Origin of the sequence: Sphingobium sp. TKS, assembly GCF_001563265.1 — a bacterium.
Lineage (GTDB): Bacteria > Pseudomonadota > Alphaproteobacteria > Sphingomonadales > Sphingomonadaceae > Sphingobium.
In genome coordinates, this window is record NZ_CP005083.1 from 1,299,742 (window position 1) to 1,522,507 (window position 222,766).

Below are 222,766 nucleotides of genomic sequence, written 5' to 3' on the forward strand. Positions count from 1 at the left end.
TGTTCCTCGCTATGGCGCTGTGGGGCTATACGACCGGGCGCGACCTGTCGAAATTCGGGTCGTTCCTGATCATGGGCCTGATCGGCATATTGGTCGCGAGCCTGATCAACATCTTCATCGGCTCGTCGGCCATGCAGATGGTGATCTCGATCATCGGCGTGGTGGTGTTCACCGGCCTTACCGCCTGGGACGTGCAGCGCATCAAATCGGAATATTTCGTCTATGCAGGCCATGAGGTGGCGCAGAAGATGCAGGTGATGGGCGCGCTGTCGCTCTATCTGAACTTCGTCAACCTGTTCCAGATGCTGCTCAGCCTGACCGGCGAGCGGGAATAATCGGATGCGGGATCAGGCGGCTGTGTCCGCCATGCTCTGCCCGGTCTGTCATGTGGGGCTCTCCATGACAGACCGGCAGGGGGTCGAGATCGATTATTGCCCCCAATGCCGGGGCGTCTGGCTCGACCGGGGTGAACTGGACAAGATCATAGAGCGGTCGGTGGGTGGAGTTCCGGTGCCACCGCCCAGCTATCGGCCGGATCGTGACGACGGGCGATATTATCAGAAGAAACGGAAGAAGAGCTTTCTGGAAGAGCTGTTCGACTGACAGAAAGCGGTCCCGATTGCGGGGCCGTTTTTTTGTCGGCCGGATTCTGGCTTAGGTAAATTCGCGGACTGGCGATAAGCAGGCAAATCATGGCCGATTGCGGCTGATTTCATGGGTTCCGAGTGAGTTATATGTCTGATTTGAGCGCTGCGAATGTTACGCCGGTGATATTGGCGGGTGGATCGGGGACGCGGCTGTGGCCCTTGTCGCGCAAATCCTATCCCAAGCAGTTCGTGCCGCTGTTGGGCGAGCAGACGCTGTTTCGCTCCGTCGTGGAGCGGCTGTCCGGTGCGGGCGAGGGTTTTGCCTTTGCCCGGCCGGTGGTGCTGACCAACGCGACCTTCCGCTTCATCGTGGCCGAGCAATTGGCGCAGGAAGGGGTGGACCCGCAAGCGATCATCATCGAGCCTTCGGTGCGCAACACCGCGCCTGCGATATTGGCGGCGGCGCTGCATCTGGTGGCGAGCGATCCCGATGCGGTGATGCTGGTCGCGCCGTCGGATCATGTGGTGCCGGACGCAGAGGCTTTCCGGGCGGCGGTGAGCCAGGGGCTGGCAGCGGCGCGGACCGGCGATCTGGTGACCTTCGGTATCCAGCCGACCCGGCCGGAGACAGGCTATGGCTATTTGAAGGTCGTGGCGAAGCCGGATGGATCGGGACGGCCGATCAAGCTGGCCCGCTTTGTCGAGAAGCCGGATGCGGCCCGCGCGCTGGAGATGGTGGCGAGCGGCGATCATCTTTGGAATGCGGGGATTTTCCTGTTTGCGGCAAAGGATCTGATCGCGGCATTCGAGCGTCACGCGCCCGATGTGCTGGCGGCGGTGCGGCCCGCTGTCGCGGCGGCGGAAGGCGATCTGGGCTTTTTGCGGCTGGCGGCGGAGGCGTGGGACGCGGCGCCGGATATCTCCATCGACTATGCGATCATGGAGCGGGCCGACAATCTTTCGGTCGTGCCCTATGATTCGGGCTGGTCGGACCTTGGCGGTTGGGACGCGGTGTGGAGTCATGCCGGGCCTGACGCCGCGGGCGTGACGGTGGGCGGCGGGGCGACCGCGATCGATTGTAATGATACGCTGCTGCGGTCGGACAGCGAGGGCATGGAACTGGTCGGCATCGGCCTTAGCAACATCATCGCCGTGGCGATGAGCGACGCGGTGCTGATCGCGGACAAATCGCGGGCGCAGGATGTGAAACTGGCGGTCGAGGCGCTGAAGGCGAAGGGCGCGGTGCAGGCGGAGAGCTTTCCCAAAGATCACCGGCCCTGGGGCTGGGTGGAAGGGTTGCTGACGGGCGAGCGCTTTCAGGTGAAGCGGATCACGGTGCAGCCGGGACAGTCATTGAGCCTGCAGAGCCATTTCCATCGGTCCGAGCATTGGATCGTCGTCGAAGGGACGGCCAAGGTCACGGTTGGCGAGGCGGTGACGCTGTTGACCGAGAACCAGTCGCTCTACGTGCCGGCCGGGGCGAAACATCGGGTGGAGAATCCGGGGAAGATTCCGGTGGTGTTTATCGAGGTGCAGACAGGGACGTATCTCGGGGAGGACGATATCGTCCGTTATGAAGACCGTTACGCGCGGGGTTGAAAAGTCTTCCGTCATCCCAGCGCAAGCTGGGATCTCATGAGGCTATACCGCGCCCTATCGCCTGAGATCCCAGCTTGCGCTGGGATGACGGGAGTAGATGCGGGGTTTAGTGCGCCGCGCCCCAACTCGGGCCGTGGCCGATTTCTACGCCTAGCGGGACGCTCAGCTTCACGATCGGCTCCGCAGCCCCTTCCATGATGCGGCGGATGACGGCGCTGGCATGCCCGACATCGCCTTTCGGCAGTTCGAACACCAGTTCGTCATGCACTTGCAGCAGCATCTTGACCTTGTGCAGTCCTTCCGCCGCCAGCGCCGGTCCCATGCGGGCCATGGCGCGCTTGATGATGTCGGCGCTGGTGCCCTGGATCGGGGCGTTGATCGCGGCGCGTTCGGCGCCCTGACGTTCATGCTGGACTGACGCTTTGATGCGCGGGAACCAGGTTTTCCGGCCGAAGAGGGTTTCGGTATAGCCCCTTGAGCGAGCCCTCTCGATCGTTTCGGTGATGTAGAGGCTGATGCCGGGGAAGCGCTCATAATAGCGGCTGATCATGTCCTGCGCTTCGTCGGCGCTGATCTCCAGCCGTCCCGCGAGACCCCAGCGGCTGATGCCGTAGAGGATCGCGAAGTTGATCGTCTTGGCCCGGCCGCGTGTGTCGCGGTTGACCTCTCCGAACAATTGCTGGGCTGTGGCGGCGTGAATGTCCTCACCGTTCGCGAAGGCTTCTTTCAGTGCTGGAACGTCCGCCATATGGGCGGCGAGGCGTAGTTCGATCTGGCTATAGTCCGCCGCCAGGATGACATTGCCCGGCTCCGCGACGAAGGCGTGGCGGATCTGGCGGCCGACTTCGGTGCGGATGGGGATGTTCTGGAGATTGGGGTCGGTCGAGGACAGGCGGCCTGTTTGCGCGCCCGACAGGCTGTAGCTGGTGTGGACGCGGCTGGTGTCCCTGTTGATCTGGGCCTGGAGCGCATCGGTATAGGTGGATTTGAGCTTGGCAAGCTGTCGCCAGTCGAGGATTTTTCCAGCGATTTCCGCGCCCTGGGCCTTCAACTGCTCAAGGATGGTGACATCGGTGGAATAGGCGCCGGACTTGCCCTTCTTGCCGCCCTTATATCCCATTTTCTCGAACAGGATCGCGCCAAGCTGCTGGGTCGAGCCGATGGCGAAGGGCTGGCCCGCCAAGCCATGGATTTCCGTTTCCAGCGCGGCGATGCCGGCGGTGAACTCAGCGGACAGGCGGGACAGGGCTTCGCGGTCGACCTTGATCCCTTCATGCTCCATCTTCGCGATCACGGAGACGAGCGGGCGGTCGACCAGTTCATAAACGCGGGTCGCGCCTTCATTGGCGACGCGGGTCTTGAACAGCTTCCACAGGCGTAGTGTGACGTCCGCGTCCTCGGCGGCATATTCGGTCGCCTTGTCGAGCGGGACTTCCGCGAAGCTGATCTGGCTCTTGCCGGTGCCGCACACATCCTTGAAGCTGATGCAGATATGGTTGAGGTGGACCTTGGCTGCCTCGTCCATGCCGTGGCCGGCGAGGCTCTGGCCCGCGTCGAGGTCGAAGCTCATGACGATGGTGTCGTCATAGGGCGTGATCTCGATCCCATGGCGGCGCAGGACCGTGATGTCATATTTCAGGTTCTGGCCGATTTTGAGGACGCTGTCGTCTTCGAGCAGCGGCTTCAACTTGGCAAGGACGAGGGCGAGGGGGAGCTGGTCGGGCTTTTCCGCGAACATGTCCCTTCCGCCATGGCCGACGGGGATGTAGCAGGCGGCGTTGGGGCCGACGGCGAGGCTGACGCCGACCAGCGCGCAGGAGACGCAGTCGAGCATGTCGGTTTCGGTGTCGACGGCGACCAGACCTTCGGCATGAGCGGCGGCGATCCAGCGGTCGAGCGCTTCCTCGGTAACGACCGTTTCGTAGAGGCTGCGGTCGATCGGCGGTTCTTCCTCATGAACCGGGGCGGCGGGGGGCGTCGCTTGTGTGACGGCGGCGGCCGCGGTCGCGACGGCCACGGCGGCGGCGGGCGCGCCTGCGCGGGCGAGCAGCGACTTGAAGCCATGATGTTCGAGGAAGGCCTGCAACGGCTCAAGCGGGATGCCCTTGAGCGTCAGGTCGTCCAGCGGTTCGGGCAGGTCCATCGCATCGTGCAGCGCGACGAGGCGGCGCGAGAGGCGCGCCATGTCGGCATGGGCGATGAGATTTTCCTGCATCTTCGACTTTTTCATCGAAGGCGCGGCTTCGAGCGCGGCTTCCAGATTGCCATATTCGCTGATGAGCTTGGCGGCGGTCTTGGGGCCGATGCCGGGGATGCCGGGCACGTTGTCGACGCTGTCGCCCATCAGCGCCAGCACGTCGCCCAATTGCTCGGGCTGGACGCCGAACTTGGTCATGACATAGTCGGCGCCGCGCCGCTCATTCTTCATCGTGTCGTACATGTCGACGCCGGGCTGGATGAGCTGCATCAAATCCTTGTCGGAGCTGACGATGGTGACATGCCAGCCCGCCGCGACGGCGGCTTTCGTATAGCTGGCGATGATGTCGTCGGCCTCGAAACCCGCTTCCTCGATGCAGGGGAGGGAGAAGGCGCGGGTGGCGTCGCGGATCATCGGGAATTGCGGGACGAGGTCTTCCGGCGCGGGCGGGCGGTTCGCCTTATACTGGTCGTACATGTCGTTGCGGAAGGTGTGGCTGCCCTTGTCCAGTATCACCGCGAGATGGGTTGGGCCTTCTGCTTTGCCCAACTCATCGGCCAGCTTCCAGAGCATGGTGGTGTAGCCATAGACCGCGCCGACGGGCTGGCCATGCTTGTTGGTGAGCGGCGGAAGCTGATGATAGGCGCGGAAGATGTAGCCGCTGCCGTCGACGAGGTAGAGATGATTCTGAGGCATGGGGGGAGGGGATAGCGGGTTATGCGGGGTGGCTCCAGTGGGGTTGTCGGTGTAGGAAGCGGGTTCCTGGCTCAGGGCGGGGGCGATGCGATGGAAAGGACGGAAATTCGCCATTTTTGGGCCGAAGTTCACAGTGTATGCGCGCGCGTGCCTGGGCGCGCGTAGGCGCGAGGCGGATTGTGTCGGACTTTTCAAAGAAGGGAACGGGATAGGTCGGTTGGAGCGGAATAGGACAGGATAAAATCGCTCTCTGGTGGAGAAATAGGATGTTTTTGGGAATGGGCTGTGGCGGTTGAGTCACGCATGACCGTTTGCCAGTCATCCAGGCTCAGGGCCGGATGGACTAAGGATAGACTGGAAGCGACCATTCATGGCCATTCGCTTCTTACGCTGCGCCGCCCGAAAGCGGCCTATCGGCTAGTAAATCGACGCCGGAGTTTCCCAGCGACTAAAACGGCCAGGACGGCAGGTAATCCGCCGACAAGACAGCCTATTGCAACCCAGAGTGCGAGCATGACAAGCATAACAGCGAACATGCCTAGATGCTCCCACGCCGACATTCTCCATGGCTGCATGAAGATCACGCCCAATACGTAGGAGAGCAAAAACGGTGAGCGGAAGCCGGGGCTGGGTTTTGACAGGATGCTTGCGCCAACAATCCACACGGCCGTAATGACCGCAGCGAGCGGAGTCAGCAGGAAGCCGGAGAAATCCATGGCCGTATTCTAGCGTCAGCTTTCTCTACTTTCCAGCATGTAAGCCGCCAGTCCGCTTTCCACCCTTTTCCGTCATGCCAGCGAAAGCAGGCATTTAGGGAGGCGATGCGCGACATGGCCTGAGACCCCAGCTTCTGCTGGGGTGACGGCGTAGGGGGCGGGTCTTAAAGGACTTCGCTCACGCGGTCCGGAGGGCGGGCGATGACGGCGCCTTTGTCCGTGATAACGATGGCGCGTTCCATCAGGATCGGGTGCGTCGCCATAGCGTCCAGCACGGCCTTGTCATCCGTCACGTTGAGGCCGATTTCCTTCACCACCGTCTCGCCCTTGCGGACCGCTTCCGAAGGGCGGACGCCCGCCTTATTCAGCACCGTTTCGATTTCGGCTCGGCTGGGCGGGGTCTTGAGATATTCGACGATCTCCACCTCAACCCCCGGTGTGGCTTCGAGGATCGCGAGCGCTTGCCGCGACTTCGAGCAACGGGGGTTGTGCCAGATGGTCGCTTTCGTCACGCCTGTTCGTCCTTCGCCAACCACTCTTCCAGCCACTTGATCGTATAGTCGCCGTTGAGGAAGTCCGGGTCGGTCAGCAGTTTCTGGTGGAGCGGGATCGTGGTCTTCATGCCCTCGATCACATATTCCTCCAGCGCGCGCTTCAGGCGCATGATGCAGCCTTCGCGGGTTCGGCCGTAGACGATCAGCTTGCCGATCATGCTGTCATAATAGGGCGGCACCTTATAGCCCTGATACAGGCCGCTATCGACGCGGACGTGCATGCCGCCCGGCACATGATAGCTGGTGACGGTGCCCGGCGACGGCGCGAAGGTGCGGGGGTCTTCGGCGTTGATGCGGCATTCGATGGCGTGGCCGGTGAAGACCAGATCCTGCTGCTCGACCGAGAGCGGCTTGCCTTCCGCGACGCGGATCTGTTCGCGGACCAGGTCGACGCCGGTGATCATCTCCGTCACGGGATGCTCGACCTGAAGGCGGGTGTTCATCTCGATGAAGTAGAATTCGCCGTCTTCCCACAGGAATTCGATCGTGCCCGCGCCGCGATAGCCCATGTCGGCCATCGCCTTGCGCACGACTTCGCCCATCTTGTCGCGCTCGGCAGTGGAGAGGACGGGGGAGGGGGCTTCCTCCAGCACCTTCTGGTGGCGGCGCTGGAGCGAGCAGTCGCGCTCGCCCAGGTGGATGGCGTTGCCGTTGCCGTCACCGAAGACCTGGAATTCGATATGCCGGGGGTTGCCCAGATATTTTTCCATATAGACGGTATCGTCGCCGAAGGCGGCCTTCGCCTCCGAACCTGCCTGCTTCATGGATGTTTCGAGCAAATCTTCGCTCGGCACGACCTTCATGCCGCGCCCGCCACCGCCCGAAGCGGCTTTGATGAGCACCGGATAGCCGATCTTGGCGGCGACCGCTTTCGCTTCCTCGACGCTTTCGAGCGCGCCGTCGGAGCCGGGGACCAGCGGCAGGCCGAGCGCGCCTGCGGTGCGCTTCGCCTCCACCTTGTCGCCCATGATGCGGATATGTTCGGGCTTGGGACCGACGAAGGCGATGTTGTGCGCCTCCACGATCTCCGCGAACTGGGCATTTTCCGACAGGAAGCCATAGCCGGGATGGATCGCGTCCGCGCCGGAGATTTCGGCGGCGGAGATGATCGCGGCGATGTTGAGATAGCTGTCCTTGGCCGCGGGCGGGCCGATGCAGATCGCTTCGTCGGCAAGGCGCACATGCATGGCGTCGGCGTCGGCGGTGGAATGCACCGCCACCGTCTTGATGCCCATTTCATGGCAGGCGCGGTGGATGCGAAGCGCGATTTCGCCCCGGTTCGCGATCAGCAGCTTTTCAATGGCCATAGGTTGCGCGGCCTTATTCGATGACGATCAGCGGCTGGTCATATTCGACCGGCTGGCCGTTATCGACCAGCACGGCCTTGACCGTGCCGGCGGTCGGTGCGGTGATCGCGTTCATGACCTTCATCGCTTCGACGATGACGACGGTGTCGCCCGCCTTCACGGTCGAGCCGACAGGCGCGAAGGGCGCGGCGCCCGGTTCGGCGGCGAGATAGGCGGTGCCGACGATGGGCGAGCGGACGGCATTGGTGGCCGTTTCGGCCGGGGCTGCTGCCGGAGCGGCGGCGGCTGGTGCGGCGGCGGCAAGCGGAGCGGGCGCATAGGCGACGGCAGCGCTGCTGACCGTCCGGGCGACGCGGATCTTGCGGTCGCCGTCTTCCACCTCGATTTCCGTCAGGTTGGTGTCATCGAGAAGGGCGGCGAGATCGCGCACCAGTTGTACATCCACCTGCATTGCGCCCTTTTCAGCCTTGTCGTTCATTTTCAGTCCCTGGACCGTGAATTTCGTTTCTGATGCCCGCGCCTATGCGCATTTGCGCCGGAGCGCAACTTATGTGCGTCGAGTTACAGTTCGAGGGCGGCTTCGAGCGCGAGCATGTAGGACATGGCGCCGAAGCCCGCGATGGTCCCTTTCGCCGCCATGCCGACATAGCTTTTGTGGCGGAAGGGCTCGCGCGCATGGGGGTTTGACAGATGGATTTCGATCACCGGCACGGTGATGCCCTTGATCGCGTCGTGCAGCGCGATCGACGTGTGGGTCAGGCCGCCGGGATTGAGGAGGACGGCATGGGCGCCCTCCGCATGCGCCTCCTGCAACCAGTCGATCAGATGGCCTTCATGGTTGGACTGGCGGAAGTCGATCTCGACATGGGCGCGGCCCGCGGCGTCCTCCATCCGTTCGGCAATGTCGTCCAGCGTGTCGTAACCGTAGATTTCCGGCTCGCGCGTGCCCAGCATGTTGAGGTTGGGACCGTTCAGGACATAGATTTTGCGCGTTTCGGCCATGACGGTCCCCCTTATGGTTGCGAGCGGGGCATGGACGCCCCTATATGCGCGCTGATCTTTAGCCCTTCGTGTCGCGCCAAGTCGAGACACCTTGTTTGACAGGACAGAGCATTGAGCGTCGACGGAACCATCTCCATCCATATCAATGGCGAGCATCGCCGCGTGCGCGCCGGATTGACGCTGGCGGAGCTGGCGAGCGAACTGGGCTTCGTGCCGGAAAAGGTCGCGGTGGAGCGCAATCTGGAGGTGGTGCCGCGCTCGACGCTGGCGCAGGTGCGCGTCGAGGATGGCGACGAGCTGGAGATCGTGCACTTCGTTGGGGGTGGCGACCATCCGGTCGCGGCGGTGGATGAGGATAGCTGGACCGTCGCGGGCCAGACCTTCCGGTCGCGGCTGATCGTCGGCACCGGCAAGTACAAGAATTTCGAGCAGAATGCGGCGGCGGTCGCGGCTTCGGGGGCGGAGATCGTCACCGTGGCGGTGCGGCGCGTCAATGTGTCGGACCCGAACGCGCCGATGCTGACCGACTTCATCGATCCGAAGAAGATTACTTATCTGCCCAATACGGCGGGTTGCTATACGGGCGAAGAGGCGATCCGCACGCTGCGTCTGGCGCGCGAGGCGGGCGGTTGGGATCTGGTGAAGCTGGAGGTGCTGGGCGAGGCGCGCACGCTCTATCCCGACATGGTGGAGACGCTGCGGGCGACCGAGATTCTGGCCAAGGAAGGCTTCAAGCCGATGGTCTATTGCGTCGACGATCCGATTGCGGCCAAGCGGCTGGAGGATGTGGGCGCGGTGGCGATCATGCCGCTGGGCGCGCCGATCGGGTCGGGTCTGGGCATCCAGAATCGCGTGACCATCCGGCTGATCGTCGAGGGCACCACGCTGCCGGTGCTGGTCGATGCGGGCGTGGGGACCGCTTCGGAAGCGGCGCAGGCAATGGAACTGGGTTGCACCGGCGTCCTCATGAACACGGCGATTGCCGAGGCGAAGAACCCTGTGCTGATGGCCGCCGCGATGAAGGCGGGGGTCGAGGCCGGGCGCATGGCCTATCGCGCCGGGCGCATGGGCAAGCGGATGTATGCCGATCCGTCGAGTCCGTTGGCTGGGTTGATCTGACCGGCATCCGTTCGAAACGAACGGATGCCGGTGAAGCGCGTTCCGTCTTGTCGAACTCGCTCCGGGCGTGACGGCGGAGGAAGTCGCCGCTAAGACAAGCGCGCATTATCTGGCTTAAGGAAGCGCGATGAGCCTCGACGGCACTTATGACGAGGGCAATGTCTTTGCCCTGATCCTGCAGGGGAAAATCCCTTCGACCAAGCTTTATGAGGATGAGCATAGCTATGCCTTCCTCGACATCCAGCCGCAGTCGAAGGGGCATAGCCTGGTCATTTCCAAATGGTCCAAGGCGCGCAACATCCTCGACGTCGAGGATGAGGCGCTGGCGCAGGTGATGGCGACGGTGAAGAAGGTCGCCAATGCCACCCGCAAGGCGCTGGACCCCGACGGCATCCATGTCGCGCAGTTCAACGGCGCGCCCGCCGGGCAGACCGTATTCCATCTGCACTTCCATATCGTGCCGCGCTGGGAGGGGCAGTCGCGCAACTTCGTCGCGCATGCGCAGGGCGATTTTGCCGATCCGGCGGCGTTGCAGAAGCTGGCCGAAGAGATTCGCGCCCAGTTCTGATGCGCCAAACCCCTGTAAAAGCGCTCTGACATGGCGCTCAAGCCCTTCAAGGCTCCCGGTGCGCGGTTGGCGCTGCGTTCCAAGCGGGAAAGCCGGCGCTTTGCCGGCGGTGAACGGCCGGCCGAGATCATCCTCGACATTTCGCGGCTGCTCTCGCGCAGTTTCCATGCCGCGCCGACCGGGATCGACCGGGTCGAATATATCTATGCCCGCGAATTGCTGGAGCGGATGCCGGATCGGCTGGCCTTTGCCGCCGTGCATCCGGCGGGCGGCTATTATGGGCGGTTGAAGGACGCGGCCGTGCGCCAGTTCCTGGCGTTCACGGCGGCGCGCTGGCGCAACAAGGGGCCGGTGGATGAAAAGGAGAGCAAGGCCGCCGTCATCCGCCATCTGATCGCGCTGCGGCCCCGCCCGGTGCCGGTGGCGGCGGGGCCGCGCATCTATTTGCAGGTGTCGCCGCATCATCTGGACGATGGGGAGCAAGTGGGCGCAATCCTGCGGGCGGAGGGCGCGAAATTCGTGACGCTGGTGCACGATGTGATCCCGCTCACCCATCCCGAATTCGCCCGGCCTCAGGGCGCGGAGGAGCATTTGAAGCGAGTGCGGACGATCGACCGCTATGCAGATGGCATCATCGGCAACAGTCAGGCGACGATCGACGCGCTGGCGCCGCATCTGACGCGGGGGCTGGACGGGCGGGTGATCCGGGTGGCGCATTTCGGGGCCGATGCGCCGGACATGGTGGTGGAGGGTAGCCATGCCGTGCCGGATCGGCCCTATTTCGTCTATATCTCGACCATCGAGCCGCGAAAGAACCATCTGCTGCTGCTGAACATCTGGCGGCGGCTGGTGGAAAGGCTGGGCGACCAGGCGCCGGTGCTGGTGCTGATCGGACGGCGCGGCTGGGAGAATGAGAATGTCGTGGATATGCTGGAGCGTGCCGAAATCCTGCGCGGCCATGTGATCGAGGCGGGGAGCGTGCCCGACAATGCAATGAACGCGCTGGTCGCAGGGGCGAGGGCGATGCTGATGCCCTCCTTCGAGGAAGGCTATGGCATGCCGGTGATCGAGACCCTGTCGGCGGGCGTGCCGGTGATTTGCAGCGACATCGTCGCGCATCGGGAGGTTGGCGGCGATGCGCCGGATTATCTCGATCCGCTGGATGGCCTGGGCTGGCTGAGGGCCATCGAGGCTTACGGCAAGCCGGATTCACCCGAGCGGGCGGCGCAACTGGCGCGGATCGCGGGCTGGCGGCCGCCGACATGGGAAGCCTATTTCGACACTGTAACCGATATGTTGCAGGAGATGACGGCTTCGGCCTTCGCTTGACGTCTTCCCGTCGGGCGAGCAAGAAGCTGATGTGATTGCGTTTTTTGGCGGCTGAAAGCATCGCTCCATGCGCGCAGGGACTGGACGGGGCAGGGGACGGCTTTTCACGTGAACGCGCCAGCTTTTCTGCGCTCTCCATCCTTTCCGGGAATCAAGTCCGCGACCGCCGCGATCAGCCATCCACGGCAGATCGGGGATGCGCCTGTCGCGGTGGCCGACGCCGTGCTGGAGGCCATGGCCGAGGCGCGGGTGGGCGGCGCTTTCTGGGGCCACAGGCCGGAAGGGATCAGGCTGGTGGCGCGGGCGGGAATAGCCGTGCCGCAAGAAGCGCTGGAAGGTCTTTCCCTGCAGGAAATCGGCCTGGTTGGCGGCGGTCGGCACGGGAATGGCGTTGCGGGGCGTGATCTGCCGTGGCCCGTCGACCTTTGGACGGTGATTGCCGGCGCGCGATCGGTGCATGCGGCGGCGGATGATGAACTGGCGATCATCGCCGGTTTGCTGGGCGTGCCGGTCTATGGGGCAGATCAGCGGCCGGTCGCGGCGGTGGTGTTGCGGGAGGCGGCCCGGTCGGCCGTGGCGGCGGCGCGCTATCGCGATTGTTTCAGCGGAGAGCCGGTCGATGCCCTGCATGCCGTGGCGCAGCTTGCCGATTGGCGGCGGCATCTGGACGGCAATCACGGCATTGCGGCGGCCAGCGGCATGGCCTTCTGGAAGCGGGAGGCGATCCGTCATTTCCTCTGGGATGGGGTTCGCTCGCCCCCTTTCCTGTCGGCGGAAAAGGGCGTGCGGCGGGCGATCAGGCAAGGCGGCGCGCTGGCGGTCTGGCCCTCCCGCGTGCCGTCCGCCGCGTTGGACGAAGCGCGACGGCAGGGCGTGACCGTCGCCAAGGTCGAGGACGGCTTTCTGCGCTCGAAGGGGCTGGGCGCGGCGCTGCATCCGCCGGGGTCGGTGGTGGTCGACCGGTCGGGCATCTATTATGATGCGCGCTTTCCCAGCGACATGGAAAAGCTGCTGGCGACCCAGGGCTTTACCCCGGCGCTGGAGCGGCGGGCGGCGCGCCTGCGGGCCATGATCCGGGCTTCGGGCGTCACCAAATATGGCAAGGATATGGGCCAGATGATCGATCTGCCCCGGGGCCGCCGGACGATATTGGCCGTGGGGCAGGTCGAGGATGATCTGTCGGTCGAATATGGCGGCGCGGGCGTGACGGGCAATCTGGACCTGTTGCAGCGGGTGCGCGCCGCCGAGCCGGATGCCTTCATCGTTTATCGCCCCCATCCCGATGTGCAGGCGGGGCTGCGCAAGGGCCATCTGAGCGACGCCACGGTGCTCGCCCTGGCCGACGCCATCGACACCGGATCGCCGCTGATGGCGCTGGTGCAGGCGGTGGACGAGGTGCATGTGCTCTCCTCCCTCACCGGGTTCGAGGCGCTGATGCGCGACCGGCCGGTCACGGTCCATGGCATGCCTTTTTATGCGGGCTGGGGGCTGACCCGCGATCTTGCCGCGCCCAATGGACGGCGCGGGCGTCGACTCACCCTGGATCAGCTTGTCGCGGGCGCCTTGATTCTCTATCCACGGTATCTGGACCCGGTCACTCGCCTGCCTTGCGGACCTGAAATCATGGTGGAGCGTTTGGCAAGCGGGGCGCCGTCGCCCATGTCATGGCTAATCCGACTGCGCACTTTACAGGGGAAGTTGCAGAGATTTATGACCTTGTCCGCCGAGTATTTTCATGGTTGACGCGTCCGCCAAAACCTTCCTGTTTCTTCAGGGACCGCATGGCCCCTATTTCGCGATGCTGGCCGATGCGCTGCGGGTGCGGGGGCACCGGGCGCTGCGGATCAACATCAATGGTGGCGACAAGGTCGACTGGCCGGGCGAGGGCGCGACCGACTATCGGGGAACCTTCCGCAACTGGCCGCTCTTCTTCGACGATCATATCGTCAACCATGGCGTGACCGACCTGATCCTCTATGGCGACTGCCGGCCCTATCATGCCTCCGCGCACAAGATGGCGCAGCTGCGCAACCTGCGCGTCCATGTGGTGGAGGAAGGCTATATCCGTCCCGATTTCCTGACGCTGCAGGAAGATGGGGTGAACGGCAATTCGACCCTGCCGCTCGATCCCGAATGGTTTCTGGAGCAGGCGAAGACCCTGCCGCCCGAGGAGAACGGGCTGGAGCCGCAAATCCCCTCCACCTTCCGCCAGCGCGCCTTCAACACCGGGCGCAACGGCGTGGCGTCGGCGCTGATGCGGCCGGCCTTTCCCTTCTATCGGACGCATCGGCCCAACAGCTTCCTCTGGGAAACGGTGGGCTGGTTCAAGAAGCTGAACCTGCGTCAGAACGAGCGCCGCAAGTCGCGGGAGGAATGGGCGAAGGTCAAGGACCGGCCCTATTTCACTTTGCCGCTGCAACTGGATTCCGATTATCAGATCCGTGTCCATTCGCCCTTCGGCACGATGCGGGCGGCGCTGCGTTTCGTGATCAAGAGCTTTGCCGCCCACGCTCCGGCCAATACCGCGCTGGTGGTGAAGCGCCATCCGCTCGATCCGGGGCTGGTGGCCTGGGGGCGGCTGACGCGGCGGCTGGCGGCGCAATATGGCATCAGCGACCGCGTCCTCTACCTGGCGGACTGGGACATTGCCGAAGTGGTCGGCCAATCGCTGGGCGTGGTGACGGTCAACAGCACGGTGGGGACGCTGGCGCTGAATGAGGGCAAGCCCGTCGTCGTGCTGGGCCATGCGGTCTACAAGGTGCCGGGCGTGGTGCACAAACGGTCGCTGGACGAATTCTGGTCCGCGCCGGGCGCGCCCGACATGGCGCTCTATTCGGCCTTCCGCCGGGTCCTGATCGATCGTTGTCTGATCCGGGGCGGATTGCTGAGCGAGGAAGGGCTGCGCCTGCTGGTCGAGAATGCGGTCGAGCGGTTGACCCGCAGACCGCCGGCGCAGGCGCCCGTCCGGCGAGGGCCGGTGGTCCATGATCTGAACAGCGCCCGCACTGCTGTTCGTTAGCATGGCGGGGACGCCGCCGACGCTTTCCGGGATAGTGGAGGATAATCTGGCGACCCTGGCGTCGGGCGCCAGCGCGCGGGTTTGCCGCGTCGGGGAGCGCTTTGTCGTCAAGATCTTCCACGCTGCCGTGTCGGAGGAGATGATCGACCGTGAATTCGCCGCTGCGACGCTGGCGGCGGATTGCGGCATCGCCGTCGCCCGGCCGGTCGAGTCCTTGCGGTTGAGGGCGGGGCGGGCGATCCTCTATCCGGAGATTGAGGGGCCGACGATGATGCGCCAACTGCGCGTGCGTCCGCTGCGCAGCGGCGCGATGCTGCGCGACATGGCGGCATTCCATCGGCGGATTCACGACTGCCCGGCGCCGGGGTTGCGCTCGCTGCGGGACGTGTTGCGGACGGACATCGTCTACGGACCTGCGGATGCGGCCTTGCAGCAGGCGGCGCTTCGCCTGCTGGATGGGCTGCCCGATGGCGACCGGCTGTTGCATGGCGATTTTCACGTCAAGAATATCCTGATGACGGACAGCGGGGCGGTCGCGATCGACTGGTCGAAGGCGGCGCAGGGGGCGGTCACGCCGGATATAGTGCGCACGGAAATGCTGATGCGCTTTGGCGAGGGGCCGCAGGATTGGCTGACCAACAGGGCGCGGGACTGGGCGGCGCGATGCTATGCGGATCATTATCGTCGCCTTGCGCCCGGTCATTTTGCCCAGGTGGCGGAGTGGCGGGCCGTGGTTGGGCTGGCCTGGCTGCGCGCGCGGGCGTCGGTGCGGCGGAAGGCTTTTCTGGCCTATCTCAATCGTGCGTTGGCGGAGGTGGGCTTGCCGCTCATAGCGGAATGATGTGATCGGCCAGCCGTTCGACTTCCGCACGGTCGTGGCTGACATAGAGCATCGGCATGGCAAGGTCGTGCTTCATCCGCTCGATGACGGTCAGGATTTCCTCGCGCCTGGCCGGGTCGAGCGAGGAAAGCGGTTCGTCCAGCAGCAGGAAACTGGGGCCGGACAGTAGTGCCCGCCCGATCGCGACGCGTTGCGCTTCGCCGCCTGAAAGCGTGGCGGGCCAGCGATCGAGCAAATGGCCGATGCCCAGGAAATCGAGTACCGCCTCGAAGGGCAAGGGCGCATCGCCATGCCGACCGTAGAGCAGGTTGGCGCGCACCCGCATATGCGGGAAGAGGCGTCCGTCCTGGAAGACATAGCCTGCCCGGCGTTGGGGCGCCGGAACATTGATGGCGGCGCTGCTGTCGAACAGCGTTTCACCTGCGACTGCTATCCGGCCGCGATCCGGCGTGATGATGCCCGCGACCATGTTGAGGATGCTGGTCTTGCCCGCGCCGGATGGACCAAAGAGCGCGACGAGGCCTGCGCCCGCATGGGCATGCAGGGCGATGTGGCGTTCACCGATGCGGTGGTCGATCTCGATATCAAAGGACATGGTTGGTCCTTCCGCCGCCAGCCCGGCGGGCGAGCGCTTCGGAGGCGACCAGCGCGGCCAGCGACAGCAGGATCGAGATGACGGCAAGGCGCGTCACCGCCGTTTCCGCGCCGGGCATTTGCAGGGCGGAATAGATGGCGATGGGCAAGGTGCGGGTTTCGCCGGGGACATCGGACACGAAGGTGATCGTCGCGCCGAATTCCCCGATGGAACGGGCAAAGCCGAGCACCAGTCCGGCCAGCACGCCCGGCAGCGCCAGGGGCAGGGAAATGGTGAAGAAGACGCGCCGCCGCTTGGCTCCCAGGGTCTGGGCGGCCTGCTCCAGCCGCCGGTCGATGCCCTCGATCGATAGCCGCATGGCGCGCACCATCAGCGGCATCGCCATGATCGCGGAGGCGAGCGCGGCGCCGGTCCAGCGGAACATGAAGCTGACGCCCAGCGCCTGTTCGAACAGCCTGCCCAGCGGCCCGTTGGCGCCGAACAGCAGCAGCAGCAGCCATCCGGTCACGACCGGCGGCACGACGAGCGGCAGGTGCACGAGGGCGTCGACGAGCAGCTTGCCGGGAAAGCGCGACCGGGCGAGCAGCCAGGCCAGCGCGAAAGAGACCGGCAGCATCAGCCCGACCGCGACCAGGCTGACCCGGAGCGATAGAGTAACAATGCCCCATTCTTCGGGAGAGAGGATCATGCCGCCCTCTTTCTAGCAGGATAGTGGAAAATACCAGCCTTCGTCATGGGCATTGCATCGTTCCGGCTCACAGGGCAAATCCGCAGCCTGTCCCTTCTGGAGCTTCCCGCATGAAATCCTTGATCGCCTTCGACCTCGATGGAACCCTTGCCGAGAGCAAGCAGCCGCTGGGCGAGGCGATGGGGGAAGCGTTGGCACGACTGCTGGAGGTCGCGCATGTCGCGGTGATCTCCGGCGGCGACTGGCCGCAGTTCGACAAGCAGGTGGCGAGCCGACTGCCGGAACGGGCCGATCGTTCGCGCCTGTGGCTGATGCCGACGACCGGGACGAAGCTCTATACCCATGGCGAGGGCGGTTGGCGCCCGGTCTATGCCGAATTGTTCGATGAGGCGCAGAAACAGGCGATCCTGGCGGCGTTCGACGCTTCGCTGGAAGCGACGGGCTTCGTGCCGGAACAGGTGTGGGGTGAGCGGATCGAGGATCGCGGCAGCCAGATCACCTTTTCCGCCCTTGGCCAGCAGGCGCCGATCCACGCCAAGGAGGTGTGGGATCCCGATTTCGCCAAGCGCAGGGTGATTCAGGCGGATTTGCGAGATCGCTTGCCGGGCCTGTCGATCAACATGGGCGGGGCGACCTCCATCGACATCACGCGGGAGGGGGTGGACAAGGCCTATGGTCTGAAGAAGCTGCGCGACGCGAGCGGGATCGCGCTGGACGCGATGATGTTCATTGGGGATGCGATCTTCCCCGGCGGCAATGATTATCCGGCGAAGCAACTGGGGCTGGATACGGTGCGGGTGCGCGATCCGCAGGAGACGCTGGCGGTGATCGACGCGATTGTGGCCTGTCAGAGGTGATTTTCCCTCCCGGTTACGGGGAGAGAAAATCAAGGCCGGCTGAAACCGTAGCGGGCGAAGATGCTCTGTCCGGACCGCGACAGCAGGAAGCGGCGAAAAGCTTCGGCCTGCGGGTTCCGGCTCGCGCTCAGCCGGGCGATGGGATAGCGGATCGGCGCATGGCTGCCTGCCGGGAAAGCGCCGACCACGACCACGTCCTTCGATGCGCGGGCGTCCGTCGCATAGACGATGCCCAGCCGCGCCTCGCCGCGTTCCACCAGGGTCAGGGCCGAGCGGACATTGTCGCCCAGCGCCAGACGGTTCGCGACGCTGGGCCAGACGCCCAGCGCGGTGAGCGCCGCCTTTCCATATTTGCCCGCGGGCACGCTGTCGGGATTGGCCATGGCGAGCCGGGAATCGCCCAGCGCTCTGGCGATCGGCATGCCGCGCGCGATGCGCAGCCGCAGCGGCGCCCGCGCCGGGGCGACCAGCACCAGCCGGTTGCCCGCCATGTCGGCCCGGGTGCCGCGCTGGAGCAAGCCCCCCCTTTCGACATCGTCCATCCAGTCTTCATCCGCGGACACGAACAGGTCGGCCGGGGCGCCGCTCCTGATCTGGCGGGCGAGGGCGGATGAGGCGGCGAAGGACAGGACAGGCCGGGCATGGCGCTGCGCCGCCCAGGCATCGGCGGCGGTGTTCATCGCCTCCTGCATGCTGGCGGCGGCCAGCACCAGCGGACCGCGCTGCTGCGCCATGGCCGGGGCAAGCAGTATATGAAAGAATATAGCGACGAACGTAGCGGCGCGGAGAATCACTTTCGGCATGGCTTTGCTTCTGCCAGCTTCGCGCCCTTTTGTCTTGGTCCGCCATCGGTTAAGCGGAGTTTATGACGTTTCGTCCGACCCCGCCGGTCCAGGCCTGATCGCATCGTGGCGGTCGTTCGTTCGCTTTGCGGCCAATGCGGCGTGGGATGCGGCATCCGGGCCGTGACCGGCGAGGGGCGCGAGGCTCGCATCGAAGGCGATCCCGTGCATCCGGCCAATAGCGGCCTGCTCTGCACCCGCAGCGAGGCGCTGAAGGACATGCTCGCTTTGGACGGCCGATTGCTGCGGCCGATGGTGGATGGCCGTGCGGTCGGATGGGATCGGGCCATCGATCAGGCCACGCGCCGGCTTGCTAGCGTCATCGCCCGTCATGGCCCCGACAGCGTGGCGATGCATGTGCCGGGCGGCCTGCTGACCGAGGATTATTATGTCGCCAACAAGCTGATGAAGGGCTTCATCGGCTCCGCCCATATCGATGCGCCTGCCAGCGCGGCGGGCGGCATGGCGGCGGCGCAACGTGCCGCCTTTGGCGAAGATGTGATGCCCGCCGCCTATGAGGATCTGGCGCAGGCGGACATGCTGCTGTTGGTGGGGGAAGCGACTGCGCGCCGTCATCCGGTGCTGCATGAGCGGATTGCCGAGGCGCGGGCGGAACAGGGTGCGCGCCTTGTCCTGATCGCGCGCACGGACGAGGGGCAGGAGGTCGAGGCCGATGAGCGCCTGACAGTCGCGCCGGGCAGCGAGGCGGCGCTGCTGAGCGGGTTGCTGCTGCATTGCTATGATCATGGCGTGCTGGACCGGGATTTTCTGAATCGGAACCTGCTCGTGCCGCCGGACTTTTGGGTGGGCCTGCGCCGGGGGCATGATCTCTGGTCGGTGGCGCGGGCCTGCGAGTTGGCGCCGGGGGAAGTGCGCGGATTTTATGAGCGGGTGGCGGCCATGCCCCGGCTGGTGACGCTGTTCAGCCCGCGTGGCGCGGGGGAGGCAGGGCGGCGCCTGTCGGCCGCCATTCTCAATTTCCATCTGGCAACCGGGCGGATCGGCAAGCCGGGCGCGGCACCCTTTGCGGTGACGGATGCCGCCAATGGCATGGGCGCGCGCGAAGTCGGATGCCGGGCCGGTGAACTGGCCGCGCACCGGGACTTTTCGATCGAGGCCTTGGCGCAGGTCGGCCGCTTCTGGGGCGCGGCCGCGCTGGCGGACAGGCCGGGATTGTCAGGCGCCGCGCTAGCCGACGCGATCGAGACGGGACGCATCAAGGCGTTGCTGATGCCGGGCGGCTTGCCGTCGGCTTCGCATCCGATCCGTGGCCTGCTGGAGCAGGTGCCGCTCATCATCCTGACCACGCCGTGGAACGAGCCGGAAGTGGAGACGCTGCGCATGATCGCGCTTCCTGCCCCGGTATGGATCGAAAAGGACGGGACGTTGACCGGCGCCGACCGGCTGATCAGCCGGCAGCGGTGGCTATTCCCGTTGCCTGGAGAGGCGAAGCCCGACTGGTGGATCATGACCCGGATCGCCCAGGCCATGGGCTGGCGCGATGCCTTTCATTATGAACGGCCCGCGGAAATCTATCGCGAGCATGTGCGGCTGACCGCCTATCGCAATGAGGGGGCGCGGCTGCTGAACCTCAAACGGCATGCGCCCATTTCCAACCCCGCTTATGATGAACTGACGCCGTGGCGTTGGGGAGAAGTGCCGTTTGATGAAGGGCGCTTTCCCACGCCGGATGGGAAAGCGCGGTTGGTCGCCTTCTGGGATCAGGATTCCTGACCGGCGATCGTGCGCAGATGCTCCAGCAGCGCGTCGCCATTGGCGGCCCAGGTGAAGCGCAGCGCAGTTTCGCGCACCGCTTCCCGTTCGGGCGGGTTGACCAATATGTCGCTGATGGCGGCGGCCAGGGCTTCGGGTTGGCGGGCGACGATCTGCCCCGCTTCGGGCCGGTCGAGCAGTTCGCGCGCGCCGCCGACGTCGCTGATCACGATCGGCGTGCCGCAGGCCAGCGCCTCCACCCAGGCATTGGCCAGGCCTTCGGACGAGGATGGCAGCGCCATGACGTCGGCGGCGGCATAGATGCGCGGCAGCCGGTCATGCGGCACGGACCCCAGGAAGCCGATGCGCCGGTCGACGCCCAGTTCCTCCGCCTGTTTCTCCAGTGCGCGGCGATATTGCCCCTGACCCGCGAACAGCAGCGTGACGCCCGGCAGTTGCGGTAGCGCCTGCACCAGCAATTCCTGCCCCTTGCGCGGAATGAGCGCGCCGACGCACAGCACCACCGGCCCTTCGAAGCCCAGGCTTTCCTTCGCCGCCGCCTGGTCGGTCAGTTCGAATCGGTCCAGGTCGACGCCGGTATAATGGACGCGGATCTTGTCTGCATCGATGCCCATGCGCGCCATCGACCGGCGCATCGCGTCGGACACGGAGAGCAGCCCGGCGGCGTCTTCGGCTGCGCGCTGCACCATTTTCCGCGTGCCCCGGCGCATGCCCCAATAATGGATGTCGGCGCCGCGAGCCTTTACCGAATAGGGAATGCCCAGCGCGCGGGAAAGCCGCTGCGCCACCGGGCCGTCGGGGAAGAAGAAGCTGGCGTCGATGACGTCGAAAGGCTGCTGCGCATGCAGGCGCCTGACCAGCGGCAGGATGGCGCGGGTCATGCTGTGGACGTTGAAGCGCCCGCCGAATTTGGGAATGATCGGAAAGACCGGGCGATGGACGGTCAGATCCTTCCACCGTTCCTTGGCGGGCAAGGCGCGCAGGGCGGCATATCGCTTCGCCTTCGACAGCGGCCAGGGCGGGATGCCCAGCGGCGCGACGACCGTGACCTGGACGCCGTCCCGGCTCGCCAGTTCCCGTGCCTGCCGTTCCACGAAGACGCCGAAATTGGGACGGCTCATGTCCGGGAACAGGGTCGACAGCATCAGGACGTTCAGCGTCATCGCATCTTCCTAACGGGTAGCTTCGCGTCAACCATGGTCAGGGCAGGGTTAAGGATGAAATCGCCTTTGTCTACAGTCGTCTCACCAGTTGGACGGCCACGGCGCCCCAAGGTGGGTCACTTATCACCTGCTGGCGCGTACCGCTGCCCAAAGGAAGGATGTGCAGCCGGTCGTCCTCGCGCCCGATCAGCCGTCCGAACAGAAAGCGTCCGGCATGGCGCGGCAGCAGCAGGTCGCGGTTGAGCACGCTGGAAAATTCGTCGGGCAGGATGCGGCGGCACCAGATTTCATCACCGCTGCGGTAATCCCCGATGCTGCCCGATACTTGAACGCCGACCATCGCATCGACGGGCGCTGGAGGGGGAAGGGAGAGCGGCCGGGTCGGCGCGCGGGCGCCCTCCGGCCCCAGCAGCGCGGCGACCGGCACGACATTCTGGCCGGGCAGGGCGACCAGTTCGGAAGAGGCGACGCCCAATGCCTTGGCGATGCGGTTCAGCCAGTTGACCGATACGGTTCGGGTGCCGGTTTCCAGCCGGCCGATGGTCTGGGCGGTGGTCGGGGGAACGCATAACGCGCCGACCTGCTCCAACGTCAGTCCCTTGGCTTTGCGTACCTCCCGGATGCGGGTGATCATATCTCGTCCTATTTTTTACCTATTTGGTTTTTATGCTTTCCTACAAACTGATGGGCGTGGCAAGTCCCCTTGCATCCAGTTCCAGTAGGGAGACGCGCCATGGCGATGCAATTTGTCGAACAGATCATAGAGGATCCCTTCGGTCGGGCGCAGAAGGTGGCGGTCAATCTGCACGAATCGCCGCTCGCCTGGCTGCATGCGCGGGGGCATTTGAGCGAGCGGCATTATCTCGCCGGGGACAGGCTGCGCGCGGATTGGGAAAAGGCGGGGCTGGGGCCGCGAATCACCATGCGCTGGGATGCGGCGCCGGGGCAGCGGCAGGGCAGAGGGGCGGGGACGGTCGAGCCGGGCCTTGCGCAACTGTCTGCGCGGGAACGGTTCGACGGCGCGATCCGCGCGGCGGGGCCGGGACTGGCCGATGTGCTGTGGCGCGTCGTTTGCGCGGGCGAAGGGCTGGTCGCGGCGGAAAAGGCGCTGGGCTGGCCGAGCCGCGCGGGCAAACTGGTGCTGACGCTGGCGCTGGATCGAGTGGCGGGGTGGTATCGGGTGGGGTAGGTGAGGCGGGTTTTGGCCGTTCCACACCTATAACTGCTGCTCTCAGGCCAGTTCCACCTTCAACTCCGATGCCTCCGCTCCGATCACCCTGACCCTTGTTCCGACCGGGGCGTCGGGACCACGGCAGGACCAGACGCTGTCCCCCACCTTCACCCGCCCATGCCCATTGTCGATCGGTTCGACGACGGTGACGATCTCTCCCACCAGTCGCGCCGTGCGGTCGTTGAGCAGCGGATCCTGCGAATCCACCGGATTGGCGGTGTACCAGCGCCGCCCGCCCCATACCGACACCAGGCAAAGGCCCGCGAAAAGCAGCAACTGGAGAGGCACGGAGATCGGGAAGGCGAGGGCCGCAAGGCCCGTCACGGCGGCGGCCAGCGCGACCCAGATCAGGAACACGCCGGGTATCAGAACCTCGGCCACGCCGAGCAGCGCGGCGAAGACCAGCCAGCCCCAATGATCGTCCAGCATGGCGAGCCAGTCGGTCATGCCTGCCCCTGCCCGAACGGGCCGCGGCGCGGCGGCGCGGCAGGGGGTGGAGGCGGCGTGATTTCCCCCAATGCCTCCTTCGCCAGCGCGCCGATGCCGCCCAAAGTGCCGATCAATTGGGTCGCCTCGACCGGGAAAAGGATCGTCTTGGCATTAGGCGAAGTGGCGAACTGGCTCACCGCCTCGACATATTTCTGGGCGATGAAATAGTTGATCGCCTGCGCATTGCCATTCGCGATGGCGTCGGACACCATCTGCGTCGCCTTGGCTTCTGCCTCCGCCTCGCGTTCGCGGGCTTCGGCATCGCGGAAGGCGGCTTCGCGGCGGCCTTCCGCCTCCAATATCTGGCTCTGCTTCTGGCCTTCGGCCTTCAGGATTTCCGAGGCGCGCAGGCCTTCCGATTCCAGAATGAGGGCGCGCTTCTCACGCTCGGCCTTCATCTGGCGGCCCATGGCGTTGACGATGTCGGCGGGCGGGCGGATGTCCTTGAGTTCGACGCGGGTGATCTTGATGCCCCAGGCATTGGTGGCATGATCGACCACCGACAGCAGGCGGGCGTTGATCTCGTCGCGCTTGGAGAGGGTTTCGTCGAGGTCCATCGACCCCATCACCGTGCGAAGGTTGGTGGTGGCGAGCTGCATGATCGCGACATAGAGTTCCGACACCTCATAGGCCGCCTTGGCCGCGTCCAGCACCTGGAAGAACACGACGCCGTCGACCGAGACCATCGCATTGTCCTTGGTGATGATCTCCTGCCCCGGAATGTCGACCACCTGTTCCATCATGTTGATCTTCCGCCCCACCGCATAGAAGAAGGCGGGATAGAAATTGAGGCCGGGGCGCGCGACTTCCGTGAAGCGGCCGAAGCGTTCGATGGTATATTGATAGCCTTGGCGCACGACCTTGACGCTCACCGCCAGATAAAACAGCACCAGGAATGTCACCGTCAGTGCGAATGTCGTCAGCATCGCTGCTTCCCCCCTGAAATCCGCTTGGACTATGACGTGAAATCATGAATGGGAAAAGGCAAAGTGATAGGAGTTTCATCATGTTGTTGCGCCACGCCCGATCGCTGCTGTTCCTGCCCGCGTCGAACCCCCGCGCCATCGCCAAGGCGCGGACCCTGCCCTGCGACATGGTGATCCTGGATCTGGAGGATGCGGTGCCCGACGATCGCAAGGAAGAGGCGCTGGCCAATGCGGTCGAAGCCGTGGCGGAGGGCTTTGGCGGGCGTCTCTGCGCGGTGCGCATCAATGTCGAGGGCGCGCCGTCGCATGGGCGGGAGATGGTGGCGCTCAAGGCGTCCGCCGCCGACTATGTCGTGCTGCCCAAGGTGGAAAATCCCCGCCAGGTGAAGGATGTGTTCAGCGTCTGCCAGAAGCCGGTGATCGCGATGATCGAAAGCGCCGCCGGCGTCGTTGCGGCGCAGGCGATCGCGGCGGCGGAGGGCTGCGAGGGGCTGTTCATGGGGAATAACGACCTGCGTCAGGATCTGGGAATTCCGCCGTCGGCGGGACGGGACGGTCTGGCGCTGTCGCTGCAATCGGTCATCCTGGCGGCGCGCGCGGCCCGGATCGCGGCGTTCGACGGGGTGTTCAACCGGCTGGACGATGAGACCGGATTCGAAAGCGAATGCGCGGCGGGGCATATTCTGGGCTTCGATGGCAAGACGCTGATTCATCCCAGCCAGGTGCCGGTCGCCAATCAGGTATTCGGTCCCGATCCCCAGGCGGTGGCGGATGCGCGGCGGCTGATAGAGGCGGCGACTGGCGGCGCCGAGCGTTTCGAGGGCCGCATGATCGAGAGCATGCATGTCGAGGAAGCCAAGGCGCTGATCGCTCGCGCCGAGGCGGTGGTGGCGTAGCCGCGCCGCCGGACGATGAAAATATCCGGATGGATAATAGCCTTTTGAGGCGTCGGGATAGGGGAAAGGACGCAATTCCGCGATGTTTCCGGATGCGTCATAAATGTCACTGTCAACAAATAATTAATGGCATTTTTATGGCAAAATGTTAATGTTCGATCTGCGGGGTCCAGCCGATTCTGCGAGGTCCATCATGTCTAGGTTGAGGATGGCGGCGGGTGCCGCCAGTTGTTTCGTTGCGCTCTTTTTGGGTGGTGCTGCGTCTGCGGGGGAGGCACAGTGCTGGCAGCCTTATGAAGTGGAAGCGGCACGAGTCAGGGATTTACAGATCATGTTGATGCTGGGATCGCTGAAGTGCCGGTCGACGAATAGTGAAATAACGGCGAAATACGATAAGTTTAATGAGAGAATGGGAAACGCCGATAAATATAATAGTGCGTTGAAGCTGCGCTTCATGCGAGAAAATGGCATAGCTGACGGGCAGCGTGCTTATGATGATTTTATAACCAGGCTGGCCAATAGTCATACCGATGGCGTCCAATCCGCGGGTTTCTGCCAAATGGCCGATACGCTGCTGACCTTGGCGACCAATGCCGGTGAGAATGAACTTCCGATGCTGGCTCGGAATTTCTCGGACAAACCGGCGGGGGTTGGCGATGTCTGTGAATTGAAGACCGCTGTGGCGGCGGCTCCGGCCGTGGTTGCTGCGGATGCAGTGAAAGCGGCGGCGCCGGTCAATGATCCGGTGACACCGACAGCGGTAGCGGCTGAGACGGCAGCGCCGCCGCCGGTCACGCCACAATCCGCTGCGGCGGCGCTGGAGGCGGCTGCGGTCGCGCTTCAGTCGGCTGCGGCGAGCCTCAAGACCCAGTCCGGTGCACCGGCCAGCGCGGCGACAAAGGATGCCGCGTCGGACGCCCAGCCGACGCTGGTGGCGGTGGCGAAACCAGTAAGCTGAGAGTTGGAGAGGTGCCGCGTTATTGGGGGAGCGCGGCATGGGGGTAATCAGACCCCGGAGCGCTTTTTAGTCCCCGCTGCGTTCCCTTGGACTCCAACTCCGGCTTGCCGGTCTGGATAAGGTAGCGAGTCTTGCGCTGCGCGGCATTGATCGGGCGTGGGTCGTACGTTCTGCGGTTGGTCGACATCAACGATGGCGGCCGGATTCATTCTCATCCGTGGCCAGGACAGTTTTTCCTGCCTGAAGCTCAGCGCTTTTCATATTTCCAGTTGCGGCCCTTGCCCTCCGCGATCCATTCCACCGCTTGGGTGATGCGCTTGTCGCGCGTCGCGTCGGTCCGGGCATCATTGATCCATTCGCAATAGTCCCGGGTCTTGCCGGGCGGGAACTTTGCCCAGATGGCGGCCGCAGCCGGATTGGCGTCGATGGCGGCGGCGAAGTCGGGATGCAGCGGGAGCGGCGCACGCGGCGCCTTCAGGCTGCTGCGCGGCTTGTCGCCCGCGTCGATCAACGCCATGGCCTTGGCCAGCAAAGCGGCGATGTCCGCGTCGGCGGGCAGGTCGCTCAGGCTTGCGATCCGGCCGAACTGGCCCATGGCTTCTTCGCTGGCGCTCTCCCGCTCCACCTTGTCATGCCAGAAGCCGAAGGCGACATGGCGCTGGAAGCCGGCCATGTTGCAGAGATTCCGATCCCGATAGGTGAAGAAGGGCATGCCCCATTTCACCGCCTCCACAATATCGGGGGAGGCGGCGTGGATCAGGGCGCGCAAATGGGTGAGGATAGGCCGGGCGAAATCGGCCTGCTTCGCGATATAGGCGTCGATGCGGGGATCGCCCGCCATCGCCTTCACCTTTGCCGGTGGCGGGCGGTCAGCAGATAGTTGATCGCCTTGTTGGACGAGAGGATGAAGCCCTTGGCGGGCGTGAAGCTGAGGCCGGTGCTGTCGGTGACTTCCAGGCCGGCGTCCTCCAGCAGCTTCGTCAGTTCGTCGGGGTTCAGGAATTTGTGCCAGTCATGGGTGCCCTTGGGGATGCCGCCGATGCTTTCGCCAATGGTGATCATGGCGATGCGGGAGAGCGGCGTGCGATTGGGGGTCGAGAGGATCAGCAGGCCGTCCGGCGCCAGCCTTTCCGCCAGCGCGGCGATGAAGGCCGCGGGGTCCGTGACATGTTCGATCACTTCCATCGATGTGACGAGATCGAAGCCGGTTTCCTCCAACTGCTCCACCGGGGTTGCACGATAGTCGATGGCAAGGCCTTGCCCCTCGGCATGGCTGCGCGCCACGGCGATATTCTCCTCCGCAGCATCGAGCGCCGTCAGCTTCGCGCCCATGCGCGCCAGCGGTTCGGAGAGCAGCCCCGCGCCGCAGCCGACGTCCAGTACTCGTCGGCCCGTAAGGGGGTGAAAGCTATGGCAATGCCCCGGCCAGTGCCTGTCGATGGCGTCGCGGATATAGCGCAGGCGCACGGGGTTGAGTTTGTGCAGCATGGCGCTGCTGCCCTTGGGATCCCACCAGTCGGCGGCCATGCTGCCGAAATGCGCGGCTTCGCGGGGATCGATGGTGCTGGAAACGGTGTTCGCCATGGCTCCCTGCTATCAGCGTCCGCACGTCCGCGCCACCTGTGCTTTGCCGGGGCGGGGGGTGGGAGGTTGCCATATTCGCCGCTGCTGCTAATAGGAGCGCCGTTTTTGTACCCATATTGGGCATTTTCTTTCTTTTCAGCAGGCGGGTTCGACAAGCAAATGGCGCGCATCGTGATGAAATTCGGCGGCACCTCCATGGCGGGGATGGAGCGAATTCGCAACGTGGCCGCGCGAGTCAAACATGTCGTCGAACAGGGTCATGAAGTCGCCGTCGTCGTCTCCGCCATGGCGGGCGACACGGACCGGCTGGTCGGATTCTGCAAGGAAGCCTCGCCGCTCTACGATCCGGCGGAATATGACGTGGTGGTCGCCAGCGGCGAGCAGGTGACGAGCGGCCTGCTCGCCATGACGCTGAAGGCGATGGGCGTGGATGCGCGGAGCTGGCTCGGCTGGCAACTGCCCATCCGCACCAACGAAGCGCATTCCAAGGCACGCATCGGAGAGATCGACACGAACGACCTGCTCGCTTCCATGCGATCGGGCACGGTCGCGGTGATTCCCGGCTTCCAGGGCATGATGGAGGATGGCCGCATCTCGACTCTGGGCCGTGGCGGGTCGGATACGTCTGCGGTCGCGGTGGCGGCGGCGCTGAAGGCGGATCGCTGCGACATCTATACGGACGTGGACGGCGTCTACACCACCGATCCCCGCATCGTGGCGCGGGCGCGCAAGCTGGACCTCGTCACCTATGAGGAAATGCTGGAGCTGGCCTCGGTCGGGGCCAAGGTGCTCCAGACCCGTTCGGTCGGCCTCGCCATGAAGGAAGGCGTGGTCGTGCAGGTGCTTTCCTCCTTCGATGATCCCACCCAGGATGACCTCCCCGGCACGCTGATCGTCAGCGAAGAGGAACTGGAAGCCAAGCTCAAGGAAGACAAGATGGAACGTCAGCTCATCACCGGCATCGCCCATGACAAGAATGAGGCGAAGATCACCCTGACCCGCGTGCCGGATCGTCCGGGCGCCGTGGCGCACATCTTCGGGCCGCTGGCCGATGCCGCGATCAACGTCGACATGATCATCCAGAATGTCGGCCGCGACAAGGGCGAGACCGATGTGACCTTCACCGTGCCCGGCGCGGACCTGGCGCGGGCGCTGGACGTGCTGGAGAGCCAGAAGGACGTGATCGGCTTCAACCGGGTGATCCCCGATACGAAGGTGGCGAAGGTGTCGGTCGTCGGCGTGGGCATGAAGAGCCATGCGGGCGTGGCTTCGGCGATGTTCCAGGCGCTGGCCGATCGCGGGATCAACATCCTCGCCATCTCGACCAGCGAGATCAAGGTGTCGGTGCTGATCGACGAGGATGAGACCGAACTGGCGGTGCGCGTGCTGCATACCGCTTATGGGCTGGACGCGCCGGTCGCTTGATTTATCGGCCCCTCCCCTTCGGGGGTGGGGCTGTGCCCCACAAAGCAGCGTGTGGGGAGAACCCCCACCCCAACCCTTCAAACGAGTCACGTGCCTCGTTTGAACCTGAAGGGGAGGGGCTATTTGATTCTAGAGGCTTGCACATGACGAACGCCAAACTCGCTTCCCTGATGGCCCGCGGCACCGAATTTCTGGGCTGCGACGTCGCGATCATGTGCGGGGCGATGAGCTGGGTTTCGGAGCGGCATCTGGTGGCGGCCATCTCCAATGCGGGTGGCTTTGGCGTGATCGCCTGCGGTGCGATGACGCCTGACCTGCTCGACAAGGAAATTGCGGCGACCAAGGCGCTGACGTCCAAGCCCTTCGGCGTGAACCTCATCACCATGCACCCGCAATTGTTCGAACTGATCGATGTCTGCGCGAAGCATGAGGTCGGACATGTTGTCCTGGCAGGCGGCCTGCCGCCCAAGGGCAGCATCGAAGCCATCAAGCAAAAGGGCGCCAAGCTGATCTGTTTCGCCCCCGCATTGGCGCTGGCGAAGAAGCTGGCACGGTCGGGCGTCGATGCGCTGGTGATCGAGGGAATGGAAGCAGGCGGCCATATCGGGCCCGTCTCGACCAGCGTGCTGGCGCAGGAAATCCTGCCCGAAATGGCGGCGCAGCTTCCGGTGTTCGTCGCGGGCGGAATCGGGCGCGGCGAGTTGATCGCCGGCTATCTGGAAATGGGCGCGGCAGGCGTGCAGCTTGGCACCCGCTTTGCCTGCGCGACCGAGAGCATCGCGCATCCCAATTTCAAGAAGGCGTTCTTTCGCGCTTCGGCACGCGATGCGATCGCCAGCGTGCAGATCGATCCGCGACTGCCGGTCATTCCCGTCCGCGCGCTCAAAAATGCCGGGACCGAGGCCTTTACCGCCAAGCAGCGCGAGGTTGCCAATCTGCTGGACAGTGGTGCGGTCGACATGGGCGAGGCGCAGCTTCAGATCGAACATTATTGGGCGGGCGCGCTGCGCCGCGCGGTGATCGATGGCGATGTCGAAGGTGGATCGCTGATGGCCGGGCAGTCGGTCGGCATGGTGTCCAAGGAAGAGTCGGTGACCGATATCATCGCCCAGTTGATGGACGAAGCGGCGGTGGCGCTGGAACGGCGCGGATAGGGCCAATCGACATTCAGATGATGACGTGCTGAAAATGGTGGTTTTTCGTGACCCGGAGCGCAGCGTACTAAAAGTACGTGAGCACCGGAAGCACGGAAAAGGGCCATTTGCAGGCCGTCAGGGCTGAATGTCGATTGGCCCTAGGGTTGTTCATGCCGACCCTGTTCTTGTGCAGGGAAGCGGCGGGATGAAATGAATCCCTTGCCGGATGGGCCGGGTTCCGTTCCGGTCGTCAGGAACGCATGGCTTTGCCATGAGTTTGTTCTGTCCGGATAATGACCAGAGGGATGTAAGGGTGCCGCTGCGTACCGTCGTTCGCCGTTTTCATGAGCTTGCATCTGTCACGGCGCTCGCGCTGATCGCAGGCTGTTCCACGCCCGAGAAGGCGCCGCCGCCCACGCCGCCGCCCCCGGTGGTGCCGACGATCAAGCCTCTGCCGCCCATGGGCGCGGTCGAGGAGATGAGCATTCCGGAAGTGGGCGGTGATGGCAAATATCTGACGCCCAATCGCGGAGTGACGGCCAATACCGCACTCTGGCATGTGCGCATGGCGCTGAACGTCGCGGCGCTCTCCTGCCATGGCGTCTACGAACCGGCGCGCATCCAGTATAATCAGATATTGCATGTGCATGAGGCAGCGCTGCGGGAGGCGAATGCGGCCGTCGACCGCAATTATCTGGTTGCTTACGGCACGGGCGGGCTCAAGGCGCGGGAGTTGCTGAATACCGTCGTTTATAATTTCTTCGCTCTGCCGCCGGTGACGAAAAGCTTCTGCCCTGTCGCGATCGAGGTGGGGGCGAAGGTGCTGGCGATGCCGTCGAACCAGTTGCTGGCCTATGCGCCAGAGGCGCTCACGGCGCTCGAAAAGCCGTTCCAGGATTTCTACGCGGCCTATGCCGATTATCTGCGGCGCCTGGCCGAGTGGCAGTCGCGCTTCGGCGGCACGGTGACGGTGGTGGTGTCGCCCACGCCGCTGCCGCCGCCGCCAACGCCGCCCAAGGAAGTGGCGTCCGGTTTCGTTCCCGCCTCCCCGGTGACGCCGCCTTCGGCCATGGCGCGGGGCGCGCCGGTACGGGTCGAGGTGCCGACCTTTCCGCTGACGCCGATGCGGGAAACCTTCATTCCCGTGCAATAGAGCATCGTGCGGAAAAGTGGGAACCGGTTTGCCGCTTAAAGCGATGCAACCACAAGGAATTAGAGCGCGCGCCCTGCGTCTGATTGAGCGCAGCGCGCTCTCATTATCTTTTGTTTTCCGCATTCTGCGAGCCATCGGCTGTTCCAGCCGATTTCAGAATGCTTTAGCCCGTCAGTCGCGCGCGTCGAAGCGGTGGCGGGATTCCTCTACCGTATCCAGATTGCGCTCCGCCCAGACCCAGACGCCGCAAAAGGCGGCGCTGAGACTGTTGCCCAATGGGGTCAGGGCATAGTCGACGCGAGGCGGCACCACCGGATGGACCGTGCGGGTGAGGAGGCCGTCGCGTTCCATCTGGCGCAGCGTCTGGGTCAGCATCTTCTGGCTGATGCCCTCCACCTGCTGCGCAATGCGGGTGAAGCGTAGCGTGCCCTTTTCCTCCAGCAGTTCGAGGACCAGCAGCGTCCATTTGTCAGCGATGCGGCCGATCAGATCGTTCACCAGCCGCTCGATTCGCGGGTCGAGCGGCGCTTCGGGATTGGTGTCGATGAAGCTTTCCGCTTCAGCGATCTGATCGGGAGCGAAGCGTTTTTCCAACGGATTTGCCATTTCTCACCTTCGAGTATGTATGACACTTCGCGGTGCCTTCTTTCCAAAAGAGAGTGTAGCCCTAAATTGCCGTTCACACCATGGCTTCACAGGAGATGACCCATGCAGAAGAGCGGCAACACCATCCTCATCACCGGCGGCGGTTCGGGTATCGGCGCGGCGCTGGCGCATGAATTCCATGCGGCGGGCAATCAGGTCATCATCGCGGGGCGGCGGCAGGCGGCGCTGGATGCCGTGGTCGCGGAGCATCCGGGCATGGCGGCCCTGACCGTCGATATGGAAAATCCCGAAGCGATCGCAACCTTTGCCGGGAAGGTGGTTTCGGATTTCCCGGCGCTCAATGTCGTGATCCATAATGCCGGGATGATGACAGTGGAGAATCGGATCGACCTTGCCGTTGCAGAGGCCACCATCGTGACCAATTTGCTGGGGCCGATCCGGCTGACCCATGCTTTGCTGCCGCATTTGCTGGCGCAGCCCGCCGCAACGCTGATGACGGTGACGTCGGGACTGGCCTTTGTCCCGCTGGCGGCGACGCCGACCTATAGCGCGACCAAGGCGGCGCTCCATAGCTGGTCGCTGTCGATGCGCGAACAGCTCAAGGGCACCAGTGTAGAGGTGATCGAACTGGCCCCGCCGGGCGTGCAGACCGACCTGATGCCGGGCCATGCGGAAAATCCGCAGATGATGCCTCTGGATGCGTATATCGCGGAGGTCATGGGCCTGCTGGGGCAGGAGCCTGCCTTGGAGGAAATCTGCGTCGAGCGGGTAAAGTTCCTGCGTGATGCGGAGCGGCGCGGCGAGTTTGCGCAGGTGTTCGGGATTTTGAACGCGGGGCATTGAGCGGAGAATGTCTACGCCGTCCTGATCCTGGGTGGGTTGGTCCTCAAGAAGCTGGCGTGACCGTCGAAGGCGCTTTGGTGGGCAAGGGGAAGAGGCGGACGAAGCGCCTTGCCAACGCCTTGTCTCCCTCCACCTGAAGCGCATCCGCGACATCCTCAAAAGTGAGATCGCCATAGATCACGGCGGCCAGCGCATTGCGGTCGCCGGACAGGATCGCGTCCGCACCGGCTGCTTCGCCGCGCTCGGCCGTGAAATCGTCGTTCTTCAGGATCAGGCGGAACTCCTCCTCCCCGAAGCGCAGGCCGATGGTGGCGTTCAAATCACCGATGCGGCCGCGGTCGATCATGGTGCGCAGCGACAGGATCACCGACACGTTGCTCATGGGCATGCCCGGTTGCATCGTGGGCGAGCGGGAGGCCCAGCGGCCCAGCACCTGGAACAATATTTCCGACTCGCGGCCCCATTGCGTCAGCTCATAGATCTGGCTGGCGGCGGGCGGGGGCAGGCGGCGGCGGATGAGGATGCTGGTGGCCTCCAGCTCCTCCAGCCTTTGCGTCAGCACATTGGCGCTGATTCCGGGCAGGCTGGCGCGCAGATCGGTGAAGCGCTTGGGGCCGAGCATCAATTCCCGCATGATGAGGAGAGCCCATCGGTCCCCGATCAGGTCCAGCGCATGGGCCGTCGCGCAGCCATCCTGATATGCCCGTTTTTTCAATCGCCTGCGCCTCTAGTTATTTTTTATAACTTATAAGTTGTATAAGATAATTTGCGAGTGCATGAAGTTCAAGCCAGTGAGTCGCATCGACGACCCTGCAACAGATAATCGCGAGGAGATGTGTGATGTCGAACGCCCCCGCTCCGAAGATGATTTTCGTGAATCTGCCGGTGACGGACCTGCCTGCCTCGATCGCCTTCTATGAGGCGGTGGGCGCGATCCGGAACAATGATTTTGCCGATGACAGCGCGCAGATGTTGAGCTTTTCGGAAAGCATCCATGTCATGCTGCTGACGCATGAGCGGTTCACGAGCTTCACGCCGCGCAAGATTCCCGATGCGCATGAAACCGCGCAGGTGCTGTTGGCGTTGAGCGAAGCGAGCCGGGCGGATGTCGATGCGACGGCGGACAAGGCGCTGGCGGCGGGCGGAACGGAGCCCAATCCGCGGCAGGACCATGGTTTCATGTATGGCCGCAACTTTGCCGATCTGGACGGCCATATCTGGGAAGTGGCATGGATGGATATGGAAGCGGCGCTGGCGGCCAACAAGGAAGCGGCCGCCTGAACTCTGCCTTTTCTGAGGAGAGATGCGATGAGCTATATGGACGGTTTCGTGATCCCGGTGCCCAAAGGGAACAAGGAGCGGTATAGGGAAGTGGCGGCCTATGCTGCGCCGATCTTCATCGAACATGGCGCGCTGCGGATCGTCGAGTGCTGGGCGAACGACATCAAGCCCGGCAAGGTCAACGACTTCCGTACCGCCGTCATTGCGGAGGAGGATGAGGAGGTCGTCTTTTCCTGGATCGAATGGCCCGACAAGGAGACGCGTGACGCGGGCGCGGAGAAAGTCATGAACGACCCGCGGATGCAGCCCAAGGAAGGGGAGGACATGCCCTTTTCCGGCGCGCGGTTGATCTATGGCGGGTTTGAGGTGCTGCTGGACGCTAAGGCTTGAGGAGGCTGGGATGACCGATCTGAACGGCAAATTCTTCTGGTATGAACTCATGACCAGCGATCCCCAGGCGGCGATCGCCTTTTATGGCGGCATCGTCGGCTGGACCGCGCAGGCCTTTGGCGGTGGTCATGACTATCAGGTGATTTCGGGCAGTGCAGGGCCGATGGGCGGGATCATGGCGATCCCGGCGGAAGCCAGGGACTGCGGCATGTCGCCCTGGTGGGGCGGCTATGTCGGCTCTGCCGATGTGGACGCCGATGCGAAGCGGCTGACCGAGGCTGGCGGAACCGTGAAGCGGGCGCCGGAGGATATTCCGGGTGTCGGGCGTTTCGCGGTGATGGCCGATCCGGGCGGAGCCGTGTTCATGCTGCTCAAGGGGTCCAGTCCCGACGGGATGGACGCGCCGTCCCCCATGGCGAACGGGCATGTCGGCTGGCATGAGCTGTATAGCGGCGATTTCGACGCCGATCTGGCCTTCTACACGGGCCAGTTCGGATGGGCGAAGGGCGAGGCCATGGATATGGGCGAGATGGGCAACTATCAGCTTGTCTCCCAGACCGGCGGTACCGACTTCCAGAGCATGACCGGCGGCATCATGCCGCGTCCCAAGGAAGTGCCCGTTCCGGCGTGGCTTTTCTATTTTGTCGTGCCGGATATCGACGCCGCGAAGGAGAAGGTGAAGGCTGGCGGCGGCACCGTGCTGAATGGGCCGATGGAGGTGCCGGGCGGCGCCTGGATCATCCAGGCAACCGATCCGCAGGGCGCGATGTTCGCGCTGGTGGGCATGCGCTCGGCCGAGGGATAGGGAGAGGAACCATGTCAAAAATTTCACCCTGCCTGTGGTATAACGGGCAGGCGGAGGAGGCTGCGCGCTTCTACGTCTCGATCTTCGGCGGGTCGGTGGATTTCATCAGCCGCTATCCCGATGACAATCCCAGCCCCAGCCCGTTCAAGGGCGGGGATGTGCTGCTGGTCGAATTCACCCTGTTCGGGGACAGCTATCAGGCGCTCAACGGCGGGCCGAAGTTCGGCTTTACCGAGGCGGTGTCGCTGTCCGTCGCCTGCAAGGATCAGGCGGAGATCGATCGTTATTTCGACGCCTTGACCGCCGATGGCGGTTCGCCGGGGCCATGCGGCTGGCTGAAGGACAAATATGGCCTGTCCTGGCAGTTGGTGACCCAGGAGGTCATGGACCTCTACAAGACCGGCGACAGGCCGGGCATCCAGCGGATGATGACGGAGATGATGACCATGCAGAAGCTGGATACCGCCCGGATGAAGGCGGCTTTCGAAGGGAAATTGCCATGAGCGTGGCGGAGTTCGAACTGTCGGTGACTTGCCATATCGCCGCCCCGCGCGGGATCGTATGGAAAGTGTGGACGGACCTGAAGGATGAATGGTTCTGCCCCAAGCCGTGGCGCGCCGAGGTGATAGAGGAGGATCTGCGGCCCGGCGGGCGAAGCGCGGTGCGCATGTTCGGTCCCGATGGCGAGGATACGGGGCCGATGGAAGGGATCATCCTGGAGGTGGTGCCGCAGGAGAAGGTCGTGACGACCGATGCCTATGCTTCGGGATGGATTCCGCAAACGCCCTTCATGACGGCGATCTGGAGCTTTGCCGATGAGGGGGAAGGGACGCGCTTTACCGCGACCGCGCGCCATTGGGATGCCGAGGCGCTGGAGAAGCACAAGGAAATGGGATTTCATCCGGGCTGGGACCAGATGGTGGCGCAGTTCAAGGCGTTGTGCGAGATATCTGCCGCCAGTGCCTGAAACGAAATGACTAAAAAAAGGGCGTCCGATATGCTGGACGCCCTTTCCTGTTTAGCGCAGCGGGCCGATCAGGCCTTGTAAACCTTCTCCACGGCGGCGCAGAACTTGGCCATGTCGTCCGCCGACCCGACGGTGACGCGTGAGACGGTGGGCCAGATCGGCCAGGCGCGGCCGATCTGCACCTTTTCCGGCGTGGCCAGGAGGGCGGTCTGAATCTCCTTGGCGGTCTTGGTCTTCCAGTTCACCATGAACATATTGGCCTGGCTGCCGGGGTGCACTTCGATCCCCTTCTTGGTGAGCCAGGCAATGGTTTCTTCACGGTTTGCGATCATCTCTGCGCGGCGGGCCTTGATGAGCCCGGCTTCGGGATAGACCGCATTGCCGCAGGCCATGGCCGTGATCGACAGGCCGCCCGCCGTGGGTCCGAACAGGCCGATGCGCTTCTGGATTTCCGGGTCCGCGAAGGTAAGCCCCAGGCGCACGCCCGCCATGCCGAACAGCTTCGAGAAGGTCCGCATGACGATCAGATCCTTGCGGCCCGCCACCAGCTTCGCCGCGCTCTGCGCTTCGGAGAAGTGGATATAGGCTTCGTCGACCAGCAGGATCGAATCTGTGGGTTTGTTGGCGAGCAGCCATTCGATGTCGGCCAGCGGCGTCACGGTGCCGGTCGGATTATTGGGCGAGCAGATATAGTAGAGGCCCGCATTGGGGTTGGCGGCCAGCATCGCCTTGACGTCATGGCCCTTGCCGATGGCCTGCGGCGCCTTGGCAATGGGCGCCTTCAGATAATCGGCTGTGCGCCATGCGGATTCGAAGGTCGGATCGGCGGTGACGAGACCCTTGGTGGGCGAGCAGAAAGCCGCGACCGTGCTGACCAGCGGACCGCCCGAACCCGGCCAGAGCATGACGTGCGATTCCGGAATGCCCTCCACCTTGGCGACGGTGGCGATCAGGTCGCCCTTGTAATTGTCCGGGTCGTACCAGTTGCCGACCGCAGCGGCCTTGGCGGCGGCCTGGACGCCCGGTTCGAAGGGGCCGGTCCAGCATTCGTTGGAGCCGATGCGGACCGCGCCCTTGATGCCGCGAGCGGCCTGCTGCTGCGCGAAGGCAGGCTGGATCAGCAGGTTGCCGGCTGCTGCCCCAGCCGCCATCAGGGCGGAAATCTTGCCGATCGTGCGGCGGGAATAGCCCCGTTCGATCAGGTCTTCGCGGGCGTGTTTTTCCAACATCATGGTCATGTCGTCTGTTCCCCTTGTTGTTCCACAACTGCGCATATTCCACGGGGAGAAACGAAAAGGGCGGCGCATTTCCACAATGCGCCGCCCCGGATTCTTGAAATTTTATGCGTTACCGAGCGTTCAGAAGTCGCCTGGACAGCGACGGCTCGCGGAATGCGGCAAAAAGCTAACCGATCAGGCCTTCCAGACCTTGTCGATGGCATCGCAGAAGGCCTTCATTTCTTCCGCGGAGCCGACCGACACGCGGGACACATTGGGCCAGATCGGCCAGTTGCGCCCGATCTGCACCTTTTCGGCCAGGATCGCGGCCTGCATGTCCTTGGCGGGCTTGCCCCAATCGACCATGAACATATTGGCCTGGCTGCCGGGAATGACCTTGATCCCCTTCTTCTTGAGATGGGTGATGGCCATTTCGCGGGCGGCGACCATTTCGGCGCGGCGTTGCTTGATCAGATCGGCCTGGGCCACCGACACCGTGCCGCAGGCGACGGCGGTCATCGGCAGCATCGCCGTCACCTGTCCCCCGTCATAGCGCATCATCTTTTCCATGATCGCGGGGCTGGAGAAGGTGAGGCCCAGCCGCATGCCCGCCATGCCGAACAATTTGGAGAAGGTGCGCAGGATGAGGACATCATCGCGGGTCGCGGCCATCTTCGCCGCGTTCGGGCCGTCAAACCAGTGGATATAGGCTTCATCGACGACCAGGATCGCGTCCTTGGGCTTGTTGTCGGCCAGCCACTGGATATCGGCCAGCGGCGTCATGGTGCCGGTCGGGTTGTTGGGCGAGCAGATATAATAGACGCCCGCCTTGGGATCGGCCGCCAGCATCGCCTTCACGTCATGGGCATAATCCTTGGTGAGCGGCACCTTCGTCACCTTCGCGCCCAGCCAGTCGCCCGTGCGCCAGATCGCTTCATAGGCGGGGTTGCCGGTGACGATGCCCCGCGTGGGCGAGGCATAGGCGACGGCGACGCGGCTCAGCGGGTCGCTGGAGCCGGGCCAGGCGGTGATGCGGTCCGCCGGGATGCCTTCGACGGCGGCGACTGCGGCGAACAGCTTGGCATGTTCGTCATTGGGTTCGTAGCGATTGCCCTCCTGCACCAGATTGAACGCGGCTTGCGCGGCGACCGGGAAAGGGCCGGTCCAGCATTCATTGGCGCCGATGCGGACGGCGCCCTCGACCGGCTTGGCGGCTTGCTGCGCCATGGCGCCGGTGACGCGCAGGGCGGCGGCGCCCGCACCCAGCAAGGCCGCGACCTTGCCCATCTGGCGGCGTGAATAGCCCCGGTCGATCAGATCCTGTTCGAACGCCTTATTGTCGATTTCTGCCATATGCTCGTCTCCCTGACTCGCTGACTTTTGGGATTTTACGGCTGTAAACGAAATCGCGGTCCATTTCCGCCATGCATAAGGCGGAAAATCCGCCGAAGCCGCACATATTCGCCTTGGAAAGCGGACGCGCGATCTGTTAGCGCTTGGCACATGCCCAGCACGCCCGCCGCCGCCGCCCGCCAGATCCTCATCCGCCTGCAGGAAGTCATGGCCGCGCGCACCAGTGCGCAGGCGAAGCTCAACAAGGTGGTCGAGATCATCGGGAAGTCGCTGTCGAGCGAGGTCTGCTCCATCTATCTGGTGCGCGAAGGGGTGCTGGAGCTGTTCGCGACGCGGGGATTGAAGCAGGAAGCCGTCCACGTCACCCGCATGGCGATGGGCGAAGGCCTGGTCGGCATGATCGCCACCAATGTCGAGACGCTCAACCTGGACGAAGCGGCATCGCATCCCGACTACAGCTATCGCCCGGAAACGGGGGAGGAACTGTTCCACAGCTTCGCGGGCGTGCCGATCGTGCGGCGGGAGCGGGCGATCGGCGTGCTTTGCGTCCAGCATGTCGAGCCGCGCCGTTATGAAGAGGTGGAGATCGAGGCGCTCCAGACCGTGGCGATGGTGTTGTCCGAACTGATCGCCAATGCCGAACTGGCCGATGACGGCCCGGCGGATTCGCGGGTGCAGGATACGGGCACGTCGATCCTGCATGGGCTGCAACTGGTGATGGGCATGGCGCGGGGTCATGCGGTGTTCCACCAGCCGCGCGTGCATATCGAACATACCGTCGCGGAGGATACGGAAGCCGAACGCCAGCGCGTCATTTCCGCTTTCACCAAGATGCGCGAACAGATCGACCGGATGACCGGCACGGCCGAGTTCGGCACGGAGGGTGAGCATCAGGAGGTGCTCGAAACCTACAAGATGTTCGCCTATGATGAAGGCTGGGCGCGGCGGATCAACGAGGCGATCGACAGCGGCCTGACCGCCGAGGCGGCGATCGAGCGCGTGCAGCAGCGCACCCGCATGCGCATGCGGCAGATCGACGACCCGCTGCTCCAGGACCGGATGCACGATCTGGAGGATATGGCGAACCGGCTGCTGCGCATCGTGTCGGGGCAGTTGGGGACGGCGGCGCAACTCGGTCTGCGGCAGGACGCCATCCTCATCGCGCGCAATCTGGGGCCGGCGGAACTGCTGGAATATGACCGGCGGCGGCTGAAGGGCGTGATCCTGGAGGAAGGGTCGCTGACCGCCCATGTCACCATCGTCGCGCGGGCCATGGGCGTGCCGGTGCTGGGGCGCGTGCGGGATGTTCGTCACCTGCTGAATGAAGGCGACCTGATCCTGATGGATGTGGCCGACAACAATCTGCTGATCCGTCCGACGCCCGACATGGAAGAGGCGTTCGAGAACAAGCTGCATGTGACGCAAAAGCGCCGGGCCGAATTCGTCGCGATGCGCGACCTTCCGTCCGTCACCACCGACGGGCAGCGGATCGAGCTGATGGTCAATGCGGGGCTGCGGGAGGATGCGCAGGCGCTGGACATTGTCGGCGCGGACGGCATCGGCCTGTTCCGTACCGAGTTCCAGTTCCTCGTGTCCGCGACCCTGCCGCAGCGGGAAAAGCAGCAGCGGCTCTATCGCGATGTGCTGGACGCGGCGGGGGACAGGCCCGTGATCTTCCGTACGGTCGACATCGGCGGCGACAAGGCGCTGCCCTATATGCAGCGCGACGATGACGAGGAGTTGGAGGACAATCCCGCCATGGGCTGGCGCGCCTTGCGGCTGGCGCTGGACCGGGACGGGCTGATGAAGGCGCAGGCCCGCGCCCTGCTGGAGGCCGCGGCGGGCAAGATATTGTACGTGATGTTCCCGATGGTGTCCGAACCCTGGGAATATGATCAGGCACGGGCGTTGGTCGAGCATCAGCGCGAATGGCTGGTGGCGCAGAAGAAGAAACTGCCGGTCGCGATCCGCTATGGCGCGATGCTGGAGGTGCCGGCTCTGGCCGAGGTGTTGGATTTGCTGCTGCCCAAGCTGGATTTCCTCTCCATCGGCACCAACGACCTGACGCAGTTCCTGTTCGCTGCCGACCGCGCGCATCCGCGCCTGGCGGAGCGCTATGACTGGCTCAGCATCGCCATATTGCGCTTCCTCGACCGCGTGGTGCGCGCCTGCGAGGCCTATGAGGTGCCGGTCGGCGTTTGCGGCGAAATGGGCGGGCGCACGCTGGAGGCGATGGCGCTGATCGGCCTGGGCGTACGGCGCCTGTCGATCACCCCCGCCTCGGTCGGGCCGGTCAAGGCGATGATCCGGACGCTCGACGCGGCGGAACTGTGCAAAGTCATGCGCGACCTGCTGGACAAGGGCGTTACGGATATTCGTTCGGCCCTGGTCGACTGGGCCAGCGAACATGCTATTGAATTGAATTAAGGTGCAGACCCAATGGGATTGCGGCGGCGTATCCGGCCCGATCGGTCCGACGCGGCGTTGACAATCCCTGTCCCGCAATGAGACAAGGCCGGCCTTCAAAAGTCACGGAGCAGCATGGCAGAAGAAGCTGAACAGGAACCCGGCGTCGCGGCGTCGGAACAGCAGCCCAACACTCCGGGGGCGCGTTTGCGTGCCGCGCGGGAGGCGCAGGGGCTGTCGATACAGGATGTCGCCACCCGTACGCGCATCGCCCAACGGCAGTTGGAGGCGATCGAGCGTGACGATTATGCCGCCCTGCCCGGCATTCCCTATGCGGTGGGCTTTGCCCGCGCCTATGCCCGCGCCATCGATGTGGACGAGGTGGCGATCGCCGCGGATGTGCGCAATGCCGTGCATAATTCCGAACTGGGCAGTAACCGTTATGAAGCGTTCGAACCGGCCGATCCGGCACGTGTGCCCTCGCGCGCTTTGGCCTGGACGGCGGCGGCCATCGTCGTGATCCTGGTGGCGGGCTTTGCCGTGTGGCGTACGCAGGTGATGACCCCGCCGACGGGGGAACAGATTGCCGCGCAGCAGGCGGCGCCAGCTCCCGTCACGGCGAAACCGGCGGCGGGCGCGCGTCCTGCCGCGCCGGTGGCGCAGACGGTCGTGTTCACTGCCAATGACGATGTATGGCTGCGCATCTATGATGAGGCGGGCGAGCGGCTGAAGGACGGGCTGATGAAGAAGGGGGAAAACTTCACTCTTCCCGCCAATGCCCGCAATCCGATGATCCTGACCGGGCGGCCGCAGGCGTTGACCGTGACGGTCGGGGGCAAGCAGATCGCGCCGCTGGGGCCGCCGGATCGCACAATTGCCGACGTGCCGGTCAATGCCGAGGCGCTGCTGGCCCGCGCGGCCCCTGCTGCGGCGGCGGGCGCAGGGCAGGTGGGGACCGCTCCAGCCCCGGCTGCCACCGCGCCGATTTCCACTGTCCCGGTTTCCAGTGGGCCGGTTACGCCTGCGCCTGCCGCCCCAGCTCCAGCACCCGCCGCAGCCGATTGATCCGTTCAGGGGCGATTCAGCGGAATTTGGCGCAAAGTCGCGCTTTACCGGGCGGATTATCGCCCTATGGTTAAGACCGAATTTCAAGTCGGGGATCATCATGCGTAACGCTTTTTTCGCGACGGCAGCACTGGCGCTGATCGCGCTCGCGCCGCCGGTCGCGGCCCAGAATGTCAGCGTCGATGTGCGGGTCGACCGGCTGGAAAAGGAAATGCGCGCGGTGCAGCGCAAGGTGTTTCCCGCCGGCGCGCCGCTGGAGGCGGAGATCACCCGCCCGGCCGCGCCTGCGGTGATGCCGGGGTCGCCATCCTTGACGCCGGTTGCTGACCTGACGGCGCGGGTCAATGCACTGGAATCGCAGCTTGCCTCCATCACCGGGCAAGTCGAGGAAAACAGCTTCAAATTGAAGCAGCTGGAAGAGGCCTTCAACCGCTACAAGGCGGAACAGGCCGCGCCCGCCGTGGTGCCGCCGCCCGCCATTGGTCCCTCGGCATCCGTCGCGCCGGCGCCCGCCCGGCCTGCCGCGCCCCGCCCCGCCGCCAATGGCGCGAGCGAGGAGCGCAAGGCCGCCGTCGCCGCGATCGAGCGGCCGTCGACGGGCAATGAGGCGGATGACGCCTATACCTATGGTTTCCGCCTGTGGGGCGCGAAATTCTATCCCGAGGCGCAGGCGCAGCTCAAGGCGACCGTCGACAAATATGGCAGTAGTCCGGTCGCCAGCAAGGCCGCGAACCTGCTGGGCCGCGCCTATCTGGACGATGGCAAGCCAGCGCTGGCCTCGGTCGCTTTCTATGAAAATTACCAGAAGCGGCCCAAGGGCGACCGTGCGGCCGACAGCTTGGCCTATCTGGGCGAAGCGCTGATCCAGCTCAAGAAGCCCGCCGATGCCTGCAAAGTCTATGCGGAGCTGGAGCAGGTCTATGGGGGGAGCTTGTCGAACGGCCTGCGCGGCATGATGGACCAGGGCCGGACCAGGGCCAAGTGCACCGCCTGAAGCCCGCATGGCTGAGGGCGATCTTGTAGCGGAACTGAGCCGTGCGGTCGGCGCGCTGGTGGAGGATTTCGGCGGCGCCCGCTTCGGCGTAGCGGTTTCCGGCGGGCCGGACAGCATGGCTTTGCTCGACCTGGCGGCGCGGGCCTTTCCGGGTCGGGTCGAGGCGGCGACCGTCGATCATGGCTTGCGCGACGCTTCTGCCGCCGAGGCCGCCATGGTGGCGGACTGGTGCGGCCAGGCCGGGATTGCGCATGCGACACTGCATCCGGACGGCGCGGTCCGGGGCAATGTGCAAAGCTGGGCGCGGGCGCAGCGCTATGCGTTGCTGGAACGGTGGCGGGTCGAGCGCGGGCTGGACTGGCTGCTGACGGCGCATCATGCCGACGACCAGTTGGAAACGCTGCTGATGCGGCTCAACCGTGGCGCTGGCGTCGGCGGATTGGCGGGCGTGCGGGCGCGGCAGGGGGCGGTGCTCCGGCCCTTGCTGGGGGTGCGCAAGGCGGACCTGCTTGCCTATGCGCTGGAGCGCACCCTGCCGCATGTCGATGATCCCTCGAACAGCGATCAGCGCTTCGATAGGGTTGCCTTGCGGTCGGCGCTGAGCGGGGTGGACTGGATCGACGTGGCCGCGGCGGGGCGCAGCGCGGCGGCGCTGGCGGAGGCGGAGGAAGCGCTGGAGTGGATGGTCGACGGCCTTGAGGCGCGCCATGTCCTGCCGGACGGGGATGGGCTGGCGCTGGACCGGACGGACTTGCCGCGTGAACTGCTGCGCCGGTTGCTCCTGCGGATGGTGGAGCGGTTGCAGCCGGACGCGGTGCCGCCGCGTGGGGAGGCGATCGACAGGTTGATCGCGGCGGCGCGCCGGGGCGAGAAGATGAGCATCGGCCGACTCATTTTGAAGGGCGGGGACCGCTGGACCCTGAAAGTCGCGCCGCAGCGCCGGTGGCAGTGACGGATCGTTACGGAAAGGTTCCACGGTCTGGCGCGGGACTCCCACAATCCGTCGATTTGAGGGCGCGCAATGACCTTTCCTTAACGCCTATGCTGGTTAATGAAGCTGAGTTGAGCGTGGGAATTTTCGATTCATGTTTGAATTTGCGGCAGTGACCTATGGCCTGCTGGCCAGTGTCATTCTTTCGGCGGCGCAGCGCAATCACAGGATGGAAAGACCCCATCCGCCGATGCTGCTTTATACGGGCTATATGCTTTGTGGTCTGTCGGCGGGGGTCGCGGTGATCCTGGCCTATATCGCCCTGTCGCAATTTGTCGGCGGCTGAACGGCGGCTGCGCATGCGGCTCTGCTTGCGATTTTGCTGCGGCACCCTATCTTGCCGGGTGAAAGAGAGTGCTGAATGAACGACGAGAAGGACCCGCAGGGTAACCCCTGGATCAAGAGCGCGATGATTTGGGCAGGGGTGATTGTCGCCCTGCTGCTCTTCGTCTCGATGTTCGACAGCCGCACGGCCTCCAGCGCCGGGACGGGCATCGCCTATTCGGAATTCCGCGCCAAGGTGCAGGAAGGGCAGGTCAAGGACGTTGCGGTCGCCACCGACCGGATCACCGGCACGCTGTCGAGTGGACAGAAGTTCAGCACCGTTCCGGTGAACGATCCGGGCCTCACGGGCCTGCTGGACGACTATAATGTCAAATATTCCGGCCAGGCGGAGGAGCAGCCGAGCTTCTGGATGATCCTGATCTACCAGTCGTTGCCGTTCCTGCTGATCCTGGGCATCGCTTTCTTCGTGCTGCGCCAGATGCAGAAGGGTGGCGGCGCGGGCGGCGCCATGGGCTTTGGCAAGTCGAAGGCCAAGCTGCTGACCGAAAAGCATGGGAAGGTGACCTTTGATGACGTCGCGGGCATCGATGAGGCCCGCGAGGAATTGCAGGAAATCGTCGAATTTCTGAAGGATCCGACCAAATTCGCGCGGCTGGGCGGCAAGATTCCCAAGGGCGCATTGCTGGTCGGCTCGCCTGGTACCGGCAAGACGCTGCTGGCCCGCGCCATTGCGGGTGAGGCGGGCGTGCCTTTCTTTACCATTTCGGGTTCGGACTTCGTCGAGATGTTCGTCGGTGTCGGCGCCTCTCGTGTCCGTGACATGTTCGAGCAGGCGAAGAAGAATGCGCCCTGCATCGTTTTCATCGACGAAATCGACGCCGTGGGCCGCCATCGCGGCGCGGGGTTGGGCAACGGCAATGACGAGCGCGAGCAGACGCTGAACCAGCTTCTGGTCGAGATGGACGGCTTTGAGGCGAATGAGGGCATCATCATCGTCGCGGCGACAAACCGCCCCGACGTGCTGGACCCCGCTTTGCTGCGTCCGGGCCGTTTCGACCGTCAGGTCGTGGTGCCGCGCCCGGATATCGAGGGTCGCGAGAAGATTCTGGCCGTCCACATGAAGAAGGTGCCGTTGGCGCCGGACGTCAATCCGCGCACCATTGCGCGGGGTACGCCCGGTTTCTCGGGTGCCGATCTGGCGAACCTCGTCAATGAGGCGGCGCTGATGGCTGCCCGTCGGGGCAAGCGTCTGGTCGCCATGGACGAGTTCGAGGCGGCCAAGGACAAGGTCATGATGGGCAGCGAGCGCCGCTCCATGGTCATGACCGACGACGAGAAGAAGATGACCGCCTATCATGAGGCGGGCCATGCCATCGTCGCGGTCCATGAACCGGCGTCCGATCCGATTCACAAGGCGACGATCATCCCGCGCGGTCGTGCCCTGGGCATGGTGATGCGTCTGCCGGAGCGGGACAGCTATAGCTATCATCGCGACAAGATGCACGCGAACATGGCCGTCGCCATGGGTGGCCGCGTGGCCGAGGAGATCATCTTCGGCTATGACAAGGTGTCGTCGGGCGCTTCGGGCGACATCCAGTACGCCACCAAGCTGGCGCGCGACATGGTCACGCAATGGGGCATGTCGGACAAGCTGGGGCCGCTGCAATATGAGGAGCAGCAGGGCGAGACCTTCCTGGGCTATTCGCAGAGCCAGCGCGTCCATATGTCGGACGAGACGGCGAAGCTGATCGACAAGGAAATTCGCGGGCTGGTCGAACAGGGCTATGCAAGGGCGCAGGAAGTGTTGACGGGCCATGAGGACCAGTTGCACCTGCTCGCCAACGCGATGCTGGAATATGAGACGCTGAGCGGCGAGGAGATCAAGACGCTGCTCGACAAGGGTGAGATCACCCGCGACGACGGCACGACGATCAAGCCTTCGGTGATCCCGGCGGCGGGGTCTTCCATCCCGAAGACCCGGCGTCGCAAGGGGCCTTTTGGCGACCCTTCGCCTGCAGGGGCTTAAGGTCGGATCAGCGAGATGCAGGAGGGCGCGGCCAGTTGGCGGCGCCCTTTTGTGTTGGATCGTACGATGATCGCGATTGTTCGGTTTTTGGCCAATTGCAGACCCTTCCTCTCCCAGTGGGACAGGGGGTAACGTCCGCATCCGCCCTTGGCAGATATTCCCGCCTTGGCGTTAAGCCGCCGCCCGATCCTCGTCCATGAATGCGGCGACATCATCAAGCGCCACATCCTTCGACAGGAAGGTCTTGCCGATTCCCCGCGCCAGCAGGAATGGCAGGGTGCCCGCCGCCATCTTCTTGTCGTGCAGCATATGCGCGACCAGCGCCGCGCCGTCCGCCGTGACATGCGCGCTGGCGAGATGATAAGGCAAACCCACGGCTTTCAGATGCGCCGTCACCCGTTCCGCATCTTCGGTCGTGCACAGCCCGAGCCGCGCCGAATAGCGGAAGGCCAGCGCCATCCCCGCAGCGACTCCCTCGCCATGAAGCAGGGTTTCGGAAAAGCCGGTATCCGCCTCCAGCGCATGGCCGAAAGTATGCCCCAGATTCAGCAACGCCCGGCGCCCGGAGGTTTCCCGCTCATCCTCGCCCACGATCTTCGCCTTGGCGGCGACGCTGCGCTCGATCGCATATTCGCGCGCCTCGGCATTACCGGCGAGCAGCTTATCTCCCTCCGTCTCGCACCAGGCGAAGAAGTCGGGGTCGTCGATCAGGCCATATTTCACGACCTCGGCGTAGCCCGCCCGCGTTTCGCGCACCGGCAGCGTATCCAGCGTCGACGGATCGATCAGAACCAGCGCAGGCTGGTAGAAGCTGCCGATCAGATTCTTGCCTGCCCGCGCATTGATCGCGGTCTTGCCGCCGACCGAACTGTCGACCTGCGCCAGCAGCGTCGTCGGCACCTGGATGAAATGGCAGCCGCGCTTCAGGATCGAGGCGGCAAAGCCCACCAGATCGCCGATCACGCCGCCGCCCAGCGCCACCACATGGTCGCCGCGCTCGATCTCCAGCGCCAGCAGCGCGTCGAGCAATTCCTCCAGATGACGCCAGCTCTTGGTCTGCTCGCCCGGCGGCAGGATGATCGGCTCTACCGCGACATGGGCGGCGCGCAGGCTGGCCTCCAGCCGGGGCAATTGCGCCTTGGCGACATGCGCGTCGGTGACGACCACCAGCCTGCCTTTCCGCGCATAGCCCGCCAGATGCGAGCCCGCCTGGTCCAGCGCGCCCTGTTCGATCACGATATCGTAACTGCGCGCATCGAGCGCGACGCGGACTATTGCCATTGGGAAAGCTGCTCCATGATGCTGTCGACCGCCACATCATGCGGCGCGGCGGCGCTTTTCACATGAATGGGGCAGAGCGCGTAAACCGGATTGCGGATGGCGGCGAGTTCGGTCAGCACCGCGCGCGGATCCTTGCCCTTCAGCAGCGGCCGTCCCTCGCGGCGCGACACCCGATCGACCAGCGTATCGATATCGGCATTGAGCCAGATCGCCAGCGCATGCTCCAGGATCAGCGTCCGCGTCTCTTCCTGCATGAAGGCGCCGCCGCCGGTCGCGATCACCTTGGGCGCGCCGTCCATCAGCCGGGCGATCACCCGCCGCTCGCCGTCGCGGAAATAAGCCTCGCCATAGCGTTCGAACATTTCGGTGATCGTCATGCCGGCGGCCTTTTCGATCTCCTCGTCCGCATCGACGAAGCCGACGCCAAGCCGCGCCGCCAGCCGCCGCCCGACGGTCGATTTGCCGACGCCCATCATGCCCACCAGGACGATGGGGCCGCGCTTCGCACGCGCCGCTGCGGATTTGCTGTTTCGCTGCATGGCGAGCGGGGCTATACATCCCCGCGCCGACAAGGCAAATCGCAACTTTCCTTAAGCTTTGGCCCGGCCAGAACAGGACTCATGAAGCGCAACCGTTCCTACAGCAGTTTTGAAGGTAGCTCGCGCCGTCGTCGCGGCCTTTCCCTGCCAATCATTCCGATCATCGCGGTCATCGTGCTGGTCGCGATTCTTGCCTTGCTCTGGTCACGCGGCGGCGAAAAGCCGCAAGCCCGCGTGGAAAAGGTCATTCCCGCCGAAAAGCTGGGCCAGTAAGCGGCATGCGGCATCGGCGGGTGAACGCGAAATGGGCGCTGGGGACGCTTGCGCTCGCGCTGGCGCTGCCGGTGGTGGCGCAGGAGACGCCCGAATCCCTGCTGCCGCCCGGCTTTGGCGACGCACCCGAAGCGCCACCGTCAGGGACTCAGCGTCCCGCGCCCGCCACGCCTGCGCCGTCGGCCAGCCCTTCGCCTGCCACGCCGATCCTGCCGCCCAGCTTCGCCGTCTCGGATGAGGCGGGGGATAACGCCGCCGAGGCAGGGTTATCCGAAGAAGAAATCGCCGCGCAAAAGGCGAAATATGACCTTCCCGAAAATGCGCATCGCTCGCTTGACCGGGTAGGCCCGCTGACGCCCGAGCGATTGGGTCTGGAACCCAAGGCTTTCGGCGCGCAGTCCGGCCAGTTCCTCGCGACGCTGATGAAGGAAACGCGCGCGCCGATCACTTCGCGCTGGGCCTCCATCCTGTTGCGGCGCGCGCTGCTGACCGCGACCGATACGCCCAAGGACATCAACGGCGCTGACTGGGTGGCCGAGCGCGCCTGGCTGTTGCTGCGCATGGGGGAGGCGGACAGCGCGCGCCTGTTGGTGCAGAGCGTCGATTCCGATCAGTTCACGCCGCGCCTCTATGCCATCGCCATGCAGACCTATCTGGCGACGGCCGATCCGGCGGGCCTGTGTCCGTTGTCGGCGGGGGCGCTGCGGTTCAGCAAGGAGCCGGGCTGGGACATGACCCGCGCCATCTGTCCGGCGCTGTCGGGGGATCAGGGATCGGCCAGCGGCGCGCTCAACCAGGCGCAGCGGCGCGGCGTGGTGCGCGGCATCGATTATCGCCTGGCGGAGAAGGTCGTCGGAACCGGCTTCAACGCCCGCCGATCGGTCAAGATCGAATGGGATGCGGTCGACCGGCTGACCGCCTGGCGCTTTGGCCTGGCGACGGCGCTCAATGTCGAAATTCCTGACGATCTCTATGGCACGGTCGGCTCGCATGTTCGCGCCTGGGAAGCGCGCGCGCCCGCGCTGTCGGCTGTCCGCCGTCTGCCCGGTGCGGAAGTGGCGGCGCGGCTGGGGGTTTTTTCCAACAAGGCGCTGGTCGGGTTCTACAGCCAGTTGCAGGCCGACGGTGACGTGCCCGCCAATGCGGCCGACCGGATCGATGCGCTGCGCACCGCTTATGCGGGGGCGGGCACCGAAGATCGGTTGCAAGCGATGCGGACGCTTTGGCAGGATGAGGCGCGGCCGGATTTCGTCGGCCTGATCGCGACGGCGCGGGCTGCCGCGGCGCTGCCCGTTTCGGAATTGGGTGCCCGCGATGCGGCCAATCTGGTCGCGGCGATGTTCACGGCGGGCTATGATCGCAGCGCTGTCCGCTGGGCACGGCTTGCGGCCCAGGCGGATGGCGACGGCGCGGGCGATCTCTGGGCCTTGCTCGCTGTCGGCGCGCCGAGTGCCGTGGTGGAGATCGGCTCGGGCCGCGTTTCGTCCTTCGCCAAGGCTGCCGATCCGCGCAAGACACAGATGCTGATCGCTGCGCTGGTGGGGCTTTCCCGGCTCAATGCGCAGGACGGCGCGTCGCTGGCGCAGGATAATGGCTTTAACCTGGGCATCACCAGCCGCTGGACGCGCGCCATCGACGCGGCTGCCGGGCGGGGCGAGAAGGCCAGTGTCGCGCTGCTGGCGGCGGTCGGCATGCAGACGGCCGACTGGAACCGGCTGCCGCCCTTCCACCTCTACCATATCGTCGCCGCGCTGCATCGCGTCGGGCTCGATCCCGAAGCGCGGATGATCGCGGCGGAGGCGATGACGCGGCTCTAATGGGCGAGGATGCCGCGCTTATCGACCGCTTTTTGGAGATGATGGCGGCCGAACGGGGCGCTTCCCGCAATACGCTGCTGGCCTATCGGGCCGATCTGCTGGGCGCGGGGGAGATCGTGGGTGGTCTCGCCCACGCTACCAAAGACGGCATAGCGGAATTGGCGACGGCATGGGCCGAACTGGCGGCGTCTTCGGTGGCGCGAAAATCTTCGGCCCTGCGCGCTTTTTACGCCTTTCTGGAGGAGGAGGGGCTGCGGGCCGACAATCCCTCGGCCGCGCTGCCGCGTCCTGTAACCCGCCGGCCCTTGCCCAAGATTCTCTCGGCGCAGGAGGTCGATTCGCTGTTCACGCTGATCTCCGGGAAGCTGGATGTCGAGCATCCCTCGCCGCTCGACCTGCGCCTGTCCGCATTGATCGAACTGCTTTACGGATCGGGCCTGCGCGCCACCGAACTGGTGTCGCTGCCGCGACGGGCGCTGGCATCCGATCGGCCCTTCCTGATCCTGAAGGGCAAGGGCGCGCGCGAGCGACTTGTGCCGATTTCGGATCGCGCCCGCGCCGCCGTGGCGGCCTGGTTGCACCATGTGCCCGCCGACAGCCCCTGGCTGTTCCCCTCCGGCAAAAGCCATGTCAGCCGGATTCGCCTCTATCAGATGGTGAAGGCGCTGGCCGCCGCCGCCGGAATCGCGCCAGAGCGGGTCAGCCCGCATGTGCTGCGCCACGCCTTCGCCACCCATTTGCTGGAAGGCGGTGCGGACTTGCGCGCGTTGCAGTCCATGCTGGGCCATGCCGACATCGGCACCACGCAAATCTATACCCATGTCGACAGCCGCCGCTTGGTCGAACTGGTTAACAGCCGCCATCCGCTGGCTTCCATAACGCATCGGCGCGTTGACGGCGACGTGTCTCCGCCCTAACGCCATGCGCCATGGTTAGTTTTCTCGAATTCGAAAAGCCCATTGCGGAGCTGGAAGCGCGGATCATCGAACTGCGCGCGACCGCCAATGCCGGCGACATCGACATCAGCGGCGAGATCGACAAGCTGGAGCAGCGCGCCTCCAGGATGCTGGTCGACACCTATGCGAAACTGTCGCCCTGGCAGAAGACGCAGGTGGCGCGCCATCCCGACCGCCCGCATTTCAAGGATTATGTCGCGGGCATGTTCGACAATTTCATGCCGCTGGCCGGGGATCGCGCCTTTTCGGACGATCAGGCGATCATTGGTGGGTTCGCCACGCTGGGCGAACGGCGCTTGGTCGTGATCGGCCATGAAAAGGGCGACGATACGGCCAGTCGCGTCCGCCATAATTTCGGCATGGCGAAGCCGGAGGGTTATCGCAAGGCGATCCGCCTGATGCAGCTCGCTGATCGCTTCGATCTGCCGGTGGTGACTTTGGTGGACACGTCGGGCGCTTTCCCCGGTGTGCAGGCCGAGGAGCGCGGCCAGGCCGAGGCCATTGCCCGCTCGACCGAACAATGTCTGGCGCTGGGCGTGCCGATGGTGGCGGCCGTGGTGGGCGAGGGCGGATCGGGCGGCGCGGTGGCGCTGGCGGCGGCCAATCGCGTGCTGATGTTCGAACATGCGGTCTATTCGGTGATTTCGCCCGAAGGGTGCGCCTCGATCCTCTGGCGTACGGCGGAAAAGGCCAGCGATGCCGCCACGGCGATGCAGGTGACGGCGCAACATCTGAAATCGCTGGGCGTCATCGACCGCATCGTAGCGGAGCCGATCGGCGGCGCTCATCGCGAGCCGGTGCAGGCGATCGCCAATCTGGGCGCGGCCATCGGCCAGGAACTGGATTCGCTCTCCGGCATGAGCGCCGATGCGCTGCGCACTGACCGCGCCGACAAATACCTGGCCATCGGGGTCTGATCGCTTAGCCTCTATTTTGGGGAACCTGCGCCTGCTATCCCTCGTTACGCCATGGTAACAGGGGAGGCAGGAGGTACCGTGAAGCAGTTATCGTCTCTGGCTTATGCGGGGTTAGGCGTCATTGCCTTGGCCGCCGCGCCGTCGGTGTTTAGCCAGCAGCGGGCGATTCGGACGGTTTCGTCGATCAGCCCGCAGGAAAAGGAAGCCGGCGCCAAGCAACATCCCCAATTGCTGAATGAATTTGGCGGCGCCTATGCCGGGCCGCAGGCGAAATATGTCGAGGGCGTGGGCCGTCGCATCGCGGTCCAGTCCGGCCTGTCTAACGCGCAGGGGGACTTTACTGTCACCCTGCTCAATTCGCCGGTGAACAACGCCTTCGCCATCCCCGGCGGCTATGTCTATGTCACGCGTCAACTCATGGCGCTGATGAATGACGAAGCCGAGCTTGCCGGGGTGCTTGGCCATGAAATCGGCCATGTCGCGGCCCAGCATGGCCAGCGGCGGCAGCAGACCGCGCAACGCAATGCCATTGGCGGCACACTGCTTCAGGTGTTGACGGGCGCGCTGCTAGGTGATTCGGCGCTGACCGGCTTGCTGCAAAAGGGGATCGGTCAGGGCAGCCAATTGCTGACGCTCAAATTCTCGCGCAGTCAGGAATATGAGGCGGACGATCTGGGCATCCGCTATCTCGCTTCGGGCGGCTATGATCCCAAGGCTCTGTCGACCATGCTGGCTTCGCTGGCGGCGCAGAGCAGCCTGGACGCCAAGGTTGCGGGAAGCGCCCACTCGATGCCCGAATGGGCGAGCACCCATCCCGATCCAGCCTCGCGCGTCGGTCGCGCCGCCCGCAATGCCGCTGCCAGCGGGTCGGCCAGCACCGTGCGCAACCGGGATGCGTTTCTGAATGCATTGGACGGCGTGCTGTACGGCGACGATCCGAAACAGGGGGTGATAGAGGGCAGCCGCTTCCGTCATCCCGATCTGCGGCTGAGCTTCATGGCGCCTTCGGGCTTCGGCATGGAAAATGGCGCGAGCGCCGTCACGGTCGCGGGATCGGGTGGGCAGGCGCAGTTCAGCGCTGCGCCCTATAGCGGCGACCTGTCCGCCTATATCGATTCGGTGTTCGCCAAGCTGGGCGGCGGCAATGGCGGCGTTCCACCCGGCGAGGTCCGCCGCACGACCGTCAACGGGCTCCCTGCGGCATGGCGGACGGTTCGGGCCAGCACCCAGTCGACGCAGGTCGATGCGACCGTCTTCGCTTATGATTTTGGTGGCGGGAAGGCCTATCACTTCCTGTTGCTGACGGCGGCGGGACAGGGAATCGGTCCCTTTTCGACCATGGTCCAGTCGGTGCAGCGCCTTTCGGCGCAGGATGCGGCGGCGATCAAGCCTCGCCAAGTCCATGTCGTCACCGTCAAGGCTGGCGACACCGTCCAGTCCCTGGCCAAGCGCATGGCTTATACGGATTACGCGCTGGACCGTTTCCTGACGATCAATGGCTTGACGGCCAATAGCGTGTTGCGACCGGGCCAGCGGGTAAAGATCGTCACCTGGTAAGAGCGGCGCGCAACAAAAAGGGCGACGGAATTGCTTCCGCCGCCCTTTTGCATCAATGCGTTCGAGCTTACTTCAGGTTGCCCGAGACATTGTTGAAGGTGTTGCCGAGCTTGCCGCCCAGGCTGGTCATGGCGCCGATGGCGGCAACAGCGATGAGAGCAGCGATCAGGCCATATTCAATGGCGGTCGCGCCCTTTTCGTTCTTCAGCATCTTGCGGATGAACTGCATTGGAAGTCTCCTTGCCTCAAGTTACACGTTTAACTACCCGGCCGCCCCCCGCTTGAAATGAAGGTCAGCTTCGACTGGTGTAGAGGGGGTGGGTTGATAAAGATTTAATGAGCCGAAAAGGGTGTCAGATATTGATGGTTAATGCGCCAGAACTTCGGTCGCGACATTGTTCCACATGCCGATGGTCTTGTTGGCGACGTTCGACATGGCGCCGATGATGGCTAGGCAGATGAGGGCGAGGATCAGTCCATATTCCACCGCCGTCGCGCCGCGCTGGCAGTAGATCAGCTTCCAAAAGCTGAAATTTTTAAACAATGCGCGCATGCCACACCCCATTTACACACAGCCCAGAATGCCCTTGTAAAAGTGGCAGAGTTAACAAACCCCTCAAGCCGGACCATTATGACGATAATTTCTCCTCTTTTGGTGGTCGCCGCCGCTTTGGTCGACGCGGATGGCCGCGTTCTTTTGCAGCAACGCCCGCCGGGAAAGCCGATGGCGCATCTCTGGGAGTTTCCCGGCGGCAAGGTGGAAGCGGGGGAAGCGCCCGAAACCGCACTGATCCGGGAGCTGGAGGAGGAATTGGGCATCCGCACCCATGCGAGCTGCCTCGCGCCCGCGACCTTTGCGAGCGAGCCGCTGGGCGACCGCCATCTGCTGCTGTTGCTCTATGTCTGCCGCAAATGGCAGGGCATGGCCGAAGCGCGGCATGCGACCGCGCTCCAGTGGGTCAGGCCCGCGCAAATGTATGCGCTGGACATGCCGCCAGCGGATTTGCCGCTGATCGGTTTGCTCGATTCGCTGATCTGAGGGGAAAGGGCGGGGCGGCGCGCCGGATGGGCCAGCCCCGCTCTTGCGAGGGCTTATTCCTCGGCGGCCTTGCTCTGTAGCTGGACGTAGTTCTGGATACCCATGCGATCGATCATCTCGAACTGGGTTTCCAGCGTGTCGACATGCTCTTCCTCACTTTCGAGGATGTACTGAAACAGATCGCGGCTCACATAGTCGCGGATCGATTCGCAGTAGGCGATCGCATCCTTCAGCACCGGCAACGCTTCATATTCCAGTTCGAGGTCGGCCTTTAGGATTTCTTCCACCGTCTCACCGATCTTCAGGCGGCCAAGCAACTGGAAATTGGGCAGGCCGTCGAGGAACAGGATGCGCTCCGCCAGCTTGTCGGCGTGCTTCATCTCGTCGATCGATTCCTCATATTCGAACTTGGCCAGCTTCTCGATGCCCCAATGGTTCAGCATGCGATAGTGGAGGAAATATTGGTTGATCGCGGTCAGCTCATTTTTGAGAACCTCGTTCAAATATTCGATGACCTTGGCGTCGCCCTTCATGGCGTTCTTCTCCGGCTGTAAGGAAGTGCCGGGATGATAGGCGTTTCGCTTCCGTTTGTTAATCGGGAAAGCCTTGGAAATCCGCCATTTCCCGATGCGCTATTGCGTCGAGTTCGCGGCTGTCAGATGCGTTTGATTCGCAGTGGCTTCAAATGGAGGCGCGTTCCGCCGCGATGATCGTGCGGGCGAAGGGCACGCACTGACCGCATTTGGGCCGCCGGCCAAGGCGGGCATAAGCGCTGCATGGGGTTGCGCAACCTTCGCGGGCCACTTCCTTGAGGTCCTTTTCTCGAATGGCATTGCAGACACAGACAACCATGCAAATCTCCTGGGATCGGAGATAGCGCAGATGATAATAGGTCGCAATAGGAATTCAGTCGCTGTTGCGAATCTTTTGCGTTTTGCCGTGCGCGAGGCTGCGCCACAGCCATTCTGCCGGTCCCAGCGCGAATCGGCGCTGCCAGAGCGGCGACCAGATCAGCATGAGCGCCCATGCGGCGATGACCAACGGCGGCAGCAATCGGTGCGGCACATGGCCGAACAGCCCGAACCCCCAGCCATAGAAGATCGCGCACATGATAAGGCTGCTGCCCAGATAATTGCTGAGCGCCAGGCGACCGACGGCGGCGATCCGCGCCGTGAAGGGTGCGTCGCGATGGCGCGTGAACAGCCACAGGATCAAGGCGGCCCATCCCACTGCCAGCGGGATGCGGAAGGGGAAAGACCAGGCCAGAACCGACCCCAGCGTCGCGAGCGGCGCGAACCGGCTCGAAATGATCCACGCCGCGAGCGCCGCCATGGGGATCAGTCCGATCAGGAAACAATGCCGCGCGGTCCGCCAATATTGCTCCGCCTGCCAGCGGGCGGTCAGGAAGCCGCCCTTCAGCATCGCCATGCCCAGCAGCATGAACCCCAGCGTATCGAATGTGACGAAGGGCAGCGTCGTCAGCCATTGGCCGCCGAACAGGGCGATATGATGCAGGACGATCCCGGCATAGCCGCCGCGATAGGTCATATATTCGCTTCGGATCGCGGGATGCGCGGGGTTGGAAAGCGAACCGATGAAATTGGCGAAACCCGCGCTGACGCTGGCTGCCGCGTCGGGTGCCCCGGCGGCATGGCCCCAAGCATATAGCGTGCCGATAAAGGCCACGCAGACCAGGAAATGCACCAGGAAGAAGAGAAAAGCCCATTTGACGAGCGCCAAAGGCTCCTTGCGCACGAACAACAGCGCGGCGAGGCCAACCAGCGCATAGATCATCAATATGTCGCCCCACCACAGCAGCAGATAATGGGCGAGGCCGAAGACGAACAGCCAGGCGGCGCGGATGATCTGCGCCCGTCGTCCGTCACGCCCAGCCATTTCCTCCTTGTCGATCAGCAGCAGCATCGACGCGCCGAACAGCATGGAGAATAATGCCCGCATCTTGCCGTCGATGGCCAGGAAACCGACCGTCCAGAAGGCGATGTCTCCCGTGGAGAGCGGCCCTGCCGCGGCCGGGCTGAAATAGGCTTGCTCCGGCAGGGCGAAGGCCGCGATGTTCATCCAGAGGATTCCCATGACCGCGCAACCGCGCAGCACGTCCATGGCGGGAATCCGGGAGGAAAAGGCAGTCATCGGTCAGGGCCGTCCTTGAAGAGGCTGGAAAAGAGAGTGTGGCTCTGTCAATGCGACTAGCCATGAATGGTCGGCGCAAGCAACGAATAAGCGACGCTTTCGGCGCGGCGGCGGGGCGTTATGACGATCATGCCGGGCCGCAGCGGTTGGCCGCCGCGCTGGTGGCTGATCTCGCGCAGCGGCAAAGGCCCGATGGCGTCGGGCGGATATTGGAGATCGGCTGCGGCACCGGTTTCCTGACGCGCGACATCCAGGCGCGCTGGCCGGGCGCGGAACTGGTGGTGACGGACCTGTCGCCTGACATGCTGGCGCGAGCGGCGACGGGAGGGCTGGTCGCGGGCACATTCCTGACGATGGACGGAGAAGCGCCGATTTTCGAAGGGGAATGGTTCGACCTGATTCTTTCCAGCCTGGCCTTTCAATGGTTCGATGATCTGGAGGGCGCCATTGCCCGGCTGGCAGGATTGTTACGGCCGGGTGGCAGCCTCATCTTTTCGACCATGGGGCAGGGCAGCTTCGCCCGCTGGCGCATGGCGCATCAGGCCAGCGCGGTGAGTGCCGGCATCCCTGATTATCCTTCGCTCGAAACCCTGCGGTCGATGCTGGCGCGTTTTGAGGACGCCTTTGCTTTTGACGAGGATTATGCCCTGGCCTGTGGCGGGGCGAAGGGGCTGATCGCCCATCTCAAGGGCATCGGGGCGGTGGTGCCGAGCGAAGGGCGCAAGCCGTTGGCACCCAGGGATTTGCGTCGGGTGATGGCGGCCTTTGATGAGGGCGGTGGCGATGATGTCTATCAGGTGCTGTTCGGTCGCGTAACGCGGGCTTGTTAGATGCGTGGGTTTTAATGGCTGCAAATGGTCAATTGTGGACGTTGAAAATATCGTCATCCCAGCGAAAGCTGGGATCTCAGGCGAGAGCGCACGGCCTAGCCTCACGAGATCCCAGCTTTCGCTGGGATGACGGAAAATGAAGGTCCGCCTTCCACCCTTATTCGCTGTAAACGATCCGAACCTTGTCCGCCGCTTCCGCTGCAATGGCCCGCGCCTTGCCAGCATCCTCGGCCCGGGCCAAAGCCACGCCCATGCGGCGATAGGGACGCGTCGTCGGCTTGCCGAAGATGCGCAGATCGATTTCCCCGCCGGGCGTGGAGAGCGCTTCAGCCAGTCCTTCGAACCGGAAGTCGCCCGACTCCCGGTCCGCCAATATGACCGCCGAAGCAGCGGCCCCAAGCAGCGTCACTTCCGGCACCGGCAGGCCCAGGATCGCGCGGGCGTGCAGGTCGAATTCACTCATATTCTGCGAGATCAGCGTCACCATGCCGGTATCATGTGGACGCGGCGACAGTTCGGAGAAGATGACGTCCTCTCCCTTCACGAAGAATTCCACGCCGAAAATGCCATAGCCGCCCAGATTGTCGACGACCTTGCGCGCCATATCCTGCGCGGCGGCAAGCGCGGCGTTCGACATGGGCGTGGGCTGCCAGCTTTCCTGATAGTCGCCGCGTTCCTGCCGGTGGCCGATGGGCGGGCAGAAGCTGACGCCTTCCCGGCTGCGCACGGTCAGCAGAGTGATCTCATAGTCGAAGGCGATGAACTCCTCGACGATCACCCGGCTGCGGTCGCCGCGCATATTGGCGACGGCGTAATTCCATGCCGCTTCCAACTCGTCGGCGGTGCGGACAGTGCTCTGCCCCTTGCCGGAGGAGGACATGACCGGCTTGATGACGCAGGGCAGGCCGGTATGTTCGGCGCCTGCCAGCACTTCCTCCAGCGTTTCGGCATAGCGATAGCGAGAGGTGCGCAGGCCGAGTTCCACCGCCGCGACTTCGCGGATGCGGTCGCGGTTCATCGTCATGATGGTGGCGCGGGCGGAGGGGACGATGGTGGTGACGCCGCGCGCCTCGAATTCGGCCAGCACCTCGGTACGGATCGCCTCGATTTCCGGGACGACGAAGTCGGGCTGATGCTTTTCGATCGCCTTTGCCAGCAGATCGGCGTCGAGCATCGAGAAAACCTCGAACCCGTCTGCCACCTGCATGGCGGGCGCGCCTGCATAGCTGTCGCAGGCGATGACCTGCGCGCCGAGCCTTTTGGCGGAGATCACGAACTCGCGGCCCAGTTCGCCTGAGCCGAGGAGGAGAATCTTCGCGGTAAAGGCCATCGGGACATTCCTCACAAAAAGACGGGCGACAAAATAACCACGTGCTCCTGCGCAGGCAGGAGCCCAGCTCAAACCTCTCAACTGGGCTCCTGCCTGCGCAGGAGCACGTCGCGCTTCGTTTAAAGCTCCGCGTCCATCAGCGCCGGGAAGAAACCTTCATGTGCGCCGCGCAGGTCGGTCAGTGCCACGCCCGCGACCTTGTCGCCGCCGGTGGTGCCGATCTTCACGGCGCCAGGAATCCCGACACCCTGTGGCGCGGCGACGATGTAGCGGCCCTGATCCTCGCCAAAGGCGCTCGCAGTGGTCAGCGCCATGCTGAGGTCCGCGCCGATGCCGCCAGCCAATGCCATTTCGGTCACGGCCACCAGCAGGCCGCCATCGGAAATGTCATGCACCGCATTGACCTTGCCTTCCGCGACCAGCGCACGAGTGGTTTCGGCGTTAGCGCGCTCGGCGGCCAGATCGACCTTGGGCGCGTCCCCCGCTTCCCGGCCCGCAATCTCGCGCAGCCAGATCGTCTGGCCCAGATGCGTGCCTTCGCCACCGATCAGCCAGATCGCGTCGCCTTCATTCTTGAAGGCCACGGTCGCCATCACGTCGACATTCTGGAGCAGGCCGATGCCGCCGATCGCTGGGGTCGGCAGGATAGCCGAACCGCCGCCGGTCGCCTTGGACTCGTTGTAAAGCGACACGTTGCCCGACACGATCGGGAAGTCGAGCGCGCGGCAGGCGTCGCCCATGCCTTCGAGGCAGCCGGTCAACTGCGCCATGATCTCCGGCCGCTGCGGATTGGCGAAGTTCAAACAGTTGGTGACGGCAAGCGGCGTCGCGCCGACCGCGCTGATGTTGCGATAGCATTCCGCGATCGCCTGCTTGCCGCCCTCATAGGGGTCGGCATAGCAATAGCGCGGGGTGCAGTCGGTGCTGATCGCAATGCCCTTTTGCGAGCCATGGACGCGGACCACCGCCGCGTCGCCGCCGGGACGTTGCACTGTGTCGGCGCCGACCATATGGTCATATTGCTCCCAGATCCAGCGACGCGACGCGATGTCGGGCGAACCCATCAGCTTGACGAGGTCCGCGCCAATATCCCCGCTTTCCGCGATCTCGCCCAAGGGCTTGACGCCCGACCAGAGCTTATATTCGTCCTTCGGCATCGCCGGACGGTCATAGAGCGGCGCATCGTCGGCCAGCGGCGCGAGCGGAATGTCGCAGACCGTCTCGCCCTTGTGGACCAGCACCATGCGGCCGGTGTCGGTCACATGGCCGATCACCGCGAAATCCAACTCCCACTTGCGGAAGATCGCTTCGGCAAAAGCTTCCTTGCCCGGCTGGAGCACCATGAGCATGCGCTCCTGGCTTTCCGACAGCATCATTTCATAGGCCGTCATGCCGGTTTCGCGCTGCGGCACCATGTCCATGTCGAGCTGGATGCCGACGCCGCCCTTGGACGCCATTTCCACCGAGGAGGAGGTGAGGCCAGCCGCGCCCATATCCTGGATCGCGACGATCGCGTCCGATGCCATCAACTCGAGGCAGGCTTCGATCAGCAGCTTTTCGGTGAAGGGGTCGCCCACCTGCACGGTCGGGCGCTTCTCTTCCGAATCCTCGCCAAAGTCCGCCGACGCCATGGTCGCGCCATGAATGCCGTCGCGGCCGGTCTTGGAGCCGACATAGACGATCGGATTGCCGACGCCCGAGGCCGCGCTGTAGAAAATCTTGTCCGTATCCGCGACGCCCACGGTCATCGCGTTGACCAGGATATTGCCGTCATAGGCGGGGTGGAAATTCACCTCGCCGCCCACGGTCGGGACGCCCACGCAATTGCCGTAGCCGCCAATGCCGTGCACCACGCCGCTGATGAGATGCTTCATCTTCGGATGATCGGGGCGGCCGAAGCGCAGCGCGTTCATGTTCGCCACCGGCCGCGCGCCCATGGTGAACACGTCGCGCAATATGCCGCCCACGCCCGTCGCCGCGCCCTGATAGGGTTCGATGTAAGACGGGTGGTTGTGGCTCTCCATCTTGAAGATCGCGGCCTGCCCGTCACCGATGTCGACGACGCCCGCATTTTCGCCCGGACCGCAAATGACCTGCGGCCCTTCGGTCGGCAGCTTCTTCAGATGGATGCGCGAGGATTTGTAGGAGCAATGCTCCGACCACATCACCGAGAAGATGCCGAGTTCGGTGAGATTCGGCTCCCGGCCGAGCGCGTGCAGGACGCGATCATATTCTTCGGGAGAAAGCCCATGTTCGGCGACGACCTGGGGCGTGATCTGGGGTGCGGTGCTGGACATGTGCGCGCCTTTAGCGGGGGAGCGCCCGATAGACAATGCTGACGCTCGCGCACGGGCGAAAACATGATAGCTTTCGCAGGTCGGACGACAAAAGGGGAGTTGCCCATGGAATGGATGCTGTTGCCGCTGCGCCGCTACGCCAAATTCTCCGGCCGTGCGCGGCCCAAGGAATATTGGATGTTCGTCCTGTTCCTGCTGCTCTGCTATGTCGGGGTCGCGATCGTCGAGGGGCTTCTTGGCCTGAGGACGACCGATCATTGGTTCCAGCGCGGTCCCTGGTGGGCCAGTGCAGGCTACAGCACGCGGGGCGGGCCGCTCACCGGCCTGTTCACGCTGGTGATGCTGATTCCCAATATCGCCGTGTCCGTCCGCCGGTTGCACGATACGGATCGCAGCGGCTGGTGGCTGCTGATCGTCTTTTTCCCGATCATCGGCAGCATCGTCCTGCTCATCTTCTTCATCATGAGCGGCACGCGTGGGACCAATCGTTTCGGCCCCGATCCGGTCGAGGTGGGGGAGCCGGAATTGCGTTGAGGCTCGATGCACGTCGTTCAAGAAACAAGGGATAAGAAAAAGGCCGGCCTCCACGGGGGAGGGCCGGCCCGGATGTGCAGGATAGTAAGAAATCAGGCCTTGCAGCTAACCGCGCTCTTGCCCGGCAGGGTGGCGGTGATCTGCTTGCCCGAACCCTCGACCTTGTAGCCCGCGCCTTCGAAGGGCTTGCCGGCTTCGGCGGCGGTCAGCTTGGTCGGCGCGCCGTCCTTTTCGGTGCGCAGATTGGCCGTCTTGTCGTCGCTCATGAAGTCGACGAAGATCAGGCTGTTGTCCTTACACCGATACTGGCGGCTTTCCTTCACCATCGGCGGCAGCTCGACGGGAGCGGCATTGGCGAGCTTTTCGGCCATGGGGTCGGCGGGGCCGCCCACGACTTCGGGTTCGTCATTCTTGTTGCAGGCCGACAGCAGCGCCAGCGCCGCCACGGAGATCAGGGGGAGATAATATTTCATAGCGGTCCTTCTATGTGCATTAGCTACGCCAAGCGTCAACGCAAAACTGCCATAAGTCCGCCAGCCACTGGCGTGACGTCATGACGTTTTCATGACGGGAAGACCGGAATCGGCGGCGATGGCCCATGTGGGCTTGACCGGGCGGGCGGGGGCCGCCAATGCAGGGAAATGGCGCAAGACAGCAATATACAGCAGGGCGATCCATCGCAAATGTCGTTCGAGGATGCGTTGCGCGCACTCGAATCGATCGTCCGGCGGCTGGAGAGCGGGGACGTGCCGCTCGACGAATCGATTTCGCTTTATTCGCAGGGCGAGTTATTGCGGAAGCGCTGCATGGAACGGCTCCAGGCGGCCGAGGCGCGCATCGCCAAGCTGACTCTCGACGCCGACGGCGCCGTGACGGGCGCGCAGCCCTTCGGCACGGACTGAGCGTGCAGAATGCGGGAGAGGCGGCCATGAGCGGAGCCGGCGCCGCCCCATCCCTGGTAGCCAGCCGCGCGGCCGCCATTGCGGTGGAAGTCGACCGTCTGTTCGATGTGTTGCTGACGGTCCCCGACGATCCGCGCCGCCGCCTCTATGAAGCGATGCGCCATGCCGCCATGGGCGGTGGCAAGCGGCTGCGCCCGCTGCTGGTGCAGGCGGCCAGCGACCTGTTCAACATCTCACGCGATTCGGCCCTGAGGGTCGGCGTCGCGGTCGAATGCATCCATGTCTATTCGCTGGTGCATGACGATCTGCCCGCGATGGACGATGATGACATGCGCCGGGGCAAGCCGACCGTCCACAAGGCGTTTGACGAGGCGACGGCGATCCTGGCGGGCGACTGCCTGCATGACCTGGCCTTCGAAGTGCTGGCGGATGAGGAAACCCATCCCGACCCCTTCGTCCGGGTCGAGCTGGTGAGGGCGCTGGCCATTGCGAGCGGCACCAGCGGCATGGCAGGCGGGCAGATGATGGACCTGGAGGCGGAGAAGGCGAGCTTCGACCTGCCCACCGTCAGCCGGCTCCAGCAATTGAAGACCGGCGCGCTGATCGGCTTCTGCGTGGACGCGGCGGCGATCATGGCGCGTATCCCGCCCGAGGCGCGTACGCGCCTGCACGGCTATGCGCGGGATATCGGCCTGGCCTTCCAGATTGCCGACGACCTGCTCGATGTGGAGGGCGACGCCGATCTCGCCGGCAAGGCGCTGGGCAAGGATGCGGCGGCGGGCAAGGAAACCTTCGTCTCGCTGCTGGGCGTGGACCGGGCGCGGGAGCAGGCCCGCCTGCTCGTGGAACAGGCCAAGGCGCATCTGCATGGGCACGGCCCGGAGGCCGACCTGCTGCGCGCCATTGCGGATTATATCGTGGAAAGGGATCGCTAGGGGCATGAGCAAGCAGAGGGTGGGGGTCTATCCCGGCACATTCGATCCGATCACTCTGGGTCATATGGACATCATCCGGCGCGGCGCGAAGCTGGTCGACAAGCTGGTGATCGGCGTCACGACCAACATCTCCAAATCGCCCATGTTCTCCGACGAGGAGCGGCTGGACATGGTCCGCCGCGAATGCGCCGGGATCGACACGGAAATCGTCGTCACCGGCTTCAACTCGTTGTTGATGGACTTTGCCGAATCGCAGGGGGCCAGCGTCATCATCAGGGGTCTGCGCGCCGTCGCGGACTTCGAATATGAATATCAGATGGCGGGGATGAACCAGCAGATCAACGGCCGGGTCGAGACGGTTTTCCTGATGGCGGACGTTTCGCTCCAGCCGATCGCCTCGCGTCTGGTCAAGGAAATCGCGCTTTACGGCGGGCCGATCCACAAATTCGTCAGCCCCGCCGTGCGCGATGATGTGGTCGAGCGGGTGGCGGCTTTGGGCCTCAAGGGGCAGTAACGGCTTCGATAAAGGCTCCACTCAGCCTTCGTTCAGTTGCCAATCGCCAAGAGGACGCTATCAGAGGCAGCTTGGCATCTGGCTAGAAATATGAGGAAAGCTTCATTCATGCGGTTCACGTCGGCGCTCAAGACCGTGGCGATCGGTTTCGCTCTCTATGCATCGAGCGGCGCGGCCCTGGCCCAGGGTGGCGGCGGACGCAATGCCGAGGAAGTGAAGAAGGAAGAGGCCGCCGTCCGTGCGGAGCAGGCCGCCAAGCGGCTTGGCCTCGATCCGGCCTCCAAGCTGCCGCCCGCGACGGTGCCGGTGGACCCGCAGAATGTCTGGGATCTCGATCTGTCGAGCGGCGGCCGCGTACGCATCCAGCTCCGCCCCGACATCGCGCCCACTCATGTCGAGCGGATCAAGGAACTGACGCGTCAGGGCTTCTACAACGGCCTCAAATTCCATCGCGTCATCCCCGGCTTCATGGCGCAGGGCGGCGATCCCAAGGGTGACGGCACGGGCGGTTCGACGCTTCCCGACCTGAAGGCGGAATTCAACCCGATGCCGCACCTGCGCGGCACTGTCTCCATGGCCCGTGCCCAGAGCGATGACAGCGCGAACAGCCAGTTTTTCATCGTTTCCCTGCCGCGCATGCAGCTCGACAAGAAATATACGGTCTTCGGCCGCGTGATCGAGGGCATGCAATATGTCGACGCGATCCATCAGGGCGAGCCGCCCGCCGATCCGACCCTCATCCTCCAGGCGTCGATCGAAAGCGACGGCAAGCCGCCGGTGACCGCGCTGCCGACGCCGCCCGCGCCGGCGCCCTCGATCATCGCGCCGCCTGCGAAGGCGCCCGCGAAGAAGCCGGTTGCGTCGAAGAAGAAGTAAGGCGCCCCGTTTGCGGGGGCAAAAGCCATGCGCGTAGACCTGTTCGATTTCGACCTGCCGCCCGAAAGCATCGCGCTCCGGCCCGCTTCTCCTCGCGATTCGGCGCGGCTGTTGCTGGTGTCCGGCGATGCGCCTTTCGAGGACCGGATCGTGCGCGACCTGCCGGGTCTGCTGCGCGCGGGCGATGTGCTGGTGTTCAACGATACCAAGGTCATCCCGGCCCAATTGGAGGGTGTGCGGGGCGAGGCGAGGATTGGCGCGACGCTTCACAAGCGCCTTGGCCTGCGCCAATGGCAGGCCTTTCTGCGCAATGCCAAGCGGGTGCGCGACGGCGACCGGATCGATTTCGGCGCGGGCGTCACGGCCATATCCGGACCGCGTGACGAGGATGGCGGCGTCATGCTGAGCTTCGAGGGCGAGGAGCCGGTGGAAGTGCTGCTGGAACGGGCGGGGCGGATGCCTCTGCCGCCCTATATCGCCAGCAAGCGCCCGACCGACGAACGGGACCGCAGCGACTATCAGACCATGTTCGCGCGGGAAGACGGTGCGGTGGCCGCGCCCACGGCGGCGCTGCATTTCACGCCGGAGCTGATGGCGGCGCTGGAAGCGGCGGGCGTGGGGACGGAAACGCTGACACTGCATGTCGGTGCGGGAACCTTCCTGCCGGTCAAGGCGGACGACACTGACGACCACCGCATGCATGCCGAATGGGGGCGGATCGACCAGGCGACGGCGGATCGGTTGAATGCGGTGCGGCGGGCGGGTGGACGACTGATCGCGGTCGGCACCACCAGCCTGCGCCTGCTGGAAAGTGCGGCGGGAGCGGATGGCATCATCCGTCCCTTTGCCGACGAGACGCGGATTTTTATCACGCCGGGCTATCGCTTCCGGGCGGTCGATGGGCTGATGACCAATTTCCATCTGCCCAAATCGACGCTGTTCATGCTGGTCAGCGCGCTGATGGGGCGGGAGCGGATGCGGGCGGCCTATGACCACGCGATTGCGCGGGGGTATCGCTTCTACAGCTACGGGGATTCCTCGCTCCTACTACCTTGAGGGGCTATATTGGGGGAGAGCGGATCTCACGTTATTATCAACGTCTGCTTCGGGCCATTTTCCCGTCTTACGCCTTTAACGCTGTCTCCAACGCCTTCAGCACCGGCGTTCCCTGAAGCGCCGCCGCCCGCGGGCCATAGAGAAACCCCACCCGCCGCCGCTCGCTGAAATCCTTGAGAGCCACCCGCGCCATTCCCGGCCAGCGATAGCTGTCGGGCATGACCGTGATGCCCAGTCCCGAGGCGACCATCTGCATCACCCGCTCGTCATTGGTCGAGCGGAAGGCGAAATGGGGGCGGACGCCGCGATCGACGAAATAGCGGCTGGTGGCCGAAAGCGCTTCGCAATGGCGGCGGACGATCATGGTTTCCGCCGCCAGTTCCTCTGCCGCAACCATCTCTCGCCCCGCCAGCCGGTGGTTGTCGGACATGGCGATGCCATAGCCTTCCTCTATGATCGCCTGCGGGACGAAGCGGTCCACGCCCGGCCGGATCAGAGTGAGTGCCACGTCGATCCGCTCCGCATCCAATCGCCCCAGCAATTCGCGCTCACTGCCTGGGATGAACTCGATCCGGCCCCGTTCGGCGGGCGCGCAGCTTGCGATCGCGCGGGCCACCGCATCTCCCGATATGCTCAGCAGCACGCCGATGCGCAGCACGGGCGCCTGCTCCGCTTGCTCTCCTGTCAGTTCGGCCAGGTTGAACTCACGCTCGATCCGCCGGGCATGGGTCAGCAACCGCGCCCCGGCCTCGGTCAGTTCGACCCGCTGGTTGCTGCGCAGGAAAAGCGGCGCGCCCACGGCCTGTTCCAGCTTGGCGATGCCGACCGACAGCGTGGGTTGCGATACCAGGCAATGCGCGGCGGCGCGGGAGAAATTGCCTTGGTCGACCACAGCCAGGAAATAGCGCAGCAAATAACGTTCTATCATAGATATAAACTATACACTCTGCCGCGCCGTTTCAATTTTTCTTGAAGCTCGTTGAACGATAGGATGCGCGCCAAGGAGAGCCTGCCATGACCGATTTCGATTTCGCTCCGGGCGAAAATGCGGAGATGATCCGCGAAACGACGGCGCGCTTCGCCGCTGACCGCATCGCTCCGCTGGCGGCGGAGATCGACGCCAAGGATTGGTTCCCGCGCGATCTGTGGCCGGAAATGGGCGCTTTGGGTCTGCATGGCATCACCGTGGATGAAGCTGACGGCGGCCTTGGCCTCGGCTATCTCGAACATGTGGTTGCGCAGGAAGAGGTGGCGCGGGCGTCCGCCTCCATAGGTCTCAGCTATGGCGCGCATTCCAATCTTTGCGTCAATCAGATTCGCCGTTGGGCCACGCCGGAGCAGAAGGCGCGCTATCTGCCCAAGCTGATTTCCGGCGAGCATGTCGGATCGCTCGCCATGTCGGAAGCGGGGGCGGGGTCCGACGTCGTCTCGATGAAGCTGCGCGCCGAAAAGCGCGGCGACCGCTATGTCCTCAACGGCACGAAATTCTGGATCACCAACGCCACCTATGCCGACACGCTGGTCGTCTATGCCAAGACCGGCGAGGGCAGCCGGGGCATCACCGCTTTCCTGATCGAGAAGGATTTTGCCGGCTTCTCCATCGGCCAGAAGATCGACAAGGTCGGCATGCGCGGTTCCCCCACCGCCGAGCTGGTCTTCGACGATTGCGAGGTGCCGGAAGAAAATGTGATGGGGCCGCTCAATGGCGGCGTCGGCGTGCTGATGTCGGGCCTCGACTATGAGCGGGCGGTGCTGTCGGGCATCCAGCTTGGCATCATGCAGGCCTGTCTCGACGTGGTGCTGCCCTATGTGCGGGAGCGCAAGCAGTTCGGCCAGCCGATCGGCGCCTTTCAGCTCATGCAGGCCAAGGTCGCGGACATGTATGTCGCGCTCAATTCGGCGCGGGCCTATGTCTATGCGGTGGCGCGGGCCTGCGACATGGGCAAGACCACCCGTTTCGACGCCGCGGGCGCGATCCTGCTGGCGAGCGAAAATGCGATGAAGGTTTCGCTGGAGGCGGTGCAGGCGCTGGGCGGGGCGGGCTATACCAAGGACTGGCCGGTCGAGCGCTATATGCGCGACGCCAAGCTGCTCGACATCGGCGCGGGGACCAATGAAATCCGCCGCATGTTGATCGGCCGCGAACTGATCGGGGTTTAAGTGCGTCCCACGAACAGGAAGCCGACGGCGGCCATGATGCAGAGGAAGGCGGCCAGGTGGCGCCAGTGCAGTGGCTCGCCCAGCACCGTCACCATGAAGCCGCCGAAGATCAGCAGCGCGATGGCTTCCTGCGCGATCTTGAGCTGGCCCGCGCTCCAGCCGCTGGCAAAGCCGATGCGGTTGGCGGGCACGGCGAAGCAATATTCGACGAAGGCGATGCCCCAGCTGATCAGGATGACCGTGAAAAGGGGTTTATTCATGCCCCCCTTCAGGTGCCAATACCAGGCGGTGGTCATGAACAGGTTGGAAATGGTGAGGAGCAGGATGGTCGGCATGGATGGCCTGGGATATGTAACCGCAAGGCAGGGGAACGCAAGGGCATGAGTGCGCCGGTTCTCGACACAAAGCTGTCGGCGGAGAGCGAGGCTTTCCGCGCCAACGCCGCGCATAACCGGGTCTTAAGGGATGAACTGCACGCCAAGGTCGCGCAGGCGGCGCTTGGCGGCAGCGAGGCGGCGCGGGCCAAGCATGTGGCGCGGGGCAAGCTGCTCCCCCGCGACCGGGTGGAGCGGCTGCTCGATCCGGGCAGTCCGTTTCTGGAGGTGGGACAGCTTACCGCCAACGACATGTATCATGGCGAAGTGCCCGGCGCTGGCATGATCGCGGGCATCGGGCGAGTGTCGGGGCGGCAGGTGATGATCGTCTGCAACGATGCGACGGTGAAGGGCGGCACCTATTATCCGCTGACCGTGAAGAAGCATCTGCGCGCACAGGAAATCGCGCTGGAGAACCGGCTCCCTTGCGTCTATCTGGTCGACAGCGGCGGCGCGAACCTGCCCAATCAGGCGGAGGTCTTTCCCGACCGCGAGCATTTCGGCCGCATCTTCTACAATCAGGCGCAGATGTCGGCGCGGGGCATCCCGCAGATCGCCTGCGTCATGGGCAGCTGCACGGCGGGCGGCGCCTATGTGCCCGCCATGTCGGACGAGACGGTGATCGTGCGCAATCAGGGCACGATCTTCCTTGCTGGCCCGCCGCTGGTGCAGGCGGCGACGGGCGAAGTCATCTCCGCCGAGGATCTGGGCGGCGCGGAGGTCCACGGCCGCCGCTCCGGCGTGGTCGATCATGTCGCGGAGAATGACGAGCATGCGCTGACCATCGTGCGGGACATCGTCTCGACCCTGCAACCCGCGCCGGGGATCGATCTCAACCTGCGAGCGCCGGTCGCCCCCAAATATGATCCGGATGAGCTTTACGGCATTATTCCGCAGGATGTCCGCGCGCCCTATGACGTTCGCGAGGTGATTGCGCGGATCGTCGACGGCAGCGAATTTCACGAGTTCAAGGCGCTTTACGGCACCACGCTCGTTTGCGGCTTCGCCCATATCTGGGGGATGCCGGTGGCGATCCTCGCCAATAATGGCGTGCTGTTCAGCGAGAGCGCGCAGAAGGGCGCGCATTTCATCGAACTGGCCTGTCAGCGGCGCATTCCGCTGTTGTTCCTCCAGAATATCTCCGGCTTCATGGTCGGCGGCAAATATGAATTGGAAGGCATCGCCAAGCATGGCGCGAAGCTGGTGACGGCGGTGGCGACGGCCAGCGTGCCCAAGATTACCGTGTTGATCGGCGGCAGCTTCGGCGCGGGCAATTACGGCATGTGCGGTCGCGCTTATGGGCCGCGCTTCCTCTTCACCTGGCCCAACAGCCGTATTTCCGTGATGGGTGGCGAGCAGGCGGCGAGCGTGCTGGCGACCGTTCACCGCGACGCGGCCAAATGGACGTCCGAGGAGGCCGAAGCCTTCAAGGCGCCGATCCGCCGGAAATATGAGGATGAGGGCAATCCCTATCATGCCACCGCGCGGCTGTGGGACGATGGGGTGATCGACCCGGCCCAGACTCGCGATGTGCTGGGCCTCGCCTTTGCCGCGACGCTCAACGCTCCCGTCGAGGAGGCGCCCCGCTTCGGGGTGTTCCGGATGTGAGGGGAGGGACCATGACGGACAGTGGGGAGGGGCTGGTGCTTAAATCGCTGCTTATAGCCAATCGCGGCGAGATTGCCTGCCGCATCATCCGCACCGCCCGCCGTCTCGGTATCCGCACTGTGGCGGTCTATTCCGACGCCGATGCGAAAGCGCTCCATGTCCGGGAAGCCGATGAAGCGGTGCATATCGGTCCATCCCCGGCGCGGGAATCCTATCTGATCGGTGACCGCATCATCGCCGCCGCCAAGGCTACGGGCGCGCAAGCCATCCATCCCGGTTATGGCTTCCTGTCCGAAAATGCGGCCTTCGCGCAGGCGGTGATCGACGCCGGTCTCATCTGGGTCGGTCCCAATCCCGCCAGCATCACCGCCATGGGCCTGAAGGACGCCGCCAAGAAGCTGATGGCCGACGCAGGCGTGCCGGTCACGCCCGGCTATCTGGGCGAGGATCAGGGCGCCGAACGCCTGAAGGCCGAAGCCGACGCCATCGGCTATCCCGTGCTGATCAAGGCGGTCGCGGGCGGCGGCGGCAAGGGGATGCGGCGCGTCGACGCGCCGGAGGCCTTTGCCGACGCGCTGCTCTCCTGCCAGCGGGAGGCAGCCTCGTCCTTCGGCAATGATCAGGTGCTGATCGAGAAATATATCCTCTCGCCGCGCCATATCGAGGTGCAGGTGTTCGGGGACAGCCATGGACAGGTCGTCCATCTGTTCGAGCGCGACTGCTCGCTCCAGCGCCGCCACCAGAAGGTGATCGAGGAAGCCCCCGCCCCAGGCATGGACGCAGCGACCCGCGAAGCCATTTGCGGCGCGGCGGTGCGCGCGGCGCAGGCGGTGGATTATGTCGGCGCAGGGACGATCGAGTTCATTGCCGACGCCAGCGAGGGTCTGCGCGCCGACCGCATCTGGTTCATGGAGATGAACACCCGCCTCCAGGTCGAGCATCCGGTGACGGAGGAGATTACCGGGCAGGATCTGGTCGAATGGCAGCTCCGCGTCGCGAGCGGCGAGCCGCTGCCGAAAAAGCAGGAAGAATTGTCGATCAACGGCTGGGCGATGGAAGCGCGCCTCTATGCCGAAGACCCGGCCAAGGGTTTCCTGCCGAGTCCGGGCCGGATCGACCGGCTGCTGTTCGACCATCGCGCCCGCGTCGAAACAGGCGTGGAGGAGGGGGACACCGTCAGTTCCTTCTACGACCCGATGATCGCCAAGGTCATCTGCCATGGCGAGGATCGGGAAGCGGCGCGGCGCGACTTGCTCCGTTGGCTCGATAGCAGCTTTGTCGGCCCGCTCCATACCAACAAGCCATTTCTGCACGCCTGTCTCGCCATGCCGGATTTCGCCCAAGGGCGCCTCGACACCGGCCTGATCGAACGGCAGGGGGAGGCGCTGACGGCCATCGACGGTCCGTCCGACCGCGTCCTTGCGGCCGCCGGACAGCGTTTTCGCAGGGACTGGCTTGACCATGGCGATTGGGAAGGGCGACCGTTCCGCGAAGGACTGTTCGGCTTTCGCCTCAATGGGCTGCCGAAGACCAAGGTCGATCTGTTCATGGACGGCCGCCATGTCATCGCGGATGCGAAATCCGGCGACCTGCGCACCGGGCTCTGTTCCGACATGGAACGGGACGGCACAATCATCGTCACGGAACATGGACAAAGCTGGATCTTCGGCCAGACCCCGCCGGTCAAGGCAGGCGGGGCAGCCGCGTCCGACGGCGCGATCCTTTCCCCCATGCCGGGACGGATCATCGCGGTTTCCGTTGCCAAGGGAGACAATGTCGCCAAGGGCCAGAAGCTGGTCACGCTGGAGGCGATGAAGATGGAGCATAGTCTGGTCGCGCCCTTCGACGGGGTGGTGGCGGAACTGGACGCGGCCGAAGGCGGCCAGGTCAGCGAAGGCACGCTGCTGGCGCTGGTCGAGCGGGGAGAGGATTGATGGCGGGCCGCTATTATGACGACTGGCGGATCGGTGACCGGATTGCCCATGAAATCCGCCGCACGGTGACCGAAACCGACAATCTTCTCTTTTCGACCATGACCCATAATCCCCAGCCGCTGCATCTGGATGCCGAAGCGGCCAAGGCGTCCGAATTCGGTCAGATTCTGGTCAACGGCACCTTCACCTTCGCGCTGATGGTGGGGTTGTCGGTGGGGGATACGACTTTGGGCACGCTGGTCGCCAACCTCGGCTATGACAAGCTGGTCATGCCAAAGCCGGTCTTCATCGGTGACACGATGCGGGCGGAGAGTGAGGTGACCGACCTCAAGGAAAGCCGTTCGCGACCCGAAGCGGGGATCGTGACATTCACGCATCGACTCACTAACCAGCGGGACGAAATCGTCTGCCAATGCCTGCGCATGGCACTGTTGAAGAAGAGGCCCGCATGAAGCTCCGTTCGCTGCTTTTCGTTCCAGCCGACCGCCCCGAGCGCTTTGCCAAGGCTGCGGCCAGCGGCGCCGATGCGATCATCCTCGACCTTGAAGATTCGGTTGCGCCGGAACGCAAGGCCTTCGGACGGGAGGCGATTGCGGAATGGCTGGCGTCGCCCCGCGATGGCGTGGCCTTCGTCCGGGTGAATCCGTTGGATGGCGATCACACCCGCGCCGATCTTGCCTCTGTGCTGCCCGCGGCGCCCGACGGGATCATGCTGCCCAAGGCGGAAGGGGCGGCTGGCATCCAGGCGTTGATCGCTTTGGCCGATGGCGCGAATGTCCCGCCGATCCTGCCGATCGCCACGGAGACGCCCGCCGCCATTTTCGAGCTGGGGACTTTCCGCCAAGTGAGCGAAAAGCTTGCGGGCCTGACCTGGGGGGCGGAGGATCTGCCCGCATCGGTCGGTGCTTCGACTGCTCGCGAGGAGGATGGCCGTTACACCGCGCCCTTCGAAATGGCGCGCAGCCTGACGCTGTTCGCCGCCCATGCCGCCGGCGTCCCGGCGATCGACACGGTCTTCCCCCGGATCGAGGCGATGGATGATCTCAAGGCCTATATCGGGCGGGCGCGGCGCGACGGCTTTACCGGCATGATGGCGATTCATCCGGTGCAGGTGGCCGCCATCAACGAAGGCTTCACCCCTAGCGAGGCTGAAATCGCGCGGGCCAGGGCCGTGGTCGAGGCGTTTCAGGCCAATCCCGGCGCCGGGGTGCTGAAACTGGACGGCAAGATGATCGACCGGCCCCATCTCATCCAGGCGCAGCGCGTACTGGCAGCGGCGGAATAAAAAAAGGCCCGGCCTGGGGCCGGACCTTTCGTTGTTTTTGCCGTTATCGGCTGTTTCCGCCGATTTCGCGAAACTCCGGAGCGCGCCGCCTGATCCATGCAGGTCGCGCGCTCCTGGAGATCGTCAGAGCTATCTCGACCCTGCGGGATTACCGATAGCGGCCCTTTTCATAGGTCGAAATGCTGCTGTCGCTATCATAGCGATTATCCTCCTCCTCGCGCGACCCGAACAGAGCCTGCTGATCGCGCTCGGCGCGCCAGGCCGTCTGGGCCTGGTCGGCGGTTTTCTCCAGCGTGACCTTCTGCGCATCGACCGATCGAATCCAGGATGAGGGGATCGAATGATGCACGCCGCCCGATTCCTGATCGCTCTTGGTCAGGATGATGCGGTCACCGCGCAACTTGTCCACCGTGCCGACATGCTCGCCATCGCTGCCGACGACTTCCATATGTTCGCGGACCTGCTGGACAGCCTGGCGTTGCTCGCCGCGCCGGGCGCGCCAATTGCCGAATTCATTGTTGAAACGGTCGCGATTCTCGTTCCGATATTCGGCATAATCGCGGTCCAGTTCGTTGATCCGCTGCTGGCGCCAGGCATAATAATTGGCGTCATGATGTTCGCCATAGTCGTGGTTCACGCCGAAACCGCGCACGCGATAGCCATGATCCTCGCTGCCATAGCCGCTGCGTTCGCCGGTATAGGGCGCATAGCCCCGATTGGGCAGGTAACGGCCGGAATTGGAGGCCGAGGCATAGCCGATTCGGCTGCTCTGATCGCGCGGGTCGCCATAGGGACGGTTGTAATAATCGTCATATTCACGGCGGCGCTCCGCCTCTTCGTCTCCGAACCAGCTGCGGATTTCATCGCCGGCGCGGTCGAAAAAGCCGCGTTCGTCAGGATCATAATCGTCGGGCAGGCGCCTTGACCCCGGACCGCCGAACTGGCCGCGCGTGCCATAGCGATAGCCGCGATCGTCCCGCCAGTCGCGTTGCGCGCGGTAACGGTCGGCATCGCGATCCCGGTCCGTCCAGTTGCGATCGCCGTCACCATAGCGACCTCCGCCTTGGTAACCCATTGTCCGTCTCCTTATCTGCTTTTTCACGGCGTCCAATAACGATCGCCGTCACGGCACCAATGAGCATGCAGCCGCATCGTTCCGGGCGTTACGCAGGAGTAATGTCCCGCCTTTGCCCCGGTAGATCGAGAGCGCCGCGTGACCGAGAAGATCGGTCGGAGGCATTGTCTTTTTTGCGCAAAAAGACCGTTGCATGGGCGCAATCGCTCGCTTATAGGCAGCGCTCCTTTTAGGGGCCGTAGCTCAGCTGGGAGAGCGCGTCGTTCGCAATGACGAGGTCAGGGGTTCGATCCCCCTCGGCTCCACCAATTTTCCCAAAACCTGCGGATTTCTGCCAATCGGCGGAAATCTGCGGCTTTTCTTGCCTCTTTGCTACACCAATGTGTAACACAGGGCCATGGAAGACATGCCAAAACCGCCATATGTCGTTGAACGGGCGGGCAGCCGAAATCTCTATTATCGCAGGCGCTTTCCCGATGACGTAGCCGCGCATCTGGGCCGGTCGGATTACAACAAGTCGCTGGGGGTGTCCGCGTGGAAAGACGCCGGAGAGCCTGCGCGCCAGCATGAGCGCAAATATCATCTCGCGGTTCAGGCCGCTGAACGTGAAATCCATGAGGGACATGAGCGGATCAGCCATTCTGCGGCGAGAGAGCAGGGGCTAATCGTCCCGTCGCGCATTTCCGCCCCGGCTCGGCCGACCGATCCCTCTCTGCCCTTGCTGACCAATTTGGATGCCCGGCGACTGGCGCGAGATTACCTGTTGGCGGCACGGTCGGAATTGGACGCCTTGCCTCCCGATGAGGCGATGGATGCCCAGCGCCGAGATGAATATATGATGGAGATCGAAGACCGCATCGCAATGTTTCGTTCTGCCGAAGACATCGGAACAATGCGGGTGGTGCAATCAATCGAAGCTGACCTGCTGAGCAAGGCTGGGATGCGTGCTGAGTTCCTATCGCCGGAAGCGCAGTTGCTGCGGCAACTGGTTCGCCGCGCCGCTTTGCAGATTGCCCAGATGGAGCGTCGCCACTTAGACGGGGACTATTCCAAGGGGTTTGATGATGCCGCGTTTCTGGAGCCTGTTGCAGCCTCCCCAGTCTATTCGCCATCACTGCCCGCGCGGAGCGGACCTACTTTCGGCGAAGTGCAGCAGGCATATCTGGACGCCCTCTTCCGCAAGGGGCAATCTGAGAAGACCAAAGATCGCTATCGCGCGGAAATGAAGCATATATTGGCGTTCTTTGGTTCGGATACCCGATTGGCGACGTTGACCAAGGCTGCCTGCGAGGGCTTCGCCGAAGTGATCGACAAACTGCCCCCCAATTTTGAGGATTTGATCCGAGGCGGAGCCGATCTTCGTTCAATCGCTGCCAGCCGATCCCCGAACAGCCCGGTGCTGTCGTATGCAACGCAAGAGAAATATTTGAGCCAGCTATCACGCTTCTGCGGCTGGGCAAGCGGCCATGACCATATCGCCAAAAACTATGCAGACGGGTTGATGCCTAATGGCAAGAAGCCCGACGGCTCTGTCGCGAAGATGCCATTCGAGGATGATGAGCTGCAACGCATCTTTCAGCGGCCCATATATAGCGGCTGCCGTAATGATCGCCACGGGTTCAGCGAACCGGGAGACGCCATTATCCGCCGTGCCCGCTATTGGGCACCCGTAATCGGCCTCTTTTCCGGCCTTCGCTGCGGCGAAATCTTGCAGCTAACGCCGTCGCACTTCCGCGTCTCCGAGACTGGCACACCTTTCATCGTTTTGACGAAGGACATGAAGCTGAAAAACAGGAACGCCGAGCGAGAAATTCCCGTTCATCCTGCGCTGGTGGAGATCGGTTTGCTGGACTGGGTAGAACGGCGGCGCAGTCGGGCGGAGGAAACCTTGTTCCCAGAGGTGCCGATTAACAAATATGGCGATGCAAGTTCCTGCTTCGCCAAATGGTATCGAAGTGACCTCCAGCATTTCGGATTGGGGGATAGACGACCACTGCTGTCGTTTCATTCATTTCGCCATACCTTCAAGCGCGCGTTGGACCGGGCCGATGTGCCGGAAGAGAAAAAGGATGAGTTGTGCGGTTGGACGCGGGGTAAGAAAATCGGGCGGCGCTATGGCAGCGGCCTCGACGCCGATGTCTTAGTAGACGCTGTCACGAACGTTTCTTACGACCTCGATCTCTCGCACTTGAAGCTTCACAGGCTGCTTCACGATTGATGACCTCCGCAAACACGAAAAACGCTTGCACCCGTTGCAAGCGTTTTTCGTCTCGCTCCGCCACACGGAGCTTCGATATCCCCCTATCAATTTGCCCGGTAGCGGTTTTGGAGCGCTTATAGATTTACCCTAAGAGGAAGGAAATCTGTTGCCTAGTGATCCGCGCAGCGCCAGTAAAAGCGAGTGCAGGGGACGGACAGGGAGAAGTCGCTTGCCCAAGGCTGGCGAGCGAGGGGCTATTCAGTAGATGCACGATCCGACGATACATCCGAAGTCGATTACACGGCAATTTAGATCGGCCGATTTCATAAAAGACCCAACCTTACTGACGCCGGATACCCTCAAGCAGGTAGTGAATGACGCGGTGAGGCTTGGCTGTTCTGGGTTCGACGGAGTTGCGATCAAATCATCCGATCTTCGCGGTAAGTCGATATATCAGATTGATGGGCTGGCTCCCCAATTAGTCCTCCGGCACATTACGAGTAATATCCGGCGGATTACCGGCGTTAAACAAGATGACAGACAGTTTATAGTGAACTGCATAAAAAAATTAGGGTCGGAAGGGACTAGCTTCCGAGTTTATAAATTCGATGTGAAGTCATTTTATGAGACTGTCCCCATCGACGATGTTTTGAAAATGCTTGAGAGAGACCTCGCATTTTCAGGACAGTCGGTGAGGGCGTTATCGTCTCTATTCGCTGATCTGGGGAAGTTAGGGGTTGCTGGTTTACCGCGCGGCATGGCGATTAGCGCAACTTTGTCAGAGTATCTGATGCGAAAATTTGACCGCATCGCCTCAAGCACGACCGGGGTCTGGTATTATTCGCGGTTTGTGGATGACATCATTATCATCACTGATGGTCGAGAGGATGAGCAGCCATTTAAAGTGCATATCGAAGCTGCGCTTCCAAAGGGGCTGAGGTTCAACGAAAAGTCACGTTGTTATGCCTTCGGGCAATTTAACGGCGCGAAGATGCCTTCGGATGAGCATAGCTTCGATTTTCTTGGTTATCACTTCGCTGTGAGCTGCGCGTTTCGTGGCAGCGATAATAAAATCCGGCGAGAAGTGAAGTTGGATTTGGCTCCGTCGAAAGTGAATAAAATAAAAACTCGGATAGCCAAGTCTCTAATACAGTATAAAGCTGATAATAATTTTGCCGATTTGCGAGACAGGGTTCGGCTTTTGACGAGTAATTTTAGCTTCGAAGATCGGGTAACTGGAGCTAAAAGAAATTCAGGTGTGTATTTTAATTACCCACTCATAACGGAACCCTCGTCAGGTGGTCTTAGGGCATTAGATAAATTCCTCCGAAACTCCATAATTTCATCAACTCCGAAAAATAAACTGTTCCCAGCCCTTGGGCCGGTTCAGGAAAAAGAGGTGATCCGATTGAGCTTCGTTCATGGTCACATAAAGAAGAGGTTTTTCTCTTTTGACCCAAAAAGATTAGCTCATCTGACTGGATGTTGGTTTTATGCGTAAATCAGTCATAGCAAAAGGCAACATTCACCCTAACGATCATGCTCGCGCTCTCGTGACTGACACGTTGCCCGGCGACGTGCCCATAGTAGTCTCGAACGATGGCTTTTATAAGAATATCAAGGCTATCCCTCATGCCAACGGTCATTATCAAGAATTTATTGACCGACTGCTCAAAAGGGCGCGGCCTTATACAATTCCGTATCGCTATAACATACTAAGACCAAACGGATCACCGAGGAAGTTGAGCCTGATGCATCCTTCCGGTCAAATAGAAGTGGCCAATTTCTATCGCGAATACGGAAATTTGATCGCCTATTTTTGTCGCAAGTCGGATGCTTCTATTCGTTCACCTCGAAAGGTGGGCAGCCTATTTTTTGTCAGAGGTCGCGGATCAGAAAAAAATAAGCTGAAAGGCGCAGGAATAGATACAACAAATCTAGAAAATACAGTCTCAAATCCGGCATCTTATTTTGCATATTCAGGGTATGATCGAATATACAAATTTTTCAATTCAACCGATTATATGCGGTTGGAAAAGAAATATGCCGTCATGTATTTCGCTGACATCTCTAAATGCTTCAACAGCATATACACCCATACATTATTCTGGGCCACGGCGGACGTTGCAACCGCCAAGGACAACACTTCTGTCGCAGGATTTAGTAACGCGTTCGATAAACTGATGCAGTCCGTAAATTATAATGAAACCAACGGGATTTGCGTGGGTGCGGAAGTTAGTCGTATTTTTGCTGAGCTAATTTTGAGCGAAGTAGACAAAAGAGCCATTGAGAACCTTAGAAAGGATAGCTTGAACTTTAAGATAAATTATGAATTTCGTCGATATGTTGATGACTTCATTATTTTCGCTGATGATGACGTTGTTGCTCAAAAGGTTATGTCATCTATCAAGATCGCTCTTAGTGAATTTAATCTGCTTTTAAACGACGAGAAGACTGTTAAGGTATCTCGGCCATTTATCACCGTTAAATCGCGAATTATTAGAGACGCGAACATCGCTTTATCGAATTTTTTTGAGAGGCTGTGTCAGAACGGTCTCGTAATGGTGGACGATCGGGTTTCGATATGATTCCGAGGGGTTGCGACACCAACCTTGGAAGCCATCATGTGGAACCCGACCGCCCGCGTGCATCATAGCCGCGCACAGCTTCGCTATGGAAGCGATCTTACCGACGCGGAATGGCATTTGATCGAGCCATATTTGCCTGCGCCGTGCCAGCGCGGACGACGGCGATGCTGGCCGATGCGCGAGATCGTCGAAGCCATTTTCTATCTGCTGCGGACAGGATGTCCCTGGCGGCTTTTGCCCGACAGCTTTCCACCATGGCGCACGGTCTACCGGTGGTTCTGCACCTTGCGTGACGATGGGGTATTCGAAAGCCTCAATCATCATCTCGTGCAGATCGATCGCATCCGGACAGGGCGAGAACCAGCACCATCGGCCGCAGTCATCGACAGCCAGAGCGTGAAGACCTCCGAAGCAGGCGGACCTCGCGGTTACGACGCAGGCAAGAAGACCATGGGACGCAAGCGCCATGCAATGGTCGATACCGATGGTCGCGCCCTTATGATGCTGGTCCATCCTGCCGATGTGCAGGACCGCGACGGCGCGGTGCCCTTGCTCCAGCAGTCTCGCCAGCGGCATCCCTTCGTCGAGCGCACCTATGCCGACAGCGCCTACAACAGCGATCGCGTCCGGGACGCCACCTCCATTACGATCGAAATCGTCCGCAAATTCGCCGATCAGACCGGCTTTGTCGTCCATCCCAGACGATGGGTCGTCGAACGCACCTTCGCATGGATGAACCGCAATCGTCGCCTCGCCAAAGACTTCGAGCGGACTATCAAATCCGCAACCGCGCTTCTCTATGCCGCCGCTGCCATCGTCCTCATCCGACGCATCGCTCGTTACGCATGAGATTCAAGACAGGCTCTTAAAGGACGCCTATGCAGACTAGCTTCTCCCCGGCACAGTTGGCCGATCCGGCAACGGCGTCCTCAGAAGCCGTAATTCGCAGATGCGTGCGCTGTGGTTTTTGCACAGCGACTTGCCCGACCTATGTCTTGCTGGGGAACGAACTCGATTCACCCCGCGGCCGCATCTATCTGATGAAGGACATGCTGGAAAATCAACGGCAGCCGACGCCCGAGGTGGTGAAGCATGTTGATCGGTGCCTTTCGTGCCTGTCATGTATGACGACCTGTCCATCCAGCGTGAATTATATGCACCTGGTCGATCATGCCCGGGCCTATATTGAGGCCCGATACCGGCGGCCCTTGCTCGAGCGTCTGATCCGGGGGGTGCTGGCGTCGGTGCTCCCCTATCCCCGGCGATTTCGCTTCGCTCTTGCGCTGGCTCGCGCTGCTCGTTTTGCGGCGCCGCTCCTGGGACAGGCAGAAACGCTGCGACCGTTGGCGGCGATGCTGACGATGGCGCCCGCTAAGAAGGCGCCAAAACCGCAGGACAAGCCATCGGTGGTTCCGGACGCCAAGGGTCGGGTGATCCTTCTCCAGGGGTGCGCCGAACCGGTGCTGAAGCCCGAAATCCGCGCCGCCGCCGTTCGGCTGCTCAATCGCTGCGGTTATGAGGTGGTGTTCGCGCGAGGCGAGGGTTGTTGCGGAGCATTAGTGCACCACATGGGGCGGGAACAGGCCAGCATGGCGGCGGCACGGCGCAATATAGATGCCTGGACCCATGAACTGGAGGGGAAGGGACTGTGCGCCATCGTGGTCACCACATCTGGCTGTGGCACCACCGTCAAGGATTATGGCTTCATGCTGCGAAACGATCCAGCCTATTCGGACAAGGCTGAGCGCATATCAGCCATCGCCAAGGATATCACCGAGTTGCTGGCGGAGACGGATTTGCCGGCCGCCACGCCGCGCGGCCTAACCGTCGCTTATCATTCTGCTTGCTCGCTTCAGCATGGGCAGCGTCTGAATGAGGCACCAAAGACCTTGCTCATCAAGGCAGGCTACAAAGTCGTTACCCCGGCTGAGGCGCATCTGTGCTGCGGATCTGCCGGAGTGTACAATATTCTTCAGCCGACGATTGCAGATCAACTTGGGGATAGGAAGGTTTCGCACATCGAGCGGCTGGCCCCAGATATTATCGCATCCGGCAATATCGGCTGCTCCATGCAGATCGGCAACCGAACGACGCTGTCTGTGGTACATACCGTTGAATTGCTGGATTGGGCCACTGGCGGACCTGAACCACCGTCGCTTTATCAGGGATTCAAGGGAGCATGATTATTACTTTCTGATAGCTCTTCTCGACTTCGTCCGACACCAGAGCGACAGCAGCGTCACTTTTTCAGATCGACCTCCTTCCATTGCATCGTCAACAGCGCGACATTGCAGAACAGCAGACGATTGATGTGCATATTGCCCCTTCCCGAAAAATCCTTGGGAGGGGGCTTAGGAACGGAGGATCGTTCGTGACCAACGCGTATTGCGCGGCGATCTATGGCTTCTGCCAAACTGTTGAGCGGCGCTTCACGATCGTCACGCCGCTCAAATAATGGCCAGCTTAATTGGACTTAGGGGCAGGGGTCGGGCAGGTCGCGATGAATCGCTTCGATCGCGGCCAGGGCATCCTCTTCCAGTTGGATGTAGATGCTGCCGATGTCGATCTTGAGCTGATCCAGCGATGTCGCGCCGATGATCGTGGAGGTGACGAAGGGCCGGCTGTTGACGAAGGCCAGCGCCAGTTGCGCCGGATCCAGCCCATAAGCCTGCGCGACGGCGACATAACGGGCCGAGGCCGTCGCCTGGCCGGGCAGGTCGTAGCGCACGAACTGGCGGCTGACGTCGCGGCGCGATCCCTTGGGAATCCGCCCGCCCAGATATTTGCCGGTGAGATTGCCGCCCGCCAGAGGGGAATAAGCAAGCAGCGACACCTGTTCGCGCAGCGCAAATTCCGACAAGCCATATTCGAAGGTGCGGTTGAGCAGATTATAGGCGTTCTGGATCGATGCGACGCGCGGCAGCGCCTTTTCCCGCGACAGGCGCAGATATTCCGACACGCCCCACGGCGTTTCATTGGAGACGCCGAAATGGCGGATCTTCCCCGCCCGCACCAGATCGGCCAGCGCGCCCAGCGTTTCCTCGATCGGAACCGTTTCGGCCGTGTCGGCCAGCCGGGTCAGCCCGCGCACCCCGAAGGCGGGCACGGGCCGGTCGGGCCAATGCACCTGATACAGATCGATATAGTCGGTGCGCAGCCGGCGCAGGCTGTCCTCCACCGCCTGCTCGATATTGCGGCGGTCGAGCCGGTTGTTGCCGCCGCGAAACTCCCGCACCGGATCGCGCGTGGGACCGGCGACCTTCGTGGCGAGCACGATGTCATCGCGGCGTCCACGGCCAGCGATCCAGTTGCCGATATAGGTTTCGGTCAGGAACTGCGTTTCGCGGGCCACTGGCGTCACCGGATAGGCTTCGGCGGTGTCGATGAAATTGACGCCCTCGCCAAAGGCATGGTCGAGCTGCGCATGGGCCTGCGCCTCGCTATTTTGCGAGCCCCAGGTCATGGTGCCCAGGCAGATCAGGCTGACCCTGATCCCGGTGCGCCCCAATATGCGATATTCCATAGTCGACCCCTAACCAGATTTCGGCCCCTCCATAACGGCTGACGAAAGCGGGTCACTCAAGATAATTTGATAGAGCGTTGAGCGCGGCTGCTTTGAAGTCCGCCGACGGCGTCGGCCGGCTCAGTTGTCGCAATATTCCCAGCGGCCCGCATTGCAGGCGGCCACTGCGCGGCGCCAGGCCGCCATCTCGCGCGCATAATCGGCGCGGGCTTCGGCATAGGCGTCGCGGTCGCTTTGCCGCACGCGATAGCTTTGCCTGTTCCTGGCGTCGCGCTCGCGCACATAGGCGAGCTGCTGCTGGTTCATTCGCTTGATGATCGCGCTGTCGCGTGCCCGCGCCGCGGCGCTGCGCATCGTGGGATCATGCGGATCGTCAGCCAGCGCCGCACCCGGCAATAGCGACGCACCCATCATCACCGCGCAAATGAACGAACCAAGCTTCATGACCATGCGTCCCCTTTTTTCTTGCACCAGCTATTTGCGCGGCGGCCGGAACAAGGCAACCGATTTGCGACGAGCGGCGGTCCGGGCGCCCGCCTGCAAGCGAAAGTCATGGCGCGAGTGGATGGACCGCTTCCAGGTTCAGCCAATTCGCTATGTTGGCCAGTTCGGACTGCAAGGCGTCGCGGCTATGATCGGGGGCATCGGGTTCGAGGTGGACCGATTGCACGATCAGCCTGGATGCATGGCGATCCGCCTTGAGGTCCACCCGCGCAACCAATTGGTCGCCCAGCAGGAAGGGCAGCACATAATATCCATGCAGCCGCTTCTCTGCCGGAACGTAGATTTCTATCCGGTAGCGGAAGCCGAAGAGCCGCTCGGCCCGGTCGCGCTCCCAGATCAGCGGGTCGAACGGCGCGAGCAGTGCCTGCGCCTCGATCCGCCGTGGTCGGCGGGCGTCGCGGTGCAACCAGGCATGTCTCCAGCCGGGCACCTCCACCGGGATCAGCACGCCCTCCTCGGCAAGCGCATGGATGGCGGGGCGGGCCTCCTCGGGCGATTGGCGGAAATAGTCGCGCAGCTCGCGCTCGGTCGCGATGCCGTGCGCCGCCGCCGCGCGCTCGATCAGGGCGCGGTGCGCCTCGGCCTCCGTCGGGGTCGGCAGGGCGAGGATATTGTCCGGAATGACCCGCTCGGTCAGGTCATAGACCCGCTCGAAACTGCGGCGGCGGGTGGCTGTCGTGATGTGTCCCGCCCAGAAAAGCCATTCGAGCGCCCGCTTGGTGTCGCTCCATTCCCACCAGCCCGACTGCCCCTTATGCGCTTCGAAGTCCGATGTCGCCAAAGGGCCGTCCACTCTGATCCGGTCGAGCAGCGCCATCGCCTCCGCCCGCCGCTCGGTCGCGTAGAGGCGCATCCGGCCCCACCCAGCTTCGCCGCGATCGGCCTGCGCCATGCGCCAGCGCAGGAAGGGGTGCATGGCGAAGGGCAGCAGAGATGCTTCATGCGCCCAATATTCGAACAGCTTCCGCCGCCGGCCCGCACCCCAGGCCAGAGTGTCGAGATCGGCACGGTCATAGGCGCCCAATCGCGAAAATGCCGGCAGATAGTGCGCCCGGGCCAGAATATTGACGCTGTCGATCTGATGCAGGTGCAGCCTGTCCAGGATTCGCTGGAGATGGATGGGCCGCGGAGTTTCGCTTCGCTTGGCGCCGAAGCCTTGGGCTGAAAGGGCGATGCGCCTCGCCAGCGGCAGCCCTATACGCTCGATCTTCGTCACTGGCACAGGCTAGAGGGCGCTGCCGACGGTGACAATCCCAAACCCGCTGTGGCCGCTCATGGGAACAGGCCGCGCAAATGATTGGCCGCACCGACACGGCTCAAGGCCTCGATCATGGCGGCGGTGCGCAGGTCGACCTTTTCCGCCTGGGCGCGGCGCTGCGTGCGGGCCAGGGCGTCGGTCAATATGTCGCGCATGCGCAGGTTGATCTCCTCCAGCGGCCAGGTCAGGTTCTGAAGCCCCTGCACCCATTCGAAATAGGATACGATGACGCCGCCGGCATTGGCCAATATGTCGGGCAGCACGATGATGCCGCGCGCTTGCAGCATGTCGTCGGCCTCCAGCGTCGTGGGACCATTGGCGCCCTCCGCCACGATCCGGCAGTTGATCCGCGAGGAATTTTCGGCGGTGATCTGGTTCTGCAAGGCGCAAGGCGCCAATATGTCGCAATGCAGTTCCAGCAGGTCGCGGCTGGGAATGATCTCGCCATAGGGGCAGCCGAAAAGCTGCCGGTGCTGGCGGACATGGTTTTTCAGCAGATCGATCGGCAGCCCCTTGGGGTTGTGCAGCGCCACGCTGACGTCGCTGATGCCGATGATCTTCGCTCCGGCTTCGGCCAGGAAGGTGGCGGCATGCATCCCGACATTGCCGAACCCCTGCACCACCGCGGTCGCGCCGTTGAGGTCAAGACCGATCTGGCGGCATGTTTCGCTCACCAGATAGGCGAGACCGCGCCCTGTCGCTTCGTGACGGCCCAGCGATCCGCCCAGCACCACCGGCTTGCCCGTCACGACCGACGGGACGGAATAGCCGACATGCTCGCTATAAGTGTCCATGATCCAGGCCATGACCTGCGCGTCGGTGCCCATGTCGGGCGCCGGAATGTCCTTGTCGGGGCCGATCATGCCGATGAATTCCGACGTGTAGCGGCGGGTGAGCCGTTCCAGCTCATCCTTGCTGAGCGCGGCGGGATCGACCCTGACCCCGCCCTTGGCCCCGCCGAAGGGTAGTTTCGCAAGGGCGCATTTCCAGGTCATCCACATGGAGAGGGCAGCGACTTCGCCCAGGCTGACGTCGGGATGATAGCGCAGGCCGCCCTTGGTCGGCCCCATGTTCAACACATGCTGTACCCGATAGGCGAAGACGGTTTCGACCTGATCGATGCCGTCGCGCTTGAAGGGCAGGGCGGCGATCTGCGTCCGTTCGGGAAACAGCAGGCGTTGCCGGATATTGGGGTCCAGCCCGGCGATATGGGCGGCCTTCAGAAATTGTTGCTGGGCGAGGTGGAGCATGGCCGACGACCATTCCGCCCCGCGCGCATGGGTCCGTTCCATCGCATAGTGGATCGATCGGATCAGCGTCGCGCTGTTGATGCCGTCCTTGAGCAGATAATCCTCCGCCCCGCCTTCCACGGCCTTGCTGGCCAGCCCCACATCGTCCATCGCGCTCTGGACGATGACGGGGATGCGCAGGTCATGCGCCCGGACGCGATAGAAGGTGTCGAGCGCCGTGCTGTCCGGCAGCATCAGGTCGAGCAGCACCACATCGATCCCGCCGACCTCCAGCCGTTCCAGCGCCTGTCCCAGCGTGCCGGCCAGCACGGTTTCGAACACCGGATTGTCGGATCGGCCGAGCAGCTTCTCGATCAGCCGCGAATAGACCGGATTATCCTCGACCAGCAGGACGGTGATGCGTTTGTGCGTCATGGCGTTTCACCTCAACTCTTGAGACCTCATGAATCTTGCGTGTTCCTGGCTTGATCCGAATTGCGTCCGCCGAGCCGCGCGGCCAGTTCTGCGAGCAGCCCTTCGATTTCGAAGCGCAACAGGTTCCAGCCGTCCTCCACGTCCCGGAAATTGCTGTCCGCGCCCATTTCTTCCAGGCGGAAAGCCGCGGCCCCCGCCTCGGATGCCGCGAAGATGTGCGCCGATCCTTTCAGGCTGTGCGCGGTGCGCTGAAGCTCCTGCGCGTTCCGTCCGTCGATCGCGGCGCGAACCTGCCGCATCATCTCCGGGCATTCGTCGATGAAGACGCCTGCCAGTTCGATCAGCAACTCCTCGTCGCCGTCGGCATTCTTAAGCGCCTTGGTCCAATCAAGAAGCGTGCTCATGGCCCGGACCCTTCCTCGCTATGGGGCTTCGCCGCGCTGGCGAACCGCCCCTCCACAACCTCGTAGAAATCCTCCGCCCGCAGCGGCTTGGAGATATAGTCGTCCATCCCCGCATTCAGGCAGCGTTCGCGGTCGCCGCGCATCGCATGCGCCGTCATGGCCACGATAGGGACATGATCCCCGGTGCCGCGTTCCCGTTCGCGAATGGCGGCCGTGGCCTGGAACCCGTCCATCACCGGCATCTGCACGTCCATCAGCACCACGTCGAAACGATCCTGCGCCAGCGCCTCGACCGCCTGCGCACCGTCCCCGACGATTTTCACCCAGTGCCCACGCTTTTCCAGCAGGCGGAGCGCGAGGCGCTGGTTGACGGCATTGTCCTCCGCGACCAGCACATGCAGCGACGGGCGGTCGTGAGGCGCCGGCTCGGGCAGAACCGTTTCCTCGCTCACCGTCACCTTCAGCACGGCGAATATGGCCTCCAGCAGTTCGGACTGGCGTATGGGCTTCAGCAGGAAGGCGGCAATGCCGGTCGCCCAGGTGCGGCGGGCCATCTCGTCCTTCTGCGCGGAAGAGAGCATGATCACCGCCGGACGGTCGGCCTCGCTGCCTCGCGCAATTTCCTTTGCGACGGCAAAACCGTCCATGCCCGGCATCATCATGTCGAGCAGCACCAGCCGCAAGGGACGGCCTATCCCGGCCGCGTTGCGCAGCGCGGTCAGCGCCTTCGGACCGCTCTCGACCACCAGCGGCTTCATGCCCCAGCCGCGGATCATCTCGTCCAATATGCGGCGGTTGGTCGCATTGTCGTCGACGATCAGCACCGGCAGGCCGTGCAGCGAGGGCGGTTCGGCTGGCTGGCTGGCCGGTTCGCCCTGCGCCAGCGCGAAGGGGATGGTGAAGTGAAAGACGCTGCCCCGGCCGATGGTGCTATCCAGTTCCAGCCGTCCGCCCATCAACTGCACCAGTTGCGAGGCGATGGTGAGGCCAAGGCCCGTGCCGCCGAAGCGGCGGGTGAAGGAGGTGTCGGCCTGGGAAAAGGCTTCGAAGATCAGTTTCTGCTTGTCCGCCGCTATGCCGGGGCCGGTGTCGCTGACCGCGAAGTGCAGCCGGGCCTGCTGCCCCTCCATCCATTCGACCGCCACATCCATCACCACCTCCCCCCGTTCGGTGAAGCGCAGCGCGTTGCCGACGAGGTTGATCACCACCTGCCGCAGCCGGTGCGGGTCGCCTTCCAGCGCATCGGGCACGCCGAGCGCGACATGGCAGGCGAGTTCGATCCCCTTTTCGGTGGCGCGTCCGGCAAAGGCCTGCAAGGTGTCGGCCAGCTCGTCGCGCAGGCTGAAGGCCACATGCTCCAGTTCCAGCCGCCCCGCCTCGATCTTCGAAAAGTCGAGAATGTCGTTGATGAGATGGAGCAGCGCGTCCGCCGATTGCGTGATCATGGTGAGATATTCGCGCTGCGATGCGGACAGCCTGGTATCGCTCAGCAGTTCCGACGCGCCGATGACGCCGTTCATGGGGGTGCGGATCTCATGACTCATATTGGCGAGGAACTGGCTCTTGGCGCGGGTCGCGTCCTCCGCCCTGTTCTTGGCCGCGCGCAATTCGGTTTCGGATTCCTCCAGCTGGATCGTCCGTTCTTCCAGCCGCATGTTGACGCCGCGCAGCTCCGCCGTGCGCTGGGCCACCACCTGTTCGGTGCGCGCCCGCTGGTTGGCCAGCGAAATGAGATAGATGAAGAGGATCAGGGTGACGGCCAGACCGCCGGCCAGCGCGATGGTGGGCGTGGTTGCCGCCCGCTTGTCGCCATAGGCGCCGGTCGCCGCGGTATAGATGGTGAAGACGCTGTTGCCGATGACCAGGGAGCTGGAATGGAACAGGTCCGAATCCATGGCCGGACCGGCGCCGGGCCGCCGCTTCGTCTTGCTTCCGGGCGCCATGATCGACAGCAGCACCCGCTGCGCCGCCGGGGCGGAGGAATCGAGCAGATAGAGGTCCACGCCCTTCCTGGGCATCAGATCGATCGCGCCCTGGATCACGTCACCGATGCGCAGCACGGCAACCACAAAGCCGGTGAGATGCGCGCGCCGCTGATCGACGGCGATCTGCTCCCCGCCGTCATAGACCGGCGCGAAGACGGCGATGCGGGGCGTATCGTCGCCCATTTGCGGCATGCGGATATGGGCGGCGGCGGCGATTTCGCCGCTGTCGCGGGCGGCCAGCATCGCCGCGTGCGCGAACGGGTCAGATCCCCAGTCGAAGCCCAGCATCTCCGGTGCGCCGCCCAGTGCGGATTCCGCGTAGAATATCGGGAAATAGGCGTCGCGCCGCTCCGCTCCGACGGTTGCCCCATGGGCATTGAGCTGGGTGAACCGGAAAGTCCCGCCATTCGCGCTTGCGCCCTTATCCTCCCACGCCTTGCGCTCGCCGCTGGGGACATAGGGCACCCATTGGACGGAATCGAGGCTGGACAGCCCGGTCAGATAGACGCTGGCAAAGGCCTTGAACTCGTCCGGGCCGACATCCTCCGATGCCTGATAATAGCCCAGCAGAGCCCTGATCACGCTGGTTTCCGAGAAGAATTGCCGCTTGATGCCTTCAGCGCGCTGCTCGGCCTCCAGGGTGAATTCGGTTTCCGTGGACCGGCCCTGTTCAATGACAAGCCATTGCCATACGCCCACCGTCAGCAGCAGGCTGACGATCCCGACCATCAGGGCGAACCAATATTTCACGCCACCTTTCAACCAGTTCCCGGAACCGGTTGCCGTTGGCGCGGCGGAGGGAAGGGGGGCAGGTTCGTTCATGACTGACCGCCCCTTGCAGGAACGGGCTGCCATTCGCGGACCTGACGCTGCGCCTCCGCAATTTGCGCGGGCGTCATGCTGCGCGACAGACGGTCGATATTCTGGCTTGCCTTGGTGCGGAGCGATGGCGCGCGGGCGTTGGCCTGGCCCAGCGCGAACCATTTATACGCCGCTACCGGATCTCGGGGCACTCCCTGGCCGCCGCCGTAGATAATGCCGAGCTGCACTTGCGCGTCGGCATTGCCCTGGGATGCGGCGCGTTCGAACCAATAGACGGCCTTTAGCTGATTCCTGGTGACGCCCCGGCCGATCATGTAAAGGACCGCCAGCGTGAATTGCGCGCCGATATGCCCTTGTTCGGCCGCTCTGGTGTACCATCGCGCGGCCTCCACCAGATCCTGCTCGACGCCGAATTCGCGCAGATAGATTTCGCCCAGATTGAACTGGGCGTCCGCCACCCCCAGCGCCGCGGCGCGGCGAAACCATTTCATCGCTTCCTTATAATCCTGCCCCGCGCCCTGACCGCGAAGATACATGCGGCCAAGGCTGTTCTGCGCGCGCGGATCGCCATTATCCGCCAGCGACTGAAACAGGCGCATGGCATTGGCATAGTCGCCGCGCCTGTAGGCGGCGGCGGCGTCCTCGAAGGGCCCCGCCAGGCATGGAAGGGAGAAAAGGAGCAGGCCAACCAGCGACGCTCGCCAGACACAAAAAGGGGCCAAGGCGACAAACGCGCTTCCCCCCTTTCTTCGGGGTTCCGTTTTTCCGCTCCGGCCCCACATGACGGCACCTTTCCGGCATATCGTGCCGGATCGAGTCCAGAATGGACGAGCAGGGACCATATTAACGCAGATAGGGCGGGAAGGCTCGATCTTTCAGAGGGCTGGTGCGGCTATGCGTCCAAAGGCGCATTTCCAAACAGATGGGGTGATTGGGGCTCACCACCGAGTCGGTGGGGTGGCTGCTCCTCGCAGATGGTAAGACGTGGTCCGTATCGAGCGGCCACAACCATGAGGAGGAGCAACCATGCGCCATTATGCCGGACTGGATGTATCGTTGGAAGAGACGGCGATCTGCATTGTCGATGACACGGGCAAAGTGATCCGTGAGCTTCGTGCCGCCAGTGACCCCGATGCACTGGTCGAGACGTTGACCGCTACCGGTCTGAGCTTCGAGCGCGTTGGTCTGGAGGCATGCTCGCTGTCATCGTGGCTGCATCAGGGTCTGACGCGCGCGGGCCTCCCGGCACTGTGCATCGAAACGCGAGCGGCCAAAGCGGCAATGGGTGCGATGCCCAACAAGACCGACCGTAACGACGCCCGTGGTCTGGCTCAGATCATCCGCACTGGTTGGTATCGCGTGGTCCACGTGAAGAGCATGCCGTGCCGATCGGCCCGCGCGCTGCTCGGTGCACGCCGGACGATGTTGAATAAGCAGCGCGACATCGAGAACGCGGTGAGGGCCGTACTCCGCGAGGTCGGACTCAAGCTGGGAACACCGCCGCGCAAGCTCTTCGCCGGCCTGGTCCGCGAACTCGCGTCAGTCGACCCTGCCATCTCCGACATCATCGAGCCGCTGCTTGCGGTGCTCGATGTGATGGTGCGCCAGATCGAGCATTTGACGAAGCGCGTGCTGGAAGCGGTCAGGGTTGAGCCGATATGCCGACGGCTGATGACGGTGCCAGGTGTGGGGCCGCTGACCGCGCTCACCTTCCGGGCGACGGTCGATCTGCCCGAGCGCTTCCGACGATCCCGCGACGTCGGCGCTCATCTCGGGCTCACGCCCCGTCGCTACCAGTCTGGCGAAACGGATGTCCAAGGCCGCATCAGCCGATGTGGCGACGAACTCGCCCGTACCGCGTTGTACGAGGCGGCGCATACTCTGCTGACGCGCTGCCAGAAATGGTCGACGCTAAAGGCGTGGGGTATGCGCCTTGCCCAGCGGCGCGGCATGGCTAAAGCCCGCGTCGCCGTGGCTCGCAAGCTTGCCGTCATCTTGCACCGTATGTGGAGCGATGAGGCCGAGTTCCGCTGGGGTAAGTCACCGACGTTCACAGCAGCATGAGGAGACACAAACCAGTTCCCGCCTGAAGAGACGGGTAGCGGTCGTTCCCATGGGGACGATGGGCGGAATGACCTCGTTGAGAGTCCGGATTCTCGGCTTTGCCGAAGGTCGCGAAACAGCTTGAGGCATCCCGCTCTCCTGACCCCATTATGCGGCAGCCCAGCGCTGACCGCGGAGAGAAGCGAGTGATCCATGGGAACGGTCACGAATACGAGGAAACAGCTTGACCCAAAACGCCCCAATCAGAGAAAACTCTTAGGGCAGAAGCTTGTCGAGCGTGATCGGCAGGTCGCGCACGCGCTTGCCGGTCGCATTGAAGACGGCATTGGCGACAGCCGCGGCAACGCCCGCCACACCGATTTCTCCAATGCCGCGGGCGCCCATCGGCGCGCGTGGATCGGGGATGTCGGTCCACAGCACGTCGATCTCCGGCACGTCGAGATGAACCGGGACATGATAGTCGGCAAGCGAACCGCTCATGATCCGCCCGGTGCGTTCGTCGAGCAGCGTTTCCTCGGTCAATGCAAGGCCCAGGCCCATGATGATGCCGCCGCGAAACTGGCTGGCGGCCGTCTGCGGGTTGAGGATACGGCCGCAATCGAAGGCGCCGACGATCCGCGACACCCGTACCTCGCCCGTCACCTGGCTGACCTTGACCTCGCAGAAAATCGCGGAGGTGCTGTGCATCGCGAATTTCAGCATTTCCAGCGGTGGTCCGCTCTGGCCGGTGGCGCTCACGCTTTTGCGTCCGGCGCGTTTCAGGATCGAGGCGTAGCTTTCGTGACGCGAGGGGTCTCCGATTTTCCGGAGGCCGCCATTGGCCGTTTCGACCTCGCCCGCACGGAGACCGGCAAGCGGGGTATCGTTGCCGGCCAACCGGATCAGTTCCGGGATGAGTTTCGCGCTCGCGGCGGTAATGGCCGCGCCGAGCGATGCCGTCTGGGAAGAACCGCCCGCCATGCTGCCGAAAGGCAGGCTGGAATCGCCGATCTCCACGGTGACGTTTTCCAGCGGCAGGCCCAGCCGGTCGGCGGCATGCTGGCGCTGCACGGTCGTCGTGCCCATTCCCATTTCATGGGCGGCGCTGGCGACCGTGGCATGGCCGCTCTCGTCGATCGTGATCCGTGCCGCCATGCCGGGCATGCGCGCATAGGGAAAGGTGCCGCTGGCGCAGCCCATGCCGATCAGCCATTCGCCGTCGCGTTTCATCCCCGGTTCGGCCGATCGCCGGTCCCATCCGAAGCGTTCGGCGCCCATGGCATAGGCCTGCATCAGGTCGCTCTGGGAATGAGGGGCGCCGGATAGGGGCGCGCAATGCGCGACATTGCGGCGGCGCAGTTCGATGGGATCGAGGCCGATGGCATGGGCCAGTTCGTCCATCGCACTTTCCAGCGCGAAGGTGCCCACGGCTTCTCCCGGCGCGCGCATGAAGCTGTTGGCGAGCAGGTCCAGGTCGATATGGCGCTGCTCGATCTTGAAGGTTTCGGCGGCGTAGAGCGTGCGGCCGGTCATGCTGAACTGCTCGTCGCAGACGCTGTGCAGGGGTTTTACGGAATAGCCGGTATGGATGAGCGCCTTCAGCCGGCCCTCACCATCGGCGCCCAGTGCGAAGCGTTGTTCCGTCGCTGAGCGTCCGCCGATGAGGCGGTGTATGGACTTGCGCGACAGCACGATCCTGACCGGACGCCCGGCGAGCCGCGCCGCCGCTATCGCCAATATCTGGTGATCCCATAATCCCTTGCTGCCAAAGCCGCCGCCCACGAAGGGAGACAACACCCGCACCTGATCTTCCTTGAGGCCGAAAATCTTGGCCAGGGACCCGGCCGTCGCATGGATCATCTGCGTCGCGTCATGGACCAGAAGCCGGTCGCCGTTCCACTGGACCGTGGCTGCATTCGGCTCGATCGGATTGTGATTCTGCCAGGGCGTGCGATAGACCGCATCGACCTGATGGGCTGCCCCGGCCAGCGCCGCTTCGGCGTCCCCGATGGTGACGGGATTTTTCTCGATCAGGATGGAAGGCGGGGTCCGCGCCCCGGCCTTGCCGTCCTCGAATCGCGTGCGGGCGGAGGCGCGCTGATAGGTGATCGCGATCAGGCTGGCCGCGTGATCCGCCTCTTCCTGCGTGTCGGCCAGCACGACCGCGACGACTTGCCCGTTCCAGCGGATAGTGGCGTCCTGCATGACGGGCAGGATATTGTTGCCAGCCGCTTTCAGGTTGGAAATGCCGATTGCCGGCGGCACCGCCATTTTCGGCGCATTATGGTGCGTCATCACGAGCCGGACGCCGGGCGCGGCCTCGGCGGCCGCCACGTCCAGCCGCTCGATCGTGCCCCTGGCGATCGTGGAATGAACGAAGGCTGCGAACAGCAAGCCGTCCAGCGGAATCTCCGCGGCAAAGCGCGCCGCGCCCCGCACCTTTTCGGGACCGTCCAGGCGCGGCTGTTGCGTCCCCAGCGTCACGCGCTTCTCGATCAGCGGATCGGGCCTGCCGCCTGGCAGCCAGCCGGCGGGAACCTGGCCCAGCACCGCGCGGACGCCGCCGACGATGGCATTTTGCAGCTTGCTCATGCCCGCTTCTCCGCCAATTCGCCAAGGACGGCGGTCAATGTGCGGCGGAGAAGGTCGGGCTTGAAGCCATTGCCCGCCAATGTCCGGGCCTCGACGAGTTCGGCGTCGGCCGCCTCGCGAAATACCGCTTCGGATGGAGCGCGCCCGCGCAAGACCGCTTCGGCCCTGAGGGCGCGCCATGGCTTGGGCGCCACGCCGCCAAATGCCACACGAATACTATCGATGAAGCCATCCTTCACGTCGAGAATGGCGGCAACCGATATCAACGCAAAAGCGTAACTCGAACGGTCCCGCACTTTGCGATAGGTCGAATGGATCGCGGCCGGCAAGGGCGGCAGGCGGATGGCGGTGATGAGGTCGCCCGGTTCCATCACGGTTTCCAGATCGGGGCGATCGCCGGGCAAGCGGTGAAAATCCACGATGGGGATCGTTCTTTCACCGCTGGTGCCCATGACCTGCACATCCGCGCCAATCGCCGCCAGCGCCACGCACATGTCCGACGGATGGGTCGCCACGCATTGGCCGGAGCCGCCCAGGATCGCGTGATAACGGGTGAAGCCCTCTATCGCATCGCATCCGCTGCCGGGCTGGCGCTTGTTGCAGCGGGCGCCCTCCGGATCGTAGAAATAGGCGCAGCGCGTGCGTTGCAGGATATTGCCGCCGACCGTCGCCATGTTGCGGATCTGGCTCGATGCGCCCGACAGCAACGCGCGCGATAGAAGGGGGTAGCGCGTCCGTACCGCCGGATGCGCGGCCAGCGTGCCGTTGCGTACCGACGCCCCGATCAGCATCCCGCCATCCTGCGCCTCTTCAATGGCGGCTGGCAAGCCGGTCAGATCGACCAGGGCGCTCGGTTTCTCCACATTCTGCCGCATCAGGTCGACCAGATTGGTGCCGCCGCCAAGAAAACGCCCGGCGCCGTTCGCGCCCTGGCGCATCGCGTCCACGACATCCTCGGCGCGCCCATAGGAAAAGGGGTTCATGCATCCGCTCCCGCCATATAGTCTTCGATCGCCTCGACGATCCCGTTATGCGCGCCGCAACGGCAGAGATTGCCGCTCATGCGCTCCCGGATTTCTTCGCGCGTCAGGAGGGGGGCCGCCGAAAGATCTGCCGTCACATGACTGGGATCTCCGCGTCCGGCTTCCTCAAGCATGGCCAGGGCCGAACAAATCTGGCCCGGCGTGCAATAGCCGCACTGCAATCCATCATGCCGGATGAAGGCTTCCTGCAAGGGATGGAGCCCGCCATCCTCCTGCCCCAGCCCCTCGATCGTGCGGACCTCCCGGCCATCGACCTGCACCGCCAGGGTCAGACAGGATAATATGCGCTGACCGTCGACCAGCACCGTGCAAGCGCCGCAAGCGCCCTGGTTGCACCCCAGCTTCGTTCCGGTGAGGCCAAGGCGGTCGCGCAGCAAGTCGAGCAGGGAAACCCGCGGGTCCGCGGGCACGGCATAATCGGAACCGTTGATTATTATCGCCATCGCGCATCTCCGATCGTTTTCGGCGCCCACGCAGAGATATTACGAATTTCGTAGTATTCAAGGTTCGCTCGACGCAATTTTTCCCGTCAGGCGGATCAATTGCTCCCGTTCCTCCCTGTCCAATGCCCGGAGCATCCAGCGAGAAGTTTCCCGATAGGCCGCGATATGATCGTCGACCACATTCCCGCCCTTCTCGGTCGCGCTGAGGGCGACTGAGCGGCGATCGTCAGCGGGACGGCGGCGTTCGATCAACGCCTTGCGGACCAATCGGGTGGTAGCCGACGACATGGTCGTGATCGCCACGTTGAGATAACGCGCGACATCGCTCAGGCCGCAGCCGGGATGGTCCCGGACATAGATCAGCGTCTGCGCATCGAGCGGATTGAGCGCATTCTCTGCCGCTGCCGCCGCCTCCGCGACCTTGAAGCGCCGCGTGAATGTGCCGAACGCCTGCGTTAACTGGTCGACTTGGGACTGGGTAGGTTCGGTCATGGGCATGCGATCACAATTGAGAGAACTGCGCCTATCATAGCGCCGACCATATCTCCATGTCATAGAACCGAAAGGGCGGGATCTTTTCGGCGGACATGGCGTTCCCGAGCTTCTGGCATCGCCGATTTTACAAGGAAGGTGAAGCGCAGCTTTAGCCTGAATAAGGGGAATATTCGTCCGGCGGGCGAGGCATGCTGACACTGAACAGCGCATGTCATGGCATCTCGACAGCTAAACGGAACACAGTTGCAGACTGGTTCGTTTTAGAGGTCCGAAAACAAATAGAGGAGAGTATCTGCGTGAGATCAGCCTTTCCATGCGCGCTTTCGCTGCTGCATCGGCCTTGTTCCTGGCGACCGCTCCCGCGCTTGCCGGAGATGAGGAGCGCGCTCTTGCCGCGATCGCGCAAGCTCAAGGGAAAATCGATGCCGCCGCCAAGCTGAAGGCCGGCGACTTCGATCCGGCCGTGCTGGCCAAAGCGCAGGCATCGTTGCGGCTTGCGCAGGAACAGCTCAAGAGCGGCAAGGAGCAGGCCGCCATCCGCGCCGCCGTCGACGCGCAGCAATTCGCGGACACGGCGATCGGTGAAAGCCAGGCGCGCACCGATGCCGACGCGCATATGCACGCGGCAACGGCCACGGCCGCGCAGCAGGATGCCGCCGCCGCGAATGCGCGGGCCGACGCCGCCGAACGCGCAGCGGCTTCCGCTGCGGCCGATGCGCGGGCCGCTCGCGCCGCCGCTATCCCGGCGCCCGCAACCACCACGGTGACGACCGAAACCGTCAAGACCGCGCCCGTCACCGTGCGCAAGGCCGCTCCGGTCAAGCGCAAGGTCGTGCGCAAGTCGACGAGCCCGGTCCGCGCTTCCGTTGTCGAAAAGACCACGACGACCGTCACGCAGCGATGATCGCAGGACAGGACGGTCTCGGCATCGATGCCGTCCTGTCTTCCTGCGTGTAAGACTGCAGGCGCGGGACCGGAACTATTATATCGTGAAGCGATTGCGCTGATACGATCATTCAGAGGCGAGACGACCATGTTGTGGACGATCCTTATCATCATCCTTGTTCTTTGGGCACTTGGCGCATTTATCGTGCCGGTGGGCGGAGGACTTATCCACCTGCTGCTGGTGCTGGCGCTGATCGTCCTTGTCTATCAGCTTGTCACTGGCCGCCGTGTCCCATGACCAATTTGGATCAATATTCGTGACCAGCATCGTTGAAATTGATCCGGATCGGTAAGTTTCAGGGACGTCTGGGAAGGTGACGATCGTGAGGTGGACGGACCCTATATCAGCCTGACGGATAGGTAGAGCTTTGTGACCGCTGTCAGCTACGGCCGCGGATCGAGAATTCCGACATCATCTGAATGAGCGCTTCGATCCCTTCATCGCCCTTTTCCAGGGCGTCATTCAGGGACCGTTCCACTATATCCGCGACGAAATGGGAGGGGCCGGCATAAGCGAGCGACCAGGTGACGAAGTGACGATGGGGCGTTTTTCCCGATGCGATCGTCCTGACGTCGCTGTGTCGCGAGTCTCGCAGGATGCTCGCCTTGAGTTCTTCGATCGCGGCTGGCGCACCTTCCAGATATTGCGCGAAGCGGCGGCCAGAGAACAGGAGGGTGCCCGTCACATTCAGCGAACGATTGCGCGGGACCGAGACATGGACGATTTCCCGAATGCGTTCTTCGGCGTCGATCGTGTCCAACTTGCTGGAGCTGATATAGGACCATCGTGCAAGCATGTGCTGATGATGCCATTTGCCTGAGAAAAGTAAAGGCGAGGCGCATGGTGGGACTGGATTGCGCCTCGCCTGTTTCATGGGCCTGCCTCGGAGAGTACGGCGCCCAACAGTCTAAAGGGATGAAGGTTAATGCCGGCCTTCCAGGGATTACCGTAGAACTACCTGGCGCATGAACACGCGTGGGTAAGGCGCTGCTTTTATCGGATTCTCGAATCTGCGGGAACCTATATGGCCAAAGAAATAGAACAATCGTCCAATAAGGAGAGCGCGATGATGGAGAAACGCCGTCATCCGCGACAAACCGTATTCAAGACGGCGCTGCTCTATCCCGTTGTGGAGGAAGCCAACCTTTCCGTCGAGAATGTGTCGCACGCCGGATTGAGCGGACGATGCGCCTTGTCGCTGGGCTTGCATCAGCAGGTTCATGTGAGTTTCGACGAGACCAGCTTTCGTACGGCCGAGGTTCGTTGGATCAATGGTTCCAGATGCGGTCTTCTGCTTGAGGAGACATTGCCCTGGGTTCCCGGCGAGGAGCCTGATGCGAACATCGCATCACAGAAATATGAACCTCGCAGTCAGCGTTTGACGGTGAATTTTTCGGCAACCTTGGTAACGTCGACGCCCGTATTGATCGGGACGATCCGCAATCTGTCGGTTGAAGGGATGATGGTCGAAGTGGGGGGCGTGAGCGAGGGAACGCGATTGCTTGTGAAGACCCGGGGCCTGGATGTACGCATGGGGCGGGTGCAATGGTCGAGCGGCGGGATGATCGGGATATTCTTCGAACCTCGCCGCATGGCGACGAACTGACGCTGATAAAAAGAAAGGATCGGAGCCGAAACCATAGAGAGCTTCGCGCGTTGGCGGGAAGATGATGGTTTAGGCAATTGGCTATGAACCCTGGATGTCCAGTCTATATCGTGGACCACGACAGCAAGACGCGCCAATATCTGGTGCGCGTTTTGCGGCCGGAGGGGTTTGAGCCCATGCCCTTTTCCTGCGGCGCCGACTTTATCGAAGCGCTTGATTTCCTGGCCCCCGGCATTGCCCTTGTGGAATTGCACCTTGCGGATATGGATGGCGGGGCCGTTCAGGAGGAGCTTCTGTCCCGGCGGCTGGACATGCCCCTGATCGTGATGACGGAGTCACCCGACATTCCGACGGCGGTGGACGCCATCAAGCGGGGAGCGGCGGATTTTCTGGAAAAGCCCTTTGCCGACAGCCTGCTTTTCAAGATGCTTGCCGAGGTCCGGCCGATGTTGGAGCGGCGCGCCGAAATCCAGCGACGGAGGGAAAGTGCCGCGGCTCATCTGGAGAGCCTGACGAAAAGGGAATTGGACATCGTGCGGGCGCTTGGTTCCAGCAGCAGCAATAGGGACGTGGCCGATGCGCTCCAAATCAGCGTCAGAACGGTCGAAATGCATCGCGCCAGCATCATGAAAAAATTCGGCGTAAAGAGGTTCTCGGAAATAATCCTCGATCTTTCTGATTCAACTTTACCGTGATCGTAAGATAATGTGAATTTTCGGTCTACCATCATTCAATATAAATTGGATTGGTAATGACAAAATATGATGTTCCTGGCCCATCATTTGGGTTCGGAATTGTCAGAAAAAAGTGGACGGACCTCAGAGATTCATCTGACAATGAAACATCGCCTATATTCAGGCCATGGTTAACATCGAAAAAACCAGATAAAGATATTGCATTAGAGCCTGTCTTGAATCTCATGCGTAACGAGCGATGCGTCGGATGAGGACGATGGCAGCGGCGGCATAGAGAAGCGCGGTTGCGGATTTGATAGTCCGCTCGAAGTCTTTGGCGAGGCGACGATTGCGGTTCATCCATGCGAAGGTGCGTTCGACGACCCATCGTCTGGGATGGACGACAAAGCCGGTCTGATCGGCGAATTTGCGGACGATTTCGATCGTAATGGAGGTGGCGTCCCGGACGCGATCGCTGTTGTAGGCGCTGTCGGCATAGGTGCGCTCGACGAAGGGATGCCGCTGGCGAGACTGCTGGAGCAAGGGCACCGCGCCGTCGCGGTCCTGCACATCGGCAGGATGGACCAGCATCATAAGGGCGCGACCATCGGTATCGACCATTGCATGGCGCTTGCGTCCCATGGTCTTCTTGCCTGCGTCGTAACCGCGAGGTCCGCCTGCTTCGGAGGTCTTCACGCTCTGGCTGTCGATGACTGCGGCCGATGGTGCTGGTTCTCGCCCTGTCCGGATGCGATCGATCTGCACGAGATGATGATTGAGGCTTTCGAATACCCCATCGTCACGCAAGGTGCAGAACCACCGGTAGACCGTGCGCCATGGTGGAAAGCTGTCGGGCAAAAGCCGCCAGGGACATCCTGTCCGCAGCAGATAGAAAATGGCTTCGACGATCTCGCGCATCGGCCAGCATCGCCGTCGTCCGCGCTGGCACGGCGCAGGCAAATATGGCTCGATCAAATGCCATTCCGCGTCGGTAAGATCGCTTCCATAGCGAAGCTGTGCGCGGCTATGATGCACGCGGGCGGTCGGGTTCCACATGATGGCTTCCAAGGTTGGTGTCGCAACCCCTCGGAATCATATCGAAACCCGATCGTCCACCATTACGAGACCGTTCTGACACAGCCTCTTATATGACGATGATTATGGTGAATATTTCAAATCGAAGGAGGAATGCGAAAAAATAATAGACCGATATAAGAAGATACAGCAGGCCATAGCTGCTTCTGAGAATAAGGGTAGGGTAGATCGCTTATGCTGAACGCATGCTCCCCGCGCCATCGATAATGGGTCGGTGCGCCGTGCCTTGTTAAATCTTCACCGTTTTTTCGCCAGCCCCAAACCCCCGCGACAGGAATCTCTTGTCTTTCGTCGGGAGAGCGTGCGAGTGCCTGCACCCATGCCAAGGCGAAAGGATATATGGCGATGCGGCCTCGTCAAGCAGCCGGTCGCGGCGGTCATCGCGGCGGGCGGCATCGGCGGGCCGGTGAGCTGGATCGGGGAGGAGCCGGATTTCCAGTTCCTGGCGGACCCTTTCGGCTGGCAGGGCGAGGATGGGCGGCTGCATATTTTTGCCGAACATTATGATTATCGCACCCGCCATGGGACGATCGAGCGGTTGCTGTTCGATGAGGCGATGCGGCTGCTCGACCGCCGCCCCTGCCTGGTCGAGCCGTGGCATCTTTCCTATCCGCAGGTCTTTGCCGGGGAAGGGGCGATATGGATGCTGCCGGAGGCGCATCGGTCGGGCGCGCTGACGCTCTATCGCGATCATGGCGGGCTTGTCGACTGGCGGGCGGAATGCCGGATCGCGCTGGATTGCGTGCCGGTCGATGCCAGCATCCTGCGGCATGAGGGACGCTGGTGGCTCTTCTATTCGCCCGCCACGGACAAGCGGACGAAGATCGCGCATCTGCATGTCGCTTGGGCCGACCGGCTGTGCGGGCCATGGACGGCGCATCATGGCAATCCGGTGCGGATCGACCGGCGTTCGGCCCGGCCCGGCGGCACGCCGATGGTGATCGATGGGCGGATCATGCTGCCGGTGCAGGATTGCGCGGACACCTATGGCGGGGCGATCCGGCCGCTGTGGATCGATCGGCTGGATGAGGCGACCTTTATGGCTGAGGCAGGGGATGCCCTGGCGTTGCCGGATTCAGCGGGGGTCTATCGGGACGGGATGCACACGCTGACCGCCTGTGGCGACATGACCTTGTTCGATGTGAAGCGGGTCGATCGGTCGCTGCGCGGGCTGATGCTGGATGTCAGGCGCGGGCTTGGCGGATATGGTTAAGGATTGCCGCGCCGGTGGTAGCGAAGCGATCCTGCGAGAAGCGGTCAAGCATGTCCCGGCGGGCCGCCTCGCCCATGATGTGCAGCCGAGCGGGATCGGTCAGCATCGTTCCTAGAGCCTGAGCCAGCCCATCCGGATCGCCGGGGGGCACGGTGAGGCCGGTGACGCCCTGCCGGATCGAGAAGGGCAGTTCACCCACCGCCGAAGCGACGACCGGCAGGCCCGCCGTCAGCGCCTCATGCGCGGCGATGCAGAAGCCTTCGGAGCGCGAGGGTTGGACATAGAGGTGCAGGCCCGACAGGAACGCGCGGGGATCGTCGATATAGCCGGTGAATAGCACCTCCACGCCCGCCTCCCGCGCAAGGCTTTCGAGCCGCTCCCGCTCCGCGCCGTCGCCCGCGATGGAAAGGGTGAAGCTTGCGCCCTTCAACCGGGCGAGCGCGGCGATCAGCACGTCATAGCCCTTGACCGGATGGAGGCGGCCTAGCGTGCCGATGCGGACCGGCTCGCCGGGCTGCCAGGCGCGCGCCTGCGGCATGGCGGGATCGGCGGCGAAGATCGGCCAGCAGAGCAGCCGGTCCTGCGGCACACCCAGCCGCTCCGCCGTCAACGCCGTGACGGATTGCGAATCCCCGATCCAGAACAAGGCGCGGGATGCGAGCAGGCGCATCAGCCGCCGGTTCCAGGGCTTCAGAAACGCCGCGTGCTGCCAGCTCACCACCGGCAGGCCCAGCATCGGGCCAAGGATCAGGCCCAATATCGTCGCCCGGCTGAGCGAGGTCCAGATATGGGTGGCGCGCCAGTCCAGCAACTGCCGCCGCAGCCATAAGGCGGCGGCCAGATGATCGGTCAGCCCGCCCTCGCGCACGACCGGGTCAAGCCCGGCCTCCACCATGGCGGACAGACCCCGCCGGTCACGGGGGGTTAGGGCGAAGACGCGCACTTCCGCGCCCGCATCGCGCAGGACGCGGGTGATGGCCGGCACCGGCTGCGCCGCGCCGCCGCCCTCGACCGAGTTGATGACATAGGCGATCCTCAATGGGCGAGGCTCCTGCGCCAGACCAGGCCAGCCAGCAACGCGCTGGCCAGCAGCGCCTGTCCCACGGCCTGCACCCCCGCGCCCATCAGGCCCATATGGTGGAGCAGCGGCGGCAGCAGCGGCAGGAAGATCAGGCTGGCGAAGAGATTGGCGCTCATCGACAGCGCGGGGAAGCCCATGGCGGAGAGGGCGGAACTGCACGGCGGCCCGATCACCGCGATCATCCGCGCCGCGATCAGCACGACCATGACGCTGCCTGCCGCCTTGAACGCGGGGCCGGCCAGCAGCGTGACGATGGGTGTGGGAAAGATCGCGGCGATGACCACCACGGGCGCGGCTGCGGCGAGCGCGATGCCGATCACCCGGCGCAATGTCCGGCGCAGCGGCGCGCCGCCTTGTCCGGCGGCGACCATGCGGGCGAGTTCGGCATAGGCGGTGTTACCCAATATCTGCGCGGGCTGGGCGATGATGACGGTGGCGCGTTGGGCGACCGCGAACAGGCCCGCCATGGCTGGTCCCAGCACCCAGCCGACGATCAGCGGTGCGATCCGGCCCGCCAGTTCGCTCAAGGTGACATCGGCGTTGCTCGCCACCAGGAAGCGCCAGATGCCCGGATTGTCCTGCACTGCGCTGCCGCGTTCGGGGTGGCGCAGGATCGTGCCGAGCCTGTTGAGGGCGCAGATGAGGCCCATGCCCCAGAGCACGGCGAATTCCGCCAGCGCGGCGGCGAGCCATGCGCAGAGAAAACCCTTCAACCCCCAGCCCAGCAGCCAGGCCAATGTCGCGCCGATCAGGCGCACCAGCGGCTGCACCATATTGTGCAGGCCGATCAGGTCGAAACGGCCAATCAATTGCAGATAACCCGCCGGAGCCGATCGCACCGATCCCAGTACCGCGAAGCTGTATGGAATGGCGAAAGCGACGGTTTCCGGCGGCCAGCCCAGATGTGGCCCGACCAGTGGCGCCAGCGCCATGGCCGCGACGATCGCTGCCGCTCCGCCCAGCAGTTCGACCGTCGTGCCGAAGCGCAGCAGCCGGGCCAGCCGATGCGGCGCATCCTCGGCACTCGCCTCCGCGCCATAGCGGACGATCGCCTGCCAGGCGGGAAATTCAACGATGCCGACCACCGCCGTCACATAGCCATGGACCAGCACCAATATGCCATAATCGCGCGGCCCCAATGCCCGTGCCGCGATGATGAGGTAGACAAGGCTGATCAGCCCGGCGCCGGCCTTTCCGCCCAGCACCAGTCCCAGCCCCTTGAAGATTCGCCCTGTGATTCCGGCCCGTTCCGTCATGCGATAGTGGAAGACCAGTCTTTCCGGCGCAAGGCAATGCCCAAGCTGTTGCGGGCAGCCAGGCGGCGCCCAAGGAAACGGTAGAAATACCAGTTCATCGCGGCGCGTGGGGCATAGCGGTAGAGCAGCCGCTCGCCCCGCGTCCAACTGACGGCCTTGCGCGAGGCGCGCCGGTCGGAGGGAAAGCAGACATGGCCGGGATGATAGACGGTCCGGCCATGCGCCATCACGCGATGGACGATCTCATGATCCTCCAGCACATAGGGCCAGCGTGTCGCATCGAACCCGCCCGCTGCGCGCAGGGCGCTGGCGCGGAAGGCCTGGGCATAGCCGCCCGCATGGCATTTGGCGGCGAAGCGGCGGCTCTTGCGCAGGATGAAGGCGATGCGTTGCTGCGAGTCCGCCGTGTCCTGGGGGGCGTAGAGATCGATGGCCATGACGGCGGCGGCCCTTGGGTCGCTGTCGAACAGGGCGATGACGCGCTTCACATAATCTGGGGGATAGTGGGTGTCGGCATCGCAGATGGCGACCAGCGGCGTGTCGACCCAGCTTAGCCCCATGGCCATGGCGTGGATCTTGCCCGGCGTCGGGCAGGGGAGGATGGTGGCGCGCTGGCCCAATGGCGCGGCGTGGATGGCGGCCTCCGCCGTCCCGCTGTCGGTCGATCCATTGTCGATCAGCAGCAGGCGGAAGCGCTGGTCGCTTTGCGCGGCCAGACTGTCGATGGTGGTGCCGATCCACCCTTCTTCATTGAAGAAGGGCAGGATGATGGTGAGCAGCGGCATCAGGCGGCTCGGACCGATGACAGGGGGATCACCTTGTCGCGCCGACGATGGGCGAGTTCAGCGATCACCGCCGCGGCGCGCTCCGACGAGGGGCGGCCGTCCAGGTCGAAGCTCTCCGCGAACAATCTTTCCTGGATCGGGCGGTAATGGCTTTCGTGCAGCGCCTTCGCTCGATCCAGCGCCGGGCCGAGTTCGTGCGGGCTGGAAATCACTTCTCCCGCCTGCCAGTGCGCGAAATTGGGATCGCCCTGCCAGTCGATGCCGTGGCTGTTGAGGAAGATGCAGGGCCGGGGCCGCAGGAGGAATTCATAGACCTGGCTGCTGGCGTCCCCCAGATAGAGGTCGGCCAGCAAGGTATAGCTCATGTCGGTTGAGGCGCGGCTGCCAAGGTCGATATGGATATTGTCGCCGTGCAGATAGCGCTTGTCGATCATGCCCGCCCGGTTGACCGTCAGCTTGTCGATGGTGACGATGAAGGGCCGCTCGAACAGCATGACATGGGGGGCGAAGATCAGTTCCTGCTCGTCATGCCGCAGAAAATGGTCCAGCACCTGTCGGCCATGGCTGTACCATGAGGACAGATGCGGCGAGCAATGCGGGTTGTAGAGGGTGATCGGCCGTTCGCGGAAGAAGCTTTGGCTGCGTCCGGCCTGACGGACCATGTCGAACTTGGGATAGCCGACGATGCTGATCGCTTGAGGATCGACCCCCGCTTCGGCAATCAGGCGGCGGCGGATCTTCTCGCCGGAACAGAGGACATGGTCGAAACCGGCGCTGGCCTTGTCGAAGCCGATGGCCCGGTCCCCGGCGCCGTGGCGGGTGTGCACCATGAAGAGATTGTCGAGGCCATAGCGCGTCTTGAGCAGCAGCGAGGTCTTTTCCGCGACGATCAGCATGTCGAGGCTGCGGAAAAAATCCAGATTGTCGCGATAGAAGAGCAGCTTGGCCGCAGGGAGCAGCTTGCCCAGCAGCCCCGCAATGCGTTCCGAACGGGGCGTCAGGGACAGCCGGACATGCTGGATCGACGAACCCAGCATCGGTCCGGCCAGCCGCTGCACCTCCGCCGCCAGCCGGTCGTTGGTGGTGGCGACGATGATCTCGCCGGGAAAGCCGCCGCTCGCCAGAGCCATGGCGATCGGCAAGCTATGGGCGACCTGATGAATCTGGTCGTGGTTGAACAGAAATCCAATGCGCATGGGACGACGACGCCACGCCCCGGCCACCACCGCAGTTGCAATTTGTCGTGCGCGAAATTTTTTTGTCAGGCGGCTGCGTCGCGGCACCGCAACGTTGCGACGGAGGCGAGCATCATCACGCCGGCAGCGAAAGCCATGGTCCAGATCGGCTCGGTCGGGAAGAAATGCCGCATGATCGTGCCCATGACGGTCGCGACCAGCAGTTGCGGGATCACCACGAAGGCGTTGAACAGGCCCATATAGATGCCGAGCTTCGCCTGCGGCACGCTGGAGGCGAGCATCGCATAGGGCATGGCGAGGGTGGAGGCCCAGGCGATGCCGATGGCGACTTCCGACAGCAGCAAGGCTTGCGCATCACGCAGGAACAGGAAGGAGAGGAAGCCCAGCGCGCCGAGCATCAGAGCGATCGCATGGGTCTGCGCCTGGCCGATGCGGCGGGCGAGCGGTTGGAGCAGGAAGGGCGCGGCGAAGGCGGCGACGCCATTATAGGTGGCGAAGAGGATGCCGACCCAGTTTCCGCCTTCATTATAGGCTGCGCTCGCCGGATCTGCGGAGCCGAAGACATATTGGGCGACGACCGGCGTGGTGTATATCCACATGATGAACAGCGCCGACCAGGTGAAGAACTGGACGAGCGCGAGGCGCTTCATCATGTCGGGCATGGCCGCGAAATTGCCGACGACATGGGTGAGCAGATTATCGCTGCGGCCTTGCCTTTGCAGCCAGCGCGCCGCCATCCGCGCCGCGCCATAGGTGGCGAGCAGGCCGCCGAGCAGATAGAGTTCCTTCTCCAGCGCCCAGAGACGGACGAACGCGATGACCGCCAGTCCGGCGAAGATCCAGAGCGGGCCGCCTGCGGGAATGGGCGGCGCAGTGACCGCTCCTGATTCTTCTTCTATTGGCTCGAAGCGGGCCATCTGTTCGGGCGAATATTCGCGGGTTGTTAGAACGGTCCACAGCACGGCGAGAAACAGTGCCGCGCCGCCGATATAAAAGCTGATCCTGACCGTATCGGGAATGCCCGAACCGACCGCGACATTGGCGACGCCCAGCCGGTCCAGCAGCCATGGCGTGGACGAGCCGATGACCGCCCCCGCACCGATGAAGGCGGTCTGGAGCGCATAGCCTGCCATATGCTGCTCCTTCGCCAGCATGTCCCCGACAAAGGCGCGGAACGGCTCCATCGAAACGTTGAGCGAGGCGTCCAGCACCCAAAGCATCATCGCGGCGGCCAGCAGGCTCGGCGCATTGGGCATGCCGAACAGCGCCAGCGCCGCGAACAGCGCACCCGCGAAGAAATAAGGCCGCCGCCGCCCGAAGCGGCACCATGTCCTGTCGCTATAATGGCCGATGATCGGCTGGACGAGCAGCCCGGTCAGCGGCGCCGCGATCCACAGCAGCGCCAGATCGTCCAGACTCTCGCCCAGCGACTGGAAGATGCGGCTCATATTGGCGTTTTGCAGGGCAAAGCCGATCTGGATGCCGAAAAAGCCGAAGCTGATGTTCCACAGGCCCCAGAAGCCTTGGCGGGGGCGGCTAAGGGGAGGCGGGCTGTTATTAGTTTGATCCATACATCCTCAGCCTGTTTACGCAGCTAGCTTTCCTTGAAGAACTCCGTGCTCCTGCGAAGGCAGGAGCCCAGCTCTGCCGTCTGAACTGGGTTCTCACGAGCCACTCGTCTCGTTCGAATGCCTACGCAGGAACACGGCGCGTCCAGAATTTACCGTTTGCCCTTCCCACCGCTCGCCACGAAGCGGATCGCCTGACCGCCCCCCGGCGCCAGATCGATGCTCAGCACGTCGCCCTTCTTCACAGCCTTCTTCTCGATCACGATGGCATGGCGCGCCTCGGTGCGATAGTCCGCCCCCGGCCCGTCCCGATAAATCTCCGCCACATAAGACCGCCCGGCATCCAGAAAGTCGAGCTTCACCTGACTTGACCGCGCTTCCTCATCCCCGATCGCGCCCAGATACCAGTCATTGCTGCCCTTGGCCTTGCGCGCGATGGTGACATAATCGCCCACCTCGCCATTCAGCACGCGGGTATCGGACCAGTCGGTCGGCACATCCTTGATGAACTGGAAGGGGCCGGGATATTTGGCGTAGTTCTCCGGCGTATCGGCCGCCATTACGAAGGGCGAATAGAGCACCACATAGAGTGCCAATTGCTTCGCAACCGTCGACTGGATCGCGCTCCCCTCGGAACCGGAGAGGCTGAGTACGCCCGGCGTGAAGTCCATCGGCCCGCCCAGCAACTGGGTGAAGACGAGGTTCGCTTCATGCTCGGGTGGGTTCTTGCCGCCGATCCAGGCATTATATTCCATGCCGCGCCCGCCTTCACGCGTCACCCAATTGGGGTAGGTGCGGCGCAGGCCCGTATCCTTCACTGGCTCATGGCTGTCGATGCTGACCTTGTACTTGGCGGCAGTCTGCACGACGCGGAGATAGTGGTTCACCATCCACTGACCCTCATGCCATTCGCGATGCTGGGAGCCGTCGGGATCGATCCGCTCGATCTGCCCGGCATCGGTGACATAGCCGGTCTTCACCACCTGTTCGCCATGCTTGGCTGCCCACGCAAACGCGCTGTCCAATTGGCCGTCATAATGGCTGGCGGAGCCGCCCGTCTCATGATGGCCGATCAAGGTAACACTCTTCGACTTAGCATAAGCGGCCAGCCCATCGGCGTCGAAATCCTCGGTTGGCTGGGAGAAGTTCATATCCTTGCCATTGCCGAACCAGTTGCCGTCCCAGCCGATATTCCATCCCTCGACCAGCACGGCGGGGATGCCGCTGGCAGCTGCGAAGTCGATGTAACGGCGGACATTGGCCGTGGCCGCGCCATGTTTCGGCCCCCGCGCCCAGCTCCAGTCGCCTTTGATCATGTTCCACCACACGCCGACGAACTTGCCCGGCTTGATCCAGCCCGACACGTCGCCCAGCTTATTGGGTTCGTTGAGGTTCAGGATCATGTGGTTCATGTAAAGCCCCGCCGCATCGTCCGCGATGGCGATGGTGCGCCATGGCGTCGAGAAACCGGCGTCGCGTGACACCTTGGGAGCGCCGGAGCCGGGCGTCAGCGTAGCGCGGAAAGTGTTGCCCTGCGCACGGGCGAGGTTCATCCCGGCATAGTCGACCAGAGCCGCCTCATGCAGTGCGACATGGGTGCCGCTGGCGAGCTTCACCGTCATCACCGTCTGCGCGGTGCCGACCGCGTCGAGCGGCGTCCTGTTATAGAGATATTCCTCCCGGTTCCACTCGAAGGCGGGCTTCCACCAGGCGGTGCCGCCCTCCGCGAAGGCAAACTGTGTCAGTTCCTCCGCGATATTGGCGTGATGCAGATGGAGCTGATCCGGCAGCGTGTAGCGGAAGGCCACGCCATCGTCGAACAGGCGGAAGGTCACATCCATCTCGCGCTGAAGATCGCTCTTCTCGCGGAAGGAGAGGCGGATTTCATTGTGATGGTCGCGGATACTGGACCATTCGCCCCAGGGTTGGGTCCATGTCGTGTCGTTCTTGCCCGTCTTGCTGTCGGCCAGCGTCAGGTTGCGCTCGATCTTCGGCGCGTCGGTGAACAGGAAACCGAGGCGGCTGTCCGCGATCAGCGCCTTCCCATCGCGCTGCACGGCGTAGCTGGGGCGGCCTTCATTATCGAGGCTGACGGTCAGCGTGATGCGGCCATCGGGGGAGGCGGCCTTGGCTACCACATCAGCACGGGCGATGGCCGGGGCGAGCGAGAGCGCAAAAAGGGGCAGCGCGAGCGCGGTCAGTTTGTTCATGAGAATTCCTTTTAGGCGTGCGCGACAAGACCGGAGGCTGGGGGGAAATGCCATGCTTCGATCCCGCCGGTGGACAGCAGCACCTGCCAATGTCCCTGCGGCGTCCATGTCACGGGCTTGTCGCCAAGGTTGAAGACGCAAAGCATCCGTTTGCCCTCATGAGCACGCTCGAACGCCAGCAGTTCATCAGACGCGTCGAGGAAATCGATGGTCCCGATACGCAAGGCCAGCGATCCGTTGCGCAGGGCAAGAACCCGCCGCGTCCAGTGCAGCAGGGAATCCGGCTGCGCTTCCTGCACATCGACGGCCAGCGCCCGATGGGCTTCCCCGACCGGAAGCCAGGGCTTGGCGTCGGAAAAGCCCAGATATTTCGCATCCGCCTGCCAAGGCATCGGCGTGCGCGCACCGTCGCGGGAGAGAGTCAGCGGCCAGTTGGCGATGGCTTCAGGATCCTGCAAATCCTCGAAAGCGATGTCGACCTGCGGCAGCCCCAATTCCTCGCCATAATAAAGGAAGATATTGCCGCGCAGGCAGGCGAGCAGCAGCATCTTCATCCGGCAATAGGCGTCCGGCTCCACCCCCTTGGCCCAGCGCGACACGGCACGCGGCGCGTCATGATTTTCGAACGCCCAGCTCGGCCAGCCGCTGTGGGTTTCAGCCGGCCATTTGACGAGCGCCGTCCTGAGGAATTCGGCGGTCAGCTCCGGCGCATAGAGGAAGTCGAAACCATAGGCCGTATTCAGCCTGCCATCGCCCTGCGTGAAGGTCTTCATCTCTATATCGCTGTCATCGCCGCCGACTTCGGCCACGGTGAAACGGTCCGCATATTCGTCGAAGACTTGACGAACCTTTTCCAGAAACAGCGGAATATTGGGATGGCTCTGGCTGTACTTCTTGATCTGGAAGTCGAAGGGACGCGTGCGTATCTTGCCATTATCGGGGGCGGGTGGATTGTCGCGCAGTTTCGGATCGTGCATCGAATGGTTGATCGCGTCGATGCGGAAGCCATCCACGCCCCGGTCCAGCCAGAAACGGATGATGTTGAACACGCTGTCCTGCACTTCGGGATGATGCAGGTGCAATTGCGGCTGCTGCGCCAGGAACTGGTGCATATAATATTGGCCGCGCCGCGCATCCCAGGTCCAGGCCGGGCCGCCGAACACCGACTGCCAGTTGTTGGGTGGCGATCCGTCCGGCTTGGGATCGGCCCAGACATACCAGTCAGCCTTGGGATTGTCGCGGCTGGAGCGGCTCTCGATGAACCAGTCATGCTCTTCGGATGTATGCGCCCAGACCTGATCGACGATGATGCGCAGGCCGAGTTCATGCGCCCGCGCCACCAGCGCGTCGAAATCCGCCAGCGTGCCGAAGATCGGATCGACATCGCAATAATCCGACACGTCATAGCCGAAATCGCGCATCGGGCTCTTGAAGAAGGGGGACAGCCAGATCGCGTCCACGCCCAGCGACGCCACATAGGGCAGATGGGCGGTGATGCCCTTGAGGTCGCCAATGCCGTCGCCATTGGAATCGGCAAAGCTGCGCGGATAGATCTGGTAGATGGCGGCGCCGCGCCACCAGGGGAGGTTTTGGTCGGTCATTGGGGAGAGGCACTCCGGGCAACGCAGATGCTGTAGCTGAGAGGGGGAAGGGAGACGGCGATGCTGCCGGGGGCGGAGGCGCTGGCGGCGCATTCGGTTCCGGCCAAAGTAGCGAAACGGTCGGAACGGACATCGACCTCGACCTGCGCCTTGATCGGCGCGGTCGATGTGTTGAAGGCGATCAGCGTTTCCGCGCCGCTCTCGGGATCGAAGCGGGACAGCGCGAAAAGGCCCGGCTGGTCGCCCCGCGCCCGGATGACCTCCTTACCGCGCCGCAAGGCCGGGTGGGCGGTACGCAGGCGGGCGAGCACGGCGATCTCCCGATAGAGCGGATGGCCAATGTCGAAGCGCGGCGTCGCCATGGTGGCATCGGTGCCGATCAGGCGATTGTCATTATAGTTCGCGACTTGGCTGCCGAACATATCCTCCCGAGCGTCCTGATCGCCGCCGTCGCCCACAAAACCCTGCTCGTCGCCATAATAGATGGTCGGCACGCCGCGCATCGTCAGCAGCATGGCGTTGGCCAGCATCACCCGGCGCAGCACTTCATCCTCGCTCGCCTGCGGAAAGGCGCGCCGCACGAAAGTCGAAAAACGCCCCGCATCATGGTTGCTGACGAAGGTCGGCAAGGTCCGCGCCGTTGCCTCGCCATCGCGATAAAGCGCATCGCCCGCCAGCATCCGCTCCCATGTCGCGGTCGCGCCGCTGCCCGCGACCGTCTCCAGCGCCGCCTGCCGGAAAGCGAAGTCCAGCACTGCCGGAAAGCCGCCTTCCTTGGTATGCCAGGCGAGCGGCCCCGCATCGACCGTCTCGACATAGACCTCCCCGAAAATATGGAAATTGGGGATGCCTTTCGCCCTGGCGCGGGCCTGCATGGCGGGAACGAACATCTGCCAGAAATGCGGATCGACATGCTTGGCCGTGTCCACCCGGAAGCCGTCTATGCCGAAGCGGTCGATCCAGCCGCCGAAAATCTCGATCATGCCCGCAATCACGCGGGGGTTCTCGGTCATCAGATCGTCCAGCCCGGCAAAGTCCCCCATGGTCGCGCTCTCGCCCGAATAGGTCGTTTCCCCGCGATTATGATAATGAAGCGGATCGTTGAGCCAAGCCGGAACTTTCATCCGCTCCTCGCCCCTGGGGATAGTGGGCGTATAGGCGTAGGATGGATCGGTCAGCTTCGCGAAATTCGCTTCGCCATGGTCCTGATCGCCCGCGAAACCGGCATTGATCGCTTTCCCCCCGACACCACCCTGCCGCTGATAGGGATAATCGGCGCGCGAACGATAGGGGCAGGGCTTGCCCGCGCACTCCCGATACTGGATCACATCAGCCGTGTGGTTGGCAATGATGTCCATATAGACCTTCATCCCCCGGCGATGCGCGGCTTCTACCAGAGCGGCGAAATCGGCGTCGGTGCCGAAATGCGGGTCGACATGGGTGAAGTCGGTGATCCAATAGCCATGATAGCCCGCGCTTTCCTGACCCTTCGGCCCCTGCACCGGCTTGTTGCGGAAGATCGGTCCGACCCAGATGGCGGTGGCGCCTAGCCCCTGAATATAGTCGAGGCGGCGGATCAGCCCTTTCAGGTCGCCGCCATGATAAAAGCCCTTGGAGGTGGGATCATAGCCGGTGACCAGCCGGTCCCCCTTCATGCCTCCCTTGTCGTTGGACTTGTCGCCATTGTCGAAGCGGTCGGGCAGGAGGAAATAGATGACCTCATCCTCCGGCAGCCGCGCCTGGAAATCGGATGGCTCGGCGGCGAGCAATGAGGCAGGGGCAGCCAAAGCGGCCAGCGCGGCAAACAGCGATGCTTTCCTTCCGCGCATGGAACGTGCCTCCCCTACCGCTTCTGGCTTGATTGCAGCGGCTTTCATAGGGGTCTTAGTCGGTTCGCACCCACCGGGCCAAGCAGCCGACATACGTATTCAGAGCGGCTGTCTTTCCAATGACGAAGGGCAGGCGTAAGATAAGGCGATGGCCGTCAACGAAAAACCAACGTCCTTCGACATCGCCACGCTCGCAGGGGTTTCCCAGCCGACCGTGTCCAGGGCTTTGCGCGGCGACCGCACCGTCAGCGAAGGCACCCGCAAGCGGATAGAGGCCATCGCCCGGCAGCTCAACTATACCGTGGACAAGAACGCGTCCTCGCTGCGCCGGGGCAAGAGCAACACGCTGGCGCTGCTGTTTTTCGAGGATCTGTTGCCCGACGAAAGCTATATCAACCCCTTCTTCCTCTCGATGCTGGGACCGATCCTGCAAACCTGCGCCAAGCGTGGCTATGACCTGCTGACCTCCTTCCAGCAACTTTCGACCGACTGGCATGTCGATTATGAGGACAGCCGCAAGGCCGACGGGATCATCCTGCTCGGCTATGGCGATTATGAAACCTACCGCGCCCGGCTGGAGCAACTGGTGGCGCAGGGCACGCATTTCGTGCGCTGGGGATCGGTCGACCCCAATGCGCTGGGCATGACCATCGGCTGCGACAACCGGCAGGGCGGGCGCGACGCGGGGCGCCACCTGATCGAACGGGGACGCCGGAACATCGCCTTTCTGGGCGATGCGTCGAGCCGCTATCCCGAATTTCGCGACCGCTATGCTGGCCTCACGGAGGTGATGCGAGAGGCGGCCTTGCCGGTCGACCTTGGCCTGCATGTCGATGCGCTCTCGACCGAGCAGTCGGGGTATGAGGCCGCCAGGCGCCTGATCGCACGTGGCCTTTCCTTCGACGCGATCTTCGCGGGTTCGGACCTGATCGCCATCGGCGCGATGCGGGCGCTGGACGAAGCGGGCATGAGCGTGCCGCAGGATGTCGCGCTGATCGGCTTCGACGACATCCCCGCCGCCAGCCTCACAAGACCGCCGCTGACGACCATCGCACAGGACTATCTGCACGCGGGCGAGGTGCTTGTGGATGCGCTTATCGGGCAGATCGACCGCAAGCCGCTGGAGCCTACGTTGCTCGTGCCAAGGCTGGTCACGCGCATGACGGCATAGTTTGCGTAGTTAACGTGCTCCTGCGAAGGCAGGAGCCCAGTCCCGCCGTTTGAACTGGGCTCCTGCCTTCGCAGGAGCACATCATTTTTGCAGGTACAAAAAGGGAGGACCGCCACCCCTGAAAGGGGCGGCGGTCCGGGGGAGAACTGCCTGCGTGCAGTCAGGCAGATCGGGGACTTTAGAACTTGTACGTTAGGCCCAGATAATAGTCCCGGCCATAGCGCTGATAGTCGATCACCTGCCGGGGGTCGTCATTCTGATAGGTGACAAAGGGCTGATCGGTCAGGTTCTTGCCCTGCAACAGGATCGATAGTCCCTGAAGCGGCCCCGACTGGAACTCATAGCCGATCTGCGCATCGAGAATCCCTTCCGCCTTGGCTGTGCGGAAGGTCGGCGCCGCAGACAGCCCCGCCACTTCGCCCAGGAAGGAGGAACGATAGCGATAGCTCACCCGCGCCTGAAAACCGTTCTTCTCGAAATAGGCGGTGCCGCTGGCGACCCATTTCGACAGGCCGGGCAAGGTAACGCTTTCGGTCGGATTGCTGCCATATTCGACCTCGCTATGCGTATAGGAACCGCTGGCGAAGATGCCGAAGCCGTCGAGCGCCGGGCTGAACAGCTTGAAGGGCAGCGACGCGGTCGCCTCGACGCCCATGATCGTGCCCTTGCCGGTGTTGGCGGGCGCCTTGAGCAAGCCGATAGTGCTGCCCTGCTGCTGCACGATGGCCTGAGCCGCAGGCGGCAGCGTCGAAAGCGCGCCCGAGAAGTCATAGGCGATATTGTTGTTCGGATCGACGAAGTCGGTCAGGTTCTTGAAGTAACCCGACACCGACACATAGCCGCCGCCCCGGAAATATTTCTCCAGCGACAGATCGATATTGGTCGACTGATAGGGCCGCAGCATGATGTTGCCGCCGTTCGAGCTGAACGGGCTATATTGAGGGTCCGATCCCAGGCCGACCTTCGACAGGTCGACGCTGAATTCCTGATTGACGCGTTCCTGGTCCAGACGCGGACGCACCATGGTCTGCGCCGCGCCCAGCTTGACGAAGAAGCTCGGCTCCAGCTCGACGGAAATCTGCGCGCTCGGCAGGACGTTGGTGTAGCTGTCCTTGCCCGACACCGGCAGTACGGTCACGACGCCGTTGGCGAAGTTGGAAATCGTGCCGGTTGATGCCTGCCGCGAATGGATCACCTGCACGCCGATCGCGCCCTTCAGCGGCTTGCCGCCCAGTTCCCCGTCCATGCTGAGCTTCGCATAGCCGGTGAACACGTCTTCCTTCACCACATTGTCGCGGACCAGCGAGCCGGGGCGGTTGTCATACACCGCATCCAGCACATTGTCGTACAGATAGAGCGGGTTCAGCGTCAGCATCGCAGGCACGCCGAGATAGTCGAGCGAGACGTTCGATCCCAGCAGCGCTTCGCTCGGCACGGCCACCGATCCCGGCGTCCCGCCGGAGACGGTGCAGTTCGTGCCGCCCGGCGGGCAAAGGAAATAGGACGTATAGGCGCTGGTCTTCTTGCGGCGGCTATAGTTGCCGCCGACTTCCCACTTGGAAAAGATGCTGCCTGAAATGTCCCCGACCAGGTTCGCGCGGAACGACTTCATGTCGTCGATGAATTTGGGCCGGTTGAGGAAGCCCGCCTGTACCACCGCCGTCGTGCCGTTGTAGCCCCAGCCATTGGGATCGGTCAGGCTGATGATGTTGGTATCGGTATAGTCCAGCGTCGGCATAATCCGGAACAGACCGTTCGACTGTCGCTCGACCCGGACAGTATCCGGCACACCCGAACGCAGATAGCCGGTGCCCGAATAAGTCTCCAGCAGGAAGTCGGTACGCTTGGCCCGCGACCAGCTTGCATCGACATTGAGCTTCAGCGTGTTGTTGAGGCGGATATCATTGTTCCAGCCCAGCGAGATCGTATCCGCCTTGCGCTTGTTATAGTCGTTGCGCTGCACACCATAGACATTGCTGAAGGTGGCGCCAGTAACGAAACCGTTTTCGACCGTCTCGTCGCTGACGCCGACATTGCTGCCCCAGACCAGCGGGAACTCGATGCCGCGCAGCCGCTGCTCCTCCTCGAAATGGGAAGCCAGCACGTCGAAGGTCGAATGGAAATTGTCGCTCGGTTGCCATTCCAGCGTGCCGACCGCGCCATAGCGCTTCAACAGGTTCGACTGCACATAGGGCTTGGCGCCGCCGATGATGAGGTTGCCGCTGGCATCGGTCGGATAGCCCCAGGCATTGAACCGTTCATCCTGCGAAGGCGTCTGCGAGGCGGAAAAGCCCAGCGACAGGCCCAACGTGTCGTCCGCAAACTGGTCGATATAGGTGGCTGAGGCGCGATAGCCGTAGCGCTTGCCGTCGGGATTGAGCTTGTCCATCCCGTTCATCTGACCGCGCAGCGACAGGGCGACGACCCGGTCCTTCTTGTCCAGCGGGCGCAGCATGCGCAGGTCGACCGTACCCGAAATGCCCGCCGCGATCAGCGCCGCGTCGGCGCTCTTGTAGACATTGACGTTCTGGAAGAATTCGGACGGATATTGGTCATATTCGACGCCGCGATTGTCGCCCACCGTCACCTGCTCGCGCCCGTTGAGCAGCGTGGTCGAGAAGTCGGGGCCAAGCCCGCGGATCGAGAGCCTCTGGTCGCGACCCTCCAGCCTCTGGGCCGTCACGCCGGGCAGGCGCGCCAGCGAGTCCGCTATCGATACGTCCGGCAGCTTGCCGACGTCTTCGGCGGAGATCGAATCCACGATCAGCACCGAATCCCGCTTCATCTTCGCGGCGGAGGCCAGCGAGGCGCGGATGCCGGTGACGACGATCGCATCCCCCTGCGGCTCGGCCGGCGCGGCGGTTTCAGCCGTGGTCTGCGCGGAGGCAACCGCCGCGACCGACAGCGAAGCGCCAGCCAGAAGGGTGGCCCGCAGGATGGAATGATGGAATTTGTGCATATGTGGACCCTCCCCAAGACGTATTGCTTGTGTTTCTCGCCGCATCGATAGCCGCCCGGCCCATGGTCTGCACAGAATCCCACATACGTATTCAGTGGAACAAATTATCCTATTGAAAATATTTGGTAATCATGAAATCCGCATCGGTAGTCGACGGTCGACGTCCCTGTTTTCGACATGATTTTCGGGGAATTCCGTAGGGTCAAGGCCGCCCTCTTGAAACTGTCGGCGTGGCTGGCATTTTCGTCGTCGGCCGAAAGGATTTTCATGTCATATGGGCCACGACACGGAACCGGCGGGGGAAGGCCTTATGCACCCAATGCAGTTGTTCGAATTGGTGATCGTCATGCTGCTGGCGATCATCGTCCTGCATTATGCCGCGAACAAGCTGGGCCTGCCGCCTGCGGTCGCCCTGCTGGCGGGGGGCGCGCTGTTCGCCTTCCTGCCCGGCCTGCCGGTGATCTCGCTCGACCCGCAACTGGTGCTGGTGATCTTCCTGCCGCCGCTGCTGATGGACGGCGCCCGGTTCATCGCGCTACGGCACCTTCAAAGGCATATGTTCGGCATTGTCGCGCTGGCCGTGGGCGCGGTGATCTTCACCACGGCGGTCGTCGCGGCGGTGGCGCACTGGCTGGTGCCCGGCCTTCCCTGGGCAGCCTGCGCGGCGCTCGGCGCCATCGTCTCGCCGCCCGACGCCGTGTCGGCCCGCGCGGTGTTGCAGCGGGTCCATCTGCCGCGCCGTCTGTCGATCCTGCTGGAAGGGGAGAGCCTGTTCAACGACGCCAGCGGCCTTGTCCTCTTCCGCTTCGCCATAACGGCGGGCGTGACCGGCGCGTTCAGTATGGTCGATGCGCTGCAAAGCTTCGTCATGCTGGCGGCGGGCGGCGCATTGATCGGTGCCGTCATCGGCGCGCTCTGGGTGCTGACGGTCAAGCGGCTGGACGACAAATATCTGATGATCGCCTCATCGCTGCTGGCGCCTTGGGCATCCTATCTCCTGGCCGAATCCGTCCATGTTTCCGGCGTGATTGCGACGGTCACGACCGGCCTCATCTGCGGCTGGTATCAGCATGTCGTCTTCCCCGCGATGGTGCGGATGAACGGCACGGCCTTTTGGGCGGTGATGATCTTCCTGATGGAGGCGTTCGTGTTCCTCCTCATCGGATCGTCGCTGCGCGGCGTGATCGAGCGTGTGGGCGGCTTGGGCGTGGTGCTGGACGAAATGACGCTGCCCATCCTCGCGATCCTCGCCACGCTCATCGTTGCGCGGTTCGTCTGGGTATTCGGTTCGGATGCCGTGATCGCTGGGCTGAGGGCGATGGGCATATGCGGCTACAAACCGCTCGGTCCGCGTTCGGCCACGGTGCTGGGCTGGGCCGGGATGCGCGGCGTGGTGACGCTGGCGGTGGCGCTCAGCGTGCCGGAGGGTTTTCCCGGCCGCGACTTCATCCTGACCACGGCCTTCGCCGTCATCATCGGCACTGTCCTGCTGCAAGGCACGACATTGGGCGCGGTGATCCGCATGGTGAAGCTGCCCGAATCGGAAAGCGATCGCCCGCGCATGACCATGAGCGAGGCCGAAGCCGCTATGGCCCAGGCGCAGGTCCGCATCGTCGAAGTCCACGCCTATGATGCGGAAGGTACGCTGCTCCACCCGCGTCTGCTCGAACGCTATCAGCGTCACGCCGAACTCTCGGTCAGCTATGCGGGGCAGGAGGAGGAGTTTTCGGACAGGCTCCACGCCCATTTCGACCTGGTGCTGAAAGCCATCGCCGCCGGGCGGGCGGAGTTGCTGCGCCTTCACCGCACGGGAGAGATTGACGAACATACGCTTCAGGAACTGGAACGCGATCTCGATCTGGAGGAATTGAGCGCCCTGTCAGCCAAGGCCTGATGCTCGAACTTTCTGCGTTGGTTTAGGTCGTCCTCTGGGTCGGCGCGATATTTATGTCAGGCGCTGTTTTTGCCTCCACTTCGCTCTATGCTTCGCGCGCTCATGACGAACCGACCCACTCCCCGTAAACGTCACTCCGTCCCCGCCGCTTCACGGCTGATCCAGGCGGCCGAAGCGCTGTTCGCGGAGCGCGGCATCGACGCCGTCTCGATGCGCGAAATCGCCGCTGCCGCCCAATGCGGCGACACCAATGCCGTGACCTATTATTTCGGATCGAAGGACGGGCTGCTCGCCGCCATCTTCGCCGCCCGGGCCGAACAGATGGACGGCACGCGCGGCGAGATGCTGGACAGGCTGGAGGGACAGGGCAGGATCGACGATCCGCTGGCGCTGCTCGGCATATTGTTCCTGCCGCAGTTGCGCCTGATCGATGATCGCGGGCGTCATCCCTATGCCGCCTTCATGCTGCACTATGCGACGCAATATTGGTCGCTCACTCCGGCGTTGTTTGCCCAGACCCGCGACAGGGCGCCGAACCTGCTGCGTCTGATGGGGCATCTGACGGCGCTGGCCGGGCATGTGCATCCCGACATTGCCCGCAACCGCATCCTGTTGTGCAACATGATGCTGCAATGCGTGCTGGTCCGCTGGGACCATGGCGCGCTGGAGGATCGATCGGTGCCGCTGGCGCAACATGTGCGTGACGTGATGATGACGGCGCGCGCCAATCTGCTTGCTCCCTCGGGGGAAGGAGAGGGCGTACCCGCTTCGGTGGAAGATTGGTTCGCCGGATCAAGCTAGAAAAGGCATCTCCCAAGCTCAGCCCGAACGGAGGAGAGGGGAGATTAAGCACATTATCTCACCCTCACTTCAACCCTTTCCAACGCCCCATTGAACCGGCTTCCCGCACTGTCATAAGCTGCAGGATCGACCGGGCTCACCAGGTCCATCCCCACATCGAAATCTTCGGTATGCGACACCACCTGCGCAAAGGTGCGCTCGACCCGTCCCTGCGCCACCGCCTTGCCATCGACCGTCAGCGTCACATCGGCTCCACTGGTCGGCACATTCTTGTCCATCGTAAAGTCCAGCCCGACCACATGCGCGCCAGCCGCCACCGCAGAGGGGGCCACGATCCGCGTCATATGCGCCGGCGTCAGATTATAGGTAAACGCGATCCGCCCCCGATCGAAGAACAGGCTATACCCGCCAAAACGCCCGCCCTGCGCCACAAGGACGCCTTTGCCCCGCTCCGCCGGTAGGTTGATCTTGGCCGTCACCGCAAAGGACCGCCCCACCAAGGCGGGCGCTGCGCTCTCCGGAACATGACCGACCGGCGCGCTATAGCTAAACAGCGTCCGCCCCTCATTGGGATCGGGCCGTCCCTTCTGTCCACCCTCGCTGCCATGGATCGGCAGCATGTTGGACAGCGCAGCCTCCGCCCAGAACTGCTCCTTCAAGGCCTCCAGCTTTTGAGGATTCTCCGCCGCAACATCATGTGCCTCGCTGAAATCGCTGCGGACATCGTAAAGCTGCCAGGTCCGCTCATCCAGCGGCACGGGCTTGGGCGGGGTCCGCTCCCAGGGCGTCACCATCGGCGCGGTCGCGGCGACCCAACCATCCTTGTAGATGCTCAAATTCTGCGCCATCGCGGACACCTGCATCGTACGATGGGAGGGCGCGTCCTTGGCCCGAAAGCTATAGCCCATGCTGATCCCGGTGATCGGCTGCTGCGGCACGCCGTCCAATATCTCCGGCGCCTTCACGCCCGCCGCTTCCAGCACGGTCGGCATGATGTCGCTGACATGATGGAACTGGCTGCGCAGGCCACCCGCATCCTTGATATGCCCCGGCCAGGCCATCACCATGCCGTTGCGCGTGCCGCCGAAATGCGATCCATAGCGCTTGGCCCAGGGGAAGGGCGCGTTCATCGCCCAGCCCCAGCCGCCCGGCATCAGATTATAAGCGGTCTTCGTGCCGATCTCGTCAATATGGGCGAGCGCATAGGCCGGGTCTTCCTTGACTCCGCTCAGTGCCGATTGCTCGAACAGCTTGCCGTCGAAACTGCCCTCCGCGCTCGCGCCATTGTCGCCCTGAATGTAGAAGATGAGCGTATTGTCCAACTCGCCATTGTCGCGCAGTTTCTGGATCACCCGTCCGATTTGCGCATCCGCATAGGCAAGCGAAGCCGCATAAGCCTCCATATAACGGGCATAAAGCCGCTTCTGATCGGGCGTCAGGCTATCCCAGCGCGGCAGCGTGCCCGGATGCGGCGCGTCGTCGGTGCCCGGCGGAATGACGCCCAGCCTCTTTTGCCGCGCCACAGTTTCGGCGCGCAGCACATCCCAGCCGGCATCGAACTTGCCCCGGAATTTCGCCAGCCAATCGGCGGGCGGCTGGTTGGGCGCATGGGCGGTGCCGGTGGCATAATAGAGCAGGAAGGGCTTGTCGGGCGCGGCGGCGTGCTGGCTGTCGATCCAATCCATGGCATGATCGGCCAAGTCCCGCTCCAGATGATAATCGGGTTCGGCGGGCGGGGAGACGGGACTCGTATTTTCGACCAGATTGGGCTCCGCCATGCTGCTGTCGGCGCCAAGGAAACCGTAGAAATATTCAAAGCCCAGCCCCGTCGGCCAGCGATCGAACGGCCCCGCGCGGCTCATTTCCCATTCGGGGGTGATGTGCCCCTTGCCGATCATCGCGGTATTATAGCCATTTTCCTTCAATATCTGCGCCACCGTCCCGGCGCTCTTGGGAATGACGCTGTTATAACCGTCATAGCCCGTAGCCCAATTGGCGACATAGCCCATGCCAACCGCCTGCGGATTGCGTCCCGTCAGCAGAGAGGCCCGCGTGGGCGAGCAGATGGCGGTGGTATTGAACTGGTTGTAGCGCAGCCCGGCCTTCGCCAGCGCGTCGAAGGTCGGCGTCGGTACTGGCCCGCCGAAGGTGCTGCTGGACCCGAAGCCCACATCGTCGGTCATGATCAGCAGGATATTGGGCGCGCCCTTGGCCGCGCGCACCGGCTGCGGCCAGACGGGCGGGGAGGATTCGGCGGGCGTCCGGCCATAGATCTTCTGCGCAGGCGTATCCTGCGCGGCGGCGGGCAGCGGGGTGAGCGCCAGCAGGGGCAGCGCGGAGATCGCCGTCCGGAAAAGTGCGGCCGATGAGCGGGCGTACGGCATGGCCACTCCTTGTCGCGGCTGGGCGCAAAAATATTTCACAGCAGTGCATATTTTATATTAACGCAGGTGATTGAAGTCAAGCGTCATGCGCAGAGATTGCCCTTGTCGCAAGCCGCCCGCGACACCATATTCCGGGGTGCAATATGTTGCGCAGCGAGGCGAGCCATGGAAAAGCGGCTACTCCAGATCGAGAAAGCCTGGGAGCAGGCGCTCGGAGATATTTTTCAGCCCTATGTCGACCTGAAACGCGAACCCACGGCCAAGGCCATGGACGCCTTTCGCGCCGTCTTGGGGTCGTCCAGCGACAATGACATCCGTCGACATATCGCCAGGACGGCGGCCCGGCAGGGATCGACATTTCTCAGCCGCTATCTGGTCGAGGAAGACTGGCGGCGGTCTTGAGCTGATTGGGGGAAAGCCAATTCTATCCCCAACCGTCACCCTGAACTTGTTTCAGTATGACGAGGAGAAATATACTGCGGTTCCTTGCTCTTATCATCGGGCCGCGATCGCCTTGGGCTGAGGCAAAGGCGGCGCGCCCGATCCCAAAGTGGCAAGATATTTGATCACCGCCGCCCGATCTTCCGGCTTGCGCAGCCCGGCGAAGCTCATCTTCGTCCCCGGCACGTCCCGCCCCGGCGAGGCTAGGAAGGCGAACAGATTCTCGTAACTCCAATTGCCCTTATGCGCCTGCATGGCGGGCGAATAGGCAAAGCCCCCATGGCTTGCCACTGGCCGCCCGACCACGCCCCACAGGTTCGGCCCGATGCGATTGGGGCCGCCCTGGGTGAAGTCATGACAACTCATGCATAGTTGCACCTTCTGCTTCCCCGCGCCCGCATCCGCACCGGCGAGCAAGGCGCCCAGATCGGGCGGCGGAGCCACCGTCGCACCGCCGCTGCCCTCCACAGGCGCCGGCGTCTTGCCCCGCATGTCCCGGTGATAGGCGATCACCCGGCTGCCTTCGCCAGCTTCCGTAAAGCTGGCGGGCCAGTCGCGCTGGATCGAGGCCATGTCGACGCGCGGGGGCATGTCGTCCGTCGGTTTGTAGGCCAGTGCCCCCGGCCTGCTTTGGGTGTAGAGCTTGTCGCTGAACCATCCCAGCCCCAGCAGCGTCACCGCCGCCCCCGCGACGCACAGCCCCACCGCCATCCCGCGCATCCGGCCCATGGCTCAACCCCCTCCGCCCATGAAGATCGCGCGCGTCCAGAAGGCGTAGTTCGCCTCGATCGTCATGATCCGCACCAGCACCAGCAGCACCAGCGGCGGCACCAATATCGCATAGATCAGCGACAGCCGCTCCCATGCCATGTGCATGAAGATCGACACGATCAGCCCGGCCTTCAGCAACATGAAGATAATGATCAGCGTCCAGCGGACGATCCCCTGCACATGCAGATAATCGACCAGATAGGACATGGCGCTCAGCAGGAACAGCAGACCCCACACTTTGAGGTACAGGCTGATCGGATGCTGCTGGCCTTCATGGGCGGCTGACGACGGATTGTCCTGCATGGATTTGCCTCACCACAGATAGAAAAAGGCGAAGATGAACACCCAGACGAGATCGACGAAATGCCAGTAAAGCCCGGCGATCTCGACCGCCGAATAATCGCCCGACTTTTCATAATGGCCCCGCGCCACCTTGGACGCGATGATCAGCAGCAATATGACGCCGCAGGTCACGTGCAGGCCATGAAAGCCGGTGATCATGAAGAAACTGGCGCCAAATTGCGGCGCGCCCATTGGGTTGCCCCAGGGGCGGACGCCTTCCTCGAAGATCAGCTTGGTCCATTCGAAGGCCTGCATCCCCACGAAGGTCGCGCCGAACAAAGCGGTCAGGACCATAAGAGCCGCCGTTTTCCGCCGGTCGCGGCGATAGCCGAAATTGACCGCCATCGCCATGGTGCCGCTGGAACTGATCAGCACGAAGGTCATGATCGCGATCAGGATCAGCGGGATGTCCTGCCCGCCGATATTGAGCGCGAACACTTCTGCTGTATTGGGCCAGGGCAGCACGGCGGACGAACGCATCGTCATATAGCTGGTCAGGAAGCAGGAGAAGATGAAGGTGTCGCTGAGCAAGAAGATCCACATCATCGCCTTGCCCCAATGGGTATGGCGGAAGACTTCCTGATCGGCGGACCAGTCGGCCGCGATCTCCCGCAGGGCAGGGGCGATGACTTCTCTGTCCGATAGTGTTTGGGCCGATAGTGTTTGGGCCGATATGCCTTGAACCATGGCGATACATCCTCAAGTCGACAGCAGCAAAGCGACCAGAACCAACCAGATGATCAGCAGAAAATGCCAATAGAAGGCGCATAGGGCGATATTGCGCATATTCGCCGCCGCCAGTGCGCGCCCGGCGGCAATCAGCCCGCCCACTATGTGGAGGCCATGTAGCGCCGTCAGCAGGTAGAAAAAGGCATTGGCCGGATTGGCGGACAGATAATAGCCCGCCGCCTGATAATGTTTCCACAGCAGCAACTGCCCGGCGAGGAACAGGAATCCCAGCGCGGCCCCCATCATCGCGGCGCGGAGCATCCTTTCCCGTCGCGCCATCTCCCACGCGATGCTGCTCGCCACCAGCACCAGAGTATTGATCCAGAGCAATGGCGGATCGGGCATCGGCTTCCAGTCGCTGCCATGCCCCATCCCGCCATGCAGGCCCATGCGCATCAGATAGGTCGCCACCAGCAGCGAAAACATCACCATGGCCACGGCGAAATAGGCCAGCATCCCGACCGTTCCCGCAGAGGGGCGATCCCGCTCGACCGGTTGACCCGTCTCCCAGCTTTTCTCGGCAAGGCGCGCAAGAATGCTCATGCGCGTGGTTCCGTCTGGGGAATGAAGTCGCGTTCCGCTCCCGGTACGCTGTAATCATAGGCCCAGCGATAGACGACCGGCAGATTCGGTCCCCAATTGCCATGGGCAGGCGGCGTGTCGGGGGTCAGCCATTCCAGACTGGCCGCACCCCATGGATTGGGATCGGCCTTCGGTCCCCGGAACAGGCTCCAGATCATATTGAAGAAGAACAGCCCCTGCGCGGCGAACACCACCAGCGCCGCTATGCTGATCCATTCATTGGCCAGGTGCACGGACGGCGGGATGAAGGCGGTCTCGCCCAACGCATAATAACGGCGCGGCACGCCCAAAATGCCGAGATAATGCATCGGCAGGAAAATCGCATAGACGCCCAGGAAAGTGATCCAGAAATGGAGTTTCCCCAAAGTGTCATTCCACATCCGTCCGAAAATCTTGGGATACCAGTGATAGATGGCGCCGAAGATCACCAGCACCGGCGACACCCCCATCACCATATGGAAATGCGCGACGACGAAGAAAGTGTCGGACAACGGCACGTCGACACTGACATTGCCCAGGAACAGTCCCGACAACCCGCCATGGATGAAGGTGAAGATGAAGGCGATGGCGAACAGCATCGGCACGCGCAGATGGATGTCGCCGCGCCACAGGGTCAGCAGCCAGTTATAGACCTTGATCGCGGTCGGAATGGCGATGATCAGCGTCGACGTGGCGAAGAAGAACCCGAAATAGGGGTTCATGCCGCTCACATACATATGATGCGCCCAGACGAGGAAACTCAATGCCCCGATGATGACGATAGCCCAGACCATCATGCGGTATCCGAAGATGTTGCGCCGCGCATGGACGCTGATCAGGTCCGACACGATGCCGAAGGCGGGCAGGGCGACGATATAGACTTCGGGATGGCCGAAGAACCAGAAGAGATGCTGGAAAAGGAGCGGACTTCCGCCTTGCGTGTCGGTGATCGTCCCCATGGACTGCATGGTGGGCATGAAGAAGCTGGTGCCGGCGAAATGGTCGAACAGCATCATGATGGCTGCGACGAACAACGCCGGGAAGGCGAGCAGGCCCATGACGGACGCGGTGAAAATCCCCCATACCGACAGCGGCATCCGCATCAGCGTCATGCCCTTGGTCCGCGCCTGCAACACCGTGGTCACATAATTAAGCCCGCCCATGGTGAAGGCCGCGACGAAGATGGCGAGGCTCACCAACATGGTCGCGATGCCCCATTGATGCCCCGGCGTCCCCTCGCTGATCGCCTGCGGCGGATAGAGCGTCCAGCCCGCGCCCGTAGGCCCGCCCGGTACGAAGAACCCCGCCACCAGCACGATCACCGACAGCAGATAGAACCAGTAGCTCAGCATGTTGACGAAGGGGAACACCATGTCCCGCGCCCCGACCATCAGCGGGATCAGATAATTGCCAAAGCCCCCCAGCAACAGCGCGGTCAGCAGATAGACGACCATGATCATGCCGTGCATTGACACGAATTGCAGATAATTGTCGGGCTGGATCGCTGGAAAAGCGCCGGGAAAGCCCAGTTGCAACCGCATCAGCGCCGACAGCAACAGCGCCACCAGCCCGATGGAGATGGCGGTCACGCTATATTGGATGGCGATGACCTTGTGATCCTGGCTCCAGACATATTTGGTGACCCAGCTATGCGGATGATGCAGCGGGCGCAGGTCGTCAGCCAAAGTGGTAGCCATCAGCGAATGCTCCAGGAGGCGGGCACGATACAGGCGTTAGCCTTGATGATCAGGATCGACATGGCCGCAGGCGGCGCGTCGGCCAGAATTTGCGCGAAACTCGTCTGCTGGGCCTGCCACGCCGCAAAGGCCTTGGGCGACTCCACGACCACCTTGCCGCGCATCGCATGATGCCCCGTGCCGCACAGCTCAGCGCAGAGAATGTCGAACGTGCCGGTCTTGGTCGGGGTCAGCCAGAAATAGGTGACGATGCCTGGCACCAGGTCCATCTTGGCGCGGAATTCCGGCACATAGAAATCGTGCAACACATCCTTAGACCGCAGCACGATCTTCACCGGCTTGCCGACGGGCAGATGTAGGTCGCCGCTTTCCACCAATATATCGTCACGCCCATAGGGATCGAGCGGGTCGAGTCCCAAGCCATTGTCGGGCGTGATATATTTGACCCCCGCAGCGCCCAGCACTCCATCCGGCCCCGGATAGCGGAATGACCATTGCCATTGCTGTCCGACCGCTTCGATGACGGTGGCTTCCTTGGGCACGGACACATATTTGCCCCAAGCGGCCAGCCCCGGCGCCAGCATTCCGGCAATGCCGATGGCGGTCCAGATCGTCAGCCGCTTTTCGAGCGAACTGTTCTCCGGCTCATAATGCGCCCGATGCCCCGCGCGATGGCGATATTTCACGATCGCCCAGGCCAGGAACAGGTTCAACCCGACAAAAGCCGCAGCGCAAATCCACAGCGTCACGTCGAGCGCGGAATCGATCGATCCCCAATTGGATGCGATGGGGGTGCGCCACCAGGGACTGAACAGGTGAAAGGCAACCGACCCGACCACAAGCATGGCGATGGCTACCGCAACCGGCACAAGCCCTCTCCCCACATAGGACGCTCGCCGCCGTTCCGGCATTTTCGAGTCGTCTCGGTAATGACCGCAGGCACAACCTATAGAAAAAATGTCGATGGGGGAAGCGGTTGAGAGAAGGGAGGACGTGGCAGGCCGCTTTGCGGATATGGGGCGGGCGCAATTGGCAGGGGCGGACCTTGATAATCCCGATAATATCGTCATCCCAGAGAAAGCTGGGTTCTCGTGAGGTCAAGCTGTGCGCTATCGCCTGATATCCCAGCTTTCGCCGGGATGACGGAAATGAGATCAACTCACCATCCATTTCTCTTCGCGAGATCGAACCTTCACATGCAGTAAGCTGGAATCCCTCGTTGCAATATCACTTTTGGCTATTTTTCATTTTACTTGAAAAATTCCCAAATATATTCAAATATCTTCTTCGATATCGAAGTGTCATAATAAATAATGCTGATATATCTAAAGTTATATACTTTAAAGTATAGCTAATTTATGTTAGATAATAATATTTCATTAACCCACAATATTTAAAATCCCGCCTGTGATCCGGGCTGTTGCCCCGCGCGCAGGAAGGGAATGGAAATGTTCGGCAGATCGATCGGGCGTTTGCTGCGGGACAGGACGGGCAATGTCCTGATGATGGCGGCTGCCTCCATGCCCATATTGGTCGGCGCGGCGGGCCTGGCGACTGACACGGTGCAATGGACCCTGTGGAAGCGGCAGGTTCAGCGTCAGGCGGATAGCGCCGCGCTTGCCGGAGCCTATGCGGTGGCGCAGGGCTTCAGCGCTTCGGACAGCGCGACCTCCGACATCAGCCGTTTGTCGCTGATTACCCTGTCGCAAACGCCGACGATCGAAAACGCGCCCACCGCTGGTGCTTTCGCCGGAGATGCCCGAGCGGTGCGGGTGGTGCTGCAAACCTCGGCGGAGCTGCCCTTTTCGAAGATATTGAGGGTAAGGACACCGGTCATCTATGGCGAAGCGACTGCGGCCGTCGTGGGCAGCGGCAACTATTGCGTCGTTTCGCTAGAAAAGACGAGTGCGGTCGGCATCACGCTCCAAGGCAACGCCACGGTCAATCTGGGCTGCGGCATGGCCACCAATTCGCGCGCGTCGAACGCCGTCACGGCAGGCGGCAGCAGCACGGTGACGGCCACCCCGGTCGCGGCGGTGGGTGGGCTGTCGTCCAGTTCCAACTATGTCTCGCCGACCACGTTGCTGCCCTACAGCATACCGGTGCAGGATCCCTATGCGTCGCTGCCCACGCCCACTGCGTCGGATTTGTCAGGCTGCAATGGCAATGCCAATGTTCAGCCCAACAACAGCAAGTCCATCACGCCAGGTTGCTTCAAGAATTTCGACGTCAAGGGCACGCTCAACATGGCGCCCGGCACCTATTTCATCGACAGCACGACCTTCGACATCGGGTCGCAGGCGGTGGTCAATGGCACCGGCGTCACCATCATCCTGACCAGCGGCAACGCGGCCAACAACCCCAGCCAGATTTCGACTGTCAACATCAATGGCGGCGCAACGCTCAATCTGACGGCGCCGACGGACACGACCAACCCCTATCATGGCGTCCTCTTCTACCAAGACCGGCGCGCGCTGGATTCGGGAACCAACACGATCAACGGCAATGCGAGTTCCGTCCTGCAAGGCGCCTTCTATTTTCCCGGCCAGGCGATGTCGTTCAGCGGCACGTCGGGCATGACCACCACCTGTGTGAAGATGGTCAGCAAGCGTGTCACCTTCATCGGCAACAGCAATATCGTCAACCAATGCACCAACACGGGAGTCGATCCAATCACCGCGACAATGGTGAGGCTGGTGGGATGATGAAGCCGCTTTTCACCGATCCAACCGCCAACAGTACGGTCGAACTGGCGATCATCATGCCCGTTCTCGTCCTGCTGACCTTCATGGCGGGGGATGTCGCCATGGCGTTCAAGGCGAAGATCACGCTCCAGCGTGCGGCCGAGCGTGCGGCGCAGATGGCGACTGCGGGCGGATACAGCACCACATCCTCCAACAATTATAGCAATTTAAAGGCGGATGCCGCTTCAGCCGCCGGTGTTTCGACGAATAACGTCACCGTCACACCCACGCTGATTTGCGACAGCACGGCGCAAACCACGCCGGATTACTGCACCGCGACTCAGCAGATGAAGCGCTATGTAGCGATCACCATTTCAGGGACCTATACGCCGATGTTCGCCAAACTCGCACCCAGCAGCAATTGGTCGGCCCAGGGAATCGCGCTCACCGGTTCGGCATCGGTGCGCCTGCAATGATCCGGCTGGCGCGAGACGAGCGCGGGGCGGCGGCGATCGAATTCGTCCTTGCCGTGCCTCCTTTCATCATGCTGTTGATGGGCGCGCTCCAGCTCGGCATTATCGCCTGCGCGCGCACCGGCTTGCAACATGCGGTGGATGAGGGCGCGCGCTTTGCCAGCATCTTTCCCACGCCTTCCGACACCGACATCATCGCCAAGGTGAAGAGCCGCGAATTCGGGCTGGATCCGGCCTATACCAACGATCCGACCATTGTAACCGGGACTCAATATGGCGTTCCCTATAAGGAAATCACCATGACCTATTCCCGGCCGCTGAATTTCATCGTATACCAGACGCCGTCACTGTCGATCAGCTATACCCGCCGATCCTATTAACGGCTCAACTGGCCTCACTTACCGGACGGGCTGTCGCAGCGCCCTTCTGCTGGGCAAGGCGACTCTGCAGGGGGAGCCGTCCCGCACCCCCAGTACAGATTGTCCGCCAAATCGATGAAACTGCCGCGCTTCTTTTCCTCGTCCGCCTGCGACATGGCCATCGATCTGGGCACCGTCAACACGGTCATCTATGTGCGTGATCGCGGCATCGTACTCAACGAACCCTCGGTCATCGCGATCGAGACGCGGGACGGCATCCGCAAGGTCAAGGTCGTCGGCAACCAGGCCAAGCTGATGATGGGCAAGACGCCCAATGGCATCCAGGCGATCCGCCCTCTACGCGACGGCGTGATCGCGGACATCGATGTGGCCGAACAGATGATCAAGCATTTCATCGACAAGGCGCTGAACGGCGCCAATCGCTTCGGCCGCCGCCATGAGGTGGTGATCTGCGTGCCCACGGGCTCCACCATGGTGGAACGCCGCGCATTGCGCGATGCCGCGTCGAACGCCGGCGCCTACAGGGTCCAGCTTATCGAGGAACCCATGGCCGCGGCGATCGGCGCGGGCCTGCCCGTCACCGAACCGCGCGGCGCGATGGTGGTCGACATCGGCGGCGGCACGACGGAGGTGGCGGTCCTCTCCCTGCGCGGCATCGCCTACAGCAATTCGGCGCGCGTCGGCGGCGACCGGCTGGACGAAGCCATCGCCTCCCACATCCGCCGCACCCACAACCTCATGATCGGTGAGGCCACGTCGGAGCGCGTGAAGTGCGAGCTGGGCGCGGCGACCCCCCCTCAGGACGAAGGCCGCCGCATGATCGTGAAGGGCCGGGATCTGGTCAATGGCCGCCCGGCGGAAATGACGATCAGCGAGGCGGAGATCGTCGACGCTCTCTCCGAGCCGGTCGGCCAGATCAAGATGGCGGTGATGACCGCGCTGGAACAGACCGCTCCGGAACTGTCGGCCGATATCATCGAGGAAGGGATTACCCTGACTGGTGGCGGCGCGCTGCTCCAGCGCCTTGATGAAGCGCTGTCCGAGGCGACGGGCCTGCCGGTCACGGTCGCGGACAATCCGCTGATCTGCGTGGCGATGGGCGCGGGCAGGGCACTGGAAGACCGCGCTTACGACGGCGTTTTGACGGTTTCCTGATCGGGAGCGGGTAACTCTTCCCATTCGTCATGCTGAAACAAGTTCAGCATGACGGTTTTGGTTGGGCTTTATCCCTCTCGCCCATAGGCAACCACGGTCTCCACCTCCGCCTTGTCGCCCAGCACCACGCCGACACGTTGGTGCAGCCCGGTCGGCTTCACGTCCATGATCCGCGCATAGCCGTTGCTGGCTGCGCCTCCGGCCTGCTCGACCAGGAAGGACATGGGGTTCGCCTCGTACATCAGCCGCAGCCGCGCCTTGTCGGCATGGCGATGATCCGCCGGATAGAGGAAAATCCCGCCGCGTTTCAGGATGCGATGCACGTCCGCCACCATCGAAGCGGTCCAGCGCATGTTGTAATCCTTGCCCAGCGGCCCCTCGGTCCCCTGAATCCGCTCCTCGACATAGCGGGCGATGCCCGGCGACCATTGCCGCCGCCGCGCCATGTTGATGGCGAATTCGGCATTGCCCTGCGGCATCTGCATTGGCCCGTCGGTCATCCGCCACGACCCGATTTCCCGGTCCAGCGTGAATTCATAGACCCCCGTGCCGATGGTCAGCACCAGCAGCGTCTGCGGCCCGTAGATCGCATAACCCGCCGCGACCTGTTGCGTGCCGGGCTGGAGGAAATCCTGCTCCGTCACTTCGCGGCCCGAACATTCCTCCGGCGCCTTCAGCACGGAGAAGATCGTACCGACGCTTAGGTCGACATCGATATTGCTCGACCCGTCGATCGGATCGAACAGCAGCAGATATTCGCCCTTGGGATAGCGATTGGGGATGCGATGGATCGTCTCCATCTCCTCCGAGGCCATGGCGGCCAGATGCCCGCCCCATTCATTGGCATCCAGCAACAGCTCGTTGGCGATCACGTCCAGCTTCTTCTGAACTTCGCCCTGCACATTCTCGCTGTCCAGGCTGCCCAGCACCTCGCCGAGCGCGCCCTTGGACACGCTATGGCAAATCGTCTTGCACGCGCGCGCGACGGTTTCGATCAGCAGGCGCAACTCGGATGGCAGGGCATTGGCCTGTCGCTGCTGCTCGATCAGGAAGCGGGTGAGGGTGATGGACATAGGCGGCTTACTCGCTCAAGAAATATGGCGAGCGGATGCGCGCCATGCATGGAATCGAGCTATGCCGTAGCGGTCGGACGGGCATTGGAAAAGCGCCAATTCATGAAGCGGACGTCATGAAATCGGCTTTGGGAGATGACCCGTTCACCCATCGGGACTGGCCGCGAAGCGCGGCCAGTCGCCGCGTCTGATTATAGCGCCCTGGCGGCGGTGATGATGATCTCCACCTTGTAATCAGGGCTGGCGAGCTTCGCTTCGCCGGTTGCGCGGGCAGGCGCCTCGGCGTCCGCTATCCAGCCATCCCAGACCGCGTTCATTTCGGCAAAATCATTCATGTCGGCAAGCCAGATCTGCGCCATCAGCATATGGTTCTTGCTGCTGCCGGTGCGCTCCAGCAGGGCGTCGATCTCGGCCAGCACAGCCTTGGTTTGGGCGGTCACGCTCTCCCCCGGCGCGCCGATCTGCCCGGCCAGATAGATGGTGTCGCCATGGATGACGGCCTCGCTCATGCGCGGGCCACGGTCGATGCGGGTGATGGTCATGCGGAACGCTCCTTTAGGTTATGAATAGCGGCTGATGGCGAGATCGGCGGTTTCGATGGCGGGCTTCCGCCCACCGATGATGTCCGCGATCACATGCCCCGACCCGCACGCCATGGTCCACCCCAATGTGCCATGGCCGCTATTGAGGAAGAGGTTCGGGATTTTCGTCGGCCCGATCACCGGGGTACTGTCCGGCGTCATTGGCCGCAGCCCGGACCAGAAGCTTGCGCGACCCAGATCGCCCGCACCCGGAAACAACGAACCCACCGAATATTCCAGCGTATCCCGCCGCGCCTTGGGCAGTCCCTTTGAATAGCCGGAAAGCTCCGCCATCCCGCCGACCCGGATGCGGTCGCCCAGCCGCGTGATCGCCACCTTGTAGCTTTCGTCGAGCAGCGTCGACACCGGCGCCCGCCCTTCCTCTACGATCGGCACGGTGATGGAATAGCCCTTCACCGGATAGACCGGCAGCCTGATCCCCAGCGGCGCCAGCAGCAGCGGCGAATAGCTGCCCATCGCCACCAGCCAGGCGTCGGCATAGACATGCCCCTTGTCGGTCTCGACATGGTTGACCTTGCCATCCTTCGTGGCGATCCGCCCGATGGTGCGTCCGTTGAGGAAGGTCACGCCCTTGGCTTTCGCCATGTCGGCAAGGGCGTTGGCGAACTTGAAGCAATCCCCCGTCTCGTCATTGGGCAAGCGCAAGCCCCCGGCCAGAGGCACGCCGCTGCCCGCCAGTCCCGGTTCCGCCGCGATGCAGCCTGCCGCGTCCAGCACTTCGAAGGGAACGCCGTCCGCCTTTAGCACCGCAATGTCCTTGGCGATGCCGTCGAGCTGTTTCTGCTCACGGAAGAGCTGCAACGTGCCCTGCGATCGCTCGTCATAGGCAATGCCCGTTTCCCGCCGCAGATCGATCAGCCGGTCGCGGCTAAACTCTGCCAGCCGCACCATCCGGCTCTTGTTGATGGCGTAGGAGCGCTCATTGCAGTTCCCCAGCATCGCCACCATCCAGCGCAGCATCGCCATGTCCATCTGCGGCCGCAAAATCAGCGGCGCATGTTTCATGAACAGCCAGCGCAGGGCCTTCATCGGTATGCCCGGCGCCGCCCAGGGCGAGGCATAGCCCGGCGAAATCTCCCCCGCATTGGCGAAGCTGGTTTCCAGCGCGGGGCCGTCCTGCCGGTCGATGACCGTCACTTCATGCCCCGCCTGCGCAAGATACCAGGCGGAGGCGACGCCGATCACGCCGCTGCCGAGAATGGCGACCTTCATGCTGTCATGCTCCGTCTGTGCTGGATCGCCGCCGTCCTTTGAATGTCGCGGCGATAGCGATGTCCGAGTTGGGTCAGGATTTCATAGGAAATGGTGCCGGCGTCGGCGGCGACCTGGTCCACTGTCTGATGGGGGCCGAGCAATTCCACTGGGGCGCCGGGATAGAGAAACATGTCCGGCACATCGGTCACGTCCAGCGTGATGCTGTCCATCGATACCCGCCCCACGATCGGCGCGCGATGGCCCGCGATGAAGGCGGAACCGCTGTTGCTGAGATGGCGCGGCCAGCCGTCGGCATAGCCGACCGCTATGGTCGCGATCTGCGTGGGCCGCTCGCAGCGGTGGGTCAGGCCATAGCCGACGCCCGCGCCCGTGGGGATGCTCCGTAACTGGATGATCCGCGCCTCCAGCGCGACCACCGGCCGCATGAGGTGGAGTCCTTCTTGCGGTGCCCCGCCATAAAGGGCGATCCCGGCACGGACGATGTCGAAATGCCTGCCTTTCAGGAAACTGCCGCCGCTATTGGCCAGCGAACGCGGCACGCCGGGGAAATGCTGGCTCAACGCCTCGAAATTCGCGCGTTGCGTGGCGTTGAAGGCGGCATCGGAATTATCCGCGCAAGCCAGATGACTCATCAGCAGCCGGAGGTCTATGCCCTCCAGCCGCTCAGGCTCTGCGGCGAGGATGGCGACCTCTTCGGGGGGCAGGCCGAGCCGCGACATGCCGCTGTCGACTTGCAACGCTGCGGGCAGGCTCTGCCCCCGTTCCTGCGCGAACATGGCCCAGCGCCCAAGTTGATCGAGCGAGTTCAGGACCGGAATCGCTCCGATGGCCGCGCAATCCCGCTCGGCGCCGGGTTGCAGGCCGTTGAGGATGAATAGCGAGATTTCCTCCCCAAGCGTGGGTTTGAGCGCCACCGCTTCGCTGAGATGCGCGACGAAGAAATGGCGGCATCCCGCATCCATCAATGTTTCGGCAACGATGTCCGCGCCCAGGCCATAGCCATCCGCCTTGACCACGCCAGCAACGGTTGCAGGCGCGACTTGCCGCTGAATGATCCGGTAATTTTCGGCCAACGCGTCCAGATCGATGCGAAGCACGGCCCCGGCAGTATCAACAGGCTGCATGACGCCCCCTTTCGGGAAGAGAGTATCGCGCCGCTTGATGAAAATGCTCTCAAATAACCGCAGGATCATCTAAGAAAGACGAATTATTGGACGATCCTTCATAGGAAAGGCAACAAATGGCAGAATCGCTCGACGCTGTGGACCGCTCGATCATCCGGCTGCTGCGGCTTAACGCCCGCCGCCCCAATTCGGAGATCGCGGCGGAAATCGGCCTGTCGCCTTCGGCCTGTCACCGGCGCATCCGGCTGCTGGAGGATGCGGGCGTCATCCGGGGTTATACGATCGTGACCGCGCCCATGGAAAAGGAAGGGCGAGCGGTCGACGTCCTGGTGCAGGTGACGCTCGACCGGCAGACGGAGGATTATCTTGCCCGTTTCGAACATGCCGTGCGTCAATGCCCGGAAATTCGGGAATGTTTCCTGATGACCGGAGGGGTCGATTATTGGCTGCGTGTCGAGACTGAAAGCGTGGCCGCCTATGAAGCGATCCACAGCGAAATCCTCTCCCGCATGCCCGGCGTCACCCGCATCAACAGCAGCATCGCCATGCGCGACGCGCTGCGTCCGCGCAAAGCGGGGCGGCGCTAAATCCGCTTCGCGATCGCGCCCGCCGCCCAGCCCATGCTGACAGCCAGCATCATCGCGACCAGCCCGTAGACGAATGGCCATTGCTCGGCCGCGACGGCCATGAAGCGCTCGAAACCGGACTTGCGGATGGTGATGTCGCGCACGGCCGCCGCCACCACGCGGCCGTCCTGCACCAGAAAAGTCTCGGCCGTATAATCGCCCACGATCACCCGCGCCGATAAGGGCAGACGCGCCCGGTAGAGCACGCCGTCGGTGATCTCCACCGTCCCCTGCTGCTCGACATAGAGGCCGGCCCGCTCGCGCAGATCGATCAGCCCCTTCTGGAATCGGTCCAATTCCGCACTGTCGTTGAGCGAGGATGGAGAAAGCTGGAGCTTGTCCACGCCCATTTCGTAGATCGCCGCCGTCCGTTCATCGACCACCTTGCCGATCGGCCGGGAGGAAGCGATGGCATAGAAGCTGGGAGCCGATCGGAAGCGCGCGCTGTCGGCGTTGACCCAGATGCCCGCGACCTTTTGTTTCTCGCGCATGGTGATCGACTGGTCCGGGCCTTTCAGCACGACCATGATGTCGGCGGGCTTTTTCGGCCGCCGCCCGTCGGGATAGACGATGGCCCCGAACAGCAGCAGGTCGGCGCCGGTGAAGCTGTACTGGATCTCGACGTCGCGCTGCGACACGTCCGGCACCAGCATCGGTTCGTCCGCAGCGCAAAGCAGCAGCAGGGCAGGGGGCAGGGCCAGAAGCGCGTACTGCTTCACCGGACCTCGACCGTGTAGATTTCGTCCGGCCGGAATCCCAGACCCAGCGCCATGCGCGCCGCCACCAGCAGCACGATGGCGGCTAGCAATATGCGCAGATATTCCGGACGGATCGTCATCGAAATGCGTGTTCCCACCTGCGCGCCTGTCACGCTGCCGATCAGCAGCAGCAGCGCCAGCACCAGATCGACCGCATGGGTCGTCATGGCGTGCATCATCGTCGTGGCCATGGTCACGAACAATATCTGGAACAGCGACGTGCCGACCACCGACTGGGTCGTCATGCCCAGTAGATACAGCATCGCCGGGACCAGGATAAAGCCGCCGCCCACGCCCAGCAACATGGTGAGGATGCCCGTCGCCATGCCCAGCAGCAACGGCGCCAGCGGCGAGATATAGAGGCCCGACCGGTAAAAGCGCCACCGCATCGGCATGGCGGCGACCAGCGGGTGATGCCGCCGTTTGCGCGCCTGGACCTTCCTGCCGGTCTTGAGCGCGATCAGCGCCTGGATGGATTCCTTCGCCATCAGCGACCCGATGCCGCCCAGCATCAGCACGTAGAGAATGCCGATCACCGTATCGATCTGACCGATGGCCTGAAGCAGCCGGAAGATTAGGACGCCAAGGCCAGCCCCCACCACACCGCCCGCGATCAGTACGCCGCCCATGCGGAAATCGACCGTGCCGCGCGACATATGCGTGAACACGCCCGACACGCTAGCCCCCGTCACCTGGCTCGCGGCGGAGGCTGCCGCGACGGTCGGCGGAATGCCGTAGAAGATCAGCAAAGGCGTGGTCAGGAACCCGCCGCCGACCCCGAACATGCCTGACAGCAGGCCCACCACGCCGCCCAGGGCAATGATGACCAGCGCATTCACCGACAGGTTGGCGATGGGCAGATAGAGATCCATGCGGTTCTTGGGTTAAGCCCAATATGCGGAGAGATAAAGGCGCTCGCGCTTAAAAATCCGCCCCGAGCGTCACGGCAAGGCCCGAAGCCGGTGCGGCCCGGCCAGCGATCCGCTCCCGCCATTCGATGCCGAGCCTGGCCGCCACGGGTTTGAGCGGCAGGCGGATCTGGAGCTCCGGTCCGATGTCCAGCCGTTCGACCTGCGGCTGCGCGCCGCCGGAGAGGCTGGCGCCAAGCCTCAAGGGTGAATGGCTGATCGGTGAGAGCAACGATATCTTGCCGTCGACGAAAAAGTCGTTCGATCGGAAACCGACCATGCCGCCCTGGGCATAGGCTTCGACCTCCAGCGAGGGAGCGACCCGCACTGGCCCGAAACCGCTCACCGCCATCACGGCATTGGCGTCGCGCCCGCCCTTGCCCAGCGCAATCCGCCGCTCAGCCGCGAAGCTGATCGGGATGGTGCGCGCCGGCTGCCAGGCCAGGCCCAGCGCGCCTTCGGGAGAGGCTGGATCGTTCAGAGCGGCACTGACCCGCGCATAAGCGGTCGCTCGGCTGGATGCGTGGGGGGAGAGGTCGAAATCGACGCGGACACCCGCTTGCGATCCGCCAAGCCGGCCTCCCGTAACGGCATCGGCCCGCGTGGCGCTGCCCTCGCGCCACAACAGCCAGGCGCTGCCGTGCCAGCGATCGACGCCTGCGGGATGAGAGGACGCCAGGGGCAAAGCGGGGGCGGGATTGATCGTCGGAGCGGCTTCCATGGCCTTGCTCGCCGCCCGCGTGGCGGGCGTTGCTTCCTCGGCAACGGGGATGAAGGCAGATATCATCCTCATCGTCCCGCCCGACCGGGGAGACGCCTGAAAAGTCATGAGTGGGGCGATGGGCGAAGGCTTCGGCCTTGATGTCGTGACGCTCCGCCAAGCCACCCGATCATCTTTTTCCGCCGAATCGGCCCCGTTTTTCGAATAGGCAGTGGAATGGAAAGCCCCGCCGCCGCTGCCCTCCATCGCGTCACTGAAGAGATAGGCTGCGGGACTGGCCAGGCGGATCGCGACCCAGCCAAGCATGACAAGGGTGAAGAAGCGGACTGGCCGCCCGCGCGCGGCATCGTTCATGCCGGGGACTCCAGATCGGGGAAGCGGTGCTGCGTCTTGTCCCACGTCAGCGGCTTGCCGATCAGCGATTGGAGATATTGGAAGATCGCGCGCCGGGCAGCCATCATCGCGATGATGTTGGCGATGAGGGTGCGCGGTATCGCTCCCAGCCCGAAGGTCCAGCCATAGCTCATCCCTGAGAAGATGGCGCGCATCATCATGCGCCAGATCATGAAGCCGAAATTGACCCACAGCAGCGCTTCGATCACGCGCGAGGGTCTGGGCGCATGGAAGGTGCTGAAGAGGCTTGCCGCCAGCAGCACGCCCCACAGCAGCAGCGCCAGATAGGCCGTGAACAGGACGAAGGCGGAAAGGGCGGCGCCGCGATCCCGCATGCGCATCCACCATTCGGCGGGTCCGCCCTGCCAGCCCATGCGGTCCCATCCGGCGAGCGAAATGCCGACCATCCAACGCGCCTTCTGCTTGACGGCATCCTTCAGATTGTCGGGAAAATATTCCTTGGTCGCGACAAGCTGCCCGTCGCTGTCGCGCATGCGGACGAACACGCCGCGTCCGCCCATATTGCTGATGCGCAGGCCGACCTCATAATCTTCGGTCAGCGATCCCGGATCAAACGGACCGCCATTGGCTGGATTCACCAGCCGCTCCAAAGTTTGCCGCTCGAATGCGCAGGCCACGCCTGCCGATGGCATGGAAGCGCCCATCGCTTCCCGCACCGTCAGAAACTTCCCATGACTTTCCGCGAATTCATCGCAATAATGATTGGCAATGGCTTTCGCCCACCAGCCGCCATAACCGGGCAGAGGCAGAACAGGCAGTTGGACGAGCTGAAACCTGTCCGTCATCACGTCGAACAGGCGGATTTCGTCGCGATGGACCACATCTTCCGCATCATGCAACGCGACCGCCTTGAAACGGACGCCTGTGCGCACTTCCTCCTGCAACATGGTGCGCCAGGCCACGTTCAGGCAATCCGCCTTGGTGGTCGGCCCGTTCCGTTCGTTGACGCACAGGATGAGCCGCTCTTCCCCGGCAGCCAGAGGCGCGATGGCATCCAATGTCGCCTGATCATTGGGATAGACGCCGACGAAGATGCGATAGTCGCAAGCCCCCCAATTGGCGAGCGCATTGCGCAGCATCGGCCCGATCACATCGGCTTCCCGCCAGGCGGGGATGAAAATGGCGATACGCCCCGGTTGCGAGGACGCGGGCAAGGTGGCGGTCGTCATGCGTTGATGGCGGGAATAGACGATCAGCCTGCGCCATAAGCGCCGGCTCAGGAAAACCAAGTCTATGATGAAATCATCGATGCCGCTTATCGTCAGTGCCACCACCGCGAAAAGCAGAATTTCATGATGAACCCCCGCCAGAAAGGCGAAGACACTTCCCCCCACGGATTGTGCTCCCACTATCCCCGGGGGGCGGCTATGGCAGCAAATAATTGATTCTCCAATAGATATTCGTTTCGTTATCGTAATATTTATAAATTTGATCTGTCCGCAACATTTCTTAAAGGATGGCGCCGGGGAGTATGTCGCCATGTTGAACCGTCCGCCCTCGGCGTTGCGTGATTTCTTGACCGGTGAAGCCGGCGGCGGTGTCCTGCTGATGCTGGCCGCAGCGATGGCTATGCTCTTCGCCAATCTGCCGGGAGCGGCTGGGAATTTCTATCATGTCCTGGTCCATGCCGAAATCGGTCCGGAATTGAAGTCCAGCCTTGGCCGCATGACCGTCCATTCATGGGTCAATGACGGATTGATGGCGATTTTCTTTCTGCTGGTCGGCCTGGAGATCAAGCGGGAGATGATCGACGGAGGCCTTTCGACCTGGGAACGCAGGCGATTGCCGTTCATAGCCGCGGCAGCCGGGATGGTTGTCCCGGCCTGTCTCTATCTCGTCTTCGTGGGTGGGCAGTCCCGGTTTTCCAGTGGCTGGGCCATTCCGGCGGCGACGGACATCGCTTTCGCCATGGGGGTTTTGGCGCTGCTCGGGCGGCGGGTGCCGGCCTCGCTCAAATTGATGCTGACGGCGATCGCGATCGTCGATGATATGGGCGCGGTCGCGATCATTGCATTGGTGTATACGCAGAGCATCGATCTTCCGGCTTTGGCGGGCGCCGCGGCAGCGCTTTTTCTGATGTTCGGGCTCAACCGTCTTGGGGTTCAGAAGCTCACGCCCTATCTGCTGGCTTTTGCGGCCCTATGGTATTTCACCTTGCTGTCGGGCGTGCATGCAACGGTGTCCGGCGTGCTGACGGCGATGTTCATTCCGATCAAGCCGACCCCCGGTGCGCCCGATGCCGCCGACAGCCCCCTGCATCGGCTCGAACATGCCGTGCATCCCTGGAGCGCCTATCTGATCGTGCCGCTTTTCGGCTTCGTGAATGCGGGCGTGTCGCTTGACGGGGCGGCGTTCGCTGCATTGCTCACGCCCTTGCCGCTGGGCGTGGCCGCCGGTCTGTTCCTGGGGAAGCAGATCGGCATTTTCGGTGGGATCTGGGCCGCTGATCGCTGGCGGCTTGCGGAACGGCCTGCCGGCGCGAGCTGGGTGCAGGTTTACGGCATGGCGCTTCTTTGCGGTATCGGCTTTACCATGAGCCTCTTCATCGGCACCTTGGCATTCTCCGGCTCTCCCGCGCTTGTCGAGCAGGCGAAGATCGGCATTCTCGCCGGTTCGCTGCTGTCCGCCGTCGCGGGTTATCTTATTTTGCGAAGCGCAAAGCACTTTTGAAAGACGGGATTATCCGCTAGACTGCTCCGCTCATGCGTTGGATGGAATCGCATGGCCATCGGCCCGATGCTATCTTGCGCGTGCCGTAGAGCGACTCGCACTCGATGCGAACCCCAACCAATCTCTTTAAGCGATCAGGTAGGAGGGTGAAATATGAATGGGAAGATGGATGTCAACTATCTGCTGCACAGACAGCAAGTTGCACTGATCCGCGCGCAAATGAGCCGGTCGGCCAAAGGCCGGGAAGCCTATGAAGGCCTCGCGCGCGGCTATACCGATCAGATAGATGCCTACAGGCGCGAAAATGAAAGGCTGGTCGATCTGGCGCATTAGCGCGTTGGCGATCACCGCCGCTCGATCAGGCGTTGGATCGATAGGCGGTGCCTTTCGTCGTCGCTGCATTCCTTTTCCAGTACCGTCTTGATCCGCTCCAATTCCGCTTCCGTCAGATGCTCGATACCGATGAACTCGTTCCGCGCCGTCGATAGGGCGCGGATCAGTTCGTCCATCTTCGCCTGAATGGCGGAGCCGTCGCGATTTTGCGCATTCTGGATCAGGAAAACCATCAGAAATGTGACGATTGTCGTGCCGGTGTTGATGATGAGCTGCCAGGTGTCGGAATAATGGAAGATCGGCCCGGTCACGATCCATCCCAGGATCACCAACATCGCCAGGATGAAGGCGGCGGGCTGGCCCGACCAGCTAGCGATTTTATGCGCAAAAGCTGTAAAAATCCTGTCCATCTCTATTTTCTCCGCAGGCGCGGCCCTATTTAGCCTCTGTTCAGCCCATGCTTGCCATGAAGGACCGATGACGACCATCCCTCTCCGTTCGCTGGCCTGCGGGCTCGGCGCTTCGCTCCTTCTTGCCTCCTGCGCGACGGTGTCGCCCGAATCGCGCCTGCGCGTCGGGCTGATAGATGCGGGAGTATCGCCCTCCATGGCCGGTTGCATGGCTGAACGGATGGTGGACCGCCTGAGCTTGACGCAGCTTCGCAGGCTCCAGTCGCTGGCCTCGCTTCGCAAGTCTCACATGGGCGACATGACGGTCGACCGCTTCCTCTACAAAGTCCGCGCGCTGGAGGACCCGGAGATTTTCGCCGTGACCAGCAAGGCGGCGCTCATCTGCGCCATCGACCGCTGATTTTGCAATAAATCGGCGCATCGCTTCGCAAAGGTTTTGCAATTTTGCAAAGTCGTTTTGCGAAATCTGCTGGCGTTGCCCGTTTGCCTGTGCTTAGCCGCTGGACATCAAGTTTCAGCGGAAAGGACGGGCGAGCCCCATGAACATCCACGAATATCAGGCGAAGGAATTGCTGGCGAAATATGGCGCGCCGATCGCCGCCGGCTACGCCGCCTTCTCCGTCGAAGAAGCCGTCGACGCCGCCAAGAAGCTGCCTGGGCCGCTCTATGTCGTGAAGTCGCAGATCCACGCCGGTGGCCGCGGCAAGGGCAAGTTCAAGGAATTGGCTCCCGAAGCCAAGGGCGGCGTCCGCCTGGCCTTCAACCTGGACGAAGTGAAGGCCCACGCCACCGACATGCTCGGCAACACGCTGGTCACCATCCAGACCGGCGAAGCGGGCAAGCAGGTCAACCGCCTCTATGTCACTGACGGCGCCGACATTGCGAAGGAATTCTACCTCGCTCTGCTGGTCGACCGCGCCAGCAGCCGGATCGCGTTCGTCGTGTCGACCGAAGGCGGCATGGACATTGAGGAAGTCGCTCATTCGACTCCCGAAAAGATTCACAGCTTCTCGGTCGATCCCGCGACCGGTTTTCAGCCGCACCATGGCCGTTCGGTCGCCGCTGCGCTGGGCCTGACCGGCGATCAGGCGAAGCAGGCCGCCAAGGTCGCCTCGTCGCTTTACGCCGCTTTCCTCGACACTGATGCCGAGCAGATCGAAGTCAATCCGCTGGCGCTGACCGAGCAGGGCAATCTGCTGGTGCTCGACGCCAAGGTCGGCTTCGACGGCAACGCCATGTTCCGCCACAAGGACATCGCCACACTGCGCGACCTGACGGAAGAAGATGCGGCGGAAGTCGAAGCTTCGGAATATGACCTCGCCTACATCAAGCTCGACGGCAATATCGGCTGCATGGTGAACGGCGCCGGTCTCGCCATGGCGACGATGGACATCATCAAGCTGAATGGCGAATTCCCCGCCAACTTCCTGGACGTCGGTGGCGGCGCTTCCAAGGAGAAGGTGACCGCGGCCTTCAAGATCATCCTGAAGGATCCGGCGGTGAAGGGCATTCTCGTCAATATCTTCGGTGGCATCATGAAGTGCGACATCATTGCCGATGGCATCGTCGCCGCCGCCAAGGAAGTGAATCTGTCGGTTCCGCTGGTCGTCCGCCTGGAAGGCACGAACGTCCAGCAGGGCAAGGACATTCTCGCGGCTTCGGGCCTGGCCATCGTCCCGGCGGACGATCTGGGCGACGCAGCCAAGAAGATCGTGGCGGAAGTGAGGAAGGCAGCCTGACGCAGCTTTTCGCCTGAACAAGACACCAAAGGGTGCGGGTGGTCCGGAAACGGGCTGCCCGCGCCCGCGTTCGCATTTGCGGGCTTGGCGTGAATGAAGGAAGGATGTTGGAAATGAAGATCCTTGTGCCCGTGAAACGGGTGATAGATTATAATGTGAAGCCGCGTGTGAAGGCCGATGGGACGGGCGTTGATCTGGCGAACGTCAAGATGTCGATGAACCCGTTCGATGAAATCGCGGTCGAGGAAGCCATTCGCCTGAAGGAAAAGGGCGTTGCGACCGAGATCATCGCGGTGTCGATCGGCGTTGCCAAGGCGCAGGAAACGCTGCGCACGGCGCTGGCGATGGGCGCGGACCGGGCGATCCTGATCCAGACCGATGATGAAGTCGAACCGCTGGGCGTGGCCAAGCTGCTCGCCAAGGTGCAGGAAGAGGAAGGCGCTGGCCTGATCATCCTGGGCAAGCAGGCGATCGATGACGACAGCAACCAGACCGGCCAGATGCTGGCGGCGCTGCTCGGTCTGCCGCAGGGCACTTTCGCCAGCAAGATCGAGGTCGAGGGTGACAAGGTCAGTGTGACTCGCGAAGTCGATGGCGGCCTGGAGACGGTGAAGCTCAACGTCCCGGCGATCGTCACCACCGACCTGCGTTTGAACGAGCCGCGCTATGCCTCGCTGCCCAACATCATGAAGGCGAAGTCCAAGCCGCTCGCGAACAAAACGCCCGCCGACTATGGCGTGGATATCTCGCCGCGTCTGGAGACGCTCAAGGTTGCCGAACCGCCCAAGCGTTCGGCTGGCGTGAAGGTGGCCGATGTCGATGAACTGGTCGCGAAGCTCAAGGCTCTGGGAGTTGCCGCATGAAAACGCTTGTGTGGGTTGAACATGAGGGCGGCGCCGTCAAGGACGCGACCCTTTCCGCCGTCACCGCCGCTGGCAAGCTGGGTGAAGTGCATCTGCTGGTCGCTGGCGCCGGCGTCGGCGGCGTGGCCGAGGAAGCCGCGAAGATCGCGGGAGTGGGCAAGGTCCATGTTGCGGATGACGCCGCTTTCGGCCATGCGCTGCCCGAGAATGTCGCGCCGCTGATCGTCGAGCTGATGGGCCACCATGACGCCTTCGTCGCGCCCGCCACCAGCAACGGCAAGAATATCGCGCCCCGCGTTGCCGCCCTGCTCGACGTGATGCAGATCAGCGACATTCTTTCGGTCGAGAGCGAAGACAGCTTCACCCGTCCGATCTATGCCGGCAACGCGATCGCGACCGTCAAGTCGAAGGACGCCAAGAAGGTCATCACCGTGCGCGGTACGGCCTTCGAGAAGGCGGCCCGTGAAGGCGGTTCGGGTGCGGTGGAAGCCGTGTCCTCGACCGGGGACAAGGGGATTTCCTCCTTCGTCGGCGCGGAGATCGCCAAGTTGGAGCGTCCGGAACTGACCTCGGCCAAGATCATCGTGTCGGGCGGCCGTGCGCTCAAGGATGGCGAGACGTTCGAGGCGACGATCTTCCCGCTGGCGGACAAGCTGGGCGCGGCGGTCGGTGCGAGCCGCGCCGCTGTCGACGCAGGCTATGTGCCGAACGACTATCAGGTCGGGCAGACCGGCAAGATCGTGGCTCCCGAGGTGTACATCGCCGTTGGTATCTCGGGCGCGATCCAGCATCTGGCGGGGATGAAGGACTCGAAGACCATCATCGCCATCAACAAGGATGAGGATGCCCCGATCTTCCAGGTGGCCGACATCGGCCTGGTGGGGGATCTCTTCAAGATCGTCCCCGAACTGGTCGAAAAGCTCTGAAAATCATTGCCCCATAATAGGGTTTGAAGAGGGCGCGGGCTTTGAGTCCGCGCCCTTTTTGGTGCCCGCCTTATTCGCAGCGGACGTCGCTCTTGTCGATAGCTCGCCCCGCCAGCGCGCCGCCAGCGCCGCCCAGGATCGTGCCCAGCGTCTTGGAACCGCCCGGAGCGATGATGTTGCCCAATACGCCGCCCGCTATGGCGCCGACGATGGTGCCGGTGGTGCCGTCGTCGCGCTTACAATAATAGCGGCCGTCATTGTCGCGATAGATATAGTCATTGTCACCGATCGGGCGGCCGCTGGTGCGCTGGCCATAGGTGGGACGGTCGTAGCCATAACGGTTGCCGTCGCCATCGGAAACGCAGGCCGTCAAGGGCAGTGCAAGCAGCGCGGCTGCCAATAGGGGGGTGCGCATGGTTTTTCTCTCCTCATTTTATCCCTGCTTTGGGATTAACCCGCCTGAGAACCAGAAGTTGCGCAAAATAGTCCGCCCGCCGCGGCCACCCGAAAGGGGGAAGGGCAACCGGGCGGGCAGGGAAGCCAGCGGCGAGGGGGTGTTTGGCCGCTGGGAAATCATTTTGGCTGGCGTCAGGACACCAATGGCGCGCTGCGCGCGCTATGGGTCGCAGGGGACGCGAGGTTCGTGTTGGCGTCCAGGGAGGTTTCGCCTTCGCGGCGCTTGTCGAGGTCGGTCCTGGCCTGGTTGTAGCGGGCCACGAGGTCGTCCTTGAACTCGGTCAGCTTGCCTTCGTCATAGAGTTTCTTGCCGACATAGCCGGCGATCGCGCCGAAGATCAGGGTGCGGATCATGGGATAGTCTCCTTGTTCCGGGTGGATTTGCAAGGATAACATAGCCCGTAAGGATCGGTTCCGGAGCCGTGCGGCAGAGCGAGCGGGGCGGTCGATGCAAGGAGCAGGGCGCGCAGGCGGCGTTGGTCGGATGGGATAAGGCGAGGAGCGGCGCGTTCAGATCGCGGCTGCGGCAGCCTCGCGGCGGGCGCGGCTGCGGTCGACGAATTCCTGCCGCTGCGCCATGATGATGAAGGCGGCTTCCGAACGGAGGCAGCGTTGACGAACATTGTCCAGAGTGGTGGCGTCGGCTTCGCTCCGGGCCTGACTGGCGAGGGCGCGGAAATCGGGATTGGCCATGAGACGCTCCTTGGAAAAGGGGCGGGCGCCATGCGAAACGGCGCCCGTCCTGTCAGCAGCGCATTATTCTGCGTGCTGGATATTCACCGCCGCCATCTTGCCGCGCTTGTCCTGCTCCAGATCATAGGAGACGCGGTCCTTTTCGCGCAGCGTGGCGAGGCCAGCGCGCTCGACGGCGGAGATGTGGACGAAGGCGTCCGGGCTGCCGTCATCGGGGGCGATGAAGCCATAGCCCTTGTCGGCGTTGAAGAATTTGACGGTTCCGACGATGCTCATTTGGGTAGTTTCCTTCTTTCACGCGGCGCGTCCAACGTGGACGGGCCGGTTGCTAGAGGGGCAGGGAAAGAAGGAGTTTGGTGCCGCAAAGCGCCGAAGACCGTCGATTTGCGACTGTAGCATCGGCGTATGTAAGCGCTTTGGGGCGAAATAGCAAATTTGGCCCAAAGCAAAGCCGCGCCGGGCAGCCATCATCCCGCGTCTTCCAGCGCGGCAAAGCCGAAAAAGACGTCGCGGGCGCGGGTGGCGGCATCCTCATAGGGGCGGCGCTGCTGCGCATCCCACGCGGCCAGCGTTTCTTCCTCCTGGGGGCTCAGGTCGCGTTCATAGGCGTCGATGTCGTAGATGTCGTCGCTTTCATTGCCGTCGAAACCGGGCGGCGCGGGATAATCGGTGCGCCAGCTTTCCCGATATTCGTCCCACCATATGCCGCGCAGCCGGGCGGCGGCCTCCTCCGGCGGGAGGGTCGCCCGTTCGACGGGCGATGCTGCCGAAATTGGGCGAAGTTCACACCGTTCATCGAGGGGGTCGGCTTTGCCGCGTTCGCTGAGGGCCATCCGCGCCGCGACGAACAGCGCGGCGGACGCGCCTGGGGAGAGAGCGGTGGCGGCCTGTTCGATGGCGGGCGTATCGGGCATGGCGGAGTCGAGCGGCTCGGCCTCGTCTGTTTCGCGGGGCTGCGGTTCCGCGCCGGAGGGCGCCGCCGCCTCATCCGGGCAGATCAGGTCGAGATAGGCGGCGAAATCCTGCGCCACCACGCGGGCGAGCGCGGCGTCGCTGCCGTCGGGCGGATTGTCCGCCATGCGATCCAGCCGCGCAAGCATCGACATGGCGAGCCGGTTGTCGTGGCGGTGGCGGGTGATTTCGTTGGCTTCTGCGTCCTTGCGGATCACTTCCTCGTTGCCGGTGAGGGCGCGGGCGAGCAGATCATCGGCAAGGCGCGCGCGAGCGATGAGGATGGCCGCGTCCCAGCCGAGGCGAAAGGCCGCGCCGTCGCGGCGGATGCGCAGGGCATAGGCCGAGCGCGGGCTGATCTGCGCGGCGTCGCAGGCCGTGCGGATGATGCCGGTGGCGGCGAGGGTTTCGAGGAAGTGGCGCTGGCGAGCGGGGCTCCAGCCGTCGGCGCGGATTTGCTGCGCAGGCGCGGGGAGAGGAGGGAATTGGCAGGTCATGGCAAGGCTCCTTTTTATGGGAGGGTTTGCCGGGAGGGTAATATGGGGGAGGGGTTGTAGGACAGAACAAAATGGGAACGCAGGACGGGGCGGCTTACCAGTTGCCTCCGGCGTCCTTGATGGCTTTGAGCAGCGCTTTTTTGCTGGCCGTGCGGCGGGTGCCGCTGTTGCGGGGCAAGTCGGCGTCGGTGATGCCGAGTTCGGCGCGGCGGCGTGCGAGATTGGCCGCAAAGCTCTTGAAGGCAATGCGGCGGCCGGGCCAGTTTTCGGGCTTGTCAGTTGCGGACATCGTGTGCTCCGAAATCACCGCCGGTTTCATGGCGGACGCGGCGTTCAAGATAGTCCCTGTTGGCGTTCGGGTGAAGGCGAAGATCAGGTCAGGTAACTTTCGTTTGGTTCCTCTTTAAACCCTATGAGCCGGTACGAGGACTTTTGACTCCGACCATATGAGTTTGCGGGTAAGTCAGCTGAACATACGCCTTGTTACTGTGTCGTAGGGCTACTCGAGCTGCTCCTAAATCAGCGAAAAACAAACCTTCCCGTAAAGGGTCCTGATTCTCCTTAATCTCTGCGTCATATTTCAAAACGTGATCATATGAATTAACTATATCTCGTTCTATATTTCCAATATTTGTGTAATTATTTACTGTAAGTTCTTTTACAAATATAGATATCTTTTCGGAATCTACGGTTTTTCTATCTGGAAAAATGCGTCGTAACATCGAAAAAACCGTATCGAAATTTATCGGTTGGTCTTCGGACTCTGTAGGAGACGCCGTGTCAGACTGCTCTTTTGAAATCTGTCTTGAAGAATACAGTTGTTCATATTGGACATCGGCAACATAAAAAAGACCGCTCAACGCATTAAGCCCCTTCTTTAGATGATCTGGAATATCCCACTCAGCTTTATAGTCCAAATAATGTGAGATCGCTGCCCAAGCGTGCATACAAAGCGTCCTCACCTGAATTTCAAATCGCATTCCCCGGATTGCGTCATAACGTGGACCAGAGTAAGCCTTCTTCATTTCGCAAATAAAATGGATAGACATATATCCGAAGCTGTCTGTGCTTGAGTCGACCTTGTCATCAAAGCTTATAACATCAAATTCCGACGATATGATTTCGCAAACGTTGGGTAGGTCTGATTTGAAAAGACATACGATTCGTAAACCGACCGCATCTAAGATTTCGTCGATGCTCTCATGTCCGCCGGAAGATATTTTGTTTCTTAATGAATCGTATGTTTTGATCCGATGCTCTACGGCATGAATTTTGATACCGGACTTGCCCAATGCGTGAGATATGATGAAGTTCGCTTCGTCTTTTAAAGCGGAAAACGCGGGGAGATATCGATTGTAAGCTTCCAGAATGTGATTTTCAGAAATATGCTTGTTCTTGCTGGCCTTTCTCTGCGTTCCCACTCGATGTACCCCTAAAGTCAAGTGCTCGATTCCGATGATTCCTTAACTGTTGGATCACTCCGCCGCCACCGCCTCTAATCCCAACAATGGCGCGAGATAGCGCCCGGTAAAGCTTCGGGCGTTCTTCGCGACCTTTTCCGGGGTGCCTTCGGCCACGACTTCGCCGCCCTTGACGCCGCCTTCCGGGCCCATGTCGATGATCCAGTCGGCGGTCTTGATGACATCCAGATTATGCTCGATCACGATCACGCTGTTGCCCTGTTCGACCAGTGCGTGGAGGACTTCGAGCAGTTTGCGGACGTCCTCGAAGTGGAGGCCGGTGGTGGGTTCGTCCAAGATATAGAGCGTGTTGCCGGTGGCGCGGCGGGAGAGTTCCTTGGCGAGTTTGACGCGTTGGGCTTCGCCGCCGGACAGGGTGGTGGCCTGTTGGCCGACCTTGACATAGCCGAGGCCCACTTCGGCCAGCATCGCCATCTTGTCGCGGATGGGGGGGACGGCCTTGAAGAATTCCACCGCGTCCTCGACCGTCATGTCGAGTACGTCGGCGATGCTGTGGCCCTTGAACTTCACCTCCAGCGTCTCGCGATTGTAGCGGGCGCCGTGGCAGACGTCGCAGGTGACGTACACATCGGGGAGGAAGTGCATCTCGATCTTGATGAGGCCGTCGCCGGTGCAGGCTTCGCAGCGGCCGCCCTTGACGTTGAAGGAGAAACGGCCGGGCTTGTAGCCGCGGGCTTGGCTCTCCGGGAGGCCCGCGAACCAGTCGCGGATGTTGGTGAAGGCGCCGGTATAGGTCGCCGGGTTGGAGCGCGGGGTGCGGCCGATGGGCGACTGGTCGATGTCGATCACCTTGTCGCAATGTTCGAGGCCGGTGATCTTGTCATGCGGCCCCGCGACGATGCGGGCGCCGTTGAGGGCGCGGGCCGAGGCGGCGTAGAGGGTGTCGATGGTGAAGCTGGACTTGCCCGAGCCCGATACGCCGGTGATGCAGGTGAAGGTGCCGAGCGGGATGCTGGCGGTGACGCCTTGCAGATTGTTGGCGCGGGCGTTGTGGACGGTGAGTTTCTTGCCGGTGCCCTTGCGGCGCCTGGTCGGGACTTCGATGCGGCGGGTGCCGTTGAGATAATCGGCGGTCAGACTGTCGCGGTGGGCGAGCAGTTCGTGGAGGCTGCCCTGGGCCACGATTTCGCCGCCGTGGACGCCTGCGCCCGGCCCCATGTCGACGATATAGTCGGCGGTGCGGATCGCATCCTCGTCATGCTCTACGACGATGACGGTGTTGCCGAGGTCGCGCAGGCGCTTGAGGGTGATGAGCAGGCGGTCATTGTCGCGCTGGTGCAGGCCTATGGAGGGTTCGTCGAGGACGTAGAGGACGCCCGACAGGCCGCTGCCGATCTGGGAGGCGAGGCGGATGCGCTGGGACTCGCCGCCGGACAGGGTGCCGCTGGTGCGGTCGAGGTTGAGGTAATCCAGGCCGACATTGTTGAGGAAGCCGAGGCGCTCCACGATTTCCTTGAGGATGGCCTTGGCGATCTGGTTCTGCTGATCGTTGAGGTGGGTGGGGAGGGTCTGGAAGAAGCGCAGGGCGTCGACCACGGAGCGGCGGGTGGACAGGGAGATGTCTTCCCCGGCGATCTTGACGGCGCGGGCTTCGGGTTTGAGGCGGGCGCCGTCGCATGTCTCGCAGGGCATGGCGGTCTGATATTTGCTCAGTTCCTCGCGCATCCAGGCGGATTCGGTCTGGAGCAGGCGGCGGTTCAAGTTGCCGATTACGCCTTCGAAGGGTTTCTTGACCTCATAGCTTTTCTTGCCGTCGACGAAGCGCAGGGTGACGGGTTTGCCTGCGGTGCCGTGGAGGATGATGATTTTCACCTCTGCGGGGAGATCTTGCCATGGGGTTTCGAGGGAGAAGCCGAATTCTTTGGCGAGGCTGCCCAGGACTTGCATATAATAGGGGCTGGGCGGGTTGGACTTGGCCCAGGGGACGATGGCGCCTTTTTTCAAGGACAGGGCTTCGTTGGGGACGACCAGTTCGGGGTCGAATAACTGCCGTTCGCCAAGACCGTCGCAGGCGGGGCAGGCGCCTTGCGGGGCGTTGAAGGAGAAGAGGCGGGGCTCGATCTCCGATATGGTGAAGCCGCTCACCGGGCAGGCGAATTTCTCGCTGAAGACGATGCGGTTGGCGGGGATTTCGGCGTTTTTCATTTTGCCGGCGGTTGCGCTTTGCCCACCCCCGGCCCCTCCCGCCTGCGGGAGGGGAGAGGTGAGGTCGGCTACGGTGCCGTCGGCCAGGTCGACATAGGCCAGGCCATCCGCCAGTTTCAGGGCTTGTTCGAAGCTGTCCGCGAGGCGGGTGGACATGTCGTCAGTGACGGCGAGGCGGTCGACCACGACTTCGATGTCATGCTTATATTTCTTGTCGAGGGCGGGGGCGTCCTCGATCGCGTAGAGTTCGCCGTCGATGCGGACGCGGGTGAAGCCTGCCTTTTGCCACTCCGCCAGTTCCTTGCGATATTCGCCTTTGCGGCCGCGCACCACGGGGGCGAGGAGGTAGAAGCGGGTGCCCTCGGGGAGCTGCATCACACGGTCGACCATCTGGCTGACCGTCTGGGCGCTGATGGGGAGGCCCGTCGCGGGCGAATAGGGGATGCCGACGCGCGCCCAGAGGAGGCGCATATAGTCGTAGATTTCCGTGACCGTCGCCACCGTCGAGCGGGGGTTGCGGCTGGTGGTCTTCTGCTCGATGGAGATGGCGGGGGAGAGCCCCTCAATATGCTCGACATCGGGCTTCTGCATCATCTCCAGAAACTGGCGGGCATAGGCGGAGAGGGACTCCACATAGCGGCGCTGACCCTCGGCATAGATGGTGTCGAAGGCGAGCGAGGATTTGCCCGAGCCGGAGAGGCCCGTGATCACGATCAGGCTGTCGCGGGGGAGGTCGACGTCGACGCCCTTGAGGTTGTGCTCGCGCGCGCCGCGCACGGAAATAGTGGTGAGACTCATGGGCGTGTTGTTCCAGATTTGTTCTTTGAGGGCAAGGCCCGGTCGGGCGCAAGATAGGGTCTGCGCGGTGAAAGGAAAAGGCGGCGGCTTTTCTCCGGCGGGTGGCTGGGTTAGGGCTGGGGGATGAGCGGGATTTCGGTTCGGATGCGGTGTGGGGCGCTGGTCGCTGCGGTGGCGCTGGCGGCCTGTGGCGGGGGCGTCAAATACCGGCCGGTGAGCGACCTGCCGGTGCGCGTGGGGAAGCCTTATAATGTGCGGGGCGTGACCTATGTGCCTGCCGCCGATCCGAGTTACGACTATCTGGGCTATGCGAGCTGGTACGGGCATGAGTCCGGCAGCCAGACGGCCAATGGCGAACGCTTCGTCCCCAAGGCGGTGACGGCGGCGCATGCGACCTTGCCCCTGCCGAGCTATGTCGAGGTGACGTCGCTGGAGACGGGGCGGACCATATTGGTGCGGGTGAACGATCGCGGACCCTTTGCCGGGCGGGGGCGGATCATCGACCTGTCGCGGGGCGCGGCGGAGCAACTCGGGATCAGGGCCACCGGGCACGCGCCGGTCCGGGTGCGGGTGGTGGAGCCGCCGGAGAAGGACCGCAGGAAGCTGCGCGAGGGGAAGGAGGCGCCCGAGCGGCCGACGGTCGACGACCGGGCATTGGCCAATTTGCGGGCGCAGCTTGACGCGCAGGGACGCTGATGTCGTTCGTGGAAGTCTGTCGTCGGTTCATCCCCGGTGGATGCTGCCGGGCGGGACGGGTCGACGGATCATCGAATGGGAAAAACGGTCGTTCGGCACTGGCGCTATGATGATGATCGACACAGCGATGACCCGGTACGGATCGGCCGGTGCGAGGTCGTCTCGCTGGTAACAGTTTGAAAGAGATCCCGGAGAGCCCGACAGCTTCCTGGATGCACCCCCGGCCTTTCCCTTGCGCCGGGGGTGTTTTTTTGTGCGCGCCGCTTGCTGAACATTTGTAATTTTACGTTACGGAAAGCTTGTTTTTTTGGTGTAAAATTGTCGTTCGTCCAAGCCAGACTGCATTTGGTCGACAAGGGCGTCGTTGGCAGACCGGGCTAGGTGCCGGTCGAAAGCGAAAAGCGGTGCATTGGCAATCATCCTAAACAGGCTGGGCGAAGACAGAGACGATGAACTGTTCGAGGCCTTTCTCTTCTCTTCGCTTGAGGCCCGCCCCGAATTTCGCGCGAGCGGGCCGGTAAAAGCATAGCGTTGAGGAGACATTGCCATGACCGCCATCAAGTTCGCCGCCGCCCTTGCCACCATAGCCGCCCTGGGCGTCGCCGGCACCGCGTCCGCCATCGAATTCGAGTCCAACGGGAAGAGCGTCGAGGTCAGCTATCATGATCTGGACCTGTCGAAGAAGAGCGACCAGCGCATCCTGAACGTCCGGATCAAGCGCGCCGCCGCAAAGGTCTGCCCGACCAGCGACGCCACCGCCGCGATCGCGAAGTGCCAGCAGGTCGCCGCCGCGCATGTCCGCAATTCGGTGGAACTGGCGGTCGCCAAGGCGCAGAGCGGCGAGCGTTTTGCCGATATGGGCAAGGAAAAGCCGGTCGGCGCCGGGAACTGAATTTCCTGGATTGGTTTTGGAAAAAAGGCCCGGTTTCCCGGGCCTTTTTTCTTGGGAAAAGAAATGCGAAGTCACCGCCCCGCCATGGCCCGGGCGTTGGCGAGATAGGTGCGGCCGATGCGAATTTCCGTATCGTCGGCCAGACAGGCGGACCAGACGCCGCTGCCGTCGTGGCGCAGCCGGGCGATATGGTCGCGGCGCACGATATGCGACCGGTGCAGGCGGACGAATTGCTGCGGGTCGAGCCGGTTTTCCAGCGAACTGATCGTCTGGTGCAGGAGATAGCTGTTCTGGCCCACATGCAGCCGCATATAGTCGCGCTCCGCCTCGATCCGGTCGATCTGGACGGCGCCGATGCGGACCAGTTCGGAGCGGTGCGGAACCCAGAATTCCTCGGCCCATTCCGGCTCGTCCTCCGCGCTGGTCGCGGGGGAGGGTGCGGCGCGGTTGCCCAGCGCTTGCTCGACCCGGTCGATCGCGCGGGACAGGCGTTCATGGGCGACCGGCTTTAACAGATAGTCCACGGCGGCGAGGTCGAAGGCTTCCACCGCAAAGCCCTCGAACGCGGTGACGAAGATCACCGCCGGGCAGATGCCCATGCGGGAGGTGGCTCGCGCCACGCCGATGCCGTCGAGCAGCGGCATGGCGATGTCGAGCATCACCAGATCCGGCTCCAGCCCCTCGATCAGGCGCAGCGCGGCCTCGCCGTCGCTGGCGGTGCCGACCAGGGCGATGCGCGGCTCGCGGGCGCACAGCATCTGGAGGCGTTCGACCGCCAAAGGTTCATCGTCGACGATCAGCGTCCTGATGGTCATTCAGATACTCCGGCGGATGATGGGGAGGGTGAGGTCTACGACAAAGCCGCCGCCGGGGCGCGGGCCATAGTCGATCCGGCCCTGTGCGCCGAAGCGGGCGGTCAGGCGGTCGCGCACATTGGCGAGGCCGATGCCGCTGCCCGCATCGGCTTCGCTCGGCGGCTTGTCGCCATTGTCGGTGACGCTGAGGTGGAGCATGCCGTCCTCTTCTCGCGCGGCGATGGTGATGGTGACGGGGCTGGACGTGCGCGACACGCCATATTTGATCGCATTTTCGACCAGAGGCTGGAGGATCAGGCCGGGCACGCAGGCGGTGAGAAGCCCGTCCGGAACCTGGATACTGGTGGAGAGGCGATCCGGAAAACGCACCGCCTCGATATCCAGATAGAGTTTCTGGAGATGCACTTCCTCCTCCAAGGACACATCCTCCAGCGGGTCGCCGGTCAGGCTGGTGCGGTAGAAATTGGAGAGGGAGAGGATCATCTGTTCCGCCTCGTCGCGCCGGTCCTTCATGACGAGGGAGGAGAGCGAGTTCAGCGTGTTGAACAGGAAATGCGGGTTCACCTGATAGCGCAGGGAGCGCAGTTCGGCCTGTTGCGCGGCCTGTTCCAGCCGGACGGCGCGGCGTTCGGTGCGGTGGGCTTCGCTGGCGTAGGAAAGGGCGAGATACAGACCGGCCCAGGCGGCGAGGAAGAAATAGCGGCTGATCGCGTCTTCCACGATCTGCATCAGGGCGAAACCCTGTTCGCTGGCATATTTCTGATAGTCGGGATCGGGGAAGAGGGATGCCGGATCGTAGATGTTGAAGACGTAGAAATTGGCCGCCGCGGTAGCCAGCGCGAAGGGCGCGGCCAGGGTGAAGGCGGCGATGATGCGCGTCGTCAGCGGCTGGCGGTCGAAGCGGCGCAGGCAGAGATAGAGAACCCAGGTGACGACGATGCCGATCACCGTCACCACGGCGCGGCGGGCGGCCATGGCCCCCTGCGCCTCGAACCCCATGACCGAAGCGCGCAGCGTCACCAGCACCGCGTAGAAGAACCAGAAACCCAGTATCGAATAAAGTGCGGCCGTCGGCGGCACGCCCGGCTCGCCGTCTTCATTTTTTATGATCATGAGGAAAAGTCTAGGCCAAGGCGCGCATGCTGTCGCCCCTTGGCGGCGAAGCTGGTCGAAGGGTTCCATGCGTTGGTCGATCAAGGAGAGTGGGGTCGATCAAGGAGAGCGGGGGCGATGAGCGGAACCGCTTGTCGATGCCGCCCGTTGATCCGGAGAGGCGCCGCTTGCGCCGATAAGGAGAGAGTGATGAGCGACAAGACGGATATTCGTCCCAACAGCCGCGAGGAAGCGGGCGACACGCGCCCGACCGATGCGCAGGACCATGCCGTGACCCAGGAAGAAAAGCTGGACGAGGGTTTGAAGGACAGCATGGATGCGTCCGATCCGCCCTCCGCCACCGCGCCGGGCGATCATGGCGATCCGGTGCCGTCTTCGGGCTTTCCTGAGGGCAAGGATAGGAAGGACGAGCGATAGACGGCCAGTCATGGACGGCCAGTCATAGACGGGTTGCGAAATCGTGATATGATCGGTTGGGAAGGCGGCGGCGACGCTGCTTTTCGCAGGTGAGAGGAGCTACTTCATATGCCGACTTCCGCCACTCCCGCGATCGAACGCATTGCCCGCGTGCTGGCCGGGCGCCAGCTCAGCCTGAATGGCGGGGGCAGCGATCCGCATGCGGCGAGCGCAGTCGATGCCAGTTGGCACAATCATGTCGACGATGCCTATGCGATCCTGCACACGCTGCGCGAACCCGATGCGCAAATGGCGCAAGCGGGCGACGTGGCGGTGTGGCGCAGCATGATCGGCGCGGTGCTGGAGCGCAGGGCCGGCTGATCCGGGCCGATCAGGCAAGCAGCGCATTGGCCTGGGGGGGCCGCCATGTCATAATGGCGGCATGAGTGGGCCGGCGCTGAAGATCAAGATACAGATTTATTGTGGCGGGGAGATCGCCATGGGTCCGGGCAAGGCCGACCTGCTGGACGCCATCGCCAGCGAGGGGTCGATCTCCGCTGCCGGGCGCAAGTTGCGGATGAGCTATCGGCGGTGCTGGATGCTGGTGGACGTGATGAACCGGTGCTGGGCCATGCCGCTGGTCGCGACATCGAGCGAGGGGGCGCGGCTGACCGATTATGGCGCCGGGATATTGGCGCGCTATCGGGCGATGCAGGCGGCAGCGATGGGCGTGGCGGATGCGGCGCACTGGCCCGATCTGGCGGCGGAAGTGCGGCTGGAGCCGCTGCCGGTGCAGGGGTGAGCGGGGAATAATGTCTTTGATGGAGTGATGCTGCCTGTGCCTGCGCGGGACCATGCGGCGCCGTTCGCTATATACGAATATATATAGCGAATCATTTGCGATCCCTATAGGAGCCTCCCCCATCATAGAGGGGGCATCATGAAATTCGGTTCGCAGGGGGTTTTGGCGGCTGTTCTGGCTTCGGTGGCGTTTTCGGCGGTCGCGTCGGCGCAGACGCCCGAGGCCGAGGGGGTGGCGGATGTCGTCATCGTCACTGCGAGGCTGCGGGAGGAAGACCCGCAGCAGGTTCCCGCTTCGCTGAGCGTCGTTGGCGGCGAGGATTTGACGCGGACCTATACGGTCAACACCAACCAGTTGAGCCAGTTGGTGCCCGCGCTCAACTATAGCTCGGCCAATCCGCGCAATACCGCCTTCACGATCCGCGGCCTGGGGTCGAGCGTGGTGGCGGTGAGTCAGGCCAATGACGGGCTGGAGCCCGGCGTGGGCTTGTATGTCGACGGGGTCTATCATGCGCGGCCTGCCACGGCGGCGTTCGACTTTGCCGATGTCGAGCGGATCGAGGTGCTGCGCGGGCCGCAAGGCACTTTGTTCGGGAAGAACAGCGTGGCCGGCGCGATCAGCATCGTCACGAAGAAGCCGGGCTTCGATTTCGGGGCGGAGGCGGAGCTTTCCTATGGCAGCCGCGATTTCGTGCAGGCCAAGGCGGCGGTGACGGGGCCGGTTGCGGGCGAGAGCCTTGCTTTCCGGCTGTCGGGGTCGGTAACGCGGCAGGATGGCTATATCTGGAACGTGGCGCGGGGCGAGCGTCAGAATAATATCCGCAATGACGCCATTCGCGGGCAGTTGCTGTTCCAGCCTTCGCCGGACTTTTCGCTGCGGTTGATCGGGGATTGGGCGAATTTTCGGAATGATTGCTGCGCGCAGGTTTTCGTGCGGGTGGCGCCGACCTTGAAGCCTGCCGCGCAGCGCTATGCTTCGCTGGCGGCCAATGCGCCGGGTGGGCCTTATGTGCCGCCGAGTTTCAATCCCTATGACCGGGTGACGAGTAATGACGCGCCTTTGGGCGTGGATACCGATGAGGGCGGAGTGTCCGCGACCGCCGACTGGAAGCTGGGTGGGACGACGCTGACCTCGATCAGCGCATGGCGCTTCTGGAACTGGGATGCGGCGAACGATCGCGACTATACCGGGCTGCACATCCAGACGACGCAGCATATTCCCTCGCGGCAGGACCAGTTCAGCCAGGAGTTGCGGATTGGGTCCAATGTGCCGGGGCCGCTCGAATATGTGGCGGGGCTCTATTATTTCCACCAGAAGATCACGGGGCGGCCGATCAGCATTTATGGGCCGCAGGCGACTTATTGGCTGCTGCCAGCGAGTGCGACGCGGACGTCGGCGCTGCTCGATGGTTATCAGACCGACGGGCGGACCGATTTCCGCAGCGAAAGCTACGGCATTTTCGGGGAAGTGACCTGGCGGCCGGTGGAGCGGTTCGCGGTGACGGGTGGGTTGCGCTATACCTATGAGGAGAAGGACGGCGTCTATGACGTGCGGACCTTTGGCGGGGTGGCGCCGACGGCGGCATTGCAGGCGGACCAGCAATCCATCCTGCGGGCGCAATCCTATACCGCGCATGATGGCGATGGCAGCGCGTCGGGACGGGTGAATGTCGCCTATGATCTGATGGAGGGGATCATGGGCTATGTCAGCTTCGCCAAGGGGCAGAAGTCGGGCGGGATCAACATGTCGGGTCTGCCGGTCAATGCCTCCAACCAGGCAGTGCTGACCACCGCCGTCGTCCGGCCGGAGACGAACACCACCTGGGAGGCGGGGTTCAAGACGCGGCTGTTCGATGATGCGCTGACCTTCAATATCGACGCCTATCATATCGACGTGACGGATTTTCAGGCGAATGTGGTCGACAGTTCGGCCACGGTGGCGTTGCGCAGCTATCTGGCCAACATTCCCAAGGTGAGGGTGAAGGGCATCGAGTTCGACGCGGCGGCGGGAATCGGATCACGGCTGGTGCTGCGGGCTTCGGGCGCTTATTCGGACGGGAAATATGCGAGCTATCCCAAGGGGCCTTGTCCCATCGAGCGGACCGGCACGGGTACGGCGCAGTGCGACCTGTCGGGGCAGGGGCTGCCGGGGCTGCCGAAATGGGTCGGATCGGCGGGTGGCGAATATCATGTGCCGCTGGCGATCGGAGCGCGGGAGGGCGAGTTGTTCCTGCGCGGAGATGCGGTGACCCGGACCCGGCTTTTGGGGGATGCCACCGGATCGGCCTATACCGTCATCAAGGGCTATACGCTGGTCAACGGCAGCATCGGTTATCGGTCGCCGCGATGGGAAGTGGCGGTGTTCGCGCGCAACCTGTTCGACAAGGATTATATGCAGAATCTGACGGTGCAGGCCGGGAATAGCGGGTTGATCGTCGGGACACCCAGCGAGCCGCGCACGGTGGGCGTGACGCTGCGGACGAAATGGGGCGGGTGACCGCTTCGTTACTCGATTGGGCGCATTCACAAAAATTACATGTTGCGCTGCACAAAGAAAAATGATTCCCTGTGCTTGTCGGCAGAACCGGCGCTTAAGCTTGCAGTAACCATATGGGGCGCATGTTCTGCTTACGACTTGAAGTCGGAGGGCAAGAGCATGGGCACCAGTGCAAGACCAGCGGATGGGGCGATCACCCTGGCGGAATTGCGTGAATTCGCCAGTTTCCCGGCCGCTACGCAGCGTTATATCCGAAGATCGCTGGATATCGGCCTCCACCGGCGCGATGCCATGAAGCTGTGGTCGCGGGACATGGTGGAGGAGGCGAGCATCCGGGCGCAGGCGCGGATCTATGGGCGGCTTGAGGAGATCAAGGCCCGCGTGCCCGATGACAGCGGCCTGGACCAGATGGAGCCGTTCATGGCGCCGCTGGTGACGATTTCGGCCTTCGATCTGGGGCAGGACCGGCTGGGCAGTTTTTCGGCCTATCGCTTCCTGTATGAGCGGCTGCTCGGGGCGGGTGCGCGGCCGTGGTTGCCGGGGGCTTTCTGCGCGGCGGCCAGCCTGCCGCATCTCCATCCGGAAAAGCGCCGGGCGTTGCTCCAGTCGATCAGCGAGGCGGCGGCCACCGCAGTGGGTTGGTCGAATCGGGAGCCGACCTTCTACCCCGAATGGGTCGAGAAGGTGGATCTGAGCAAGGCGAACTGAGCCTTTTCAAGGGGCGCGCCCGTCCGGGGGGAGGGGCGCTGTGAAGGCAGCCATGACGGCGCGGCGGGCAGGGCTCGGCGCGCCGTTGCCTTTTTCCCCTGCTTGCAAATGCTCGCGCCCCTTGACGGGGAAGGTGGGCAAGCTTCGTAAAGATGGGGCTTCTTTGACGCTGCGGATCAGCGCCGGGCTTCGAAGATCGAACTGCGGCGAGCTTGCTTCGGAGTGACGGGCGCCTCCAACTCCCTGGTCAGCATCGCCAACATCCAGGCGCGATGACGGGCGAGAAATTCGGTGAACCCGTCCGGCCTGGCGGGATCGAAGGTCGGCACCTGCCAGTCCGACGCGGCTTCCCGATAGGGCAGGAGGGACTGGCCGGTTCCATCCTCCGGCAAGTCCACATGGCTGCCGAAATAGCTGTTCCGCTTGAAGCGGATGGCTTCGGCGGGGGAGAAGCCGGCCTTGATCAGATAGTCGGGGCCGCTGCGTCCTTTCTCGCTGCCATAACGCGCCGTGCCCGCCACCTTGAAGACATTGCCTGCAAAACGGACATTGCGGGCCCAGCCCTGCCATTCGGTCGCGACGATCATCTGGACGTCCATCGCCTTGCCCACATGGATGACGTTCTTTTCGATCCGCACGTCGGACACATTGCCGGAGAGCTGGAATATGCGGGTGCCGTCATTGCGGCTGACATTGTAGCGGGCCACCGTGCCGCGATTGCCCAGATTGTCCTTGTCGTTGCGCCGTGGCGAGCAGATCAGCAGGAACCCGCCCGCATTGTCGTGGCTGTAATTGTAGAGGAAGGTCGTCCGCCGCGAATTATAGTCGGAATCGAAACCCTGGCCGTCATAGCGGGTGCGGGTATGGGCCGCCTCGTTGAGCTGGATCAGGCTGTTGTCGGTGCTCCATTGCCATATGCCCGCATTATAGCCCGGTGCGCGGCTGCCGGCATAGCGGACGATATTATGCTCGATGAGCGCGCCGTCGGTGCCCCGGGGCACGATGCCGTCGCCGCCGATATCCTCCAGATAATTGTCGCGGATGACGACATTCTTGCTGGGGAACCAGTCCAGGAACGACACCCGGTCGCTGATCCCGGCAATGCCCGAACGATCGACGCGCCAGACGATGTTGCGCTCGACCGTCAGATCCTGGAAGCGGGTGGCCACTGTCTTGCCGGTGGCGCTGAACACTATCCCGCCATTGTCCTTGCGGTCGTTGGTGCCCCGGACATCGTGGACATAATTGTCGCTGATGCGGATGCCCCGCGTCACGCCCCGGTTTTCGGCCCGCACCAGCACGCCGGTTCGCGGCGCTGGCGAGGGGGCGTCGTTGGTGACCTCCAGCCCGCTGACCGCGACATATTCCGCGTTGATCACGCCTATCGCATATTCGGAGACGCCGCCTGCATCGATACGCGGCCTGGAGCCGGAGCCTGTCGCCGTGATCGTGATGGGCGATCCGGCCTTGCCCGATCGGGTGATCGTCAGCGGTTCCTTCCACGTCGATCCCGCCGTCAGCAGGATTTGATCGCCGGGTTGAAACGGCCAGCTATTGACGCGGGCAAGGGATCGCCAGGGCTGATCGGCGGACGTTCCGCCGGAACGATCATCGCCAAGACGGGAATCGACATAATAGGTTTCGGCATGGGCCGTCGCGACGAGGCCGGATGACAGAAGCAACGCCGGAAGGGTGAACGCCCGATAGGATTTGCGCACGTTACGATCTTTCGGAGCAATATGGCTTTCGGAGCGATATGATCTTGTCGCCAGCCTGATATGAAATGGCTGAACGGTCAATGAAGACAGCGTGGGGCGCTCCGCGGAGTGGCGCATCAGCGACGGCAGGATGACATGTCCTTGAATCGTCATCGAACGTCCCCTAGATAGGTTGGGTCACTCCTTCCCCTTGGAGTGACTCCTCCCTGAACCTTGGCCCCGCCTAGAGCTTGCTCCGGCGGGGTTTCTTTGTTTTGGGAGATCAGGAGGGCTGTTCCGCGACTTGTCCGTCGCCTGTCGTCAGATGCGCCTGTAGCGGAAATACCAGACTTCGTGACCCAGGCGGCGGGCTTTGGCTTCGTAGCGGGTTTCGGGCCAGCCGCCGGGGCGAACCTGGAAATCCCTGGGTTCGCTGGCCAGCCATTCGAAATCGGGATGGCCGTTCATCACCATCAGCGCCCAGCGCAGATAGATGGGGTGATCCGTGCCGAAGCGGAATTCGCCGCCGGGTTTCAGCTTTTTCGCGATCATCGCCACGGGGCCGGGGTTCATCATCCGCCGCTTGGCGTGGCGCGCCTTGGGCCAGGGATCGGGATGGAGGAGGTAGACGAAGCTGAGCGCGCCGTCGGGGATGCGGCTGAGGACCGACAGCGCGTCGCCCATGTGGAGGCGGACATTGCCCAGCGCCTTGTCGCGGACATGGCCGAGCGCGGTGACGACGCCGTTCAGAAAGGGTTCGCAGCCGATGAAGCCATGGTCGGGCAGCAGGTCGGCGCGATAGGCGAGATGTTCGCCGCCGCCGAAGCCGATCTCGAAATGCAGCGGGCGGTCATAGCCGAACAGGTTCGCGGCGGTGATTTCGCCCTCTTCAGGGACGGAGAGGGCGGGGAGTAGCGTGTCGACCAGTTCCTGTTGAGCTGCGCGCAGCTTGTGCCCGGACTGGCGGCCATAGAGGCGGTTGAGCGTGGTGGGGTCGCCGGATTTATACCCGGATTCATGCCCCGTTTCATGCCCCGTTTCATGCGTCGTCATGGGCGCGCCGATAGCGGGCGGCGGCGATGGGGGCAAGCGGGGATATGGGGCGCCTCCTGCCCCCGGTGTTGAGGAGATTGGCCGGGGGCAGGAGGCTGGGAGCCGCAGCGCCGGGGCTAGCGGCGCTGGGCTGGTACTTGCGAAACGGATGCGGGGTTGAGGCGAGGCGCCTTCAGCTTATTTGCATTTGGTGAAGCGGCCCTTGGCATCCTTGCACGGGCCCTTTTTGGCGACCGGCTTGGGCGGGCATTTGACGAATTTGCCCTTGGCGTCCTTGCAAGGCGCGGCGAGCGCGGGAGCGGCGCTGCCAGCCAGGAGGGCGAGGCCAAGGAGGGCGGAGGTCAGCTTCCGGGACACCGAAGTCATCGCAATTCCCTTTCAAAAGAGGGAGTTGCCGGGCCCGACAGGGGTGCGGACCCGACGACCTGCTTATGGGCGTTTTTCCCGTTCGGGCCTAATGAACTTTTCTTCATATTGCCGTCATGCGGGGCCGGTCAGCGGCAGGGCTTTCCTTCATAGGCGCGGCGATGGAAGGCGTAGTTTCGGCCGTTCCAGCGCAGGACGGGGAAGCAGAAACCGGGGCCGCCGACCGAAAGATCGGGCCAGCCGCCCGCGCCCTTGCTGGCCAGAAATTCGGGGATGCCGGTTTCATGCGCCATCAGTTTCCAACTGCCGTCGGCCTGCTGGCTGAGCAGCCAGAAGGCCTGGCCGGTATTGCCGTAGCAATAGCCGCTGGATTCGGAGACGACGGCTTCCGGGCGGCCGTCGCCGTTCAGGTCGGGGCGTTCGTCTATCGTGGCGGGCGAAGGCGGCTGGCCGGATTCATCGCAGCCGCTGGTCCAGCCGCGACCGTTGTTCTTGAGGCCTGCGGCGCGAAAGATCGCCGCATCGGCGGCCGTCCTGGCGGGAGCGGCCAGGGTTGGGGATGGGACGGAAGCGGCGAGCGCCGCTGACATGGCCAGAGTGGCGATGGTCGTGCGGTGCTTCCGTCCCATGATTTCCCCCATTCTATGTCAGGCGATGGCGGCCTTCAGCTTTTCCACCAGGTCCGTGCGTTCCCAGGGGAAGAAGTCGCCTTCAGCCTTCCGCCCGAAATGGCCATAGGCGGCCGAGGGCTGGTAGATCGGCTTGTTGAGGCCGAGATGGGTGCGGATGCCGCGCGGGGTGAGGCCGCCCAGTTCCTTGATGCTCTTGATCGCGTCCTCGATCTTGTCGTCGTCCACCGTGCCGGTGCCGTGGGTGTCGACATAGAGCGAAAGCGGCTCCGACACGCCGATGGCGTAGGCGAGCTGGATCGTGCAACGCTTGGCGAGGCCAGCGGCGACGATGTTCTTCGCGAGATAGCGGGTGATGTAGGCCGCCGAGCGGTCCACCTTGGTCGGGTCCTTGCCGCTGAACGCGCCGCCGCCATGGGGCGAGGCGCCGCCATAGGTGTCGACGATGATCTTGCGGCCGGTAAGGCCCGCGTCGCCGTCCGGCCCGCCGATTTCGAAGCTGCCGGTCGGGTTGATGTGATAGACAGTTTCGTCAGAGAGCAGCTCGCCGGGGAGCACTTCCGCGATAACGCCCTTCACATAATTTTTGAGTTCGGCTTCCTTCGCGCCCTCGTCATAGCCCGGCGCGTGCTGGGTCGAGACGACGATGGCGGTGGCGGCGGCGGGCTTGCCGTTTTCGAAGCGCAGGGTCACCTGGCTCTTGGCGTCCGGCTCCAGGAAGGGGGCGCGGCCGGAGTGGCGGTCGGCGGCCATCTTGGCCAGGATCTTGTGGCTGTAGTCCAGCGTGGCGGGCATGAGGTCGGGCGTTTCGTCGCAGGCGAAGCCGAACATGATGCCCTGGTCGCCGGCGCCTTCATCCTTGTTGCCCGCGGCGTCGACGCCCTGCGCGATGTGCGCGGACTGGCCGTGGAGATTGTTTTCGAAGCGGAAGGTTTCCCAGTGGAAGCCGTCCTGTTCGTAGCCGATGCGCTTGACAGTCTCACGGACGGTGCGCTCGATCTCTTCCTGTGCGCCGGGCGCCCAGGCGTCGTTTTCATAGACGCCCTTGCAGCGGATTTCGCCCGCCAGCACCACGAGTTGAGTCGTGGTCAGCGTTTCGCAGGCGATGCGGGCTTCGGGATCCTTCGACAGGAACAGGTCGACGATGGCGTCGGAAATCTGGTCTGCGACCTTGTCGGGATGGCCTTCGGAAACCGATTCCGAGGTGAAGAGATAGTTGTTGCGCATGGGACTCCCGTTAGCACGCTGTGCGGACAAGCGACATAAAGAAAAGTTTATGTGGCTATTAGCGGGTCGTTCTGCGGGTGGCAATGGCCAGTGCGACGAGCGCGATCATGAAGCCGAACGGCGCCCAATTACCGAGGCGCGAGAACAGCGTCGGCGAAAGGGCGGTGGGGAGCGCGGTGTCGAGGAAACCGGCGCGGTGGTGGCCGATGCTGCTCAATATATGACCGCGGGCATCGACCACGGCGGAGATTCCGGTGGGGGTGGAGCGGATGATGGGGATGCCCTCCTCAATTGCGCGGAGGCGGGCCTGGGCGAGATGCTGGACCGGGCCCCAACTGCCGAACCAGGCGTCGTTGGAGGGGTTGAAGAGGAAGTTTGGCCGGTTGGCTTTATCTACCACCTGGCCGGAGAAGATGATCTCGTAGCAGATCTGGACGCCCATTTTGAGTTGGGGTCGGCCCAGGGTGGCGTGCAGGGTCAGGCTTTGCGGGCCGGGGCCGGGCCAGAAATCGACATCGCCGGGGACGAGGCGGGAAAGGCCGAGCGGCTGGAGAATCTGGCGCATCGGCAGATATTCGCCATAGGGGACCAGGTGCGACTTGTCGTAGCGGCCGAGCAGGCGGGCCTCCGGGTCGACGATGAACAGGCTGTTGTTCGCGCCCGCCAGGGCGTTTTCCGTGACGCCTTCTTTCTCGATCTGTTTGAAATAGACCTTGGTGGCGCCGGTCATGAGGAGGTCGCCGGGGCCGAGCAGTCCAGCCAGGCGGGCGCGCCATTCCGGTTCCAGGTCGAGATAGGCAGGGATGGCGGCTTCGGGCCAGAAGATCAGGCGCGGGGCGGGGCGGGGGGTGCCTGAAAGGGTCGCCAGGGTGCGGAAATGCGCCTGTTCGAGTTCGGGGGAATATTTTTCGTCCTGGCCGATATTGGGCTGGACCACGCGGATGCGCGGCGCGCCTGTCGGGGTGGATGGCGCGGGGGAGAGATGGCCCCACAGGGCCATGGCAATGAGGGGGACGGTTATGGCGGCGGCGGGCTTGATCTGGCGGCGGAGGATCAGAAGGAGCGCGCCGGATGCGAGGATGGCGAGGGCGCCCAGGCCGTAGGTGCCGATGAGGGTGGAGGCGATGGCCATGCCGGTGGGGAGGAGGGTGACGCCCAGCGGGTTCCACGCAAAGCCGGTGAAGGCGGTGGCGCGGAGATATTCCGAGGCTAGCCAGGTGGCGGCGAAGATGAGGGTGAAAGGAAGTGTAGCATGCTCCTGCGGAGGCAGGAGTCCAGTTCTGACGGCGGGACTGGGTTCCTGCCTTCGCAGGAACACGTGGTTTCTTAACCACCAGGCGGCGAGAGTGGCCAGGCCGGGATAGGCTGCCAGGTAGAGTGACAGGAGGATGACCGCGCCGTAGCCGAACCAGTGGGGCATCGCGTCCTGGAAGGTGAAGGCGTGGGCGATCCAGTTGAGGCCGAGGGTGAAATGACCGACGCCGAACAGCCAGCCGCGCAGGAAAGCGCTGCGGCGGTCGGGCGCGCGCTCGATCAGGACGATGAGGAGCGCGAAGCAGGCCAGGGTGACGGGCCAGAGTTTGAGCGGTTCGAAGCCGGTCGCCGCCACGAATCCGGCGAGCAGGGCGGTGAGCTTCGGGAAGCGGGCCGGAATGTCCTTCATGCCGGTGCGGCTCAGCGCAGGCTTGCCATGGTGGCGTGGCTGCACCTGTCGCTCTTGTCGCCGCCGCCCGACAGTGCCGAGGCCGCGATGAAGCCGCCTATCACCAGGACCAGGAAACCGGCCGACAGCAGGCCGAGATATTTTTCGATGAACGCCTTGATAGGACGGCCGAATTTCCAGAACAGAAAGCCCACCAGCATGAACTGGAAGGCGCGGCTGAGGATGCTGGCCCAGAGGAAGGTGAAGAGAGACAGGCCGATGAAGCCCGCGGTGATGGTGATGAGTTTGAAGGGGATGGGCGTCGCGCCCTTGATCAATATGATCTCCGCTCCATAGTCGCGCAGATAGCAGGCGGCGACCGGGAATTTGGCGGCGAGGCCGAGGGCGTGCAAAATCTGCTGGCCGACGGCTTCATAGACGAAATGGCCGATGGCATAGCCCAGCAGGCCACCCATCACCGAAGCGATGGTGCAGATCAGGCCGAAGCGGATCGCGCGTTCCGGGCGGGCCAGGCACATCAGGCCCAGCAGCGGATGCGGCGGGATCGGGAAGAAACTCGATTCCAGAAAACTGATGATAAAGAGCCAGCGTTCGGCGTGGGCGTGGGCGGCTTTCGCCAGCGTCCATTGGTAAAGCTTGGTCAGCATCGGGTTGAGGCCGTAGCCGAACTGCTTTCAGGCCGCCAGTGCTTTTGCCAGGACGATCATCTGTTGAGGCGGGTCGAGCGGGACGGGGTAGGGGCGGTGCTCTCCGGTAGGATGATAGCCACGGCGTTGATAATATTGGATAAGTTTGTCGTGGGTGGAGATGACGGTCATTTCCATCTGCCGGGCGCCGAAGGCGGTTGCGGCGAGCTGTTCGGCTGCGGCGATGAGGCGGTGGCCAAGGCCGCCCGACTGGAGGCCGGGATCGACGCACAGCAGGCCGAGATAGGCCCGGCCATCGCCCCGGTCGGAGATCTGGACGCAGCCGATGGGCGCGCCGTCCGTTCCCAGCGCGACCAGCAGCCGTTCGGCGGGGCTGGCGAGAATCGCTTCGAGCGCGGCAATGCTGGTGCGGGGGCTGGCGGGCGGGGCGGATGCGATCGCCCAGCTTTGGCGGGCGGTGTCGCCGCGATAGGCGCGCTCGATGATGGGGTGAAGCCGGGGGAGGTCCGATGAGGAGGCGGGGCGGATATCCATGGCCGGGCTGTAACGCGGCTGTGATGGAAGCGACAGAGGCTTGATCGGCACGGTGCCGCCGCGCTAAGCTTCCGGCATAGGAGACAAATATGCTTGGCATGGGAGAGGGCGGTTGCCCCTTTGAGTTCAATACCGACCCTGTGACGTTCAAGGTCGGGGATTCGGTCAGCTACCGGGTGACGGGCAGTCTGGAGGGCATGCCCTTTGCCGGTGTGCTGCTGGAGGTGCATGAGGATCATGTCGTGCTGACCTCCGATCCCGACGACAAGGCCAGCCGGATGCGGGCGACCCGGGAAAGCCGTCCGGTCGTCCGCGAAGAGGATGTCTGTTGACGCGACGGCGTTGACGGGATGGCGGCGTCTGGGCATGACCCCTTATGAGTCCTGCCCGGCGCATTTGAGTGAATTTGACCTTTTCATCCCCTTCGAAATGGCGCGAGCGTGGCGGCGGATTGCTGTTCGCTCTGCTTTTCAACGGCCTGCTGCTGCTGGCGCTGCTGACGCTGGCGCCCGAGCCGGTGATTCGGTTGCCGGATTTCCGCAACCCCGTGACCTTCGAGATGGCGCCAGCGCCCAAGACGGAAAAGGCGCAGAGCAAGGCTGAAAAGAGCGAGAAGAAGCGGCAGGAGAAATCGGCGCAGCGGCAGGTGCAGCCGGTGGCCAAGCCCGACCGGCCGGTAGTGAAGCCGACCGAGCAGCAGCCTTCGCCGCTGCCCTTTCTGGTGATGGACACCCAGCAGATGGCGTCGGCCGATATCGGGAAGATCGCGAAGAAGGGCGCGGCTGACGGCGCTTCGGGGCCGGGCAATAGCGCGGCGGTGGCCGGGCCGGGGGAGGGGCCGGGCGGAGTGCAATTGTTCGAGGCGGAATGGTATCGGCGGCCGAGCCCTGCGGAGCTGGCCGGCTATCTGCCCCCCAGTGCGCCGGGCAATGGCTGGGGTCTGGTGGCCTGCAAGACGGTCGATCATTATCATGTCGAAAATTGCCAGACGCTGGGCGAATCGCCCATGGGGTCCGGCTTTGCCAAGGCGGTGCGGCTGGCGGCCTGGCAATTTCTGGTGCTGCCGCCGCGGGTCAACGGCAAGGTGATGGTGGGAAGCTGGGTGCGGATCAGGATCGATTATACGCGGACCGTTGCCGGAGCGGATGAATCGGGGCGGTGAATTTCGCCCCATGGGGTGAATCAGGTTGCATGTCGAAGATGGACGGTGATGATGGGCTTCTTTTTTCAGGAGCCTTTGTCATGATCCTCTATGGAGCGCGGCCTTCGCCATTCGTGCGCAAGGTCATCGTCTTTGCCGCCGAGAAGGGCATTGATCTGGAGGTGAAGCCGGGCGGTTTCGGGCAGGGCGGCGAGGCGTTCGCCCAGACATCGCCCTTCGGCAAGATACCGGGCTTTCAGGACGGGGATTTCCTGATCAGCGACAGTACGGCGATCATAACCTATCTGGATACACTGCATCCCGAGCCCAATCTGATCCCGGTCGAAGCGAAGGCGCGGGCGCGGGCCATTTGGTATGAGGAGTTTGGCGACACGATCGTGCAGGCGACGGGAGTTCAGATCTTCTTTAACCGGATGGTCGCGCCGTTCATGGGCATGGCGCAGGATCTTGCCGCCGCCGAGAAAGCCGAGGCGGATAGCCTGCCTAAGCTTTACGACTATCTGGAGAACATTCTGCCGGACAGCGGATTCCTGGTCGAGGATCGCTTTACGCTGGCGGACATCGCGGTGGCCTGCCCGATCATCAATGTCTGCTATTGCAGTTCCGTGCTGGCGGAGGGGCGCTGGCCGCGCCTTCGCGGCTGGTTGCAGCAGATGCGGGAGCGGCCGAGCTTCGCCGCGGCGCTGGCGGTGGAAGCCAAGGCGATCGAACGGATGGCTGCGGCATGATTTAACCTATATGGAACATTTTTCTTGACATCGTCACGCTGTTCTGGCAGTTATGCGGACACTGGAAAAATGTGAGTCGCCAACGAGGCGCGGTAAGGGGCTGGTCCTGTTGGGCCGGCCCTTTTCTTTTGGGCGCGGGGGATGGGCATGGTGGATGAGGTGAAGGAGAAGGGCGGGAGGCAGCGCTTTGGCGGGCGGGCGAAGGCGCCGGACCGGGTGCTGGTTCTGGAGAATAATCAGCAGGGCGCCCAGGGCACGGGGCCGCAATTGAGGGCGATGCGCAAGGATGGCTTTACGCCGGAATTGCGACAGAAGTTCCTGGAAACGCTGGCCTTGACCTGCAACGTCAGTGAGGCGGCGCGGGTCGTGGGGCGGAATTTGGCGACCGTCTATTATCTGAAGCGGCGCGATCCGGGCTTTGCGCGGGCCTGGAAGCAGGCGCTGAGTATCGGGCATGAGGAGTTGAAGGCGCTGATGCTGCGGCAGGCGCTGTTCGGCACGGAGGATGAGGAGATCGTGCTGGACGGCGAGGGCGCGGTCAAAAGCCGGAAGATCAAGCGGGGGCATCCGCATATGATCCAGGCGATCCTGTTCAGGGCGCATGAAAAAGAGGTGGCGGAGACGCAGCGGTTGGAGAGTGTCGAGCGGCCCGATGGCGAGGATGCGGTGGCGCGGTTGCGGGCGGCGCTGGAGTTGGTGCGGGAGAGGAGTGGGGATTAGGTTGGTGTTGGGGGGAAGGCGGACGGTATGCTTTTGCGTCGCTTTCCTTGAAGTACACCATGCTCCTGCCTTCGCAGGAGCACGTGCCTCTCAATGGCTGGAATTGGCCATTTGAAATCATCCGCTCAGGGGGCGTAGCGGAGGTGGATCAACGGGTAGGGGCGGCCTTGGCCGTCTTGCTCGGAGCGGCCGGTGCGGGCGAAGCTCAGGGCTTCGTAGAAAGCTATGGCCCGGTCATTCTGTTCGTTGACGTCGGTGGTGAGCGTGGGGTGGAGCGACAGGGCGTGGCCGACCAGGCGGCGGCCTATTCCCTGGCCGTGCCAGGCGGGGTCGATGAACAGCGCCTCCATATGCGCGCCGTCGATCAGCATGAAGCCGATGGCCAGGTCGTCCGTATCGGTGGCGAGCCAGGCGGGGGCCAAGGGGAGGAAAGCGGCAACCTCGGCCTCTATGGCGGAGCGGTCGTCCGGCGTCAGGAAATCATGGGTCGCGTCGACGGCCTTGCGCCAGATGTCGAGCAGGCGGGCGCCGTCGGCGGCGCGGGCGGGGCGGATCGAGCTCATGGCGGGCATATAGGGGCGCTGGGCGGGTCGGCCAAATTTCGGGCTGGGAAAATCGATGAATGGAGGCGGCGCATGGGGCAACTGTCGGATTTCGAGCGGTTGGCGCTGATGCCGGAGGCGGCGCGGGAGCGGGTGCTGGCCGGGCTGAGCGGCGCGGCGGCGGATGCGCTGGCGTATGACTGGTGCTGGCTGGCGCGGCCGGAGCAATTGGCGCCGGAGGGGGACTGGCGCATCTGGCTGATGATGGCGGGACGCGGCTTTGGCAAGACGCGCGCCGGGGCCGAGTGGGTGCGATCGGTCGCGGAGAGCGATCCTGCGGCGCGGATCGCGCTGGTGGGGGCGACGCTGGGCGAGGCGCGGGCGGTGATGGTGGAGGGCGCCTCGGGCGTTCTGGCCGTTGCGCCCTGGTGGAACCGGCCGGCTTTTTCACCGGCCTTGCGCAAGCTGGTGTGGCCCAATGGCGCGGTGGCGACCCTGTTCGGTGCGGCGGAGGCGGAGGGTCTGCGCGGGCCGCAGTTCAGCCATGGCTGGGCGGATGAAATCGCCAAATGGGCGGGTGGAGAGGCGGCCTGGGACAATCTGATGATGGGGATGCGATTGGGCGTTGCGCCGCGTGTGCTGGCGACGACGACGCCCCGGCCTGTGGCGCTGGTGCGGGGGTTGGTGGCGCGGGATGGCGGCGACGTCGTGGTGACGCGGGGGCGGACGGCGGACAATGTCGCGCATCTGGCCGACGGCTTCATCGCGGCGATGGAGCGGAGCTATGGCGGTACGCGGCTGGGGCGGCAGGAACTGGAGGGCGAACTGATCGAAGAGGTCGAGGGCGCGCTATGGAGCCGCGATCTGCTGGAGCGGTGCCGGGTGGCGCATGTGCGGGGCGCGCTGGTGCGGGTGGTGGTGGCGGTCGATCCGCCTGCCTCCGCGCATGGGGATGCCTGCGGGATCGTGGTTGCAGGGATCGGGGATGATGGCCGGGCCTATGTGATTGCCGATGCGACCGTGGAGGGCGCGACGCCCGAGGGCTGGGCGCGGGCAGTCGCGGCGGCTGCGCTGGTGCATGGCGCGGACCGGGTGGTGGCCGAGGCCAATAATGGCGGCGCGATGGTCGAAAGCGTGCTGCGCGCTGCGGAAGCCGGGCTGCCGGTGCGGCTGGTGCATGCGAGCCGGGGCAAGGTGGCGCGGGCGGAGCCGGTGGCGGCTTTGTATGAGGCCGGACGGGTCGTGCATCGCGGCGGCTTTGCGCAGTTGGAGGACCAGATGTGCGGGATGATGCTGGGGGGCGGCTATGTCGGGCCGGGGCGGTCGCCGGATCGGGCGGATGCGCTGGTCTGGGCGCTGACGGAGTTGATGCTCGGGCGGCGCGGGGATGCGCGGGTGCGGGCCGTGTAAACGCTATATTCGAACGCTTGCGTAACGAGGAAACAAAGCGGGGGCGCCATGCGTTGTCGCGGCGATGAAATGGCAGGAGAATTTTCGATGAGGATCGCGAAACTGGCGGCTGGTCTGGCGGCGCTGACCCTGATGGTCGAGCCTGCGATCGCGGTGACGTTGTCGAGCAAGGACAGGGCGCGGGTGGCGCGGGCGGCGCCGCGTGATCGCGACGATGTGCGCTACTGCCTGCTCAAGCGGAAGAAGGATGCGCGCAAGGGCACGGTGATCGGTGCGGCGGGCGGTGCTGGCGCGGGCGTGATCGCCGGAGGGAGCGTCGGGGAGACGTTGCTGGCTGGGGCCGCGGGCGCGGTTGCGGGCAATCTGATCGGGAAGGGGCAGGCGGGCGGCGATGCCTGCGATCGGGTTTTGAAGCGTAATCCTTAAAGGGGCGAGGAACCCCCTTTCCAAGTTTCGGCAGGTGGCTGAAGGCTGCCAAGTTTCACCATCCTCCTCCCTTGCGGGGGGAGGATTTTTTGTGGGTGGGTCTATGAAATTTTTCGGGACGAAGGCGGCGCGGGCAAGTGCGCGGCCGGTGTTGGCGCGGGCCTGGGGTTCGGGCGGGGTGGCGCTGGGGGAATGGCCGGCAAGCTATGAGGCGCAGTTGCGCGCTGGGGTCATCGGCAATCCGGTGGCGCAGCGGGCGATGCGGCTGATCGCGGAAGGGGCGGGCGGCACCGCTTTGGCTGTCGAGGGCGTTGCGGCGGATGTGGAGGCGCGGGTTCGGGCTTTGCTGATGCGCTGTTCCGGGGGGCAATCGCTGGTGGAGACGCTGGCGAGCCATTTGCTGCTGCATGGCAATGCCTATGTCCAGTTGATCGTCGGCGCGGACGGGTTGCCGGTGGAGCTTTATGCGCTGCGGCCTGAGCGGGTCAGCGTGGAGGCGGATGCGCGGGGGTGGCCGGCGGCCTATCTTTATCGCGTCGGGGAAAGCGTGACGCGGCTGTCCCCGGAAGATGGCGCGGGGCGGACCGGCATCATTCACCTGAAGGCGCTGCATCCGCTGGACGACCATTATGGGCTGGGCTGTGTCGGGGCGGCGGCCGGGGCGGTGGCGATCCACAATGCGGCGACGGTGTGGAACAAGGCGCTGCTGGACAATGCGGCGCGGCCTTCGGGGGCGATGGTCTATGATCCGGGGGACGGGTCGGTGATGGCGCCGGAGCAGTTCGAGCGGGTGAAGCGGGAGATGGAGGTCGCTTTTTCGGGCGCGGCCAATGCCGGCCGGCCGATGCTGCTGGAGGGCGGGCTGGACTGGAAGGCGATGAGCCTGACGCCGGCCGAGATGGATTTCGTTGGGCTGAAGGCGGCGGCGGCGCGGGAAATTTCGCTCGCCTTCGGGGTGCCGCCGATGCTGATGGGGCTGCCGGGGGATAATGCTTACGCCAATTATCGGGAGGCCAATCGGGCGCTGTGGCGGCAGACGATCCTGCCATTGGTGGCGAAGATCTGCGGTGGGCTGGCGCAGGGGCTGGACGGCTGGTGGCCGGGACTGTGCCTGAGGGCGAATCTGGATGCGGTGCCCGCGCTGTCGGAGGAGCGTTCCGCTTTGTGGGACCGGGTGACGGCGGCGGATTTCCTGAGCGCTGAAGAGAAGCGGGCGATGCTGGGCATCGGGTGAGGCGGCAGTCGCGGAGGTGGGCGATGAAATATGACGGGGAGATGCTGGCGCGGCTGGTGGCGCAGGCCGAGGCGCAGCCGGTGGGCATGGATATGCTGATGATCCGGGCGCTGATCGAGGAGGCGAGCGAGCTGGGCGCGGGGCGGGCGCTGGAGCGGTTGGGGCTGGCCGATGGCGGGGCGCCGGACGATGTGCGGGAATTGCGCGAACTGCTGGGAGCCTGGCGGGACGCGAAGAAGGCGGCGCGGGGTGCTGTTTTTGCGTGGGTCGTGCGCGTGGTGATGGCGCTGCTGCTGCTGGGGATGGCGGTGAAGCTGGGCTTGCTGGGGCTGGTGCATGAATGATGTGCGGTTTGCCGGATATGCGGCGGTGTTCGATCGGGTGGATCGCGGCGGGGATGTGGTGCGGGCGGGGGCATTTGCCGGGGTTGTGGCGGGGGTGCCCTTGCTGTGGCAGCATCGGCCGGGAGAGGTAATCGGGACGGTCGAGAAGGTCGAGGAGGATGCACGGGGCTTGCGCGTGATCGGGCGGGTTTCGGGGCGGACGGCTGCCGGGCGGGAGGCTGGCCGCGCGCTTCGGGAGAAAGCGGTGGACGGCTTGTCCTTTGGCTATCGGGTGCGGGAGGCGCGCGGTTGCGCGCCGCGTGAATTGTTGGAGCTGGAGGTGGTGGAGGTGAGCGTGGTGACGCATCCGATGCAGGATCTGGCTCGGGTGATTGCGGTGGAGGGGGCGTCGCCCTCATCCAACTTCGCCTAGCCAGCAGAGCTGGCAAGGATTCGTATCCTTCTCCCGCGGGGAGAAGGAATGGTTCGGGCGGTCCGGTTTGGGCCGCCCTTTTTCGTGGGAGTGGCTATGACGGATCAGTTGGAAGCGAGCTTTGATGCGGTGGTGCAGGGTGAGCGTATCGCTGGCCTTGAGAATGAGGTGGCGGCGCTGAAGGGGGCTTTGCTTGTCCAGCAGAGGCCGGCGCTGGATGGGGTGAAGGGTGGGGCGGTCGATCCGCGTCGTGCCGCCTTTGTCGATCGCTATGTGCGGCAGGGGCTTGAGGCGGGTGTCGAACTCAAGAGCTTTTCCGGGGCTTCCGGTGCCGCGGGCGGCTATGCGGTGCCGCGGGAGATCGACCAGATCATCGATGCGACGCTGAAGGGCATTTCGCCCATTCGTTCGATCGCCAATGTCGTGCGGACGGGGACGGCGGGCTATCGCAAGCTGGTGACGTCGGGCGGCATCGTGTCCGGCTGGGCCAGCGAGACGGGGGCGCGGACGGAGACGGCGACGCCCAGCTTCAATGAGATCGTGCCGCCTTCGGGTGAGCTTTATGCCAATCCGGCGGCGTCTCAGGCGATGCTGGACGATGCGCAGTTCGATGTCGAGGGCTGGCTGGCGGGCGAGATCGCCCGCGAGTTCGCGGCGGCGGAGGGCGCGGCCTTCGTCAATGGCAATGGGACGAACAAGCCCAAGGGGTTCCTGACCTATACGACCACCAATGAGGCGGACAGCGTGCGGGCCTTCGGGTCGCTGCAATATGTGGCTTCGGGGGCTTCCGGCGCTTTTACGGCCTCGGGTCAGGACAAGCTGATCGATCTGGTGCAGAGCCTGCGGGCGCCCTATCGTCAGGGAGCCTGTTTCGTGATGAATTCGGCTACGCTGGCGGTCATTCGCAAGATGAAGACCAGCGATGGGGCGTTTATCTGGCAGCCTTCATTGGCGGCGGGGCAGCCCGCGACCTTGCTGGGCTATCCGGTGATCGAGGCGGAGGATATGCCGGATATCGCGGCGGCTTCGCTGTCGATTGCCTTTGGCAATTTCCAGACGGGCTATGTGATTTCGGAGCGGAGCGAGACGAGCATCCTGCGCGATCCGTTCAGCAACAAGCCCTTTGTCCACTTCTATGCGGTGAAGCGGATTGGCGGGGCCGTGGCGAATTCGGAGGCGATCAAGCTGATGAAGTTCGCGGCTTCCTAAAGGGGCGCCCTCATCCAACTTCGCCTAAGCGGCTTTGCCGCTAAGGCTGCGTATCCTTCTCCCGCAGGGAGAAGGACTTGTGGGGGCGTCCTGTGGGCGTCCCCCTTTTTCTTGGGGAGGGGCCATGCTGGCGGATCTCAAGGCCTGGTTGCGGATCGGGTCGGATGATGAGGATGGGGTGCTGGAGCGGCTTTTGGGAAGCGCTTCGGGGCTTTGCGAGCAGTTTATCGGGCAGTGGCTGGTGGTGCGGGAGGCTTCCGAAACTATCATGGCCGATGGGAGCTGGCAGCGGCTGATGGCGCGGCCGGTGGTGGCGATTTTGGGCGTCGAGGTGGCGGACGTGGCTTTGGCGCCGGAGGCTTATGCGGTCGATATCGATGCTGCGGGGGATGGCTGGGTGCGGGCGCGGCTGGTGGATGGGCCGGGTGCGGTGACGGTGCGGCTTCGGGCCGGGATGGCTGAGGATGCAGAGGGGCTGCCTGAGGCGATCCGGCAGGGGATCGTGCGGCTGGCGGCCGAGCATTTCGCGGCGCGGGATGGAGAGGTGGCGACGCCGCCTGCCGTGGTGAGCGCGTTGTGGCGGCCCTGGCGGCGGATGCGGCTGGCATGATCGAGCGGCTTCGGACGCTGGTGATGGAGCGGGTCGAGGCGCGGCGGCGGGGGATCGTCGCGGCGGCGGGCGCGCTTGGCGTTGAAGCGCGGGTTGAGGGCGAGGTGGTGCGATTGTCCGGGCCTGGCCTCAAGCGACGGTGGATGGGCGATCTGGCGCTGAGGGAAGCGGGAAGGGGGCGGCGATGAGCGCGGAAGTGGCGGTGCGCGGGGTAGTCGTTGCGGCTTTGCGCGGCGATGCGGATTTGATGGCGGGGTTGAACGGGGTGTTCGATGGAACGCCGGGACGGGCCAGCGCGCCTTATGGCGTGGTGGGCGATTGTGTTGCGCTGGATTGGGGCGCGAAGGATGTCGAGGGGCGGGAGCTGACCTTGACCGTCAGCCTGTTCGATGTGGGAGAGGCGCCTTCGCGGCTGGCGGGGCTGTTGGGGCGCGTGGATGCAGTCTTGCGGGCGGTTGGGTCAGCGGAGGGCTGGCGGGTTGTCAGTGCGCGGCTGGTCCGGTCGCGCCTGTCGCGGACGGGCGCGCGGGATGGGTGGCAGGCGCTGGTCGACTATCGGTTGCGCGTGGTGTGCGGCTGACGATCAGGACTTCGAATAGTCCTCGAACTCGCCGATGATCTTGTCCCTATATTCGCTGATCTGGTCGTCCGCGTCGGACTGGGCATCCTTTTCCGACATGCCGGTCGACTTGTCGTCCGCGACGATGGCGGCGCGGAAGGCGGTTTCCTGTGTGCCGCACTGCGCCTTCAGAGAGGCCTGGAAATCACTGAGCGACATCTTCTTGTCGAGCGCGGGCTGAATCTGTTTTTCCAGGCACGCCGAATAGGTCTTGCGGCCGTTGCCGACGGCGTCGCCGCTCTGTGGGGCGGCGGCCAGCAACAGCATCAGGGGGGCGGTCACGAACATTTTGGGCCTCTCTCCATATCCCGAATCTTGCACGGTTTATCTTAGAGGAGAATGCTCCATGGGCGTGGAAAAAGGAAGCGCGTTTCTATTGAAAATAGGGGATGGCGGGGCTCCGGTGGCCTATGCGACGGTCGCCGGAATGCGCACGACGCAGCTATCCGTCAATGGCGAGGCGGTGAACGTTACCAACAAGGATTCGGGCGGCTGGCGCGAGTTGCTGTCGGGCGCGGGCGTGCGGTCGGTGAGCGTGTCGGCGGCGGGGATCTTTACCGGATCGGCGGCGGAGGTGCGGCTGCGCAACCATGCGCTGGCGGGAACCATCGAGGATTATGAGCTGAGCTTCGAAAGCGGCGAGAAGATGCGCGGGCGCTTTCTGGTGACGCGGCTGGATTATGCCGGGGATTATAATGGGGAGCGCAATTATGCGCTGAGCCTGGAGAGCAGCGGCGCGGTGGTGTCGCTATGAGCGGGGCCAATGGCGCACGGGGCGAGGCCGCGCTGGAGCTGGGAGGGGAGCGGCTGGTGCTGCGGCCCAGTTTCGCGGCTTTGGTGGCGGCTGAGGAGGAGTTGGGGCCGCTGTTTTCGCTCGTGGAACGCGCGGCGGACGGGAAGCTGTCGCTGGCCGAGATGGCGGGGCTGTTTTGGCATTGTCTGGCGGAGCCGCCGGCCGGGTTGACGCGGGAAGCCCTGGGCGAGGCGATCGTGGCGGCGGGGCTGGCGACGCTGACGCCGGTTTTGCGGGGCATATTGGGCCAGATACTGGGGGGACGATGAGCTTTTTCAAGGCGGCGGCGCGGTTGGCCGGGGTCGCGGGGTGGTTGCTCGGGTGGCGGCCGGATGAGTTCTGGCGCTCGACGCCGGTGGAGCTGGAGAGCGTGTTGCGGGCGGCTCGGGGGGAAGAGGAGCCGGAGGTCGGGATGGATCGCGGGGAGTTGGAGAGGTTGAAGGCGGTGATGCCGGATGGCGGGGTGCCTGGGGCACGCCCCCACCCCCAACCCCTCCCCTGAAGGGGAGGGGATTTTTTCTTTCTTTTTCGGATTCGAGGGCGGGATGGACGAGGAAATCGACAATCTGGTCGTGCGGGTGCGGGCGGATACGCAGGGTTTTGCCCGGGATGTCGAGGCTATGCGGGGGGAATTGGAAGGGCCGCTGGCCGGCGGTGCGGAGCGGGCTGGGCGGCGGATCGAGCAGGGGTTGTTGCGGGCGGTTCGGACCGGGCAGTTCGGGTTTGAGGAACTCAAGAGCATCGCGCTGCGGGTGTTGGATGACATTGCGGCCAGCGCCTTGCGGGCTGGGATGAACAGCATCGGGGGCGATGGCGGGCTGATCGGGTTGGCCGCCTCCGCGCTGGGTTTGCCGGGGCGGGCTACCGGCGGGCCGGTGGCGCCGGGGCGGGCCTATGTCGTGGGAGAGCGGGGGCCGGAGGTCTTTGTGCCGACGGCGAGCGGGCAGGTCGTTCCGCATGGCGGTGGAGGTGCGCGGGACGTGCGGGTGAACATCGCGGTGCAGGGGCAGGGGGCGGATAACGCCCGATTATTGGCGCGCAGTGCGCGGCAGGTGGCTCGGGCGGTCAGGGGAGCGATTGGCGGATGAGCGGACTTGGGTACTGGCTTGCTGACGTGCGGCGGGGGCAAGAGGCGCGGTTCATGAAGCGCTTTGCGCCGACGCATTGGACCGTCAATTTCCCCCGGCCGATGATGGCGAGTGTGGTGACGACCGCGCCGGATGCCCCCTCTGGACCTGGATTGCGCGTGGATGCGGTTTTCTATGGGTCGGGGGATCTGGCGGGGCTGATCTGGGAGGCGGAGGACAAATGGAGTCATCCCCTGCTGGCTTATGAGACGGATCGGGATTTTCGGGACTGCATGCTGCGTTTTCGCTGGCGGAGCGGGGGGCTGCGGCGGCTGGATGAGACGCATGGGCCTACGCTGACCATCGAGGGGCGGGATGCGGAGGGGACGCCGCGGGCCTGGTATGTGCGCTTGTGGAACTATGCGAGCGGTGGGGCGGAAGATGCTGTCATTACGCTGGATTTTTCCAGCGTCAGAAGTGGCTTCCTGTTGAGTGAGGGGGAGGATGTCTGGGCGGGCGATGTGGACCGGATGTTCATCTCGCTCGCCGCGCCGGGTTATGATGCGGGCACTACGGCTTTCGCCGCCGGGGTTGAGGGGTGGTGTGAGCTTTCGGGCATAAGATGCGATGGCGCGGGGTCGGTGCTGCGGGTTGGCGACGTGGTGCTGCCGGAGCATGGGCTGTCGATGGCGACGGGCTATGACGACTGCTTCAACCAGACGCCGGAGCGGATTGTCGCTTCGATCCATGCTCTGGGGTATCGCGGGGACATTAATCATTATGTCGGGATGAGCCATTATTTCCGGCTCGAACCGTTGGGGGGCGGATTTTATATCAGTCTGGCGGGCGGCGTGTTGAATGCGCCTTGCGCGGCCTGGCATGCGGATTTTGCGCGGCAGGCCAAGGCGCTGGGGCTGGGGGTGATCTGGTCGCTTTCCTATGAATTGTTCGATGCGCATTGCTGGAATGACTGGAAGCAGCGGGCCGAGGATGGTGCGCCGGCGCTGACGGGGTGGTCGCCGCCTTCGACTTTGCTCTCGCCCGCGCATGATGGGGCGATGAGCTATTTGCGGTTGGTCGCGGGAGCCTTTGTTTCCATTGGGTTGTCGGCTGAACTGGCGATCAGCTTTCAGGTGGGCGAGCCTTGGTGGTGGGTGATGCCGGATGGGCGCATCTGTCTTTATGACGATGCGGCTCGGGCGGCTTTTGGCGGGGCGCTGGTTTCCATTGCGGATGTCCGGGGGGTCTTGAGCGCGCCTCAAAAGGCTTTGCTGGATCGGGCGGGGGAAGTGTTGGCGGCTTCGACCGCGGCGCTTTGCGGCTGGGTGAAAGGTCTGGCGCCGGGGGCGGTGACGCATTTGCTGGCCTATTTGCCGACCGTGCTCGATCCTTTGGCGCCGGAGGCGAAGCGGGCGAATATGCCCTTGGGATGGGCTTCGCCGGCCTTCGACGTGTTGCAATTGGAAGATTATGATTGGGTGACGGAGGGACGAGAGCGTCTCACCGCGCTTGGGGTTGAGCTGGCGGTCGAACGGCTGGGCTATCCGGTTCATGAGCAGCATTATTTTTCGGGCTTCGTGCTGCGGGCGGAGGATGCGGTGCAGTGGCGGGAGATTGCGGCGGCGGCGGACGCGGCGGTGCGGCGGGGGACGGCGGCGACCTTTGTCTGGGCGCTGCCGCAGGTCGCGCGGGACGGCTTTACCTGCTTCCGACTGGATGGGGAGGATGATGTGCAGGCCTTTGATGATGTGGCTTTTCCTTTGGGCGTAGGGCGGGAGGCGAGTGTGGCGCCCGCCTTTTCGACGCAGATCGTGGAGAGCGTGTCCGGGCATGAGCGGAGGAGCAGCGACTGGGCGGATGCGCGGCTGTCTTTCGATGCGGGGCCGGGTGTGCGGTCGGAGGCGGACACGGCGGCGCTGATCGCTTTCTTTCGGGCGCGGCGGGGGGCGGCGCGGGGGTTTCGGTTCAGCGATCCCTATGATGATCGCAGTTGCGGCGTTGGTGAAGCGCCGGGGCCGTTGGACCAGCGGCTGGGCCTGGGCGACGGGGTGCGGGCGGAGTTTCCGCTGCAGCGTTTCTACGGCGTTGGCGAGGAGGCGCAGGCGCGGCGGATCACGCGGCCGGTGGCGGGGACCATCCGGGTCGCCGTGGATGGGGTCGAGATGGTCGGCGGCTGGAGTCACTCCGGCCTGGGGGTGATCGCCTTTGATGAAGCTCCGGCGGAGGGCGTGGTGTTGACGGCGGGCTTTCGCTTCGATGTGCCGGTGCGCTTTGCCGAGGATCGGCTGGACATCAACCGGGCGACCTTCGCGGCTGGGGAGGCGCCTTCGGTGCTGTTGGTGGAGATCAGGGAATGAGCGGGCTGGAGGCGTTGGAAAAGCCGCTGGCGACGCTGGCCTTTTGCTGGCGGATCGAGCGGCGGGACGGGGTGACGATCGGCCTCACCAGCCATGATCGCGACCTGGAGATCGGGCACGTCCGCTATCGCGCCGCGCCGGGGATGACGCCTTCCGCCGTGCGGAGCGGGATCACGGTGGAGGGAGCCGACAGCGATGTCGAGGGCGCGCTGGTGGCGGATGCGATCAGCGAGGCGGACCTGATGGCGGGGCGCTGGGACGGGGCCGGGCTGGAATTGCGGCTGACCGAGTGGGAGGCGCCGGGTGAATTGTGGTTGCTGCTGGCGCGGGGGGAGATCGGGGCCGTCACGCGCAAGGCCGGGGCTTTTACGGCGGAGCTGGTGGGGGCGATGGCGGCTTTGAAAGCGCCGGTCGCGCCTTCGACTTCGCCGGATTGCCGGGCGGCGCTGGGGGACCGGCAGTGTCGGGTGGATCTGGCCGGGCGGCGGCGCGTGGTGGCGGTCGAGGAGGTCGAGGACGCTGTCGTGGCTGTGTCCGGGCTGGAGGCGGGGGTCTATGCCTTCGGGACTTTGCGTTGGTTGACCGGGGCCAATGGCGGGATTGTGCAGGGGGTGGTCGATAATGACGCGAGTGGCGTGACTTTGGCCGATCCGCCGTCTTTTGCTGTGGAGGTGGGGGCTTTGGCTTTGCTGACCGAGGGATGCGACCGGCAGTTGGCGACCTGTGCCGGGCGGTTCGGCAATGGGGTGAACTTTCGGGGCGAGCCTTATCTGCCGGGGACGGATTTGCTGACGCGCTATCCGGGGGCGGCTTGAACGACATTGCGGCGGCGGCTCGGGCGCTGGTGGGGGTGCGCTTTCGCCTGCATGGACGGGCGCCGGAGCGGGGTCTGGATTGCGTAGGGCTGGCGGCGCTGGTCCTGGGGCGGGTGGCGCCGCAGGGTTATGGGCTGCGCTCCGGCGATGAGCGCCAGGCGGCGGACTGGTTGCGGGCGGCAGGCCTGCGGCGGGTCGAGCCGGCGCGGGCTGGCGATCTGGCGCTGGTGCGGCCGGGGCCATTGCAGTTGCATTTGATGATCGTCGTGCCGGGCGGGCATGTCCATGCCCATGCGGGCGTGGGGCGCGTGGTGGAGATGCCGGGGGAGTCGCCCTGGCCGGTGCTGGGCTATTGGCGGCCAGAATAGCGGGACGGAATAGGAGAAAATATGGCGACGATTGTGTTGACCGCCCTTGGCACGGCCATTGGCGGGCCGCTGGGTGGCGCCATTGGCGGGCTGATCGGCAATGCCTTCGATCATGCGGTGCTGTTCAAGCCCAAGGGGGTGGAGGGGCGGCGGCTGACCGAGGTGCAGGTCCAGACCTCCACTTATGGTTCGCAGATACCCAAGCTGTTCGGGACGCTGCGGGTGGCGGGAACGGTGATCTGGGCGACGGACCTCAAGGAGACGAAGCACAAGAGCGGCGGGGGCAAGGGACGGCCCAGCGTCACCAGCTACAGCTATTCGGCCAGTTTTGCCGTGGCCTTGTCGGCGCGGGCCGTCCGGTCGGTGCGGCGCATCTGGGCGGATGGGAATCTGCTGCGGGGGGCGGCGGGGGACTTCAAGACGGAGCTGGGGGCTTTTCGGCTGCATCTGGGGGGAGAGGATCAGGCGGTCGATCCATTGATCGCGGCGGCGGAAGGCGTGGACGTGACGCCGGGGCATCGGGGAATGGCCTATGCAGTGTTCGAGGATCTGGCGCTGGCCGATTACGGCAATCGCATTCCTTCGCTCACATTCGAGGTCGAGGCGGACGAGGGAGCGGTTTCGATTGCCGGTCTGGCCGGCGAATTGAGCGGGGGGATGTTGACCGGCGACGGGTTCGGTACGGTCGACGGCATGGCGGCGAGCGGCGCCGATGTGAGCGATGCGCTGGCGCCGCTGGCGGATGCGTTCGACCTTGCCTTCGTGGCGGAAGAGGCCGGATTGCGCCTGCGGGCTTCGGGGACGGAAGGCGAGGCGCTGCTTGGGGGCGTGGGACTGTGCCGGTCGGTCAATGGGCGTGCTTTGGACGGTCTTGAGCGGTCGGGTGGTGCTGCCGATAGCGTGCCGGTGGCTTTGTCGGTGCGCTATTATGATCCGGAGCGGGACTATCAGGCGGGCGTGCAACGCGTCGGCAGGCCTGGGCCGGGGCGGCTGGAGCAGGGGGTGGACCTGCCGGTCGTGCTGTCGGGCGAGGATGCGCGGGCGCTGGCGGCGCGGAAGATGGGGATGGCCTGGACGGGGCGATCGACGATGACATTGCGGTGCGGGTGGGATGCGTTGCGCCATGCACCCGGCAATGTCGTGACGGTCGAAGGCGTGCCGGGCCTTTGGCGGATCGAGGAGCGCGAATGGGAGGCCATGGCTGTGCGGATGGGCCTTCGGCGCGTGCCGGGGGCTGGCGCGGCGATCCCGGCGGGAGCGTCTTCGGGCGCGGTCGTGCGGCAGGCGGACAGGCCGCATGGACCCACGACGCTGATGCTGGCCGACTTGCCGTCGATCAGGGAAGGGCTGGCGACGGCCCCGGTCATCGTGGCGGCGGCGAGCGGGGGCGAAGGGTGGCGTGGCGCGGCACTTTTCGCGATCGGCGCGACGGGGGAGGCTTCTCCTGTCGGGCGGACGGCTGGCCGGGCGGTGATGGGCCTTGTGGACGCGGCATTGCCTGCGGGAAGCGCGACGTTGATCGATGGCATCCATGCCGTTCAGGTCACGCTGTTGGCGGAGGACATGGAATTGAACGGGGCGGATGAGGCGGCACTGGCGTTGGGCCGCAATCTGTGTCTGGTCGGGCGGGAGCTGATCCAGTTCACTCATGTCGTTCAGACTGGTGCGGCGAGCTTCCGGCTGGAAGGACTGCGGCGGGGATTGTTCGGAACCGAATGGGCGATGGCGTCGCATGCGGAGGGAGAGAATTTCCTGCTGCTGGAGGAGGACCGGCTGGCCGAGCCGCTTGCCGCTTATGGCGGCGTGCCAGAGATCGGCGGCGGCATTCGCATCGCGGCGATCGGAGTGGGAGACAGTGAACCGAGCGATGCCCTGTTGACGATCACGGGGGAGGCCGTGGTGCCGCCCTCCCCGGTCCATGTGAAGGCGCTGGCCGATGGTGCGGGCGGCTGGATCATTGGCTGGACGAGGCGGAGCAGGAACGGGTGGCGCTGGACCAGCGGGACCGATGTGCCGTTGGGCGAAGACCGGGAGAGGTACGAACTGCGTTTGTGGGCGGGCGCGATTGAATTGCGCCGGATCGTCACGGATCAATCCGTCTGGACCTATGACGCGGCGACGGTGGCCGAAGATATGGGTGCGGGTGAGCTGGCGGTGGAGGTGCGGCAGGTCGGCTCCTATGCGTTGGGACGGGCCGCGCGCATCGTTCTGGCCGACTGATCGGCGCCTTCCTTTCTAACGAAAAAGGACAATCGAATCATGACGATGGACTCGACCTTCCGTTGGGCCTTGCCCCAGCTTTTTGCCGGGCAGGCGCAAAAGGAAATTTTCCATAATGAGGCGCTGACCCGGATCGACATGCTGCTGCATGGCGCGGTGGAAAGCGCCGATGAGGACGTGCCGCCGGCTTCGCCCGCGGTCGGTGCCTGCTGGATCGTGACGGCGGGTGCTTCCGGGGCTTGGGAAGGGCAGGACGGAGCCTTGGCCTGCTGGACCGATGGGGGGTGGCGCTTTGCCGCTCCGCGTGTGGGGCTTTCGCTATGGGTCGTGGACAGGGGGCACGTCATGCAGCATGACGGCGTGGACTGGCATGATTCCGGCGTGCGGGGGGATGGATTTTACATCGGTGGCGCGCGGGTCGTGGGAGCGCAGGCGGCAGCGATAACCGATCCATCGGGAGGTGCGACTGTCGATGCGGAAGCCCGGTCCGCCCTCGCGGCAATTCTGGGCGCGTTGCGGGCGCATGGTTTGATCGGGCTCTGATAGAGGGGCTGATCGGATCGTGACTTTGGTGTGTCCGCCTTTTACCAGAAAGCGCTTGCGAATTAGCTTTGCAGGAGGGGTAACGGCGCTCACTGCGTTATTTTTGCAACAGTTTTACCAATTGTGGACTTGCCATGAAACTTTCTAGCCGATACAGGGTTTCAGCAGTCCTTCGTGACAATTTTGAAAGGGGAATTCAGATGCGGAAGCTTGCCCTCGCGGCTGTGCTTGCGACCAGCGCCTTGGCCACCCCGGCTCTGGCGCGTGACAATAGCTGGTATGTCGGTATCGACTCCGGCGTTGTGCTCGTCGAAGATCAGGACATCACTTTCACCCCCGGTAATGGCGGTGCCGCCAGCAACACGCTTGCCGGTGTGGACTACCACAAGGGCTGGGATGGCGATGCCAATATCGGCTATGACTTCGGCGGTTTCCGTCTGGAAGCCGAGGCCGCTTACAAGCGCGCCAAGGTCGATCTGGACAAGAGCGGCTTCGGCGGCGCGGCTTCGGCCCTGTCGTTCATGCTGAACGGTTTGCTGGACTTCGGTCCCGATGACGGCCTGCAGGGCTTCGTCGGCGGCGGTGTCGGCGTGTCGCGCGGCAAGCTGGCCAATGACACTGTCAACGATTCTGACACCGGCTTCGCCTGGCAGGCGATCGCGGGCGTTCGCTATCCGCTGACCAACCATGTCGACGTCTCGCTGAAGTATCGCTTCTTCAACCAGGACGATATCAAGCTGGTTCCGGCCTACACCACCATCGGTGGCCCCGCCGGTTCGTCGGTTGACACCAAGCTGCGCACCCACAGCCTGCTGCTGGGTCTGACCTACAACTTCGGTGGTGAACCGGCTGCTCCGCCGCCGCCTCCCCCGCCGCCGCCTCCCCCGCCTCCCCCGCCGCCTCCGCCTCCGCCGCCGGTGGCCGAGTGCAGCCCTGGGCCGTACATCGTCTTCTTCGAATGGGACAAGTCGGACATCACGCCTGACGCCGCCACCATTCTGGACAACGCGGTTTCGGCCTACAGCAACTGCGGCAGCGCCCAGGTCATGCTGGCGGGCTATGCGGACCGTTCGGGTTCGGCCTCGTACAACGTCGGCCTGTCGCAGCGTCGTGCTGACGCCGTTAAGGCTTACATCTCGTCGAAGGGCATCCCCGATGGCGTGATCACGACCCAGGCGTTCGGTGAATCGAACCCCCGCGTCGAAACCGCCGACGGCGTTCGCGAACTGCAGAACCGTCGCGTGGAAATCACCTACGGTCCGGGTTCGGGTCAGTAAGATTTTCCGTCCTTCGGGATGGAAGAGGATTGAGGGGCTGGTCGGAAGACCGGCCCCTTTTTCTATGCGGCTCTCATTTATATGGCTGGGTCGCTGTTCCGGCTGATTTGCGACTGGTTTATCCAGCCCAAAAGTCGGAAAGCGGGTGACATTTTGGATCGCTTGGGCAACAAAAAGCCGTCATGCGGCGTTCGCTTCGCAGCATTCTTCTCGGGAGTTTGTTCATCATGAAAATTGCCGCAATCCTCTGGGCATTGCCGATGGCTGTCCTGGTGTCGGGCTGCGTTACTGGTTCGTCCGCGAAGGCGCCTGCCGCTGATGCTGCTGCGCCGATGGCCCACGCGAAGCTGCTCGCGGCGGATGGTTCCGCGCGGGGTGAGGCTATGGTGACGCAGGCAGCAGATGGCCTGCATGTCGTCGTGCACGCGCAAGGGCTGACGCCGGGCATGCATGCCGTGCATGTCCATACCATCGGAGCCTGTACGCCGCCCGACTTTGCAAGTGCGGGTGGTCATTGGAATCCGACAGGACATAAGCATGGGAAGGATAATCCGGATGGCATGCATATGGGCGATATGCCCAACATGATTGCTGGCGCGGATGGCGCGGGCGAAATGGAATATGTCATTCCGGGCGGAACCATCAGTGGGGGAGCAACGCCTCTGCTGGATAGCGATGGCGCGGCGGTCGTCATCCATGCGCAGGCCGATGACAACAAGACCGATCCTGCGGGCAATGCCGGTGGGCGCGTTGCTTGCGGCATATGGTCGACGGGATAACCTATGCGGGGGCGCGGCTGAATGTCGCGCCCGCTGAGGCGTAGACATTGAAGCGGGTCACGCGCCTTGATTCACTGCTTTGCAGGCTGGAAGGAGGCGAAGGGACTCCGTCCGGGATCGGTTGAATGTCGATTGGCCCTACGGCGTCTGAATATCGGCCCGATAGCGTTCGATCACATGATAGGTCGAACCTGCCTGGCCGAGATGGCTTTCATACAGGGCGAATGCATCGACGGTGAAGGGCGCGCTTGCAAAAGCGGCATGGAGGGCCATGAACGCCTCCATGGAACCGGCTGTCCGACCGAAGCGGGCCAGCGTGACATGAGGGAAATAGCTTCGATTGTCCGGTGAGAGGCCGGTATTGACACAGACACGGTCGACCTTCTGATGAAGCTGGGCGAGAGCATCACGTGGCTGTACGCCTGCCCAGAGTGTATGGACCTGGCCCTTGCGGTCGAAACAGCCGATGCCGCCAAGGGCGATCTCGAACGGTGAAAAGCGGATATTGCCGAGCGCGTCGATAAGATCATTGGTCCGGTGGCGGTCCACTTCGCCCACGAAGCGCAGGGTGATGTGCAACTGGTCGTCATCTTGCCAGCGCGCATCCATGATGCCGCTCATCAGGGCGAGCAGTCCGTTGCGGATATCGGCTGGCGGGCGGATGGCGACGAACAGGCGATGCATGATCTTCCTATAGCTGTTCTGCCGCGATAAGTCAGGTTGCGCTCTGTGCTTGAATTGAGGGCGCGATGAGCCGATAATGAGGGGGCCGGCCGCACTGATGCCGGTGAAGGAGATTATCTCATGGCCAATTGGTCCGATCCGCGTTCCGACGTTGCGGGTTTTGGCGGCACGACCATTGCGCGCGGGGAGGCGTTCGACGCTGGCCTGCGTAGTTATATGCTGTCGGTCTACAATTATATGGCGAGCGGCGTGCTGCTGACCGGTCTGGTCGCGATGCTGTTCGCGTCGAGCGGTCTTGCCTATCAGATCCTGGCTGGGCCCGGTATCCTGAAATATGTCATCATGTTTGCGCCATTGCTGTTCGTGATGACCATGAGCTTTGGCATCAACCGCTTGTCGACTTTCGCGATGCAGGCGATGTTCTGGGCCTATGCCGCGGTGATGGGGCTGTCGCTCTCGTCCATCCTGCTCGTCTATACCGGCACCTCGGTCGCGCAGACCTTCTTCGCGACGGCGGCGGCTTTTGCGGGCCTCAGCCTCTGGGGTTATACGACGAAGCGTGACCTTTCGGGTCTCGGCACTTTCCTCATCATGGGTGTCGTCGGTCTGCTGGTCGCCAGCCTCATCAACCTGTTCTTCCGGTCGAGCGCGATGAATCTGGTGATCAGCTTCATCGGCGTACTGCTGTTCGCGGGCCTGACGGCTTATGACACGCAGAAGATCAAGAGCATCTATGCCTATGTCGCGGGTACGGACATGATGGGCAAGTCGGTGGTGATGGGGGCGCTGAACCTTTATCTCGACTTCATCAACATGTTCCTGTTCCTGCTGCGCTTCATGGGCAGTCAGCGCAACTGAAGACAGTCTTGCCAAGACAGGAAAAGGCCCGGCGCAGCGATCCGCCGGGCCTTTTGCTTCAGGCGGGCTTCTGCATTTCCGCGATCAGGGCGTTGTCCAGTTCCTTCTGTCGCTTATAGGCCGGGCGTTCCCGCAGGCGGGCGGCATAGGCTTCGAAGGGCGGACGGCTGGGGATCGTGCCGAAGCTGAGACCCCAATCGACCTGCGCGCCGACATAGACGTCGGCGGCGGTGAACTGATCGCCGCAAATCCAGGCCGGGCCGGAAACGGCGCTTTCCAGGGCATCGATCGTGTGGTCGAATGTGCCATAGCCCGCCATGCGCTCGCGGTCTTCGGGAACGACAAAGCCGAGTGCCTTATTGGTGATGGCGGCCTCGACCGGCCCCGCCGCAAAGAAGAGCCAGCGATAATAGTCGGCACGGTCATCGGTGGAGGGCGCAAGGCCCGCGGCGGGGAAAGCGTCCGCCAGATAGGCGCAGATGGCGGCGCATTCCGTCACCACCTTGCCGGCATGGACGATGGCCGGAACCTTGCCCATCGGGTTGATCGCTAGATAATTGGCGGACTTCATGCCGTTCTCGCCATAGTCCAGCACCACCATTTCATAAGGCTGGCCGACTTCCTCCAGCATCCAGCGGACGATCTGCCCGCGCGACATGGGGTTGGTGTAGAAGGTGATTGCATTTGGCATCACGACTCTCCCGCTATTGGCCTCTGACGCCTTTTGTGCCCTTTGGGGAATGATCCGCAAAGCTTTTGCGTGGGCATGAAGGGTTCACGGAACTGGAGAGGGCCGAAGATCAGGATAGTCTTGGTCTGGATCAGGCCATCCCGGTCCGTCCAGTAGCCTCATATGACAAGGGCGACCCTATGCTATGGGCCGCCCTTGATCATTCGTTACCGCTGGATGCGCCAGGCTTATTTCGTGGATTCCGCAGGCTTCGCCTTGCTACCCTTCTTGCCCTTTTTGGGAGCCGCCGGGGTGATTTCGAAGGCGAGGGCGTCGTCCTTCAACCGGACATGGACCTCGCCGCCATGGACGAGCTTACCGAACAGCAGTTCCTCGGCCAGCGGCTGCTTGATCTTCTCCTGCATCAGGCGGCCCATCGGACGCGCGCCGTAGAGCTTGTCATAGCCGCGCTTGGTGAGCCAGGCCTTGGCCTCGTCGTCCAGGGTGATGTGGACGTCGCGGTCGGCCAGTTGCAGTTCGAGCTGGAGCACGAACTTGTCGATGACCCGCGCCACGATTTCCGGTGGCAGATAGCCGAAGGGCACGATCGCATCGAGGCGGTTGCGGAATTCGGGGGTGAAGAGCTTCTTCACCGCATCTTCCTGCACATCCTCGCGGGTGAACTCGCCAAAGCCGATGCTCTCCTTCGCCATGTCCGATGCACCGGCATTGGTGGTCATGATGAGGATGGTGTTGCGAAAATCCACCGACTTGCCATGGTGATCGGTCAGGCGGCCATTGTCCATCACCTGCAACAATATGTTGAACAGGTCAGGGTGAGCCTTTTCGACCTCATCGAGCAGCAGTACGCAGTGCGGATTCTGGTCGACCGCATCGGTCAGCAGGCCGCCCTGGTCATAACCGACATAGCCCGGAGGCGCGCCGATCAGGCGGCTGACCGAGTGCCGTTCCATATATTCCGACATGTCGAACCGCTGGAGCGGGATGCCGAGCAGATGGGCGAGCTGACGCGCGACCTCCGTCTTGCCGACGCCGGTAGGGCCGGAGAAGAGATAGTTGCCGATCGGCTTGTCCGGATCGCGCAGGCCCGCCCGTGACAGCTTGATCGCGCTGGACAGGACTTCGATTGCCCGGTTCTGGCCGAAGACGACGCGCTTCAAATCCGTGTCGAGCGTTTCCAGCACCGATTTGTCGTCCGCCGACACGGTCTTGGGAGGGATGCGGGCCATGGTCGCGATGACCTGCTCGATCTCCTTGGGGGTGATCGTCTTCTTGCGCTTGCTGGGCACGACCAGCATCTGCATTGCGCCGACCTCGTCGATCACGTCGATCGCCTTGTCGGGCAGCTTGCGATCATTGATGTAGCGCGCCGACAGTTCCACTGCCGCCTTGATCGCGTCGGGGGTGTATTTGACGTTGTGATGCTCCTCGAAGGCGCTGCGCAGCCCGGCGAGAATCTTGATCGTGTCCTCGATCGTGGGTTCGTTGACGTCGATCTTCTGGAACCGGCGCAACAGAGCGCGGTCCTTCTCGAAATGGTTGCGGAACTCCTTGTAGGTGGTCGAACCGATGCAGCGGATCGTGCCGCCCGACAGTGCGGGCTTCAGCAGGTTCGATGCATCCATCGCGCCGCCAGAGGTAGCGCCCGCGCCGATGACGGTGTGGATCTCATCGATGAAGAGGACCGCATGCGGCATTTTTTCCAGCTCGGTCACGACTGCCTTCAGCCGTTCCTCGAAATCGCCGCGATAGCGGGTGCCGGCCAGCAGCGCGCCCATGTCGAGCGAGTAGATCACCGCTTCCTTCAGGACATCGGGAACCTCGCCCTCGACGATCTTGCGTGCCAGACCTTCCGCGATGGCAGTCTTGCCCACGCCCGGATCGCCCACATAAAGCGGGTTGTTCTTCGACCGCCGGCAGAGGATCTGGATCGTCCGGTCGACTTCGGATGCGCGGCCGATCAGCGGGTCAACCTTGCCCCGCGCCGCCTTTTCATTGAGGTTGACGGTGAACTGCTCCAAGGCACTGTCCTTCTTGCCCTTGCTGTCCTGCACCTTCTTTTCCTCTTCCTGAGCGCCCTTGGTCTCGCGCTGCTCAGGGATGGCCGTGCCCTTGCCGACGCCGTGGCTGATGTAGCTGACCGCATCCAGGCGGCTCATGTCCTGCTGCTGGAGGAAGTATACGGCATAGCTTTCCCGCTCGGAAAAGAGCGCGACGAGGACGTTTGCGCCCGTCACTTCATCTTTGCCGGAGGATTGGACGTGCAGGATCGCGCGCTGGACCACCCGCTGGAAGCCGCTGGTGGGGGAGGGGTCGCTGGCCCCTTCGACCTTCAGGCTGTCCAGTTCGGAGTCGAGATATTGCGTCACGGCGTCGCTCAACTCGCCAAGTTCCACGCCGCAGGCCTGCATCACCTTCGACGCATGTTCATCGTCGATCAGCGCGAGCAGCAGATGCTCCAGCGTCGCATATTCGTGACGACGCTCTGAAGCGTGGGTCAGCGCATTATGCAGGGTGGTTTCAAGGGCGGGTGCGAAAGATGGCATGTCTTTTATACTCCTGACCCCAAAGAGGGGCTGTACTTGAACCATATGTCGGCATTGCTCGACGGCGGATCAAGATGGGCATCTCGACCACCGGAATTGCCAGACTGCCCGTGCCCGGTGGAGCCTTTGGCAAGGCCGCAGAGGGCGGGGCGCGGGTTCATCGCTTGAATAACGCCTCAGCACTTGCTTTGTGGTTAACGGCGCTTTCAATCTTTGATTGGATTCGGGCGATTTCGCCCTCCAGCGCTATGATGCGCGCTTCCAGATCGGCCACGGAAAGTGGGCCCAGATCCTGTCGGAGCAGTTGGGCCAGCGGATCATCAGCCTTTCTCGGCAGATCGTTATCCATGTCCATGTCGTGCAATGTTGACCCTGCGGACCAGTCTGTCAATAAGGCCTTCATTCCGCCCGTCGATTTAGGTGCGGTGCAACATTTGCCGCGGGGGCAGCAATGGCTATCGAAGGCCCAGGGCCGAACGAAACAGTGCCGAGCGAAATGACGGCGATCGGCATAAAGGTTCCGGGCGGGCCGGATGCGCTGGCGCCAGAGCGGCGGCCGGTTCCCGTGCCTGGTCCCGATGAAGTGCTGATCAAGGTCGCGGCGGCCGGGATCAATCGCCCGGACGTGATGCAGCGCCAGGGCAAATATCCGCCGCCGCCGGGCGCTTCGGACATTCCGGGGCTGGAGGTTTCGGGCGTGATTGTCGCTGCGGGCGGGAGCGCCGGGCAGCTTGTCGGCCGCCGGGTCTGCGCTCTGCTGCCGGGCGGGGGCTATGCTGAATATGCGGTCGCGCCGGCGGGCCAATGCCTGCCCGTGCCGGACGATTATGATCTGGTGGAGGCGGCGGCACTGCCGGAGACGCTGTTCACCGTGTGGAGCAACCTGTTCGAGCGCGCCTATGTGGTCGAGGGTGACATCGTGCTGGTCCATGGCGGCGCCAGCGGTATCGGCACCATGGCGATCACGCTCTGCAAGCTGTTCGACATTGCCATCATCGTGACCTGCGGCAGCGATGAAAAATGCGAACAGGCCAAGGGCTGGGGCGCGGATCATGCGATCAATTACCGCACCCAGGACTATGTCGAGGAGGTCAAGCGGATCACTGGCGGGCAGGGGGTGCAGGCGGTCCTGGACATGGTTGGCGGCGCCTATGTTCCGCGCAATATCCAGTGCCTGGCCGAAGATGGGCGCCATGTATCCATCGCCGTGATGAGCGGGGCCAAAACGGAAGTCTTCATTCCCACGATCATGAGCAAGCGGCTGACCCTGACGGGATCGACGCTGCGGCCGCGATCGGTGGCGTTCAAGAGCCTGGTGGCGGATGAGCTGATGCGGGTGGTGTGGACCTTCATCGAACAGGGCAAGTTGCGGCCTGCGATAGACAGCCGCTTTCCCCTGGTGGAAGCTGCAAAGGCCCATGGGCGCATGGATGCGGGCGACCATTTCGGGAAGATCGTGTTGACGGTTTGACGGGTGGCGGAGGGTCTGTCTTTCGCTGGGATGACGATATTATCAAACGTCCATTTTTGGCCAAAACCGTAGCATTTCCGTCACATTCGCTGCGGAGTTGTAACATAGACCGGCTATGGATTCGCTCCTGAGAGAAACTGCTCAGGGGTCGTATCATGAACGTCATCACACGCCTGCCTTTCCTGGCGGAGTTGGACGATGGCGCCGACGACAAGTTCGCCATTCCCGAACGGGAAGGGAAGCGTCGCCGCTATCGCACGATCTGGATTTCGGACATTCACCTCGGCACGCGCGGCTGCAACGCGAAGATGCTGATCGACTTCCTCGACAGCGTCGATAGCGACACCATGTATCTGGTGGGTGACATCATCGACGGTTGGCGGCTTAAAAGGCGCTTCTACTGGCCCGCCGCGCATAATGACGTGGTGTGGCGCGTGATGAAGCGCGCCAAGCGCGGCACTCGCGTCATCTACATCCCCGGCAATCATGACGAGATGTTCCGCCAGTTCACCGGCCTCAGCTTCGGCGGCGTCGAAATCCGGCGCAAGGCGATCCATGAGACGGTTGATGGCCGCAAGCTGCTGGTCCTGCACGGTGATGAATTCGACACGATCATGCTCGCGCACCGCTGGCTCGCCTTCATCGGTGATGCCGCCTATACCATGTTGATGCGCGTCAATATCATTGTGAACGCGGTGCGTCAGCGCATGGGCCTGCCCTATTGGTCGCTCAGCAAGATGGCCAAGCACAAGGTCAAGAACGCTGTCGAGTTCATCTCCCGCTTCGAGGAAGTGGTGGCGCATGAAGCCGGATCGCGCGGCGTCGACGGGGTGGTCTGCGGCCATATCCACAATGCCGAAATCCGCGAGATCGCCGGCGTCGAATATTATAATGACGGCGATTGGGTGGAAGGCTGCACCGCTTTGGTCGAGCATTTCGACGGCCGGATGGAAGTGCTGCACTGGGCCGACGAGATCGCCAGGCGCACCGCCGAAGAACCCTCGCGGATCGCAGCCTGACGGGAGGAGAGCCGATGCGCCCACCCCCCATGCGTATCATCATCATTACCGACGCCTGGAGCCCGCAGGTGAACGGCGTTGTCCGGACCCTCCAGACCATGCAGGCGGAACTGGAAAAGATGGGGCATGAGGTGAAGGTGATCTCGCCCGATCTCTTTGGCTCCATTCCTTGTCCGACCTATCCGGAAATCCGTCTGGCCTTCGTCCGGTCGACCATTATGGGCCAGATGATCGCGGCCTTTCGTCCCGATGCGATCCATCTGGCGACTGAAGGTCCGCTCTGCCTTGCGGCCCGGCGCTGGTGCCTGCGCAGCGGCATCCGCTTCACCACCGCCTATCACACGCATTTCCCAGACTATGTGGCGCAGCGTACCGGCCTGCCCGCAGCCTGGTTCTGGCGCTATATCCGCTGGTTTCATGGCCCTGCCGAAGCGGTGCTGGTGTCGACCCGTTCGGTGCGGCAGCAACTCCGCGCCCATGGGCTGGCACAGGTGCGCGCCTGGGGCCGGGGAGTGGACCTTGCCGCCTTCACGCCACAAGCGACGCCGCCCGCCGCCTTTGCCGACCTGCCGCGTCCGATCCAGCTCTATGTCGGGCGGGTCGCGATCGAGAAGAATCTGGAAGCCTTCCTCGCCAGCGAGCATCCCGGCACCAAGGTCGTGGTGGGTGACGGCCCGGCCCGCGCCATGCTGGAAAAAGCTTATCCGCAGGCGCATTTTCTGGGGCCGATGTTCGGCACCGATCTGGCCGGCGCTTATGCCGGTGCCGATGTCTTCGTCTTTCCCAGCCGCACCGATACTTTCGGCCTGGTCATGATCGAGGCGCTGGCTTGCGGCACGCCGGTGGCGGCCTATCCCGTCACCGGCCCTGTCGACATCGTCACCCCGGAAACCGGCGCATTGTCCGACCGGCTGGAGCATGCCATCGCCGCCGCGCTCCTCTGCGACCGCGAAATCTGCGCCGCCTATGGCCGGAGCTTTAGCTGGGAACGCAGCGCGCAGGAATTTCTGACCGGCCTGCACAATATCGATCCCCAGGCGCTCGACAGCGCCGCCTGACGCTTTTCCTTGCCCGGCGGGGCGGGATGCACTATCTCAGGTCGGGCGTGGCCGCCCTGCTTGGGCGGCCCTTATCGTTTTTAAGCGCCGTTTTATGCCGGAGAATTCCCGTGTCCCAGCCTCTCATGCCCCATGCGACAGCCAGTTGGCTGGTCGACAACACCGCGCTGAGCTTCGACCAGATTGCGGAGTTTTGCGGGCTGCACATCCTGGAAGTGCAGGCGATTGCCGACGATACCGCAGGCACCAAATATACCGGCCGCGATCCGGTCCGCGCCCATGAAATCACGATGGAGGAAATCCACAAGGGCGAGTCCAATCCGGACTATCGGCTCAAGATGCTCAAAGGCCCGGAGCCGGTCCGCCGGACCAAGGGGCCGCGCTACACCCCCGTCAGCAAGCGCCAGGATAAGCCCGATGGCATCGCCTGGATCTTGCGCAACCACCCCGAAATTTCGGACGGCGCGATCGGCAAGCTGATCGGCACCACCCGCACCACCATCGCCGCGATCCGCGACCGCACGCATTGGAACATCTCCAACATCGTGCCCAAGGACCCGGTGACGCTCGGTCTCTGCTCGCAGCGGGAACTGGACGCGCTGGTGACGAAGGCGGCGAAGAAGGCGGGCATCGAAGCGCCCACCGATTCGCGTCTGGACGGCGACCGCGAGGCGTTGATCAACGAACTGCGCCGTGAGCGCGAGGACGCCACCCGCCGCGCGGAAGAGGCGCTCAAGAGCGAGTCCGATTTCATTTCGGGCGCCGCGAAGATCCTCGATCCGTTCAGCGACAATAAGGGTCACATTTGATGCCGTAACGTCATTCCGCCAGAGGTGGAGTGACGACCGGATGCTCATGCAAAAGGGCCGCGCCTTGACCGCAAGGCGCGGCCCTTTTTGTCGTGCTTGACGCTTGCGTAAAGGGAAGGCGTAACTTACACCTGTACAAATGGAGAGCAGCGAAAATATCTGGAAAACCCGCTATAATCACCCCTCCGCCTGGGAACAGACATTCCCGCCCTTGTCGATGGTGGACATGGTGGCGAACAGCGCCACGGCCAAGCCGGATGCGGTGATGATCGATTTCATGGGTCGCAAGACGACCTATGACGCGATGTTCCATATCATCCGGCGGATCGCCAGGGGATTGCAGGATCTGGGCGTCCGGAAGGGCGATCGGGTCGGGCTCTATCTGCCCAATGTCCCCCATTATGTCGCGGCCTATTATGGCGCGATGATGGCCGGGGCGACGGTCGTCAATTACTCCCCTCTCTACACCGCCGCCGAACTGGAACATCAGGTCGAGGACAGCGGCACCAACATCCTCTTTACCCTGTCGGCCAAGGCGCTGCTGCCCACGGCGCTGAAAGTGCTGGACAATAGCAGCCTTGAGCGACTGGTCGTCGGCTGCGTCGCGGAAGTCCTGCCACCCGCCAAATCGGTGCTGTTCCGCCTGTTCAAGCGCAAGGAGACCGCCACGGTCCCGCACGACCCGCGCATTACTCATTATGCCGACCTGCTGCGCCATGGCGAGAACCCCACGCCGGTCGCGATCGACCCGGAACAGGACATCGCCCTGCTGCAATATACCGGCGGCACCACAGGCCGGCCTAAGGGCGCGATGCTGACCCATCAGAACCTCACCGCCAATGCGCGGCAGGTCCGCTTGATCGACCCGCATCCCGAGGCGCCCGACCGCATATTGGCGGTGCTGCCCTTCTTCCACGTCTTCGCCAACACCTGCGTCCTCAACCGCACGGTGCTGAACGGCGGCGAGATGGTGATGCTGCCGCGCTTCGAGGGCACGCAGGTGCTGGCCGCGATCCAGCGGACCAAGGCGACGTCGCTGCCCGGTGTGCCGACCATGTACCAGGCGCTGCTGGATCATCCTGCCACGCCCAATATCGACTTTTCCTCCCTGCGCCTGTGCATTTCCGGCGGCGCGCCCTTGCCGCTGGAGGTCAAGCAGCGGTTCGAGGCGATGACCCACAGCAAGCTGGTCGAAGGCTATGGCCTCACCGAAAGCAGCCCGGTCGTCTGCTCCAACCCCTATGAGGGGCTCAACAAGTCCGGCACCGTGGGGCAGCCGGTCCCCGGCACCCGCGTCAAGCTGGTCGACCGCGAGGACCCGACCCGTCCGCCGCCCGAAGGTGAACCGGGCGAGCTGGTCTTTGCCGGGCCGCAGATCATGAAGGGCTATTGGCAGCGGCCTGACGCCGATCTGGAGGTGTTCGTCGACGGCTGGCTGCGCACCGGCGATGTCGGGTTGATCGACGAGGACGGCTATGTGAAGATCGTCGACCGGTTGAAGGACATGATCGCCGTGGGCGGGTTCAAGGTCTTTCCCAGCGAGGTCGAGAAGATTCTCTACCACCATCCGGCGGTCAAGGAAGCGCTGGTGATCGGCATTCCCGACCATTATCGCGGCGAGTGCCCGAAGGCCTTCGTCACCTTGCAGGAGGGCTTTGGCATCGACGGCGCCGCGCTCAAGGAGTGGCTGAACCCGCAATTGGGCAAGCATGAGAAGGTATGCGAGGTGGAGGTGCGCCTCAACCTGCCCAAGACGCTGGTCGGCAAGCTGTCCCGCAAGGAACTGGTGGCCGAAGAGCGTGCCAAGGCGGAAGCGGCAACGCCGCAGACTGGAACCGCGGGCTGATCCTTCCTATCTGTGCGGTCGACGCAAGGACAGTTGGGCAAGGACAAGGACGCAAACATGGCCGAAGAAATCGCAACTCTGGCTGGCGGCTGCTTCTGGTGCACAGAGGCGGTGTATCAGAATCTGAAGGGCGTGAAGGCCGTGGAAAGCGGCTATATCGGCGGCGCGCTGCCCAACCCGAGCTATGAACAGGTCTGTTCGGGCGCCACCGGCCATGCCGAGGCGATCCGCATCACCTATGATCCCACGGTCATCGGCTATGGCGACCTGCTGGACATTTTCTTCGCGACCCATGACCCGACGACGCTCAACCGTCAGGGCAATGACATCGGCACGCAATATCGCTCGGCCATCTTCCCCCATTCGCCCGAACAGGCGGCGGAAGCGAAGATGGGCATCGAGCGCGCCCAGGCGGATCAGACGAATCCGATCGTCACGGCCATCGAACCCGACGCTCCCTGGTATCCGGCGGAGGATTATCACCAGAAATATTGGGAACGGGTGGGGGATCGGAATCCCTATTGCATGGCGGTGATCCCGCCCAAGCTGGCCAAGCTGCGCAAGGGCTTTGCCGAACGTATCGAAGCCTGAACCGTTCGTCGCCCACGGCTTGCCCTTGCCGCCAGCGTCTCTAAGCTGGCGAGGAAGACAAGCCGGGGAAGATATATGAACAAGATCGGATTGATGGCCGCGCCGGCTTTGTTGCTGCTCCTGCCGGGCTGCATCGCGCGGACGGCGGCCAATATCGTGACGGCACCGGTGCGCGCGGGCAGTCAGGTGGTCGACTGGAGCACCACCAGCCAGGAAGAAGCCGACCGCAATTACGGCCGCAAGATGCGCAAGCAGGAAGCGCGCGAAGCCCGTGAACGGAAGAAAGAGGAAGAGCGTCGCCGCCGCGAATGCCGCGATGCGGGCTACGATAATTGCGGGTAGGGCGGTAGTTACCTTGCCGTGAGAAGGGCCGTGTTCCTGCCTGCGTAGGAACACGAAGTTGCTTAAATCTTAGGTCAGTCGATCAAGCCGCCGCCCGCCGCAACCGATCGTTGATCGCCACCCCGATCCCCTCATTCGGGATCGGCGCGACGGCAATCCGCTCCGCTGCACTCGCATCCGCCATATGCAGCGCCGCGAACAGATGCGCCGCAGCCTCCCGCATATCGGCATCCGGGCTCAAATTCACATGACAGGGCATCAACCCGAAGCCGATCAGATATTCGTCCTTCTCGGCCTTCAGCGCATTCAGCCGCACCGGCTTGGATGGCGCATAATGGCTTTCCAACTGGCCCGGGGCCTCGATCTTCGCATTTTCCGCGCCCGTCACCACCGGCAGCCGGGTCGCCTCCTCCAGCATCGTCGCCGTCACCGGCCCTGGCCGCAGCAGCCGGATGCAGTCGCTTTCCGGCGCGACGATAGTCGATTCCAGTCCTTCGCTGGTCGGCCCTTCGTCCAGGATCATGCGGATCTTGCCGTTGAGGCTCGCCAGCACATGCTCGGCCCGCGTCGGGCTGATCGCGCCGCTGCGATTGGCCGACGGCGCGGCGAGCGGCCGGCCGCTTTCCCGGATCAGCGCCCGCATCGCCGGATGCGCGGGCAGGCGCAGCGCCACGGTCGGCAATCCCGCCATCACCAGCGGCGACAGCCCGCTATCGGCGCGCACGGGCAGAACCATGGTCAGCGCGCCGGGCCAGAACCGTTCTGCCAGCTTGTCCGCCACCGGCGAAAAATCCGCCAAACGTCCAGCCATCTCCCTGTCCGCGACATGCACGATCAGCGGATTGAAGCTCGGCCGTCCCTTGGCGGTGTAGATCGCCGCTACCGCATTGGAGTCCGTGGCATCCGCCGCCAGGCCATAGACCGTCTCGGTCGGCACCGCGACCGGCTCGCCGGCACGGATCAGCAACGCCGCCTCGCGCAGCGCTTCGCTGCCATAGCGGCTTATTCGAGTGGAAAAGACTGGATTTGGGATGGTCACGACCCCAGCGATATAAGCCCCGATTTCCGGGAGTAAAAGGCCATTGCTACAGAAGAATGACATTGGCGCCGCGCTTGCCCGTCAAGTGGAGGAGGGCTAAGCGAGGGGCCATGAACGACGCCCTGCTGACCCGCATTGCCGAAGCGCTGGAACGGATCGCGCCGCCGCCCGCTTCCTCCGCCGATCTGGCCGCTGCGCCCGCCTATGTGTGGAACGGCGCCACGATCCGGGCGGTGGAGGCCTTCGCGCCGGTGGATTACGCCCTGCTGACCGGCATCGACGCGCAGAAGGAAGCGCTGCTCGAAAACAGCCGCCGCCATGCCGCGGGCCATGCCGCGCATGACGTGCTGCTCTGGGGTGCGCGGGGAACCGGCAAGTCCGCCGTCGTCGCGGCCGTCGTCGGCAAGCTCCAGGCCGAAGGACAGGACATCGCCCTGCTGCAATGCGCGATCGATGAGCTGGCCAGCCTGCCGCAACTCTTCGCTATCCTGCGCGACACGCAGCGGCCCTTCATCCTGTTCCTCGACGATCTGGGCTTCGATGAACATGGCGTGGGGGACGCCCGGTCGCTGCGCTCGTTATTGCAGGGCGGCACTGCCGCGCGGCCGGCGAATGTCCGGCTCTATGTGACGTCCAACCGCCGCCATATCGTGCCGCGCCACCTGTCGGAACAGGATGACCCGGTCAATCCACGCGACGTGGTGGACGACAAGATGGCGCTGTCGGACCGCTTCGGCCTCAGCCTGGGTTTCCATGCGATCGATCAGGACGCCTATGTCGCCATCGTCAGCGGCTATGCGGCCAGTCTCGGTCTCAGTTTCGAGCCGCTGGATGCCATCCAATGGGCAACCCAGCGCGGCAGCCGCTCAGGCCGCGTCGCCTGGCAATATGTGGTGGAACTGGCCGGACGGAATGGGGTGACGATATAGCGTCCGGAATATGCTGCCGCCTTGGTAGGAATATCCCCTGTCAATTGCTCCGCGTCACCCGCCAGACGACGCCGCCCACATCGTCGCTCACCAGCAACGCGCCCTTGGCATCCGCCGTCACGTCCACGGGCCGCCCATGGGCCTCACCCTTGGTCCCCAGAAAATCTGTCAGCACGTCGACCGGCTTGGCCTTGCCCGCCTCGCCATCGTCGCCAAAGGGCACGAACACGACCTTATATCCTGACATCGGCTTGCGGTTCCAACTGCCGTGCAGCCCGACAAAGGCGCCGTTGCCATAGGGGGCGCCCAGCGAAACCTTGTCGGCAAAGCTGAGCCCCAGCGGCGCTACATGATTGCCCAGCGAATAATCGGGCCGCTTGGTATATTCGCGGATTTCCGGCCTTTGCGGCTGGACTCGGCGATCCTCATAACCACCCCAATAATTCCACGGCCAACCGTAGAAGGCGCCGAATTCGACCCGCGTCAGATAATCGGGGACGAGATCGCTGCCCAGCATGTCGCGTTCATTCACCACGCCCCAAAGCGCGCCGCTCTTGGGCTCAAAAGCCAGTCCCACGGGATTGCGCAGGCCCGAAGCATAGATGCGATAGGCGCCGGTATTGGGATTGATCTCCAGCACGGCGGCGCGATTGGCCTCCGTTTCCAGATCATTTTCCCCGATATTGCTGTTGGAGCCGACACCGACATAGAGCAGCCCCTGTGGACTGGCGACCAGGCTGCGCGTCCAATGCATGTTGGGCGCCTGCGCCGGCAGGCTCAGTATCTTGCGCCCCTTGGCGGTGATCTTGGTATCGCCTTCCTTGTACGGAAAGGCCATCAACGCATCGGTATTGGCGACGTAGAGCGTGTCACCGACCAGCGCCATGCCATAGGGCGAATGCAGCCCCGTCAGGAAAGCCGTCTTCGTCTCAGCCCGCCCGTCGCCATCGGCGTCGCGCAGCAGGGTGATGCGGTTCGCGGAAGGCACGCCGGCCCCCGCCTTGTCCATCAGATAGTTCATCACCCGGTTGACGATGCCGCCGGTCGGCCGCGTGGGACTGTTGGTTTCCGCCACCAGTACATCGCCATTGGGCAGGCGCAGCAATGAGCGGGGATGGTCCAGCCCATCGGCAAAGCGATCGACGCTCAGCCCCTTTGCGGGGACCGGCTTTTCGCTACCCTTCCACGGCACGGCATCCGCGACATTCATCGTCGGGATCATTTCGCTGCGCGGGCTGGTGAAGACGGGTTCCTTCCCCACATCCGCGCCGACGGGAAGCTGTGCCTTATCCCCCTGCGCGAAGTAGAAGAAAAGGCCGCCGAGAATGACCAGGGTGAGGAGGGTGAGCGCGATCAGATGCTTCTTCATGGTCCCCGTTTATGCTGGCCCCTTTATGCTGGCAAGGCGCGCAAGTGCCCGGCGCGAAGCTATTTTCCCCGATCGAACAGCCACAGCAGGACGGCGATCACAATGCCCAGCGCCGTGCCCGCCAACAGGCCAGCGCTCGGCTGGCCCATCAGGCCGCCCAGGATTGTGCCGCCCAAAATGGTGAGCGCCAAAATGGCGCCTGCGCCGATCGGTTCTTTTCTGGCCTTGGTCATTGGCCGTTCCTTGCCACGGGCGGGGATGCATGGCCAGAGCTTTCCCGTCTGCGCCGTTTCGGGACAGGCCTGTCCCGCCACGGGATGATTGTGTCAGCCTGGGACTTGGCTAACCCGCTGTTCACCCTTGTAGGCCGCGCCCGCGCGTCGATGGCCGGAACTGGTATGGCGATTGAACCGCTGCCCCTACCGTTCAGGGTGGGGACTTTGGGGGGCCAGGTCATGAATATGCCATATCTTTCGGATCGAAAGAGCTATGAGGACGCGGCTGAATTGATGTCGCTGTTCGGTGACAATGCGGGCTATGAGGCCGCGGCGCGCGCCGATCGCAGCCGGGATGTAGGCAATCATATCCGCTTCTGTCACTGGCGGCAGATCGAGCGGCTCATCGTGCTGCTCACCCATGAGGGGCCGCTTGGCACCATTCATTGAGCGATTTGGCCCGACCCTCACCCGTCATGCCGGAACAGGTTCAGCATGACGGAAGGGGCGTGGATCGTTGTTGTGCCTAAAGCCGCAGTCCGGCCGTCTCCGGCAACCCGGCGAGGATGTTGAGATTCTGCACCGCGGCCCCCGCCGCGCCCTTGCCCAGATTGTCGAGCGCCGCGATCAGCCGCGCTTGACCTGTCGCTTCATTGCCAAAGACGAACAAGGCCAGCCGGTCGGTCGCGCCGACATGCTCCAGCCGCACCTGCCCCATGGCCGCGCTGTCCTCCGCCGACGCCACGCTGACGATCGGTGACCCCGCATAGGCCGCCGCCAGCGTCCTTTGCACATCCGCCACCGAAGGCGCGCCTGGCATGGCCCGCAATTGCAAAGGCACCTCGACGATCATGCCGCGATAGGCGCTCGCCACGGCCGGCGCGAACAGGGGAGGGTGCTGCAAGCCAGAATAGCGCAGCATTTCCGGCCCATGCTTATGCGTCAGCCCTAGCCCGTAGGGCCGAAAAGCGCTCGGCGCGCCTTCTGCGCCCTCATATTCCGCGATCATCGACTTGCCGCCGCCCGAATAGCCCGATGCGCCCGACACCGTCACCGGCCAGTCTGCCGGCAGCAAGCCTGCCAGCACCAGCGGCCGCACCAGCGCCAGAAAGCCGGTCGGCCAGCATCCGGGATTGGCGACGAAGCGGGCATTGGCGAGCCTCTCCCGATGGCCTGGCTCCAGTTCGGCAAAGCCATAGGTCCAGCCGTCAGCAACGCGATGCGCGGTCGACGCGTCGATCACCCGAGTCCGGTCATTGTCGATCAGCGCCACAGCCTCCCGCGCCGCATCGTCAGGCAGGCAGAGGATAACGATATCCGCCGCGTTCAGCGCATCCCGGCGCGCCGCCGCATCCTTCCGCCTGTCCGCGTCCAGCGTGATGATCGACAATTCCGGGCGGCCCGCCAGCCGCTCGTTTATTTCCAAACCCGTAGTTCCGACGCCGCCGTCGATGAAAATCCGATGTGTCATGTGCCGATTCTCCGCCGCGCCGATATGGGTTCCGCATGATCCGCCGCCAATCGTCCGACGACGTCGGCCAGAGGCTCGATCACCACGCTCATCCAATAGGCGTTGGCATGCAATAAATGGTCGCCGTCGGTCATGAGGCCGACATGGCCCGGAAAAAACACGAAGTCTCCTCGTCGGAGCGGCGCGTCAGGCGCGATCGGGGAGCCGATCCCCTCGCGCTGCAGATCGGTGTCGCGCGGCACCTTGATCCCGCACTGGCCGAGCGCGACCTGCACCAGCCCCGAACAGTCGACGCCGCGATGGCCGCGCCCACCCCAGACATAGGGCTGGCCAAGATAGCGCTCCGCCGCCGTGACCCAATCGCTTTCGAGCGCGTCGATCGCCGCGACATGGCGCTTGTGCACATAGCCGTCGGCGCAGGCGAAGAAATCGCCCTCCGCCTCCGCCGCGAATTGCGCGCCGCGTGGCCAGTAATCGGCAATGGGCGATTTGATGTCGGCTGTGCTGAACAGCGGGGCGGTGCCGGTGATGACCCGGCTGTTGACGACTTCCCGCGCATCCAGCGCCTCCCGCCGGACATAGCCGACATAGCCATCATGCCCGCAAAAGCCCCAGGCCCAGTCCGCCGTCACGTCCAGCGCATGGAAGCTCTCGCCGCGCAGCAATTCGCTGACCGCCTGCGCCTTGGGCGTGTCGCTGGCCAGCACCGGAGCGCCGGCTGCCACGCAGGTCAGTTCGACCGCGCGGGCATAATGGGCGGAAAACAGCACCCCGGCGAGCGCCAGATCAGCGAGGTCTCCGCGCGCCGCATGGATGCGCGTGTCGAGCTTGACCGACCGGCCATCCAGCTTGAAGCGGATAGGTTCAGGCGGAGCGTTCCGCGTGGGAGAGGTTGAGGCGTTCATCGCGGCCGGTTCCTGCGATGAAATGGTGAAAGGCGTCAAGAAATTCCGCCCCTTTTGGCGTCCGGGTGATGAAAATATTGCGCCGGTCGGTGGAGTCCCGTTCCCGGCGCAGATAACCCAGCGCCGATAATTTGTTCAGCGCGCGGGTAATCACCGGCTTGGAGACGTTCAGCGCCTCCGCGAGTCCCCGCACCGTATGCGGCCCCGCGCCGATATAGACCGTCAGCATCAGGGCCATTTGCCGATTGGTGAGATCAGGCTTGCCCGACCGCACATAATCGACCAGCGTGCGCATCCATTGGCCGAGCGGCTTGAGGCCGGGCCGGTTCAATTCTGCGGCTTCATTCTGTGCAGATTGGGCATCCATGCACCCCTAACGCATAATAGCCAATCCGGTTGCGTAACGGCCCGCCAAAACCGCTTTCTTTTTACTTTTTATGGCCATAGCGCCCCTGCAGCACGTGAAAGGCCGCACGCAGCCCCAGCGCTTCGCCGCCCTTGGGCCGTCCCGGCCGCGAAGAGGGGCGCCAGGCGAAGGTGTCCAGATGCACCCAAGGCGTGTTTTCAGGCACGAAGCGCTTGAGGAACAGGGCCGCCGTGATCGCGCCCGCAAAGCCGCCTTCGCCCGCATTGTTGATGTCCGCCACGTCCGATTTCAGCATCTCGGCATAGCCGTCCCACAGCGGCAGGCGCCAGGTCGGATCGTCGACCACGCCGCCTGCGGCATCCATTTCCCCGGCCAGCGCATCGTCGTTGGTGAAGAGGGCGGGAAGGTCCGGCCCCACCGCCACTCGCGCCGCGCCGGTCAGCGTCGCATAGTCGATGATGAGGTCCGGCTTGTCCTCGCCCGCCAGCGTTAGCGCATCGCCCAGCACCAGCCGCCCTTCGGCATCGGTATTGCCGATCTCGACCGTCAGCCCCTTGCGCGACTGCAATATGTCGCCGGGCCGGAAGGCATTGCCCGAAACCGCATTTTCCGCCGCCGGGATCAGCAGGTGCAGCCTGACCGGCAGGCGCGAACCCATGATCAGTTGCGCCAGTGCCAGTGCGTGGGCCGCGCCGCCCATATCCTTTTTCATCAGGCGCATGGCTGAGGATGGCTTGATGTCGAGCCCGCCGCTGTCGAAGCAGATGCCTTTGCCGACAATGGCGATTTTCGGATGTTTGGGGTCGCCCCAGCGCAATTCGATCAGCCGTGGCGCGAAGCTCTTGTCCGCCGCTTTGCCGACCGCGTGGATCATGGGGAAGCCCTGCTCCAGCGCGTCGCCCTTCGTCACCTTGCATTCGGCATCGAAGCGTTCCGCCACCTTGCGCGCCGCTGCTTCCAGATCGCCCGGCCCCATGTCGGCGGCGGGCGTGTTGACCAGATCGCGCACCAACGCCACCGCTTCGGCCAGCCGCGTCGCCGCCTCGATCTGCGCCACCTCGCTGGTCAGCAGCACGCGGACGCCGGAGCCATTCTCCTCCTTGCGATAGCGGTCGAAACGATATTGCGCGGTCAGCCATCCCAGCATGGCTGGACCCGCTATTCCCTCTGCCAGCCGGTACATGCCTTCGGGCAATGCTTCGGCCAGTTTGGCAAGGCACCATGGCCCCAGCTTTTCGCAGGATGCGACTCCTGCGATCACGGACCAATCCGCCGGATCGTCGCCGGGCAAAATGGCATGTTCATGCGCCTTGCCCTTGAATTTCTGCGCCGCGACCAGCGTTCGCACCCGTTCCGGCTGGCTCGCGAGCCACGCCTCCAGGCCTTGCGCATCGATGATCCGGATCGATCGGGCGGGTTGATTGTTGTCGGCTTTGAGCAGGTCGGAAAAATCAGTCATGACGCACCTGTTTTGAAGAAAGGCGGCCGGGATGAAAAGCGCAATTTTTCGTCGCCTCCGCGCCTCCTTCGACCGCGCTATCATTTGCGTTGAACGGTCCGCAGGCATAGATTGAACGCAGCTACAATAAGGAGAGATGTGATGATGCACACCGACGATGGCAGGCTCCAGGCTCTTCGCGCCCGTGCCTATGCGCTGGCGGAAGGCGGGCGCTTCGATGGAGCGCATGCGGTGGAGCAGGCGTTGATCGCGGAAGGTTGGCCCAATGCGGGCGCTGCGCTCCAGAGCAGCTATACGCGCAAGGCGATCAGCGAACGGTGCATGGCGGCAACCAAGACCCACTGATGCGGCGCGGCCAGGGGAGGGGACAAGCGGGACCGCTGTTTGTGGCGGGGTTGTTGCTTGGCGCGTGCTCGGCAGCCAAGGATGCGGACAATGCGATGGCGACCGGCAATGATGTCGTCGCCAGCAATTTCGCCAACCGCATGTCCGGCCAACCTGAACCGCCCCTGCCCGCCAAGCCGTTCGAGCAGAAGGAAAAGACCGATCTGCTGGAGTTCGCCTACGGCTATCCCGCCCAGGCGGCGCAGATTCCCGCTTTGGTCGAAAAATTCGGCAACACGCTCAAGGTCAATAAGTCCGATGCGTTGAAAATGGCGCGCGAAGATCAGAAGGCGGCCAAGGCTTCGAGCTTTCCGTTCCATGCCCACGCCCTCGAAACCCATTGGACCGTGACCGCCGACACCCCGCGCTTCCTGGCGCTGGAATCGGAAAGCTATGTCTATACTGGCGGCGCTCATGGCATGACCGGCTATGACGCCCTGCTGTGGGACAAGGACCGCAAGCGCGAAACGGCGGTGGAGGCGCTTATGACATCGCCAACCGCCTTTGCCGCCGCCATTCATGACCGTTTCTGCGAGGCGCTCGACAAGGCGCGGGCCGAAAAGAGGGGCGAGCCGGTGAAGCGCAGCGATGATGACGACTTCACCAAATGCATCGATCCGATGAAGCAGGTGCTGGTGCCCACGTCAAAGGACGGCAAGCTGATCGACAGCGTCACCGTGGTCATCGGCCCCTACAGCGCCGGTCCCTATGCCGAGGGCAGCTACGACATTGCGCTGCCCGTCGACGCGGCAATGCGCAAGGCGATCAAGACCGAGTATCAGGACGCTTTCGTCGCAGCAGAATGATGCTGCCCCGCAATGCACCGTGTTCCTGCCTTCGCAGGAGCACGAAATGCCTAGCCCAGCGGCACGCCAAAAAGGTCATGCTCATCCGCATCCTCGATCAGCGCGTTGAGGATGCTGCCCGGCACCAATCCTTCGCCCACGTCGCGCAGGAAGACATTGCCGTCGATCTCCGGCGCATCGGCCTGGCTGCGGGCGGTGGCGCCGACCGAGCCGTCCTCATCAGCCTCGCCCACCTCATCGATGATGACCGGCAGCACGCGCCCCACCTTTGTGGCAAGCTTGGCGGCGGAGATCGCAGCGGTCTTCTCCATGATCCGCTGATAGCGCTCTTCCTTGACCTCTTCCGGCACTGCGCCCGGCAGGTCGTTGGCGGTGGCGCCCTCGACTGGCTCGAAGCGGAAAGCGCCCACGCGATCCAGTTGCGCCTCATCCAGCCATTGCAGCAGATAATCGAAATCCGCCTCCGTCTCGCCGGGGAAGCCCACGACGAAAGAGGAACGGATCGCGATATCCGGGCAGATGTCGCGCCATTTGCGAATGCGGTCCAGCACCTTGGCTTCGTTCGCGGGCCGTTTCATCGCCTTCAACACTGAAGGCGCGGCATGCTGGAACGGAATGTCGAGATAGGGCGTCAGCAACCCCTCGGCCATCAGCGGGATCACATGGTCCACATGCGGATAGGGATAGACATAGTGCAGCCGGACCCAAGGCGGCGTGCCCTCCGCGGTGCGGAGTTGCCCCAATTCCCGCGCCAGATTGGTCATATGCGCTCGAACTTCGCGGCCCTTCCACTGGCGCGTCTCATGCCGGGTATCGACTCCGTAAGCCGATGTATCCTGGCTGATGATCAGCAGTTCCTTCGTCCCCGCATGCACCAGCTTTTCCGCCTCGCGCAGCACCGCATCGACACGCCGCGACACCAGATCGCCGCGCAGCGAGGGGATGATGCAGAAGGAGCAGCGATGGTTGCAGCCCTCCGAAATCTTCACATAGCTGTAATGGCGCGGCGTCAGCTTGAGGCCGCCTTCCGGCACCAGGTCGACAAAGGCGTTCGGCACCGGCGGCGAAGCTTCATGCACCGCGTTCACCACCGCCTCATATTGATGCGCGCCGGTAACGGCCAGCACCTGCGGGAACTTGGCGCGGATCAACTCCGCCTCATTGCCCATGCAGCCGGTGACGATGACGCGGCCATTTTCCGCAATCGCTTCGCCAATGGCTTCCAGCGATTCTTCCTTGGCCGAATCGAGGAATCCGCAGGTATTGACCAGCACGACGTCGGCGCCGGCATAGTCGGCGGACATCTGATAGCCGTCGGAACGCAGCTTGGTCAGGATGCGCTCGCTGTCGACCAGTGCCTTGGGACAGCCCAGCGACACCATGCCGACCTTCGGCGCTTCGGGAATTTTGGTTGCCATGATCGCCGCGCACATAGGGATTTTTGCGCCCAATGTCACGGGGGATCTGAAATCAAGCCAGGCTGCGGGCTTCCCCGGCCGCATCCCCCTGCACGATCTCGATGATGATGTCGCCGGTCTGGAGCTTCACTCGTCCGTCGGATGCGGCCAGATCGGTCGTATAGTGCCTGGGCGGTCAGGGGCAGAACTGGGTTCCTGCCTGCGCAGGAACGCGCGTCAGCCAACGCTAATTCCCGAAGACCTGCGCTGTCGCCGCCATCGCGCTGTCCTGCGTCAGGTCATAATGCAGCGGCGTCACCGTCACATAACCCTCGGCAATGGCGGCTAGATCGCTCCCCTCGGGCACGGAGTCGCTTTTCCCGAGTCCAAACCAATAATAGTCATAACCGCGCGGGTCGGTGCCCCGGATGATCTTCGTCCGGTCGACATCATGGAAACCTTGCCGTACCACGCGAATGCCCTTCACCGCCTCCGGATCGATCGCCGGAAAATTGACGTTGAACAGCAGCCGGGGACTGGCCGGCATGGCGATCAGCGGCCGCAACACCCGCTCGCCCCATGCCCGCGCAGCCGCGAAGGGCACGGCATCGCCCATGCCCTCCCGCGCATAGACCTGGCTGAGCGCAATCGACTTGATCCCGGAAATCGCGCCTTCCATCGCGGCGGAAACCGTGCCCGAATAGGTCACATCCTCGGCCAGATTGGCCCCCCGGTTGACGCCGGAAAGCACCAGATCGGGCTTTGCGTCCTGCATCAGATGTCCGACCGCCATCATCACCGCGTCGGTCGGCGTACCCGTCACGCTATAATGCTTCTCGCCATGCTGGCGGATGCGCAGCGGCCGCGTGAGCGTCAGACTATGGCCCGCGCCCGACTGCTCCTCGCTCGGCGCGACGATCCAGATATCGTCGGATATCGTCCGCGCAATCTCCTCCAGCACGGTCAGGCCCGGAGCATCAACCCCATCGTCATTGGTAAGCAGGATACGCATGACGAGCCGCCCTTTACCGGGGCCGCAACCGCGTCAGGCCGCCCATATAGGGCGCCAGCGCCTCCGGCACGAGCACGCTGCCGTCCTCCTGCTGGTAATTTTCCAGCACCGCCACCAAAGTCCGCCCCACGGCCAGTCCCGACCCATTGAGCGTATGCAGGAAGCGGGTCTGCTTCTCGCCCTCCGGCTTGTAGCGCGCATTCATCCGCCGCGCCTGGAAATCGCCGCAGTTGGAGACGGAGCTGATCTCGCGATAGGTCTGTTGGCTCGGCAGCCAGACTTCCAGATCCCAGGTCTTGCGCGCGCCAAAGCCCATGTCGCCGGTGCAGAGCAACACCTTGCGATAGGGCAGTCCCAGCGCCTGCAACACGCCCTCGGCCGCCGCGCACATTCGCTCATGCTCGGCCTCGGACTCATCCGGCTTGCAGATCGCCACCAGCTCGACCTTCTCGAACTGATGCTGGCGGATGAACCCACGCGTATCGCGCCCAGCCGATCCCGCTTCCGACCGGAAACAGGGCGTCAGCGCCGTCAAGCGCAGCGGCAGGGTCTCCACCGGCACGATCTGCTCGCGCACGAGGTTGGTGAGGGAAACCTCCGCCGTCGGGATCAGCCAGCGCCCATCGGTGGTCCTGAACAGATCCTCCGCGAATTTCGGCAACTGCCCCGTGCCGAACAGCGCCTCGTCGCGCACCAGCAGCGGCGGATTGACCTCATCATAGCCATTCTCGCCCGACTGGCGATCCAGCATATATTGCGCCAGCGCCCGGTGCAGCCGCGCCATCTGCCCGCGCAGCGCGGTGAAGCGCGCGCCGGACAGCGCTGCGCCGCCCTCGAAATCCAGTCCTAGCGCCGGTCCGAAATCCGCATGATCCTGCGGCGTGAAGGTGAAGCTCCTCGGCTCGCCCCAGCGCGAAACCTCGACATTCTGCGCTTCATCCTCGCCCAGCGGCACATCGTCCGCCGGCAGGTTCGGGATTGCCGCCAGCCGCGCCGCCAAAGCCTCCCCGACTTCGCGATCCTCGGTCTCCAGCGCGGGCATGCTGTCCTTGAGCGCGGCGACTTCGGCCTTCAGCGCCTCGGCCTTTTCCATATCCTTCTGCGCCATCGCCTGCCCGATGGCCTTGCTCGCCTCATTGCGGCGCGCCTGGCCCTGTTGCAGCGCGGTTTTGATCGCCCGGCTGCGTTCGTCGAGCGCCAGCAGTTCCGCACTCAGCGGTTCAAGCCCGCGCCGGGCAAGTCCGGCGTCGAAAGCGGTGGGATTTTCGCGAAGGAAACGAATGTCGTGCATGGGTCAGCCCTATGCCGTTGTGCTTGCCGCCGCGCAACCCTGCACGCCGCCGACCGTTCGTGCTAAAAGCGATCGTTGAAAAGAGAGGAACGGGACGATGCAAATAGACCATGACGCGATGGTGCTGGTTGCCGACGGGCGCAAAATGCTGTTCTTTCGCAACAAGGGCAGCCCGGCCTTTCCCAATCTGGAAACGGAGGAAGTGAAGCAGCAGGACAATCCCCCCGATCGCGAGCAGGCCTCCGACGGGACCGGGCGCGGTCCCAATTCGGTGGGCAGTCACCGGGGAGCCGTGGAGCAGACCAATTTCCACGATCTGGAGGAAGCCCGCTTCGCTGCCGAAGCGGCCGAACTGCTCAAGCGCCGCGCCCTCGCCCATGACTATGACAAGCTGATCGTCGTCGCGCCGCCCGCCGCCCTGGGGGAAATGCGCAAACATTATCACAAGGAAGTGCAGAACCGGCTGGTGGGGGAGATCGCCAAGGATCTGTCCAATCACCCTGTGCCGGAAATCGAGCGAATCATCGCGACGAGCTGAACGCGATATCCGGCCGGCGCTTCCCCCCGGATGCGCCGACCGGATCGCCCCCGGTTAACCTTCGATCCCCGCCTTCGTTCGCGCGAACCGTTTGCGGGCCAGCAGGGCTGCTGCGCCTGCTCCAAATAGCAGCACCATTGGCGGCGCCGGAACATCGGTCGGCGGTGGCGGCGGATGATGATCGCCGCCCGACGAACTGGAGGATGAAGAGGAGGAGGATGTCGAGCTGCTGGTCGAGGAACTCGACGAAGACGAGCTGGAGGTCGAGCTCGAAGTCGAAGAACTGCTGGTCACATTGCCGCTCGATGTGGAGACGTTGCCCGACGAGGTCGAAACATTTCCCGAGGATGTCGACACATTGCCCGACGAGGTCGAAACCCCGCCCGTGGACGTCGATACCCCGCCAGTCGAAGTCGAAACGCCCCCAGTCGAAGTGGATACGCCTCCGGTCGAGGTCGACACCCCACCGGTCGTCGAGCTGGTCGAGCTGGTGATTCCGCCGGTCGAGCTGCTGGTGGAGGAGATCACCACCGATCCGCCTGAACCGCCGCCGCTGCCGCCGAAAAACCCGCCGATGAAGCCGCCGCCGCCAAAGCCGGGGCCGCCCGCCATCACGATGGGCGCGCCGCCGCCGCCCGACATGACCGGCATTTCCGCCGCGGCCACCGGCGCGGGCAGGGGGATGGGTGCGGCCTGGGTCGTCACCGTCACGGTTTGCGGCGCGCAGGACACCGTCTTTACCACCCGCTGGACCTTGCGCACGGCATAATGTCTGCGCGGGGCCGCCTTCACGCCCTTGGTGCTGTGGACCCCGGCCGGGCGCGCGCTTTCAGCGACATGGACAGCGCCGCCGCCGATGATCGCACCGCCAGCGGCGCAAGCGCATAATTTAGCCAATGCCATCCGTACCGACATAGGTTCCACTCTTGTTTATCTTTGCAGCCTGACAGGTCCCGTCACTGAAATTGCGCAGTAACGGTCGCGGGGCCGTTTCCTAACTCTATCAACGCAAAACAAAGCGTTAACTTCAATGGCGTTAACTCTGAATATCGGGGCCAAGTCGAGGAAAAATATAATAAATCATAAACTACTATGGTTAACGTCCCATAGTGACACGGCGGCTGGCCGCTGCGACAATACGGCTTGTCTATTTTCTTTTGGCATTGCCCCACCCTACGGAATCGTCGGTTTTCCGTGGGTAAGCGCGATGCGGTGCAGGATCGGCGCGCCGGACCACCGATTGCCCGCTTGTCTCCGGCCGTGCCGCTGGTTATTAGGCGCCGTCAATCACAAGTCACGGATACCCCGGCACTTTAAGCATTGGGGGTCCCGCGAGTCGGAGAGCCAGATGGCATCGGTCCTGAATTCCGATAAAGACGGCCCAAATCCGCCGAAATCGGCTGTAACCCTCCCCCCCGATTATCGTCCTTCCGCAGACGAAGAATTTATGAACCCGCTCCAGTTGGAGTATTTCCGGCAGCGCCTGTGGGACTGGAAAAAGCAGATACTGACTGAAGCGGAGGGGACGTTGGCGGTTCTGCAGAATGAACCGCTGCGTGAACCCGATCTCAACGACCGCGCATCGAGCGAGACGGACTGGTCGATCGAACTGCGCACCCGCGATCGCCAGCGCAAGCTGATCTCCAAGATCGACGCCGCGCTGCGCCGCATCGACGAGGGCGAATATGGCTATTGCGAGGTGACTGGCGAACCCATTTCGCTGGGCCGCCTGGAAGCCCGTCCGATCGCGACCATGACGGTCGAAGCGCAGGAACGGCACGAACGACAGGAAAAAGTCTCTCGCGACGATTAACCTTTTGTCCATGCGCCCATGGCAATATCGCTGCGATAATGTGGTGATATTGCAGGGCGTTGTGGATGGATGGCAATGAAAACATGGATCGGGGCCCCGCGCGATCGGGTCCGCGAGACAGTCTGTTCCTGCTCACCAATTTGAGTTCGGTGGACGGCACGCCGCTTGGCCGAGCGCGAGTCCGCAATCTTTCCGCGACTGGCTTGATGGCCGATTGCGAGCGCGCCGTGCCTGCGGGCACCCGCATCCGTTTCGATCTGCGCGGCATCGGCCAGGTCAACGGCTCGGTCGTCTGGTCGCGCGAAGACCGCATCGGCATCGCCTTCGATGAGGAAATCGACCCGCAACTGGCGCGCCGCCCGATCTCGGCGCAGGCGGGACAGGCTTCGGTGCCGGACTATCTGCGCCAGCGCCGGCTCATTCGCTGAATTTTCAAATCCTTCCCGTCGTCAGATGGGGAGGGGGCGCCGCAACGTTCGCCCATTTCCCCTCCACCAGCCTGCGGCTGGTCTCCCCACGGGAGGATTGAGAGGCTGCGCGCCTTTGCAGCCCATGGCGGACTTTCCCACCAATGCCAAAAAATAGCCCCGCAGGCCCATCCAGCCCCGGAGCTTTCGTCACCCGTCACCTCAAGAAAAGGGCTGGATCAGCGGCAAGGGACCGCTGATCCATGCCTTTCACTCAGGCGTCACCGGCTGTCAGTGTTGCGCCTCCATTTCCTCCTTCAGCCGAAGCTTCTGCTTCTTGAGCGAGGCTACCAGGATCGCATCGGGCATCGGACGACTCGTCTCCGCCTTGATTCGTGCCTCAAGCCCTGCATGCTTGGCCGAAAGAGCTGAAATGTGGCTATTTTCCATGACATTCTCCTAACGAGGGTGATGGACGGATGAATAAATCACGATTCGCGGGGATTGTCTTCGGGTGATTCGCGCTTTGCGACGGGACGCGTTGAAATTTGCGATGGTTCGTGTCGGCCGGTGGGGCTATCAAAGGAGGATGGGACGGCAATGGGTGCGAAAGTAGGTGTATGGTGAGCCGCGAAGACATCATGCGTCGGCTGGAATTGTTGCGAATCGAGCATCGCGATCTCGACGGCGCCATCGCCGCGCTGGTCGACTCCGGCTCGGGCGATCAGATGCAGATCGCTCGCCTTAAAAAACGCAAATTGCGGCTGCGCGACGAAATGGCGTTGCTGGAGGATCAGCTCGTCCCCGACATCATCGCCTGACCGGTTTTGGGCGGATTGTGGTTAATGCCGCGCCAACCGCCCCCGAATGAGACAATTCGGGGTTAACGGGCCGCATCGGGCCTGACAAGGGTTCCCGCTTATGGCACATGTCGGCCATGAAACTCGCCGCTTCTCTTGACCAGGGCCTGCACCGCCGTCTGGTCGATGGCCTTTATGTCGAAGCCATGATCATGGCGGATGAGGCGCGCGCCTATTTCGACATTCGCGAGACGTCCGGTCCGGAAGCCGACGATCCGCTCCGCCGCGTCGCCTTTGCCTGCGAATCGCTGAAAGTCACGACCCGCCTCATGCACATCATCGCCTGGCTGCTGAGCCAGCGCGCCTGGCAACGCGGCGAACTCAACGATGCGGAGATGCTGGACGAGAAATATCGCCTGGGCCATGCCGCCACCACCGATCCGGCGCTTTCCGCCAACTTCCCCTTCGCCGCCCGCGCGCTGATAGAGGCGAGCCAGGATCTTTACGAGCGCGTCGCCCGCCTGCAGGACCGCATGGCCCGCCCGCGCGCCCAGGCGGAACCCAATCCTGCCCGTGCCCTGATGGATCGCCTCAACGCCGCCTTTTGACGGTCTGGCGTGCGGAAGATTTGATTGACAGCCTTGGTTGGCCAGAATGGGACGTTGATAATATCGTCATCCCGGCTTGATCTTGGGGGCTGGCCTTCTGCCCAATAACTGGTCTAGATCAGGCATATGAACACCGGTTTGCGGACCTGCCGCCGCATTTCAGGCCTTCCGCAAGCTGCCCTTCTCGTGCCGCTGCTTCTGCTCGCGCCCGTCGCCTATGCGCAGACGGCGCCCCAGAGCGGTGTCCAGCGCGACCCCGATCCCGCCCTTGCGCCGATGCCGGACATAGGCGTGGACTGGCCCGACATGGGTCAACCGGACAGCATCGCCCCGATGGTCGAGCTGCCGCCCGAAACCTCCGACGCGCCGCATCAGGTCATCGCACCCGAAGCCTCCGACGAACCGGCGGAGGAGGCAGCGACATTTGCGGACACTGGCGAAGAGCGCCGCTACTCCGTCACGCTTTCCGGCGTGGAAGAGATTGCCGATGCTCAGTTTACCACCCGTTTCAAGGAATTGTCGGCATTGCAGCAGGGGGAGGGGAAGTTTGCCAACCTTGCCCAGATCAATCGCCGCATCAAGGAAGACAGCGACCTGCTGGACCGCCTGTTGCGCGCCAAGGGCTATTATGCCGCCCGCGTCCGCGGGGCCGTCGCCGCGCCGCCGCCCGGCAGCGACAAGCTGGTCGTCACCTTCCGGATCGTGCCGGGCGCCCGCTATCTGCTCTCGTCCGTCGACCTGACGGGCCTTGAAACCACTGGAGAGCGCGAGGCGGAATTGCGCTCAGCCTTCCCGCCCAAGCCCGGAGACCCGGTTGACGCCGACGCCATCCTCGCGGGCCAGGCATCGCTGACGGTCGCCCTTGCGGAAAACGGCTTCCCCTTCGGCAAGGTGGGGGAACCGGAAGTCCGCATCGACCATGATGAGCGCAAGGGCGAGCTGGACATTGTCGTCAATCCCGGAGCCTATCGCACCTTCGGCAAGATCGTCATGGCCGATGAGGATCTGTTCAGCGCCCGCCATGTCCAGCGCATCGCCCGCTTTCATCCCGGCGATACCTATATGGCCTCGGATGTCGAGGATCTGCGTCAGGCGCTGGTCGCCACCGGCCTCGTCTCCTCCCTGACTATGACGCCGAAGGATGCCGGCGATGGCGAGCATGTCGACCTTGCCATCGACGCCAGGCCTGCGCCGCTGCGCACCATTGCGGGCGAACTGGGCTATGGCACGGGTGAAGGCTATCGCGCGGAAGTCAGTTGGACGCACCGCAATTTCTTCCCGCCTGAAGGTTCCGTGACGTTGCGCGGTGTGCTCGGCACCCAGGAACAGACGGCATCCGTCATCTATCGCCGCAACAATTTCCGCCGCCGCGACAATGTGCTGACCGGGCTGCTGTCGGTCAGCAACATCCAGCGCGATGCCTATGACGCGCGCACCATCACCCTGTCGGGCTCGCTGGAGCGCCAGACCAACATATTGTTCCAGAAAAAATGGGTCTGGCGCATCGGCGGCGAACTGATCGCCTCGGACGAAGCGGATGCGTTCAGCAACGGCAACCGTCGCACCTTCTTCATCAGTGCGATCCCGTTGAGCCTCACCTATGACGGCAGCGACGACCTGCTGAACCCCACCAGGGGCTTTCGCCTCGGCGGTCGCCTCAGTCCGGAGCTCTCCTTCCAGAACAGCACTTTCGGCTATGCCCGCGTGCAGCTCGACGGCAGCGTCTATCAGCCGATGAGCGACCGCATCGTGCTCGCCGCGCGCGCCCGTTTCGGGACGATCCTGGGTTCCACGGTCGATCGCATCGCGCCCTCGCGGCGTTTCTATGCAGGCGGCGGCGCGTCGGTGCGCGGCTATGGTTATCAGGCGATCGGCCCGCGCTACGGCCCGGACAATGATCCGGTGGGTGGCAAGAGTCTGGCTGAATTTTCGCTGGAATCGCGCATCCGTTTCGGCAATTTCGGCGTCGTGCCCTTCGTCGACGCCGGCAATATCTCAACGAGCTTCCTGCCGCGCTTCCGCGACCTGCGCATCGGCGCGGGGCTGGGCGTACGCTATTACAGCAGCTTCGGCCCGATCCGCATCGATGTCGGCACGCCGATCAATCCACAATCGGGTGACCCGAAGCTTGCCGTCTATGTCTCGTTGGGGCAGGCCTTCTGATGACAGAAGATCAGTCCCAAACGACCCTGCCGCCACGCCGCCGCCGTGCCTGGGACGGCCGTTGGCAGCGCTGGATCGCGGGGCTGCTCGCGACGCTGCTGCTCATTATCGCAGGCACCTTGGCCTGGCTCGACACCGCGCCCGGCCACCGCTTCCTCGTTTCCCGCATCGCCCGGATCAGCCCGCCTTCGGGCCTGCGCATCCATGTCGACCGGATCGACGGCAGCATATACCGCAAGGCGATCCTCCACGGCCTCACCTTGTCCGATCCCAAGGGCGCCTTCCTTGACGCGCCACGCGTGGAACTCGACTGGTGGCCCTTCGCCTGGCTCTCCAACCGGCTCGACATTGATCGCCTCGTCATCCCGGAGGCGACCCTGCGCAAGCTGCCCAAGCTCAACCCCAGCGAGCGGCAAGGCCCGATCCTCCCCGGCTTCGACATCCGCCTGATGCAGTTTTCGGTCGGCCGCCTGATCATCGACTGGGGCGTCACCGGCAAGATTCAGCAGGCCACGCTGTTGGGCGACGCCGACATTCGTGGTGGCCGCGCGATCATCGACCTCTCGGCTCGCGTGCTGAACGGCGAGGATGCGCTCAACATCGCGCTCGACAGTCGTCCGGACGACGACAAGTTCGACCTCGACGTCACTGTCAACGCTCCCAAGGGTGGGGTATTGGCCGTCATGGCGGGCCTGAAACAGGACGCCAATCTGCGCATCCACGGCAAGGGCAGCTGGACCCGCTGGGATGGCCGCCTCGCCGGTACGCTCGACAGCGAACCCGCCATCGACCTGAAACTGGCCGCCCGCAGCGGGACCTATGCCGCCACCGGCACGATCGAAGGCTCCGCCATAGCGGGGCAGGGTCTGTTCCAGCGTCTTTCCGCGCCGCGCCTGGCCATCCAGGCCAGCGGATCGATGGCCGACCGTGTGATCGACGGCAAGCTCTCGCTCCGCTCCACCGCGATCGATCTTAGTGCCGATGGCGGCATCGACCTGCGCAACAATGCGCTCGATAATCTGCTGGTCGATGTGAAGCTCGCCCGCCCGCAGGCGCTGCTCAAATCGATGACCGGCCGCGACATCGCCGCCCGTATCCGCCTGGACGGTCCGCTTGCCGGGTTCGGCTATGAATATCTGCTGACTGCAAAGCAACTCGCCTTCGGCAAGACGGTGATCCACGATGTCCGCGCCGACGGGAAGGGGCGCAAGGCCAAGGGCGGCCCCGCGCTGATACCCGTCCATCTGCGCGCGCGCCGTCTGGACGGGCAGGGGGAGCTGGTCGAAGGCATCATCCGCAATTTCGTGCTCGACGGCGTGCTCCAGCTCAAGAACCAGCAGATCGTCAGCAACCCGATGACTGTCCGCTCCGACAAGTTGCGCGGCAAGCTCATCATGATCGCGGATCTCAGGACGGGCCGTTATGATTTCGGCCTTGACGGTCAGATCAGCGGTCTCGCCATTCGCGGCCTCGGCATCGTCGACGTCACGTCGAAACTGCGCGCGATCCCCGGTCCCAAGGGCGCCTTCACCCTTAGCGGCAACGCCATGGCGCGGATGCGGCGGCTCGACAACAGCTTCCTGCGCTCGCTGGGCGGCGGCTTGCCGGTGGCCCGCAGCGCGCTCTCGCTGGGGCCGGACGGCCAGCTTCAATTCACCAACCTCCACCTCGACGCGCCGCTGCTCACCCTCACGGCCAAGGGTTATCGCCGCCGCGATGGCACCTTCCATTTCGAAGGCGGCGGCCAGCACAAAAGCTATGGCCCGCTGCGCCTCATTTTGGAGGGCAAGATCGACCGCCCGACCGTCGACCTCGTCCTGCAAAGCCCATTGAAGGCGCTGGGCGTCACCGACATGCACGCGCATCTGATCCCTGACGCGGCGGGTTACAGCTTCACGGCAGAGGGCGGCTCCACCCTTGGTCCCTTCACCGGCAATGGCGCGATCCTGCTGCCGCCCGGTGGGCAGGCCATCGTCCGCATCGCCCGCGTCACGGCCTCCGGCGTGACCGCCAGCGGCGACCTGCGCCCGGTCACGGGTGGCCTGAACGGCACGCTCAACGTCAGCGGCCCCGTCACCGGCACCATCGCCTTCGCGCCGGTCAGCGGCGTGCAGCAACTCAAGCTCGCGCTTGTCGCCACCGACGCCAGCTTTGACGGCCCCACCGCCATCACCGTCCGCCGTGGCAAGCTGGACGCCACGATCCTGCTCGATCCTTCGGGCACCTCGATCAACGCCACGGCGCAGGCGCGGGGGCTTCGCGTCGGCGCCATCCAGATCGGCCGCCTGGCCGCCAATGCCGATCTGGTCGACGGCAGCGGCAAGGTCCGCGCCAGCATTTCCGGCCAGCGCGGCCGCCTGTTCGACCTCACCGGCGAAGCGCAGGTCACGCCCGGCCGCATCCAGCTTCAGGCCGGCGGTACTGTCGACAAGCGCCCGATCAAGCTGACCCGCGCCGCCATATTCACCCGCACGCAAGATGGCTGGCGCCTCGATCCTGCGTCGATCAGCTTCGCGGGCGGCTCGCTCCAACTGGGCGGCGAACTGAGCGGCCAGACCACCAGCATAGAGGCGCGCCTGGAAAAGCTGCCGCTCTCGCTGCTCGACATCGCCTATGACAATCTCGGCCTCGGTGGCACGGCGACCGGCTCGCTCAGCTATGTCCATACTCGCGGCGGCATGCCCACCGGCAAGGCGGAACTGCGTGTGCGCGGCCTGTCCCGTTCCGGCCTGTCGCTCAGTTCCCGCCCGGTCGATGCCGGCGTCAACGCGGTCCTCACTCACGACCGGCTCGCGACCCGCATGATCTTCGTCGCGGATGGCCAGACCATCGGCCGCGCTCAGGCGTTGCTCACGCCGCTCGGGCCTGAAGGCAGCCTTGTCGAGCGCCTCAACCGCGCTCCGCTCTTCGCGCAGCTTCGTTATAATGGCACCGCCGACACGCTCTGGCGCCTGACCGGGGTGGAGATCGTCGACATATCCGGCCCCGTCAGCGTCACCGCCGACGCACGCGGCACGCTGGGAGATCCCGCCATCACTGGCTCGCTCGCCACCGACAGCGCTGCGATCAACAGCCCCATCACCGGCATGCGCCTGCACGGCGTCAAGGCGCGGGGCCGCTTCTCCGGCGCGCAACTGGTCATGACCGATTTCAGCGCCGCCGCGCAAAATGGGGGGACGGTCACGGGTACGGGCAGCTTCACCTTCAACGGCATCGCAGGCGTCGGCATGGATTTGCGCCTGCAAGCCGAAAATGCGGCCCTGCTGGAGCGGGACGACATAGCCGCCACCGTCACCGGCCCGATCACGCTCAGTTCCACCGGCAAGGGCGGCACCATCGGCGGCGACCTCATCCTCAACC

At 63.5% G+C, this 222,766-nt stretch carries 228 protein-coding genes, 1 tRNA gene and 1 pseudogene (2 of these 230 running past the window's edge); 126 read left to right on the forward strand and 104 right to left on the reverse strand.

What is annotated here, in order from left to right; all coding sequences use genetic code 11:
• From K426_RS06560 to K426_RS06570, 3 genes are all read left to right on the forward strand, one after another.
• On the forward strand, positions 1-335 hold the final stretch of the coding sequence (locus K426_RS06560) for a Bax inhibitor-1/YccA family protein (RefSeq protein WP_066555267.1). It extends 358 nt beyond the left edge of the window; 335 of the gene's 693 nt are visible here — the last part of the coding sequence; its start codon lies off the left edge, out of view; its stop codon occupies positions 333-335.
• A gap of 4 nt (positions 336-339) precedes the next feature.
• Positions 340-603: a TFIIB-type zinc ribbon-containing protein gene (locus K426_RS06565; protein WP_066555269.1), complete on the forward strand. Its 264-nt coding sequence runs from the start codon at positions 340-342 to the stop codon at positions 601-603.
• Positions 604-734: 131 nt separating this feature from the next.
• Positions 735-2,186, forward strand: coding sequence for a mannose-1-phosphate guanylyltransferase/mannose-6-phosphate isomerase (locus K426_RS06570; protein WP_066555270.1), 1,452 nt, complete (start codon positions 735-737; stop codon positions 2,184-2,186).
• A gap of 106 nt (positions 2,187-2,292) precedes the next feature.
• Here the strand turns inward: K426_RS06570 and polA are convergent, their stop codons facing one another.
• The 5 genes from polA to aroQ form a co-directional block, all read right to left on the reverse strand.
• Positions 2,293-5,079, reverse strand: coding sequence for a DNA polymerase I (polA, locus tag K426_RS06575; protein ID WP_066555273.1), 2,787 nt, complete (start codon positions 5,077-5,079; stop codon positions 2,293-2,295).
• 880 nt (positions 5,080-5,959) lie between these two features.
• The gene (gene arsC / locus K426_RS06585) at positions 5,960-6,307 is read right to left on the reverse strand and encodes an arsenate reductase (glutaredoxin) (protein WP_066555280.1); all 348 of its coding nucleotides are present in this window, start codon (positions 6,305-6,307) and stop codon (positions 5,960-5,962) included.
• Positions 6,304-7,656, reverse strand: coding sequence for an acetyl-CoA carboxylase biotin carboxylase subunit (accC, locus tag K426_RS06590; RefSeq protein ID WP_066555283.1), 1,353 nt, complete (start codon positions 7,654-7,656; stop codon positions 6,304-6,306). The genes arsC and accC overlap by 4 nt, the downstream gene beginning before the upstream one ends.
• Positions 7,657-7,669: 13 nt before the next feature.
• Positions 7,670-8,134 carry an acetyl-CoA carboxylase biotin carboxyl carrier protein gene (gene accB, locus K426_RS06595; protein ID WP_066555286.1) on the reverse strand — a complete coding sequence of 155 codons (465 nt, stop codon included), beginning with the start codon at positions 8,132-8,134 and terminating at the stop codon, positions 7,670-7,672.
• A gap of 83 nt (positions 8,135-8,217) precedes the next feature.
• Positions 8,218-8,658 carry a type II 3-dehydroquinate dehydratase gene (aroQ, locus tag K426_RS06600; RefSeq protein WP_066555288.1) on the reverse strand — a complete coding sequence of 147 codons (441 nt, stop codon included), beginning with the start codon at positions 8,656-8,658 and terminating at the stop codon, positions 8,218-8,220.
• A 111-nt stretch (positions 8,659-8,769) separates the two neighbouring features.
• On the opposite strand from aroQ, the gene thiS reads away from it, so the two are divergent.
• The 7 genes and pseudogenes from thiS (at position 8,770) to K426_RS06630 (ending at position 15,534) form a co-directional block, all read left to right on the forward strand.
• Positions 8,770-9,777, forward strand: coding sequence for a sulfur carrier protein ThiS (gene thiS / locus K426_RS06605; protein WP_082748462.1), 1,008 nt, complete (start codon positions 8,770-8,772; stop codon positions 9,775-9,777).
• Between the two features lie 34 nt (positions 9,778-9,811).
• Positions 9,812-9,895 (forward strand): annotated as a pseudogene (locus tag K426_RS32465) (succinyl-CoA--3-ketoacid-CoA transferase); the annotation flags it as partial.
• 9 nt (positions 9,896-9,904) lie between these two features.
• The gene (locus K426_RS06610) at positions 9,905-10,345 is read left to right on the forward strand and encodes an HIT family protein (protein WP_066555294.1); all 441 of its coding nucleotides are present in this window, start codon (positions 9,905-9,907) and stop codon (positions 10,343-10,345) included.
• A 30-nt stretch (positions 10,346-10,375) separates the two neighbouring features.
• Positions 10,376-11,674 carry a glycosyltransferase family 4 protein gene (locus K426_RS06615; protein WP_066555297.1) on the forward strand — a complete coding sequence of 433 codons (1,299 nt, stop codon included), beginning with the start codon at positions 10,376-10,378 and terminating at the stop codon, positions 11,672-11,674.
• A 108-nt stretch (positions 11,675-11,782) separates the two neighbouring features.
• Complete coding sequence (locus K426_RS06620) at positions 11,783-13,417, forward strand: capsular polysaccharide export protein, LipB/KpsS family (RefSeq protein ID WP_066555300.1); 1,635 nt, start codon at positions 11,783-11,785, stop codon at positions 13,415-13,417.
• Positions 13,410-14,693: a capsule biosynthesis protein gene (locus tag K426_RS06625; RefSeq protein WP_066555303.1), complete on the forward strand. Its 1,284-nt coding sequence runs from the start codon at positions 13,410-13,412 to the stop codon at positions 14,691-14,693. The genes K426_RS06620 and K426_RS06625 overlap by 8 nt, the downstream gene beginning before the upstream one ends.
• A 1-nt stretch (position 14,694) precedes the next feature.
• Positions 14,695-15,534, forward strand: coding sequence for a phosphotransferase family protein (locus K426_RS06630; protein WP_066555306.1), 840 nt, complete (start codon positions 14,695-14,697; stop codon positions 15,532-15,534).
• Here the strand turns inward: K426_RS06630 and K426_RS06635 are convergent.
• The gene (locus tag K426_RS06635; RefSeq protein ID WP_066555309.1) at positions 15,521-16,129 is read right to left on the reverse strand and encodes an ATP-binding cassette domain-containing protein; all 609 of its coding nucleotides are present in this window, start codon (positions 16,127-16,129) and stop codon (positions 15,521-15,523) included. The two genes, K426_RS06630 and K426_RS06635, sit on opposite strands and share 14 nt — an antisense overlap.
• Entirely contained in the window at positions 16,119-16,817 is a 699-nt protein-coding gene (gene modB, locus K426_RS06640; protein WP_066555314.1) for a molybdate ABC transporter permease subunit, read from the reverse strand. Before modB ends, K426_RS06635 begins: the two co-directional genes overlap by 11 nt.
• 110 nt (positions 16,818-16,927) lie before the next feature.
• Between modB and K426_RS06645 the strand changes: the two genes are divergently transcribed.
• Positions 16,928-17,674: an HAD-IIB family hydrolase gene (locus K426_RS06645; RefSeq protein WP_066555317.1), complete on the forward strand. Its 747-nt coding sequence runs from the start codon at positions 16,928-16,930 to the stop codon at positions 17,672-17,674.
• A gap of 29 nt (positions 17,675-17,703) precedes the next feature.
• Here the strand turns inward: K426_RS06645 and modA are convergent, their stop codons facing one another.
• Positions 17,704-18,477 (reverse strand): molybdate ABC transporter substrate-binding protein, encoded by a 774-nt coding sequence (gene modA, locus K426_RS06650; RefSeq protein ID WP_066555319.1) that lies wholly within the window; start codon positions 18,475-18,477, stop codon positions 17,704-17,706.
• Positions 18,478-18,582: 105 nt separating this feature from the next.
• Between modA and K426_RS06655 the strand changes: the two genes are divergently transcribed.
• Positions 18,583-20,250, forward strand: a complete 1,668-nt coding sequence (locus K426_RS06655; protein WP_066555322.1) for a molybdopterin oxidoreductase family protein — start codon at positions 18,583-18,585, stop codon at positions 20,248-20,250.
• On the opposite strand, the gene K426_RS06660 is transcribed toward K426_RS06655, so the two are convergent.
• Both K426_RS06660 and K426_RS06665 read right to left on the reverse strand, forming a co-directional pair.
• On the reverse strand, positions 20,238-21,413 hold the full coding sequence (locus K426_RS06660; RefSeq protein WP_066555324.1) for a glycosyltransferase: 1,176 nt from the start codon (positions 21,411-21,413) through the stop codon (positions 20,238-20,240). The genes K426_RS06655 and K426_RS06660 overlap by 13 nt on opposite strands.
• A gap of 70 nt (positions 21,414-21,483) precedes the next feature.
• Entirely contained in the window at positions 21,484-22,047 is a 564-nt protein-coding gene (locus K426_RS06665; RefSeq protein ID WP_066555326.1) for a helix-turn-helix domain-containing protein, read from the reverse strand.
• Positions 22,048-22,146: 99 nt separating this feature from the next.
• On the opposite strand from K426_RS06665, the gene K426_RS06670 reads away from it, so the two are divergent.
• A complete protein-coding gene (locus K426_RS06670) occupies positions 22,147-22,602 on the forward strand; it encodes a DUF6456 domain-containing protein (protein WP_066555329.1) in 456 nt (151 codons plus the stop codon).
• Between the two features lie 42 nt (positions 22,603-22,644).
• Here the strand turns inward: K426_RS06670 and K426_RS06675 are convergent, their stop codons facing one another.
• Entirely contained in the window at positions 22,645-23,091 is a 447-nt protein-coding gene (locus K426_RS06675) for an NfeD family protein (RefSeq protein ID WP_066555332.1), read from the reverse strand.
• Positions 23,088-24,059 carry an SPFH domain-containing protein gene (locus tag K426_RS06680; RefSeq protein ID WP_066555334.1) on the reverse strand — a complete coding sequence of 324 codons (972 nt, stop codon included), beginning with the start codon at positions 24,057-24,059 and terminating at the stop codon, positions 23,088-23,090. The genes K426_RS06675 and K426_RS06680 overlap by 4 nt, the downstream gene beginning before the upstream one ends.
• Before the next feature lie 80 nt (positions 24,060-24,139).
• Here K426_RS06680 and K426_RS06685 point away from each other — a divergent pair, with 80 nt between their 5' ends.
• Both K426_RS06685 and K426_RS06690 read left to right on the forward strand, forming a co-directional pair.
• Complete coding sequence (locus tag K426_RS06685; protein WP_066555337.1) at positions 24,140-24,955, forward strand: HpcH/HpaI aldolase/citrate lyase family protein; 816 nt, start codon at positions 24,140-24,142, stop codon at positions 24,953-24,955.
• A 331-nt stretch (positions 24,956-25,286) separates the two neighbouring features.
• A complete protein-coding gene (locus K426_RS06690; RefSeq protein WP_066555341.1) occupies positions 25,287-25,913 on the forward strand; it encodes a hypothetical protein in 627 nt (208 codons plus the stop codon).
• Between the two features lie 247 nt (positions 25,914-26,160).
• Here K426_RS06690 and K426_RS06695 read toward each other — a convergent pair whose 3' ends face one another.
• Both K426_RS06695 and ubiG read right to left on the reverse strand, forming a co-directional pair.
• Positions 26,161-26,754, reverse strand: coding sequence for a YdeI/OmpD-associated family protein (locus tag K426_RS06695; protein ID WP_066561453.1), 594 nt, complete (start codon positions 26,752-26,754; stop codon positions 26,161-26,163).
• A gap of 5 nt (positions 26,755-26,759) precedes the next feature.
• On the reverse strand, positions 26,760-27,497 hold the full coding sequence (ubiG, locus tag K426_RS06700) for a bifunctional 2-polyprenyl-6-hydroxyphenol methylase/3-demethylubiquinol 3-O-methyltransferase UbiG (protein WP_066555344.1): 738 nt from the start codon (positions 27,495-27,497) through the stop codon (positions 26,760-26,762).
• Positions 27,498-27,656: 159 nt separating this feature from the next.
• On the opposite strand from ubiG, the gene K426_RS06705 reads away from it, so the two are divergent.
• The 3 genes from K426_RS06705 (at position 27,657) to K426_RS06715 (ending at position 31,211) form a co-directional block, all read left to right on the forward strand.
• Complete coding sequence (locus tag K426_RS06705; RefSeq protein ID WP_066555346.1) at positions 27,657-28,922, forward strand: aspartate kinase; 1,266 nt, start codon at positions 27,657-27,659, stop codon at positions 28,920-28,922.
• A gap of 143 nt (positions 28,923-29,065) precedes the next feature.
• Complete coding sequence (locus K426_RS06710; RefSeq protein ID WP_066555347.1) at positions 29,066-30,076, forward strand: NAD(P)H-dependent flavin oxidoreductase; 1,011 nt, start codon at positions 29,066-29,068, stop codon at positions 30,074-30,076.
• Positions 30,077-30,371: 295 nt separating this feature from the next.
• Positions 30,372-31,211, forward strand: a complete 840-nt coding sequence (locus K426_RS06715; RefSeq protein ID WP_169575944.1) for a hypothetical protein — start codon at positions 30,372-30,374, stop codon at positions 31,209-31,211.
• Positions 31,212-31,382: 171 nt separating this feature from the next.
• Here the strand turns inward: K426_RS06715 and K426_RS06720 are convergent, their stop codons facing one another.
• Positions 31,383-31,817: a winged helix-turn-helix transcriptional regulator gene (locus K426_RS06720; RefSeq protein WP_066555363.1), complete on the reverse strand. Its 435-nt coding sequence runs from the start codon at positions 31,815-31,817 to the stop codon at positions 31,383-31,385.
• 102 nt (positions 31,818-31,919) lie between these two features.
• Between K426_RS06720 and K426_RS06725 the strand changes: the two genes are divergently transcribed.
• Positions 31,920-32,660, forward strand: a complete 741-nt coding sequence (locus K426_RS06725) for an SDR family oxidoreductase (protein ID WP_066555365.1) — start codon at positions 31,920-31,922, stop codon at positions 32,658-32,660.
• 43 nt (positions 32,661-32,703) lie between these two features.
• Here the strand turns inward: K426_RS06725 and K426_RS06730 are convergent, their stop codons facing one another.
• Positions 32,704-33,375: a winged helix-turn-helix transcriptional regulator gene (locus K426_RS06730; protein WP_066555366.1), complete on the reverse strand. Its 672-nt coding sequence runs from the start codon at positions 33,373-33,375 to the stop codon at positions 32,704-32,706.
• 125 nt (positions 33,376-33,500) lie between these two features.
• On the opposite strand from K426_RS06730, the gene K426_RS06735 reads away from it, so the two are divergent.
• From K426_RS06735 to K426_RS06755, 5 genes are read left to right on the forward strand one after another with little or no spacing between them, the layout of a single operon-like run.
• On the forward strand, positions 33,501-33,941 hold the full coding sequence (locus tag K426_RS06735; protein WP_066555374.1) for a VOC family protein: 441 nt from the start codon (positions 33,501-33,503) through the stop codon (positions 33,939-33,941).
• 27 nt (positions 33,942-33,968) lie between these two features.
• Entirely contained in the window at positions 33,969-34,331 is a 363-nt protein-coding gene (locus K426_RS06740) for a DUF1428 domain-containing protein (protein ID WP_066555377.1), read from the forward strand.
• A 10-nt stretch (positions 34,332-34,341) separates the two neighbouring features.
• Positions 34,342-35,136: a VOC family protein gene (locus K426_RS06745; protein WP_066555380.1), complete on the forward strand. Its 795-nt coding sequence runs from the start codon at positions 34,342-34,344 to the stop codon at positions 35,134-35,136.
• Positions 35,137-35,147: 11 nt separating this feature from the next.
• Complete coding sequence (locus tag K426_RS06750) at positions 35,148-35,639, forward strand: VOC family protein (RefSeq protein WP_066555382.1); 492 nt, start codon at positions 35,148-35,150, stop codon at positions 35,637-35,639.
• Positions 35,636-36,103 (forward strand): SRPBCC domain-containing protein, encoded by a 468-nt coding sequence (locus K426_RS06755; RefSeq protein WP_066555383.1) that lies wholly within the window; start codon positions 35,636-35,638, stop codon positions 36,101-36,103. The genes K426_RS06750 and K426_RS06755 overlap by 4 nt, the downstream gene beginning before the upstream one ends.
• A gap of 68 nt (positions 36,104-36,171) precedes the next feature.
• On the opposite strand, the gene K426_RS06760 is transcribed toward K426_RS06755, so the two are convergent.
• A complete protein-coding gene (locus K426_RS06760; protein ID WP_066555385.1) occupies positions 36,172-37,341 on the reverse strand; it encodes a pyridoxal phosphate-dependent aminotransferase in 1,170 nt (389 codons plus the stop codon).
• A 174-nt stretch (positions 37,342-37,515) separates the two neighbouring features.
• On the reverse strand, positions 37,516-38,673 hold the full coding sequence (locus K426_RS06765) for a pyridoxal phosphate-dependent aminotransferase (protein WP_066555389.1): 1,158 nt from the start codon (positions 38,671-38,673) through the stop codon (positions 37,516-37,518).
• A 150-nt stretch (positions 38,674-38,823) separates the two neighbouring features.
• Here K426_RS06765 and ptsP point away from each other — a divergent pair, with 150 nt between their 5' ends.
• From ptsP to ftsH, 6 genes are all read left to right on the forward strand, one after another.
• On the forward strand, positions 38,824-41,100 hold the full coding sequence (ptsP, locus tag K426_RS06770; protein ID WP_066555391.1) for a phosphoenolpyruvate--protein phosphotransferase: 2,277 nt from the start codon (positions 38,824-38,826) through the stop codon (positions 41,098-41,100).
• Positions 41,101-41,214: 114 nt separating this feature from the next.
• A complete protein-coding gene (locus K426_RS06775; RefSeq protein WP_066555394.1) occupies positions 41,215-42,144 on the forward strand; it encodes a helix-turn-helix domain-containing protein in 930 nt (309 codons plus the stop codon).
• Positions 42,145-42,244: 100 nt separating this feature from the next.
• Positions 42,245-43,138, forward strand: coding sequence for a tetratricopeptide repeat protein (locus tag K426_RS06780; RefSeq protein ID WP_066561455.1), 894 nt, complete (start codon positions 42,245-42,247; stop codon positions 43,136-43,138).
• A gap of 7 nt (positions 43,139-43,145) precedes the next feature.
• Positions 43,146-44,090: a tRNA lysidine(34) synthetase TilS gene (gene tilS, locus K426_RS06785; protein WP_066555396.1), complete on the forward strand. Its 945-nt coding sequence runs from the start codon at positions 43,146-43,148 to the stop codon at positions 44,088-44,090.
• A 133-nt stretch (positions 44,091-44,223) separates the two neighbouring features.
• Positions 44,224-44,415, forward strand: a complete 192-nt coding sequence (locus tag K426_RS06790) for a hypothetical protein (RefSeq protein WP_066555398.1) — start codon at positions 44,224-44,226, stop codon at positions 44,413-44,415.
• 75 nt (positions 44,416-44,490) lie between these two features.
• A complete protein-coding gene (gene ftsH / locus K426_RS06795; protein WP_066555399.1) occupies positions 44,491-46,440 on the forward strand; it encodes an ATP-dependent zinc metalloprotease FtsH in 1,950 nt (649 codons plus the stop codon).
• Between the two features lie 171 nt (positions 46,441-46,611).
• On the opposite strand, the gene aroB is transcribed toward ftsH, so the two are convergent.
• On the reverse strand, positions 46,612-47,721 hold the full coding sequence (gene aroB / locus K426_RS06800) for a 3-dehydroquinate synthase (protein WP_066555400.1): 1,110 nt from the start codon (positions 47,719-47,721) through the stop codon (positions 46,612-46,614).
• Positions 47,712-48,260 carry a shikimate kinase gene (locus tag K426_RS06805; protein WP_066555401.1) on the reverse strand — a complete coding sequence of 183 codons (549 nt, stop codon included), beginning with the start codon at positions 48,258-48,260 and terminating at the stop codon, positions 47,712-47,714. Before K426_RS06805 ends, aroB begins: the two co-directional genes overlap by 10 nt.
• Before the next feature lie 81 nt (positions 48,261-48,341).
• Between K426_RS06805 and K426_RS06810 the strand changes: the two genes are divergently transcribed.
• The 5 genes from K426_RS06810 (at position 48,342) to K426_RS06830 (ending at position 53,780) form a co-directional block, all read left to right on the forward strand.
• Positions 48,342-48,533, forward strand: coding sequence for a hypothetical protein (locus K426_RS06810; RefSeq protein ID WP_066555402.1), 192 nt, complete (start codon positions 48,342-48,344; stop codon positions 48,531-48,533).
• A 5-nt stretch (positions 48,534-48,538) separates the two neighbouring features.
• Positions 48,539-50,350 (forward strand): hypothetical protein, encoded by a 1,812-nt coding sequence (locus K426_RS06815; RefSeq protein ID WP_066555403.1) that lies wholly within the window; start codon positions 48,539-48,541, stop codon positions 50,348-50,350.
• Complete coding sequence (locus K426_RS06820) at positions 50,350-51,267, forward strand: tyrosine recombinase (RefSeq protein ID WP_066555405.1); 918 nt, start codon at positions 50,350-50,352, stop codon at positions 51,265-51,267. Before K426_RS06815 ends, K426_RS06820 begins: the two co-directional genes overlap by 1 nt.
• 11 nt (positions 51,268-51,278) lie before the next feature.
• Entirely contained in the window at positions 51,279-52,223 is a 945-nt protein-coding gene (locus tag K426_RS06825) for an acetyl-CoA carboxylase carboxyltransferase subunit alpha (protein ID WP_066555407.1), read from the forward strand.
• A gap of 78 nt (positions 52,224-52,301) precedes the next feature.
• Positions 52,302-53,780: a M48 family metalloprotease gene (locus K426_RS06830; RefSeq protein WP_066555409.1), complete on the forward strand. Its 1,479-nt coding sequence runs from the start codon at positions 52,302-52,304 to the stop codon at positions 53,778-53,780.
• A gap of 67 nt (positions 53,781-53,847) precedes the next feature.
• Here the strand turns inward: K426_RS06830 and K426_RS06835 are convergent, their stop codons facing one another.
• Together K426_RS06835 and K426_RS06840 are read right to left on the reverse strand one after the other, a co-directional pair.
• Positions 53,848-54,009: a Flp family type IVb pilin gene (locus tag K426_RS06835; RefSeq protein ID WP_046764629.1), complete on the reverse strand. Its 162-nt coding sequence runs from the start codon at positions 54,007-54,009 to the stop codon at positions 53,848-53,850.
• Positions 54,010-54,147: 138 nt separating this feature from the next.
• A complete protein-coding gene (locus K426_RS06840) occupies positions 54,148-54,333 on the reverse strand; it encodes a Flp family type IVb pilin (protein ID WP_066555411.1) in 186 nt (61 codons plus the stop codon).
• Positions 54,334-54,411: 78 nt separating this feature from the next.
• Here K426_RS06840 and K426_RS06845 point away from each other — a divergent pair, with 78 nt between their 5' ends.
• Complete coding sequence (locus K426_RS06845) at positions 54,412-54,819, forward strand: (deoxy)nucleoside triphosphate pyrophosphohydrolase (RefSeq protein WP_066555412.1); 408 nt, start codon at positions 54,412-54,414, stop codon at positions 54,817-54,819.
• A gap of 53 nt (positions 54,820-54,872) precedes the next feature.
• Here the strand turns inward: K426_RS06845 and bfr are convergent, their stop codons facing one another.
• The 3 genes from bfr to K426_RS06860 form a co-directional block, all read right to left on the reverse strand.
• Positions 54,873-55,352: a bacterioferritin gene (gene bfr, locus K426_RS06850; protein WP_066555413.1), complete on the reverse strand. Its 480-nt coding sequence runs from the start codon at positions 55,350-55,352 to the stop codon at positions 54,873-54,875.
• A 148-nt stretch (positions 55,353-55,500) separates the two neighbouring features.
• The gene (locus K426_RS06855) at positions 55,501-55,671 is read right to left on the reverse strand and encodes a (2Fe-2S)-binding protein (RefSeq protein WP_025547882.1); all 171 of its coding nucleotides are present in this window, start codon (positions 55,669-55,671) and stop codon (positions 55,501-55,503) included.
• Between the two features lie 54 nt (positions 55,672-55,725).
• Entirely contained in the window at positions 55,726-56,970 is a 1,245-nt protein-coding gene (locus K426_RS06860) for a DUF418 domain-containing protein (protein WP_066555414.1), read from the reverse strand.
• A 62-nt stretch (positions 56,971-57,032) separates the two neighbouring features.
• On the opposite strand from K426_RS06860, the gene K426_RS06865 reads away from it, so the two are divergent.
• On the forward strand, positions 57,033-57,800 hold the full coding sequence (locus K426_RS06865) for a methyltransferase domain-containing protein (protein WP_066555415.1): 768 nt from the start codon (positions 57,033-57,035) through the stop codon (positions 57,798-57,800).
• Positions 57,801-57,957: 157 nt separating this feature from the next.
• On the opposite strand, the gene purT is transcribed toward K426_RS06865, so the two are convergent.
• Together purT and purL are read right to left on the reverse strand one after the other, a co-directional pair.
• Positions 57,958-59,130, reverse strand: a complete 1,173-nt coding sequence (purT, locus tag K426_RS06870) for a formate-dependent phosphoribosylglycinamide formyltransferase (RefSeq protein WP_066555416.1) — start codon at positions 59,128-59,130, stop codon at positions 57,958-57,960.
• Positions 59,131-59,249: 119 nt separating this feature from the next.
• Complete coding sequence (gene purL, locus K426_RS06875) at positions 59,250-61,427, reverse strand: phosphoribosylformylglycinamidine synthase subunit PurL (protein ID WP_066555420.1); 2,178 nt, start codon at positions 61,425-61,427, stop codon at positions 59,250-59,252.
• 105 nt (positions 61,428-61,532) lie between these two features.
• Between purL and K426_RS06880 the strand changes: the two genes are divergently transcribed.
• The gene (locus K426_RS06880) at positions 61,533-61,961 is read left to right on the forward strand and encodes a DUF805 domain-containing protein (protein WP_066555422.1); all 429 of its coding nucleotides are present in this window, start codon (positions 61,533-61,535) and stop codon (positions 61,959-61,961) included.
• 92 nt (positions 61,962-62,053) lie between these two features.
• On the opposite strand, the gene K426_RS06885 is transcribed toward K426_RS06880, so the two are convergent.
• Positions 62,054-62,434, reverse strand: a complete 381-nt coding sequence (locus K426_RS06885) for a hypothetical protein (RefSeq protein WP_066555424.1) — start codon at positions 62,432-62,434, stop codon at positions 62,054-62,056.
• A gap of 168 nt (positions 62,435-62,602) precedes the next feature.
• On the opposite strand from K426_RS06885, the gene K426_RS06890 reads away from it, so the two are divergent.
• The 5 genes from K426_RS06890 (at position 62,603) to queA (ending at position 66,244) form a co-directional block, all read left to right on the forward strand.
• On the forward strand, positions 62,603-62,863 hold the full coding sequence (locus K426_RS06890) for an exodeoxyribonuclease VII small subunit (RefSeq protein ID WP_066555426.1): 261 nt from the start codon (positions 62,603-62,605) through the stop codon (positions 62,861-62,863).
• A gap of 26 nt (positions 62,864-62,889) precedes the next feature.
• Complete coding sequence (locus K426_RS06895; protein ID WP_066561457.1) at positions 62,890-63,798, forward strand: polyprenyl synthetase family protein; 909 nt, start codon at positions 62,890-62,892, stop codon at positions 63,796-63,798.
• Positions 63,799-63,802: 4 nt separating this feature from the next.
• Positions 63,803-64,312: a pantetheine-phosphate adenylyltransferase gene (coaD, locus tag K426_RS06900; RefSeq protein ID WP_066555427.1), complete on the forward strand. Its 510-nt coding sequence runs from the start codon at positions 63,803-63,805 to the stop codon at positions 64,310-64,312.
• A gap of 108 nt (positions 64,313-64,420) precedes the next feature.
• The gene (locus tag K426_RS06905) at positions 64,421-65,188 is read left to right on the forward strand and encodes a peptidylprolyl isomerase (protein WP_066555430.1); all 768 of its coding nucleotides are present in this window, start codon (positions 64,421-64,423) and stop codon (positions 65,186-65,188) included.
• 27 nt (positions 65,189-65,215) lie between these two features.
• Entirely contained in the window at positions 65,216-66,244 is a 1,029-nt protein-coding gene (gene queA / locus K426_RS06910) for a tRNA preQ1(34) S-adenosylmethionine ribosyltransferase-isomerase QueA (protein ID WP_066555432.1), read from the forward strand.
• 67 nt (positions 66,245-66,311) lie between these two features.
• Here the strand turns inward: queA and K426_RS06915 are convergent, their stop codons facing one another.
• Positions 66,312-67,172 (reverse strand): LysR family transcriptional regulator, encoded by an 861-nt coding sequence (locus K426_RS06915; RefSeq protein WP_066555435.1) that lies wholly within the window; start codon positions 67,170-67,172, stop codon positions 66,312-66,314.
• A gap of 86 nt (positions 67,173-67,258) precedes the next feature.
• Here K426_RS06915 and K426_RS06920 point away from each other — a divergent pair, with 86 nt between their 5' ends.
• A complete protein-coding gene (locus K426_RS06920) occupies positions 67,259-68,404 on the forward strand; it encodes an isovaleryl-CoA dehydrogenase (RefSeq protein WP_066555436.1) in 1,146 nt (381 codons plus the stop codon).
• Here K426_RS06920 and K426_RS06925 read toward each other — a convergent pair.
• The gene (locus K426_RS06925) at positions 68,401-68,739 is read right to left on the reverse strand and encodes a DMT family protein (RefSeq protein WP_066555438.1); all 339 of its coding nucleotides are present in this window, start codon (positions 68,737-68,739) and stop codon (positions 68,401-68,403) included. The two genes, K426_RS06920 and K426_RS06925, sit on opposite strands and share 4 nt — an antisense overlap.
• 45 nt (positions 68,740-68,784) lie before the next feature.
• Here K426_RS06925 and K426_RS06930 point away from each other — a divergent pair, with 45 nt between their 5' ends.
• From K426_RS06930 to K426_RS06945, 4 genes are read left to right on the forward strand one after another with little or no spacing between them, the layout of a single operon-like run.
• Entirely contained in the window at positions 68,785-70,386 is a 1,602-nt protein-coding gene (locus K426_RS06930) for a carboxyl transferase domain-containing protein (RefSeq protein ID WP_066555440.1), read from the forward strand.
• A gap of 35 nt (positions 70,387-70,421) precedes the next feature.
• Positions 70,422-72,320, forward strand: coding sequence for an acetyl/propionyl/methylcrotonyl-CoA carboxylase subunit alpha (locus K426_RS06935; RefSeq protein WP_066561458.1), 1,899 nt, complete (start codon positions 70,422-70,424; stop codon positions 72,318-72,320).
• The gene (locus K426_RS06940; RefSeq protein ID WP_066555442.1) at positions 72,320-72,772 is read left to right on the forward strand and encodes a MaoC family dehydratase; all 453 of its coding nucleotides are present in this window, start codon (positions 72,320-72,322) and stop codon (positions 72,770-72,772) included. The genes K426_RS06935 and K426_RS06940 overlap by 1 nt, the downstream gene beginning before the upstream one ends.
• Positions 72,769-73,605, forward strand: coding sequence for an HpcH/HpaI aldolase/citrate lyase family protein (locus tag K426_RS06945; protein WP_066555445.1), 837 nt, complete (start codon positions 72,769-72,771; stop codon positions 73,603-73,605). Before K426_RS06940 ends, K426_RS06945 begins: the two co-directional genes overlap by 4 nt.
• Before the next feature lie 148 nt (positions 73,606-73,753).
• Here K426_RS06945 and K426_RS06950 read toward each other — a convergent pair whose 3' ends face one another.
• Positions 73,754-74,680, reverse strand: a complete 927-nt coding sequence (locus K426_RS06950; RefSeq protein WP_066555447.1) for a DUF2171 domain-containing protein — start codon at positions 74,678-74,680, stop codon at positions 73,754-73,756.
• A 232-nt stretch (positions 74,681-74,912) separates the two neighbouring features.
• On the opposite strand from K426_RS06950, the gene K426_RS06955 reads away from it, so the two are divergent.
• The 6 genes from K426_RS06955 to glcF all read left to right on the forward strand — a co-directional run bounded on the left by K426_RS06955 (position 74,913) and on the right by glcF (position 81,651).
• Positions 74,913-74,988: transfer RNA gene (locus K426_RS06955), tRNA-Ala, on the forward strand.
• An 89-nt stretch (positions 74,989-75,077) separates the two neighbouring features.
• Positions 75,078-76,898, forward strand: coding sequence for a site-specific integrase (locus K426_RS06960; RefSeq protein WP_066555449.1), 1,821 nt, complete (start codon positions 75,078-75,080; stop codon positions 76,896-76,898).
• 247 nt (positions 76,899-77,145) lie between these two features.
• Entirely contained in the window at positions 77,146-78,381 is a 1,236-nt protein-coding gene (gene drt3a / locus K426_RS06965; protein ID WP_066555451.1) for an antiviral reverse transcriptase Drt3a, read from the forward strand.
• Positions 78,374-79,468 (forward strand): antiviral reverse transcriptase Drt3b, encoded by a 1,095-nt coding sequence (gene drt3b / locus K426_RS30220; protein ID WP_082748464.1) that lies wholly within the window; start codon positions 78,374-78,376, stop codon positions 79,466-79,468. Before drt3a ends, drt3b begins: the two co-directional genes overlap by 8 nt.
• 36 nt (positions 79,469-79,504) lie before the next feature.
• Positions 79,505-80,317, forward strand: coding sequence for an IS5 family transposase (locus K426_RS06975; protein ID WP_066561413.1), 813 nt, complete (start codon positions 79,505-79,507; stop codon positions 80,315-80,317).
• Between the two features lie 29 nt (positions 80,318-80,346).
• A complete protein-coding gene (gene glcF, locus K426_RS06980) occupies positions 80,347-81,651 on the forward strand; it encodes a glycolate oxidase subunit GlcF (protein WP_066555456.1) in 1,305 nt (434 codons plus the stop codon).
• Between the two features lie 290 nt (positions 81,652-81,941).
• On the opposite strand, the gene K426_RS06985 is transcribed toward glcF, so the two are convergent.
• From K426_RS06985 to K426_RS07015, 7 genes are all read right to left on the reverse strand, one after another.
• Positions 81,942-82,991, reverse strand: a complete 1,050-nt coding sequence (locus K426_RS06985) for an NADP(H)-dependent aldo-keto reductase (RefSeq protein ID WP_066555460.1) — start codon at positions 82,989-82,991, stop codon at positions 81,942-81,944.
• Between the two features lie 120 nt (positions 82,992-83,111).
• The gene (locus K426_RS06990; RefSeq protein ID WP_066555462.1) at positions 83,112-83,435 is read right to left on the reverse strand and encodes a hypothetical protein; all 324 of its coding nucleotides are present in this window, start codon (positions 83,433-83,435) and stop codon (positions 83,112-83,114) included.
• Positions 83,436-83,541: 106 nt separating this feature from the next.
• The gene (locus K426_RS06995) at positions 83,542-84,711 is read right to left on the reverse strand and encodes a winged helix-turn-helix domain-containing protein (protein ID WP_237229971.1); all 1,170 of its coding nucleotides are present in this window, start codon (positions 84,709-84,711) and stop codon (positions 83,542-83,544) included.
• 56 nt (positions 84,712-84,767) lie between these two features.
• The gene (locus K426_RS07000; RefSeq protein WP_066555466.1) at positions 84,768-86,417 is read right to left on the reverse strand and encodes a Glu/Leu/Phe/Val dehydrogenase dimerization domain-containing protein; all 1,650 of its coding nucleotides are present in this window, start codon (positions 86,415-86,417) and stop codon (positions 84,768-84,770) included.
• Positions 86,418-86,443: 26 nt separating this feature from the next.
• A complete protein-coding gene (locus tag K426_RS07005) occupies positions 86,444-86,821 on the reverse strand; it encodes an Hpt domain-containing protein (protein ID WP_066555468.1) in 378 nt (125 codons plus the stop codon).
• A complete protein-coding gene (locus K426_RS07010; protein WP_066555470.1) occupies positions 86,818-89,628 on the reverse strand; it encodes a response regulator in 2,811 nt (936 codons plus the stop codon). The genes K426_RS07005 and K426_RS07010 overlap by 4 nt, the downstream gene beginning before the upstream one ends.
• Positions 89,625-90,350: a tetratricopeptide repeat protein gene (locus K426_RS07015; protein WP_066555472.1), complete on the reverse strand. Its 726-nt coding sequence runs from the start codon at positions 90,348-90,350 to the stop codon at positions 89,625-89,627. Before K426_RS07015 ends, K426_RS07010 begins: the two co-directional genes overlap by 4 nt.
• 304 nt (positions 90,351-90,654) lie before the next feature.
• Here K426_RS07015 and K426_RS07020 point away from each other — a divergent pair, with 304 nt between their 5' ends.
• Positions 90,655-91,692, forward strand: a complete 1,038-nt coding sequence (locus K426_RS07020; RefSeq protein WP_066553395.1) for an IS110 family transposase — start codon at positions 90,655-90,657, stop codon at positions 91,690-91,692.
• A gap of 255 nt (positions 91,693-91,947) precedes the next feature.
• Here K426_RS07020 and K426_RS07025 read toward each other — a convergent pair whose 3' ends face one another.
• Genes K426_RS07025 through K426_RS07040 form a run of 4 tightly spaced genes read right to left on the reverse strand, consistent with a single transcriptional unit; the run spans position 91,948 to position 96,241 of the window.
• Complete coding sequence (locus K426_RS07025; RefSeq protein ID WP_066555476.1) at positions 91,948-94,263, reverse strand: xanthine dehydrogenase family protein molybdopterin-binding subunit; 2,316 nt, start codon at positions 94,261-94,263, stop codon at positions 91,948-91,950.
• A complete protein-coding gene (locus K426_RS07030; protein ID WP_066555477.1) occupies positions 94,260-95,246 on the reverse strand; it encodes an FAD binding domain-containing protein in 987 nt (328 codons plus the stop codon). Before K426_RS07030 ends, K426_RS07025 begins: the two co-directional genes overlap by 4 nt.
• Positions 95,243-95,749: a 2Fe-2S iron-sulfur cluster-binding protein gene (locus K426_RS07035; RefSeq protein ID WP_066555478.1), complete on the reverse strand. Its 507-nt coding sequence runs from the start codon at positions 95,747-95,749 to the stop codon at positions 95,243-95,245. Before K426_RS07035 ends, K426_RS07030 begins: the two co-directional genes overlap by 4 nt.
• Positions 95,750-95,806: 57 nt before the next feature.
• The gene (locus K426_RS07040) at positions 95,807-96,241 is read right to left on the reverse strand and encodes a MarR family winged helix-turn-helix transcriptional regulator (RefSeq protein ID WP_066555479.1); all 435 of its coding nucleotides are present in this window, start codon (positions 96,239-96,241) and stop codon (positions 95,807-95,809) included.
• Positions 96,242-96,536: 295 nt separating this feature from the next.
• Between K426_RS07040 and K426_RS07045 the strand changes: the two genes are divergently transcribed.
• Both K426_RS07045 and K426_RS31210 read left to right on the forward strand, forming a co-directional pair.
• Entirely contained in the window at positions 96,537-97,148 is a 612-nt protein-coding gene (locus K426_RS07045) for a hypothetical protein (protein ID WP_066555480.1), read from the forward strand.
• Positions 97,149-97,277: 129 nt separating this feature from the next.
• Entirely contained in the window at positions 97,278-97,427 is a 150-nt protein-coding gene (locus K426_RS31210) for a lmo0937 family membrane protein (RefSeq protein ID WP_140404481.1), read from the forward strand.
• 142 nt (positions 97,428-97,569) lie between these two features.
• On the opposite strand, the gene K426_RS07050 is transcribed toward K426_RS31210, so the two are convergent.
• Positions 97,570-97,986: a BLUF domain-containing protein gene (locus K426_RS07050; RefSeq protein WP_066555481.1), complete on the reverse strand. Its 417-nt coding sequence runs from the start codon at positions 97,984-97,986 to the stop codon at positions 97,570-97,572.
• Positions 97,987-98,256: 270 nt separating this feature from the next.
• On the opposite strand from K426_RS07050, the gene K426_RS07055 reads away from it, so the two are divergent.
• Together K426_RS07055 and K426_RS07060 are read left to right on the forward strand one after the other, a co-directional pair.
• Positions 98,257-98,796, forward strand: a complete 540-nt coding sequence (locus K426_RS07055; protein WP_237229973.1) for a PilZ domain-containing protein — start codon at positions 98,257-98,259, stop codon at positions 98,794-98,796.
• A gap of 83 nt (positions 98,797-98,879) precedes the next feature.
• Entirely contained in the window at positions 98,880-99,491 is a 612-nt protein-coding gene (locus K426_RS07060; RefSeq protein WP_066555486.1) for a response regulator transcription factor, read from the forward strand.
• 222 nt (positions 99,492-99,713) lie between these two features.
• On the opposite strand, the gene K426_RS07065 is transcribed toward K426_RS07060, so the two are convergent.
• Positions 99,714-100,526 carry an IS5 family transposase gene (locus K426_RS07065; RefSeq protein ID WP_066561413.1) on the reverse strand — a complete coding sequence of 271 codons (813 nt, stop codon included), beginning with the start codon at positions 100,524-100,526 and terminating at the stop codon, positions 99,714-99,716.
• Positions 100,527-100,884: 358 nt separating this feature from the next.
• Here K426_RS07065 and K426_RS07070 point away from each other — a divergent pair, with 358 nt between their 5' ends.
• The gene (locus K426_RS07070; RefSeq protein WP_066555488.1) at positions 100,885-101,778 is read left to right on the forward strand and encodes a glucosamine inositolphosphorylceramide transferase family protein; all 894 of its coding nucleotides are present in this window, start codon (positions 100,885-100,887) and stop codon (positions 101,776-101,778) included.
• Here K426_RS07070 and K426_RS07075 read toward each other — a convergent pair.
• From K426_RS07075 to K426_RS07110, 8 genes are all read right to left on the reverse strand, one after another.
• Complete coding sequence (locus K426_RS07075) at positions 101,750-102,817, reverse strand: glycosyltransferase (protein ID WP_066555489.1); 1,068 nt, start codon at positions 102,815-102,817, stop codon at positions 101,750-101,752. The two genes, K426_RS07070 and K426_RS07075, sit on opposite strands and share 29 nt — an antisense overlap.
• Positions 102,814-104,115 carry a lipopolysaccharide biosynthesis protein gene (locus K426_RS07080; RefSeq protein ID WP_066555490.1) on the reverse strand — a complete coding sequence of 434 codons (1,302 nt, stop codon included), beginning with the start codon at positions 104,113-104,115 and terminating at the stop codon, positions 102,814-102,816. Before K426_RS07080 ends, K426_RS07075 begins: the two co-directional genes overlap by 4 nt.
• Positions 104,112-104,900, reverse strand: a complete 789-nt coding sequence (locus K426_RS07085; RefSeq protein WP_066555492.1) for a glycosyltransferase — start codon at positions 104,898-104,900, stop codon at positions 104,112-104,114. The genes K426_RS07080 and K426_RS07085 overlap by 4 nt, the downstream gene beginning before the upstream one ends.
• Positions 104,900-106,096, reverse strand: coding sequence for a hypothetical protein (locus K426_RS07090; RefSeq protein WP_066555496.1), 1,197 nt, complete (start codon positions 106,094-106,096; stop codon positions 104,900-104,902). Before K426_RS07090 ends, K426_RS07085 begins: the two co-directional genes overlap by 1 nt.
• A 65-nt stretch (positions 106,097-106,161) precedes the next feature.
• Complete coding sequence (locus K426_RS07095; RefSeq protein ID WP_066555499.1) at positions 106,162-107,667, reverse strand: MFS transporter; 1,506 nt, start codon at positions 107,665-107,667, stop codon at positions 106,162-106,164.
• A gap of 149 nt (positions 107,668-107,816) precedes the next feature.
• Positions 107,817-109,874, reverse strand: coding sequence for a glycoside hydrolase family 97 protein (locus tag K426_RS07100; protein ID WP_066555501.1), 2,058 nt, complete (start codon positions 109,872-109,874; stop codon positions 107,817-107,819).
• A gap of 11 nt (positions 109,875-109,885) precedes the next feature.
• On the reverse strand, positions 109,886-111,475 hold the full coding sequence (locus K426_RS07105) for an alpha-glucosidase family protein (RefSeq protein WP_066555504.1): 1,590 nt from the start codon (positions 111,473-111,475) through the stop codon (positions 109,886-109,888).
• Positions 111,472-113,304: an alpha-amylase family glycosyl hydrolase gene (locus K426_RS07110; protein ID WP_066555505.1), complete on the reverse strand. Its 1,833-nt coding sequence runs from the start codon at positions 113,302-113,304 to the stop codon at positions 111,472-111,474. The genes K426_RS07105 and K426_RS07110 overlap by 4 nt, the downstream gene beginning before the upstream one ends.
• Before the next feature lie 148 nt (positions 113,305-113,452).
• Here K426_RS07110 and K426_RS07115 point away from each other — a divergent pair, with 148 nt between their 5' ends.
• Positions 113,453-114,475 carry a LacI family DNA-binding transcriptional regulator gene (locus K426_RS07115; RefSeq protein WP_066555507.1) on the forward strand — a complete coding sequence of 341 codons (1,023 nt, stop codon included), beginning with the start codon at positions 113,453-113,455 and terminating at the stop codon, positions 114,473-114,475.
• Positions 114,476-114,653: 178 nt separating this feature from the next.
• On the opposite strand, the gene K426_RS07120 is transcribed toward K426_RS07115, so the two are convergent.
• The gene (locus tag K426_RS07120; RefSeq protein ID WP_066555508.1) at positions 114,654-117,434 is read right to left on the reverse strand and encodes a TonB-dependent receptor; all 2,781 of its coding nucleotides are present in this window, start codon (positions 117,432-117,434) and stop codon (positions 114,654-114,656) included.
• A 274-nt stretch (positions 117,435-117,708) separates the two neighbouring features.
• On the opposite strand from K426_RS07120, the gene K426_RS07125 reads away from it, so the two are divergent.
• Both K426_RS07125 and K426_RS07130 read left to right on the forward strand, forming a co-directional pair.
• Positions 117,709-119,328 (forward strand): Na+/H+ antiporter, encoded by a 1,620-nt coding sequence (locus K426_RS07125; RefSeq protein WP_237229974.1) that lies wholly within the window; start codon positions 117,709-117,711, stop codon positions 119,326-119,328.
• Positions 119,329-119,430: 102 nt separating this feature from the next.
• Positions 119,431-120,129: a TetR/AcrR family transcriptional regulator gene (locus K426_RS07130; protein WP_066561460.1), complete on the forward strand. Its 699-nt coding sequence runs from the start codon at positions 119,431-119,433 to the stop codon at positions 120,127-120,129.
• A gap of 53 nt (positions 120,130-120,182) precedes the next feature.
• On the opposite strand, the gene K426_RS07135 is transcribed toward K426_RS07130, so the two are convergent.
• Complete coding sequence (locus tag K426_RS07135; RefSeq protein WP_066555509.1) at positions 120,183-122,513, reverse strand: arylsulfatase; 2,331 nt, start codon at positions 122,511-122,513, stop codon at positions 120,183-120,185.
• A gap of 165 nt (positions 122,514-122,678) precedes the next feature.
• Between K426_RS07135 and K426_RS07140 the strand changes: the two genes are divergently transcribed.
• Complete coding sequence (locus K426_RS07140; RefSeq protein ID WP_066555510.1) at positions 122,679-122,915, forward strand: hypothetical protein; 237 nt, start codon at positions 122,679-122,681, stop codon at positions 122,913-122,915.
• A 93-nt stretch (positions 122,916-123,008) separates the two neighbouring features.
• On the opposite strand, the gene K426_RS07145 is transcribed toward K426_RS07140, so the two are convergent.
• Genes K426_RS07145 through K426_RS07170 form a run of 6 tightly spaced genes read right to left on the reverse strand, consistent with a single transcriptional unit; the run spans position 123,009 to position 127,923 of the window.
• A complete protein-coding gene (locus K426_RS07145; protein WP_066555511.1) occupies positions 123,009-123,683 on the reverse strand; it encodes a c-type cytochrome in 675 nt (224 codons plus the stop codon).
• A gap of 3 nt (positions 123,684-123,686) precedes the next feature.
• On the reverse strand, positions 123,687-124,028 hold the full coding sequence (locus K426_RS07150; protein ID WP_066555514.1) for a cytochrome C oxidase subunit IV family protein: 342 nt from the start codon (positions 124,026-124,028) through the stop codon (positions 123,687-123,689).
• Between the two features lie 9 nt (positions 124,029-124,037).
• Positions 124,038-124,754: a heme-copper oxidase subunit III family protein gene (locus K426_RS07155; RefSeq protein ID WP_066555516.1), complete on the reverse strand. Its 717-nt coding sequence runs from the start codon at positions 124,752-124,754 to the stop codon at positions 124,038-124,040.
• A 12-nt stretch (positions 124,755-124,766) separates the two neighbouring features.
• Complete coding sequence (locus K426_RS07160; protein ID WP_066555517.1) at positions 124,767-125,339, reverse strand: cytochrome c oxidase subunit 3; 573 nt, start codon at positions 125,337-125,339, stop codon at positions 124,767-124,769.
• Positions 125,336-127,054, reverse strand: a complete 1,719-nt coding sequence (locus K426_RS07165; protein WP_066555519.1) for a cytochrome c oxidase subunit I — start codon at positions 127,052-127,054, stop codon at positions 125,336-125,338. Before K426_RS07165 ends, K426_RS07160 begins: the two co-directional genes overlap by 4 nt.
• On the reverse strand, positions 127,054-127,923 hold the full coding sequence (locus K426_RS07170) for a cytochrome c oxidase subunit II (RefSeq protein ID WP_066561463.1): 870 nt from the start codon (positions 127,921-127,923) through the stop codon (positions 127,054-127,056). The genes K426_RS07165 and K426_RS07170 overlap by 1 nt, the downstream gene beginning before the upstream one ends.
• Positions 127,924-128,502: 579 nt before the next feature.
• Here K426_RS07170 and K426_RS07175 point away from each other — a divergent pair.
• The 4 genes from K426_RS07175 to K426_RS07190 all read left to right on the forward strand — a co-directional run bounded on the left by K426_RS07175 (position 128,503) and on the right by K426_RS07190 (position 131,746).
• Positions 128,503-129,759 (forward strand): pilus assembly protein TadG-related protein, encoded by a 1,257-nt coding sequence (locus K426_RS07175; protein WP_066561465.1) that lies wholly within the window; start codon positions 128,503-128,505, stop codon positions 129,757-129,759.
• Positions 129,756-130,214: a TadE family protein gene (locus K426_RS07180; protein WP_066555520.1), complete on the forward strand. Its 459-nt coding sequence runs from the start codon at positions 129,756-129,758 to the stop codon at positions 130,212-130,214. The genes K426_RS07175 and K426_RS07180 overlap by 4 nt, the downstream gene beginning before the upstream one ends.
• A complete protein-coding gene (locus tag K426_RS07185) occupies positions 130,211-130,591 on the forward strand; it encodes a TadE/TadG family type IV pilus assembly protein (protein ID WP_066555522.1) in 381 nt (126 codons plus the stop codon). The genes K426_RS07180 and K426_RS07185 overlap by 4 nt, the downstream gene beginning before the upstream one ends.
• 114 nt (positions 130,592-130,705) lie before the next feature.
• Positions 130,706-131,746: a rod shape-determining protein gene (locus K426_RS07190; RefSeq protein ID WP_066555524.1), complete on the forward strand. Its 1,041-nt coding sequence runs from the start codon at positions 130,706-130,708 to the stop codon at positions 131,744-131,746.
• A 68-nt stretch (positions 131,747-131,814) separates the two neighbouring features.
• Here K426_RS07190 and K426_RS07195 read toward each other — a convergent pair whose 3' ends face one another.
• From K426_RS07195 to alr, 4 genes are all read right to left on the reverse strand, one after another.
• Positions 131,815-132,819: a class 1 fructose-bisphosphatase gene (locus tag K426_RS07195; protein ID WP_066555527.1), complete on the reverse strand. Its 1,005-nt coding sequence runs from the start codon at positions 132,817-132,819 to the stop codon at positions 131,815-131,817.
• Between the two features lie 191 nt (positions 132,820-133,010).
• Positions 133,011-133,361 carry a RidA family protein gene (locus tag K426_RS07200; RefSeq protein WP_066555528.1) on the reverse strand — a complete coding sequence of 117 codons (351 nt, stop codon included), beginning with the start codon at positions 133,359-133,361 and terminating at the stop codon, positions 133,011-133,013.
• A gap of 18 nt (positions 133,362-133,379) precedes the next feature.
• The gene (locus K426_RS07205) at positions 133,380-134,633 is read right to left on the reverse strand and encodes a D-amino acid dehydrogenase (RefSeq protein ID WP_066555529.1); all 1,254 of its coding nucleotides are present in this window, start codon (positions 134,631-134,633) and stop codon (positions 133,380-133,382) included.
• Entirely contained in the window at positions 134,630-135,760 is a 1,131-nt protein-coding gene (gene alr, locus K426_RS07210; RefSeq protein WP_066561467.1) for an alanine racemase, read from the reverse strand. Before alr ends, K426_RS07205 begins: the two co-directional genes overlap by 4 nt.
• A 116-nt stretch (positions 135,761-135,876) precedes the next feature.
• Between alr and K426_RS07215 the strand changes: the two genes are divergently transcribed.
• Positions 135,877-136,347, forward strand: coding sequence for an Lrp/AsnC family transcriptional regulator (locus K426_RS07215; protein WP_066555531.1), 471 nt, complete (start codon positions 135,877-135,879; stop codon positions 136,345-136,347).
• Here the strand turns inward: K426_RS07215 and K426_RS07220 are convergent.
• From K426_RS07220 to K426_RS07235, 4 genes are read right to left on the reverse strand one after another with little or no spacing between them, the layout of a single operon-like run.
• On the reverse strand, positions 136,344-137,105 hold the full coding sequence (locus tag K426_RS07220; RefSeq protein ID WP_066555533.1) for a TIGR02186 family protein: 762 nt from the start codon (positions 137,103-137,105) through the stop codon (positions 136,344-136,346). The two genes, K426_RS07215 and K426_RS07220, sit on opposite strands and share 4 nt — an antisense overlap.
• The gene (locus K426_RS07225; protein WP_066555535.1) at positions 137,102-138,016 is read right to left on the reverse strand and encodes a sulfite exporter TauE/SafE family protein; all 915 of its coding nucleotides are present in this window, start codon (positions 138,014-138,016) and stop codon (positions 137,102-137,104) included. Before K426_RS07225 ends, K426_RS07220 begins: the two co-directional genes overlap by 4 nt.
• A gap of 49 nt (positions 138,017-138,065) precedes the next feature.
• Positions 138,066-139,127, reverse strand: a complete 1,062-nt coding sequence (locus K426_RS07230) for a hypothetical protein (protein ID WP_066555537.1) — start codon at positions 139,125-139,127, stop codon at positions 138,066-138,068.
• Complete coding sequence (locus K426_RS07235) at positions 139,124-140,521, reverse strand: glycosyl transferase family protein (RefSeq protein WP_066561468.1); 1,398 nt, start codon at positions 140,519-140,521, stop codon at positions 139,124-139,126. The genes K426_RS07230 and K426_RS07235 overlap by 4 nt, the downstream gene beginning before the upstream one ends.
• Before the next feature lie 145 nt (positions 140,522-140,666).
• On the opposite strand from K426_RS07235, the gene nhaA reads away from it, so the two are divergent.
• A complete protein-coding gene (gene nhaA, locus K426_RS07240; protein WP_066555538.1) occupies positions 140,667-141,857 on the forward strand; it encodes a Na+/H+ antiporter NhaA in 1,191 nt (396 codons plus the stop codon).
• A 153-nt stretch (positions 141,858-142,010) separates the two neighbouring features.
• Positions 142,011-142,190, forward strand: coding sequence for a hypothetical protein (locus K426_RS07245; protein WP_066555539.1), 180 nt, complete (start codon positions 142,011-142,013; stop codon positions 142,188-142,190).
• A gap of 11 nt (positions 142,191-142,201) precedes the next feature.
• On the opposite strand, the gene K426_RS07250 is transcribed toward K426_RS07245, so the two are convergent.
• Positions 142,202-142,600, reverse strand: a complete 399-nt coding sequence (locus tag K426_RS07250; protein ID WP_066555540.1) for a low affinity iron permease family protein — start codon at positions 142,598-142,600, stop codon at positions 142,202-142,204.
• A gap of 67 nt (positions 142,601-142,667) precedes the next feature.
• Here K426_RS07250 and K426_RS07255 point away from each other — a divergent pair, with 67 nt between their 5' ends.
• The 4 genes from K426_RS07255 to K426_RS07270 all read left to right on the forward strand — a co-directional run bounded on the left by K426_RS07255 (position 142,668) and on the right by K426_RS07270 (position 146,128).
• Entirely contained in the window at positions 142,668-143,000 is a 333-nt protein-coding gene (locus K426_RS07255) for a hypothetical protein (RefSeq protein ID WP_066555542.1), read from the forward strand.
• Positions 143,001-143,139: 139 nt separating this feature from the next.
• Positions 143,140-144,339, forward strand: a complete 1,200-nt coding sequence (gene sucC / locus K426_RS07260; protein ID WP_066555543.1) for an ADP-forming succinate--CoA ligase subunit beta — start codon at positions 143,140-143,142, stop codon at positions 144,337-144,339.
• A 113-nt stretch (positions 144,340-144,452) separates the two neighbouring features.
• Entirely contained in the window at positions 144,453-145,202 is a 750-nt protein-coding gene (locus K426_RS07265) for an electron transfer flavoprotein subunit beta/FixA family protein (protein WP_066561473.1), read from the forward strand.
• Positions 145,199-146,128: an electron transfer flavoprotein subunit alpha/FixB family protein gene (locus K426_RS07270; protein WP_066555547.1), complete on the forward strand. Its 930-nt coding sequence runs from the start codon at positions 145,199-145,201 to the stop codon at positions 146,126-146,128. The genes K426_RS07265 and K426_RS07270 overlap by 4 nt, the downstream gene beginning before the upstream one ends.
• Positions 146,129-146,198: 70 nt before the next feature.
• On the opposite strand, the gene K426_RS07275 is transcribed toward K426_RS07270, so the two are convergent.
• The 8 genes from K426_RS07275 to uvrA all read right to left on the reverse strand — a co-directional run bounded on the left by K426_RS07275 (position 146,199) and on the right by uvrA (position 153,149).
• Positions 146,199-146,543: a glycine zipper 2TM domain-containing protein gene (locus tag K426_RS07275; RefSeq protein WP_066555549.1), complete on the reverse strand. Its 345-nt coding sequence runs from the start codon at positions 146,541-146,543 to the stop codon at positions 146,199-146,201.
• A gap of 173 nt (positions 146,544-146,716) precedes the next feature.
• Complete coding sequence (locus tag K426_RS07280) at positions 146,717-146,938, reverse strand: hypothetical protein (RefSeq protein ID WP_066555551.1); 222 nt, start codon at positions 146,936-146,938, stop codon at positions 146,717-146,719.
• A 156-nt stretch (positions 146,939-147,094) separates the two neighbouring features.
• Positions 147,095-147,277 (reverse strand): hypothetical protein, encoded by a 183-nt coding sequence (locus K426_RS07285; RefSeq protein ID WP_066555553.1) that lies wholly within the window; start codon positions 147,275-147,277, stop codon positions 147,095-147,097.
• 63 nt (positions 147,278-147,340) lie between these two features.
• Entirely contained in the window at positions 147,341-147,553 is a 213-nt protein-coding gene (locus K426_RS07290; RefSeq protein ID WP_066555555.1) for a cold-shock protein, read from the reverse strand.
• 191 nt (positions 147,554-147,744) lie between these two features.
• Positions 147,745-148,725, reverse strand: coding sequence for a hypothetical protein (locus K426_RS07295; protein ID WP_066555556.1), 981 nt, complete (start codon positions 148,723-148,725; stop codon positions 147,745-147,747).
• Between the two features lie 94 nt (positions 148,726-148,819).
• On the reverse strand, positions 148,820-149,062 hold the full coding sequence (locus tag K426_RS07300; RefSeq protein ID WP_237229976.1) for a hypothetical protein: 243 nt from the start codon (positions 149,060-149,062) through the stop codon (positions 148,820-148,822).
• A 73-nt stretch (positions 149,063-149,135) separates the two neighbouring features.
• Positions 149,136-150,146 (reverse strand): GTP pyrophosphokinase, encoded by a 1,011-nt coding sequence (locus K426_RS30225; protein WP_158511730.1) that lies wholly within the window; start codon positions 150,144-150,146, stop codon positions 149,136-149,138.
• A 54-nt stretch (positions 150,147-150,200) separates the two neighbouring features.
• Entirely contained in the window at positions 150,201-153,149 is a 2,949-nt protein-coding gene (gene uvrA, locus K426_RS07305) for an excinuclease ABC subunit UvrA (protein WP_066555558.1), read from the reverse strand.
• Between the two features lie 123 nt (positions 153,150-153,272).
• Here uvrA and K426_RS07310 point away from each other — a divergent pair, with 123 nt between their 5' ends.
• Together K426_RS07310 and K426_RS07315 are read left to right on the forward strand one after the other, a co-directional pair.
• Positions 153,273-153,845 (forward strand): septal ring lytic transglycosylase RlpA family protein, encoded by a 573-nt coding sequence (locus K426_RS07310; RefSeq protein ID WP_066555559.1) that lies wholly within the window; start codon positions 153,273-153,275, stop codon positions 153,843-153,845.
• Positions 153,846-154,392: 547 nt separating this feature from the next.
• On the forward strand, positions 154,393-154,737 hold the full coding sequence (locus tag K426_RS07315; protein WP_066555562.1) for a UrcA family protein: 345 nt from the start codon (positions 154,393-154,395) through the stop codon (positions 154,735-154,737).
• A gap of 71 nt (positions 154,738-154,808) precedes the next feature.
• Here K426_RS07315 and K426_RS07320 read toward each other — a convergent pair whose 3' ends face one another.
• A complete protein-coding gene (locus K426_RS07320) occupies positions 154,809-155,552 on the reverse strand; it encodes a LytR/AlgR family response regulator transcription factor (RefSeq protein ID WP_066555565.1) in 744 nt (247 codons plus the stop codon).
• Complete coding sequence (locus tag K426_RS07325) at positions 155,553-156,665, reverse strand: sensor histidine kinase (RefSeq protein ID WP_066555566.1); 1,113 nt, start codon at positions 156,663-156,665, stop codon at positions 155,553-155,555. It lies immediately after the preceding gene.
• Positions 156,666-156,854: 189 nt separating this feature from the next.
• Between K426_RS07325 and K426_RS07330 the strand changes: the two genes are divergently transcribed.
• The 5 genes from K426_RS07330 (at position 156,855) to K426_RS07350 (ending at position 161,067) form a co-directional block, all read left to right on the forward strand.
• Positions 156,855-157,082 (forward strand): hypothetical protein, encoded by a 228-nt coding sequence (locus K426_RS07330; protein WP_206377458.1) that lies wholly within the window; start codon positions 156,855-156,857, stop codon positions 157,080-157,082.
• Positions 157,083-157,190: 108 nt separating this feature from the next.
• Complete coding sequence (locus K426_RS07335) at positions 157,191-157,442, forward strand: hypothetical protein (RefSeq protein ID WP_066555568.1); 252 nt, start codon at positions 157,191-157,193, stop codon at positions 157,440-157,442.
• 61 nt (positions 157,443-157,503) lie between these two features.
• The gene (locus K426_RS07340; protein ID WP_066555570.1) at positions 157,504-157,863 is read left to right on the forward strand and encodes a winged helix-turn-helix domain-containing protein; all 360 of its coding nucleotides are present in this window, start codon (positions 157,504-157,506) and stop codon (positions 157,861-157,863) included.
• Positions 157,864-158,001: 138 nt separating this feature from the next.
• Positions 158,002-160,359, forward strand: a complete 2,358-nt coding sequence (locus K426_RS07345) for a TonB-dependent receptor (protein WP_066555574.1) — start codon at positions 158,002-158,004, stop codon at positions 160,357-160,359.
• A 159-nt stretch (positions 160,360-160,518) separates the two neighbouring features.
• A complete protein-coding gene (locus K426_RS07350) occupies positions 160,519-161,067 on the forward strand; it encodes a hypothetical protein (protein ID WP_066561476.1) in 549 nt (182 codons plus the stop codon).
• Positions 161,068-161,243: 176 nt separating this feature from the next.
• On the opposite strand, the gene K426_RS07355 is transcribed toward K426_RS07350, so the two are convergent.
• From K426_RS07355 to K426_RS07390, 8 genes are all read right to left on the reverse strand, one after another.
• Positions 161,244-162,785: a right-handed parallel beta-helix repeat-containing protein gene (locus tag K426_RS07355; RefSeq protein ID WP_237229977.1), complete on the reverse strand. Its 1,542-nt coding sequence runs from the start codon at positions 162,783-162,785 to the stop codon at positions 161,244-161,246.
• Positions 162,786-163,085: 300 nt separating this feature from the next.
• Complete coding sequence (trmB, locus tag K426_RS07360) at positions 163,086-163,817, reverse strand: tRNA (guanine(46)-N(7))-methyltransferase TrmB (protein WP_066555576.1); 732 nt, start codon at positions 163,815-163,817, stop codon at positions 163,086-163,088.
• A gap of 177 nt (positions 163,818-163,994) precedes the next feature.
• Positions 163,995-164,183 (reverse strand): hypothetical protein, encoded by a 189-nt coding sequence (locus tag K426_RS07365; protein WP_066555578.1) that lies wholly within the window; start codon positions 164,181-164,183, stop codon positions 163,995-163,997.
• 128 nt (positions 164,184-164,311) lie between these two features.
• Positions 164,312-164,812, reverse strand: a complete 501-nt coding sequence (locus K426_RS32470) for a hypothetical protein (RefSeq protein WP_066561479.1) — start codon at positions 164,810-164,812, stop codon at positions 164,312-164,314.
• Positions 164,813-164,830: 18 nt separating this feature from the next.
• Complete coding sequence (metK, locus tag K426_RS07375) at positions 164,831-166,039, reverse strand: methionine adenosyltransferase (protein ID WP_066555579.1); 1,209 nt, start codon at positions 166,037-166,039, stop codon at positions 164,831-164,833.
• A 58-nt stretch (positions 166,040-166,097) separates the two neighbouring features.
• Positions 166,098-167,702 (reverse strand): apolipoprotein N-acyltransferase, encoded by a 1,605-nt coding sequence (gene lnt, locus K426_RS07380; RefSeq protein WP_066555581.1) that lies wholly within the window; start codon positions 167,700-167,702, stop codon positions 166,098-166,100.
• An 11-nt stretch (positions 167,703-167,713) separates the two neighbouring features.
• Complete coding sequence (locus K426_RS07385; protein WP_066555583.1) at positions 167,714-168,349, reverse strand: YqaA family protein; 636 nt, start codon at positions 168,347-168,349, stop codon at positions 167,714-167,716.
• A gap of 27 nt (positions 168,350-168,376) precedes the next feature.
• Positions 168,377-168,883 (reverse strand): GNAT family N-acetyltransferase, encoded by a 507-nt coding sequence (locus K426_RS07390; protein ID WP_066555588.1) that lies wholly within the window; start codon positions 168,881-168,883, stop codon positions 168,377-168,379.
• A gap of 89 nt (positions 168,884-168,972) precedes the next feature.
• On the opposite strand from K426_RS07390, the gene K426_RS07395 reads away from it, so the two are divergent.
• The 4 genes from K426_RS07395 (at position 168,973) to K426_RS32905 (ending at position 171,493) form a co-directional block, all read left to right on the forward strand.
• Positions 168,973-169,215: a hypothetical protein gene (locus K426_RS07395; RefSeq protein ID WP_066555590.1), complete on the forward strand. Its 243-nt coding sequence runs from the start codon at positions 168,973-168,975 to the stop codon at positions 169,213-169,215.
• Positions 169,216-169,283: 68 nt separating this feature from the next.
• Complete coding sequence (locus tag K426_RS07400; protein WP_237229978.1) at positions 169,284-170,045, forward strand: hypothetical protein; 762 nt, start codon at positions 169,284-169,286, stop codon at positions 170,043-170,045.
• Between the two features lie 80 nt (positions 170,046-170,125).
• Positions 170,126-170,773 carry a glutathione S-transferase family protein gene (locus K426_RS07405; RefSeq protein ID WP_066561480.1) on the forward strand — a complete coding sequence of 216 codons (648 nt, stop codon included), beginning with the start codon at positions 170,126-170,128 and terminating at the stop codon, positions 170,771-170,773.
• 141 nt (positions 170,774-170,914) lie between these two features.
• The gene (locus K426_RS32905; RefSeq protein WP_261340425.1) at positions 170,915-171,493 is read left to right on the forward strand and encodes a hypothetical protein; all 579 of its coding nucleotides are present in this window, start codon (positions 170,915-170,917) and stop codon (positions 171,491-171,493) included.
• A gap of 125 nt (positions 171,494-171,618) precedes the next feature.
• Here K426_RS32905 and K426_RS07415 read toward each other — a convergent pair whose 3' ends face one another.
• A complete protein-coding gene (locus tag K426_RS07415; protein ID WP_066555598.1) occupies positions 171,619-172,065 on the reverse strand; it encodes an acetyltransferase in 447 nt (148 codons plus the stop codon).
• 63 nt (positions 172,066-172,128) lie between these two features.
• Here K426_RS07415 and K426_RS07420 point away from each other — a divergent pair, with 63 nt between their 5' ends.
• The 9 genes from K426_RS07420 (at position 172,129) to K426_RS07460 (ending at position 178,260) form a co-directional block, all read left to right on the forward strand.
• The gene (locus tag K426_RS07420; protein WP_066555600.1) at positions 172,129-173,445 is read left to right on the forward strand and encodes a DNA-packaging protein; all 1,317 of its coding nucleotides are present in this window, start codon (positions 172,129-172,131) and stop codon (positions 173,443-173,445) included.
• Between the two features lie 87 nt (positions 173,446-173,532).
• Positions 173,533-173,871: a hypothetical protein gene (locus tag K426_RS07425; protein ID WP_066561483.1), complete on the forward strand. Its 339-nt coding sequence runs from the start codon at positions 173,533-173,535 to the stop codon at positions 173,869-173,871.
• 103 nt (positions 173,872-173,974) lie between these two features.
• The gene (locus K426_RS07430) at positions 173,975-175,105 is read left to right on the forward strand and encodes a phage portal protein (RefSeq protein WP_066555602.1); all 1,131 of its coding nucleotides are present in this window, start codon (positions 173,975-173,977) and stop codon (positions 175,103-175,105) included.
• Positions 175,106-175,128: 23 nt separating this feature from the next.
• Positions 175,129-175,449 carry a DUF6127 family protein gene (locus tag K426_RS07435; RefSeq protein ID WP_066555604.1) on the forward strand — a complete coding sequence of 107 codons (321 nt, stop codon included), beginning with the start codon at positions 175,129-175,131 and terminating at the stop codon, positions 175,447-175,449.
• Positions 175,442-175,861, forward strand: coding sequence for an HK97 family phage prohead protease (locus K426_RS07440; RefSeq protein WP_066555606.1), 420 nt, complete (start codon positions 175,442-175,444; stop codon positions 175,859-175,861). The genes K426_RS07435 and K426_RS07440 overlap by 8 nt, the downstream gene beginning before the upstream one ends.
• Positions 175,862-175,957: 96 nt before the next feature.
• Positions 175,958-177,070 carry a phage major capsid protein gene (locus K426_RS07445; protein ID WP_066555608.1) on the forward strand — a complete coding sequence of 371 codons (1,113 nt, stop codon included), beginning with the start codon at positions 175,958-175,960 and terminating at the stop codon, positions 177,068-177,070.
• Between the two features lie 124 nt (positions 177,071-177,194).
• Positions 177,195-177,680 carry a head-tail connector protein gene (locus tag K426_RS07450; protein ID WP_066555609.1) on the forward strand — a complete coding sequence of 162 codons (486 nt, stop codon included), beginning with the start codon at positions 177,195-177,197 and terminating at the stop codon, positions 177,678-177,680.
• Positions 177,677-177,868, forward strand: coding sequence for a hypothetical protein (locus K426_RS07455; protein WP_066561485.1), 192 nt, complete (start codon positions 177,677-177,679; stop codon positions 177,866-177,868). The genes K426_RS07450 and K426_RS07455 overlap by 4 nt, the downstream gene beginning before the upstream one ends.
• Positions 177,865-178,260: a DUF3168 domain-containing protein gene (locus tag K426_RS07460; protein ID WP_066555614.1), complete on the forward strand. Its 396-nt coding sequence runs from the start codon at positions 177,865-177,867 to the stop codon at positions 178,258-178,260. Before K426_RS07455 ends, K426_RS07460 begins: the two co-directional genes overlap by 4 nt.
• 3 nt (positions 178,261-178,263) lie before the next feature.
• Here the strand turns inward: K426_RS07460 and K426_RS07465 are convergent, their stop codons facing one another.
• Positions 178,264-178,587, reverse strand: a complete 324-nt coding sequence (locus tag K426_RS07465; RefSeq protein WP_066555616.1) for a hypothetical protein — start codon at positions 178,585-178,587, stop codon at positions 178,264-178,266.
• 58 nt (positions 178,588-178,645) lie between these two features.
• Here K426_RS07465 and K426_RS07470 point away from each other — a divergent pair, with 58 nt between their 5' ends.
• The 11 genes from K426_RS07470 (at position 178,646) to K426_RS07520 (ending at position 188,518) form a co-directional block, all read left to right on the forward strand.
• Complete coding sequence (locus K426_RS07470) at positions 178,646-179,053, forward strand: phage tail tube protein (RefSeq protein ID WP_066555617.1); 408 nt, start codon at positions 178,646-178,648, stop codon at positions 179,051-179,053.
• On the forward strand, positions 179,050-179,361 hold the full coding sequence (locus tag K426_RS07475; protein WP_066555621.1) for a gene transfer agent family protein: 312 nt from the start codon (positions 179,050-179,052) through the stop codon (positions 179,359-179,361). Before K426_RS07470 ends, K426_RS07475 begins: the two co-directional genes overlap by 4 nt.
• Positions 179,358-179,594, forward strand: a complete 237-nt coding sequence (locus K426_RS07480) for a phage tail assembly chaperone (RefSeq protein WP_066555623.1) — start codon at positions 179,358-179,360, stop codon at positions 179,592-179,594. Before K426_RS07475 ends, K426_RS07480 begins: the two co-directional genes overlap by 4 nt.
• Before the next feature lie 43 nt (positions 179,595-179,637).
• Complete coding sequence (locus K426_RS07485) at positions 179,638-180,180, forward strand: tail tape measure protein (protein WP_066555624.1); 543 nt, start codon at positions 179,638-179,640, stop codon at positions 180,178-180,180.
• Positions 180,177-182,516 carry a DUF2460 domain-containing protein gene (locus K426_RS07490; RefSeq protein WP_066555626.1) on the forward strand — a complete coding sequence of 780 codons (2,340 nt, stop codon included), beginning with the start codon at positions 180,177-180,179 and terminating at the stop codon, positions 182,514-182,516. Before K426_RS07485 ends, K426_RS07490 begins: the two co-directional genes overlap by 4 nt.
• On the forward strand, positions 182,513-183,331 hold the full coding sequence (locus tag K426_RS07495) for a DUF2163 domain-containing protein (RefSeq protein WP_066555629.1): 819 nt from the start codon (positions 182,513-182,515) through the stop codon (positions 183,329-183,331). The genes K426_RS07490 and K426_RS07495 overlap by 4 nt, the downstream gene beginning before the upstream one ends.
• Positions 183,328-183,699 carry a hypothetical protein gene (locus K426_RS07500; protein ID WP_066555631.1) on the forward strand — a complete coding sequence of 124 codons (372 nt, stop codon included), beginning with the start codon at positions 183,328-183,330 and terminating at the stop codon, positions 183,697-183,699. The genes K426_RS07495 and K426_RS07500 overlap by 4 nt, the downstream gene beginning before the upstream one ends.
• Positions 183,700-183,720: 21 nt before the next feature.
• The gene (locus K426_RS07505; protein ID WP_066555633.1) at positions 183,721-185,919 is read left to right on the forward strand and encodes a phage tail protein; all 2,199 of its coding nucleotides are present in this window, start codon (positions 183,721-183,723) and stop codon (positions 185,917-185,919) included.
• A gap of 39 nt (positions 185,920-185,958) precedes the next feature.
• The gene (locus K426_RS07510; protein WP_066555635.1) at positions 185,959-186,462 is read left to right on the forward strand and encodes a DUF2793 domain-containing protein; all 504 of its coding nucleotides are present in this window, start codon (positions 185,959-185,961) and stop codon (positions 186,460-186,462) included.
• A 200-nt stretch (positions 186,463-186,662) separates the two neighbouring features.
• Positions 186,663-187,739, forward strand: coding sequence for an OmpA family protein (locus K426_RS07515; protein WP_066555639.1), 1,077 nt, complete (start codon positions 186,663-186,665; stop codon positions 187,737-187,739).
• 227 nt (positions 187,740-187,966) lie between these two features.
• On the forward strand, positions 187,967-188,518 hold the full coding sequence (locus K426_RS07520) for a superoxide dismutase family protein (RefSeq protein WP_066561487.1): 552 nt from the start codon (positions 187,967-187,969) through the stop codon (positions 188,516-188,518).
• Positions 188,519-188,656: 138 nt separating this feature from the next.
• Here the strand turns inward: K426_RS07520 and thpR are convergent, their stop codons facing one another.
• Positions 188,657-189,202 (reverse strand): RNA 2',3'-cyclic phosphodiesterase, encoded by a 546-nt coding sequence (gene thpR / locus K426_RS07525; protein ID WP_066555641.1) that lies wholly within the window; start codon positions 189,200-189,202, stop codon positions 188,657-188,659.
• Positions 189,203-189,322: 120 nt separating this feature from the next.
• On the opposite strand from thpR, the gene K426_RS07530 reads away from it, so the two are divergent.
• Entirely contained in the window at positions 189,323-190,060 is a 738-nt protein-coding gene (locus K426_RS07530) for a Bax inhibitor-1/YccA family protein (RefSeq protein WP_066555643.1), read from the forward strand.
• Between the two features lie 58 nt (positions 190,061-190,118).
• Here K426_RS07530 and K426_RS07535 read toward each other — a convergent pair whose 3' ends face one another.
• From K426_RS07535 to K426_RS30230, 3 genes are all read right to left on the reverse strand, one after another.
• On the reverse strand, positions 190,119-190,751 hold the full coding sequence (locus tag K426_RS07535; RefSeq protein ID WP_066555645.1) for a glutathione S-transferase family protein: 633 nt from the start codon (positions 190,749-190,751) through the stop codon (positions 190,119-190,121).
• Between the two features lie 227 nt (positions 190,752-190,978).
• On the reverse strand, positions 190,979-193,297 hold the full coding sequence (clpA, locus tag K426_RS07540) for an ATP-dependent Clp protease ATP-binding subunit ClpA (RefSeq protein WP_066555647.1): 2,319 nt from the start codon (positions 193,295-193,297) through the stop codon (positions 190,979-190,981).
• Between the two features lie 157 nt (positions 193,298-193,454).
• Positions 193,455-193,652: a DUF1192 domain-containing protein gene (locus tag K426_RS30230; protein ID WP_082748472.1), complete on the reverse strand. Its 198-nt coding sequence runs from the start codon at positions 193,650-193,652 to the stop codon at positions 193,455-193,457.
• 96 nt (positions 193,653-193,748) lie between these two features.
• Between K426_RS30230 and K426_RS07550 the strand changes: the two genes are divergently transcribed.
• From K426_RS07550 to K426_RS07580, 7 genes are all read left to right on the forward strand, one after another.
• On the forward strand, positions 193,749-194,768 hold the full coding sequence (locus K426_RS07550) for an NAD(P)H-quinone oxidoreductase (RefSeq protein ID WP_066555649.1): 1,020 nt from the start codon (positions 193,749-193,751) through the stop codon (positions 194,766-194,768).
• Between the two features lie 155 nt (positions 194,769-194,923).
• Entirely contained in the window at positions 194,924-195,787 is an 864-nt protein-coding gene (locus K426_RS07555) for a UDP-2,3-diacylglucosamine diphosphatase (protein ID WP_066555651.1), read from the forward strand.
• Positions 195,788-195,816: 29 nt separating this feature from the next.
• Positions 195,817-196,845 carry a glycosyltransferase family 4 protein gene (locus tag K426_RS07560; protein WP_066555653.1) on the forward strand — a complete coding sequence of 343 codons (1,029 nt, stop codon included), beginning with the start codon at positions 195,817-195,819 and terminating at the stop codon, positions 196,843-196,845.
• Between the two features lie 125 nt (positions 196,846-196,970).
• On the forward strand, positions 196,971-197,654 hold the full coding sequence (locus K426_RS07565) for a DUF1013 domain-containing protein (protein ID WP_066555655.1): 684 nt from the start codon (positions 196,971-196,973) through the stop codon (positions 197,652-197,654).
• A gap of 139 nt (positions 197,655-197,793) precedes the next feature.
• Positions 197,794-199,500: a long-chain-fatty-acid--CoA ligase gene (locus tag K426_RS07570; RefSeq protein ID WP_066555657.1), complete on the forward strand. Its 1,707-nt coding sequence runs from the start codon at positions 197,794-197,796 to the stop codon at positions 199,498-199,500.
• A gap of 57 nt (positions 199,501-199,557) precedes the next feature.
• Entirely contained in the window at positions 199,558-200,091 is a 534-nt protein-coding gene (gene msrA / locus K426_RS07575; protein WP_066561489.1) for a peptide-methionine (S)-S-oxide reductase MsrA, read from the forward strand.
• A 75-nt stretch (positions 200,092-200,166) separates the two neighbouring features.
• Positions 200,167-200,433: a hypothetical protein gene (locus K426_RS07580; RefSeq protein WP_066555659.1), complete on the forward strand. Its 267-nt coding sequence runs from the start codon at positions 200,167-200,169 to the stop codon at positions 200,431-200,433.
• 82 nt (positions 200,434-200,515) lie between these two features.
• Here the strand turns inward: K426_RS07580 and K426_RS07585 are convergent, their stop codons facing one another.
• Entirely contained in the window at positions 200,516-201,472 is a 957-nt protein-coding gene (locus tag K426_RS07585) for an L-threonylcarbamoyladenylate synthase (protein WP_066561491.1), read from the reverse strand.
• A gap of 110 nt (positions 201,473-201,582) precedes the next feature.
• Here K426_RS07585 and K426_RS07590 point away from each other — a divergent pair, with 110 nt between their 5' ends.
• Positions 201,583-202,401 (forward strand): ATP-binding protein, encoded by an 819-nt coding sequence (locus tag K426_RS07590; protein ID WP_066555660.1) that lies wholly within the window; start codon positions 201,583-201,585, stop codon positions 202,399-202,401.
• 40 nt (positions 202,402-202,441) lie between these two features.
• On the opposite strand, the gene K426_RS07595 is transcribed toward K426_RS07590, so the two are convergent.
• Both K426_RS07595 and K426_RS32095 read right to left on the reverse strand, forming a co-directional pair.
• On the reverse strand, positions 202,442-203,770 hold the full coding sequence (locus K426_RS07595; protein ID WP_066555662.1) for a PQQ-dependent sugar dehydrogenase: 1,329 nt from the start codon (positions 203,768-203,770) through the stop codon (positions 202,442-202,444).
• A 59-nt stretch (positions 203,771-203,829) separates the two neighbouring features.
• Positions 203,830-204,003, reverse strand: a complete 174-nt coding sequence (locus K426_RS32095) for a hypothetical protein (RefSeq protein WP_169576129.1) — start codon at positions 204,001-204,003, stop codon at positions 203,830-203,832.
• A 228-nt stretch (positions 204,004-204,231) separates the two neighbouring features.
• Here K426_RS32095 and K426_RS07600 point away from each other — a divergent pair, with 228 nt between their 5' ends.
• The gene (locus K426_RS07600) at positions 204,232-204,435 is read left to right on the forward strand and encodes a hypothetical protein (RefSeq protein ID WP_066561493.1); all 204 of its coding nucleotides are present in this window, start codon (positions 204,232-204,234) and stop codon (positions 204,433-204,435) included.
• A gap of 76 nt (positions 204,436-204,511) precedes the next feature.
• Here the strand turns inward: K426_RS07600 and argC are convergent, their stop codons facing one another.
• The 4 genes from argC to K426_RS07620 all read right to left on the reverse strand — a co-directional run bounded on the left by argC (position 204,512) and on the right by K426_RS07620 (position 208,187).
• A complete protein-coding gene (gene argC, locus K426_RS07605) occupies positions 204,512-205,456 on the reverse strand; it encodes an N-acetyl-gamma-glutamyl-phosphate reductase (protein WP_066555664.1) in 945 nt (314 codons plus the stop codon).
• A complete protein-coding gene (locus tag K426_RS07610; protein WP_066555666.1) occupies positions 205,453-206,361 on the reverse strand; it encodes a C40 family peptidase in 909 nt (302 codons plus the stop codon). Before K426_RS07610 ends, argC begins: the two co-directional genes overlap by 4 nt.
• Entirely contained in the window at positions 206,321-206,728 is a 408-nt protein-coding gene (locus K426_RS07615; protein ID WP_066555668.1) for a MarR family winged helix-turn-helix transcriptional regulator, read from the reverse strand. Before K426_RS07615 ends, K426_RS07610 begins: the two co-directional genes overlap by 41 nt.
• Positions 206,729-206,789: 61 nt before the next feature.
• Entirely contained in the window at positions 206,790-208,187 is a 1,398-nt protein-coding gene (locus K426_RS07620) for a leucyl aminopeptidase family protein (protein WP_066555670.1), read from the reverse strand.
• Positions 208,188-208,328: 141 nt separating this feature from the next.
• Here K426_RS07620 and K426_RS07625 point away from each other — a divergent pair, with 141 nt between their 5' ends.
• Positions 208,329-208,532: a hypothetical protein gene (locus K426_RS07625; RefSeq protein ID WP_066555671.1), complete on the forward strand. Its 204-nt coding sequence runs from the start codon at positions 208,329-208,331 to the stop codon at positions 208,530-208,532.
• A complete protein-coding gene (locus K426_RS07630) occupies positions 208,532-209,377 on the forward strand; it encodes a DUF4163 domain-containing protein (protein WP_066555673.1) in 846 nt (281 codons plus the stop codon). Before K426_RS07625 ends, K426_RS07630 begins: the two co-directional genes overlap by 1 nt.
• A gap of 50 nt (positions 209,378-209,427) precedes the next feature.
• Here K426_RS07630 and rimO read toward each other — a convergent pair whose 3' ends face one another.
• The 3 genes from rimO to serS form a co-directional block, all read right to left on the reverse strand.
• Positions 209,428-210,810 carry a 30S ribosomal protein S12 methylthiotransferase RimO gene (rimO, locus tag K426_RS07635; RefSeq protein WP_197672770.1) on the reverse strand — a complete coding sequence of 461 codons (1,383 nt, stop codon included), beginning with the start codon at positions 210,808-210,810 and terminating at the stop codon, positions 209,428-209,430.
• Between the two features lie 211 nt (positions 210,811-211,021).
• Positions 211,022-211,786, reverse strand: coding sequence for a 5'/3'-nucleotidase SurE (gene surE / locus K426_RS07640; protein ID WP_066555675.1), 765 nt, complete (start codon positions 211,784-211,786; stop codon positions 211,022-211,024).
• Between the two features lie 13 nt (positions 211,787-211,799).
• On the reverse strand, positions 211,800-213,077 hold the full coding sequence (serS, locus tag K426_RS07645) for a serine--tRNA ligase (RefSeq protein ID WP_066555677.1): 1,278 nt from the start codon (positions 213,075-213,077) through the stop codon (positions 211,800-211,802).
• A 97-nt stretch (positions 213,078-213,174) separates the two neighbouring features.
• Between serS and K426_RS07650 the strand changes: the two genes are divergently transcribed.
• From K426_RS07650 to K426_RS07665, 4 genes are all read left to right on the forward strand, one after another.
• The gene (locus K426_RS07650; protein ID WP_066555678.1) at positions 213,175-213,615 is read left to right on the forward strand and encodes a host attachment family protein; all 441 of its coding nucleotides are present in this window, start codon (positions 213,175-213,177) and stop codon (positions 213,613-213,615) included.
• Positions 213,616-213,910: 295 nt separating this feature from the next.
• Positions 213,911-214,384 carry a hypothetical protein gene (locus tag K426_RS07655; protein WP_237229979.1) on the forward strand — a complete coding sequence of 158 codons (474 nt, stop codon included), beginning with the start codon at positions 213,911-213,913 and terminating at the stop codon, positions 214,382-214,384.
• A gap of 579 nt (positions 214,385-214,963) precedes the next feature.
• Positions 214,964-215,428, forward strand: a complete 465-nt coding sequence (dksA, locus tag K426_RS07660; RefSeq protein WP_066555682.1) for an RNA polymerase-binding protein DksA — start codon at positions 214,964-214,966, stop codon at positions 215,426-215,428.
• Between the two features lie 83 nt (positions 215,429-215,511).
• Positions 215,512-215,856, forward strand: coding sequence for a PilZ domain-containing protein (locus tag K426_RS07665; protein ID WP_405053690.1), 345 nt, complete (start codon positions 215,512-215,514; stop codon positions 215,854-215,856).
• A 270-nt stretch (positions 215,857-216,126) separates the two neighbouring features.
• Here K426_RS07665 and K426_RS30235 read toward each other — a convergent pair whose 3' ends face one another.
• Positions 216,127-216,285 (reverse strand): YdcH family protein, encoded by a 159-nt coding sequence (locus K426_RS30235; RefSeq protein WP_007684009.1) that lies wholly within the window; start codon positions 216,283-216,285, stop codon positions 216,127-216,129.
• A gap of 191 nt (positions 216,286-216,476) precedes the next feature.
• Between K426_RS30235 and K426_RS07670 the strand changes: the two genes are divergently transcribed.
• The 4 genes from K426_RS07670 to K426_RS07685 all read left to right on the forward strand — a co-directional run.
• Positions 216,477-216,656 carry a YdcH family protein gene (locus K426_RS07670; protein WP_066561497.1) on the forward strand — a complete coding sequence of 60 codons (180 nt, stop codon included), beginning with the start codon at positions 216,477-216,479 and terminating at the stop codon, positions 216,654-216,656.
• Positions 216,657-216,772: 116 nt separating this feature from the next.
• Positions 216,773-217,243, forward strand: coding sequence for a DUF1465 family protein (locus tag K426_RS07675; RefSeq protein ID WP_066561498.1), 471 nt, complete (start codon positions 216,773-216,775; stop codon positions 217,241-217,243).
• 126 nt (positions 217,244-217,369) lie between these two features.
• Positions 217,370-219,406, forward strand: a complete 2,037-nt coding sequence (locus K426_RS07680; RefSeq protein ID WP_066555684.1) for an autotransporter assembly complex protein TamA — start codon at positions 217,370-217,372, stop codon at positions 219,404-219,406.
• A protein-coding gene (locus K426_RS07685; RefSeq protein ID WP_066555686.1) for a translocation/assembly module TamB domain-containing protein crosses the window boundary here: on the forward strand, positions 219,406-222,766 show its 5' portion. 821 nt of this gene lie beyond the right edge of the window; 3,361 of the gene's 4,182 nt are visible here — the first part of the coding sequence; its start codon is at positions 219,406-219,408; the stop codon falls past the right edge of the window. The genes K426_RS07680 and K426_RS07685 overlap by 1 nt, the downstream gene beginning before the upstream one ends.

Bases quoted from the DNA above. Each gene is read 5' to 3' on its own strand.
- K426_RS07100 (WP_066555501.1), bottom strand. From the start codon at position 109,874: ATGAACAAACTGACCGCGCTCGCGCTGCCCCTTTTTGCGCTCTCGCTC.
- K426_RS07600 (WP_066561493.1), top strand. From the start codon at position 204,232: ATGCCATATCTTTCGGATCGAAAGAGCTATGAGGACGCGGCTGAATTG.
- K426_RS07195 (WP_066555527.1), bottom strand. From the start codon at position 132,819: ATGTCCATCACCCTCACCCGCTTCCTGATCGAGCAGCAGCGACAGGCC.
- dksA (WP_066555682.1), top strand. From the start codon at position 214,964: ATGGCATCGGTCCTGAATTCCGATAAAGACGGCCCAAATCCGCCGAAA.
- msrA (WP_066561489.1), top strand. From the start codon at position 199,558: ATGGCCGAAGAAATCGCAACTCTGGCTGGCGGCTGCTTCTGGTGCACA.
- K426_RS06670 (WP_066555329.1), top strand. From the start codon at position 22,147: ATGGCGATGCAATTTGTCGAACAGATCATAGAGGATCCCTTCGGTCGG.
- K426_RS07280 (WP_066555551.1), bottom strand. From the start codon at position 146,938: ATGATCCGCACCCTGATCTTCGGCGCGATCGCCGGCTATGTCGGCAAG.
- modA (WP_066555319.1), bottom strand. From the start codon at position 18,477: ATGCCGAAAGTGATTCTCCGCGCCGCTACGTTCGTCGCTATATTCTTT.
- K426_RS07070 (WP_066555488.1), top strand. From the start codon at position 100,885: ATGCCAAGGCGAAAGGATATATGGCGATGCGGCCTCGTCAAGCAGCCG.
- clpA (WP_066555647.1), bottom strand. From the start codon at position 193,297: ATGCCATCTTTCGCACCCGCCCTTGAAACCACCCTGCATAATGCGCTG.
- K426_RS06890 (WP_066555426.1), top strand. From the start codon at position 62,603: ATGGCGCAAGACAGCAATATACAGCAGGGCGATCCATCGCAAATGTCG.
- K426_RS07515 (WP_066555639.1), top strand. From the start codon at position 186,663: ATGCGGAAGCTTGCCCTCGCGGCTGTGCTTGCGACCAGCGCCTTGGCC.
- K426_RS06690 (WP_066555341.1), top strand. From the start codon at position 25,287: ATGTTGATGCTGGGATCGCTGAAGTGCCGGTCGACGAATAGTGAAATA.
- K426_RS06895 (WP_066561457.1), top strand. From the start codon at position 62,890: ATGAGCGGAGCCGGCGCCGCCCCATCCCTGGTAGCCAGCCGCGCGGCC.
- K426_RS06685 (WP_066555337.1), top strand. From the start codon at position 24,140: ATGTTGTTGCGCCACGCCCGATCGCTGCTGTTCCTGCCCGCGTCGAAC.
- K426_RS06790 (WP_066555398.1), top strand. From the start codon at position 44,224: ATGTTTGAATTTGCGGCAGTGACCTATGGCCTGCTGGCCAGTGTCATT.
- K426_RS06805 (WP_066555401.1), bottom strand. From the start codon at position 48,260: ATGCAGCGAAACAGCAAATCCGCAGCGGCGCGTGCGAAGCGCGGCCCC.
- K426_RS07270 (WP_066555547.1), top strand. From the start codon at position 145,199: ATGAAAACGCTTGTGTGGGTTGAACATGAGGGCGGCGCCGTCAAGGAC.
- K426_RS06615 (WP_066555297.1), top strand. From the start codon at position 10,376: ATGGCGCTCAAGCCCTTCAAGGCTCCCGGTGCGCGGTTGGCGCTGCGT.
- K426_RS07035 (WP_066555478.1), bottom strand. From the start codon at position 95,749: ATGGCGATAATAATCAACGGTTCCGATTATGCCGTGCCCGCGGACCCG.
- K426_RS07180 (WP_066555520.1), top strand. From the start codon at position 129,756: ATGATGAAGCCGCTTTTCACCGATCCAACCGCCAACAGTACGGTCGAA.
- K426_RS06630 (WP_066555306.1), top strand. From the start codon at position 14,695: ATGGCGGGGACGCCGCCGACGCTTTCCGGGATAGTGGAGGATAATCTG.
- K426_RS07595 (WP_066555662.1), bottom strand. From the start codon at position 203,770: ATGAAGAAGCATCTGATCGCGCTCACCCTCCTCACCCTGGTCATTCTC.
- K426_RS07230 (WP_066555537.1), bottom strand. From the start codon at position 139,127: ATGAACGATGCCGCGCGCGGGCGGCCAGTCCGCTTCTTCACCCTTGTC.
- K426_RS06680 (WP_066555334.1), bottom strand. From the start codon at position 24,059: ATGCTGACGACATTCGCACTGACGGTGACATTCCTGGTGCTGTTTTAT.
- K426_RS07675 (WP_066561498.1), top strand. From the start codon at position 216,773: ATGAAACTCGCCGCTTCTCTTGACCAGGGCCTGCACCGCCGTCTGGTC.
- K426_RS07095 (WP_066555499.1), bottom strand. From the start codon at position 107,667: ATGGATCAAACTAATAACAGCCCGCCTCCCCTTAGCCGCCCCCGCCAA.
- K426_RS32905 (WP_261340425.1), top strand. From the start codon at position 170,915: ATGGGCATGGTGGATGAGGTGAAGGAGAAGGGCGGGAGGCAGCGCTTT.
- K426_RS07115 (WP_066555507.1), top strand. From the start codon at position 113,453: ATGGCCGTCAACGAAAAACCAACGTCCTTCGACATCGCCACGCTCGCA.
- K426_RS07670 (WP_066561497.1), top strand. From the start codon at position 216,477: ATGCGTCGGCTGGAATTGTTGCGAATCGAGCATCGCGATCTCGACGGC.
- K426_RS06905 (WP_066555430.1), top strand. From the start codon at position 64,421: ATGCGGTTCACGTCGGCGCTCAAGACCGTGGCGATCGGTTTCGCTCTC.
- K426_RS07040 (WP_066555479.1), bottom strand. From the start codon at position 96,241: ATGACCGAACCTACCCAGTCCCAAGTCGACCAGTTAACGCAGGCGTTC.
- K426_RS06820 (WP_066555405.1), top strand. From the start codon at position 50,350: ATGGGCGAGGATGCCGCGCTTATCGACCGCTTTTTGGAGATGATGGCG.
- K426_RS07130 (WP_066561460.1), top strand. From the start codon at position 119,431: ATGACGAACCGACCCACTCCCCGTAAACGTCACTCCGTCCCCGCCGCT.
- K426_RS06985 (WP_066555460.1), bottom strand. From the start codon at position 82,991: ATGGAATATCGCATATTGGGGCGCACCGGGATCAGGGTCAGCCTGATC.
- alr (WP_066561467.1), bottom strand. From the start codon at position 135,760: ATGCAGCCTGTTGATACTGCCGGGGCCGTGCTTCGCATCGATCTGGAC.
- K426_RS07185 (WP_066555522.1), top strand. From the start codon at position 130,211: ATGATCCGGCTGGCGCGAGACGAGCGCGGGGCGGCGGCGATCGAATTC.
- drt3b (WP_082748464.1), top strand. From the start codon at position 78,374: ATGCGTAAATCAGTCATAGCAAAAGGCAACATTCACCCTAACGATCAT.
- nhaA (WP_066555538.1), top strand. From the start codon at position 140,667: ATGTTGAACCGTCCGCCCTCGGCGTTGCGTGATTTCTTGACCGGTGAA.
- K426_RS07440 (WP_066555606.1), top strand. From the start codon at position 175,442: ATGAATGATGTGCGGTTTGCCGGATATGCGGCGGTGTTCGATCGGGTG.
- K426_RS07615 (WP_066555668.1), bottom strand. From the start codon at position 206,728: ATGGATGCCCAATCTGCACAGAATGAAGCCGCAGAATTGAACCGGCCC.
- K426_RS06885 (WP_066555424.1), bottom strand. From the start codon at position 62,434: ATGAAATATTATCTCCCCCTGATCTCCGTGGCGGCGCTGGCGCTGCTG.
- K426_RS07150 (WP_066555514.1), bottom strand. From the start codon at position 124,028: ATGCAGGACAATCCGTCGTCAGCCGCCCATGAAGGCCAGCAGCATCCG.
- K426_RS07025 (WP_066555476.1), bottom strand. From the start codon at position 94,263: ATGAGCAAGCTGCAAAATGCCATCGTCGGCGGCGTCCGCGCGGTGCTG.
- K426_RS06570 (WP_066555270.1), top strand. From the start codon at position 735: ATGTCTGATTTGAGCGCTGCGAATGTTACGCCGGTGATATTGGCGGGT.
- K426_RS07135 (WP_066555509.1), bottom strand. From the start codon at position 122,513: ATGCCGTACGCCCGCTCATCGGCCGCACTTTTCCGGACGGCGATCTCC.
- K426_RS07285 (WP_066555553.1), bottom strand. From the start codon at position 147,277: ATGGCCAATCCCGATTTCCGCGCCCTCGCCAGTCAGGCCCGGAGCGAA.
- K426_RS06915 (WP_066555435.1), bottom strand. From the start codon at position 67,172: ATGATAGAACGTTATTTGCTGCGCTATTTCCTGGCTGTGGTCGACCAA.
- purT (WP_066555416.1), bottom strand. From the start codon at position 59,130: ATGGCCTTTACCGCGAAGATTCTCCTCCTCGGCTCAGGCGAACTGGGC.
- K426_RS06950 (WP_066555447.1), bottom strand. From the start codon at position 74,680: ATGGGTTACCAAGGCGGAGGTCGCTATGGTGACGGCGATCGCAACTGG.
- K426_RS07060 (WP_066555486.1), top strand. From the start codon at position 98,880: ATGAACCCTGGATGTCCAGTCTATATCGTGGACCACGACAGCAAGACG.
- K426_RS06755 (WP_066555383.1), top strand. From the start codon at position 35,636: ATGAGCGTGGCGGAGTTCGAACTGTCGGTGACTTGCCATATCGCCGCC.
- K426_RS07650 (WP_066555678.1), top strand. From the start codon at position 213,175: ATGCAAATAGACCATGACGCGATGGTGCTGGTTGCCGACGGGCGCAAA.
- K426_RS06610 (WP_066555294.1), top strand. From the start codon at position 9,905: ATGAGCCTCGACGGCACTTATGACGAGGGCAATGTCTTTGCCCTGATC.
- K426_RS07365 (WP_066555578.1), bottom strand. From the start codon at position 164,183: ATGACTTCGGTGTCCCGGAAGCTGACCTCCGCCCTCCTTGGCCTCGCC.
- K426_RS07005 (WP_066555468.1), bottom strand. From the start codon at position 86,821: ATGAGCACGCTTCTTGATTGGACCAAGGCGCTTAAGAATGCCGACGGC.
- K426_RS07110 (WP_066555505.1), bottom strand. From the start codon at position 113,304: ATGCGCGGAAGGAAAGCATCGCTGTTTGCCGCGCTGGCCGCTTTGGCT.
- K426_RS06740 (WP_066555377.1), top strand. From the start codon at position 33,969: ATGAGCTATATGGACGGTTTCGTGATCCCGGTGCCCAAAGGGAACAAG.
- K426_RS07080 (WP_066555490.1), bottom strand. From the start codon at position 104,115: ATGACGGAACGGGCCGGAATCACAGGGCGAATCTTCAAGGGGCTGGGA.
- accC (WP_066555283.1), bottom strand. From the start codon at position 7,656: ATGGCCATTGAAAAGCTGCTGATCGCGAACCGGGGCGAAATCGCGCTT.
- K426_RS07065 (WP_066561413.1), bottom strand. From the start codon at position 100,526: ATGTGGAACCCGACCGCCCGCGTGCATCATAGCCGCGCACAGCTTCGC.
- K426_RS07415 (WP_066555598.1), bottom strand. From the start codon at position 172,065: ATGCCCGCCATGAGCTCGATCCGCCCCGCCCGCGCCGCCGACGGCGCC.
- K426_RS07160 (WP_066555517.1), bottom strand. From the start codon at position 125,339: ATGAGCATTCTTGCGCGCCTTGCCGAGAAAAGCTGGGAGACGGGTCAA.
- K426_RS06750 (WP_066555382.1), top strand. From the start codon at position 35,148: ATGTCAAAAATTTCACCCTGCCTGTGGTATAACGGGCAGGCGGAGGAG.
- K426_RS06975 (WP_066561413.1), top strand. From the start codon at position 79,505: ATGTGGAACCCGACCGCCCGCGTGCATCATAGCCGCGCACAGCTTCGC.
- K426_RS30235 (WP_007684009.1), bottom strand. From the start codon at position 216,285: ATGGAAAATAGCCACATTTCAGCTCTTTCGGCCAAGCATGCAGGGCTT.
- K426_RS06675 (WP_066555332.1), bottom strand. From the start codon at position 23,091: ATGACCGACTGGCTCGCCATGCTGGACGATCATTGGGGCTGGCTGGTC.
- K426_RS06645 (WP_066555317.1), top strand. From the start codon at position 16,928: ATGAAATCCTTGATCGCCTTCGACCTCGATGGAACCCTTGCCGAGAGC.
- K426_RS07090 (WP_066555496.1), bottom strand. From the start codon at position 106,096: ATGCGCATTGGATTTCTGTTCAACCACGACCAGATTCATCAGGTCGCC.
- K426_RS06855 (WP_025547882.1), bottom strand. From the start codon at position 55,671: ATGGTTGTCTGTGTCTGCAATGCCATTCGAGAAAAGGACCTCAAGGAA.
- K426_RS06745 (WP_066555380.1), top strand. From the start codon at position 34,342: ATGACCGATCTGAACGGCAAATTCTTCTGGTATGAACTCATGACCAGC.
- K426_RS07215 (WP_066555531.1), top strand. From the start codon at position 135,877: ATGGCAGAATCGCTCGACGCTGTGGACCGCTCGATCATCCGGCTGCTG.
- K426_RS07145 (WP_066555511.1), bottom strand. From the start codon at position 123,683: ATGGGCCGGATGCGCGGGATGGCGGTGGGGCTGTGCGTCGCGGGGGCG.
- K426_RS07570 (WP_066555657.1), top strand. From the start codon at position 197,794: ATGGAGAGCAGCGAAAATATCTGGAAAACCCGCTATAATCACCCCTCC.
- K426_RS07395 (WP_066555590.1), top strand. From the start codon at position 168,973: ATGCTTGGCATGGGAGAGGGCGGTTGCCCCTTTGAGTTCAATACCGAC.
- K426_RS07630 (WP_066555673.1), top strand. From the start codon at position 208,532: ATGCGGCGCGGCCAGGGGAGGGGACAAGCGGGACCGCTGTTTGTGGCG.
- uvrA (WP_066555558.1), bottom strand. From the start codon at position 153,149: ATGAGTCTCACCACTATTTCCGTGCGCGGCGCGCGCGAGCACAACCTC.
- K426_RS07490 (WP_066555626.1), top strand. From the start codon at position 180,177: ATGAGCGGACTTGGGTACTGGCTTGCTGACGTGCGGCGGGGGCAAGAG.
- K426_RS07325 (WP_066555566.1), bottom strand. From the start codon at position 156,665: ATGATCATAAAAAATGAAGACGGCGAGCCGGGCGTGCCGCCGACGGCC.
- K426_RS07590 (WP_066555660.1), top strand. From the start codon at position 201,583: ATGAACGACGCCCTGCTGACCCGCATTGCCGAAGCGCTGGAACGGATC.
- K426_RS07550 (WP_066555649.1), top strand. From the start codon at position 193,749: ATGGCTATCGAAGGCCCAGGGCCGAACGAAACAGTGCCGAGCGAAATG.
- K426_RS06625 (WP_066555303.1), top strand. From the start codon at position 13,410: ATGGTTGACGCGTCCGCCAAAACCTTCCTGTTTCTTCAGGGACCGCAT.
- K426_RS07140 (WP_066555510.1), top strand. From the start codon at position 122,679: ATGGAAAAGCGGCTACTCCAGATCGAGAAAGCCTGGGAGCAGGCGCTC.
- K426_RS06810 (WP_066555402.1), top strand. From the start codon at position 48,342: ATGAAGCGCAACCGTTCCTACAGCAGTTTTGAAGGTAGCTCGCGCCGT.
- K426_RS07625 (WP_066555671.1), top strand. From the start codon at position 208,329: ATGATGCACACCGACGATGGCAGGCTCCAGGCTCTTCGCGCCCGTGCC.
- K426_RS07560 (WP_066555653.1), top strand. From the start codon at position 195,817: ATGCGTATCATCATCATTACCGACGCCTGGAGCCCGCAGGTGAACGGC.
- metK (WP_066555579.1), bottom strand. From the start codon at position 166,039: ATGCGCAACAACTATCTCTTCACCTCGGAATCGGTTTCCGAAGGCCAT.
- K426_RS07520 (WP_066561487.1), top strand. From the start codon at position 187,967: ATGAAAATTGCCGCAATCCTCTGGGCATTGCCGATGGCTGTCCTGGTG.
- K426_RS07295 (WP_066555556.1), bottom strand. From the start codon at position 148,725: ATGACCTGCCAATTCCCTCCTCTCCCCGCGCCTGCGCAGCAAATCCGC.
- K426_RS07155 (WP_066555516.1), bottom strand. From the start codon at position 124,754: ATGGTTCAAGGCATATCGGCCCAAACACTATCGGCCCAAACACTATCG.
- K426_RS07385 (WP_066555583.1), bottom strand. From the start codon at position 168,349: ATGCTGACCAAGCTTTACCAATGGACGCTGGCGAAAGCCGCCCACGCC.
- bfr (WP_066555413.1), bottom strand. From the start codon at position 55,352: ATGAAGGGCGACGCCAAGGTCATCGAATATTTGAACGAGGTTCTCAAA.
- K426_RS07465 (WP_066555616.1), bottom strand. From the start codon at position 178,587: ATGTTCGTGACCGCCCCCCTGATGCTGTTGCTGGCCGCCGCCCCACAG.
- K426_RS07445 (WP_066555608.1), top strand. From the start codon at position 175,958: ATGACGGATCAGTTGGAAGCGAGCTTTGATGCGGTGGTGCAGGGTGAG.
- K426_RS07485 (WP_066555624.1), top strand. From the start codon at position 179,638: ATGGACGAGGAAATCGACAATCTGGTCGTGCGGGTGCGGGCGGATACG.
- K426_RS07205 (WP_066555529.1), bottom strand. From the start codon at position 134,633: ATGAAGGTCGCCATTCTCGGCAGCGGCGTGATCGGCGTCGCCTCCGCC.
- K426_RS06845 (WP_066555412.1), top strand. From the start codon at position 54,412: ATGACGATAATTTCTCCTCTTTTGGTGGTCGCCGCCGCTTTGGTCGAC.
- accB (WP_066555286.1), bottom strand. From the start codon at position 8,134: ATGAACGACAAGGCTGAAAAGGGCGCAATGCAGGTGGATGTACAACTG.
- K426_RS07510 (WP_066555635.1), top strand. From the start codon at position 185,959: ATGACGATGGACTCGACCTTCCGTTGGGCCTTGCCCCAGCTTTTTGCC.
- sucC (WP_066555543.1), top strand. From the start codon at position 143,140: ATGAACATCCACGAATATCAGGCGAAGGAATTGCTGGCGAAATATGGC.
- K426_RS07050 (WP_066555481.1), bottom strand. From the start codon at position 97,986: ATGCTTGCACGATGGTCCTATATCAGCTCCAGCAAGTTGGACACGATC.
- K426_RS07105 (WP_066555504.1), bottom strand. From the start codon at position 111,475: ATGACCGACCAAAACCTCCCCTGGTGGCGCGGCGCCGCCATCTACCAG.
- K426_RS07330 (WP_206377458.1), top strand. From the start codon at position 156,855: ATGAGCGACAAGACGGATATTCGTCCCAACAGCCGCGAGGAAGCGGGC.
- K426_RS07425 (WP_066561483.1), top strand. From the start codon at position 173,533: ATGAGGATCGCGAAACTGGCGGCTGGTCTGGCGGCGCTGACCCTGATG.
- K426_RS06865 (WP_066555415.1), top strand. From the start codon at position 57,033: ATGAATGGTCGGCGCAAGCAACGAATAAGCGACGCTTTCGGCGCGGCG.
- K426_RS07225 (WP_066555535.1), bottom strand. From the start codon at position 138,016: ATGGATCTCTATCTGCCCATCGCCAACCTGTCGGTGAATGCGCTGGTC.
- K426_RS07495 (WP_066555629.1), top strand. From the start codon at position 182,513: ATGAGCGGGCTGGAGGCGTTGGAAAAGCCGCTGGCGACGCTGGCCTTT.
- K426_RS06710 (WP_066555347.1), top strand. From the start codon at position 29,066: ATGACGAACGCCAAACTCGCTTCCCTGATGGCCCGCGGCACCGAATTT.
- K426_RS06815 (WP_066555403.1), top strand. From the start codon at position 48,539: ATGCGGCATCGGCGGGTGAACGCGAAATGGGCGCTGGGGACGCTTGCG.
- argC (WP_066555664.1), bottom strand. From the start codon at position 205,456: ATGACACATCGGATTTTCATCGACGGCGGCGTCGGAACTACGGGTTTG.
- K426_RS07335 (WP_066555568.1), top strand. From the start codon at position 157,191: ATGCCGACTTCCGCCACTCCCGCGATCGAACGCATTGCCCGCGTGCTG.
- drt3a (WP_066555451.1), top strand. From the start codon at position 77,146: ATGCACGATCCGACGATACATCCGAAGTCGATTACACGGCAATTTAGA.
- K426_RS06720 (WP_066555363.1), bottom strand. From the start codon at position 31,817: ATGGCAAATCCGTTGGAAAAACGCTTCGCTCCCGATCAGATCGCTGAA.
- K426_RS06925 (WP_066555438.1), bottom strand. From the start codon at position 68,739: ATGCCGACCATCCTGCTCCTCACCATTTCCAACCTGTTCATGACCACC.
- serS (WP_066555677.1), bottom strand. From the start codon at position 213,077: ATGCACGACATTCGTTTCCTTCGCGAAAATCCCACCGCTTTCGACGCC.
- K426_RS07275 (WP_066555549.1), bottom strand. From the start codon at position 146,543: ATGCGCACCCCCCTATTGGCAGCCGCGCTGCTTGCACTGCCCTTGACG.
- K426_RS07350 (WP_066561476.1), top strand. From the start codon at position 160,519: ATGGGCACCAGTGCAAGACCAGCGGATGGGGCGATCACCCTGGCGGAA.
- purL (WP_066555420.1), bottom strand. From the start codon at position 61,427: ATGTCCAGCACCGCACCCCAGATCACGCCCCAGGTCGTCGCCGAACAT.
- K426_RS07475 (WP_066555621.1), top strand. From the start codon at position 179,050: ATGAGCGGGGCCAATGGCGCACGGGGCGAGGCCGCGCTGGAGCTGGGA.
- K426_RS07455 (WP_066561485.1), top strand. From the start codon at position 177,677: ATGATCGAGCGGCTTCGGACGCTGGTGATGGAGCGGGTCGAGGCGCGG.
- K426_RS07505 (WP_066555633.1), top strand. From the start codon at position 183,721: ATGGCGACGATTGTGTTGACCGCCCTTGGCACGGCCATTGGCGGGCCG.
- K426_RS32470 (WP_066561479.1), bottom strand. From the start codon at position 164,812: ATGGGACGGAAGCACCGCACGACCATCGCCACTCTGGCCATGTCAGCG.
- coaD (WP_066555427.1), top strand. From the start codon at position 63,803: ATGAGCAAGCAGAGGGTGGGGGTCTATCCCGGCACATTCGATCCGATC.
- K426_RS07125 (WP_237229974.1), top strand. From the start codon at position 117,709: ATGGGCCACGACACGGAACCGGCGGGGGAAGGCCTTATGCACCCAATG.
- K426_RS06635 (WP_066555309.1), bottom strand. From the start codon at position 16,129: ATGTCCTTTGATATCGAGATCGACCACCGCATCGGTGAACGCCACATC.
- K426_RS07565 (WP_066555655.1), top strand. From the start codon at position 196,971: ATGCCCCATGCGACAGCCAGTTGGCTGGTCGACAACACCGCGCTGAGC.
- K426_RS06825 (WP_066555407.1), top strand. From the start codon at position 51,279: ATGGTTAGTTTTCTCGAATTCGAAAAGCCCATTGCGGAGCTGGAAGCG.
- K426_RS07340 (WP_066555570.1), top strand. From the start codon at position 157,504: ATGAGTGGGCCGGCGCTGAAGATCAAGATACAGATTTATTGTGGCGGG.
- K426_RS06930 (WP_066555440.1), top strand. From the start codon at position 68,785: ATGAGTGCGCCGGTTCTCGACACAAAGCTGTCGGCGGAGAGCGAGGCT.
- lnt (WP_066555581.1), bottom strand. From the start codon at position 167,702: ATGAAGGACATTCCGGCCCGCTTCCCGAAGCTCACCGCCCTGCTCGCC.
- K426_RS07190 (WP_066555524.1), top strand. From the start codon at position 130,706: ATGAAACTGCCGCGCTTCTTTTCCTCGTCCGCCTGCGACATGGCCATC.
- K426_RS07290 (WP_066555555.1), bottom strand. From the start codon at position 147,553: ATGAGCATCGTCGGAACCGTCAAATTCTTCAACGCCGACAAGGGCTAT.
- K426_RS07680 (WP_066555684.1), top strand. From the start codon at position 217,370: ATGAACACCGGTTTGCGGACCTGCCGCCGCATTTCAGGCCTTCCGCAA.
- K426_RS06990 (WP_066555462.1), bottom strand. From the start codon at position 83,435: ATGAAGCTTGGTTCGTTCATTTGCGCGGTGATGATGGGTGCGTCGCTA.
- ptsP (WP_066555391.1), top strand. From the start codon at position 38,824: ATGCCCAGCACGCCCGCCGCCGCCGCCCGCCAGATCCTCATCCGCCTG.
- K426_RS07120 (WP_066555508.1), bottom strand. From the start codon at position 117,434: ATGCACAAATTCCATCATTCCATCCTGCGGGCCACCCTTCTGGCTGGC.
- K426_RS07470 (WP_066555617.1), top strand. From the start codon at position 178,646: ATGGGCGTGGAAAAAGGAAGCGCGTTTCTATTGAAAATAGGGGATGGC.
- modB (WP_066555314.1), bottom strand. From the start codon at position 16,817: ATGATCCTCTCTCCCGAAGAATGGGGCATTGTTACTCTATCGCTCCGG.
- K426_RS07580 (WP_066555659.1), top strand. From the start codon at position 200,167: ATGAACAAGATCGGATTGATGGCCGCGCCGGCTTTGTTGCTGCTCCTG.
- K426_RS07420 (WP_066555600.1), top strand. From the start codon at position 172,129: ATGGGGCAACTGTCGGATTTCGAGCGGTTGGCGCTGATGCCGGAGGCG.
- K426_RS07250 (WP_066555540.1), bottom strand. From the start codon at position 142,600: ATGGACAGGATTTTTACAGCTTTTGCGCATAAAATCGCTAGCTGGTCG.
- K426_RS32095 (WP_169576129.1), bottom strand. From the start codon at position 204,003: ATGACCAAGGCCAGAAAAGAACCGATCGGCGCAGGCGCCATTTTGGCG.
- K426_RS07610 (WP_066555666.1), bottom strand. From the start codon at position 206,361: ATGAACGCCTCAACCTCTCCCACGCGGAACGCTCCGCCTGAACCTATC.
- K426_RS07000 (WP_066555466.1), bottom strand. From the start codon at position 86,417: ATGACGCACAAACGCATCACCGTCCTGCTGGTCGAGGATAATCCGGTC.
- K426_RS07390 (WP_066555588.1), bottom strand. From the start codon at position 168,883: ATGGATATCCGCCCCGCCTCCTCATCGGACCTCCCCCGGCTTCACCCC.
- thpR (WP_066555641.1), bottom strand. From the start codon at position 189,202: ATGCATCGCCTGTTCGTCGCCATCCGCCCGCCAGCCGATATCCGCAAC.
- K426_RS07665 (WP_405053690.1), top strand. From the start codon at position 215,512: ATGGATCGGGGCCCCGCGCGATCGGGTCCGCGAGACAGTCTGTTCCTG.
- K426_RS07405 (WP_066561480.1), top strand. From the start codon at position 170,126: ATGATCCTCTATGGAGCGCGGCCTTCGCCATTCGTGCGCAAGGTCATC.
- K426_RS06775 (WP_066555394.1), top strand. From the start codon at position 41,215: ATGGCAGAAGAAGCTGAACAGGAACCCGGCGTCGCGGCGTCGGAACAG.
- queA (WP_066555432.1), top strand. From the start codon at position 65,216: ATGCGCGTAGACCTGTTCGATTTCGACCTGCCGCCCGAAAGCATCGCG.
- glcF (WP_066555456.1), top strand. From the start codon at position 80,347: ATGCAGACTAGCTTCTCCCCGGCACAGTTGGCCGATCCGGCAACGGCG.
- K426_RS06920 (WP_066555436.1), top strand. From the start codon at position 67,259: ATGACCGATTTCGATTTCGCTCCGGGCGAAAATGCGGAGATGATCCGC.
- K426_RS06960 (WP_066555449.1), top strand. From the start codon at position 75,078: ATGGAAGACATGCCAAAACCGCCATATGTCGTTGAACGGGCGGGCAGC.
- K426_RS07165 (WP_066555519.1), bottom strand. From the start codon at position 127,054: ATGGCTACCACTTTGGCTGACGACCTGCGCCCGCTGCATCATCCGCAT.
- K426_RS07620 (WP_066555670.1), bottom strand. From the start codon at position 208,187: ATGACTGATTTTTCCGACCTGCTCAAAGCCGACAACAATCAACCCGCC.
- K426_RS07020 (WP_066553395.1), top strand. From the start codon at position 90,655: ATGCGCCATTATGCCGGACTGGATGTATCGTTGGAAGAGACGGCGATC.
- rimO (WP_197672770.1), bottom strand. From the start codon at position 210,810: ATGTGCGCGGCGATCATGGCAACCAAAATTCCCGAAGCGCCGAAGGTC.
- K426_RS07320 (WP_066555565.1), bottom strand. From the start codon at position 155,552: ATGACCATCAGGACGCTGATCGTCGACGATGAACCTTTGGCGGTCGAA.
- K426_RS07315 (WP_066555562.1), top strand. From the start codon at position 154,393: ATGACCGCCATCAAGTTCGCCGCCGCCCTTGCCACCATAGCCGCCCTG.
- ftsH (WP_066555399.1), top strand. From the start codon at position 44,491: ATGAACGACGAGAAGGACCCGCAGGGTAACCCCTGGATCAAGAGCGCG.
- K426_RS07555 (WP_066555651.1), top strand. From the start codon at position 194,924: ATGAACGTCATCACACGCCTGCCTTTCCTGGCGGAGTTGGACGATGGC.
- K426_RS06835 (WP_046764629.1), bottom strand. From the start codon at position 54,009: ATGCAGTTCATCCGCAAGATGCTGAAGAACGAAAAGGGCGCGACCGCC.
- K426_RS07265 (WP_066561473.1), top strand. From the start codon at position 144,453: ATGAAGATCCTTGTGCCCGTGAAACGGGTGATAGATTATAATGTGAAG.
- K426_RS06780 (WP_066561455.1), top strand. From the start codon at position 42,245: ATGCGTAACGCTTTTTTCGCGACGGCAGCACTGGCGCTGATCGCGCTC.
- K426_RS07435 (WP_066555604.1), top strand. From the start codon at position 175,129: ATGAAATATGACGGGGAGATGCTGGCGCGGCTGGTGGCGCAGGCCGAG.
- K426_RS06665 (WP_066555326.1), bottom strand. From the start codon at position 22,047: ATGATCACCCGCATCCGGGAGGTACGCAAAGCCAAGGGACTGACGTTG.
- K426_RS06735 (WP_066555374.1), top strand. From the start codon at position 33,501: ATGTCGAACGCCCCCGCTCCGAAGATGATTTTCGTGAATCTGCCGGTG.
- K426_RS06760 (WP_066555385.1), bottom strand. From the start codon at position 37,341: ATGACCATGATGTTGGAAAAACACGCCCGCGAAGACCTGATCGAACGG.
- K426_RS06660 (WP_066555324.1), bottom strand. From the start codon at position 21,413: ATGACGCTGAACGTCCTGATGCTGTCGACCCTGTTCCCGGACATGAGC.
- K426_RS07245 (WP_066555539.1), top strand. From the start codon at position 142,011: ATGAATGGGAAGATGGATGTCAACTATCTGCTGCACAGACAGCAAGTT.
- K426_RS06765 (WP_066555389.1), bottom strand. From the start codon at position 38,673: ATGGCAGAAATCGACAATAAGGCGTTCGAACAGGATCTGATCGACCGG.
- K426_RS07460 (WP_066555614.1), top strand. From the start codon at position 177,865: ATGAGCGCGGAAGTGGCGGTGCGCGGGGTAGTCGTTGCGGCTTTGCGC.
- K426_RS07430 (WP_066555602.1), top strand. From the start codon at position 173,975: ATGAAATTTTTCGGGACGAAGGCGGCGCGGGCAAGTGCGCGGCCGGTG.
- K426_RS07530 (WP_066555643.1), top strand. From the start codon at position 189,323: ATGGCCAATTGGTCCGATCCGCGTTCCGACGTTGCGGGTTTTGGCGGC.
- K426_RS07450 (WP_066555609.1), top strand. From the start codon at position 177,195: ATGCTGGCGGATCTCAAGGCCTGGTTGCGGATCGGGTCGGATGATGAG.
- K426_RS06565 (WP_066555269.1), top strand. From the start codon at position 340: ATGCGGGATCAGGCGGCTGTGTCCGCCATGCTCTGCCCGGTCTGTCAT.
- K426_RS06695 (WP_066561453.1), bottom strand. From the start codon at position 26,754: ATGGCGGGCGATCCCCGCATCGACGCCTATATCGCGAAGCAGGCCGAT.
- K426_RS07175 (WP_066561465.1), top strand. From the start codon at position 128,503: ATGTTCGGCAGATCGATCGGGCGTTTGCTGCGGGACAGGACGGGCAAT.
- K426_RS07255 (WP_066555542.1), top strand. From the start codon at position 142,668: ATGACGACCATCCCTCTCCGTTCGCTGGCCTGCGGGCTCGGCGCTTCG.
- K426_RS07310 (WP_066555559.1), top strand. From the start codon at position 153,273: ATGAGCGGGATTTCGGTTCGGATGCGGTGTGGGGCGCTGGTCGCTGCG.
- aroQ (WP_066555288.1), bottom strand. From the start codon at position 8,658: ATGGCCGAAACGCGCAAAATCTATGTCCTGAACGGTCCCAACCTCAAC.
- K426_RS06880 (WP_066555422.1), top strand. From the start codon at position 61,533: ATGGAATGGATGCTGTTGCCGCTGCGCCGCTACGCCAAATTCTCCGGC.
- K426_RS31210 (WP_140404481.1), top strand. From the start codon at position 97,278: ATGTTGTGGACGATCCTTATCATCATCCTTGTTCTTTGGGCACTTGGC.
- polA (WP_066555273.1), bottom strand. From the start codon at position 5,079: ATGCCTCAGAATCATCTCTACCTCGTCGACGGCAGCGGCTACATCTTC.
- K426_RS06840 (WP_066555411.1), bottom strand. From the start codon at position 54,333: ATGCGCGCATTGTTTAAAAATTTCAGCTTTTGGAAGCTGATCTACTGC.
- K426_RS06705 (WP_066555346.1), top strand. From the start codon at position 27,657: ATGGCGCGCATCGTGATGAAATTCGGCGGCACCTCCATGGCGGGGATG.
- K426_RS07030 (WP_066555477.1), bottom strand. From the start codon at position 95,246: ATGAACCCCTTTTCCTATGGGCGCGCCGAGGATGTCGTGGACGCGATG.
- K426_RS07010 (WP_066555470.1), bottom strand. From the start codon at position 89,628: ATGAACGAACCTGCCCCCCTTCCCTCCGCCGCGCCAACGGCAACCGGT.
- ubiG (WP_066555344.1), bottom strand. From the start codon at position 27,497: ATGGCGAACACCGTTTCCAGCACCATCGATCCCCGCGAAGCCGCGCAT.
- K426_RS07055 (WP_237229973.1), top strand. From the start codon at position 98,257: ATGATGGAGAAACGCCGTCATCCGCGACAAACCGTATTCAAGACGGCG.
- K426_RS07085 (WP_066555492.1), bottom strand. From the start codon at position 104,900: ATGCCGCTGCTCACCATCATCCTGCCCTTCTTCAATGAAGAAGGGTGG.
- K426_RS07535 (WP_066555645.1), bottom strand. From the start codon at position 190,751: ATGCCAAATGCAATCACCTTCTACACCAACCCCATGTCGCGCGGGCAG.
- aroB (WP_066555400.1), bottom strand. From the start codon at position 47,721: ATGGCAATAGTCCGCGTCGCGCTCGATGCGCGCAGTTACGATATCGTG.
- K426_RS07480 (WP_066555623.1), top strand. From the start codon at position 179,358: ATGAGCTTTTTCAAGGCGGCGGCGCGGTTGGCCGGGGTCGCGGGGTGG.
- K426_RS06725 (WP_066555365.1), top strand. From the start codon at position 31,920: ATGCAGAAGAGCGGCAACACCATCCTCATCACCGGCGGCGGTTCGGGT.
- K426_RS07200 (WP_066555528.1), bottom strand. From the start codon at position 133,361: ATGACCATCACCCGCATCGACCGTGGCCCGCGCATGAGCGAGGCCGTC.
- K426_RS30230 (WP_082748472.1), bottom strand. From the start codon at position 193,652: ATGGACATGGATAACGATCTGCCGAGAAAGGCTGATGATCCGCTGGCC.
- K426_RS06860 (WP_066555414.1), bottom strand. From the start codon at position 56,970: ATGACTGCCTTTTCCTCCCGGATTCCCGCCATGGACGTGCTGCGCGGT.
- K426_RS06945 (WP_066555445.1), top strand. From the start codon at position 72,769: ATGAAGCTCCGTTCGCTGCTTTTCGTTCCAGCCGACCGCCCCGAGCGC.
- trmB (WP_066555576.1), bottom strand. From the start codon at position 163,817: ATGACGACGCATGAAACGGGGCATGAAACGGGGCATGAATCCGGGTAT.
- surE (WP_066555675.1), bottom strand. From the start codon at position 211,786: ATGCGTATCCTGCTTACCAATGACGATGGGGTTGATGCTCCGGGCCTG.
- K426_RS06940 (WP_066555442.1), top strand. From the start codon at position 72,320: ATGGCGGGCCGCTATTATGACGACTGGCGGATCGGTGACCGGATTGCC.
- K426_RS07345 (WP_066555574.1), top strand. From the start codon at position 158,002: ATGAAATTCGGTTCGCAGGGGGTTTTGGCGGCTGTTCTGGCTTCGGTG.
- tilS (WP_066555396.1), top strand. From the start codon at position 43,146: ATGGCTGAGGGCGATCTTGTAGCGGAACTGAGCCGTGCGGTCGGCGCG.